Source organism: Paraburkholderia sp. MM5496-R1 (assembly GCF_050436205.1).
In the GTDB taxonomy this organism is placed as follows: domain Bacteria; phylum Pseudomonadota; class Gammaproteobacteria; order Burkholderiales; family Burkholderiaceae; genus Paraburkholderia; species Paraburkholderia tuberum.
Genome location: NZ_JBNDLT010000002.1, coordinates 1601290 through 1831422, shown reverse-complemented (window position 1 = coordinate 1831422; position 230133 = coordinate 1601290). Strand labels below are relative to the sequence as shown.

Here is a 230133-nt window from a genome sequence, read left to right as displayed (position 1 = left end):
GCAGCGCCGGCCCCATGAACGGGCGAGTGACCGAGTGGCAGCTCATGCAGTTCTTCTGCTGGGCGAGCGCGAGCCCGGCTGTTTCGGCACGGGCTGCGGGACTGGCGGCGCTCAATGCGGCGGCGAGCGCAACAGTGGCTGCCACGGCCGCGTACGACATCGATTTCATTATGGTCTCCGCCAGTGCAGATGCCCGGCTCGTGGTGCACGCATTATAAGAGCAAAGGGGCGCACGGATTTTCGTGCGCCCCTTGCGTTTTCGCGTAACGTGGCGGCGGGTTATCCCTGTCGGGGCGGGCCACGCCGGCCGCGGTCATTACCCCGTCACCGCCCCTCGATTCGCCGGCTGCGCGAGCGCGAAATACTTGGCCATCACGCCGCGTGTGTAGCGCGGCTTCGGCGCCTGCCATGCGGCGCGGCGGCGTTGCAGCTCGGCATCGTCGATGTTCAGTTGCAGCAGCAGCTGGTGCGCGTCGATCGTGATCGAATCGCCTTCCTGCACGAGCGCGATCGTGCCGCCGACGAACGCCTCCGGCGCGACGTGCCCAACCACCATGCCCCAGGTGCCGCCCGAGAAGCGGCCGTCGGTGATGAGCCCGACCGATTCGCCGAGCCCCTTGCCAATGATCGCCGAGGTCGGCGCGAGCATTTCCGGCATGCCGGGGCCGCCCTTCGGGCCAAGATAGCGCAGCACGACGACGTCGCCGGCGACGATCCTGTCGGCGAGGATCGCTTCGAGCGCGCTCTGCTCGTCGTCGAATACGCGCGCCGGGCCCGTGATGACGGGGTTCTTGAGCCCGGTGATCTTGGCGACCGCGCCGTCTTCGGCCAGATTGCCCTTCAGGATCGCGAGATGGCCTTCGGCGTAGAGCGCCTTGTCGATCGGGAAGATCACCTGCTGATCGCTGCGCGGCTTGGCTGGTACGTCCTTCAACTCCTCGGCGATCGTTTTGCCGGTGATCGTCATGCAATCGCCGTGCACAAGCCCGGCGTCGAGCAGGATCTTCAGCACCTGCGGAATGCCGCCCGCCTTGTGCAGATCGGTGGCGACGTACTGCCCCGACGGCTTCAGGTTGCAGATCACCGGCACTTTTTTGCGCATGCGCTCGAAGTCCTCGATCGTCCATTCGATCTCGGCCGCGTGCGCGATCGCCAGGTAGTGCAGCACCGCGTTGGTCGAGCCGCCGGTCGCCATGATCAAGGCAACCGCGTTTTCGATCGACTGCTTCGTGATGATGTCGCGCGGCTTCAAATCCTTCTTGACGGCTTCGACGAGCACACGCGCCGATTCGGCGGCCGAGTCGACCTTCTCCTGGTCGGGATTCGCCATCGTCGACGAATACATGAGCGACATGCCGAGCGCCTCGAACGACGAGCTCATCGTATTGGCCGTGTACATGCCGCCGCACGAACCGGTCGACGGACACGCATTTTTCTCGATGCCCTCGAAATCCTCCTGCGACATGCGGCCCGCCGTGAATTCGCCGACCGCCTCGAACGACGACACGATCGTCAGATCGGTGCCTTTCCAGTTGCCCGGCCGGATCGTGCCGCCGTACACGTAGATGCCCGGCACGTTCATGCGCGCGAGGCCGATCATGCCGCCCGGCATGTTCTTGTCGCAGCCGCCGATCACGACCACGCCGTCCATCCATTGCCCTTGCACGCAGGTCTCGATGCAATCGGCGATCACCTCGCGCGACACGAGCGAGTACTTCATGCCCTCGGTGCCCATCGACATGCCGTCCGAGATCGTCGGCGTGCCGAAGGTCTGCGGGTTCGCGTCGGCGCGCCTGATCGCGGTGACGGCCGCGTCGGCGAGACGCTGCAGGCCGGCGTTGCACGGCGTAATCGTCGAGTGGCCGTTGGCGACGCCGATCATCGGTTTGTCGAAATCCTCCTTCTGGTAGCCGAGCGCGTAGTACATCGAGCGATTCGGTGAACGCGCGATGCCTTGCGTGATGTTCTTCGAACGACGGTTGTAGGCCATGGGGAGCTCCAGTCTGGTTGTTCTGACGAAAGCGCGCGGCGGCGTCCGCGCGCGCATCCGTTCAGTGTAGTTCCGCCAGACCGTGCAAACCGGCGGTTTTGCGTGACACGCGTCGTGTGTATTATTCGCGGTTGTTCAGGTCGTAAAATATATCAATCATGCTGCCGACGATCCCCGACCTGCGCCAGTTGCGCTATTTCGTCACCGTCGCCGAGGAAAAGCACTTCGGGCGCGCGGCCGCGCGTCTGTCGATGACGCAGCCGCCGCTGTCGCAGGCGATCCGCGCGCTCGAGGAGACGCTCGGCGTCGAGCTGTTCGCGCGTACCAAGCGCTCGGTCGAGTTGACGGCGGTCGGCGCCGATCTGTTGCCGGAGGTGCAGCGGCTGCTCGCGGCCGCGGAAGGGCTCAGGCCGCTCGCGCAGAGCCTCGCGCGCGGCGAGGCGGGCGTGCTGTCGCTCGCGTTCGTGTCGACTGCAGATTACGGCCTACTGCCGCTGCTGCTGCGCGATTTCGGCGCGCGGCATCCGCGCGTGCGGCTCGAACTGACCGAGGCGACCAGCGACGTGCAGGTCGAGGAACTGGTGGCCGGGCGTATCGACGCGGGTCTGGTGATCGCGCCGCTGCCGTCGCGGCATGCGGCGCAGTTGTCGTGGCTGCCGATCGCGCGCGAGCCGCTCGTGATCGCGATGTCGACGGAGATGGCGCAAGGCTTGCGGGGCAGCGTGAACGCAAGCGGCAAGGGCAGCGCCGCCGAAGACCCCGCCGCCGAATGGCTCGACATGCCCGTCAGCCTGCGCGATGTCGCCGACGCGCCGCTCGTGATCTTCCCAAGGCGTCTCGCGCCAGGCTTTTATGACATCATTATGGATTGCTACGGCGTTGCGGGCCTCGCGCCACGGATCGGCCAGGAGGCGATCCAGATGCAGACCATCGTGAGTCTCGTGTCGGCCGGCATGGGCGTCGCGCTGGTGCCGCAATCGTTGCGTAACCTGCGGCGCACGGGCGTCGTGTACCGGCCGCTGTCCGAGTCGGTGCCCGCGATCGAGACGGGCCTCGTCTGGCGCAGCGACGAGGTCAGCCCGGTGCTGGCGGGCTTCATCGACATCGTGCGCGCGCATGCGGCGAGCGTCGCGTCGCGTGTCTAGATCCCGCTTCTGATTCCCTGTAAAAACTGCTTTCGAACCTGAACTGCCCATAACTACACGATGCTCATTCACCCCAATTTCGACCCTGTCGCCATCCATCTGGGGCCGCTCGCCGTGCGCTGGTATGGCTTGATGTACCTCGTCGCATTCGTCGCGGCGATCGTCGTCGCCCGGTTGCGGCTGCGGCTGCCGTACGTCGCCGCGCAAGGCTGGACCGCGAAGGATATCGACGACATGCTGTTCTACGGCGTGCTAGGTACGATCCTCGGCGGCCGGCTCGGCTATGTGCTGTTCTACAAGGCGAGCTTTTATTTCGCGCATCCGCTCGACATCTTCAAGGTGTGGGAAGGCGGCATGTCGTTTCACGGCGGCTTTCTCGGCGTGACGATCGCGATGATGCTGTTCGCTTATCAGCGCAAGCGCTCGTGGCTGCAAGTCACCGACTTCGTCGCGCCGATGGTGCCCACGGGCCTCGCGGCGGGGCGCCTCGGCAACTTCATCAACGGCGAGCTGTGGGGCCGCGTGACCGATCCGTCGGCGCCGTGGGCGATGCTGTTTCCCGGCGCCGCGCCTGACGACGCCACATGGCTCGCCACGCATCCGCAACTGGCCGCGCAATGGCATCTGAACGAAGTGTTCGCGCAATATCACATGCTGCCGCGACATCCGTCGGAGCTGTACGAGATCGCGCTCGAAGGCGTGGCGCTGTTCTTCGTGCTGATCTTTTTCTCGCGCAAACCGAAGCCGCTCGGCGCGATTTCCGCGATGTTCCTGATCGGCTACGGCCTGGCGCGCTTCACGGTCGAATTCGCGCGCGAGCCGGACGATTTCCTCGGCCTGCTCGCGATGGGGCTGTCGATGGGTCAATGGCTGTCGCTGCCCATGATTCTCGCGGGCATCGGCCTGATGGTGTGGGCGTATCGCCGTGGGCGTCGCGAGCAGGCGCAGGCGGTTGGCGCGAACTGAGCGGCGCTCGGCTAGCGTAGCGAGTGTTGCATGAAAAAACGCCACGGCATCGATGGATGCCGTGGCGTTTTCTGTTTGGGCTTGCGCTTGCGCGTCACTTCATCTGCACCGACCCCGACACGTTGACCGTCACCGTCGACGTGCCGCCTTCGAGCGACAGCGGCGCGCTCTTCGCGTCGGCGCCCATCGCGCGTGCGCTCATCATCATCATCGGACGCGGCATCACGCCGCTGTGATTCACGTTGACCTCGCGGATCGAATAGCCGCTAAAGCCGAACGCCTGCGAGGACGCCGCGGCCTGCTCGCGAAACGATTTGATCGCCTCGCCGCTGAGCCGCTGTTCGGCCGCGCGCTGCGCTTGCGGCGACAGCGAGAAACGCACGTTGCCAACCTGCATGATCGATGCCATCTGTCCGGCGAGCTTCGATGCCGCGGCGAAGTCGCGCGATTCGAGCACGACTTCCGTGCGGCCGCGCCACGTCGTGATGCGTCCGTCGCGGTCCGTCGACGGGAAGATCGAGAACGCGCCCGAGCGCGCGGTCACGCCGCTGACGCCGCGCGCTTTCTGCAATGCCGCGTCGGCGCGTTCGTTCAGCGTCGACGTCAGCGACGACGGCTCGCTCGCTTCCTGCTCGTAAAACAGCGTGATTTCGACTTCGTCCTGCGGGACTTCCGCGCTCGCCTGCGCATTCAGCGACAGCACGCCCGAGGGCTGCGGCATCATGGTCTGCGCTCGAGCGGTCGCAGGGTTCAGTGCGAGTGCCACAGGCGCGCCCAAGGCGAGCGCAAGTGCGAGGGACCGTGCGGTTTTTGTCGTCATGACTGGAATCCTTTTGAACAGGTTGTGCACGTTCGACGCGAGCGCCGGGTAGTGGCGCGCGGTTTGACGGATGCGCTGGTGAATGCATCGGCTTGCCGTCGAGCGGCCGGTTCGAGTTCACGCTTTCGTCGACCGATTAGGCGCGTTTTACCGACGCTTGGTTCCCCAATTAGTGCTTCGCCGCCGCATCGGAAACGATGACCTGGATGCGATCACGACAGGTGCCGCGTCGCGCGTTCGCCCTTAAACCAGCTGTTTAGTGATGAAGCGCCATTCGGCTTCGGTCACCGGCGTGATCGACAGGCGATTGCCTTTGGCGAGCACGCGCATGTCCTGCAATTCGGCATGCTCGCGCAGCGCGGCAAGCGGAATCAGCCCGATTTTCTTCTTGAACACGACGTCGACGAGCATCCAGCGCGGCGTTTCCGGCGACGATTTCGCGTCGTAGTACGGACTCTTTTTATCGAACTGCGTAGGGTCCGGATACGCGGTCGACGAGACCTCCGCGATGCCCGCGATGCCGGGCTCCGGACAGCTCGAATGATAGAAGAGCACGCCGTCGCCGACCTGCATCACGTCGCGCATGAAGTTGCGCGCCTGATAGTTGCGTACGCCGGTCCACGGCAAGGTGCGATGTGGTGCGTTGGCGAGGTCGTCGATGCTTGCTTCGTCCGGTTCGGACTTCATCAGCCAGTAGCGCATGAATCGGAGTGAGCGTGTGAGATTGAACGAAGCGCAACAACAGCAGGCGCGTACGGAAAAGCCCCTGAAAAAGGCGCTCAAACGAAAAAACGACGACCAAAGAAAAACGGCATCGAACCGAAGTCCGATGCCGTTCCAGATAAGGTCCCCGCCTTAGCCGCTAGGCCGGCATCCTGAACCGAGGGTTCAGAATTGGTCGCAGTTAGCAACACTTCGGGTACATCAGACTGAGTGACGCGCACACCCGTGCTACAAATTTCCGCAACCGTGCACATGGCATTGGTTCAAGGAATGTATGACCTTGGCGAACCAGGCAGGGAAGCTAAACCGATGAAGCTACAACCCAAACCGTTCAACACGTGACCGATTCGAAACCGGCCCACTACTGCTTACTGCAAGCTGTACTGCTCGATCACAGTACCTAGCTGTTCGTTCATTTGCTGCATTGTACGCCGGATTTCTTCAGCGGGAAATGCTTCTCCGTGTCGCACGCTGCTTTGCAGCTTAAGCAGTTCCGATGCCAGCGACAGCGCAGCCATCACCGCGATGCGATCGGTGCCGCGCACGTTGCTGCCGCTGCGGATTTTCTTCATCTCGGCGTCGACGCGCGCGACCGCCTCGAGCAGCGCGCCTTCCGTTTCCGGCGAGCAGGCGAGACGATAGGGTACTTCGAGAATCGATACTTCGATCTGCTTGGTGGTCATGCGCTTTCTCCGTGTCGGCTCACGTCGCTTTCCGCTTCCTCGTGTCCGGGCTGGGCGGACTCGAGCAGATCGAGCTGGTTATCCGGTTCGCTGCTCGCGCGTGCGCGCGGCAATTTTTCGAGAATGGCATTCAGGCGCACCTGAGCGTCGTCGATCTTGGCGGACAGCGCGTCGCGTTCCGCCTGCAGTGCGTCGCGCTCTTCGCGCAATTGCGCGAGTTCCGCATGCGTGGCTTGCACTTCGGCACGCGTTTGCGCGAGCTGCTCTTCGAGCGCGAGCCGCGCTTCGTTGTGGCGCTGGCTGATCGCAATCAGCTTGCCGATGTTCTGGGAGAGTGATTCGAGTTCGGTGAGCATGTGCTGCGTCCTCTAAAGACATCGCATTTTAGCGCGGAATATTACAGGTTCCGACAATTGTCTCGTTTCGAGACGTAACAGCATCGCTACGTGCAGGTTCGTTGCGTGTCGTGTCGTCGACCATAAGGTAAAAAACCGGTAATCCATCGGACAATAACCTGCATTCAACAGAACCGATTGCGCTCCGGTTGACCTTTCTTGACGCCCCGCGAGGCCGCTCGTAAACTTCCCGCACTCTGGTGCCCGCGCGCGCTTCTCGGCGCGCGCAGTTAAACGGGAAGCAGGACGCGCGCGGTGCCAAAACCGGATGCGCGAACCTGCGCTGCCCCCGCAACGGTAAGCGACCGCATGTGATGTGCTCATGCAGGTCGGTCCTGGTCGCAAGGTTGGAAGTTCAACGTGCGAGTGTGCCACTGCGCGTCACGCGTGGGAAGGCGGGATCGATGTGTCGTAGCCCGGATACCGGCCAGAAAAGAGGGACGTCCCCCGCGAAAACGTTGAACAAGGGGACGCCTCGTGACGCGTCGGCCTGCGGGGAAGCAGGCCGCGCACGCTATCCACAGGAATGTCATCCCATGCTGTCCCCCATCGCCCGCGCAACGCTGCTCGCGTTCGCGAGCCTGCCGCTCGTCGTGCATGCGCAAAGCGCCGAGCCCGCGTCTTCGTCCGCGACGGATGCAACCGCTGCGAGCGCCGCAAACGTTGCCGACGCGGCCAATCTCACTTCCACCGATGCGTCGGGCAACGTGCTGTCGCCGATCGTCGTGACCGCGCAACGCGGACCGCAAGCGTTGCGCGATGCGATCCCGCAGACCACGCAGTTCGATCAGCAGGACATCGCCGACACGACCGCGACCGATCTGCCCGGCCTGCTGCAACTCGCGCCAGGCGCGCAAATCTCGCGCACGGGTGGCCCCGGTTCGACCACGAGCCTCTTTCTGCGCGGCGCATCGTCGACGCAATCGCTGCTGCTGATCGACGGCGTGCGCGTCGATTCGGTGAGTCTCGGCTCAGCTCAACTCGCGCAGATTCCGCTCGATCAGGTCGATCACGTCGAAGTGGTGAACGGCAACGTGTCGGCGTTGTATGGCTCGGGCGCGATCGGCGGCGTCGTGCAGGTGTTCACGAAAGACGGCGGCGATCATCCGCCGCGTTTCAATTTTTCGGTCGGCTACGGCAGCTATCGCACGCAGACGCAAACGGCCGGCGTGAACGGCGCGCTCGATCAGGACGGCCGCACGACTTTCAATATTTCGCTCGCGCGCACGAAGGACGACGGCTTTTCGTCGCTCAATCCGCTCGAGGCGCCGAACGCGAATCCGAACGCAAACGGCAATCTGAACGAGAGCATCAGCGCGTCGCTGCGTCACAAGTTCACCGACAGGTGGGACGCGGGCGTCAGCTACTTCCAGTCGAACAACGACAACAGCTACGACAATGCGTACGGCGAGCCCACCGATCTGAACAATCTCTATAGCAAGGTGCGTCAGGTGTCGGTATTCGCGAACGGCAAGCTGACCGACTGGTGGACCACCCACGTCACGCTCGCCGAGGGCGACGACCGCAGCGTGTCGAACACCAATGGCATCTACAACGGCCGCTTCGATACCGACAATCGCCAGTACACGTGGCAGAACGATTTCGCGCTCGCCGCGAACCAGAAGCTGCAACTCGGCTACGAGCATCTCGACCAGACGCTCGACTCCGACACGTTCGCCGCGCCCGACCGTCACGTCGATTCGGTCTTCGCGGGCTACAGCGCGCGCTTCGGCCGCAACCAGATTCAGGCCAACGTGCGACGCGACCAGTACTCCGATTTCGGTGGAGCGAACAGTTACTATCTCGGCTACGGATTCGACATCACGTCGCGCTGGAAGGTAACCGCAAGCTATTCGGATGCGTTCCGCGCGCCGAGCTTCGACGATCTGTACTATCCGATCAGCGGCAACCCGTCGATCCAGCCCGAGCGCAGTCATTCGGTCGAAGCCGGTTTGCAGTACGCGACCGATGCGCTCGGCGTGATGCGACTGAACGCATTCCAGACGCGCTATACGAATCTGATCGACTACGTGCAGACGATCCCCGGCATCTACCTCGCGGAGAACGTCGGCCGTGCGAAGGTGCAGGGACTCGAGGGATCGTGGAGCGGTCATGTCGGCAAGACCGACGTGCGCGCAACGGTGACGCTGCAGAACCCGCTCGATCTCGACAACGGTACCGACCTCGTGCGGCGCGCGCGTCGGTTCGGGTCGTTCGCGGTGAACCGCAGCATCGGTGGCTGGCGGGTTGGCGGCGAGTGGATCGTCAGCGGTCCGCGCACCGATAGCACCGGCAACCTCGGCGGTTATGGCATCGTGAATCTGTCGGCGCGCTACAACGTCACCAAAGCTTGGTACGTCAGTGCGCAAATCGACAATCTGTTCAACAAGGATTATGAAACGGCCTACTCGTATAACTCGCCGCGACGCGGTGCGTATCTCACGCTCGGCTGGCAGCAGCAGTGACGCGCGCGCCGGGGTGGCCGCATGCGTGAGCGCACGCGGATGAGTCGCGCGTCCGCTTCGCTGCGTGCCGCGATGGCGACGCCGCGCCCGATGAACGCGAAACGCGCGGCCGCGATCTGGCTCGGCCTCGCGTTCGCCGCCATCGCGGTGCTCGGCGCCTCGCTGGTGCTTGGCAGCGTGCCGCTCGCGCCGTCGCGCGTGCTTGCGGCGCTCGTGCCGACGCACACGTTCGGCGGCACGGGCAGCGACGATCTCGCCGGCGAAATCGTGCGTACGTTGCGTTTGCCGCGCGCGCTCGCGGGCTTCGCGTGCGGCGCGTTGCTCGCGCTCGCCGGCGCGCTGCTGCAGGTGCTGCTGCGCAATCCGCTGGCCGAGCCATACGTGCTCGGCGTGTCGGGCGGCGCGGCGACGTTCGCGCTCGTTGCGATGATTGCGGGCGGCGCATGGTGGCTCGTCGATGCGAGCGCATTCGCGGGTGCGTTCGTGTCGATCCTGCTGGTGCTCGGCCTCGCGCGTCGCGAGCTATGGCGCGGCGAGCCGCAGGACACGTCGCCCCGTTTGCTATTGACCGGCGCGGTGATCGCGGCCGGGTGGGGCGCGCTGATCACGCTGCTGCTCAATCTCGCGCCCGACAGCCGTCTGCGCGGCATGCTGTTCTGGCTCACCGGCGACCTCAACGGCGGCGCGCTGCCGTGGACCGCGCTGATGGCGCTCGCGCTCGTGCTGCTCGCGATCGTGCCGGCCGCGCCGCGTCTGAACGTGTTGCTGCGCGGCGACGCGGCCGCTCAGGCGTTGGGCGTCGCCGTGATGCCGCTGCGTTTGCGTGTGTACCTGGTCGCGTCGCTGGCGGCGGCCGCGGCGGTGACGACCGCGGGCACGATCGGCTTCGTCGGTCTCGTCGTGCCGCACATGCTGCGGCTCGCGTTCGGCAACGATCAGCGCATGCTGCTGCCGGCGGCCGCGCTCGGCGGCGGTGTCGCGGTGATGGGCGCGGATCTGATCGCGCGGACCGTGATCGCGCCCGCGCAATTGCCGGTCGGCGTGATCACGTCGCTGGTCGGCGTACCGGTGTTCCTGTGGATGTTGCTCAAACGCCGCCGATGATACGAGCCAAACCCAGCCCCGCCTGTTCGATGCTGAGCACGCAGCGCCTGACGTTGCGCGCCGGCGCGCGCACCTTGCTCGACGCGTTCACGCACACGTTCCATGCGGGCGAAATCTGGTGCATCGCCGGGCCGAACGGCGCGGGCAAGACCACCTTGCTATCGACGCTGGCGGGGCTGTTGCATCCGGCGGCGGGCCATGTCGAACTCGATGGCGTGCGCGTGGCCGACTGGCAGCCGCTGCCGCTCGCACGGCGCCGCGCGCTGATGCCGCAAAGCGCGGCCGATGCGTTCAACGCAAGCGTGCTCGACATCGTGCTGCTGAACCGCTTCCCGCATCTGGGCGGCTGGGGCTGGGAGCGCGACGAGGATCGCGCGGCCGCGCGGGCGGCGCTCGAACGGCTCGGCCTTGCGGACTTTGCGGCGCGCGACGTGCTGTCGCTATCGGGCGGCGAGCGTCAGCGCGTTGCCCTCGCGGCGGTGCTGTGCCAGGACGCGCCGCTGTTGCTGCTCGACGAACCGTTGTCGCATCTCGACCTGCATCATCAGGTCGACTGTCTCGAAGCGCTCGTCGCATGGACGCGCGAACCGCGCCGTAGTGTGCTGTTCTCGTGCCACGATCTGAACCTCGCGCGCCGCTTCGCGACGCACGCGTTGCTGCTCGACGGCGCGGGCGGCGCGTATGCGGGCCCAGTGCGCGACGTGCTGACGCCCGCGTTGACGAGCCGCGCGTTCGGCTATCCGCTGATTCTGATTCGCGACGGCGAGCACGAGGCGCTGATACCCGCGCCGCGCGCGCGTCACGAATCGCCTGCCGGCCATGACGCACAGTCAGGCTGATATTTATTCCTATCCCTTGTTTCGATCACACCTATGACTCGCATCCCACACCCAGCCGGTTTGCCCGAAGTCGCGCCGCTCGATCAGACGCTACGCGCCGAGCTGCAGCGGATCATCGATACGCGCACCAAACCGCCCGGCAGCCTCGGCCGGCTCGAAACGCTCGCGCGCCAGATGGGCCTGATCCAGCGTAGTACGCGTCCCACCGTGCAGCGTCCCGCGATGATCGTTTTCGCGGGCGACCACGGCATCGCCGCCGAAGGCGTGAGCCCCTATCCGCAAGCGGTGACCGCGCAGATGGTCGCGAACTTCATCGCGGGCGGCGCGGCGATCAACGCGCTCAGTCGCGTCGCGGGTCTCGAACTCGAAGTGGTCAACGCGGGCATCGCGACGCCGCTGCCGTCCACGGACCGACTCGTCGACATTCCGGTCGGGCCCGGCACGCGCAACTTCGCACACGAAGCCGCGATGACGCACGCCGAAGCGCTCGCCGCGATGCAGGCGGGCGCCGCGCGCGTGCGTCATCACGCGGCGCTCGGCACGAACGTGATCGGCTTCGGCGAGATGGGCATCGCGAACACCTCGGCGGCCGCGTGTCTGATGAGCCGCCTGTGCGGCTTGCCGATCGACGACTGCGTCGGCCGCGGCACGGGTCTCGACAATGCCGGACTCGCGAAGAAGCGCAACGTGCTCGCGGCGGCGCTCGCGCGCCATGCGGATGCACGCGCGCCGCTCGACGTGCTCGCGACCTTCGGCGGCTTCGAAATCGCGATGATGGCGGGCGCGTATCTGGCGGCCGCCGAGGCGCGCATGACCATCCTCGTCGATGGCTTCATCGCGACGTCCGCGCTGCTGGTCGCCGATGCGTTCTCGCCCGACGTGCGCGAGTACTGCGTGTTCGCGCATGCGTCGAACGAGGCCGGGCATCGGCGCATGCTCGATCATTTCGGCGCGCAGCCGCTGCTGTCGCTCGACATGCGGCTCGGCGAAGGCACGGGCGCCGCGCTCGCGGTGCCGTTGCTGCGCGCGGCGGTGGCCTTCGTCAACGAGATGGCCAGCTTCGATTCGGCGGGCGTCGCCGATCGCGAACCGTGAAGCGCGCGAGCACGCGCTTCGCGATAACGCGAAGCTCGGCCCGCAGCGCCGTGAACCTGCACTCGCCACATTCATGAACCCGCTCGCGGAACTGCGCTATTTCTTCACGGCGCTCGGTTACTTCACGCGCGTGCCCGTGCCGCGCTGGGTCGGTTTCGAGCCGCATTATCTGAACGCCGCGGCGCGCTATTTTCCGCTCGTCGGCGTGTTGGTCGGCGGCTTTAGCGCGCTCGTCTATCTGGCCGCGCTGCGCGTGTTTCCGGCGAGTGTCGCGGTGCTGCTGTCGATGGCCGCGTCGCTCGTGGTCACGGGCGCATTTCACGAGGACGGTCTCGCCGACTGCATCGATGCGTTCGGTGGCGCCTATACGCGCGACGAAGCGCTGCGCATCATGCACGACTCGCGCATCGGTGTTTTCGGCGCCATCGCGCTCGTGATCGCTCTGGCGATCAAGTGGCAAACGCTCGCGGCATTGCCACCGCTGCGCGCCGCAAGCCTGATGCTTGCGGCGCATGGCGCGAGCCGCGCGTGCGCGATCAGTTACCTGGCCACGCTCGACTATGTGCGCGCGGCCGGCAAAGCCAAGCCGGTCGCGCAGCGTTTGAGCGGGCCGGCGCTGTTGTGCGCCGTGCTGTTCGGGCTGCCGTGGCTGCTGTGGCCGAACGGCCCCGGCATGCCCGACTGGCGTTTCGCCGCGCTCACGTGTGCTGTGCTGTTCGCGCTGCGCTTTGCAATGGGCCGTTATTTCGTCAGACGCATCGGCGGCTATACCGGCGACTGCCTCGGCTTCGCGCAGCAGATCTTCGAATTGAGCATCTACCTGGTGGGGCTTGCATGGATATCGTCCTGATTCGACATCCCGCTGTCGCGCTCGAGGCGGGGGTGTGTTACGGCCATAGCGATGTCGCGTTGGCGGAAAGCGCCGAGGTCACGTCCAATGCGTTGGCGGTGAAGCTCGCGAGCTTGCAGGTGCCGGCGCCGCGTGTGCTGATCACGAGTCCGCTTACGCGCTGCGCCGCGCTAGCGACCGAGATCGCGAACGACTTCGGCTGCGTGGTCAGCCACGACGAGCGCCTGAAGGAAATGGATTTCGGCGAGTGGGAAGCGCAGCGCTGGGATACGATCGATCGCGCGCTGCTCGACGACTGGGCCGCCAATTTCGAACATGCGCGCGCGCACGGCGGCGAGAGCGTCGCGCAATTCGTCGCGCGTGTGCGAGCGTGGTTCGATGCGTTCGCGCTGACGCGCGAGCTGTCGCCCGCATACGTGGTCACGCACGCGGGCGTGATGCGCGCGATCGCGTCGTGGGTGCTGGAGGTGCCGCTCGCGCATTGCCTGCAGTGGTCGCTAGATATGACGGGGATCGTCTGGTTGCGACGTAACGACGAGACGCTGCAGTGGTCGCTCGTGCGATGGAATGCGTGACCCGCGTGGTCATCCGGAAAACCGATCTTTTTTCTCGCCACACGCGGCGCCGTCATGGTGCGGGCTGCTTGCTGCGCGAGCGCGCCAGTTCGAGGTCCTCGCACAGTTGCCGCGCGCCTTGCGCGATGCGCGGCGCGGGGCGATTGATCAGATCGCCGTCGATCGCAAACAGGTTGTTGTTCGCGACGGCCGCGAGGCCCGGCCATGCGCGCCATGTGTCGAGTTGCGGCAGCATCGTGTCGGGCCGCGTCGCGCCGGGCGCGGCGGTGACGATCGCCTGCGGATTCGCCGCGAGCACCGCTTCGATCGACACGGTCGGCACGAGCGGCTGCAGGTCCGCGAACACATTGCGGCCGCCGCATAGCGTGATCACGTCGCTGATCATGTGCTCGCCGTTGAGCGTCATCAGCGGCCGGTCCCATACCTGATAGAAGACCCTGACGGCCGGGCGGTTCGCATACCGCGCGCGCAGACGGGCGATGTCGTCGCGGAAGGCGGCCGCCGCCGCATCCGCGCTCGCCGATGTGCCGAGCAGCCGGCCGAGCTTGGTCAGCGACACGGCGATATCGTCGAGACGGCGCGGCTCGCTGAAAAAGAGCGGCACGTGTAGCTCGCGCAAGCGTTCGAGCTGGCGCTGCGCGTTGCCGTGCCGCCACACGACGATCAGGTCCGGTTTCAGCGCGACGATGCGTTCGAGGTCGAGCGCCTTGTTGTCGCCGACGCGCGGGAGTTGCTTCGCTTCGGGCGGATAGTCGCTGTACGACACGGCGCCGACCATCTTCGGGCCGCCGCCCGCGGCGTACAGCAATTCGGTCACGTGCGGGGCGAGGCTGATCACGCGCCGCGCGGGCGCGGCGAGCGTGACGGTCGCGCCGCTGTCGTCGGTGACGGTGATCGCGGCGTGCGCGCTCAGCGCGGTCAGCGCGAGCGCTGCGGCGCCGAACCAATGGATGAAGCGGTGCGCGGGCGGGGCAAAGCGGATGGAACGAGCAAAGCGGATCATCGGACGAGGGCGGATCACGAAGCGTTGAGCGGCTTGGGTGCGAAGGTCACTGCGCTAACTCGACCGCGCGGTATCGATCGAGTCAACCGCCTGTTGCAACTGTTGCTCGAAGCGGGTCCATTCGGCTTCGTCGCCCGGCAGCCCGAAGCGCACGCTGGCCGATGGCACCCGAAGCGATGGCGGAAAAAGACGCGTCCACACGCCGCGCCGCGCGAGCGCTTCATGCAACGCGGCGGCGCGCGCATCGTCGGTCCATGCGAAAAGCGGCGTGCCGCGTGTCGCGAAACCATGCGCATGCAACAGCCCGGCAAGCCGCGCGCTGTCGCCGATGAGCCGCTCACGCATGCGCGTTTGCCACGCGCCATCGTCGAACGCGGCGCTCACCGCATGACGCGCGGGACCGCTGACGGTCCACGCCCCCAGCCTGTCGCGCAACGCGGCGAGCAATGCGGGCGCGCCCAGCACGAAGCCGGCGCGCACACCCGCGAGCCCGAAGAACTTGCCGGGCGAGCGCAACACGACGAGCCCGTCCCGGTGCGTATGCGCCGCCAGCGACGCGACCCGCGCGGCCGGCAGCGTATCGGCGAACGCTTCGTCGACGAGCAGCGTGCCGCCGCGTTCGCGCAACTGCGTGTGCCAGTACAGCAGCCTGGCGGCATCGATATGCGTGGCGGTCGGATTGTCGGGGTTGACGATCGCGACGTGCGTGAGCGCGGCGGGCAGCGTGTCGCGATGCACCTCGAGCGGCGCGACCGCGTGTCCGGCGCGCGCGAACGCGGGCGCGTACTCGCCGTAGGTCAGCGGCGCGATGCCGACCGTCGCGGGCGACAGCAACGCGGGCAGCGCGCGAATCGCCGCCTGGCTGCCGGCGACGGGCAGCACGTGCGCGGCATCGGGCGCGCCGTAGTAGCGCGCGGCCCGCTCGGCGAAGCCGTCGCCTTCGTCGGGCAAACGGCGCCACGCGTCGGCGGGCAGCGGCGGCACCGGATAGCCGTGCGGATTGATGCCGGTCGACAGATCGAGCCACTGCGCGTACGCAATGCCGTAGCGCGCCGCCGCTTCGTGCAGGTTGCCGCCGTGCGCGATCGGGCCGCTTGCGGCGTGCTCGCGCGGTTGCGTCCAGTCGCTCATGCGCTCATCCCATCGCTACGCGCGTCGTTCCGCTCAGCCATGAAACGGCACGCTCAACAACGCCAGCACGATCAGCACGGCCAGCCAGAAAATCACCGTGCGTTCGACCAGCATCAACGCGGCGCCCACATGACGCGCCTCGGCGGGACGCCCGAAGCCCAGCGTCGGCCGGTGCTCGAGCGTGCCGTGATACACGGCCGGCCCGCCGATCAGCACGTTCAGGCTGCCGGCGCCGGCGGCCATCACCGGGCCCGCGTTCGGGCTGTCCCAGCGCGGCGCTTGCTCGCGCCAGCAGCGCCAGGCGGTCAGCGTGTCGCCGAGCAGCGCGTAGCTCGTGGCAGTCAGCCGCGCGGGAATCCAGTTCAGCACGTCGTCGATGCGCGCGGCGGCCCAGCCGAAGCGCAGATAGCGCGGCGTGCGATAACCCCACATCGCGTCGAGCGTATTGGCGAGGCGAAAGCCGAGCGCGCCGGGCCCGCCCGCGAGCGCGAACCAGAACAGCGCGCCGAAGATCGCGTCGTTGCCGTTTTCGAGCGCCGATTCGATCGCGGCGCGCGCGAGCGCGGCCTCGTCCGACTGCGCGGTGTCGCGCGAGACGATCCGCGCGGTCAACTCACGTGCCGTGGCCAGATCGCGTTGGCCGAGCGCCCGCGCGATCGGCGCGATGTGATCGCGCAGGCTGCGCGCGCCGAGCGCGAACCACAGCAGCGCGACATGCAGCGCGCAGGCCGCGAACAACGGCAGCACGGCGACGAGCCACCACGCGATCAACACCGGCGGCAGAACCGCGAGCGCCCATGCGAGCAGGCCCCTGAGCCGCAGACGCCGGTCGTGATTGAAGCGCGCCTCGATACGCGCCGCCCAGTTGCCGAACCCGACCAGCGGATGCCGGCGGCCCGGCTCGCCGAACCAGCGGTCGACGGCGACGCCCGCGACCGCGAGCGTCGCGACCAGCGGCATGGTCAGCGGCGGCATCACATGCCGCTCGCGCTTTTCAGCGCGAGCGGCAGTCCCGCGACCATCAGCGTGGCCGCGCTGCTCAACGCTGCGATGCGCTGATTCAAGCGCCCGAGTTCGTCGACGTAAAGACGCGTGGCTTCGCCGAGCGGCACGACGCCGAGGCCGATCTCGTTGCTGACGACGATGATCTTGCCGCGCGCGCCGGCGAGCGCCGCTTCGAACGCGGCGGCCTGCTCGTAGTAGTGCGACAGCGGCGCCGCCGCGCCGTCGGCGGGACATAGCAGGTTTGCGAGCCACAGCGTCAGGCAGTCGATCAGCAGACACCGGCCCGGCGCGTCGTGTTGCGCGAGCGCGCCGGCGAGGTCGTCGTCCGCTTCGACGAGCCCCCAATGCGCGGGCCGCCGCTCGCGATGATGCGCAATGCGCGCGTTGAATTCGGCGTCGTCGGTGACGCGGGCGGTGGCGATGTAGATGACGGGGAAGGCGCTGTCGCTGGCGAGCCGCTCGGCATGCGCGCTCTTGCCCGAGCGGGCGCCGCCGAGGACGAAGGTGAGGTCGCGGGGAGTCATCCTATGATTGTACCGGCGCGATGGGATAATGCCGCTCGATTGCATTGCAATGCCACTGTCCATCTTCCACCTGCACCGCCGTGACCCGAATGACCATTCCTCCCGACACCCTGCCCGTGCCGCGCGGCACGCTGATGATCCAGGGCACCACGTCCGACGCGGGCAAGAGCACGCTGGTTGCGGGACTGTGCCGCCTCGCGCGGCGCGCGGGTGCGCGGGTCGCGCCGTTCAAGCCGCAGAACATGGCGTTGAACAGCGCGGTGACCGTCGATGGCGGCGAGATCGGCCGCGCGCAGGCATTGCAGGCGCTCGCCGCGGGCATCGACGCGCACACCGATCTGAACCCGGTGCTGCTGAAGCCGACCAGCGATCGCGGCGCTCAGGTGATCATCCACGGCAAGGCGCGCATCAATCTCGACGCGCGCGCGTATCACGACTACAAGCCGGTCGCGTTCGAGGCGGTGCTGGAGTCGTATGCGCGGCTGCGCGCGTCGTACGACACGATTTTCGTCGAAGGCGCGGGCAGTCCGGCCGAGATCAATCTGCGCGAGCGCGACATCGCGAACATGGGTTTCGCGGAGGCGGTCGACTGCCCGGTCGTGCTGGTCGCCGACATCGATCGCGGTGGCGTGTTCGCGCACCTGACCGGCACGCTCGCATGTCTGTCCGACAGCGAGCAGGCGCGCGTGCGCGGCTTCATCATCAACCGCTTTCGCGGCGACATCGGTCTGCTGAAGCCCGGGCTCGACTGGCTGGAAGCGAAGACCGGCAAGCCGGTGCTCGGTGTCGTGCCGTATCTGCATGGCCTGACGCTCGACGCCGAGGACATGCTGCCGCCCGAGCTGCGCGCGGCGGCGAGCGTTGATTCGCGCCGTCTGCTGCGCGTGGTCGTGCCGGTGCTGCCGCACATCAGCAATCACACCGACTTCGACGCGTTGCGCGCGCATCCGCAGGTCGATTTTCACTATGTGCGCGCGGGTACGCCGCCGCCGGCCGCCGATCTGATCATCCTGCCGGGCTCGAAGAACGTGCCGGACGACCTCGCGTTTCTGCGCGCACAGGGCTGGGACGACGTGCTGGCGCGGCATCTGCGCTACGGCGGCCGCGTGATCGGCATCTGCGGCGGCATGCAGATGCTGGGCCGCGAGATCGCCGATCCGCATGGCGTCGAGGGCGCGCCGGGCACCTTCGCGGGTTTCGGCTGGCTCGACTATGCGACGGTGCTCACGCGCGACAAGACGCTGAAGAATGTGACCGGGCGCCTGGCGCTGCCCGGCACGCCGGACGTCGCCGGCTACGAGATTCATATGGGCGAGACGCGCGGGCCGGCATTGGACACGCCGGCGCTGCGACTCGACCACGCTGGCCCGCACGAGGGCGGCGCGGAGTTTGGCCGTCCCGATGGCGCGATGTCCGCCGATGGCCAGATTCTCACGACCTACGTGCATGGGCTGTTCGACACGCCGGCCGCGTGCGCGGCGCTGCTCGCATGGGCGGATTTGAGCGATGCCGAAGCGCTCGACTATCCGGCGTTGCGCGAGGCGTCGCTGGAGCGGCTGGCCGATACGCTGGCCGGGCACGTCGATATGCGCAGGCTGTTCGCGGCGCTGGGGTGACGCTTTGCGCCGGTCTTCTTTATCGGCTTGAACGCGATTGCTGCGCGGGCGGTTCGCTCAGTACAACACCATCTGCGTGCAACGAAACAGCGCGATGGTCTTACCATCCGGACCGGTGACCGTCGCGTCCCAGACCTGCGTGCTGCGCCCAAGGTGCACACCCTTGGCGACCGCGCGGATCGTGCCCTGCGTCGCGGTGCCGAGGAAGTTGCTCTTCAGCTCGATCGTCGTGAAGTTGCGCGAGTTTTCGGGCAGATGCGCGATGCACGCGTAGCCGCACGCGGTGTCGGCGAGGCCGATCACCGTGGCCGCGTGCAGGAAGCCGTTCGGCGCGAGCAGCGCCTCGCGCACGGTCAGTTCGGCGACCAGCGTGCCCTGGTCCACGGTCAGCACGCGCAGGCCCAGCAGGTCCGGCAGCGTGCCCTTCTGGCGCTCCAGCAGGCGTTCGACGGTGTATTCCGGGCGTAGTTTGCTCATGAGATTTCAGGTCCTTCTCGAAAAAAACGGCGGGTTGGAGCGGCCGATTCGCGATGCGGGGGCTTCGGCCGCGCTGAATTTGTCGATATTATCAACGGCTGGACCGGCGGGCGTCCCTGGAAACCGGACTTCGAACGGCAGCGATCGTGGAGCCCGCCGGCGCCGGTCACAGCGGATCGGCGGGGACGGAGCAATAGCGCGGCAAACCGGCTGGCGGTGTCCAGCCTTCTTTCCGGGAGATTTCATGTCGGTGATCGTGGTGGCGAATCCGAAGGGCGGCGTGGGCAAGAGCACGCTAGCGACCAATCTGGCCGGCTATTTCGCCGCGGCGGGCGAATGGGTCGCGCTGGCCGACCTCGACAAGCAGCATTCCGCGCATGCGTGGCTCGAATTACGGCCCGCCACGCTGCCGAACATCGAAACCTGGGAGGTCAATCCCGACACGCCGGCCAAGCCGCCGAAAGGCCTCGAGCACGCGGTCGTCGACACGCCGGCCGGCCTGCACGGCAATCGCCTGAACATCGCGCTCGATCTCGCCGACAAGGTGATCGTGCCGTTGCAGCCGTCGCTGTTCGATATTCTCGCGACCCAGGAATTTCTCGAGCGGCTGGCGAAGGAAAAGGCGGTCAGGAAGGGCGCGATCGAGGTCGGCGTGGTCGGCATGCGCGTCGATGCGCGCACGCGCTCGGCCGAGCAGCTGCATCGCTTCGTCGAGGGATTGAAGCTACCGGTGCTCGGTTTTCTGCGCGACACGCAGAACTACGTGCAGCTCGCGGCGCACGGCCTGACGCTGTGGGACGTCGCGAAAAGCCGTGTGGAGAAGGATCTGGAGCAGTGGCAGCCGATCGTCGAGTGGACGAACGGCGCGGGGAAGAAGGGCTGAGGCGGGGGCTGCCCACCATCAGTCAAGCGTCAAGCTGAGCTTCGCTTAGCTCCAGGCCTGCGTGGGCACGTGGTCGCGGCTGCCCTTGATCCTGTTGTTTTCATCGACGAACACGAGGTCCGGCTTCCAGCCCGCCTTCAACTCCGCCTCGTCGACCACCGCGAACGCCGCGATGATGACCAGATCGCCGAGCTGCGCGCGACGCGCGGCCGAGCCGTTCAGCGAAATCATGCCGCTGCCGCGCTCGCCCTTGATCGCGTAGGTCGAGAAGCGCTCGCCGTTGTTGATGTTCCAGATGTCGATACGCTCGTTTTCGACGATATTCGCCGCTTCGAGCAGATCTTCGTCGATCGCGCACGAGCCCTCGTAGTGGAGCTCGCAGTGCGTGACCGCGACGCGGTGAATCTTCGACTTCAGCATATTGCGTTGCATGATCAATCCAATCCTGTGTGACTGCGCAGTGTAACTGTGTTCGCGCGGGCGGTTGCGGCGTCAGATTTCGAGGTTGTCGATGAGCCGGGTCGCGCCGAGCTTCGCGGCGGCCAGCACCACGAGCGGTGCGTTGGCGTCCTGCGCGCCGGGCGCGATCAGGTTCGAGCGCTTGCGGATCGCGATGTAATCGGGATTCCAGCCGCGCGTCGCGAGCGTCGCTTTGGCCGACTCTTCGAGTTTCGCGAAGTCGCGCTCGCCCGCGAGCACCGCGTCGCGCACCCGATTGAGTTCGGCGGCCAGCATCGGCGCCTCGCCGCGTTCGGCGGCTGAAAGGAACCGGTTGCGCGAGCTGAGCGCGAGGCCGTCGGTGTCGCGCACGGTTTCGGCGGCGACGATGTCGGTCGGCAGCGCGAACTGGTGGCACATCTGGCGCACGATCATCAGCTGCTGGTAATCCTTCTTGCCGAACACCGCGACGCGCGGCTGCACGCACGACATCAGCTTCATCACGACCGTGCACACACCGTGGAAGAAGCCGGGGCGGAATTCGCCCTCGAGGATGTCGCCGAGATCGTGCGGCGGATGCACGCGGTATTCCTGCGGCTCCGGATACATGTCCCTTTCGGTCGGCGCGAACAGCACGTAGACCCCTTCCTTTTGCAGCTTGTCGATGTCGGCTTCGAGCGTGCGCGGATATTTGTCGAAATCCTCGCTCGGGCCGAACTGCAGGCGGTTGACGAAGATGCTCGCCACGACCGGGTCGCCGTGCTGGCGCGCGAGGCGCATCAGCGACAGATGGCCCTCGTGCAGGTTGCCCATCGTCGGCACGAAGGCCGTGCGATTCTGGCCGCGCAACTGGTCGCGCAATTCATGGATCGAGCTGATGACTTTCATGATCGGACAGGGATAGGCTCGCGCGGCGCGCGATCCGGTTGGCGCGACACCTGGCGGAATCGCGCGGCTCATCGCCTCACCGGCAAATGACGGGTTCGGAGCGCGGATTGTAGTGGATTTGGGCAGCGGACGCACCGAAACGCGGCGGCACTTCCGAGCGGCGCGCGACGAGCTTGCCGCGCACTCCCCGCTGAGGCCCGCCAGGCTTCGCTGCGACGGTGTTCGTAGCGAGATTCCCACGGTCCGGCCGCGGTCCGGCCGTCAAGCGGCCGTCATTCAGCGCTCAGGCCGGTAGATACGCCAGTCGCACGTAAATCGGCGCGAACGGCTCCGCCTGGGTGATTTCGACGAGCGATTCACGGCACAGCTCGAGCATGGCGATGAAATTCACGATGACGACCGGCACGCCGCGGCTCGTGTCGAACAGATCGGAAAACTCGATGAAGCGCGCATTCTGCAACTGCCGCAGGATCAGGCTCATGTGCTCGCGCACCGACAACTCCTCGCGCGAAATCTTGTGATGCTGGACCAGCTTCGCGCGCTTGATCACGTCGGCCCACGCGGCGCGCAGGTCGTCGCTGTTTACGTCCGGGAAGCGCGGGGCGACACTCTGCTCGATGTAGACCTCGGCGCGCAGGAAATCGCGCCCAAGCTGCGGCAACTGGTCGATGCGTTGCGCGGCGAGCTTCATCTGCTCGTATTCGAGCAGGCGGCGCACCAGTTCGGCGCGCGGGTCTTCGGCTTCCTCGCCGGTGTCGGCCTTCTTGACCGGCAGCAGCATGCGCGACTTGATTTCGATCAGCATCGCGGCCATCAGCAGATACTCGGACGCGAGTTCGAGATTGGTCTTGCGCAGTTGCTCGACGTAGCCGAGATATTGCACGGTGACATCCGCCATCGGGATGTCGAGCACGTTGAAGTTCTGCTTGCGGATCAGATACAGCAGCAGGTCGAGCGGCCCCTCGAAGGTCTCGAGGAATACCTCGAGCGCGTCCGGAGGGATGTACAGGTCGTTCGGCAGCTTGAACAGCGGCTCGCCGTACAGACGCGCGAACGCGACGCCGTCGACCGTGTCGGGCGTCGAATCGGTGGCGGGCGCGGAAAGCGCGGTGTCGGACGGTGCCGGCGCTGGGCCGTGAACCGGGCCGTGTATTGGACCGTGTATCGGGCCGTGAAGCGGACCATGCACCTCGTCAGCGTGACTCATCGTCGGCGTGACTGGGGAGCTTAGAAGTTCTGGTAGTACGAGTAAGGCGTCTGCTCCACGCGCGAAGTTTTCTGCTCGGCGCGCTCTTCCAGATCGATCGGCTGTTTGTCCCACAGCAGTGCGCGGCCTTTGCGTTGCTCGGCCTCCAGATTGGGCTTCTGTTGCTTGAGCTGGTTCAGGAACTGGGTGATGTCCGATTGATACATGGCTCGACGTCCGTGGTGGGTAGGGTGGCGGCTCTCGGGCTGGCCGCTGCGCGGTGCCGCGGGGAGGGCGCCGTCGTCCGCGATTTTACCGCATGCGTCGCGGGCGGTCGAAAATCGCCGCGGGCCGCCCATTTTTGAGATGAAGCGCGGAGCTCCGCCAGGGGTACGAGACAGGCCGATCGGGGTCGCGTTGTGGTCAAATAGCATGCCTCGATCGCATGCGCGGCCGGGGCGCGAGAATTCACTCATTGAGGCCGGAGGTCCTGTTTGGCGGGAGGTACGATCGACATGCCGCGTGCGTTGCGCGGCGAGACCGGCCAGGCGCGCGGGCGCGCGCGTGAGCGCGAGGCGCTCGCGCGGTGCTGGCTACGTGCGTCGCTCGCCATCGGCCTCGGCCTCCTGATGTTGCTGCTCGCCGCGGGCAAGGCTCACGCGGCGAGCAAGGCACCGAGCTACAAGGTCGAGGTGGTCGCCGAGCCGCGCGCGCTGCGCCGGCTGCTCGAACAGCACCTCGATATCTCGCGTTTCGCGAAGCGGCCCGACGTCACCGACGACCAGTTCTCGTTCCTGATCACCGCGACGCCGCAGCAGGTGCGCGATCTCGCCGCGACGCAGGGCTATTTCTCGCCGCTCGTCAGCACCGACGTGCGCACCGTCGACAACCTGCGGCAGGTCACCGTGCGCGTGGAGCCGGGCCCGCAGACCAAAGTCACGTCGGTCGATCTGTCGTTTCGCGGCGCGGTGCTGACCGAAGACCCATCGCGCGAAAACGCGACGCGCTTCGCGTTCTCGCTGCACGAGGGCCAGCCGTTCTCGCAGGGCGCCTGGGACGACGCGAAGAACGCGTCGCTGCACGAGCTGCAATCGCGCCGCTACCTCGCCGCGAAGATCTACCACTCGGAGGCGCTGATCGATCCGCGCACGCACACGGCGAAGCTGTCGGTGATCTACGACAGCGGGCCGACCTTCACGATGGGCCAACTCGACGTGCAGGGCATGAAGCGCTATCCGGAGCGCATCGTCCACAACGTCAATCCGATCTCGCCGGGCGACATCTACGACACGCGCACTGTCGCCGAACTGCAGCGGCAACTGCAGAACACGCCGTACTTCGCGAGCGTCGCGATCGACCTCGACGACAACCCCGCCAAGCCGCTCGACACGCCGGTGCACGTGAAGGTGTCGGAGTTTCCGTATAACAGCTTCCGCGGCGGCGTCGGCTATTCGACCGACAACGGCCCGCTCGTGCAGGGCGGCTACACGTATCTGAACACGTTCGGCGCGGCGTGGCCGTTCACCGTCGAGGGCCGCGCCGACAACACGCAGCAATACGGGCAGATCCAGCTGTCGATGCCGCCGGGCCAGCACGGGTGGACCAATAGCGCGCTCGCGTCGTACACGACCACCGACGTCTCCGACACGCGCATCTACAGCATCCGCGGCGGTGTGCAGCGCTCGCGCACGTCGCAGTTCCTCGACTACAGCTATTCGCTGCTGTTCTACGACGATCAGCTCGACCAGAACGCGGCGCCGCCGAGCCGCGCGCACGCGCTGGTGCCGGGGTGGTCGTGGACGCGGCGCGACACCGACGACCCGCTGTTCCCGCGCCGCGGCAACCTGATCCACGTCGAGGCGGGCTTCGCGGTGAAAGGTCTGCTCGCCGACCAGTCGTTCATCCGCGGCTACGCGCGCGGCCAGCAGTATTTCCCGATCGGCGTCGACGACATCGTGCTGATCCGCGCCGAGCTCGGCGGCGTATTCACGAGCGGCAGCTCGAGCGGCATTCCGGCGTCGCTGCTGTTCCGCGCGGGCGGCTCGAACTCGGTGCGCGGCTACGGCTTCCAGAGCATCGGTAACAACGTCGCCGGCTCGATCCTGCCGACCAAGTACCTGCTGACGAGCGCGGCCGAATACCAGCACTGGTTCTCGCACAACTGGGGCGCGGCCGTATTCTTCGACATCGGCACCGCGACCGACACCTGGGGCGAAAAAGTTTTCTATCCGGGCGCCGGCGTCGGCGCGCGCTGGCGCAGCCCGGTCGGCCCGGTCAATCTCGATGTCGCTTACGGGATCCGCGATAACCGGGTGCGGCCGTATATCACGCTCGGCATCGCGTTCTGACGTTTTGACGATAACCCACTACCTTATTTGCCACCGTATTCACGCATGACCACCGACGTCACCGCCCCGCCCCCCGCGCAGCCGCCCGGCGCCATGCCGCCAGGACCGCCGGATGGGCAGCAGCCGCCCGACACGCCGCCGCCGAAGCGGCGCTGGGGCCGGCTGCTGCTGAAGTCGGTCGCGGGCACGGTGGTCATGCTGGTACTGCTCGCCGCACTCGCGGTCGGTCTGCTGTACGGGGCGCTGACGACCGAGCGCGGCACCGCGTACGCGTGGCACGCGGCCGTGAAGCTGCTCGGCGGCCGGCTCGCCGGCACGCTCGACGGCGGCACGCTCGCGCGCGGCGTGCAACTGCGCGACGTGCGCTGGCGCAGCCTCGACGGCAGCGGCACCGACATCGAGATAGACCGCATCGCGGGCAGCTGGGCGCTCGCGCGCGAGCCGTGGCGGTTCACGATCAACTACCTGCACGTCGGCACGATCGAGGCGCGCGTCGGCCCGTCGTCGTCGAGCACCAGCGAGCCGCTGAGCTTGCCGCAGGATCTGCAGCTACCGATGCAGCTGGAGATCCGCGACGTGCGGGTCGAGCGGCTGCTGTTGCACCAGGGCGCGTCGACGACGGAGCTGTCCAGCTTCGCGTTTCATGGGCGCAGCGACGGGCGTCATCACGAGGCCGTGATCGATCGGCTCGATACGCCGTTCGGGGCGCTGACGGCAGCGGCGAAACTCGATGGCGTGCGGCCGTTTCCGCTCACCGGCGAAGTCGGTTATGCGGGCAAGGTCAACGATGAAGCGGTGCAGGTGGCCGGCCATGTGAGCGGCACGCTCGAGCAGCTCGTCGCCGAGCTCGATGCGAGCGGCATGAAGCTTGCCGGCCACGCGCGGGTCGAAGCGGCGCCGTTCGCCGCGGTGCCGTTGCAGCGCGCGACGCTGAGCTTCGATCATGTGAATCCGCAGGCTTTCGCGCCGGGTGCGCCGCTGGCCGATCTGGCGGTGCGCGCGGAGCTGCAGCCGGTCGAGCAGGGCGCGGCGACCGCCCCTGGCACAGCCAGCGCGGCGAAACCGTCGGCCGCCAGCCATCCGCACCACATCTTCGGCGACCACCACGCGCCGGCCCAACCGGCGGCGGGTTTCGCCGTCGCCGGCCATGTCTCGATCGTCAACGCGAAACCCGGCGCAATCGACCAGAAACTGCTGCCGCTGATCGATGCGAACGCCGACGTGCGCCTCGACGCCCACACGCAGAGCATCTCGAACCTGAACGTGCGGCTCGTGCGCAACGCGACGCTCACCGGCGGCGGTGCGCTGAGCGGCCGGCACGGCCGGCTCGATCTGAGCGTCGCGCGGCTCGACCTGAACGCGCTGCAGGCGACCCTGCGGCCGACGCAGCTGTCCGGCCCGATCGGCATCCGCCTGAACGACGACATCCAGACACTGACGCTCGATCTCGCCGACCCCGCCGCCGCGCTGCGCGCCCAGGGCAAGATTACGTTCGACCCCGCACGCATCAGCTTCAACGACGTGCGTGTCACGTCGGGCCGTGGCCGCATCGATCTATCGGGCGCGCTGAAGCACGATGAGAACTCGACCTACAACCTGAAGGCGCAACTGACCGATTTCGATCCGCTGTCGCTGACCTCGCAGATGCCCGCCCGCACGCCTGTCACGACATCCGGCGCGTCCGCCGCGAGCGGCGCGCAACGCGAGCGGCAAGCGCAAGCCGCGGCGCTCGTGGGCAGCACCGCCGGCGCGAAGAGCGCGGCGTCCGGCGATCAGGCCGCCGCCATCGCGAAGAACACAGCGCAGGCCGCGGTGCAGACCGAAGTGCTCGAGCGCGGGACGCCACCGCCCGCGCATGGCGCGGGCCATGCGCCACGCGCGGCCGCCCATGCAGGTCCGCCAGCGCGCAGGATCGAGGCGCGCGTGAACGCCACGGTCACGGCAGCAGGTGTGCTCGCGCCGGTCTTCACGACGCGCGCCGAATTCACGCTCGGTCCGAGCGTCTACAACGACCTGCCGCTCACGGGCGGCGGCATGATCCAGCTGGCCGGCTCGCGAATCCTGCCGAGCCACGCGAATCTTTCGGTGGCGGGCAACCGGGTGAATCTGCAAGGCAGCTTCGGCGCGGCCGGCGACCGGCTGCGCTTCGGCATCGACGCGCCGCAGCTCGATCGGCTCGGCTTCGGCCTCGCGGGCGCGGTCGCCGCGGACGGCGACGTTACCGGCTCGTTCGCGCATCCGAACGTCACGCTGAATTACAAGGCCGACAGCGTCGTGTTCGCGAGCAACCGCATCGGCCATGCGGAAGGCCACGCCGAGTTGCGCGACGGCGCGAACGGCGCGCTCGCGTTCACGACCGACGCGCGCAACGTCAACGCGGGCGGCGTCGACCTCGCCACGCTGACCGCCCGCCTGTCCGGCACACGCGCGAACCACACGCTCGAAGCCGCCGCGACCGGCAAGCTGCAGGACCGACCGCTCGATCTGACGCTCGCCGCCAACGGCAAGCTGACCGACACGCGCGACGGCTCGCGCTGGGACGGCACCGTCACGCGTCTGCAAAATCGCGGCACGCCGGCGCTCAATCTCGAATCGCCGCTCGCGCTCAGCGCCGGGCCGGGGCACCTCACGCTCGGCGCAACGCGCCTGACGATCGAAGGCTCGGTGCTGACCCTGAAGTCATTCGCGTTCGATCACGGCCGCATCCAGTCGGCCGGTAGCCTGACCGATGTGTCGCTCGCGCACTTGCAGGAGCTGCGTCACCAGATCACCGGCGAGCCGCCGGCCGTGCACACCGACCTCGTGTTCGACGGCGACTGGGACTTCTCGCTCGGCGCGACGGCGAGCGGCCACATCGAGCTGCGCCGGCGCAGCGGCGACGTGACGGTCGAGATCGGCCGCGGGCTCTCGTCGATGGGCATTGGCGACATCCGAGCGCGCGCCGAATTCACCGGCGGCAACCGGCTCAATGCGACCGTGCATGCGCAGGCGAGCCGCGTCGGCGTGATCGATGCCGACGCGCACACGCCGCTCGTGCTGCGCGACGGCATGTTGAGCGTCGATCCGCAAAGCGCGCTGTCGGGCAACGTGAACGCGAACGTGCCGTCGCTGCGCACGACGGGCGGCCTGCTCGGCCCCAGCTATCTGCTCGACGGCCATCTCGCGCTGAAGCTCGCGCTCGGCGGCACGGTCGCGAAACCGAACGTGACCGGCTCGCTGACCGGCGACGGTCTGTCCGCGACGGTCGTGAGCCAGGGCGTGCAACTGAAGGACGGGGTCGTGCGCATCGCGCTGTCGCAGAACATGGTGGACTTCCAGCAGGTCGAGTTCCACGGCGCGAGCGGCACGCTGCGCGCGACTGGGCGCGTGCGTCTCGACAGCCCGGAGCCCGACATGACCGCGAGCATCGTCGCGGACAAGCTCGATGTGTTCGCGTCGCCGGACCGCCATCTGTCGCTGTCGGGCAGTGCGAACATCTCGAACGGCGGCGTGGAGCGCGGCCCTGTGATCGACGGCAAGTTCGTGGTCGACAGCGCGCGGTTCGATCTGCCCGAGCAGGCCGCGCCGAGCCTCGGCGACGACGTCGTGATCATCCGCCCGGACGGCACGCGCTCGGGCGGCCGGCCGCGTCCGAGCGAAGGCGGCCAGCCGCCGGCGAGCCCGTTCGCGCCTCGCGCGAACATCGAGATCGGCCTCGGCAACGACTTCCGCTTCCGTGGGAAGGGCGCCGATCTCGGCCTCGCCGGCACGATCACCGCGACGAGCGCGCCGAATACGCCGCTGCGCGCGGTCGGCAACGTGCGCGTCACGCCGGGATCGACCTACACCGCATTCGGCCGCAAGCTCGCGATCGAGAACGGCTTCTTCACGTTCAACGGGCCAGTCACGAATCCGGGCATCAACATTCTCGCGATGCGCCGCAACCAGCAGGTCGAGGCCGGCGTACAGGTAACGGGCACGCTGCAGGCGCCGGTCGCGCGGCTCGTGTCGGAGCCAAGCGTGTCGGACAACGAAAAACTGTCGTGGCTGCTGTTCGGCCACGGCACCGACCAGGGCAATAACCTCGGCCAGCAGAGCACGATGACGACCGCGCTCGCGCTGCTCGGCAGCGCGACGGGTCAGCGGATCGCGCAGACCGTCGGGCTCGACGAGTTTTCGATCGGCCGCAGCGACGTCGGCCTGACCGATCCGCAGGTCGTGATGGTGTCGAAGGCGATCAACGAGCGGCTGGTGATCGGCTACGAGCAGGGGTTGCAGTCGGCGAGCAATGCGATCAAGGCGACGATCAATCTGACGCGATACTGGTCGCTGGTCGTGTATGGCGGCACGTTCTATGGCGCCGACGTGCTGTACACGCGGCGCTTCGACCGGATCTCGTGGTGACGCGGGCAACATAAAAAAACGGCACGCCTGGAAGCGTGCCGTTTTCGTCATGCTGCCTGCGGCGAGGTGGGGCGAGGCGCCCGAAGGCGCCGCGTGTTACTTCACGCGCATGCCGGGCTTCGCGCCGCTATGCGGCTCGAGCACGTAGAGGCCCGGGTCGGCCTTCTCGTCCGCCGCCGATGCCGCCAGCACCATGCCCTCGGACATGCCGAACTTCATCTTGCGCGGCGCCAGGTTCGCGACCATCACGGTCAGCTTGCCGATCAGCTGCTCCGGCTGATACGCGGACTTGATGCCCGAGAACACGTTGCGGGTCTTCTCTTCGCCGACGTCGAGCGTCAGTTGCAGCAGCTTGTCCGAGCCTTCCACCGCCTTGCAGTCGACGATCTTCGCGATGCGCAGATCGACCTTCGCGAAGTCGTCGATCGTGATGATGCCGGCCTCTTCTTCCTTCGCGGCGACGGCCTTGGCGTGGGCCTTCGCCTTGGCCTTCGCGTCGGCCGGCGCCGCTTCCGGCGTGGCCTGCAGCGAGTCGCGATTGGCCGCGAGCAGCGCCTCGATCTGCTTCGGATCGACGCGCGTCATCAGATGCTTGTACGCGTTGATCGGGCGCGCCGAGCTGAGCGGCACGGTGGCGTCGGCCCACACGAGCGGCTCGATGCCGAGGAAAGCCTCGACCGCTTCGGCGAGCTTCGGCAGCACCGGCTTCAGGGCCAGCGACAGCAGACGGAACGCCTCGATGCTGACGCTGCAGGTCTCGTGCAGCGCGACCGCGTTGGCCGGGTCTTTCGCCTGATCCCAGGGCTTGGCGGTATCGACGTAGGCGTTGACCGAGTCGGCGAGCTCCATGGTCTGACGCAGCGCGCGGCTGTACTCGCGCGCTTCGTAGTGCGCGGCGATCTGCGGCAGCGCCGCGCGCAGCGTGCCGAGCAGCGGATGATGCATCGCGCTGTCCTGCACGCGGCCGTCGAAGCGCTTGATCAGGAAGCCGGCCGCGCGGCTCGCGATGTTCACGTATTTGCCGACCAGATCGCTGTTCACGCGCGCCTGGAAGTCGTCGAGATTCAGGTCGAGGTCTTCCATCGTGCTGTTCAGCTTGGCCGCGAAGTAGTAGCGCAGCCATTCCGGATTCAGGCCGGTGTCGATCGCGCTTTGCGCGGTGATGAAGGTGCCGCGCGACTTCGACATCTTCGCGCCGTCGACCGTCAAAAAGCCGTGCGCGAACACGTTGGTCGGCGTGCGATGGCCCGAGAACTCGAGCATCGCGGGCCAGAACAGCGTGTGGAAATACAGGATGTCCTTGCCGATGAAGTGGTACTGCTCGGCCGTCGAGCCCTTGCGGACCCACGCGTCGAAGTCGAGGCCGCGCTTTTCGGCGAGGTTCCTGAAGCTTGCGTAGTAGCCGACCGGCGCGTCGAGCCACACGTAGAAATACTTACCGGGCGCGCCCGGAATCTCGAAGCCGAAGTACGGTGCGTCGCGCGAGATGTCCCAGTCGGCGAGTTTGGCTTCGCCGGCGTCGCCGAGCCATTCGCGCATCTTGTTGGTCGCTTCCGGCTGCGCGAGGCCGCCGACCCAGGCGCGCAGGAAGTTCTCGCAGCGCGGATCGGACAGGCGGAAGAAGTAGTGCGTCGAGGTCTTGCGAATCGGCGTCGCGCCCGAGACGACCGAGTACGGATTGACGAGCTCGGTGGGCTGGTAGGTCGAGCCGCAGACCTCGCAGCTGTCGCCGTACTGGTCTTTGGCGCCGCATTTGGGGCACTCGCCCTTGATGAAGCGATCCGGCAGGAACATTTCCTTGACCGGGTCGTACGCCTGTTCGATCTCGCGCGCGTCGATCAGCCCCGCTTCCTTCAGCGCGAGGTAGACGTTTTCGCTGAGCACGCGGTTTTCGTCGGAGTCCGTCGAGTAGTAGTTGTCGAACGAAATGCCGAAGCTGTCGAAGTCGCGCTTGTGTTCCAGCCAGACGCGATCGATCAGCTGTTTCGGCGTCAGACCTTCCTGTTCCGCGCGCAGCATCACCGGCGTGCCGTGCGTGTCGTCTGCGCCGACGTAGTAGACCTCGTGGCCGTGCATTCGCAGCGCCCGGACCCAGATGTCCGTCTGGATATATTCGACCAGATGGCCGATATGAATCTGCCCGTTCGCATAAGGAAGGGCCGACGTGACGAGAATCTGACGGCGGCCGGGCGGCGCGCCTGCTGGGAGGTCGGTGGCGGGTGCTGACATAAGGATCGGGGGTGCCTGCGGTGGGACGAAACGGTGATTTTAGCAGGGCGCACGCCGCACGCGGACCGGGCGCGGCGGGCTGGACGCGCGGAACAGAGGGGGACGGGGGCGGGCGCTGCGGTGGGGGACCGCCAGGAACGATGCCTGGCGAAGCGGGGTGCAAAACCGCGCGGGCAAAAAAAACCGGGGTCGATAAACCCCGGAGCAACAACGACAAGAGGAGAATGGTGACGTGATGGCTTCGCCAGACACGTACCGTAAAGACAGACCGCGGATTTTCCGCAGAGTTCGAAATTTTTTCGATCCGTCGACAAACCGGTCCGGCGGCTCGTCCCGCCCGCAAGCCGGGCGCGTGCGGCTGAAGCCCGGCCGGCCCGGCGGCGCCTTCTCCTTGAGACTTGCCCTTATTGGGTCGCGTGCTGGGCCGTGGCGCGCAGATAGATTTCGACGCGACGGTTGGCCGCACGGCCGGCTTCGGTGTTGTTGTCGGCGATCGGCTGGTTCGGGCCCATGCCGGTGGCCGACAGGCGCTGCGGCGCGATGCCGTGTTGCGCCAGATAGCCGGTCACGCTCTGCGCGCGATTGACCGACAGCGTCTGGTTGTATTGCAGCGAGCCGGTGCTGTCCGTATGGCCGACGACCGACGCGACGACTTCCGGATTCTGCTGCAGCGTCTGCGCGAGCTGGTCGAGCACCGGTGCGAACGACGGCTTGATCGCGTAGCTGCTGGTGTCGAACGTGACCGAACTCGGGATGTTCAGCTTGAGCGAGCCGTCAGGTTGCTCGGTGATCTGCGTGCCGGTGCCCTTGGTCGCGCCCGACATGCGGTTGCGGATGTTGTCCCAGTTGTAGCCGGTGATGCCGCCCACCGCGGCGCCGGTGGCCGCGCCGATCGCCGCGCCCTTGCCGCCGCCGAAGATCGCGCCGATCGCCGCGCCGGCACCAGCGCCCACGCCGGTGCCGACTGCTGTATTGGTGCCCTGTTGGGTTGCGCAGCCTGCCACCAGCGAGCCGGCCACGGCGAATACGGCCACGCGAGTCATGATTCTTGCATTCATTTTGGTTTCCTTTCGAGTGCGAATGAGCTAGCGGGTAGCGGTCAGTCTATGCAGCGAACATTACGGCAATGCACCGACCACTCAGAAAGTTCGGGAACGATTCCTGCGCCTTGCTTCGCGCGGTCCTACAGCGAAGAAGGGTCTTAGGGCACCGTGTGCCGTCAGACACTACAATAGTGCCTGAAACACACAGTGATGCGACCCTACGGCGTCCCGCGTGCCCCGAAGGGTGCCCGGCACGTTCGATTTTCGCAATGCCGCATAACAATTTCTTGCAAATTCCGCCGCGTGGCCGATCGGTCCATCTCGCCGCGCCGCACCTCTTCCCCACGGAGTATCAATGAGTATCGATCGGGCTTTGGTCGACGCCGCCGTCGCGGCCGTCACTGACCCCAACACGGGCGCGCCGTACGCGGCCGCGAAGAGCATCCGCAACGTGGTTGTGGAGGGCGACGCGGTCAGCCTTCAGGTGATGCTCGGCTACCCGGCGAAAAGCCAGTTCGACGCGATCCGCCAGCGCTTCGCCGACGCGTTGCGCGCGGTGCCCGGCGTCGCGAACGTGCGCGTCGAGGTTTCGCAACAGATTGCCGCACACACCGTGCAGCGCGGCGTGAAACTGCTGCCCGGCGTGAAGAACATCGTCGCGGTTGCCTCGGGCAAGGGCGGCGTCGGCAAGAGCACGACCGCCGTGAATCTCGCGCTCGCGCTCGCGAGCGAGGGCGCGGCGGTCGGCATTCTCGACGCCGACATCTACGGCCCGTCGCTGCCCACCATGCTCGGCATCGAGGGTCGTCCCGAATCGCCCGACGACAAATCGATGAACCCGATGACCGGCCACGGCGTGCAGGCCAGCTCGATAGGTTTCCTGATCGAGGCGGACAACCCGATGGTGTGGCGCGGCCCGATGGCGACTTCGGCGCTCGAACAGCTGCTGCGCCAGACCAACTGGCACGAACTCGACTATCTGATCGTCGACATGCCGCCGGGCACCGGCGACATCCAGCTGACGCTCGCGCAGCGCGTGCCGGTTACGGGCGCCGTGATCGTCACGACGCCGCAGGACATCGCGCTGCTCGACGCGAAGAAGGGCCTCAAGATGTTCGAAAAGGTCGGCATCCCGATTCTCGGCATCGTCGAGAACATGGGCCTGCACATCTGTTCGAATTGCGGGCACGAGGAGCACATCTTCGGCGCCGGCGGCGGCGAGCGCATGGGCAAGGAGTATGGCGTCGAGGTGCTCGGCAGCCTGCCGCTCGACATCACGATCCGCGAGCAGGCCGACTCGGGCCGTCCCACGGTCGTCGCGGACCCGAACGGGCGCATTGCGGAGCTCTATCGCTCGATCGCGCGCAAGGTCGCGGTGCATATCGCCGAACGCGCGCGCGACATGAGCTCGAAGTTTCCGAACATCGTCGTGCAGAACACCTGAGCGGCCGTTCGGGCGAGGGATTAGGGGTGATCTCGATCCCTATTTTCACGAACTCTCGCGGTATCATGTCGACTTCACGAGTTCGGCTCGGCGGCCGCAGGGGCAGCCGCCAGGCCGACAAGAGGATCGCATGGGAAAACGAATCGACGGGCACGCGGTACATGCGTTCATCGTCCTGACTGCCGGCTGTGTGCTGTTGAGCGGCTGTGGCGTATTCCTGAGACCACAGGAAAAGCGCGCCGACGCGCAACTGCTGCCCACCGTGGGCAATCAGGCGCACGGTCTCGTGACCTTTATCGAGCGCTCGGACGGCGTCCAGGTCACCTACAATCTCACGGGCTTGCCGCCCAATAGCGACCACGCGCTGCAGGTGCACGAGCGCGGCGACTGCAACGCCGCCGACGGCTCCAGCGCCGGTCCGGTGTTTTCGCCGGCGGCCGAACGGCTCAAGGCCGGCGCGCGCGTCGAGGGCGATCTCGGCAACATCCATGCGGACGCGAACGGCGTGGCCACCGGCTTCATCGTCGCGCCGGACGTGTCGCTCGACGGCATCCGCTCGGTGCTGCAGCGCGCGGTACTGCTCCACCGCGATGCGACCGATCCCTACGCTTACCCTCAGCATGGCGCGGGCGCGGCGATCGCCTGCGGCGTGATTCGCCAGCAGTGAAGCGCGAGCGCGCTTTCGCCGCGCCCGCCCCCGCAACGGCGTCGTGCCAGTCGGCGGACCCCTTCATCGGGCGCGCCTCGCGCCATCCGCGGCAGCGTCTCCGTGATCGCGTAAAATAAGCGGCCTTTGCCGGCTGGGCGCCGCCGCCGGCCGTTTTCGTCTATCTTTCGTCACACCTGATATTCACGTCGAGCAGCTCTCACCTATGACCATCAAATCTGACAAGTGGATCCGGCGCATGGCCGAGTCGCACAAGATGATCGAGCCGTTTGCGCCCGATCAGGTTCGCGTCTCCGAAGACGGCCGGAAGATTGTCAGCTACGGCACCTCGAGCTACGGCTACGACATCCGCTGCGCCGACGAATTCAAGATCTTCACCAACATCAACTCGACGATCGTCGATCCGAAGAACTTCGACGAGAAGTCGTTTGTCGATTTCAAGGGCGACGTCTGCATCATCCCGCCGAACTCGTTCGCGCTCGCGCGCACGGTCGAGTATTTCCGTATTCCGCGCAGCGTGCTGACCGTGTGCCTCGGCAAATCGACCTACGCGCGCTGCGGGATCATCGTCAACGTGACGCCGTTCGAGCCGGAATGGGAAGGCCACGTCACGCTCGAATTCTCGAATACGACACCTTTGCCTGCGAAAATTTACGCGAACGAAGGCGTCGCTCAGGTCCTGTTTTTCGAAAGCGACGAGATTTGTGAAACGTCGTACGCGGATCGCGGCGGCAAGTATCAAGGTCAGCACGGCGTCACATTGCCGAAAACGTGACGCCGGCAGCGTCTTGACCCATCAGTTATTCGGGTGACCGCTGCGCTTTTTACGTAACGCAGCGGTCGTTTTCTTTTTGGAGAATCGCCCATGAAGTTCCGTTTCCCCGTCGTCATCATCGACGAAGATTTCCGCTCCGAGAACATCTCGGGTTCCGGCATCCGGGCTTTGGCCGAAGCCATCGAGAAAGAAGGCGCGGAAGTGCTCGGGTTGACGAGCTACGGCGATCTGACCTCGTTCGCGCAGCAGTCGAGCCGCGCATCGTGCTTCATCCTGTCGATCGACGACGACGAGCTGCTGCCGTACGTCGATAACGTGGTCGTCGAAGGCGAGACGCCCGAGCTTGCCGCCGCGATCGTCGCGCTGCGCGCGTTCGTGACCGAAGTGCGCCGCCGCAACGCCGATATTCCGATCTTCCTGTACGGCGAAACGCGCACTTCGCGCCATCTGCCGAACGACATCCTGCGCGAGCTGCACGGCTTCATCCATATGTTCGAGGACACGCCGGAGTTCGTCGCGCGCCATATCATCCGCGAGGCGAAGGTGTATCTCGACTCGCTCGCGCCGCCGTTCTTCAAGGAACTGGTGCAGTACGCGGAAGAAGGTTCGTACTCGTGGCACTGCCCGGGCCACTCGGGCGGCGTCGCGTTCCTGAAGAGCCCGCTCGGCCAGATGTTCCACCAGTTCTTCGGCGAGAACATGCTGCGCGCCGACGTCTGCAACGCGGTCGACGAACTGGGCCAGCTGCTCGACCATACCGGTCCGGTCGCGGCTTCGGAGCGCAACGCCGCGCGCATCTTCAGCGCCGACCACGTGTTCTTCGTGACCAACGGCACCTCCACCTCGAACAAGATCGTCTGGCACGGCACGGTGGCGCCCGGCGACATCGTGCTGGTCGACCGCAACTGCCACAAGTCGATCCTGCACGCGATCACGATGACCGGCGCGATCCCGGTGTTCCTGACGCCGACCCGCAACAACTTCGGCATCATCGGCCCGATTCCGCGCAGCGAGTTCGAACCGGAGAACATCCGCAAGAAGATCGAGGCGAACCCGTTCGCGCGCGAAGCGCTCGCGAAGAACCCGAACCTGAAGCCGCGCATTCTGACGATCACGCAAAGCACCTACGACGGCGTGATATACAACGTCGAGATGATCAAGGAGATGTTGGGCGAATGGCTCGACACGCTGCACTTCGACGAAGCGTGGCTGCCGCACGCTGAATTCCACGAGTTCTATCAGGACATGCACGCCATCGGCGCAGGCCGTCCGCGCATCGGCGCGATGGTGTACGCGACGCACTCCACGCACAAGCTGCTCGCCGGCATCTCGCAGGCGTCGCAGATCGTCGTGCAGGATTCGAAGAACAGCCGCTTCGACAAGCATCGCTTCAACGAGGCGTATCTGATGCATACGTCGACGAGCCCGCAGTACGCGATCATCGCGTCGTGCGACGTGGCCGCGGCGATGATGGAAGCGCCGGGCGGCACCGCGCTCGTCGAGGAGTCGATCGCTGAAGCGCTCGACTTCCGCCGCGCGATGACCAAGGTCGACACCGAATACGGCGACGACTGGTTCTTCAAGGTGTGGGGCCCGGACCAGTTCGCCGAGGAAGGCATCGGCTCGCGCGACGACTGGATGCTGCGCCCCAACGACGCGTGGCACGGCTTCGGCCCGCTCGCCGAAGGCTTCAACATGCTCGACCCGATCAAGGCGACGATCGTCACGCCGGGTCTCGACATGGACGGCGGCTTCGGCGAAACCGGCATTCCGGCCGCGATCGTCACGAAGTACCTGGCCGAGCACGGCATCATCGTCGAGAAGACGGGCCTGTACTCGTTCTTCATCATGTTTACGATCGGCATCACGAAGGGCCGCTGGAACTCGATGGTGACCGAGCTGCAGCAGTTCAAGGACGACTACGACAACAACCAGCCGCTGTGGCGTGTGCTGCCCGAGTTCGTGCAGCATCATCCGATGTACGAGCGTGTCGGCCTGCGCGACCTGTGCCAGCAGATCCACAGCGTGTATCGCGCGAACGACATCGCGCGTCTGACGACCGAGATGTACCTGTCGAGCATGGAGCCGGCGATGAAGCCGTCCGACGCGTTCGCGAAGCTCGCGCACCGCGAGATCGATCGGGTACCGATCGACGAGCTCGAAGGCCGTGTTACGTCGATCCTGTTGACGCCGTATCCGCCGGGCATTCCGCTGCTGATTCCGGGCGAGCGTTTCAACAGGACCATCGTCAACTATTTGCGTTTCGCGCGCGAGTTCAACGAGCGCTTCCCGGGCTTCCATACGGATATCCACGGGCTCGTCGGCGAAATGGTCAACGGGCGCATCGAATACTTCGTCGATTGCGTGCGCATCTGACGATGGGGTGGGTGACGTTTCTGCCGGGCCTGGCAGCGATCGGCCGCTGGCGGCGCGGGGCCGGCGTGCTGGTCTTCGCGCTGGCGGCCGGCACGGTGGTGTTCGGCGGCATCGCGAGTCCGGCGGCGCATGCCGAGGTGGCCGCCGCCGATCCGATCGACGCGTCGATGCGCGCATGTCTCGCGCGCGCCGACATGTCGACGACGATGGGGCAGGTGCAGTGCATGGACGCTGCGCGCATCGGCTGGAAGGTCGCGGTCGACAACGCGTACCAGCAGTTGCTCGCGAAGCTGCCGCCCGCGCGGCGCAGGCTGTGGGAAAGGAGCCAGTCGAGCTGGCTCGCGTCGCGCGATGCCGAGAAGCAGTTGCTTGCCGCGGTCTTCGCCACGACCCAAGGTTCGATGTACGTGCTTTCCGAAGCCGACATGCAACTGCAGCCGGTGCGCGACCGCGCGCTCGCGCTGCGCAGCGCGCTCGCCGATGCGAACGGTCCGGCGCCGCGCCGGCCGCGAGCCTGCAACGCCGACGCGCGTTGCGAACACGCGATGTTCGATCTGAAGCGCTACTATCGTGTGCTCGAATCGAAGATGCCGGCGCAATCGCGGCCGACGCTCGTGCACGCGCAACGCGCGTGGAGCGCGTATCTGACGGCGTCGACGCGGCTCGTCGACGAGCACGGGCGTATCGACATCATCGGCGCGCGCGTCGCGACGATCAAACGGCTCTCCGAAACGGCCGGCAACCACTGACGGCCGCCGACCGGCGCGGCCCACCGCGCATTCAATCCCATTGATAACGGTCTTCGCGCGGCTGCGGCGGCGCGAGCGCCGGCTCGCCGAGCAGATCGCGCATCGCATCCTCGATCATCGCGGACATCGTGTTGAGCGCGAGATCGTTGTCGTCGGTGCCGAACGGTTCTTCGAGCTGCGACGCGATCGCTTCGTGCGCCATGAACGTGTACGCGACGAACACCGCGAACACCGGCGTGAAAATGCCGATGCTATTGACGAGTCCGAATGGCAGCGACGCGCAGAAGAAGTACACGGTGCGGTGGATCATCACCGAATACGCGAACGGCAGTGGCGTCGACGCGATGCGCTCGCACCCGCCGATCACATCCGACAGCCCGCTCAGATTGCGGTCGAACGCGAGCACCGCCATCGGATCGAGCGCCCCCGCGCGTGCCGCGCGCTGCACCCATTCGCCGAGGCACAGCAACAGCGCGGCTGGCTTGTAGCGCGATCCAATCACACGTTCAAACAGTGCGCGGGGCAGCCGCGCGGCAAGGTCGTCGCGCGGTTCGGTCTTGCGCAACTGATGACGCAGCGCATGCGGGAGCGCGCTCAGTATCGCCAGAAACGCGGCGGCTTCTTCTTTGGGCAACTCGCGCGACGGCAGCGTCAGCGCCTGGCGCGTCAGCGAGCGCGACTCATTGAGCAACTGCCCCCACAGCTTGCGCGCCTCCCACCAGCGGTCGTAGCTCGCGTTGTTGCGAAAGCCGAGAAACACCGCGAGCGCAATGCCGACCAGCGAGAACGGCGCGATCGAGTTCAGGTTCAGGCTGACGGGCAGCAGATGATCGTGTGCGGCGAGCGCAATGATCGAGATGAAGAAGATCAGCAGGAGCCGCGGCAGCAACTGCGGCAGCACCGAGCCGCGCCACGCAAGCAGCATGTGAAACCAGTGGAGATGCGGGCGGATGATCATGGCAAAGCGGTTCGGCCAGGAGATAGAGCGCCTATTATCGGTCGCTTTTCGCGCCCCCAAACAGGAAAACCCGCGGCGGGCGCATCGAAGACGATGCACACGCCGCGGGTTCGTTCACCGCAAGCGGATCGGGACAGCCGTGAGCGAAGGCTCAGTCGCGCGCCGACGACGCAGCGCCGTGACTGAGCCAGTCGAGCACGGCCGTCGCGTCGTCGTCGGCGCCTTCGCGCGCTTTCTCGACCGTCTCGGCGACGTCGTCGCTCGGCACCGCGCGCCGAATCGCCACACCGACCGCGAGAATGTCGATCATCACGAGGTGCAGGATGCGCGAGATCATCGACAGTTGCGACTCGCGAATCTCGATGTGATCGGTTTCCAGCGCGACCGTCGCACGCTTCGCGAGCGGGGTGTTGCTCGACGTGATCGCGATCACCTGCGCGCCGGCCTGCATCGCGACGTCGAGCACGCGCAGCAGCTCGGGCGCGCGCCCCGACTTCGACACCGCGACGATCACGTCGCCCTTGCCGAGCAGCGCGGCCGAGGCCGCCTGCATGTACAGGTCACCGTACGCGATGGTCGGAATGCCGAAGCGGAAGAACTTGTAGTGCGCGTCCTGCGCGACGATGTTCGAATTGCCGAGTCCGTAGAACTCGATGCGCCGCGCGCCGTTCAGCAGGTCGATGGCGCGTTCCACGTGCTCGAAGTTCAGATGCTCGCGCAATTGCAGAATCGCGGACACGGTGTTGTCGAGCACCTTCGCGCCGAAGTCGGTCGCGGTGTCGCCGAGATGCACCTGGCTGTGGCTGACCGGAATCGTGCCGGTCAAACCGGTCGCGAGCTTGAGCTTGAAGTCCGACAGCCCCTGGCAGCCGAGCGAGCGGCAGAAGCGGATCACGGTCGGCTGACTGACGTCGGCCTTGCGCGCGATGTCGACGATCGGATCGTTGATGATCGAACGCGGGTGGTTCAACGCGAGTTCGGCGACGCGGCGCTCGGCCGGCGTCAGCGCGTCGCGCATCTGGCGAATCCGCTCGAACACCGCCGACGAGCTGCCGCCCGCGCGGTTCGACAGCTGCTCCGCCAAAATCGCCGATACGCCGAGGAACGCCGGGTATTCGGCGGTAATCACATAGGTCGGCACGCTCTGCAGATACGCCTCGAAGCGGCCCTTCGCCTCGAAGCGCTGGCGAAACGACGAACGCGCGAAGAACTCGCCGAGGCGTGGCACGACGCCGCCGCCGATATAGATGCCGCCGAGCGCGCCGAGCGTCACCGCGATATTGCCGGCGAAGGTGCCGAGAATGCCGCAGAACACGTCGACCGATTCGGCCGCGAGCGGCTCGCCTTCGAGCGCGCGCTTGACCACATCGGCGGTATTAACGCTGGCCGGCACGCGCTTCTTGTCGCGGCCGGCGAGCGCGCGATAGATCACCTCGATGCCGGGCCCCGCGGCCACCCGTTCGAACGACACGTGCGACCACTTCTTGCGCGCGTACTGCAGCACGATATCTTCACGCTCGTCGGCGGGCGCGAAGGTGGCGTGGCCGCCTTCGCTGCCGAGCGCGATCCAGCGGTCGTCGGCGGGAATCAGGCCCGACACCCCCATGCCGGTGCCGGGGCCGAGCAGGCCGATCACGCTGTTCGGCCGGCGCTGGCCGCCGCCCACCTGCACGCGCTGAGCATCGGTGAGGCCGGGCAGCGCCATCGCGAGCGCGGTGAAGTCGTTGACGACGAGCAGCGTGTCGAAGCCGAGCGCGCGGCGCGTCGCTTCGATCGAGAAGGTCCAGTCGTGATTGGTCATGCTGACCTGGTCGCCGTCGACCGGGTTCGCAATCGCGATCGCCGCGTGATTGACGCGGCCGATCTTCGTGTCCTTCAGATACTTCTTGATGACGTCGGCGACACTCGGGTAGTCGGCGCAAGGATAGATCTGCACCGAGCCGATTTCGCCGGGGCCCGTCTCGAGCGCGAAACGCGCATTGGTACCGCCGATGTCGGCAAGCAGCCTCGGTCCATCGGCGTGCTGGACCGCGCCCGGCACAGCTTTAGTTTGCACACCAGTAGACATCGAGTCTCACTCCCTTGTCGTTTGCCAGCTGCGAGATGGCATTTTTTTGTAGCGCGGCGGACGCGGCATTGAGCACGTCCATCTTGCGCGGCCCTGCGATCAGCAGAAACAGATGCTTCACGTCCTTCAGCGCGGACAGCGACCAGCTCACGCGCGCGTGCGGCGCCGCGCCCGGATGCACGGCGACGAAACGCTCGGTCGTGTTGATCGCGTGATCCCATTCGGGCGCGTCGGCGAAGATCGACGCGGTATGGCCGTCTTCGCCCATGCCCAGCACCGCGACGTCGGGCGCCGTGGCAAAGCGCGCGTCCGCGTTCAGCGCGGCGACGTGCGAATGCAGATCCTGGGTGGTGTCGACGAGCGGCCAGAAGGTCGCGTGTTGCGCCGCGTTCTGCAGCAACGTGGCGCGCGCGAGCTGCGCGTTGCTCGCGCTATCGGTCTCCGGCACCCAGCGGTCGTCGACCAGCGTGATCGCGATGCGGGGCCAGTCGAACGTCTGCGTCGACAACGTTTGCAGGAACGGACGCGGGCTGCTGCCGCCGGACACGGCCAGCATGGCCGGGCGCGCGAGCGGGGTTGACGTGCCGGTGCCGGCCGCCTGTGCGGCAAGCGACGCATGTAACGCGTCGCCCACCGCTTTCGCCAGCGCGTCGGATTGGGCGCGCTGGTCGTCGAAAGCGTGAAGCTCGATCACTTCTCCTCCGTGCTGCTTTCTTGTTAGGTCTTCGGAATCAGCCTGACTACTCTCGCGCGACGCCTGCAAGGCGGGTGGCCTGCAAACGCATGACGCGATACCGGCGCGACTCCGTTCAGTTCGTCGGTGGTGTTGCCGGCGCCGCGCGCCGAGGTGTTCATCGCGCGCGGCGCCGTCCATCAATTCATCAAACTCAATTCTCTTCCTCGAGCCAGCAGGTGCCGTGCTGGGCGAGCATCGCGCTCGCCGCGGCCGGTCCCCACGTGCCCGCCGCGTACGGCTTGGGCGGCTTGGTCGAGGCCTTCCACTCGTTCAGGATCGGCTCGACCCAGCGCCATGCGGCTTCCTGTTCGTCGCGCCGCACGAACAGCGCGAGGCGCCCGTGGATCACGTCGAGCAGCAGCCGCTGATAGGCCTCCATCTGGCCTTCGCGGAAGAACCGGTCGAACGCGAGATCGAGGTATACGCTCGCGAGGTTCATACCCTCGCCGGGCTGCTTCGCGAGACAGTACAGACGAATCGTCTCGTTAGGCTGCAGACGAATCACGAGGCGGTTCGCGCCCGCGCGCAGCGCCGACGCGCCAAGCGCCGAATGCGGCACCGCACGGAAATTCACGACGATCTCGGCGACGCGATCGGCGAGCCGCTTGCCCGTGCGCAGGAAAAACGGCACGCCGGCCCAGCGCCAGTTCCCGATCTCGACCTTCAGCGCGACGAAGGTCTCGGTCGAGCTATCGGGCTTCACGCCGTGCTCGGTCGCGTAGGCCGGGACCGTGTTGCCACGGATCACGCCCGAATGATACTGGCCGCGCACCGCGACCTTGCCGATGTCCTGCGGCTCGACCGGTTTGAGCGCGCGCAGCACGCGCAGCTTTTCGTCGCGCACCGAGTCGGAATCCATCGAGTGGGGCGGTTCCATCGCGACGATCGACAGCAACTGCAACAGGTGGTTCTGCACCATGTCGCGCAGCGCGCCGGTATTGTCGTAGAAGTCGCCGCGCGCTTCGACGCCGAGTTCCTCGGCGATCGTGATCTGGATGCTTTCGACCCACTCGCGGCGCCACAGCGGCTCGAACAGCGCATTGCCGAAGCGCAGCGCGAGCAGGTTCTGCACCGGCTCCTTGCCGAGGTAATGGTCGATCCGGTAGATCTGTTCTTCCGCGAAGATTTCGCCGACCGCATCATTAATTGCGTTCGACGACTTCAGGTCGTAGCCGAGCGGCTTCTCGAGCACGATGCGCGCGTTGTGGTTCAGGCCCACCGCGGCGAGCGCATGGCAGATCGGCACGAACAGCGACGGACCCGTCGCCAGATAGAACACGCGGATGCCGGGCATCTCCTGGATCGCGTCGCGCAGTTGCGCGAAGTCATCCGGATTGCCGAGATCGATCTTCACGAACTCGATGCGCGCGAGGAAGCTCGTCCACGCGGCTTCGTCGAGGCCGTTCTTCGACACATGCGGCTTGACGTGCCCGTCGACCCACTGCAGATACTCGCCGCGATCCTCGACGTGCCGCGCAAGCGCCACGATCTTGCCGCTGTCGGCGAGCATGCCGCCCGCGCGGTGCGCCTCGAACAGCGCGGGCAGGATCTTGCGCATCGACAGATCGCCGGTTCCGCCGAAGAGAACGAAGGTGAAGCTTGTGTCGGTATGCATGAGTCTCCGTCGATGTCCTGAAGGGCCGCCGCGCTGATCGGACACTGCACGCGCAGCGCCCCGGAAGAGCGACCGTAGTCCGATAAAATATTTTTTGACACTGAATTGTAGTTTAACTACAATCCAAATCAAGAGGTAGCGCTAATTCGATGAAAAAAGAGCGTGCGCTGTACTGACGGAATGCACGCTTTTTGCGACTCGGCGGGCGTCCCCGGCACGCTGACGGACAATGGGACAACGCCTTCCGGTACGCGCCAGCAGGGTGCCGGCGGACCTTACGGAAAGCCGGGGAGTCGACGGGCTTGCGGGGTCGTTGCCCGCAGCCGACGTCAGGCTGGCGTCGAGTTGGCGTATGAGGTACCTCGAGTCTGCAGCGCGATGCGGGCAGGCAAAAATCAAAAGAGGAGACAGTCAGTTGCATCCCGAACCACTCACCTCTTGAGCGTCCAGCGGCCGGACATCGGTCCGCCGGCACATGCCCTCGCGCATGCGCCCGACCGTGCTCGATCGCCGGTGTTTTGCCTGTTTGAACCAACCACAGCACCCTGGCGACATCAGGGGCCATTCGTTTTTTTGTTCAGGTGTCTGGAGGAGATAAGCAATGAAATTTCGCGCGATCATGGGCGCTCTGTGCGCTGCGGGTCTGATGTGTGGCGTGTCGGCCGTGCAGGCCGCCGAGTCTCTCGAAGTGCTGCACTGGTGGACTTCGGGCGGCGAATCCAAGGCCGTCGGCGTCCTCAAGGACGACATGACGAAGCAGGGCTACACGTGGAAGGACTTCGCGGTCGCGGGCGGCGCTGGCGCGGCTGCCATGACGGCACTGAAGACGCAGGTGATCTCGGGCAACGCACCGAGCGCCGCGCAGATCAAGGGTCCGCTGATCCAGGAGTGGGCTTCGCAGGGCGTGCTGGTGCCGATCGACTCGGTCGCGGGCGACTGGAAGAAGAACCTGCCGCCGGAAATCGACAAGATCATTCGCGCGGACGGCCACTACGTCGCCGCTCCCTTCTCGGTGCACCGCGTGAACTGGCTGTACATCAACAAGGCTGCGCTGGACAAGGCCGGCGGCAAGGTGCCGACCACGTGGCCTGAGTTCTTCGCGGTGGCCGACAAGATGAAGGCCGCGGGCATCCAGCCGATCGCGATGGGCGGCCAGCCTTGGCAGGACCTGACGCTGTGGGAAGACGTCGTGCTGTCGCAGGGCGCGGACTTCTACAAGAAGGCGCTCGTCGACCTCGACGAGAAGACGCTGACCTCGGACAAGATGGTCGGCGTGTTCGACACGGTCCGCAAGATCCAGGGCTACTTCGACGCGGGTCGCACGGGCCGTGACTGGAACCTCGCGACGGCCATGGTCATCAACGGCAAGGCCGGCATGCAGTTCATGGGCGACTGGGCGAAGGGCGAATTCACCAACGCCGGCAAGAAGTCGGGCACGGACTACGTCTGCGCCGTGGTGCCGGGCACGGAGAAGGCCTACACGTTCAACGTCGACTCGTTCGTGTTCTTCCAGCAGAAGGGCCAGAAGGCCGCGACGCCGGGCCAGCTCGCGCTCGCGAAGACGATCATGTCGCCGGCGTTCCAGGAGCAGTTCAGCCTGTACAAGGGCTCGATCCCGGTGCGTCTCGGCGTGCCGATGGACAAGTTCGACGACTGCGCGAAGAAGTCGTACGCGGATGAGCAGATTGCGATCAAGGCCGGCGGTTATGTGCCGTCGCTCGCTCACGGCATGGCTCAGCCGGATGCCGCGGCAGGCGCGATCTCCGACGTCGTCACGAAGTTCATGAATTCGCAGGAAGATTCGAAGACCGCGGTTCAGGCTCTCGCGAAGGCAGCGAAGACCAAGTAAGCGTAAGTACGAAGTGTTGCGCCCGGCGGCTTGCATCCGAAGCACCGGGCGCGCCCTTCGGGCCGTGTCGAGTCGGACCTCGAGCTGCTTTCGTTCGCAGCGCAGTCCGGCGCCACGCGGCTCACCCTGGATTACGAGTCACACCCAGACCGTCGCGGTCCCGCGCCATGCGTGCACGGGCAGCCCGACGGTACAGTTTCAGCAGGAGTCGAGTAGTGACTGCTTCCATCAGCGGGAACGGGAAAACGGCCGCCGTCACCCGCCGCACGTCGCCCATGGCGGCCCTTGCCGATCGCTGGATTCCGAAGCTGGTGCTCGCACCCAGCGTCGTGATCAGCCTGATCTTCGTGTATGGCTTTATCGCAATCACCGGCTATCTGTCGCTGTCTACTTCGCGGCTGATGCCTCGTTGGGAGTTCGCGGGTCTCGACCGCTATCGCGAACTGTTCCAGAACGACGTGTTCTGGACTTCGGCCGCGAACCTCGGCTGGTTCGGCATTCCGTTCATCGGTATCTGCATCGGTCTGGGTCTGTTGCTCGCGATCCTGCTCGATCAGCAGATCCGCAACGAAGGCGCGCTGCGCGCCGTGTTCCTGTATCCGATGGCGCTGTCGTTCATCGTGACCGGCACCGCGTGGCAATGGATTCTGACGCCGAGCATCGGCATCGAGAAGGTGTTTCACGACTGGGGCTGGACGAGCTTCTCGTTCAACTGGCTCGGCGACCCGGACAGGGCGATTTTCTGTATCGTGATCGCGGCGGTCTGGCAGTCCACCGGCTTCGTGATGGCGCTGTTCCTCGCCGGCTTGCGCGGCGTCGACAGCGAGATCTTCAAGGCCGCGCAGATGGACGGCGCGAACCTGCCGACCATCTACCGCAAGATCGTGATACCGAGCATGCGGCCGGTGTTCTTCTCCGTGCTGCTGATCCTTTGTCACATCACCATCAAGACGTTCGACCTGGTCGTCGCGCTGACCGCCGGCGGTCCGGGTACGTCGACGTCGCTGCCGGCCATCTTCATGTACACGTTTTCGTTCAACCGTGGGCAGCTCGGCGTCGGCGCGGCATCGTCGATCATGATGCTCGCTACCGTAGTGGCCGTGCTCGTGCCGCTGATGTATCTGGAATCGAGGAGCACCCGCAATGCAGCCTAAGATGACGATTAGCCGTGCCGTCATTTACGCGGCCCTGGTTCTGTTCGCGCTGTACTTCCTGTTCCCGCTGTATGTGATGCTGTCGACGTCGTTCAAGGACATCGACCAGTTGCGCACCGGCAACCTGCTGACGCCGCCGACGAGCTGGAGCTTCGCGCCGTGGCTCAAGGCGTGGAGCGGCGCGTGTACGGGGGTGCGTTGCGACGGCATGCAGCCGTTCTTCATGAACTCGGTGCGCATGGTGATTCCGGCCGTGCTGATCTCGTCGATCATCGGCGCGTTCAACGGCTACGTGCTCACGCACTGGCGTTTCCGCGGCGCCGATCCGATCTTCACGATGCTGCTGGTCGGCTGCTTCATTCCGTTCCAGGCGATCCTGCTGCCGATGGCGCGCCTCGAAGGCATCCTCGGCCTGGCGAACACGGTGAGCGGCCTCGTGCTCGTGCACGTGATCTACGGTATCGCGTTCACGACGATGTTCTTCCGCAACTTCTACGTGAGCGTGCCGGCTGAACTCGTGAAGGCCGCGCGGATCGACGGCGCGGGTTTCTTCACGATCTTCACGAAGATCCTGCTGCCGGTGTCGCTGCCGATCTTCATGGTGTGCCTGATCTGGCAATTCACGCAGATCTGGAACGACTTCCTGTTCGGTATCGTGTTCTCCGGCGTCGATTCGATGCCGATCACCGTGGCGCTGAACAACCTCGTCAACACCTCGACCGGCGTGAAGGAATACAACGTGGACATGGCCGGCGCGATCATCGCGGCGCTGCCCACGCTGCTCGTCTATATCATCGCCGGACGTTACTTCGTGCGCGGCCTGACCGCGGGCGCGGTGAAGGGCTAAATCACCCTGGAGCGACGGCGTTTCACCGAACGCGTGCCGTCGTCGCCTGACAAGACGTTTTCAAGCAGTACCAGAGACTAGAGGATTCACAGCATGGCAAGCCTTTCCATCCGTGACGTGTACAAGACCTACCCGAACGGGGTGCCGGTTCTGAAGGGTGTCAACATCGACATCGAAGACGGCCAGTTCCTGATTCTGGTCGGCGGCTCAGGCTGCGGTAAGTCGACGCTGCTCAACATGATTGCCGGTCTCGAAACCGTGACCAAGGGCGAGATCCAGATCGACGGCAAGACGGTCAACAACCTGTCGCCGAAAGATCGCGACATCGCGATGGTGTTCCAGTCGTACGCGCTCTATCCGTCGATGACGGTGCGCGACAACATCTCGTTCGGCCTGAACATCCGCAAGGTGCCGAAGCAGGAGCAGACGCAGATCGTCGAGCGTGTGTCGAACACGCTGCAGATCAAGCATCTGCTCGATCGCAAGCCGGGTCAGCTGTCGGGCGGCCAGCGTCAGCGCGTCGCGATGGGCCGCGCGCTCGCGCGCGATCCGGTGATGTTCCTGTTCGACGAGCCGCTGTCGAACCTCGACGCGAAGCTGCGCATCGAGATGCGCTCGGAAATCAAGCTGCTGCATCAACGCCTCGGCACGACGATCGTCTACGTGACGCACGACCAGATCGAAGCGATGACGCTCGGCGACCGCATCGCGGTGATGAAGGACGGCATCGTTCAGCAGTTCGGCGCGCCGCAGGAAATCTACGACTCGCCGTCGAACCTGTTCGTCGCGGGCTTCATCGGCGCACCGCCGATGAACTTCATCGAAGGCAAGCTGGTCGAGCAGGGCTCGGGCGTCGGCATCGAACTCGATACGGGCGTCGCGCGCAAGGCGCTGGTGCTGCCGTTCGATTCGGCGAAGGTGCGCTCGCACGTCGGCAACAACGTGATTCTCGGCCTGCGTCCGGAACGCATCACCGATGCGCGCGGCGCGCACGGCGACGACTCGAAGCTGCAGCCGGTCGAAGTGAAGGTCGACGTGATCGAGCCGACCGGTCCGGACACGCTGGTGTTCGCGCAGATCAACGGCAAGCGCGTGGTGAGCCGCGTGCACCCGGCGTCGAACCCGCAACCGGAGAACAATGCGACGCTGCTGTTCGATACGTCGAAGGCGGTGTTGTTCGATCCGGCGAATGAAGAGCGGATTGCGTAAGTCGTCGCCTCAGCGCTGAATCCGTCGCTACAGAAAAGCCCCATGCGTTGAATTGCGCATGGGGCTTCTGTTCTTTTGCAGCCGTTACGCCGCCTCGGGCAAACGCAAGTCCGGATTGTTGCGCGCGAGCTCGCTGACCCAATCGATAAACGCGCGTAGCCGCGAACTCAGATTGCGGCGATGCGCATACAGAATCGACAGCGGTGTACCGGGGCTCGTGTAGTTGCCGAGAATCTCCGTGAGCGCGCCTTGCTCGATCAGCTCGGCGACCATGAAGCGCGACGGCTGGATGATGCCGTGGCCCAACACACCCGCCGTGATGTACACCGAGCCGTCGTTGACGGCGAGCGTGCTATCCATCGCGACGCGCTCGATTTCGCCGTCCACTTCGTATTCGAACGGGAAGGTCCTGCCGCTGCGCGCGGACACGTAGTTGACCGCGCGATGCTCGCCGAGGTCCGCCAGTGTGGTCGGCGTGCCGAACTTGCGCAGATACGCGGGCGATGCGCACGTGACGATGCGCGCAAGCCCGATGCGCTTCGCAACGAGGCTCGATTCTTCGGGCGTGCCCATGCGGATCACGCAATCGACGGCGTCCTGGATCAGATCGATGTTGCGGTCCGCGAGACCGAGGCGCACGTCGATCGCGGGGTAGTGCGCGTAGAAGTCGTCGAGCGCGGGCAGCAGCAGCGAGCGCGCGAGCGTGCCGGAGGTGTCGACGCGGATCGTCCCGGCCGGATTCTCGCGCTTGCTCGACAGCGACGACTCGGCATCGGCGACGTCGGCGAGAATGCGCACGCAGCGCTCGTAGAACGATGCGCCGTCTTCGGTCACGCTGACCTGGCGGGTCGAGCGGTTCAGGAGCCGCACGCCGACGTGTTCCTCGAGCGCCTGGATCGTGCGGCTGACCTTCGCGCGCGGCAGATCGAGCGATTCCGAAACCTTGGTGAAGCTGTTCGCTTCGACCACGCGCGTGAAGATCTCCATCGCTTCGAAACGGTCCATGGTGTGCCTTGTGGGTGGTGAGCCAGAAGAAGGGCGGGGCAGGTTTGCGACACGACAGGAAGTCTACAGCCAGCAAAACGGGTTGTCTGCCGCGTCTCGTTCGCGCGCAACTGCCACCGCCGCTCGTGGCTCAATCCCGCTCCGGCGCGCCCAGCGGAAATAGCGGCCGGTAGGGCCGCGCCTCGTCGACCGCGCGTGCGAACGAGGGCCGCGCGAGCAGCCGCTGCCGGTACGCGCGCACGTGCGCGAACGCGGGGTCGATCGGGTGTGTCCAGTCGGCGTAGAACAGGAACGGGGCGGCGCCGCAGTCGGCGAGGCTGAAGCTGTCGCCGGCGGCCCATTCGCGCTCGGCCATGTGACGGTCGAGCCATGCGTACGAAGTGTCGAGCAGCGCGCGCGCATCGGCGACGCCACGCCGGTCGCGCTCGGCTTCGGGACGCAGGCTATCGAACACGACTTTTTGCTGTGGAGTCGAAATGTAGTTGTCGAAGAAGCGGTCCATCGTGCGCACCTCGAGCGCTACGCGCGGATCGGCGGGCAACAGCGTGACAGGCCCCGGATAATGCAGGCCCAGATATTCGATGATGATGCTCGCCTCGACCACCGTGCGCCCGCCGTCGACGAGCACCGGGAAGCGCCTGATCGGCCACAGCGCGGCCAATTCGGCCATGACCTTCGGGTCGTCATGCGCGAGCACGCGCATCTCGAACGGCGTACCGTTTTCGTACAGCGCGGTCAGGGCCTTCTGGCAGTAGGACGAGAACGGATGGGCATAAAGCTGCAGGGGCATCGCGATCACCTTTGACGGTTGCACAGCACGAGTACGCGGTGACGACGAGAGCCACACCGCGCGACGGCCAGACTGGCCGTTTACCCCACGACGAACGACGGCCGAAAAAATCGACCTCAGACCTTCGCGCTCGCCCCATGCGGCGGCAACGAGCCCGGCTGCAACAGCACGAGCACCGCACCGGCGCCGCCGTCATGAGGGCGCGCCTGACAGAACGCGATCACTTCGGATTTCTGCACGAGCCACGCGCGCACCTTGCCCTTCAGCACCGGCTCCTTGCCGATCGACCCCAGACCCTTGCCGTGAATCACGCGCAGGCAGCGCAGGCCGCGTTTGGCCGATTCGCGGATGAATTCCGCGAGCGCCTCGCGTGCCTCTTCGCGCCGCATGCCGTGCAGGTCGATCTGCGCCTGCACGATCCAGTCGCCGCGCCGCAGCTTGCGCACTACGTCGCGGCTCAAGCCGGGGCGGCAATACGACAGCGTTTCGTCGGTTTCGAGCAGCACTTCGGGGTCGAATTCGTCGGAGATCGCTTCGTGCAGCACCGCCTCCTCGTCGAGCAGCGTCTGCACCGGCAGCGGCGGCGGGGGATTGCGCGTGAGCGTCGCGCGCGGCGGAATCGCGAGCGGCGCGACTTCGCCGATCTCGCGGCGGAACAGATCGGCGTCGGCGGCCGCTTCGCGCTGCGCCGCTCGCGTCGCCGCCTGTTCGCGCTCGCGCCGCTCGGCTTCGCCCTTCAACGCTTCACGCAACGCACCGAGTCCGGCGAGCCCCGATGCGCGATCGAGCTTCGGTGCGACGGCGGGCGCAGCCGTTGCGGGCGCGGGACGCGTGGCGGCTTGCGGGCGTTTCGGTTCGTTCGGATGGGGCTGATTCTTCGGCATGTCGGCAATACAGGCGGAAAGGTCGGTCGGTGGTGCTGCCAACGCGCTCGACGCACATTGACAAGGCGGCAAAAACGACAAAGGCCGCCGGCATTTCAGCCGCGGCCTTCGTGAGCCAATGACAGCAGCGCTGCGCCACCGTCATTTTACTGTCGCGCCCGTTTGTCGGGACTTCGTCTCGACATACGGCAGCGCGGCGCGGATCAGCGGTCCGCTTCCGCGCTCATCGCGTGCTCGCCGGCCATTTCGTTGATGGTCTCGAGATAGCGCTGCGCGTCGAGCGCGGCCATACAGCCGGTGCCCGCGCTGGTGATCGCCTGGCGATAGATGTGGTCCTGCACGTCGCCCGCGGCGAACACGCCCGGCACGCTGGTCGCGGTCGCGAAACCGTTCAGGCCGCCCTTCGTGATGATGTAGCCGTTCTTCATCTCGAGTTGGCCTGCGAAGATGTCCGTGTTCGGCTTGTGGCCGATCGCGACGAACAGGCCCTGCAGCGCGATGTCAGTGGTCTCGCCACTCTGCGTGTGCTTGATGCGCAGGCCGGTCACGCCGGAGTTGTCGCCGGTTACTTCTTCGAGCACATGGTTCCACTTGATCTCGACGACGCCCTCCTTCTCCTTCGCGAGCAGACGGTCGATCAGGATCGGCTCGGCGCGGAACTTGTCGCGCCGATGGATCACGGTCACCTTCTTCGCGATGCCGGCGAGGTAGAGCGCCTCTTCGACGGCCGTATTGCCGCCGCCGATCACGGCGACGTGCTGCTGCTTGTAGAAGAAGCCGTCGCAGGTCGCGCAGGCCGACACGCCCTTGCCCATGAACGCCTCTTCCGACGGCAGGCCGAGATACTGCGCCGATGCGCCCGTCGAGATGATCAGCGAATCGCACGTGTATTCGCCCGAATCGCCGATCAGGCGAATCGGCTTCTCATCGAGCTTCGCCGTGTGGATGTGGTCGAAGATGATCTCGGTATTGAAGCGCTCGGCGTGCTCGAGGAAGCGCGCCATCAGTTCCGGGCCTTGCACGCCGTTGGCGTCGGCGGGCCAGTTTTCGACGTCGGTCGTGGTCATCAGCTGGCCGCCTTGCGCGATGCCGGTGACGAGCACCGGCGCGAGGTTGGCGCGCGCCGCGTAAACCGCCGCCGTGTAGCCGGCGGGACCGGAACCGAGAATCAGAACCTTGGCGTGTTTCGTTGCAGTTGCGGGCATGATCGAATCCTTGTACGGCGCGCGGCTCGCCGCTGCGTAGCCGTGCGTTTTTGAGCTGAAACTGTAGATGGGTATCAGTCGGGCATTATAAAGGGCGGGGCGTGCCGCTGCGCCATCAAGCTTTCTGATCGCCGCGATAGCGTGGCGGCGTGGGCGCTCGGGGCGAGCCCGCGGCGCGATACGGCGAATTCAGCGCGCCTCGCGCATGCGTCTGTGGTCAAACAGCCAGGTTACCGTCATTTACAGCCTTGCGCGGGACACAGCGTTTACAATAGCCCGGATCGAAGTTTCCGGTAGCCGGGATCGGGCCCGAAGCCGTGCGCGGCGAGGCTCGGGCCGCGTTCCCGGCGGCAGTTTCAGCCTGAACCGGCTACCCCAGGCAACAGGATCAATGGCAAAAGCTCCCTATACCGCGAGCGCGCAGGCATTGCCGCACCGCATGTCGCGCCTCTTCACCGAAATCCGCTGGATTCTGCAGGTGGCCCTCGGCGTGTTCCTGCTGATGTCGCTCGTCAGCTACAGCAGGCACGACCCGAGCTGGACCCATGCCGCGCAGGTCGACCATATCTCGAACTGGGCGGGCCGCGTCGGCGCGTGGACTTCCGACATCCTGCTGCTGCTGTTCGGCCTGTCCGCCTACTGGTGGATCGTGCTGCTCGGCCGCCACATCTCCGCGAACTACAAGCGCATCAGCCGCAACGAAGAGCCGCAGGACGACGACGCGCCGCGCGGCGTCAGCTGGCTCGCGGACGCGTTCGCGTTCATGCTCGTGCTGCTGTCGTGCAACGGCCTCGAGGCGCTGCGCATGTGGTCGCTGAAGGTGCAGTTGCCGCGCGCGCCCGGCGGCGTGATCGGCGAGGCTGTCGCGCGCGGCATCTCGCATGCGCTCGGCTTCACCGGTGGCACGCTCGCGCTGCTGCTCGGTCTCGGGATCGGGCTGTCGCTGTACTTCCGTTTTTCGTGGCTGTCGGTCGCGGAGAAGGTCGGCGAATCGATCATTTCCGCGGTGACGTTCGCGAAGCTGCGCCGCGAGGCCGGGCTCGATCGCAAGCTCGGCGAAGCGGCCGCCGTGAAGCGCGAAGGCAAGGTCGAGAAGGGCCGCGTGCGCATCGAGGAGCACGAGCCCGTAGTGATCGTGCCGCCGCTCGCCACGCCGGCGAAGTCGGAGCGTGTCGAGAAGGAACGCCAGGTGCCGCTCTTTACCGATCTGCCCGGCGACTCCACGCTGCCGCCCATCGCGCTGCTCGACCCCGCGCCAGCCGCGCAGGAAACCATTTCCGCGGACACGCTCGAATTCACGTCGCGCCTGATCGAGAAGAAGCTGAAGGACTTCGGTGTCGACGTGAGCGTGGTCGCCGCGTATCCGGGGCCCGTCGTCACGCGCTATGAAATCGAGCCGGCCACGGGCGTGAAGGGCAGTCAGATCGTTAATCTCGCGAAGGATCTCGCGCGCTCGCTGTCGCTCGTGTCGATTCGCGTCGTCGAAACGATTCCGGGCAAGAACTACATGGCGTTGGAGCTGCCGAACCAGCGCCGTCAGACCGTGAGCCTGTCCGAAATTCTCGGCTCGGCCGTGTATGCGGATGCCGCGTCGCCGCTCACGATGGGTCTCGGCAAGGACATCGGCGGCAAGCCCGTGTGCGCGGATCTCGCGAAGATGCCGCATTTGCTCGTCGCCGGCACGACTGGTTCGGGCAAGTCTGTGGGTATCAACGCGATGATCCTGTCGCTGCTGTACAAGGCGAGCGCCGAGCAGGTGCGCATGATCCTGATCGATCCGAAGATGCTCGAAATGAGCGTCTACGAAGGCATTCCGCACCTGCTGTGTCCGGTCGTCACCGACATGCGCCAGGCGGGCCACGCGCTGAACTGGGCGGTCGCCGAAATGGAGCGCCGCTACAAGCTGATGAGCAAGGTCGGCGTGCGTAACCTCGCCGGCTACAACAACAAGATCGACGAAGCGGCCAAGCGCGAAGAGAAGCTGCCGAATCCGTTCAGCCTGACGCCGGACGATCCGGAACCGCTGACGCGTTTGCCGAACATCGTGATCGTCATCGACGAACTGGCCGACCTGATGATGGTCGTCGGCAAGAAGGTCGAAGAGCTGATCGCGCGGATCGCGCAGAAGGCGCGCGCGGCCGGCATCCATCTGATTCTCGCTACGCAGCGTCCGTCGGTCGACGTGATCACCGGCCTGATCAAGGCCAACGTGCCGACCCGTATGGCGTTCCAGGTGTCGTCGAAGATCGACTCGCGCACGATTCTCGACCAGCAGGGCGCCGAGTCGCTGCTCGGCATGGGCGACATGCTCTATCTGCCGCCAGGCAGCGGTTTGCCGGTGCGCGTGCACGGCGCGTTCGTGTCGGATGATGAAGTGCACCGCGTCGTCGACAAGCTCAAGGAGCAGGGCGAGCCGAACTATATCGAGGGCATTCTCGAAGGCGGCGTGAGCGGCGAGGGCGATGAAGGCTCGGCGGGAACCGCGTCCACCGAAGGCGAGTCGGACCCGTTATACGATCAGGCGGTCGACGTCGTGCTGAAGAATCGCCGCGCGTCGATTTCACTCGTGCAGCGGCATCTGCGCATCGGCTACAACCGGGCGGCGCGTCTACTCGAACAGATGGAGAATTCGGGCGTGGTGTCGGCGATGTCGTCGAACGGCAATCGCGAGATCCTGGCGCCGGCGCGCGAGGCGGAATAGCCGCAACGAGCCATTGCGGCCATCGCGAGCGACGCCGCGTGCACCGTCCGGTGCGCCATTGCGGCTCGACGCTGGGCCAGTCACTCTGTGTTCAGCGAGTGCATCGAGCCGGCGCAGCCCATCACCGAATTCATTCAAGGGAGAAAAACCTATGCAAGCAATCGCGCAGCAGGATGCCCGACAGCGTCGAGCGGGGCGCCTCGGCGAGCGCGTGTCCCGCGGCATGCGCAAGATCGCGCGCGCCGTGGGCAGTGTCGCGATCGGTGCGTCGCTGCTCGTCGCCTCGCACGCGTTCGCGAGCGGCACCGAGCAACTGAAGGCATTCATCGCGCAGGTCCATTCGGCGCGCGGCGCCTTCGTGCAGCAGGAAGTGCGCGCGCCGAGCAAGGCGCAGGGCGCGAGCGGCGCGCTGTCCACCGCGAACCCGGCCAAGCCGACCACGTCGAGCGGCACGTTCATGTTCGCGCGGCCCGGCAAGTTCATCTGGCAATACGAGAAGCCCTACTCGCAATTGCTGCAGGCGGACGGCGACAAGTTCTACGTCTACGACAAGGATCTGAACCAGGTGACGGTGCGCCCGCTCGGCAACGCGCTCGGCGCAAGCCCGGCGGCGATCCTGTTCGGCAGCAACGATCTGGACAAGAACTTCTCGCTGCGCGACGCGGGCGTGAAGGCCGGCATCGACTGGCTCGAACTGACGCCGAAGGCGAAGGACACGCAGTTCGAGCGCGTCGGCATCGGCTTCAAGGACGGCAATCTCGAAGCGATGGAATTGCACGACGTGTTCGGTAACGTGACGCTGCTCACGTTCTCGAACATCCAGAAAAATCCGCAACTGCCGCCCGATGCATTCAAGTTCACGGTGCCGAAGGGCGCGGATGTGATCAACGGATAAACCGCGCGGTAGGCGCCGACACTGGCGCCTTTGCAAACGCCGGCGAAGCCGCGCTTGTCGAGCGCGGCTTTTTATTTCGCGCGGTGCGTGGATTGCTTAGGGATGCGCGCCCGGCGCCGCGACGAACGTTAAATCGTCGTACCGGCAGACGTAATGATTTAGTGCGAGACTGGAAAGACCGGCATTGCTCATGGGCTGGAGTTGGCGCGTCCGATCATTTTCCCAGGATTGGGTTCGTAATCTCTAACAATTTTTTGCTGCAACGCAACAAAATAACGCCTAAACTGATCGAAGGTTGTTGTCGCTTTGGATGTCTGGAAAGACGAGGCATGTCATGAGATTGTCTTCTTCACACGATTCACGCTTATCCCCGTCCCTCCATGTGTTCCAGCAGGAGGGCGGGTGGCATTGGGGAATAACGGTTCCGCGCGCGGCCGGAAGTGGTTTCAAGGTCGTTGCATATAGTGAAAAAACCTTTATCGACGAGGCCGAAGCCCATCGGGAAGGCAATCGCGCGCTTGAGCGTTTCGCCGATACGCCGACGGTTCGGCTTGAACGGCAGTAAGGCAGCAGGTTATCTAACGTAATCCGGCAGCCCGTTATTTGGGTTTTCAAGCGGAGAACGCAACAATTACCGCCGGTGAGAATTTAATATGCAACCAATTGCATATTTCTTTGACTTCCGAAAAATCGTAGCGATAATGTCTCGTTTCGAGATATCGCCTTAATTTTGACTTTCGCGGAATATGAAACCACCCACGCGCTTAGCGTGGAACTGGACGGCGTAAACTATGCCGGAACTTATCGCGTCATGACGGGCACCGTCGTCGTCCATTTCGCGAACGAGAGCAAATTCGCCTCGTATGCGCCGAATCGGCCGGAGACCGTCGCCCGTTGGCTGCTCACGGATCTGTGTCGCAAGGCCGAATCGCGTCGGCGCAAAGCGGCGAAAAAATAGCCCGCGGCGCGCACTGTGATTGGCCGTTCGACGGTCACAAAAAAAGACCTGCAGTTGGATTGCAGGTCTTTTTTATTTTGTGACAGCTGCGTCTAATGCAACGCGCTGAGGGTGACGCGCTCACGCATACGCGGTCTTGCGCGCCGATACGAACGCGTAATAGCACACCGCGCCGATCGCAAGCGACGGCAGCGTCGCGCCGACATTCGGTAGCCATTGATTGATCACCTGGTACGAGGCGATGCCGATCGCCCAAGCGACGAACGCGCTCAGGTGCCAGCCGCCCGAGAAGCCGTAGCGGCCGAGCACATCGGCGAGCACCGCGGCGTCGACGCGACGCTTGCGCACGATGAAGTGATCCATCAGCACGACGCCGAACAGCGGCGCGAATACCGAGCCGATCAGCAGCAGGAAGTTCTGGTACTTCGCCATCGGCACGAGCAGCGCGATCAGCGTGCACAGCGCACCGAACGCGGCCGACAGCAACGGCACGCTCGCGCGCGTCCAGAACGTGCCGGTCGACACCGCGGCCGAGTGGATGTCGGCGAACGCATTGTCGATTTCGTCGATCAGAATCAGCAGCAGCGCAAACCCGCCGCCCGCTTGCGCGAGCGCGCCGGTCAGCAATGCATCGCCGCCGCCGGCCGCGAGCCCGTAGACCGCGCCGAGCGCATAGAACCAGATGTTCGCGATGCCATAGCCGTATAGCGTGCCGCGGAACGTCTCGCCGGCGCGGCGGCCGAAGCGCGTGTAGTCGGCGATCAGCGGCAGCCATGACAGCGGCATCGCGACCACGAGGTCGACCGCGCCGCCGAACGACATCTCGCCGGTGCCGGGACGACGCATCAGGTCCGCGAGATTGTGGCGCGCGAGCAGGTTCCACGTGAGCCACGCGGCGCCCGCGAGCAGCAGCCAGATCCCCCACTTGCGCAGAAAGCGCCGCACGAACGACAGCGGGCCGCTGATCGCGAGCAGCGTCGCGAGCACGCCGAAGATCACGGTCCACACGAGCGGCATCGACAGGCCGAACGCCTGTTTCGCGAGCGCATCGGCAGAATCGCGCATCACGATCACCTCGAACGAGCCCCAGCCGACCAGTTGCACCATGTTCAGCACGGCCGGCACCGACGCGCCGCGCACGCCGAGCGTCGGACGCAGCGACGACATCGCCGCGAGCCCGGTGTCGGTGCCGATCACGCCCACGAGCGCGAGCAGCACGACGCCGATCACGCTGCCGAGCACGATCGCGACGAGCGCATGCGGCAGCGACAGCCCCGGCACCAGCAGCGCGCCCGCCTGGGCGACGAGCAGGCCGATGCCGAGCGAGAACCACAGCGCGAACGCGTCGCCGGTGCGAAACGCGCGGCGCGCGTCGGGCACCGGCGTGAGCGGCGCGTAGGTGGAGCCGGCGTCGCCGGCGACGGAATCTTGAGCCATCTGATGTTCATTCCTGTTGGTGGTGCTGTGATTCTTTGCGTTGCCGGCGCCCCGGGTCGGCCATCGCCTGGCCGCCGTCACTGTCATAATGCAGGACGTTGCCCGCGTTCGTGCCTGTGTTTCCGGCCGGACGCGGGCTTTGCGCTTGTCCCGCGAGGCGCTGCTCCGAAGCGGTGCGTGCCCCGGAAAGCCGAGATTATCCCCAAAACGTCATGTTTGAAGAAACCCGTGCCAATGTTCCGCTTGCCGAACGCCTGCGGCCACGCAATATCGACGAAGTGATCGGCCAGTCGCATCTGCTCGGTCCGAACAAGCCGCTCAGGGTCGCGTTCGAATCGGGCGAGGCCCATTCGATGATCCTGTGGGGCCCGCCGGGCGTCGGCAAGACCACGCTCGCGCGGCTGATGGCCGATGCGTTTCACGCGCAGTTCATCGCGTTGTCGGCGGTGCTGTCGGGCGTGAAGGATATCCGCGAGGCGGTCGAAACCGCGCAGATCCATCGCGCGAACGGCCATCAGACGCTGGTGTTCGTCGACGAAGTGCATCGCTTCAACAAGAGCCAGCAAGACGCGTTCTTGCCGCACGTCGAGTCGGGCCTGTTCGTGTTCGTCGGCGCGACGACCGAGAATCCGTCGTTCGAGGTCAATAGCGCGTTGCTGTCGCGCGCCGCCGTCTACGTGCTGAAGAGCCTGACGGACGACGAACAGCGCGAGCTGCTCGAGCGCGCGCAGAAGGAGCTCGGCGGCCTCACCTTCACCGACGAAGCGCGCGCCGCGCTGATCGGTTCGGCCGACGGCGACGGCCGCAAGCTGCTGAACAACCTCGAGATCGTCGCGCGCGCGGCCGCACAGCAGAAGACCACCGAGATCGACGGCGCGTTATTGGGCAGCGCGCTCGCGGAGAATCTGCGCCGCTTCGACAAGGGCGGCGACGCCTTCTACGACCAGATCAGCGCGCTGCATAAATCCGTGCGCGGCAGCAACCCGGACGGCGCGCTGTATTGGTTCTGTCGCATGCTCGACGGCGGCGCGGACCCGCGCTATCTCGCGCGTCGCATCGTGCGCATGGCGTGGGAAGACATCGGCCTCGCGGACCCGCGCGCCGCGCGCATCACGCTCGACGCTGCCGAAACCTACGAGCGTCTCGGTTCGCCCGAAGGTGAGCTCGCGCTTGCGCAGGCGATCATCTATCTGGCGGTCGCGCCGAAATCGAATGCCGGGTACAACGCGTACAACGAGGCGCGGCGCTTCGTCGGCAAGGACCAGTCGCGCGCGGTGCCGGTGCATCTGCGCAACGCGCCGACGAAGCTGATGAAGGAACTCGGCTACGGTCACGACTACCGCTACGCGCACGACGAACCCGATGCGTACGCGGCCGGCGAAACCTATCTGCCCGACGGCATGCGCGAGCCGCATTGGTACGAGCCGACACCGCGTGGTCTCGAAGGCAAGATCGGCGAGAAGCTCGCGCGCCTTGGCGAGCTCGATGCGCGGTGGCGCGCCGAGAACAAGCCGAAGAAGGCTTGAGGCGTTTCACCTTTGCCGGTGCGTTAAAATCGCGTTTTCACACAACGAACATCCGTCCCATCCCATGCTCGACATCCAGTTGCTGCGCAAAGACCTCGACGGCGTCGCAAAGCGCCTCGCCGACCGCGGCTATACCCTCGACGTTGCGGCCTTCACCGCGCTCGAAGCGGAACGCCGCGATACCCAGACCCGTACCGAAGAACTGCAGGCGCGCCGCAACAGCCTGTCCAAGCAGATCGGCGCGATGAAAGGACGCGGCGAAGACACGTCGGCGGTGATGGCCGAAGTCGGCGGCATCGGCGACGAGATGAAGGCGTCGGCGGTCAAGCTCGAAGACATCCAGAAGCGTCTGTCCGATCTGCTGCTCGACGTGCCGAATCTCGCGCACGAAAGCGTGCCGGTCGGCAACGACGAAGCCGGCAACGTCGAAGTGCGCCGCTGGGGCACGCCGCGCCAGTTCGACTTCGAGGTCAAGGATCACGTTGACGTCGGCACGCCGCTCGGCCTCGACTTCGAGACCGGCGCGAAGCTGTCGGGCGCGCGCTTCACGATGCTGCGCGGCCAGATTGCGCGGCTGCATCGCGCGCTCGCGCAGTTCATGATCGACACGCACACGCAGCAGCACGGCTATACCGAGATCTACACGCCGTACATCGTCAATCCCGACATCCTGTACGGCACGGGCCAGCTGCCGAAGTTCGCGGACGATATGTTCCGCGTCGAAAAGGGCGGCGGTGAACACACGGTCACGCAGTACCTGATCTCGACCTCGGAAATTTCGCTGACGAACACGGTGCGTGAGAGCATCGTCGAAGCGGACGCGCTGCCGATCAGGCTGACCGCGCACTCGCCGTGCTTCCGCTCGGAAGCGGGCTCGTATGGCCGCGACACGCGCGGCATGATCCGCCAGCATCAGTTCGACAAGGTCGAGATGGTGCAGGTCGTAGCGCCAGGCGCATCGTACGACGCGCTCGAGCAGATGGTCGGCCACGCGGAGGCGATTCTGCAAAAGCTCGAACTGCCGTATCGCGTGATCACGCTGTGCAGCGGCGACATGGGCTTTTCCGCAGCGAAGACCTACGACCTGGAAGTGTGGCTGCCCGCGCAGAACACCTATCGTGAGATTTCGAGTTGCTCGAATACCGAGTCGTTCCAGGCGCGACGCATGCAGGCACGCTTCCGCAACGCGCAGGGCAAGCCGGAGCTCGTGCATACGCTCAACGGCTCGGGTCTCGCGGTGGGCCGCACGCTCGTCGCGGTGCTCGAGAACTTCCAGAACGCCGATGGTTCGGTGACGGTGCCCACGGCACTGCGGCCTTACCTCGGCGGCGTCGAGCGGCTGCAAGTGCCGGCGGCCTGAGCGTCGCCGATGCGCGCGCAGGCGCGGTGTCGTCGCGTGTCCGACGATGGATGCCGCGAACGGCATCGAGGTCCCGCGAAAATTTTTTAGAAATTTTTTGGACGAGGGGGCTTGGAAAACTAATTCGAGCTGTTCTATAATCTTTTTCTCCCAAGCAACGGCCCGCTTGGATCCGACAATGCAGTAGCGAGTTGGAATACCCGGAAAGGTGGCAGAGTGGTCGAATGTACCTGACTCGAAATCAGGCGTACGGTTTCCCCGTACCGTGGGTTCGAATCCCACCCTTTCCGCCAAATTCTGAAACCCCTTGATTTCACCGAGATCAAGGGGTTTTTGCTTTGAGTTCTCGAATGGCTTTGCCAAGGCAATTCGAAATTATTCAAGCATCATTTCTATTTTGGCGAAATCCTTTGTTTCAATTTTTTACATAAGCCATTCGTTGCTCGTGGTCTTTTTCATCTCATTTCCATACAAATATCTTAAGTCATCCGTACTGCACTGTCCCCTAATTCATATACCGGACATATTCGGGCCGTGGCTGTTGTACGCTAAAAGGGGTCGAAGTCAGAAAATCTGCGGGCGACCCGCCCCCCGATCGACTTCTGAAAGTGCGAATCTTCGCCGACCCCACAGATCTCCGCAAGATCTGCCCTTTTTTACAAATAAATACGATTTTTGATTGGGCTCGGTCATTCGTTCAGGGTACGATTTACGCCGTCAGAAGCTTTTACAGGAAGAATTTTCCTGAAAATGAAAGCTTCGGCAATTAATCAGTAAAACGTTTGCACCGCAAACGTTTGCGAACCAACGCGCACCCAGCCCTGTCAATCTGAACCACCGCGAGGACCACCTTCGTGCGCCTCGGTTCAATCGGACAACACAGACGTGCGTTCAAAGCACTTCGGGACAATAGTCTTTAAGGCCTGCAAATTCATTTGCATCGAATCCTTATTCATTGTCCGTCGAATCACAGCGAATTCACCTTTTGGTCTTTTTATCGGGAATTTTCCCGACATTTGGAATTACTCCGCGATGATAAAACGACGTCAATTCATTGGGGGCCTGACGGCCCTGAGCGCAAGTTATCTTTTGACCGCGTGTGGTGGGGGCAGTGGGTCATCGAACGCGATTGGCAAGGCAGCCGCTGCGACTGGCGCTTCCGGTGCCGCGGCAGCTTCGGGTGCGTCCGGTGCCTCGAGCAATACAACGCCGACTGCGAAGACGAGCGACCCGAACAGCATCTCCATGCCGCCCGCCACGTCCATCACGGACAACTCCGGCAACGTCTGGACCCTTTCCGGAGGTTCGGTCTACCGCAACGGGTCGGCGGCAGGCAACACCTACAACGTCTCGCTCGTGCTGTTTTACGGCGGCGTGATTTATCACGAAGGTACGGGTGGTCAGTTTTACGAATGGACGGGCTCGGGCTGGGTGGGCTGCAACGACCCGCGCCTCGGCGGCACTTCGGCCGACGGCACCTCGCTGCCCGCTTCTCCGTACATCATCGACAAGTCCGGCGCAATCTGGACGCTGACTAACGGCGTCATTTACTGCAACGGGGCGACGGTCGGCGACACGTACAACGTCTCGCTCGTGTTGTGGTACGGCGGCAAGATCTGGCATTGCGGCACGGGTGGCCAGTTCTACGTGAACAACGACACCGCCGGCCATTGGCTGCCCTGTAACGATCCGCGCACCGCGATCACACCGTCCGCCGGCATGTTCTACGGCATGAACGGCCACTTCGACTACAACTACACGCCCCAACAGATCGTGTCGATCCTGAAGGGCATGGGTTGCACGAGCTATCGCGTCGGCTGCAACAACACGTCGACCGAGTTGAACGCAGTGATCGGACTCGCGCAGGCTTTCCAGTCGGCGGGGATGACGCTGATCGTGCTGATCAACCAGGGCGTCTACGACTCCAGCGGCAACCTGATTGCTGGCGAGAATGCGGCTTACAGCCAGGGTTACGCGGTAGCCCAGGCCGTCGCGAACGCACTGAAGCCGTATGGCGTGACCATCTACGAATGCGGCAACGAGCTGACGCGGCAGAACGCCACTGTGCTCAACTTCACTTATGCGGGCACGAGGGCGTCGGACTTCAACAACGCGAACTGGCCGGTGATGCGCGGCGTCATGCGCGGGATGATCGACGGCGTGAAGTCGGTTCAGTCCAACGCCAAATGCGGCATCAACTTCTGCGTGAACGATATCGGCGCGGCGGACGCGCTGTGGGACGGTATGCAGCCGGATGGTAGCGGCGGTTACCCGACCGTGCGCTGGGACATCACCACGTGGCACAACTACGAGGTGTATGGCGATCTGTTCGACCTCGGTACGGACGGCGCGATGCCAGGCTTCGATCTGCCGATCTATTGCAAGGCCCGGTATGGCGTGCCGTTCATCGTCACCGAGTGGAACACCGGACCGGAGCAAACTGAGGCCTATCGTTCGAACTACATCTCGACGAAGCTCGGCGAGTTCTATCAGAACCGCAAGACGCACAACATCCAGTCCGTCATGTATTACGTGCTCGACAGCGGCGACCAGACTTACGGCATCATGCTCAACGGTTCACCGCTGAATCCGTCTTACAGTGCTTTCCAAAGCTTCACGGCGGCCCATCCCGACAACTAGGCCGCGGGTCGACGCAAGCAGTTCCGCCCGTCCCGTAGTCGATGCTGCCCGGTGTCAAGAGCGACGAGTCGCCGGGCCTGACGGCGGCGCCCAATCTTCCCTTCGGAGTATCGAGGCGGGGGTGCGGGCGCCTCATCCACCCCGAACCCCTCCATCACCTCCCTCAGCGCCCGCGCCTGATCCGCGGGCGACGCGGCCGCCGCCGCGCTTTTCTCGACGAGTGCCGCGTTCTGTTGCGTGACCTCGACCATTTGCGTGATCGCGATGCCCAGCTGCTGAATCCCATCGCTCTGTTCACGCGGACACCTGCGCGATTTCACCGACGATGCTCGTCACGCGCGACGCGCGCGAGTTCGCTCGCCTATTCGGCAATGCTCGCGTTGAGCTGCACGATCGCGGTGAGCTGCTCCATCGCCGAGACCGTCTCGCCGAGCGAGGCAGCCTGCTTCTCGGTGCGCTGATTTAGTATGGAAAGCTGAACGATTGGCGTTGCCGGCTCGATGATCCTTCGAGTTCCTTTGCTCTTAAGTCGATGCGAGCGCCCAGGCCCGCAACGGGCCGCGCAAAAACTGTCATCCTGATTCGGGCGCGCGCCGCAGCAAGCCGCGACAGCGCCACCGCCGCTTCTCGCGCACCGCTTCGGCCGGTTTTCGAGGGGTCCACTGACGATCCTCTGTACAATTGCCCGAAATCGCCCAATCGAGCGGCGGTTGCGGGCCGCCGGGCTTTCGGGCGCGGCGGGTCATCTCGCGCTTGACCCGCGACTCACATCGACTGAATTCATGGCCATTACGTACAAGACTCCCGACGATATCGCGAAGCTGCGCATTGCGGGCCGCCTCGCGGCCGATGTGCTGGCAATGATCGGCGAGCACGTCAAGGCAGGCGTCTCCACCGACGACCTCGACGCGCTGTGCAACGACTACATCGTCCACACGCAAAAAGCGATTCCGGCCAATGTTGGCTATCTGGGCTTTCCGAAGACCGTCTGCACGTCGGTCAATCATGTCGTGTGTCACGGCATTCCGAATCGCAACGAGATCCTGAAGGACGGCGACATCCTCAACATCGACGTCGCGATCATCAAGGACGGCTATTTCGGCGACACGAGCCGCATGTACTGCGTCGGCCAGTCGAGCACGGTCGCGCGTGCGCTGATCGACACGACCTACGAGGCGATGGTGGCCGGCATCCGCGAGGTGAAGCCGGGCGCGACGCTCGGCGACGTCGGCCACGCGATCCAGAAGGTCGCGCAGCGCGAGGGCTTCTCGATCGTGCGCGACTACTGCGGGCACGGCATCGGCAAGGTCTATCACGAGGACCCGCAGGTGCTGCACTATGGGCAGCCGGGGCAGGGGGTGCGCCTGAAGCCGGGCATGGTCTTCACGATCGAGCCGATGATCAACGCGGGCCGCGCCGGCACGTCGGTACAGCGCGACGGCTGGACCGTGATCACGAAGGACCGCTCGCTGTCGGCGCAATGGGAGCACATGGTCGCCGTGACCGACGACGGCTATGAACTGCTGACGCCGTGGCCGGACGGCACGGGCGACTACGACGCGCCGTGAGCGGGACCGCATATTCTGGTCAATAATAAATTTGACTCGCCGGCCGGTTCGGTTAAAGCTACGCGTTAGGGTTTCCAGGGGTTTCGTCTGCATGAGTCCGTCATTGACCGTTCGCCGCATCACTGCTGATCAGGGCGCCGTTTTTCGCGAACTCCGCACGGCCTCGCTGCGGGAGGCGCCGTACGCCTTCGGCGCGACGCTCGAGGACGCGTTGTCGGCCGATGCCGCCAGTTTCGACGCGACCGCGGCGAATCACGCGGTTTCGCAGTCCGTCGGTGCATTCCTGCTCTATACCGAGGGTCATCCCGCCGGGCTGATCGAGGCGCATTTCGACGACACCGCGGCGCGCCGCGCGTTCGTCTGCGAGTTGTGGGTGGCGCCGGCCGTGCGCCATCTGCGCGGCGGCGAGCTGCTCGTCGATACCGCGAGCAGCTGGCTCGCGAATGCGGGCGCCACGGAAATCTACGCGTGGGTCGCCGACGCGAACCGCAACGCGATGCGCTTTTATGAAGCGCTGGGCTTTGGCCCGACCGGCGAGCACCGGCGCGTCGAGCGCGCACCCGAGCAGGTCGAAAGTCTGCTGGTGCGGCACGTGCCGACTACTTCGCAGGTGTTACAGCAGTGATCGCCCAAGCGGCGCGTCGCGCGCGCCGCTCGTCTTCGCCGTCCCTTCATCACGGTCTTTTTCCCGCCAGCGTTTCTTTCGCACCGTCGCGCGTCGATCGCATCGACGACACGCGTTGCGCTCGCGCGCGCGAGCACCGATTCTCCCGGGAAAAATAGTGGCCGCGCGCTTGTACGCCTGTAAAATACGCAAAATTTTTCGCCGAACGCTATGTCGCCCAAGAAATCGCCCTTTTTCGAACTGCGCAGCGGCTCTGTCGACACGCTGATGTTCGTGGTCAAAACGACCGACCTCGATGCGATGCGTGCCGAGCTGACGCGACGCTTCGAGGCGACCCCCGAATTCTTCGCTAACGACGTCGTCGCGATCGACGTGCGGCGTCTCGCCGGCAACGAACGCGTGCCGCTCGCCGACATCGCGCAACTGCTCGACAGCGTGCGCATGCGTCCGGTCGGTGTGGTCGCGAATGCGGAGCAACAGTGGGCGACGGAGTCGGGATTGCCGTTGCTCGAAGCGCGCGATCGCCGCGGCGCGCCGGCGAAGCAGGCCGATGAGGACAGCACGGCGAGCGCGGCAGACGCGACAGCAGGCACCGAGGCAAGCGCGGGCACGAGCGCGTCCGCCAGCTCTGCATCCGCAACCGCCAGCGCGGCCACGGGCACGGCCGCTGCCGCCGCCGTCGAACCCACGCCCGCCGCCGAGCCGGTGCGTCTTGCCACGTCGCCGCAAACGATGGTGGTCGACAAGCCGTTGCGCTCGGGTCAGCGTATTTACGCAAAAGGCGATCTGGTCGTGCTCGGTCTGGTCAGCTACGGCGCCGAGGTGATCGCGGAAGGCAACATCCACATTTACGCGCCGCTGCGCGGCCGGGCGTTGGCCGGCGTGCAGGGCAATCACGACGCGCGCATCTTCTGCACGTGTCTCGAACCGGAACTGATCTCCATCGCGGGCATCTATCGAACGACCGAGAACCCGCTGCCGGCCGACGTGCTCGGCAAGCCGGTGCAGATCTGGCTCGAAGAAGAAAAGCTGATGATCGAACCGCTGCGGCTCACGTAAAGCGCCGCGAAACGCGCCCTGCCCCGAGCGATTGCGGCACGCGGCGTTTCACGGCGAGGCGGGCCGCGCACCAATTGACGCATTTGACGAACACAAGGTAAGGGTAATGGCAAAAATCATTGTGGTGACTTCGGGCAAGGGTGGCGTGGGCAAGACGACCACGAGCGCGAGCTTTGCGTCGGCCCTCGCGTTGCGCGGCAGCAAGACCGCCGTGATCGACTTCGACGTCGGCCTGCGCAACCTCGACCTCATCATGGGCTGCGAGCGCCGCGTCGTGTACGACCTGATCAACGTGATCCAGGGCGAAGCGAATCTGAATCAGGCGCTGATCAAAGACAAGAAATGCGAGAACCTGTTCATCCTCCCGGCCTCGCAAACGCGCGATAAAGACGCGCTGACGATGGAAGGTGTCGAGAAGGTCATCAACGATCTGATCGCGATGGACTTCGAATACATCGTCTGCGATTCGCCGGCCGGTATCGAGTCGGGCGCGCTGCTTGCGATGCACTTCGCCGACGAAGCGCTGATCGTGACGAACCCGGAAGTGTCGTCGGTGCGCGACTCCGATCGCATTCTCGGCATCCTGTCGTCGAAGACCAAGCGCGCGATCGAAGGCAAGGAACCGATCAAGGAGCACCTGCTGATCACCCGCTACAACCCGAAGCGTGTCAGCGAAGGCGAAATGCTGTCGTTGACCGACATCCAGGAAATTCTGCGCATCGATCTGATCGGCGTGATTCCGGAATCGGAAGCGGTGCTGCACGCGTCGAACCAAGGTCTGCCGGCCGTGCATATGGACGGCACCGATGTGGCCGAAGCCTATAAGGACGTCGTGTCGCGTTTCCTCGGCGAGCAGAAATCGCTTCGCTTTGTCGATTACCAGAAGCCCGGGCTGCTGCAGCGCCTCTTCGGCACCAAGTAAGGGGAGCGCACGTCATGTCGATTCTTTCGTTTTTGCTGGGCGAGAAAAAGAAGTCCGCGTCGGTAGCGAAGGAACGCCTGCAGTTGATCATCGCGCACGAGCGCGCCGGCGGCCATGCGCCCGCCGATTATCTGCCTGCGTTGCAACGCGAACTGGTGGCCGTGATCTCGAAGTACGTGAAGATTTCCGACGACGACATACGCGTGAGTCTCGAGCGTCAGGACGATCTCGAAGTGCTTGAAGTCAAGATCGAAATACCCCAGGCCTGAGCTTCGGATGGACCGCGGTCCGTCTCGCATCATGTGCAGGACGTCGCATGGCGTCGCGTCGGAGCGACGTGATGCGGTGCGGCGTTCGGCTCGTCCTCTGGCTTCTGTCTGAAGCCGTCTCTTCGCATCTCCACGGCGCTCGTCATTTCCCAGTCGAAATGAACCGTTGCACTCCAGCGGTGCCGTTACCCGCGCAACGTCAGCCTCGCGTCGCCCTCACGCATCTACTGACGCGGCGAGTCGGCGGTATCCGTCGTGATGTCGTCTGCGGCATCGTCGGCGCTCGGCTCGCCGTCTTCGCTTTCCGCTTCCGGCACCTCGACCTCGGGCACTTCCGGCACTGGCGCAGGCGTGGGCTGCGGCAGCGGCGCCACGTAGCGCTCGGCGAGCGACTCATAGAGCGGCGGCGCGAACAGGCGGGACACTCGGCTCGCGATCAACGCGGTGGCCATCAGCGAAATCACGAGCGCGTGGCCGTCGATCATCTCCATCACGATCACGAACGAAGTGATCGGCGACTGCGTGACCGCGGCCAGATAGCCGACCATCGCGAGCGCGATCAGCATCGGCAATTGCATCGAATCGAACACCATGTGCAGCAGATTGCCGAAGCCCGCGCCGATCGACAGCGACGGCGCGAAGATGCCGCCCGGAATGCCCGGCAGGTATGAGCCGACCATCGCGATCATCTTCAGGAACGGATAGAACACCGACAACTGCTCGTGTCCCTCGAGCAGGCCGCGCGCTTCCGTATAGCCGCTGCCGAACGTCGTGCCGCCCGAGATCACGCCGACCACCGCGATCGCGAAGCCGCACAGCGCGGCGAACACAACCGGCCGCTCGCCGTGCAACTGACGCAGCGGCTCCGGAATCCAGCGCGCGGTATTGAGCAGCAGCCAGCCGAAGATACCGCCCGCGATTCCCGTGACGATCGCGGTGAGCACCACCGCGACGGCGAGCAGATCAGGAAAATGCGCGCCGATCTGGATCGTACCGAAATACGTGTAGTTGCCGTTCAGGCCCAGTGCGACGACACCCGCAATGATGATCGCCGTGATCAGCACGCCACTCGTGCGCGCCTCGAAGCTGCGCGTCAATTCCTCGATTGCGAATACGACGCCCGCGAGCGGTGTATTGAACGCCGCCGACAAACCCGCTGCCGCGCCCGCCAACGCGAGCTGCCGTTCGATCTGCGCATTCGAGCGCGGATAGAACCGGCGCAGATTGAACATCAGCGCGGCGCCGACCTGCACCGTCGGTCCTTCACGGCCGATCGTAAAGCCGCCGAGAATCGCGAGAAACGACACGCCGATTTTGCCGAGCAGAATTCGCAGCGACAGCAGCCGCGTGCCGTATCCGCGCTGTTTCATGTGCAGCGTCGCGATCACCTGCGGGATGCCGCTGCCCTCGGAGCCGCGAAAGAACTTGCGCGTGAGCCAGACCGCGAGTGCGGCGACCGCGGGCGTGATCACGAGCGGCGCCCACACATACCGCTGCCGGACATCGAGAAACGCGTCATACCCCCAGTCGATCAGACGCGCGTACAGCACCGCGACCAGGCCGACGGCGATGGCACCGAGCCAGAAGATGCCGTATTGCCGCCACAGGCGTTTTGCGTGACGCATGACAGCGGGCGAACGGGAAGGGAAGGGCCGGGACATGAATTAGATTCGTGCAAAGGGCCAAGTATAAAGCGTGCGGGATCGACCACAACACGTGAAAGATGTTTGAAATAATGAAGTGAAGTGAATCATCAGGCGGATATTTTTTTTGCTGTAACGTGCCGTATTGAGAATCGGACCGTGCGCAACGGCCATTTGGCGGGATCGGTAAAACGTCAGCTAGAATAGTTTCAATTTCGAATAACGAACAGACCCTCAATGAAGCGAATACTTATTGTCAAGGTCACTTCACTAGGCGATATCGTGCAGGCGTTGCCAGTCGTCGCCGACATCAAACGCGCATTTCCTGGTGTTCAGGTGGATTGGGCGGCGGACGAAGCATTCGCGCAAGTCGTGCATTGGAGCCAGGGCGTCGATCGCGTGCTGTGCGCGCCGCTGCGCCGCTTCAAGAAGGCGCGTCGCTGGAGTGATCTGAAGGCGATCTGGGCATCCATCGCCGAGCTGCGCGCGTATCGCTACGACTACATCATCGACATCCACGGCGTCTACAAGAGCGCGATCATCGCTTTCCTCGCGCGCTCGTCGCGGCGCATCGGCTATCAATCCCTGGATCTGGGCGAGCGTGGCGCGGCGTTCGCCTACACCGGGCGTTTCGGCCCACGTCCGCAAGGCAGCGCGTGGCACGGCATGCGCATCAGCGCCAGCGAGGCGCTCGGCTACGAAGTGGAAGGACCGCCCATCTACGACCTGCAGCTACCCGAAACCGTCCCGCAGCCGTTCGTGACGCAAGACGCGCCTGTCGCGGCGCTCTTTCACGCCACCTCGAAAGCCGACAAGAAATGGCCGCTCACGCACTGGGCGGCGCTTGGACGCGAGTTGAGCGAGCGCGGTTTTCGTGTGGTGCTGCCGTGGGGTTCGGACGGTGAGCTTGCCGAAGCCGGGCAGATCGCCGCGCAGGTGCCAGGCGCGACCGTGCTGCCGCCATTGAGTGTGACCGAAGTTGCGCAGATGATCGGCGCGTGCGCGCTCGTGGTCGGTACCGATACGGGTTTCGTGCACCTCGCGCATGCGCTGCAGAAGCGCACCGTGATGATCTTCGTCGCGACGTCGCCATCGCATTGCGGCGTCGAGGCGCCGTATCGCTCGACCTCGATCGGCGACGGCGACTCGGTGCCGCCGATCAGCGCGGCGCTCGAAGCGATCGACTACGTGTACGCGGCAGAGCCGGTGCTCGCGATGCAGCAAGGATCTGCCGCCGCCTGAGTTCGTTCGTGCGCTCGCGCAATCGTTTGCGCAAAAGAAAAGAGGCGCGATGCGTAGTCCACCCTTGCTGGCGGGGACTGCATCGTCGCGCCTCAAAGAACGCCCGTGTCGGGGAACAGCGGGCGGAGAGGAATCGATTACACGTCTGTTAAAACTGTCGCTTTTCGTTGGACGCCGAAGCGTCCGATGCGCGGACGCGGGGGCGGCAAGCTGATACGCCGCGGTGCGTCGAGGCTCGCACGGCGCGCGTTGAACCGCTCGATTGCGGCGACGCCGGCGCGGCCAGCAAGGTTTCTATCGCGACAGTGCGCTCAACGGAGTATAGGCGGTGTTTTCCGCCATGGTGGCGCGATCTGGCGGCAGCGGGGCGGTCGATCGAACGCGCCGATCCAGCGCGCCGGTCCTGTAACAGCTCGGTGATGTTCCCTTACAAATGGCAACGTTCGCTGCGGCGCGCGTCGTGTCCAATCGGGTCATTCGGGGTTTGCGCTCGAATCAATCTGACTCGATGGAGAACAACATGAAACGCTTGATCCTGACTCTCGTGGCCGGCACGCTGCTCGCATCGGCACTCGGCGGCTGCGTTATCGCGCCGGCGCCGGGCTATTACTACGGCGGTGGCTACTACCATCACGGCTACTACTAACGCTAAGCCGCGCGCCGTGCTCAGGCCCGGAGCACCAGCCTCAGGCGGCCAGCATTTCGAACGCGACCACCGCGGCAATGGCCGCGGCGTTCGCGGCCAGCGCCTCGACGACGATGGATTTCCATGTCGTCGGACGGAAGCGCAGCGCGAGCAGCAGCGAGCCGAGCAAGGCCAGCGCGATGATCGTCACGATATCGGCATTGTGAAGATGGACGTTCATGCGGATCTCCCCGTTTTTTATAGGGTTATGTCAGGGAGTATAGGCAAGTCAAAAGGACGCGCAAGGCGGGGGTTTTACCCGGGCCGGGCCGCGGAAACAGCGAGGAAATAATGCTCTCTGCCTGCTGCCGCAGACGCGTAAAAACTGCGCGGGTGCAGCATCGATCGAACCTCGGCAAACGCGCATCGACGAAAGCGTTGTTCCGTCGATGCGCGTTGCATCATTTCATCAAACTCTCATCACGCGTCTCGCGCATGCACAGCACGCCGACAAGGCTCACGGCCGCGGCGACCGACACGTACGCGCCGACCCACGCCAAGCCGCCGTGCGCGGCGAGCACCTGCGCGATATACGGTGCGACCGACGCGCCGAGAATCCCGCCGAGGTTGTACGCGACGCCGGCGCCCGTATAGCGCACGTTGGTCGGAAACAGTTCCGGCAGCAGCGCGCCCATCGGCGCGAAGGTCACGCCCATCAGGAACAGCTGGATCACGAGAAACAGCAGCACGAGCAACGGCTCGCCGCTGCCGAGCAGCGGCGCCATCGTGAAGCCCGACAGGATCGCCGCGATGATGCCGACGATCAGCACCGGCTTACGCCCGAAGCGATCGCTCGCACGAGCCGACAGCGGCGTCGCGATTGCCATGAACACGACCGCGATGCACAGCAGGCCGAGGAACGTCTGCCGCGGAATATGCAGCGACCCGACGCCGTACGACAGCGAGAACGTCGTCGCGTTGTAGAACAGCGTGTAGCAGACCACCATCGCGAGCGCGCCGAGCACGGTCGGCCGCCAGTGCTGCGAGAACAGCGTCGCGATCGGCACGCGCACGCGCTCCTTGCGCTCGATCGCTACCTGGAACGCGGGCGTTTCGGCAATCTTCAGCCGCACGTACAGCCCGAGCGCGACGAGCACCGAGCTGACGATGAACGGCACGCGCCAGCCCCAGCTGCGGAACTGCTCGTCGGAGAGCGACATTGCGAGCGCGAAGAACAGGCCGTTGGACGCGAGAAAGCCGATCGAGGGCCCGAGTTGCGGGAACATGCCGAACCAGCCGCGTTTGCCGGCCGGCGCGTTTTCGGTGGCGAGCAGCGCGGCGCCGCCCCATTCGCCGCCGAGGCCGATACCCTGGCCGAAACGCAGCACGCACAGCAGGATCGGCGCGAGGCTGCCGATCGCGTCGTAGCCCGGCACGAAGCCGATCAGCGTGGTCGACAGGCCCATCACGAGCAGCGACGCAACCAGAGTCGATTTGCGGCCGATGCGGTCGCCGAAGTGGCCGAACAGGAACGAGCCGATCGGTCGCGCGACGAACGCGATGCCAAACGTGACGAACGCCGACAGCGCCTGCGCGGTGGCCGAGCCATGCGGGAAGAATACCGGTCCGATCACGAGCGCCGCGGCGGTCGCGTAGACATAGAAATCGTAGAACTCGATCGCGGTGCCGATGAAGCTCGCGAAGATGATCCGCGCGGTATTGTTTTGCCCGCTTGCGGGCTGAGCGGCGGAAATCGGCGAAGTGGACATGCAGGGTCTCCAATTGTATGAGGCCGCGGCGCGCTGAGCCGTGCGTCGCAGACAGGCGGCGCGCAAGGGCGGCATCCTCGTTGAGGTATAGGTTTGGGCGCCGCACGCGGGGTGGCGGTGCGGCACTGCAGTCGGCTCATGCGCCGCGCCGGCGGGTGTGCGGACGGCGTGAGCCATGCCGGAAGGCTCCGGCGCGGGGAATCGGAAAATTATAGCGAGCGCGCTCGTCGCGCAGCAATGGCGGCGCAAGCTTGCGCGGCAACGAGGTTGCTTTATGAGTTATGCGCGATGACTCGAGTAGCTCGCGCGTGGCCGACCCATGCGCGGCTGCGCTGGGCGGTGCGTGTCAGCGCACGCGCCAACCGCGCTCAGTCGTACGTTTCCGCTTGCGGCGAGGCGAGTTCGCGCAGCTGGAATTTGCCGTTGTCGTTGAACAGCCAGTCTTCGAACAGCTCGAGCTGGCCGCGGCCATTCAGCAGCTTGCCGGGCGGTTGCGGCAGCGGCGCCGAGCGGCGCAGCGTCGCGAGCGCGGTGCTTTCGGCTTCGTCGTCGCCGTTCGTGCGATACACCGACGACTCGACGATGTGTCCATAACGATCGACCGTGAACGACACCACCACCAGCGAGCGCAGCATCGGCTGAGGCCTGCCCTGGAGCACATACGACGGATTGCGCTCGACGATCCGTCGTGCGACCGCGTCGCGATATTGATCGAGCGTCGCGCTGTTGATCGCGGCCACCGGTGTGCTGACGGTTTCGTGCGGCGTCAGCGGTGTGATCGTGCAACCGGCCACGGCGACAACACCGAGCGCGGCGAGCGATAGCCGATGCATGCGAGCGGCCGTGAAGGAGCGCAGAGCCACACGGTGAGAAACAGGAGGGGGAGAAGTGCGAGAGAGCATCGTCGACGAACCGCGAGGAGAACCTGATTGAATGGTAGTCAAAAACCGTCGGGATTCAATTGGCGTTCGCCCGCCGGATGTCATCGTGCGTGCCCCGCTGAGGTGCTTTGCTTTCCGCTGTAATGGCCGGAAATGTGCGCGCATTGGTCGGCGAGCGAAACCCGCCTACACTCTGATGGCCTCTTCTTGAGGCATCGGTGGAAGTCTTTTCAGCCCGCTTCTGGCGGGCTTTCTTTTTCCTTCGATTCGCCATTCACACGCGGCAATAAAAAAGGCGAACCCGCCAAACGGGCCCGCCTTTTCGATCCCGGTTCAACCAGCCACGCCGCAAGCTGAGGCTCACGGCGCTGCCCAGGCGTCGATTACTTCAACGTCGCACGCGCCGCTTTCACCGCGGCCAGCACCTGCTCGGGCGCGGTGCCGCCCGGATGATTGCGGCTCGCCACCGAGCCCTCGAGCGTCAGATACGAGAACACGTCGTCGCCGATCAGATGCGCGACGTTCGGCAGTTCGCCGCGCATTTCGTCGAGCGTCAGGTCCGCGAGATCGCAGCCGCGATCGGCGCACACGCGCACCGCGAGCGCGACTGCTTCGTGCGCGTCGCGGAACGGCAGGCCGCGCTTGACGAGATAGTCGGCGAGGTCCGTCGCGGTCGAGAAGCCTTGCAGCGCGGCGTCGCGCATCGCCTGCGGTTTGACCGTGATGCCGGCGACCATTTCGGCGAAGATGCGCAGCGTGTCGGCGACCGTATCGACGGTGTCGAACAGCGGCTCCTTGTCTTCCTGGTTGTCCTTGTTGTACGCGAGCGGTTGGCCCTTCATCAGCGTGAGCAGCGCCATCAGATGGCCGTTCACGCGGCCGGTCTTGCCGCGCGCGAGTTCGGGCACGTCCGGGTTCTTCTTCTGCGGCATGATCGACGAGCCGGTGCAGAAACGGTCGGCCAGATCGATGAAGCCGACGCGCGGGCTCATCCACAGCACCAGTTCTTCGGAGAAGCGCGACACGTGCGTCATCACGAGCGCGGAGGCGGCCGTGAATTCGATCGCGAAGTCGCGGTCGGAGACTGCGTCGAGCGAGTTCGCGCAGATGCCGTCGAAGCCGAGCGTCTTCGCCACGGCGTGACGGTCGATCGGATAGCTGGTGCCGGCGAGCGCGGCCGCGCCGAGCGGCAGACGGTTCACGCGCTTGCGGCAGTCGATCATGCGCTCGGCGTCGCGCGAGAACATTTCGACGTACGCGAGCAGATGGTGGCCGAACGTGACGGGCTGCGCGACCTGCAGGTGCGTGAAGCCCGGCATGATGGTCGCGGCGTTCTTCTCCGCGATCTCGAGCAGCGCCACGCGCAGTTCGGTGAGCAGTTCGCCGATGCGGTCGATCTCGCCGCGCAGCCACAGGCGAATGTCGGTCGCAACCTGGTCGTTGCGTGAGCGGCCGGTGTGCAGGCGCTTGCCGGCGTCGCCGATCAGCGCGGTCAGGCGCGCTTCGATGTTCAGGTGCACGTCTTCGAGATCGAGCTGCCATTCGAACTCGCCGCGCTCGATTTCACCTTTGATCTGCGCCATGCCGCGCTGGATCGCGGCGAGGTCGTCGGCGGAAATGATCTTCTGCGCGGCGAGCATCGACGCGTGCGCGAGCGACCCTTCGATGTCGACGAACGCCAGACGCTTGTCGAAGAAAACCGACGACGTGTAGCGTTTGACGAGTTCCGACATCGGCTCCGAGAAGCGAGCCGACCAGGCTTCGCCTTTTTTGTGCAGTTGGGACGTCATGGTGTTGGGCGGTAAAAACGAGCGGTGAAGAGGCTGGCAACGCGAGTGCGCGAATCGTGCAAGAGCGCCGCCGCAGCGAAGAAAGACGAAGATTTTAACACCGGGTGAGGGCGGCCAAAGCGCTGCCGCCCGTCGCGGGCCTATTCGCGCACCAGCACCACGAGCTTCAGATCCTCGCGATGCGCGGGCTTGAACGTGATCTGGTCATAAACGATGCGCCCGTCGCGCGGATGGTTGAACTCGCGCCTGCCACCTTCGCGCCCGCCGACGTCCTGGGAGGCCCAGTAGCGTGCGAACTCGTCGCTCGCGGCCGACAGCGAATCGATCAGCCCACGTGTGGGCGCATCGTTCAGATGGCGGATCGAGTCGGCGCGGAATTCGGCGGCGAGCCGCCGCGCGCGCGTTTCCCAATCGACGATCAACGCGCGCGCGGCCGGCTCGGTGAACGTGTAGCGCAGCAGGTTGCGGTCGTGCGCGCCGTCGAGCCAGCCGACGAACAGATCGGCCGCGCGCTCGTTCCACGCAAGCGCGTTCCACTGCCGGTCGAGCACGTAGGCGGGCGTGTCGATGAGCTGCACGGTTTGCAGCAGCGTGGAGGGCGCATCGGCGGCGGCCGGGTCGGGCTCGGCCGGATCGCGTTGCGCGGCCAGCTCGAACAGATACGCGCGCTCGGCGCGCGACAGCTGCAACGCGACCGCGATGCGCGCGAGCGCATCGGCGGAAGCGGACACTGGCCGGCCCTGCTCGATCCACGTGTACCAGGTCGGGCTCACGCCGCACAGCTGCGCGACTTCCTCGCGCCGCAGACCGGGCGTGCGGCGACGCGGCCCCGGCGGCAGCCCGACCGCCTGCGGCGACAGCCGCTCGCGATGGGCGCGGATGAAGTCGCCGAGCGCGCGCGCCGGGGTGGCGTCGAGCGGCGGCGGGTGGTCGGCGGAAGACGGCGTCGTCATGCTATCGGCTGCGCGTGGAGGGGGTAATAGAGATACCAGAATAATTGCCGAACTTGTACTGGTACATGGCGGGCTCTATTGTAGCGGCTGGATTCGCGCAATGAGAAAAGCCGGGTGTGACCTGCGTCGGCCACACCCGGCTTTTGTCCGCCAATTCGGCAACCTCAACCGGTATTGCGCAACCCCGCCGCGATCCCGTTGATGCTCAAATGAATGCCGCGCCGCACGCGCGCATTCGTGTCGCCCGCGCGATAGCGTTTGAGCAGTTCGACCTGCAGGTGATTGAGCGGATCGAGGTACGGAAAGCGATTCTTGATCGAGCGCGCGAGCAGCGGATTCTCGGCGAGCCGGTCGCTCTTGCCGGTGATCTCCGACAACACCTTCGACGTGCGTTCCCACTCGGCGACGATGCGCTCGAACACATGCTTGCGCAGCTTCTTGTCGGTCACGAGCGCGGCATAACGCGACGCGACCGCGAGGTCGGTCTTCGCGATGACCATGTCCATGTTCGACATCAGGTTCGAAAAGAACGGCCAGCTCTTGTGCATCTTCTGCAGCAGCGCGAGACGGCGCGCGCGTTCGGCGTCGGACGGCGCGCTGTCGAGGTGCTCGGCGACCGCGCTGCCGAAGCCGTACCAGCCGGTCAGCAGCAGCCGGCATTGACCCCACGAGAAGCCCCACGGAATCGCGCGCAGATCCTCGATCTTGCGTTGCTTCGGATCCTGCAGCTTGCGCGACGCGGGGCGGCTGCCGATGTTCAACTCGGCGATCTCCGCGATCGGCGTCGACTCGAAGAAATACTCCTTGAAGCCCGGCGTTTCGTAGACGAGCGCGCGATACGCGGCCATCGCCGTATCGGACAGCTGCTGCATCGTTTCCTCGTACACCGGCAACTCGGCCAACGTGTGGTCGTGCGGCAGCAGCGACGCTTCGAGCGTCGCGGCCACGACGGTTTCCAGATTGCGCCGGCCGATTTCCGGATTTGCGAACTTGCTCGCGATCACTTCGCCCTGCTCGGTCAAACGGATCTGACCGTCGACGGTGCCCGGCGGCTGCGACAGGATCGCCTGGTAGGTCGGGCCGCCGCCGCGCCCGACGGTGCCGCCGCGCCCATGGAACAGACGCAGCGTCACGCCGCGGTCGTTGAACAGCGACACGAGCGCAAGCTCCGCGCGATACAGCTCCCAGTTCGACGTCAGGAAGCCGCCGTCCTTGTTGCTGTCCGAGTAGCCGAGCATCACTTCCTGCTCGTTGCCCTGATGTTCGATCAGCGCGCTAATGCCCGGCAGCGCAATCAGATCGCGCATGATGTGCGGCGCGTTGCGCAGGTCGGGGATCGTCTCGAACAGCGGGATCACCATCAGGCCGGCGCGTGCGGGGTCGTGCTCGTGGCCGAGGCGTCCGCGCAACAGGCCGGTTTCCTTCTGCAGCAGCATCACCTCGACCAGGTCGGTAACGGTCTCCGTGTGCGAAATGATGTAGTTGCGCACCGCGCGCGCGCCGAACTTCTCGCGCGTCATGCGCGCTTCCTCGAGCACCGCGAGTTCGCTTTTCACGAGCTCGGAGTAGTCGGCGGAGGGCACGCGCAGCGCGCGCGGCTGCGCGAGTTCGGCGAGCAGCACGGTCAGCTTGTCGGCTTCCGGCAACGCCGCGTAATCGTCCTCGACACCGGCGCGCTTGAGCAGCTCGGCGATCACCGCTTCGTGGATGTCGGAGCTTTGCCGCAGATCGATGCTCGCGAGATGGAAGCCGAACACTTCGGCCGCGCGCGCGAGCGGCGCGAGACGCGGCGCGGCGAGCGGCGCGCCGTGATGCTCGGCGAGCGAATCCATCAGCACGTGGAGGTCGCGCACGAAGTCGGCGGCGTCGTCGTAGGGAATCGCGCGGACCGGCGCGACGCCGCGGCCGGCGCTGCGCAGCGGCACGCTGCCTTCGCCGAGGCGCACGCGCGCGCTTGCCGCGAGCCGCGTGTAGATGCCGATCAGCGCGCGACGATACGGCTCGTCGGTGCGATGCGGCGAATGGTCGGGCGAGATGGCCGCGAGCTCATTCAGCGCATCGCTCGCGCCGACGAGCACATTCGACATCGATAGCTCCTCGCCGAGCTTGTGCACCTGCTCCAGGTAGTGCTCGAAGATCACCGCGGCCTGACGCGTGATCGCATTTTCGAGCGTTTCGGCGGTGACGTTCGGATTGCCGTCGCGATCGCCGCCGATCCAGCTGCCCATCTGGAAGAACGGCGGCAGGCGCGCTTCGAGACCATGCTCCTTCAGCGCCTCCTCGATGTCGGCGTACAGCGCCGGCAGTTCTTCGAGGAAGGTGCTGCGGTAGTACGACAGCGCGTTTTCGATTTCGTCGGCGACCGTCAGACGCGAGTCGCGCAGCATGCGCGTTTGCCACAGCGACGTGACGCGCGCGCGCAGCATCGCTTCGTTGTGCGCGCGCTCGCGGTTCGTCAGCGGCTGGTCGCGCTCGGCGAGCAGACGCGCGATGTCGTGCTGCGCGTCGAGAATGCTCTTGCGCTGCACTTCGGTCGGGTGCGCGGTCAGCACCGGCATGATCAGCGCGTCGTCGAAAAACCGCTGCAGCACCGGTGTCGCGGCCGCACCAGCCGCGGCGAGCCGCTCGAGCGCATGGGCGATCGTGCCCGGCTGCGAGGCCGAGCCCGCGAGCGCGTGAATTCGGTGACGGCGGTTGCGGTGACGGTCCTCGGCGATGTTCGCGAGATGCGAAAAGTAGCTGAACGCGCGCACGACGCTGACGGTCTGCTCGGGCGTCAGCGTGCGCAGCTTCTTGTCGAGCGTCTGCGCGGCGGCGCTGTCGTCCTCGCGACGGAAACGCACTGCCGTCTGCCGGATCGTCTCGACGATGTCGAACACCGCCTCGCCTTCCTGCTCGCGCAGCACGTCGCCGAGCAGACGCCCGAGATAGCGGATGTCCTGGAACAGCGGGTGGTCCTTGTCCTCGCGCGTGCGGCCGCCGCTCTTCGCGGTGGTCGCGGCGGCGGACTCAGTCGGCGGTACGTCCTTCGGTTTCGACGGTTTCGCGGCGCGCGGGGGTGTTGCGTCGCCATCGACCTTGGCCTTGGCCTTGGCCGGCTTGCGCGCGGTGGCCGACGTCGCGGCCTGTTCGGCCTTGCCGGCTTTCGACGCCTTTTGCGCCTTGTCCTGCTTGACGGGCACCGAGGTCTGCGCGGCCTTCGGGGCTTTGGTGGCGCGAGCGTCGAGGGCGCGGCGCCTGGCGCGCTGGTCGGCGCGCGTGTCGCCATGTTGACCGACGCTCGACGATATGGCGTGCGCGGCAACGTCGGACAGGGCGTCAGGCGCCGCGGCGTCGGCCGGGCGAGCGGTGGGCGAGGCAGTGTTGCGGCGGGCGGGGCGCGCCGATCCGGAAGACGTCACGATGAGTTTCCTCGGGGAAGCCAGGGTCTGTTGATTGATGAACTGCGACTGCGGAACTGCAACCAGCAAGTGCAACGTGAACTGCGTGCAACAGGGACTACGCAACGGACTACAAGACGGACTGCTAGTGCAACTGCAACGGAGACTTGAAACGGCGACTGTACACGGCGATTGCTCGACCCACTGGAAGCGGGGCCCGCGCGTGCCGCACCGCGTACGCGGAACGACACGAGCGCTGCCGAATCGAGACGCCGACGAGGGAGAAAGGAGCCACGGGCTGCCAGCCCGCGCTGGGACCGAACACGCGGCAGGCATTGCCTCAGCATGTTCGCCGCATTGCATCATCCCGCATGCCGCCGCGCAGTGCGCGAACGACCGTACGTGACAACGCGGAATGGGGACCTTCGCGCATGGCGCGAAGCCCGTCTCCTCCGTCGATGCCGCTTGCGCACGACGCTTCGCCGTGCCTTGGAACCAAAGGGCGCGAACGAGGGCGCGTGCTAACATTGATTGTTATTCCATCCCGACATCCAGCAGCAAGCTAATGAACACCGAGACGTTTTCCACGCCACCCCACACGCTTGTGATTGCGTCGCGAGAGAGCCGCCTTGCCATGTGGCAAGCCGAGCATGTGCGATGTGCGCTGCACAAATTATATCCATCTTGTGACGTAAAAATCCTCGGAATGACGACACGCGGTGATCAGATTCTCGATCGCACGCTGTCGAAGGTGGGTGGCAAGGGGCTCTTCGTGAAGGAGCTCGAAGCCGCGCTCGCCGATGGCCGCGCCGACCTCGCGGTGCATTCGCTGAAAGACGTGCCGATGGAGTTGCCCGCCGGTTTCGCTCTGTCCACCATCATGGAGCGCGAGGACCCGCGCGACGCGCTCGTGTCCAATCAGTACGACTCGCTCGCCGCGCTGCCGGCCGGTGCCGTGGTCGGCACCTCGAGTCTGCGGCGTGAGGCGATGCTGCGCATGCGCTATGCGCATCTCGACGTGCGGCCGTTGCGCGGCAATCTCGATACCCGACTCGCCAAGCTCGATCGCGGCGATTACGCGGCGATCATTCTGGCCGCGGCCGGGCTGAAGCGGCTGGGTCTCGCCGATCGCATCCGCGCGCTGCTCGATCCCGAGGACAGTCTGCCCGCGGCGGGCCAGGGCGCGCTCGGCATCGAGATTCGCGCCGATCGCGCGGACCTCGCCGCATGGCTCGCGCCGCTGCATCATCCGCACACGGCGGCGGCCGTCGAAGCGGAGCGCATGGTATCGCGCGCGCTCGGCGGCAGCTGCGAGGTGCCGCTCGCGGCCTACGCAACCTGGGGCGATGGCGCGCTGCATCTGCGCGGCATCGTCGCGACGCCGGACGGCCAGCGCGTGCTGAGCGCGCAGGCGTCGGCGCCGGCGCCCACCGTCGAACGCGCGCGCGCGCTCGGCGAGGAAGTGGCGCACTCGCTCGCGCAGCAGGGCGCCCTCGACATCGTCCGCGCGCTCAGTACGGCGAGCGGTCCCGCGGCCGCGCCCAGCGCGGCGGCCAGCGAGTGATGGCCGCCGTCTCGCCCGAGAAGGCGCCCTTCACGGTCGTGATCACGCGGCCGGCCGGCCAGTCGAGCGAACTCGTCGAACAGCTCGAAGCAGCCGGACTCGCGTCGCTCGACTTCCCGCTGATCGACATCGCGCCCGTCATCGACGACGCGCCGTTGTGCGCCGCGCTCGCGTCGCTCGAACGCTACGCGCTCGTCGTGTTCGTGTCGCCGAACGCAGTCGATCACGCGTTCGCGCGCCATAACGATATCTGGCCGCATGCGCTGCCGATCGGCGTGGTCGGCCCGGGCAGCGTGCATGCGCTCGCGCGCCACGGCGTCAGCGCGCCCGAGCATCGCGTGATCAGCCCCGCCGCGGGCGCCGACGACGAATCGACGAGCTTCGACTCCGAGAGCCTGTTTGCCGCGCTCGAGGCGCAACTCGGTGCCGCGGGCCTCGAAGGCAAGCGCGTGCTGATCGTGCGCGGCGACGGCGGCCGCGAATGGCTGAGCGAGCGCCTGCGTGAAGCCGGCGCCGAAGTCGACGCGGTGGCCGCTTACCGGCGCATCGTGCCCGAGCCGTCGATCGGCGCATGGGCGCGCGTGCACGAACTGCTCGCGGGCACGCCGCACGCATGGCTTCTGACCAGCTCCGAAGGCGTACGCAATCTGCACGAACTCGCGCACGAGCATCTGACCGCCGGCGAGATCGAGCAGCTCAAACACGCGCCCCTCGTCACGCCGCATCCCCGCATCGCGCAGACCGCGCGGGCATTGGGTTTTGATAGGATTACGGTGTCCGGCGCGGGCGACGAACGCATAGTCCGAGCCCTCGTTGCCGCGGCCGCCGTGCCTCCCGTCGTCCAACCGGTATCGTCCAACCCGGCTCAACCACGCATGACTGAAACGAACGCATCCACGAACGCCTCACCTCAGCCGCCCGCAAGCGCCGCCTTGCCGCCGAACCCACCCTTCACGCCGTACGAAGCGCAAAAGCGCCGCAGCACGAGCGGACCACTGCTGTGGTTGGTCATCGTGGTCATCGCGTGCGCGGCGGGCGTGGGCGGCTTCGCGATGAACCGCAAGCTGGTGCGCACCGAGCAGGAACTCGCGCAGCGTCAGCAGGCCAACGACACGCAGACCAACGAGCTGCGCATCAAGATCGACCAGGCGCTCGCCACCGTGCATCAATCGGACTCGCAGGTCGCGCAGCTCGAAGGCAAGCTCGCCGATGCGCAGGCCGCGCAGCAGGCGCTGCAACAGCAATACGCGGATCTCGCGCGCAATCGCGACGACTGGACGCTCGCCGAAGTCGGGCAGATGCTGTCGGCGGCGAGCCAGCAGTTGCAGCTGACCGGCAATACGCAGCTCGCGCTGTTCGCGTTGCAAAGCGCCGATATGCGCCTCGCGGCGTCGGACAGTCCGCAGGCGGTCGCCGTGCGCAAGGCGATCGCGCAGGACATCGACAAGCTGAAGGCCGCGCCGTCCACCGATCTGACCGGCCTCGCGATCAAGCTCGACAACGCGATCGATCACGTGAACGGCCTGCCGCTGTCGGGTGAAGCACCGATTCCGCGTGCCACGCCGCATGCGGTCACGTGGGCCGACACCGCGAAGGTGGCCGCTGCCACCGGCAAGCCGCGCTGGGAAGTGTGGATCGACGAGGTCACGCACGGCATCGGCCAACAGCTGACGAGCCTCGTGCAGGTGCGCCGTATCGACAACGCCGACGCGATGCTGGTCACGCCGGATCAAGGCTACTTCGTGCGCGAGAACCTGAAGCTGCGTCTGCTGTCGGCGCGTCTCGCGCTGCTGTCGCGCAACCAGACCACGCTGAAGTCCGACCTGCAGGCGGCGCAGTCCGCGTTGACGCGCTACTTCGACGCGTCGTCGAAAGACACGCAGACGGTCATCGATCTGGTCAAGCAGGTGGACGCCGATTCGGCCGCGGTCGAGCTGCCGAACCTCGATACGAGCCTGCAGGCCGTCAATCAATACCGGAACCGGGGTTAATCATGGCGATCCGGGGACTCCTGTGGCTCGCGGCGCTGTTCGCCGTCGCGGTCGTGCTCGCGGTGGGCGGGCGCTTCGACGCTGGGCAAGTGCTGCTGATCTATCCGCCGTATCGCGTCGACATGTCGCTGAACCTGTTCGTCGTCGGGCTGGTGGTGCTGTTCATCCTGCTCTATGCGCTGTTGCGCATCATCCGCAATATCTGGCGCATGCCGCAGCGCGTCGCCGCGTACCGCGCACGCGCGCGTGTCGCGAAGGCGCACGCGGCGTTGCGCGACGCGATCGGCAACCTGTACGCGGGGCGTTTCTCGCGCGCGGAAAAGGCCGCCAAGGACGCGCTCACGAATGGCGACAACAAGGGCGCGGCCGGTTTGATCGCGGCGACCGCAGCGCATCGCATGCATGAGTACGCGCGGCGCGACGAATGGCTCGCGCAGATCGACGAAGCCGACTGGCAGGACGCGCGCCTGATGGCCACCGCCGACATGCGCGCCGACGGCCGCGACGCCGACGGCGCGCTCAATGCGCTGACCGAGATGCAATCGCAGGGCGCGCGGCGCATTCACGCGCAGCAAATCATGCTGCGTGCGCAGCAGCAGCTGAAGAACTGGGGCGAAGTGCTGAAGCTCGTGAAGACGCTGGAGAAGCGCGAGGCGATCCATCCGGCGGTCGCGGTGCGGCTGCGTCAACTGGCGGCGGAAAATCTGCTGCGCGATCGTCGCCACAATGCGGACGCGCTGCTCGAACTGTGGAACTCGCTGTCGGCGACCGAGCGTCATTCGCCGCGCCTCGCCGACACCGCCGCCGAACTGCTGGTCGCGCTGAACCGTCCTCAGGAGGCGCGCAAGATCGTCGAGGAGGCGCTCGCGCAGAACTGGGATGCGCGCCTGTTGCGCCGCTATCCGGACACGGCCGGCGGCGACGCGTTGCCGCTGATCCAGAAGGCCGAGGCGTGGCAGAAGGATCGGCCGGAAGACGCGGACCTGATGTTCGCGCTGGGGCGCCTGTGCCTGCATCAGCAGTTGTGGGGCAAGGCGCAGTCGTTCCTCGAACGCGCGCTGAAGCTTGCCGACAACGAGACGCTGAAGATCCGCTCGCATCGCGCGCTCGCGCGTCTGCACGAGCAGCTGGGCGATACCGACAAGGCGAGCCAGCACTATCGCGAGAGTGCGTTGGCGATGAACGTGACGTGAGTTCGGCGTTTTCGGCCATGCGCTGAAGCGCGCAAGCCTCGGAAGCCGCTACCTGATGGCCGCAGCCCCGCGCTGCGGCCATTTGTTTTTCCGGCGGCCGGCGTTCCGGCGGCCGAGCGTGCGCTGGACTCGCGCGCAATTCGCAGATCCCCAGCTCGAATCGTCGGGACTGCGCTTTGCTTCACCACCTCACTGGATACGCAACCTCGGAGGTGTTCAAAGTGGCCAGCGACGCTGTGACGGTGCAAACCGAGACCCGCAGCGGCGACGTCGAGCGCAAGGGCGTCGTCGTCATTACAGGGGCAAGTGCCGGCGTGGGGCGCGCGAGCGCGTCCGAATTCGCGCGGCAGGGCTACGACGTTGGGCTCATCGCGCGCGAGCCGCGACGGCTCGCTCGTGCCGCCGAGGAGATCGCCGCGACCTATGGCGTGCGCGCACTCGCCATTCCGGCCGATGTCGCCGATGCCGACGCGATCGAGCGCGCGGCGCAGCGCGTGAAGCGCGAGTGGGGCGGCATCGACGTCTGGGTCAACGTCGCGATGGCGACCGCGTTTGCGCCGGTGTCGGCGCTCAGCGCGCGCGATGTCGAACGCGGCACGCAGGTGACCTATCTGGGGCAGGTCAACGGCATGCTGGCGGCGCTCCCCGTGATGCGCGCGCGCGGGCACGGGACGATCGTCAATGTCGGCTCGGCGCTCGGGTACCGGTCGGTGCCGTTGCAGTCGATCTATTGCGGCGCGAAGTTTGCCGTGCGCGGCTTCACCGATTCGTTGCGTTCCGAGTTGCTGCACGACGGAGTCGATATCCATCTGACGATGGTCGATCTGCCCGCGGTCAATACGCCGCAATTCGATTGGGCGCTCAATCGCACGGGGCGCAGGGCACGGCCGGTGGCGCCGGTGTTTCAGCCGGAAGTGGCGGCACGGGCGATCTACTTTGCGGCCACCCATCGGCGGCGGCAGGTGTGGGTCGGGTGGTCGACGGTCAAGGCAATCCTCGCGAACCGGATCGCGCCGGCGCTGCTCGACCGCTATCTCGCGCGGGCGGGTTACGACGGGCAATTGACCGATGAACCGTTGCCCGCCGATGCTCCCGCGAATCTCTACGAGCCGGTGCCGGGCCACTACACTTCGCATGGTCGCTTCGATGACGAAGCGCATGCGTACTGCTGGCAGATGTTCACCGAGCGGCATCGCAATGCGGTGTACGGCGCGGCAGTGATGGCGCTGGCGGGGGGCGTCGCGTGGCTGCTGAGGCGCCAGCGGCCCTGATGCGCGGCCGGTCGGCCTCATCCTGTCGCCAACGGAATGTCTGGACTATCCTTCGAATGACGGTACCGCCCACAAACCGTGGTGCGGCGTCCTCGACTACGAACATTCCAAAAATGGAAGCGGACAGGCCAGTTCCTCACAAAGAACAGACTGCTGTAAGCAGGGCGCGCCGCTGGATGCGCTGGCTGCCGGGACTGACGGTGCTCAAGACGTACCGGCTGAGCTGGTTGCCGAACGATCTGACGGCGGGACTGGTACTGACCACGATGCTGGTGCCGGTTGGGATCGCTTACGCGGAGGCATCCGGCGTCCCTGGCGTGTACGGCCTCTACGCGACGATCGTTCCGCTGTTGGCGTATGCGCTGTTCGGTCCGAGCCGGATTCTCGTGCTCGGTCCCGACTCCGCGCTCGCCGCTCCGATTCTGGCGGTCGTGGTGCAAATCGCTGCAGGCGACCCGTCGCGCGCGATTGCGGCGGCCAGCATGATGGCGATCGTGTCCGGCCTGTTCTGTATCGTGATGGGCTTGCTGCGGCTGGGATTCATCACTGAATTGTTGTCGAAACCCATTCGATACGGCTATATGAACGGCATTGCGCTCGCCGTGCTGATCAGTCAGTTGCCCAAACTGTTTGCCATCTCAATCGAAGAGCGCGGGCCATTGCGGGACATCGTGAGCCTCGTGCAGGCCATCGCCGATGGCAAATCCAACTGGTATAGCTTCGCGGTGGGCGCTGGAAGCCTCGTGCTGATCCTGTTTCTCAAGCGCTTCGAAAAGCTGCCGGGCATACTGATCGCCGTGATCGTTGCGACGTTGTGCGTAACCGCATTGCACCTCGATAGCATGGGTGTGAAAGTGCTCGGCAAGATTCCTCAAGGCCTGCCGACCTTTGCGCTGCCGTGGGTCACCGATGCCGATCTGGTCAAGATTCTGCTCGGCGGCTGCGCGGTCGCGCTGATCTCGTTCGCGGATACCAGCGTGCTGTCGCGAACTTTCGCGGCACGTTTTCGCAGCCGCGTCGACCCCAATCAGGAGATGGTCGGGCTCGGCGCGGCCAATCTTGCGGCCGGCCTGTTCCACGGCTTCCCGATCAGCAGCAGTTCGTCGCGCACGCCGGTCGCCGAGGCGGCGGGTGCGAAGACGCAACTGACGGGCGTCGTCGGCGCGCTGGCGGTCGCGGCGCTGCTGATGGCCGCGCCCAATCTGATGCGCTACCTGCCCAACAGTGCGCTCGCCGCGGTCGTCATCGCGGCGGCGATCGGTCTGTTCGAGATCACGGACCTGAAGCGGATTTTCCGCATCCAGCAATGGGAGTTCTGGCTGTCGATGGCCTGCTTTGCCGGCGTCGCAGTGTTCGGTGCGATTCCCGGCATCTGCTTCGCGGTGGTGATCGCGGTCATCGAATTTCTGTGGGACGGCTGGCGACCGCACTACGCGGTGCTCGGTCGCGTCGAAGGTTTGCGCGGCTATCACGACTTGCAGCGCTATCCGCATGCCCAGCGAATCCCCGGGCTCGTGCTGTTTCGCTGGGATGCACCGCTGTTCTTTGCGAATGCCGAGCAGTTTCAGGAGCGCCTGCTGGAAGCCGTCGCCGAATCGCCGGCACCGGTGCGGCGTGTGGTCGTGGCGGCCGAACCGGTGACGAGCGTGGACGTCACCTCCGCCGACATGCTGCGGGAACTGACGCGCACGCTCGACGAGCGCGGGATTGCCCTGCACTTTGCAGAGATGAAGGATCCGGTTCGCGACAAGCTCAGACGCTTCGAGCTGACCGATCTGATTGGCGATGCGTGCTTTCATCCGACGGTGAACAGTGCGGTTGATAGCTATGTCGAGACGGTTGGGAAGGAATAGTATTTGGACCTGGAGCTGGATCACCGGAGAGCCGGCATGCGCCTGCCGTCCGCTTCTAAAACGCCTGCGAAAACGGTTTGGGACCGCGCCAGTTCACGTCCGCGGCATACCGTGATCCTGTGTTTCGCCGTGGTATTCGTTGTCACGTTGATTCTTGCTGTACACCAATATTTTCTCGTACGTGCCCGGGAGCTCGATAACCGTTCGCATCGGCTCGAGATTCAGGCCAGGGTTCTCGATGTCGCGGTCCGCAATAACAGGCAGCACTTGCAGTTTCTTCGCGAGAGTGCCGAGCGGCTCCTTGCGGACCGGACAGCACAGCTCGATCGAACACCGGATGCCTCGCTCCAGGCGGTACTCCGGGCGCAGGACGAGCGCGTCTGGAATCTTCAAGTTCGCGATATCGACGCCCCCATTCGGGGTATCGGCACACAGCAGCTCGCGGTGACTCCTGGTTTGCACCGTGACGAGCCCACATTTGTCGAGGACCTGCGGCTCGCCCAAATGATGAGCCGGCTGTTTGCCGTGCAATTCCAGATGGGCACGGGTCTCGAACGCGCGGTATATGTCTCGCCGACCGGTATCGTGGTCGCTCACCCAACCATTGACGACGACGAGGTAGTCCGGCTGTTGCAAATGTACGGCAGCTCGCGCCTGTTACAGCTGGCCAACCAGAACCCGCTCGACTATGACGTCACGTTCGATCCGGTTCGCGGGCGCAAGAACCCGGCAGGACCTCGCCTGCTGTTTGGCACAGCGGTGATGAGTAACGACGTGGTTCGCGGCCTCATATTCTTCGTGGTCCCGCAACGCATCGTTCAGGACTATCTGTGGAACAACACCACAGCGGATGAAACTCACGCTCTGATAGACCCGAGCGGGATGCCAATTGCAACGAGCGGAAGTACTTTCTCGGTCAATGATGAGAATTGGCTGAAGACTCTGCCGGCGCAGTGGAACACGCTCTCTGCTTCCACGCTGTTTCGGACACCCAGCGGAACGTTGAGTGCGGGACAGGACTTCCTGCTCTTCAGAAAGCTGGATACGGCGGATCTCGTATTGACCGATTACGTATCCGCTGCGACCGTATTCTTCTCGGTCGTTCGCTTGAGCAGCGCGCTGTTTGCCGGAGTGTGGATACTGATGGCATTGCTTCTCTGGGCCACTCTTTTTGTCGTCGACCAGCTTCTTTCCACGCAGATGGCACTCAACGGGCGGCTGCGGGAATTGTCGCTCGCGGACCCCCTGACCGGTCTCGCGAACCGCCGCCGTTTGAATGAGGAATTCGACGCACTTTCACGGCGCAACGACGAGCGCCGCATCGCGCTGCTGATGATCGATATCGACCATTTCAAGGTGATCAACGACAACTGGGGGCACGCTGGCGGAGACGAGGCCCTGAAGCACCTGGCCAACGTGGTCAGGATTGCCGTGCGCCCGGGGGATCTGATGGCACGTCTGGGTGGCGAGGAGTTCTGTGTGCTGCTGCCCGATACGACCGCGGACGACGCGGCCCGAATTGCGGAGCGCGTGCGCGAGGCCGTCGCCCGCAACGCCTGCGTCCTTCAGGAGACGCAATTAACCCGCACCGCGCCGGGCCGTGAGATATGGTTCACGATATCGATCGGGGTGGCGGAGAGTGTTTCGGATAACTGCTTTGACCTCGAGGGGTTGATTGCGGTCGCGGACCAGCGACTGTACGCCGCGAAGGCGAGTGGGCGAAACAGGGTGGTGGCAAGCGAGTCCATGCAAAGCTGAAAATGCGGATGTCGTCTCTGCACATGCTGCGCTTTGCCACCTGCTGTTCAAGACGGGCTCTATTTACGGTGTTGCCGTCTCAACGCGGAATAGTCACGACTGAGGAGAACGTCCATCAGGACCGGCGTTTGGGTTCGTCCGGCGCCGGATCGTTCGGGTCGGGGTCGCCGAAAGCAAATTCGACGTCCACCGGAAACCGGCTCGTTGACAGATTCGAAGCACGATAGCGATAGCCATGCAGCCGAATCTGCGGTGGCGTCGTTCCCATATCGTTGCCGGGCCAGCGCTCGCCGTTGCCGTCGACCCAGTAGCCGATATCGACATGGAGGAGGTCTTCCAGCGTCGAACGGTTAATGTCTGTCAACAGTGGACTGAAACGGATCGTGAAGTGCGTCGCGACTTGCTTGCCCTTCGTGCGGTCGGCGGAGGGGGCGGCCGGATCGGGTACCACAAATAGAATGATTTGCGTCCGCGGAAATGCCGGATTGACGAAGGAGTACTGCATACCACCTACACGACCGCGCAGTGGGTGCGCCGCGAGAATGCGGCCGAAAATCGTATGCGCGGGATCGAAGGGCTGGTCGTCCCGCAGGATCGCCATTGCCGTGGTCAATATTCTGAAGGCCATGTCGCGCTGGGCATCGGTCACAGTCGGTCTCATCTCAGTTCCTGGCCCCGACGGTCCTGAGGGCGTCAGCGTACTGAGCTGTGCATGTACCGGGGTTGCGAACGAGAGGATCACCAGGATTGCGCCAGTAGGCCTGAACCACTTCCGCGCGCCGTGGCGCTTTGCCACCTGCTGTTCAAGACGGGCTTCATTCACGGTGTTGCCGTTTCAACGCGGAATAGTCACGATTGAGGCGAACGTCCATCAGGACCGGCGTTTTGGGTTCGTCCGGCGCCGGATCGTTTGGGTCGGGGTCGCCGAAAGCAAATTCGACGTCCACCGGAAACCGGCTCGTTGACAGATTCGAAGCACGATAGCGATAGTGATGCAGACGAACGTGCGGCGGCACTGTCCCCATATCGTTGCCGGGTCGCCGCTCGCCGTTGCCGTCGATCCAGTAGCCGATATCGACATGGAGGAGGTCTTCCAGCGTCGAACGGTTAATGTCTGTCAACAGTGGACTGAAGCGGATCGTGAAGTCCAGCATAACTTGCTTGACCTGCGCGCGGTCGGCAGAGCGGTCGAGCGGATCGGGTATCACAACTACGGTGATTTCCGTCCGTGGGAACGCCGGATTCTCGAAGGAATACTCCGTAACACCTACCACGCCGCGCTCAGGCCGCGCCGCGATAATGCGGCCGAAAATCGTATGTGCGGGATCGAAGGGCTGGTCGTCCCGCAGGATCGCCATTGCCGTGGTCAATATTCTCAAGGCCATGTCGCGCTGGGCGTCGGTCACGATCGGTCTCATCTCAGCTCCTGGCCCCGACGATCCTGAGGGCGTCAGCGTACTGAGCCGTGCATGTACCGGGGTTGCGAACGAGAGGATCACCAGGATTGCGCCAGTAGGCCTGAACCACTTCCGCGCAGGCGTAGGCATCTTCTTCATGAATCTGGCTCCTATAGCCGGTTTCGAATTGCACCATTTTTTGAGCTGTTTCAGCGGAGACATTCAGCAGGTCACATACCTTCCTTTCAGCACTCGGGAGATCTCGCCTGACGTACTCCCAGCCCGGCTTGTCCTGAATGCAGGAGATCAGCCAGTAGTAGTGGAATACAAGCATCCTGTGCAGACCGATGTGAACGCGGTGATCGTCGGGTAGCGGCGTGTTTCCAGCCGCCGTATAGGCCTTTTTTAGCATCGTCGACCAATACACCAAGCGGATATTCGGCAGCTCCCTGTAGTCGTCTGGAAAATGCTGAAGCAAAGAAAGCATCCAGAAGTACTGTTGGCAGTGGCGAGACTCGTGATACAGCGTGTCGGCAAATGCCCTGAGGCGGTGATCCAGCGAAGCCGGCTGGTCCATCAGTTCGACGATGCGTGCAATCTCGCTCTCGTTGACGGCGATAGCCCAATCGTCACCGATAAACGCGGCGCTGACATCCTGCCGCAGGGCGTACTGCGTTGCCCGCTGTGGATCGACAATCACAAGCTTTGGCATGGCACCACCATTTTCCGAGTTGGCGGCATCGCGTCGTGGCAATCCAAAGGGCCCCTCACTAAGCGCGATTTCCAATTGCGGCGTGACCGCATTTTGAATCGTCTCTATCGAACTGGAAGTCAACGGCCACGTCACCCCGGCCCAATCGATTCCCTGCAACGCGGTTTTAATCGCAGCCGTATAAGCCTTGGTCACCGGATATTCAACATCCTTGCGCATCGACATACCAGCCGGCGCATCAGCCTCGGTCGCACCGTTGATGAAGTGATAAAAGCGCAGCCCGAAGTTCATCGGATCACATGAAACGAATTCGGGCGGCTTGTCTTCCGTCGTCGCGCTTTGATTGGGAGAGGCCACGGCCTTTCCTGCGACCCTGGCGGTGCGCTTCTCGGCGTTGGGCACTGCGCCCGCAATCGGCTCGTTCGTCTCCCTGATCACCGCGCCTCTGCTCACCGCAATAACCTTGTCCGGTTCACTCGCGGCGAACAGTTCAACCGTCGCGAATGCAAGAAGATTGCTCGTGACGAGACTCGTTTCTCCAAGCGCATTGGTCACGCCCTGAATCACCTGACCATCGTCGAGCGTGATCCGGTACGGCTGGTTCGGCAGTGCAAAGCCCGTATCGTGTTCGATCAGAACGTGATGCGCGGCCAGCTTGCCCGGCTTTCCGGGCGTTACCGGCACATTGACAGGCCGCGCCGCTGGCCTGTCAGTTTGATGACCACGCGCATGGACCCGATGCTCTCCATCCGTATAGACCCTGTACCCTTCCGAATTGATCACCACCTTCGTGCTTCCCGCATGGAGCACGATCTCTTTGCTGGCCATCAGATTGATCGAATCGGTTCTACTGATGATGCTGACGACCCGCTGCGCGATGACCTCCACATCATCGCTTTGCGCGTCGATCCGCACCTTGCCTGACGCGGCCTTGAGCCTGATGCCGAGATTCTGCGTGAACACCCGCACACCGTTGACCGCCGACGCCAGCAGCGATTTCGCCGCGGCCATGCTGACGTGACCGCCCGCTGTGAGCGCGATGTGTTCGATACTCGCCACGTGCGTGCTTTGCGCTGCGGTGAGACCGACCCCCGCCGCGCTGGCCAGCACCATGTCGGGTGCGCTGAGTTGCGGGAAGGGAAGGTCCGCACGCGCCGCGACGCCGCGTATCGCCTCGTTCTGCGCCTTGATGGCCCGCGATACGTCGCTTTGACTGGTCTGTTGCTCCTGTGCCTCATACTGCCGCGCGAGACCCGCGAGGTTCTCGTGGATATCGCGCGCCTGCGTGAGGCGCGCCACGGTCTCGCCGAGATCCTTTGCCGGCGCGGTCGCGCCGCGACGCGCCTCCGTGGTGAACAGCATGCCTCTGTTGGCGCGCGCGACACCCCAGGCGTCGGTGGCCAGTTCCCAGCCTTCACCGCGTGCCTGCTGTCGGCCGGCCTCGCGCACGACCTGCGTGTTGTAGCCCAGCACGAGGCGCGAGCGTGCGTGATCGCTGGCGAGCTGTGCCTGGAGTTGGCCCGGCGTGTCATCCAGTACGACGTGATTGGTCTGGCCGTCGCAGCCATCTTTGAGTTCACTGCTCAAGACGCCTGAAAGCGCCTGGTTATCCGGTAGCTTCCAGGGCGGCTGGTTCCAGCCATTGATCATCCGGCCCGATACGTACGGCTTGTCCGGGTCCTCTTCGTGGTAGCTGACCATGACCTCCTGCCCGACACGCGGCGGATAGATCGCGCCGAAGCCATTGCCTTGCCACGGCGACGACACGCGCACCCAGCAACTGGCGCTCTCCTTTTTCGGGCCAAGCCGGTCCCACACGAAACGCACCTTGGCGCGCGCGTATCCATCGACCCAGATCGGCTGATGCTCGGGCCCAACCACGATCGCCGTTTCCGCCGCGCAGCGCGGCTTTTTCTTCGGGCGGTTTCTGAAGAATGTATTGGCAGGCTGAAGCACGAAGCTGGTCACGCACTGGCGCAACGCGTCGTTCGTGTCGTTACCGGACGGCTGTGTGTTCTGCGGCGCGTTGCGAATGTCGAGTGTGGTCGATACCGCCAGGTACTCGGCGTTGATGTCGCATTGCGGATGGTTGTCGAGCCAGAATGTTTTCCCGGTTGTCAGGCCGCGCAGATTCCCTTGGCCCTTCAGACGCAGCCGGTGGCAGCGCATTGCGTCGACGCGCACGCTCGCGAGGTGTTCGGCTTCATCGCGGAAGTTGTTTCGCCTACCCGACAATCCCGTCGCGCCGGCGAGCGGTTGCGAGTAGTCGCCCCAGCCGTGTTGCTCGATGTTGTCGAAGGCCCGTTCGCTGAAGCTCTCGTACTCGCCCTCGAAGTGCATGCCGGGGCGCGTGTAGTCGTAGTCGATCAGACTGACCTTGCCCGTCGTGATCTGACGCGAGACCTCGAGCCTGTGAATGTGTTCTTCGTCGACGTGCCGGCTGTCAGGCGCGTGATAGCGGATAGTGTCGTAGCCGTTGTCGTGCTGTTTGTGCGAGCCGGGCGAATCGCACAGTACCAGCGTCATTCCGTCGAACAGATAGTAGATTCCCCATTCTCTCCAGATCCGCGTGAGGAATTCGAAATCGGATTCCCACATCTGCCGGACATGGTCCCGCTTTGGGTAGCCTTCGCACAGACCGGTCGCGCCCAACTCCATCACGACCGGAAAGTGATAACGCTCCTTGAGTATCCGGTCGGTGATGTCCACCACGCTCGCGTCCTGAAAGATCCTGCTTTCGCGGTTCTTCGTGGCCAGCCACAGCCAGGGGCGCACGACGAAGCGGTAATGGGCGCGCCGGTCGTCGGTGCCGGTCTGTTTCACGCCTGTGACGAGGCCCGAAATCGTGCGGCGGCCCGCGCCCACGTGTGTCACGTCACCGGATTCCAACTCCTGTTGACCGAACAATCCGTTCCCGTCAAACGCGATCGAAATGTCGATGACTTTGCCAATCAGGTTATCGGGTACGACCAGTTCCTGTGCTTGCCACAATCCGAGCGTCGGACTTTCGATCGTCGCCACATCGAGCGTGTATCGATAGAGCTTGCCCAGGGATTCGGTGCCGCGCAGGCGGAGCGGAGCCAGCAAAGGCTCATTGCCCCACGTGGGTAGTGCGTCACTGGAAAGACCTAGCGTGCGGTCCTGTGCGGATTCGACCATGCGTGCAAGGAGTTCGGTGTTTCGTGGCAACCGGGAAGCGATCATGAAGCGATCAGGATCGCGCCGCAGCCCGTCCTGTCGCCGGCATGGCTGACCCGCTTGCCGTTGTGGGTTCGCTGGCCGGTCGCGATGATCGGATAGACACCGCCACACTTCGGACATTCGACGCCGTGTCCATCGAGCGCAACCGGGATGCCCATGTGCATGAGGTCTGTCGCGGCCTCGATGACCGTGCCGTCGTGCGTCGTCTTGTCTGCGAGCCGGATCATCGGCTGGCCGTTGCCGTTCTTCATCGGTCATCCCCTGTTATGTGCGAACGACAGTATCGGGAGCGGGGCAACCAGGAGCATTCGGAATTGGATGAATTTTTAGCCTATGTAGGCAATTTGTTTGATTTGTCGGGCGAACGGGATCTCACGGCTTCCAGAAGAGAAGTCGAGGCGGACTGAGGTCTGAGGGGACTTCGTGATTTCGCATCGATTGATGCAGCCGGAGCGGCCACCACGCCGCACGGCTGCATTCTTCGGCACGCGCCGTCCATAGACGACGCGCCCTTCGCTTAGAAGAACCCCAGCGCCTCCGCCTGATAGCTGACCAGCAGACACTTCGTCTGCTGATAGTTCGACAACGCCATCTTGTGTGTTTCGCGCCCGATCCCCGACTGCTTGTAGCCACCGAAGGCCGCATGCGCCGGATACAGGTGATAGCAGTTGGTCCACACGCGTCCCGCCTCGATCTCGCGTCCCATCTTGTAAGCGCGGGTACCGTCGCGAGTCCACACCCCCGCGCCCAGGCCATAGTACGTGTCGTTCGCGAGTTCGATCGCTTGCTGTTCGTCCTTGAACGTCATCACCGAGGCGACCGGCCCGAAGATCTCCTCCTGGAACACACGCATATCGTTGTTGCCGAACAGCATCGTCGGCTTCACGTAGAAACCCTCGCCGAGACCGACGCCAGGGGTTGCGCGCTCGCCGCCGACGAGGCACTGCGCCCCTTCGTCCCGGCCGATGTCGATATACGACAGGATCTTGTCGAGCTGCTGCTGCGATGCCTGCGCACCGATCATCGTTTCGAGGTTCAGCGGATGGCCAGCCTTGATGCGTTCCACCCGGGCGATCGCCTTCTCGATGAAGCGCTCGTAAATCGACTCCTGAACCAGCACGCGCGACGGGCACGTGCACACTTCGCCCTGATTCAGCGCGAACATCGCGAGACCTTCGAGCGCCTTGTCGAGGAACGCGTCGTCGCGATCGAGCACGTCGGCGAAGAAGATGTTCGGGCTCTTGCCGCCGAGTTCGACCGTCGACGGGATCAGGTTGTCCGCGGCTGCGTGCAGGATGCGCTTGCCGACCGGCGTCGAGCCGGTGAACGCGATCTTCGCGATGCGCTTGCTGGTGGCGAGCGCTTCGCCCGCTTCCTTGCCGAAGCCGTTGACGATGTTGATGACCCCGGCGGGGAACAGGTCGCCGATCAGTTCGACCAGCACGAGTATCGAAGCCGGCGTCTGCTCGGCGGGCTTCATCACGACGCAGCAGCCGGCCGCGAGCGCGGGGGCGAGCTTCCATGCGGCCATCAGCAGCGGAAAATTCCACGGGATGATCTGACCGACCACCCCAGCCGGCTCGTGAAAGTGATAAGCGACCGTGTTGTCGTCGATCTCCGAGATGCCGCCTTCCTGCGCGCGGATGCAGCCCGCGAAATAGCGGAAATGATCGACGGCGAGCGGCAGGTCCGCGGCCATCGTTTCGCGCAGCGGCTTGCCGTTGTCGATCGTCTCGGCGACCGCTAGCAGCTTCAGGTTCTTCTCCATGCGCTCGGCCACCGCCAGCAACTGGTTCGCGCGCTCTGTCACCGAGGTCTTCGCCCATTTGCGGCGCGCTGCGTGCGCGGCGTCGATGGCGAGGTCGATATCGGCAGCGCTCGAGCGAGGCACGCGACAAAACGGCTGCCCGTTGATCGGCGACACGTTGTCGAAATAGTCGCCGCCGACCGGCGGTACCCACTTGCCGCCGATGTAGTTTTCGTAACGCTGGCGATAGGGATACTCGATGTCGATGCCGAGGGCTTTCAGGTCAAATGGATTCATCACTTGTCTCCGTTTTGTGATGGTGATCGGGTGACTGCGCGGGACTACATCAGGCACGAACCGTACCAATGCATCGAAGTAGGCTATTTCAGGGATTGCGGTGAGCTGGATGGCGGAAGTGTTCCGTTTCGGAACGGTTGCGCGGGCAGCGGGTGTTCAGAAACGCCGCAGATTCGGCCGACGCTGACGCAGATCAAGGATGCGGGCCCGCGCGGGGTCGCCGCACGCGTCGGGCGGACTGGCAAAGGGAGTATTCTGTTGACACGCATCAAAGCGTCCGGCACGACCCGGGCGCATTCAGGAGGAGACAATGCGCGACGACGTTCATCCGCTCGGCGTGGCGGCGGCTAACCGCTCCAAAGGTTGGCCCGCACCGGCGATCCAGAAAGCCCACGAACGCTCCGAGACGTTCGGCCTGCGCGCATCGATCCGGCCGGATTACGACATCCTGTCCGGCACGGGACTCGCGCTGCAGCGCGAACAGAACCAGGTGCTGTGCGCGCATGCGATGCCGGTCATGGAGACGCTGCGCGAGCAGATCGTCAACACGCAAAGCATGATCGTGCTGACCAACGCCGAAGGGTTGATCCTGCATTCGATCGGCGACGACGACTTTCTGCATCGCGCGGAAAAAGTGGCGCTGCGGCCTGGCGCGAACTGGGCCGAGGATCGTCAGGGGACCAACGCGATCGGTACCTCGCTGGCCGAGGGGTGTGCGATGGTCGTTCATGGGGACCAGCACTATCTGGCTGCTAACCGCTTCCTGACCTGTTCGAGTGTGCCGATTCTCGATCCGTACGGCGATCTGATCGGCGTGCTCGACGTGACGGGCGACCACCGCAGCTATCACCAGCACACGACGGCACTCGCGAAGATGTCGGTGCAGATGATCGAAAACCATCTGTTCTCGACTGCGTTTCGTGACGTCCTGCAAGTGTCTTTTCACGGACGGCCGGAATTTCTCGGCACGCTGATGGAAGGGATCATTGCGTTTACCGATGATGGGCGCTTTCTGTCCGCGAATCGAAGTGCGCAGTTTCAGTTGGGCTTGTCGCTCGCTGCGTTGCGCGCGCATACGCTGTCGTCGCTATTTCAGATCTCGTATGCGCAATTGATCGATCGTTTGGTGCATGGCGTCGCGCCGCATCTGATGCTGAATTTGCACAACGGTGCGGTGGTTTGCGCGCGCGGGCAGTTCAGGCGGGCGTCGTTTGGGCTGGGGCGTGGAGCCGTCGATGTGCAGGGTGCAGTCGCACCGCGACCGGTGTGTGCGAATGCGCGTCAGCCGGCTGCGGGACTGTCGCGGCTCGGCGATCTCGATACCGGCGATGCTCGTGTGTCCGCACTGATCGCGAAGGTTCGCAAGGTGCTCGGCAAGGATATTCCGATTCTGATCACCGGCGAGACCGGTACCGGCAAGGAGTTGCTCGCGCAGGCGATTCATAACGATTCGCCGCGAGGTGATGGGCCGTTTGTTGCGGTCAACTGTGCTTCGATTCCGGAGTCGCTGATCGAATCTGAGCTATTCGGGTATGAAGAGGGCGCGTTTACCGGCGCGCGGCGTAAAGGGGCGATCGGCAAGCTGATGCAGGCGAATGGAGGCACGCTGTTTCTCGATGAGATCGGGGATATGCCGTATTCGTTGCAGGTGCGGTTGCTGCGTGTTTTGCAGGAGCGGGTTGTGACGCCGCTTGGGGCGACGCGGGCGGTTCCTGTCGATGTCTCCATTATTTGCGCGACCCACCGCAACTTGCGCGAGATGATCGCGCAGAACCAGTTTCGCGAGGATCTTTACTATCGGATCAACGGGCTTGCGGTTCGGTTGCCGGCGTTGCGTGAGCGGAGCGATCTCGCGGTCGTCGTTCAAAAGATGTTGCGGTGGGAATCAGTCGAAAGCGGGGGGCGGCAGGCGCTCAGCGTTGCGGCTGATGTGATGGCGGTGTTCGGGCGACATGCGTGGCCGGGTAACTGTCGGCAACTGGCTAATCTGCTGCGGACCGCGGCGGCGATGGTGGAGGAGGATTGGGTGATTCGCTGGGAGCATTTGCCGGATGATTTTCTGGATGATGTGGGGGGCGCGGGTTGCGGCGACGGCGAGGTTGGACAGGGGGACTCTGCTGCGTCGGCCGCTTCGAGCTCTTCAGCCATTTCGGCCGGTTCGGCTGCGGATGCCCCCGCTGCTGGCGATGCGTCGCGGCCCGACGGTGCTCGGCTGCAGGATGTTGCCACCTCTGTGGTTGCGATGACGCTGGCGCGCCACGGCGGAAACGTGTCTGCCGCGGCGCGTGCGCTCGGGGTCTCGCGGAACACGATCTATCGCAGGATGCCGGCTGTGCAGCCGGGGCGGGTGGCGGAAAAGGATTGACGCGGGAGTTTTCGCAGGACCAATCGATAATGGCCGCGGTGAACGGCCAGTTTTCCCTATGAGTCGAGTCACATGGGTGACGAAGGCTGCGGCGCCCGATGGCCGCCCGCCCGCCGCGCGCGCCGCGTGATGATCATGGACGTAGCCCCCATTACTTCACGAGCTCCCGCAGACTGTCAACGACCTCCGGGTTAGCCAGCGTGGATACGTCTCCGGGGTCTTGATGGTTTGAAAGTGCTGCGAGCACGCGCCGCATGATCTTGCCCGACCGGGTCTTGGGCATGTCCGGAACAATGACCACCCGGTGCGGCTTCGCGATGGCTCCGATCCGATCGACCACCGAGTTTGTGACCCGCTTTGCAAGCTCCTCCGAAGCTTCCACCCCGGGCTTTAACGAAACATACAGTTCGGGCACTCTGCCCTTGATCTCGTCGGCGACCGGCACGACAGCCGCTTCGACGACTTCGGGGACAAGCAGGGCGGCTGACTCGATTTCTTTGGTACCGAGGCGATGGCCGGCGACGTTGATCACGTCGTCGATGCGACCGAGAATCCGGAAGTAGCCGTCCGCAGCGTCGACAGCACCGTCTCCCGCCATGTAGGGCCAGTCGCGCCAGTCCTTGCTCTTGGGATCCCGGCAGTAGCGGGCATAGTACGTTTTCACGTAGCGCTCCGGGGCTCTCCAGATGGTCTGAAACGCGCCGGGCCACGGATTGAGAATACAGATGTTGCCCGCCTTGCCGGAACCGCTTGCAAGTTCATTACCGGCGTCGTCGTAAATCACCGGATGAATGCCAGGTATTCCCGGACCGGCACTGCCGGGCTTCATCTTGTGCAACGCCGGCACCGTGCTGCAAAGGAACCCGCCCGTTTCAGTTTGCCACCACGTGTCGACAATGACGGCCTCCCCCTTCCCGACAGACCGGTGATACCACTTCCAGACTTCGGGCTCGATGGGTTCGCCCACGGTCGTCATGTGCTTGAAGTGATAGCTGTACTTCGCGGGTTCGTCCGGTCCGCTGCGCCGCAGTGCGCGGATCGCAGTCGGCGACGTGTGGAAGATATTGACGCCGAGGTTTTCGGCAATTCGCCAAGGGCGCCCGGCATCGGGGTAGACGGGCACGCCTTCGTACACGACCGACGAGGCCGCGAGCGCGAGCGGGCCGTAGACAATGTAGGAGTGACCGGTAATCCAGCCGATGTCGGCCATGCACCAATACACATCCTCGGGGTGGATGTCCTGGATGTATTTCGATGTCCAGGCGACGTAGGCGAGGTAGCCTCCAATGGAATGCTGGCACCCCTTAGGGCGGCCCGTGGTACCGCTCGAATACATGAGGAATAGCGGTGCCTCAGCGGGCATCTGCACGGGCTCGACACGTTTGCCGCGAAACGCCTTGAGGGCGTCGTTGACGATGACATCGCGTTCTTCCACGAGCTGCGTCGGACTCGAATACTTGCCCGGATACCGCTGCCAGATCAGAACCTTCTCGGCCTGGTGACCCTTCCCGGCAGCTTCGGCGAACGCGGTGTCGGCTTTTTCCTTGTGATCGATCAGCTTGCCGCCACGCCAGTAAGCGTCCATCGTAATCAGCAGACGGCTCTCGGAATCCAGGATGCGGTCGGCGCAGGCCGCGCCGCTGAAGCCGCTAAATACCTGCGAGTGAATCACTCCGAGCCGGGCGCAGGCGAGCATCGTGATGGGCAGCTCCGCCACCATAGGCATATGGAGAGTAACCCGGTCACCGGCTTTTAGACCGCAGAAGTCGCGTAGCATGGCCGCGAACTCGCTTACGCGGACATAAAGTTCCTGGTAGGTGACATGCTGGACCGTCTCGTCCTCGGGCTCTGGCACGAAATGGATCGCGGCCTTGTTCCGGTAGGCGGCGAGGTGACGATCCACGCAGTTGTAGCAGGCATTGATCCGGCCACCGACGAACCAGCGCCAGAACGGAGGATTGCTCGCGTCGAACATCGTGTCCCAGTACCTGTACCAGTCGAGAAGGTCCGCGAACTCCTTGAAGCACTCGGGGAATTTGTCGAGAGAGAAACGTGCGAACACTCCCGCGTCTGTCAGATTGGCTTGGGCGATGAACGAGGCGGGCGGCGGGAAATATTCCTCTTCAGGCCAGTGCACGGCGATTTGCGCCTCGGAAACCTCGGCCGCTTGTTGCTCTGCGGAAGCGCGGCGCGATGACTTGTCTCGTGACATGACAGTTCCTCCTTGCTTCTAGGTGCCCAGGGACACGAGGTGTCCCACGCTACCCGCGGCAGCGCGTCTTTTGACCTGTCTCATGGGTCTGGACACCAGGCGCGACAGTCCGTGCGCTGCATAACGAATTTAAGGCCAGGGCGGATGCAATGCCAAGCAACGTATTCCCTGTCAAAGAGCTGCATCCCGAGGGCCAATGGTGTTAGCGCGACGACGAGCGTTGACTTGCCGGTCGCTCAACCCTGAACTAAATTTTCATTGGGGTTCATCAAACGGGAGAGGCGCCATGGATCTGCTCGTTGAACGTGTCGACGCATGGGCGGCCACAATCGAGGACAGGCCCGGCGGTCTCGCCGAAGTGTTAAGTGTCCTGCGAGATGCCGGAGCAAACCTGCAATTCATCATCTCCCGTCGAACTGCGGAAGCACCCGGGAAGGCAGTCGTGTTTCTCGCGCCGCTTCAGAACGACCGAGAAATTCGTGCCGCCTCGCAGGTGGGGTTCAACGTCCTCCCGAGTCTTCACTCGGTGCGGGTGATGGGCCCCGACCGGCCGGGCATCATTGCAGAGTTGACCCAAAAGTTGGCTACCGGGGGAATCAACCTTCGCGGCGTTTCGGCTGCCGCTATCGGCACACAGTTCGTTGCCTACCTGGCAATGGACGCGCTGGGCGACACGATTCGTGCAATGGAGATTTTGCAGCAGGCGTAGGACGTTGCGCCGCCACGACAGCAACGGGTGCCGCAATGCCGTGTGCTCGGCACGGCCCACTCCTCAGACAAGACGAAGGCGACGCCGGCCGTGGGACGCCATCAGAGCAGCGCCCTGACACGTTTACGACGTCGTAGAGCCGGCCAGCGATCACACCCGCCGATAGCGCGAATTGTCAGGGGTATTCGTTCGAACATCAGAGTTCCTCCATCGAACGGCGATTCATCGCCTCGTAACGAGTCCAGTCGGTCCACATTTCTCGACCCACTTAGCTGATACCGGAAAGACTCGATACTCAGACTTGGTCTCCGTCTCCATGGAGCACCGCAGGCCTGACTGGCCGGCGCGCTTGCTGCACGCCGGCCGACCCGCGCCGAGTGGCTAGGCCGCTTGCGGATGGGCTTGTGCCCAGTCGTGTGTCGGAAGCACGGTGTGTCCGAAGCTTTCGTTGATTACCATCGCCGCCGACGCATAGAACGCCAGTAGAGCGGTAATCAAGCCTACATAGCCGCCGGCCCGCGTGGCAAGGCCCATACCTGTCCATGCGCCGATCGCCAACAGCAGAAAAGTGACCCACAGCGAGAGAAACACCAGTTGCACAGACGTACTCGTGTGCAGCGAGCCGATCCACATGTAGAACGTGAAGACCCCCCACACAAACAGATACCAGCCGATGAAGGCCTCAGGCACGTTGGTGCCCAGGAACGCGGCAAACAGCGCAAAGGACCACCAGAAGGCGCCGTAACTGAGGAACGCCACTGTGCCTAGCGTATTGCCGCGTGGAAATTCGAGCACGCCCGCGATCATCTGCGCCGTGCCGCCGAAAGCGAACGCTAGCGCCAGCACGAGCCCCAAGGCATCCTTGTCGAACCAGCCGGCGTTCACCATGCTGAGCATCCATGTGGTGAATGCGAATCCAGCGAGCCCGAGCGGCGCCGGGTTGGCTAACTTACTGTTCATAAACCGCCTCCTTGGTGGTTAGCATCTGAGACATATCCGGAGACGATACGAATCCCTCGGTCGCCGCCGAACGCGACCGCGCCATGCTCGCTATCGATGGCCATCAGCGCAATATGCGTTCGGCCCAATTTGTGGCGCAGCCACGTGCAAGCCTGCGCGGTTGAACTTAAGTGTAGGATGCGTTGCGCCGCTCGCCGAATCGGATGGTACTGATCTGGCTGGAGGATGACCGCCAGATAGACGCAGCGTGTCGCTACCCGTATGGCGGGTGCTCAGCGGTACCGGCAACGTTCTCGCGCGAAGGCTGCCGATACAGGGATACGAAAGCATGATCCCGCGTGCACATCTCCCCGCGCGGGGGGAGATGTGTCTAGCGCGCCGCGATCCCTTGTGCCCCCGACGGTACGCCGGTGACTGAGCCAAGTGGCTCGAGTGTTCCGTCTGGCATCACGCGAAAGCCACTCACAGCGCCGTTACCTTCACGAACGTAGAGGAATTTGCTGTGACCACTGAGCGCCATGTCAAGGGGAGCGCTGAGTGTGCCTGCAGTCGGATTGAGCAAGCGTACTGTACCGTCCGCCGCGATCCGCAGACTGCTGATCGAGTCGCTCCCGGCATTGGCCGTGTAGGCAAAACGTCCATCGCCCGTGGTGACAAGCCAGCAAGGGGCGCTCTGGCCCAAGGGAATTGCCGCACTGATGGAAGTCAGATGTTTGCTGTCCTCGACCTCATATGAGGAAACAGAACCAGACCCGGCCTCGGAGACGATCGCATAACCCCGGGTCGTGATGGAAAACCCGAACGGCGTGACGCCGTTTGACGCATGGGGGGTTGGAGTCTTCGAGGCGTAGCCGGTGAAGCCGACATAATACGTGTCAATGAGTTGTGTGCCCTTTTCGGTCACGAGCAGTTCGTTGCCTTCCGGCGCAAACGTCACTTGCGCGGGCTGGGCGGAGTTTCCGCCGGCAAGTGGTCGTTGTGAGCCTGGTAATGGAACGAGACGCTTGCCAAACGCGTCGACGATAAAGCCATTGATGTTCGGTGTGCCTCCGGCATTAAGCACATACGCGATGGGCCCCTTGACTGTCACGCTGACGGGCATTTGACCACCCGATGGTTTTCTGTCGAGCAGCGTCAGTTTGCTGCCGTCGACCGCGAACAGCGAAACATCATTGCTGCCCGGATTCACGGCGAAGAGAAAGCCCGCTGCCAACGTTAGGGAACCCTGCGAGCCTAGTGGATCGGCTCCCGTGCCGGCTCCTTTACCGCCAGTTGAGTACGTGGCCTCGTAGTTCAGTATTCCGTTGGCAGCGCGCGAATAGACAAGAACCGAGTTCCCGGACGGCTGGTTTGACAGAACGTAAACCGCTCCTGGCGGATCGACCTCCGAATCGGCTTGCGCAATGCTGATTGAAGCGAATCCTAACGCCGTCGCGAACGCGATGGTTCGCAATAGAAACGTTAAACGGCACGTGATAAATGACATGGCGTACTCCTTGCGTGGACGACGAGCGAACGGTGACGTCGGATGGACGAGTGGGCAGAGCAGGTAGCTGTACGTTACGTCCTTGATAAATTGGGCTACAGGCAGACCTGCAGGAGCGTTAGCCAGTTCGCGAGCTGTTTCATTACTTCACCCCTTGTCGCGTTGACTACACGGTGGTTAAGGAGGTCGAACAGGGAACATCGGGCAGCGGTGGATTGGTCGGGAGCGCGTCGCCCCCGGCAATGATGCTAACGCTGCGATCCACTGACCGGTCTATGTGGGAAAAGACGGGTCGCGACTATTCGGCGTCGTACATCTCCGTTCGGCTTGACTGCGGCTCTCGCGGACCTGAGTCAAGGGGCGGTTTTCGTTGGACGTACAGCCATTCGCCGCCCCTCGTTTGTATATAGTCCATCTGGGCCGCTTGACCATGAACATTTTTTGACGGGTGCTCCCGATGCCGTTGAATCCCGGCAAAGGTATGACTGATCCGCCAGTAAGTGCTGCCAATGGACTACCTTCGGCCTTGACTTGAAAAGCCCTTCGGGGCGAACAGATTGACGATGGCCTCCTGTAGGGCAGCAAGGGGACATTCGTCAACGTGGATTGAGTGACTCGAAGGGGTCGCGTGCCGCCAATCGCTGCCGGGCTGCAGCCGGGGAACGAGCGACACTCGCCCGCGCCGGGGCAGTACACTACCGGTCTCGGCAAAAGCCCGGTAATCCCATCCACGTCAGACAGTCCATGGACTACTTCGCCGCAGTACGGGCCTTCGTTTGCGCAGCGGAACTGCAGAGCTTCAGCAAGACGGCCAATGCACTGTCAGTCAAGACCTCGACTGTCTCCCGCTACGTCAGCGAACTCGAAAGAGATCTGGGCATCGCCCTATTCAACCGGTCGACGCGCGGCCTCGTCCTGACAGAAGGCGGCCGGCTGTTTCGTGAACACGCCTTGTTAGCGTTGCAAGCACTCGATGACGCGCGCGAAGTGACGTCGTCGCTAAATCGCACGCCACAAGGCGTGCTGCGCGTGACAATGCCACCGGCATTCGGCCGCCTGCACATCGTGCCGCATCTGCCGGCCTTCATGGCGCGCTATCCTGATATCGACCTCGACATCGTCTCTACGGACGAAACGCTCAACATGATCGATGCGGGCATTGATGTGGCGATCCGTACCGGCGTGCTGCCCGATTCGTCATTGATGGCGAGGCGCCTGGCACCGCATCGTCGTATCGTCTGTGGCAGCCCGGCGTATTTCGCGCGTAGCGGCACACCGCGTGTGCCTGGCGATCTGGCCGCGCGCGATGCGCTTCGCGTGTCCCTGGTCCCGGACGACAAATGGTATTTCACGCTGGTCACCGCGGACGCGCGGGCGTCGCAAGAACAGGAACAGGTGCTGGTGGAGTTGCAGGGGCGCTTGCGCGCTGACGACTCCGAAGCCGTGCTCGCGCTCGCCGTGGCCGGTTGTGGCGTGGCGCTCCTGCCGACATGGCTCGCCTCTACGGCCCTGCGCGGAGGACACTTGCAGCACGTGCTGCCGGAATGGGAAGCACGCACCGGACGAGCCGAACCCGCGGTCTGGGCGGTCTACCCACCGAAGAAGATCGTCTCGTCGAAGGTGCGCGCCTTCGTGGATTTCTATGCCGAGGCGTTTGGCGAGCCGCCGTACTGGGACGACGGACTCGCACTGGAGCGTCAGCCTTAATGGGCGAAGCGGATGTCTAGCGTGCGCAGATAAGTCTGCAAGCCTGCATCCTGGATCGGAATCACATAGGCGTTTTCGTTCGTTTCGTTGAAGTGCGCATGCCAGTGTCCCGGCGGCGTGACGAATGCCATCCCCGTTTTCCAATCGACGCGGGTCGGGTTCACGATATTGCCATCCCTGTCCAGTTCCGTTCCGACCAGCGTATAGACACCCGGCTTGCCGCCGGCGATGAAGTCGAGTGCAATCGACTGGTGCCGGTGCGGCTTCTGCACCGAGTTGGGCGGCACGATGCCGAACATCGCCCACAACACATGCGTGACCGTGCGCGTCTGCGGAAAGTTGGTGTTGCCCATTAGTACGCTGATGCGGTTGCGACGACCCGCGCTCGCTTGTTCCGCGACCGCGCGCAGTGCTGCCTGCGCCTCGGCGGCCGGATAGCGTGTCGGCGCAAAGCGCGCATGTACCCCGGTGGTACCAAGATAGGTGAGCAGTGGCGCGTCATTGACGTAATAGAGCGTGGCCGTCGCAGCAGCGGACAGCACCGTGGCATGGCCGCCCGGGAACGTGAAGAAATCGCCCATCGAAAACGGGAAGCTCGTTTCGGACTGCTGCACGCTACCCGCTCCGCTAATGACGTAGCAGACCTGCGAGGTCGCATTGGGATCGAGTGTCAACGCGTCGCCCGCATTGATGCGCAGGAAGTTGGCGCTCAAGCCGGGACCGGTCGCGGGACCCGGGCAGCCCAACTCCGCAGACAGGTCAAGCGGCACGACTCGGGTTGCGCCGTCTGCATAAAGCGAAGGCGAGAAGCTGCAGAACGGCACACGCGAGATGAGCTTCGCACCAATCGGATTGGCGGACGAAGTGTATTCGAAGTATTGCGCGTCTTCCGTGGCGACATTCGGTTTGGTGAGAAGGTCGGGGGATGTCCTGGTCAGCATGGTTTTGCTCCTTTTGAGTTTTGAGGGGGCTTCGCGCGGTTCCATTTGTGAGGATCCGCATCCGAAGGCTGACCTGACTTTAGGCGCGGGGCGTTGGCGCCGGAAGTGCCGGACATCGAAATCACCTTTGCGCAAAAGGAACACCGTGCCACGACGGTTTCGAGGCGCGGCGGGTTGTTCGTGCCGGGCCGCTAGCCAGTTCATCATCGGCCAAGGTTACTTATTAACCATCCTCGCCGGCACACTAATAGCAAGCAAACCGCCCAGCACCATGAACGCCGCCAACATATACATCCCCGAATCGTTCGCCGCGGTAACCTCCTTCAACCACCCCACAGCATAAGGACTAAGGAAACCGGCAAGGTTGCCAATCGAATTGATCATCGCAATCCCGGCAGCGGCGCCGGTGCCTGCCAGAATCGCCGTAGGCAAACTCCAAAACAGCGGCAGTGTAGTGAGGATGCCCATAGTAGCCAGGGTCAACCCAGTCATGGCAAGCAGGGTGTTATGCGCCCAAACGACGGAAAGCACGAGCCCCACAGCACCAAGAAACGCCGGCAACGCAATATGCCATCTCCGTTCCCTCGACCGATCCGCACTCCGCGCCACAAACACCATCGCCACAACAGCCGCCGCAAACGGCACCGCCGATAGCAGCCCAATCAAAAACGCATCGGTAACGCCGGTCGATTTGATAATCGTCGGCAACCAGAAGCTCACCCCATAAAGCCCCATCACAAACGAGAAGTAGGTGAGGCTCAACATCAACACCCGCCCGCTAGTGAGTACCTGCCGAATCGGCATATCGTGCTTGGTCGCTTCCTCAGCCGACACCTGACTCTCAAGCAACTGCTGCTCTTCCCGGGTCAGCCACTTAGCCTTCGAAATCCGATCATCGAGCATCACGAACACGATGATCCCGACCAGCACCGACGGCACCCCTTCGAGCAGAAACAGCCACTGCCACCCGTGCCACCCGTTCACGCCGTTGAAGTTCTTCAGGATGTACCCAGACACCGGCCCACCAATCACCCCCGACAACGCAATCGCCGTCATAAACCAGGTCGTCATCCGTCCACGCCGATGCGCCGGATACCAGTAGGTGAGATACAAAATAATCCCAGGAAAGAAACCCGCCTCTGCAAGCCCGAGCAAAAAGCGCATCACATAAAACATCGTCGGCGTGGTGACTAACATCGTCAGCATGGATATCACGCCCCACGAAATCATGATCCGCGCGATCCAGACACGCGCGCCGACCTTATGCAGGATCACGTTGCTCGGCACTTCGAAGATGAAATAGCCGATGAAGAAAATCCCCGCGCCGAAGCCATACACCGCATCGCTCAAGCCAAGATCGGTGCTCATCCCCAGCTTCGCGAAGCCGACGTTCACACGGTCCAGATAGGCAACGATGTAGCAGAGCATCAATAGCGGCGCGAGCCGCCAGGTAACCTTGCGATAAGTCGCCTCTTCGAACGTCGAAGGCGGCGCGCCAGCGCCGGGATGGTGGAGCGGATTTGCAGGACTAGCCATGACTATGTCTCCTCATTTTTATGGAATTGAAGTGCCGCCGCCGAACGATTCTATCCGCGCCAGGTTTTTTGCAGGACGAATCGATATTGGGGGAAAACACTGACTGCGCACGCGGTGCGTGCGCAGCGCTTCACCTACCGCTACACGCAGCGCCCCCCATCCACTTCGAGGCACACGCCGGTAATAAACTCCGCCTCATCCGAAGCCAGATACAGCGCCGCATTCGCAATATCCTGCGGCGTCGAAAACCGCCCGAGAGGAATCCCTGCCAGGAACTTCTGCCGGTTCTGCGGCGTATCCTCGACCCCCATGAACTCGGACAACAGCGCGGTCTCACCGATCACCGGATTCACGCAGTTCACGCGAATCCGCTCCGGCCCCAGCTCAACGGCGAGCGACTTGCTAGCGACGATCACCGCGCCCTTGCTGCCGTTGTACCAGACGAGCCCGGGCCGCGGCCGCACGCCCGCCGTCGACGCGATATTGATGAAGCTGCCGCCGCCTTGCTCGCGAAAATACGGCACGAACTCCTGCACGCTCCAGTAGATGCTCTTCACGTTCACCGCATAGACGCGGTCGAACTCGGCCTCGGTCACCTCGAGTACCGGCTTGTTGCGATGCGTGGTGCCCGCGTTGTTGACGACGATCTGCACGCTGCCGAAGTCTTCCAGCGCGGCCTCGCGCAGCGTGCGCCAGTCGTCGCGTTGCGCGACGTTGCCGGGGACCGCGATCGCCTTGCCGCCCGCTATCGCGATCTCACTCGCGACGCGTTCGGCGGCCGGCCCGTTGAGGTCGTTGACCACGACGTTCGCGCCTTCGCGCGCAAAGGTCTTTGCGATGCCTTCGCCGAAACCCGAACCGCCGCCCGTGACGATGGCCGTTTTACCTGTCAACCGCATGATGTCTCCGTTGTTTGTGATGGATAGAGCGATGCGTTGTTGCGTGTAACGTGCTGCTCGCGCCGATCGCGAGCGAGCCCTACGGCACCCGCTAGCCGTGCCGGATCGCGATCGTCTTCAGCACCGTAAAGCCATACAGCGCCTCGAAGCCTTTCTCGCGGCCATGTCCCGAATGCTTGACGCCGCCGAACGGCAATTCGACGCCGCCGCCCGCGCCATAGTTGTTGATGAACACCTGGCCCGAGCGCACGCGTCGGGCGAGGCGCATCTGGCGCGCGCCATCGCGTGTCCAGATGCCGGCGACGAGCCCGAACCGCGTGCCGTTCGCGAGCGCGAGCGCTTCGGCTTCGTCATGGAACGACATCGCGGCGAGCACCGGACCGAATACTTCGTCGCGCGCGAGGCGGTGGCTCGCGGGCACGTCGCGCAGCAAGGTCGGGGCCTGATAGAAGCCGCTTTCAGGCGCTTCGGGAATCACCTCGCCGTGCGCGGCCATCGCGATGCCATCGTGTTGCGCGTCCGACAGAAAGTCCCACACGCGTTGCTGCTGTTTCGCGCTGATCAGCGGCCCGCAGTCGAGGTCGGCATTCGACGGCCCGACGCGCAACGCCTGAAAGGCGCTGCTGAGTCTGTCGAGCAGCGGCTCGTAAATCGCCTGCTCGATCAGCACGCGACTGCCCGCCGAGCAGGTTTGCCCGGCGTTCTGCACGATCGCGGAGATCAGCACCGGCAGCGCGGCGTCGAGATCGGCGTCGGCGAACACGATTTGCGGCGACTTGCCGCCGAGTTCGAGCGTGACCGGCACGTGGTTTTCGGCGGCCATCTGCGTGACGAGCTTGCCGGTTTCGGGCGAGCCCGTGAAGGAGATGTGATCGATGCCCGGATGACGCGCGAGCGCGGCGCCCGCTTCGTGCCCATAGCCGGTCACGATGTTCAGTGCACCGGCCGGCAAGCCGGCCTCGGCGGCGAGCTCTGCGACCCGCAGCACGGAAAGGCACGCGTCCTCGGCCGGTTTGACGACGCATGCATTGCCGGTCGCGAGCGCCGCGCCGACGCTTCGCCCGAAGATCTGCATCGGGTAATTCCACGGCACGATGTGGCCGGTCACGCCGTGCGGCTCGCGGATCGTCAGCACCGTGTAGCCGGATTGGTAGGGCAGGGTTTCGCCGTGCAGCTTGTCGGCCGCGCCGGCGTAGAACTCGAAGTAGCGGGTCAGGGCGGCGGCGTCGGCGCGCGCCTGCCTGAGCGGTTTGCCGGTGTCGCGCGCTTCGAGCCGTGCAAGGTCTTCCTGGCGCGCTGCCACCAGCAGCGACAGCCGGTACAGCACGCGGCCGCGCTCGGCGGCGCTCAGCGCACCCCATGCGCCGTCGAACGCTGCGCGCGCGGCGTGCACGGCGGTGTCGATATCGGCCTCGGTGCCGCGCGCGATGCGCGTGAACGGCTGGCCGTCCGAGGGATCGAGTACGGCGATCGATTCGCCGCCGGAAGCGGCGCACCACTCGCCGCCGATGAAATGCCGTGCTTCTTCCATGCATGCTCCTTGATGACGTGCGGCCGGCGTGCGGCGGCGCGGGTTCGAAGGGGAGACACAAAACGGTAGAGACGCGAAGCGAGACTCGCCAGACGATTATCGCGCCGATCCGACCGCGGATGCCACCTGCCGATTGGCTATAATGGCGCATTCCGTACGGTCCGGTGCGCGGCCCCGTCGTTCGGGGCGAGAGGTTTTCAGTGCCCGACGTTCGCGGTTCGCACTCAGTTCGCACGGCATCCGCAGCCCGCGCGCCGTTCGCCGCCTTCCGATTTCCATCCCCTTCAGAGAGCGCTCATGAGCTTCAATCACGTTCCCGCAGGCAATGACCTTCCGCACGATTTCAACGTCATCATCGAAATCCCGGCGCAAAGCGACCCGGTGAAGTACGAAGCCGACAAGGACCTGGGCCTGCTCGTCGTCGACCGTTTCATCGGCACCGGCATGCGCTATCCGGCCAACTACGGCTTCATTCCGCAGACGCTGTCGGGCGACGGCGACCCGGTCGACGTGCTGGTGATCACGCCGTTCCCGCTGCTGGCAGGTTCGGTCGTGCGTGCCCGCGCGCTCGGCATGCTGCAGATGACTGATGAGTCCGGTGTCGACGCGAAGCTGATCGCCGTGCCGCACGACAAGATTTGCCCGATGACGGCGAACCTGAAGTCGGTCGACGACGTGCCGGCTTACCTGAAGGACCAGATCAAGCACTTCTTCGAGCAATACAAGGCGCTCGAGAAGGGCAAGTGGGTCAAGGTCGAAGGCTGGGCCGACGTCGATGCTGCCCACAAGGAAATCAGCGAAGGCGTGGCGAACTACAAGAAGTAAGCGCGCCGCGGTTCATCCGCTTGCTGCATGCAGTACGAAAACCGCGCGAGTCCGCAAGGACCGCGCGGTTTTTTCATCTGATTTGCGCGGTATTCGACTACCGTGCAAAAACGCCGCGATCTTCGTCTCGCACGCTTCGTCTCGCACGCATAACCTGAACGCATCGCTCCGATGAACGGAACGCATTTTTATATTTAGGTGTAAACCCTTATCATTCGCCGCACGACCTCGCGCGCGAACTCACGGCATCAACGCGCGTTTCCATCACTTCAAGAACCACGGTCCGGATGATGAACCGCAGCAAGTCCCACTCGACATCGCCGCGCTGGTCGACCCGGCTGCATTCGGTCGTCACCGCGATCTATCGCAAGCGGCCGGTCTGGATGGTGTCGTTCGCGGCGAGCGAGGCGAATCTGTCGGAGGGCTTGAGGGCGGCGTGCGCATCGACGGCGATGCTCGCGCTCGGCAACGTGCTGCACGATCCGGTGTTCGCGTGGGCGGCGATCGGCGCGTTCTGGACCTGCCTCGCCGATGCCGCCGGCTCGAACCGCGCACGCTTCATGTCGATGATGAGCTTCGCGCTGCTGTCGACGCTGTGCGGCGGCATGACCGCGTTCGCGTCCGCCTCGGGTGCCGCGTGGGCCGCGCTCGCGGTGCTCGCGTTCACGACGCTCGGCGCGTTCGGCCGCATCTGGGGCGCGGCCACGTCGCAGGTGACGATCCTCGCGGCGACCGCCTGCGTCGTGATGGTCGATCGGCCGATGCACGACGCGCGCGCGGGTGTCGCGTTTCTCGGCGTCTATCTGGTCGGCTGTCTGTTCGCGATCGTGCTGAGCTTGACGGTGTGGCGCATTCATCCATTCGGCGCGAGCCGCGCGTCGTTGCGCGCGGTGTATCTGCGCCTCGCCGATGTCGCGTTCGATAGCGCGCGGCTTGTCGGCGGCCGTGCCGCGCCGCGCGAATGGGCCACGCATGCCGCGCGCTTTCGCGCCGATGCGCGCGCGTCGCTCGAACGTTCGCGCGATGCGCTCGCGAACGTGCCCGCATCGAAGGCGGGCGGGGCGGCCGTCTACGACACGTTGCTCGGCCTGCTGACCGATGGCGAAGCGCTGTTCGCGTATCTGATCGCGGTGTCGGGCGCGGGCGCGAAAGTGCCCGACGATTCGCGCCGCACGCGACGCGCGGTGCGCTCGCTCAATGCGATCGGCGAAGTGCTCAGCGACATCGGCAGCGCGACCGGCGACGCGCGCTGGGAACGTCTCGCGGACCTGCAGGCGCGTCTGCGGCGTCTCGCGCATCGGCTCGAAAGCGCGTTGCTCGAACCGGTGAAGCTGCAATCCGGTTTCGAGCTCGTCGATTTCGCGCCGCGTGAGGTGCACGACGAGCCGTGGAGCGCGTGCGTCGCGCGTTATACGGCGCGCGCGTGGTCGACGCTGAAGGCCAATCTGTCGTGGCAGTCGGTCGGCTTGCGCCATGCGGCGCGTGTCGGCGTGACGACGACGGCGGGCTTCGTCGTGATTCGCGCGCTCGGTCTGCCGTTCGGCTATTGGGCCACGATGGCCACGCTGCTGATCCTGCAGCCGTCGATCGCCGCGACCTGGCCGCGCAGCATCGAACGCGCGACGGGCAGTATCGTCGGCGGCGTGCTCGCGGCGGCGATCGGCTATGCGATTCATTCGCCGCTCGGCATCTCGCTCGCGGTGTTCCCGCTGGTGATGGCGACGATGGCGCTGCGCCCCGTCAGTTACAGCCTGTTCGTGCTGTTCCTGACGCCGACCTTCGTGCTGGTCGCCGACTTCGCGACGCCGGGCGCCAACGAGTTGGCGTTCGCGCTGACGCGGCTCGGCAACAACGTGCTCGGCTGCGTGCTCGCGCTGCTCGCGACGTTCCTTCTATGGCCGACGCGCGAGAAGCTCGATGTGCGCGTCTATCTCGGCGACGCGGTGCGCGCGAATCTCGCGTATCTGCGCGCGTCGCTCGACGCGCCTCGGCATGGCGGCAAGGAGATCGAGCAATTGCGCCGCGCCGCGGGCCTCACCAGCAACAACGCGGAGGAAGCGATCGGCCGCGTGCGGCTTGAGAAGCTCGAGGACTCGATGGCCGATACGGTCACGCTGACGGTGCTGAGCCTGCTGCGACGGATGGCCGGCACCGCGACGCAGTTGCGCCTCACCGCGAACCGTCGCGACCTGCATAGCGAACTCGACGAATGGGTCGAGGCGATCAGCGCGGCGATCGAGGCCGCGCTGAATCGCACGTTACGGCCGGTGCGGCTCGAGTTACCCGCTCGCGAGCAGTTGACGTCGCTGGAAGCAGATGTGGTGGGCGAGCTGGCGCGGGTGCATCGGCTGCTGACGGAGAGGATGCGGGAGGCGAGGGGGTAGCACGACTCAGCCGTCGGAACGCTCGCCGTCTTCCGCGACGTCATTCACCGCTGCAACCGGCAACACCGACTGCAGCGTGAACACCCCGGCCGCCAGCGCCCGTTTATCGGCCGCCGTGAGCCGCTTGACCCAATACTCGGCGCTCGACGCGCTCGACCGGTCCGCCAGCTCGAACGACGCCAGCACCCGCACCGGCTTGCGCGAGCGCGTATAACGCGCGCCCGTGCCGCTCAGATGTTTGTCGAAGCGAGCAGCGACATCGGTCGCGATGCCGGTATAGACGCTGCCGTCCGAGCATTCGAGCAGATAGAGAAACCACGCCATAACCGCGCTTCTAGCCTTTGAACGGATTGTGTTCGCGCAGCTCGTCCACGTACGCGTGGATGCTGTTTTTTTCGTTATCGAGAAAATGGCCGACCGCATCGGCGAAGGCCGGATGCGCGAGCCAATGCGTCGAGCGCGTGACCGTGGGCAGAAAGCCGCGCGCCATCTTGTGCTCGCCCTGCGCGCCGCCTTCGAATGCGCCGAGCTTTTCTTCGATGCAGAATTCGAGCGGCTGATAGTACGCGGTTTCGAAGTGCAGGCACGGCACGTGTTCGAGCGCGCCCCAGTAGCGGCCATACAAGGTGCCGCCGGTTTTCTCGTCGCGCTGATAGACGACGAGCGAGCTCGCGATCGGCTTGCCTTCATATTCGGCGATCACGAGCAGCAGATTCTCCGGCATCGAGGCGCCGATCATCCGGAAGAAATCGAGGTTCAGATACGGACTCGAAAAATGCTCGCGATAGGTTTGCCGATAGCACTTGCTGAAGAAGCGCCAGTCGGCATCCTCGATGTCTGCGCCGCGGATCCTTCGCATCGTGATGCCGGCCTCGTGCACCTTGCGCCGTTCGGCGCGGATGTTCTTGCGCTTCTTCTGTTCGAGCGTCGACAGAAAGTCTTCGAAGTCGCGATAGCCATCGTTGAGCCAGTGAAACTGCACGCCTTCGCGTTGCATCATGCCGATATCTGTGAGCGCGTCCGCTTCGCTCTGCGTCGGAAACAGCACATGCAGCGACGACACCTCGGCCTGCTCGGCGAACGCCATCAACGTGGCCGCGAGATGGCGCAACGCATGCTCGTTCGCCGACAGCAGCCGGTTGCCCTGTACCGGCGTGAAGGGCACCGCGCACAGCAGCTTCGGGTAATAGGGCAGGCCGTTGCGCTTGTACGCGTCGGCCCAGGCCCAGTCGAACACGTACTCGCCGTACGAGTGTCCCTTCAGATAGACGGGCGCCGCCGCCGCGAGCATGCCCGTGCGCGCGTCGGTCAGCGTGACGAATTGCGGCGCCCAACCGGTGTCGGGAACCGCGCATTGCGTCGCGTTGAGCGCGCTCAGAAACTCGTGCCGCAAAAACGGCGTGGGCTGCGCCTGCGCGGCGAGGAGGGCGTTCCACTCGGCGGCGTCCACCTCGGAGGGCGAGGCCAGAATGCCCGTGCGATAATCGATACGTTGCTGGTTCAATCTGAGTGACTGTATGCGATGACCGGCGCGGCGCCGTGAAACTGAAGCTGCCACGTCGTTCGTTGAGTTCGTTTATCCGGTTTGTTCAATCCCGTCGAGCCATCGAGCCGCGGTACCGCGAGCCGTGAAGGCTTGCCTGTCGATCCTGCCATGAAGACCCGAATCGCTCTTGCTCAAATCAATGTCATCGTCGGCGACTTCGCCGGCAACGTCGCGAAGATCGTCGCCGCCGCGCGCGCCGCGCACAGCGATGGTGCGAAGCTGCTGGTCGCGCCTGAACTCGCGCTGTCGGGTTATCCGCCCGAAGACCTGCTGCTGCGCCCCGCGTTCTACACCGCCAGCGCGGCCGCGTTGGCCGATCTCGCCGCACAGTTGAAGCCGTTCACCGGTCTGCATGTGATCGTCGGCCATCCGCTGCGCGACGGGTCGGACAACCTCGCGCACCGCCCGGCGAACGGCCATGGTAATGCAAACGCGCCGATCGAGCGCGGCGTGCCGCCGGTCGATACGTTCAATGCGGCGTCGCTGATCGTCGACGGCGAAGTGAAGGGCACCTATCGCAAGCAGGATCTGCCGAACACCGAAGTGTTCGACGAGAAACGCTATTTCGCCTCCGACCCGCAGCCGTTCGTGTTCGAACTCGACGGCGTCAAGTACGGTGTCGTGATCTGCGAGGACGCGTGGCATGCGTCGGCCGCGCAGATGGCAAAGGCCGCGGGCGCGCAGGTGCTGCTGATTCCGAACGGCTCGCCGTACCACCTGAACAAGGAAGCGGTGCGCTTCGACATCCTGCGCGCGCGCATTCGCGAAACCGGTATTCCGATGGTCTACGTGAACATGGTCGGCGGCCAGGACGAACTCGTGTTCGATGGCGGTTCGTTCGTGCTCGACGCGCGGGGCGAACTCGTCGCGAAGCTCGCGCAGTTCGAGGAAGCCACGGCTGTCGTGGAGTTCGACGCTGGCACGCCGCTGCCGGCCGCGATCGCGCCGGAGCAGTCGATCGAAGCGCAGGTCTACGCGGCGCTCGTGATGGGCGTGCGCGACTACATCGGCAAGAACGGTTTTCCTGGTGCTTTGATCGGTCTGTCGGGCGGCGTCGATTCGGCGCTCGTGCTGGCCGTTGCGTGCGATGCGCTCGGCGCCGACAAGGTACGCGCGGTGATGATGCCGTCGCGCTACACGGCCGATATCTCGACCAGCGACGCCGCCGAGATGGCGCGCCGCGTCGGCGTGCGCTACGACGAGATCGCGATCGCGCCGATGTTCGACGCGTTCCGCGGCTCGCTCGCCGAGGAGTTCGCGGGCCGCGCCGAAGATGCGACCGAAGAGAACATTCAGGCGCGCATTCGCGGCACGCTGCTGATGGCGCTGTCGAACAAGTTCGGCTCGATCGTGCTGACCACCGGCAACAAGAGCGAGATGGCGGTCGGCTATTGCACGCTGTACGGCGACATGGCCGGCGGCTTCGCGGTGATCAAGGACATCGCGAAGACGCTCGTGTACCGGCTGTGCCGCTATCGCAACGCGGCCACCACGTTTGCGACACGCGACGTGATTCCCGAGCGGATTCTGACGCGCGCGCCGTCCGCTGAGCTGCGCGAGAACCAGACCGACCAGGACAGCCTGCCCGAATACGAAGTACTCGACGCGATCATGCGCATGTATATGGAGGAGGACCGTTCGCTCGCGGAGATCATCGCGGCGGGTTATCAGGTCGACGACGTGAAGCGCGTCACGCGCCTGATCAAGATCAACGAGTACAAGCGCCGTCAGGCGCCGATCGGCATTCGCGTCACGCATCGCGCGTTCGGCCGCGACTGGCGTTATCCGATCACGTCGCGCTACACCGAACCGGTGGAGTGAAAGACGACACCCGCGCGCGGATGCCGCAATGCATCCGGCGCGGCGTAGAATAAAAATCATCCTTTTCCTTTCCACTCTTCCCATCAAGAGACGAGGTTCGCCATGAAGCGCATCACCGCAGTCATCAAACCGTTCAAACTCGACGAAGTGCGCGAGGCCCTCGCGGAAGTCGGCCTCACCGGCCTGACCGTTACCGAGGTCAAGGGGTTCGGCCGCCAGAAAGGGCATACCGAGCTCTATCGTGGTGCGGAATACGTGGTCGACTTTCTGCCGAAAGTGAAGATCGAAGTCGTGGTCGCGGACAGCCAGTGCGATCAGGTCATCGACGCGATCATCGGCGCGGCGCGTACCGGCAAGATCGGCGACGGCAAGATCTTCGTCGCGGACGTCGAGCGCGTCATCCGTATCCGTACCGGCGAAGAGAACGAAGCGGCCGTATAAGCCGACGCAATCACGCACCGGCCCGGTGCGCGCAACGGCAAAAACCGTGCGCCGAATAAAAAACGGTGCAATACCCTTGCGGATATCGCACCGATACGCGCCTCTCGCAGCAGCGTGAAAAAGATTCTCTCGAAGAAACCTGTATTACACCCCGAGGGATGACCCTCGGGGCGCACCGTTCGATCAGAACGAGTGCTGGATACCTGCGTACACGCCGCTTTGCTGGCGGCCTTGCAGCGGGTTGTCCGTTGCAGCGGCGAAGCCCGCATTGTTCGCGTTCAGACCGAAGTTAGCATTGCGGCTGTTGCGCACCGTCGCTGCCTGCAGGTCGAGCAGCGTGCGCTTCGACAGGTTGTACGAACCGCCAACCGTGTAGATCGTCGCATTGCCCGCGCCGTTGTTGCCGTTCACGTGGTAGACCGCCGCGATCAGTGCTGCAGCCGGCGTTGCCTGCCACGTCACACCGCCCCATTCGTGATCGAGCGTGGTCGGCTGACCGGGCAGAACCCCCGTTGCGCCTGCCGAACGGACTGCCTGGTAAGCAGCCTGAATCTTGAACTGGCCGAGGAACACGTTCAGCAGAGCGGAGTACTCGCGCGATGCAGCGAATACGCCGTTGGCCGTGTTAGCCGTATTGATACCGTTGTTGGCGACCGGGCCACCCCACAACCCACCGGTCGTCGGGTTGCGGATTTCGTCGTACAGACCGCGGACCTGAAAGAGCGAGGTCGTGTAGGTGACCTGCGCGCCAGCTTCGCGACCTTGCGGCGTCGTGCCGTTACCGTTCCAGCTCGTCGCGTTCGACAGCGCGTACTGACCGTAGAAGTCAAAGCCTGCGATCTTCGGCGACTGGTACGCGAAGTTGTTGCTCGACTGCGGCCAGTTGCGGCCACGCACCAGCGATGCCGACGACCAGTTCGACTGACCGAACGGGTCGAAGTCCCACACGCCGTTCGAGATGAAGAGCATGCGGCCCATCGTGAACGTACCGTACTGGTTGTTCGAAATACCGACCGTTGCCCAGCGATTGAAGAGACCGCCGCCGCCGGGACCTGCGCCCGTCATCGTGTTGAACGAGCCTTCCAACTGGAACAGGATCTTGTTGCCGGCGCCGATGTCCTCGACACCCTTCATGCCCCACAGGCTGGTGCCCCAGTCGCCGCTTTCCGCCTTGAAGCGGTTCGAGCTGGTGTTGGCCGCGCCGTTGGCGTTAGCGCCTGTCGGGACGCCCGACATGTACTCGAGACCTGCATCCAAACGGCCATACAGCGTGACGCTACTCTGAGCGTGTGCAACAACGCCGGCCGACATCAGCGCAGCGACGAGCAAAGCTTTCTTCATCTTCTCCTCCATACCCTGTCAAAAAAGAAACCCAGTACTGCGAGTGGTGTTCGGACGCGATAAGCACCGAACAGAAAGCGGTACCAGGGAGAGTGGCGGGTGGATAGGGATTCTCCTGTCATGACATGTAGCGTCGAGCTATCTTTGCATCATGCCGATCCCACGCCGACCGGTTCTCCTCTGCGTTTTGAAGTGAAACTACTTTTAATCAACTTTGTTTTGCTACTTTGGTTACCAATTTATCAAAAATAACTTTAACTGGGAGAAGAAATTAGTACCGCCAACAGGGGGTGTCGCCAAATTGCAATACGAATGTGGGCTGGGACCCGAAGGAGTTCCTCGGGAAAAGGCGAAAAGCCTTGTCCGGCAAGGGAATCGCGGCTTGGAAGGGGTCGTATTAAGGATTGTCACTATTGACGAGTCAAAAGTGGCGGGGTAGGCGAAAACTCGGCCTGAATGGCCCGTTTTGTGGGATTTTCGGCGCTTTTTCGTCGTTCGAATGGCCGGGCGGAAGGACATGGTAAAAACGAAAAAGGCGCTCGTAAGCGCCTTGTAAAACTACATTGACTACATTTTCCATGCCATTCGCATCATAAGTCGCGGGTAATTTTATTACTTGAGACTGCCCGACAGGAATTGCTTCAGACGTTCGCTCTTCGTGTTCCTGAACACTTCGTCGGGATGGCCTTCTTCCTCGACGCGGCCCTGGTGCAGAAACATCACGTGGTTCGACACATTGCGCGCGAAGCCCATTTCGTGCGTGACGACGATCATCGTGCGGCCCTCCTCGGCGAGCTTCTGCATTACCTTCAGCACTTCGGCGACGAGCTCCGGGTCGAGCGCGGAGGTCGGCTCGTCGAACAGCATCACGTCGGGGTGCATTGCCAGCGCCCGCGCTATCGCGACACGCTGCTGCTGGCCGCCCGACAGATGCGACGGATACTGCTTCTCGAGACGCGGCGCGAGACCGACCTTCTCCAGATATTCGCGCGCGCGGTCCTCGGCTTCCTTGCGCTTCAGACCGAGCACATGCACCGGCGCCTCGATGATGTTCTCGAGCACGTTCATGTGCGACCACAGGTTGAAGTGCTGGAACACCATCGAAAGCTTGGTGCGCACACGCTGCAACTGCTTCGGGTCCGACACGCGCAACGCGCCGTCCCTGGCGGTCTGCGTGCGCACTTCCTCGCCGTCGACGAAAATGCGCCCCGCGTTCGGCTGTTCGAGAAAATTGATGCAGCGGAGCATCGTGCTCTTGCCCGAACCGGACGAACCGATCACGCTGATCACGTCGCCGGCATTGGCTTTCAGCGACACGCCCTTGAGGACTTCGTTGTCGCCGTACTTTTTGTGAAGCTGGTCGACGAAGAGCTTCTGCTTCTTGGAGTTCATCAGGATCCTTAACGAGCTTGCTTGTCCAGGGACGCGCAGTTACTTGCCTTGCGGCCGCAGGTAAGCGAGCCAGCGACGCTCGGCGCGGCGGAACAGCCACACGAGCGCGAAAGAAATACACAGATACAGCAGCGCGGCGATGCCGAACGCATTGAACGACTGGTACGTCGCGGAGTTCACGTCGCGCGCGATCTTCAGGATATCCGGCACCGTGGCCGTGAACGCGACGGTGGTCGCGTGCAGCATCAGGATCACTTCGTTGCTGTAGTAGGGCAGTGCGCGGCGCAGCGCCGACGGCAGAATCACGCGCCGGTACAGCGTGAACGACGACATGCCGTACGCGCGCGCCGCTTCGATCTCGCCGTAGGGCGTCGCCTTGATCGCGCCCGCGAAGATTTCGGTCGTGTACGCGCAGGTATTCAGCGTGAACGCGAGCAGCGTGCAGTGCATGCCGTCGCGAAAGAACGCGTTGGTCAGCTCGTTGTTGCGGATGATCTCGAGGCTGTAGAGACCCGTATAGCACAGCAGCAGCTGCACGTAGAGCGGCGTGCCGCGGAAGATATACGTATAGAGCCACACGAGGCCCGCGAGCCATTTCTTCTTCGACACGCGCGCGACCGCGAGCGGCACCGACAGGCAGAAGCCGAGGCCGATCGACACGACCAGCAGCCATAACGTGATCGCGACCCCGGTGAAGCGATAGCCGTCGGTGAACAGATAGTTGCGCCAGTATTGCTGAATGATCTCGATCATAGATCCGCCTTTCGCACGCCGGTCGAGTAACGCTTTTCGAGGTACATCAGCACGAAGTTCGACACGGTGGTGATGACGAGATAGATCGCCCCCGCGAGCAGGGTGAAGAAGAAGAACCGCAAGGTACCCTTGCCGGCGTCCTGCGAGGCCTTGACGACGTCGGCGAGACCGATGATCGACACGAGCGCGGTCGCCTTGACCATCACCTGCCAGTTATTGCCGATGCCCGGAAGCGCGAAGCGCATCATTTGCGGGAACATCACGCGCGAGAACACCTGCCAGCTCGTCATGCCGTAGGCGGCGCCCGCTTCGAGCTGGCCGCGCGGCACCGCGATAAACGCGCCGCGAAACGTCTCGGTGAAGTACGCGCCGTAGATGAAGCCGAGCACCGCGACGCCGGCCACGAACGGGTCGATGTCGATCTGCTCCCAGCCGAGCGCGTCGGTCAGGTTGTTCAGCCAGATCTGGATGCTATAGAACAGCAGCAGCATCAGCACGAGATCGGGCACGCCGCGCACGAGCGTCGTATACACCGTGCCGATGCCGTTCGACAGACGGTTCTTCGACAATTTCGCCGCCGCGCCGAGCAGGCCGAGCACGAACGCGAGCGCGAGCGAGAACACCGCCAGCCTGACGGTTTGCCAGGTGCCGCTGAGAAGCAGCGGGCCGTAGCCTTGAAGGAACATAGGTAGTCCACGACGATGCGCTACGCGCACCGCGAAAGACGCGGTCCGCGTAGCGCCGCGTCGGGGACGAGCGCCTGGCTCGCCGTGATCCGCAGCGCACAGCGTGCCGCTGTGCAAATCATGCTGCAGAAACGTTCGTGCTCCTGCAGCGCGCTTGTGGGACTTTCGTCTCGGATTGTTTTGAATCTACTGCCTGGTGTCGCCACCTTCGTTGCCGCTTTCCTGCCACCGGCACGAGCCGGCTTACCACGCAGTATCCTGCCTGTTTCGCTCAACGGCCAGGATAAATGTCGAAATCGAAGTACTGCTTTTCGAGCTTCCTGAACGTGCCGTCCTGATGAACCTCGGCGAGCGCCTGATTGAACTTCGCCTTCAGCTCGGCATCGCCCTTGCGCAGACCGATCGCGGTGCCTTCGCCGATCGTCTGCGGATCCTTCACTTCCGGACCGGCCCAGGAGAACCCTTTGCCGCGCGGCGTCTTCAGAAAGCCGGCGTCGGCCTGCACTTCGTCCTGCAGCGCGGCGTCGAGGCGGCCCGACGCAAGATCCGCGTACACCTGGTCCTGATTCTGGTACGACACGACGAGCACGCCCTTCGGCTCCCACCAGGCCTTCGCGTACTGTTCCTGCGTCGAACCCTGCTCGACGCCGACGTGCTTGCCTTTCAGCGATTCAGGGGTGGGCAGAAGCGGCGAACCGGTTTTCGCAATCATGCGGGCGGGCGCGTCGAACATCTTGTCGGAGAAGTCGATCTGCTCGCGGCGCTTGTCGGTGACGCTCAGCGAGGAAATGATCGCGTCGAACTTGCGAGCTTTCAGCGCCGGGATGATGCCATCGAGATCCTGCGCGACCCACACGCACTTCACGTTCATCTTCGCGCACAGCGCGCGGGTCAGATCGGCATCGAAACCGACGATGTCGCCATTAGGCGCCTTCGATTCGAATGGCGGATAACTGGCGTCGACCCCGATGCGCACCGTTTTCCATTCTTTCGCCATCGCGCCGGTGGCCATGACTGCCAGAGCCACGCACAGTGCGAACTTCTTCATGTTTCTCCTGAATCAAACTGATCGTCGTAATGACACGACTCGACGAGCACCGGCCGAGGGCCGACGGTCGGTATTCTAGGCGGTCAAAATTGCCGTGCCGCAGGGATCGTCGCCGCGCTCTGGTCGTCCTTGCGCGGGCGGTTCGTCCGACGTGGCGCGCCGGTCCGGCGCGTTCGGTGCGTATCGGGCGTGGCTCGCACGGTTTGGTGCCGAGTCGAAGCCCGTCGCGCACCGGTTGCGGCCCGCCCGCCGAGGCTTGCCGGCGCGGCCTGCGCGTCCCGCGGGACGTCCACGCGGCTTGAAAAGCGCGGTATTTTACCCGAAGAGCGGCAAGCTGCCAGCGCAGCGCGGCATCGAGCGGCAAGACGCCGTGCAACGCGTTGTGCGTGCGCGACGCCGGCGCGGTTTTGCGGGCGCCGGCTGCCGGGCATCCGGGCGCCGGGCTTTCCGTGCGATGGGCTCGCCGGTCGCGCGATTGCATGCAGCGATGGAACGCTGCGGTGCGGTTGCGCACGATTGTTATGGGGCGGCGCAACCCCTACATTCCCAGCATCGCTCTGATTGACTACTTACCGGGAGACTTTCCATGATCGAGATTCGCCGCTCCGCAGAACGCGGTCACGCCAACCACGGCTGGCTCGACTCGTATCACAGCTTCTCGTTTGCCGATTACCGCGACCCCGAGCACGTGCACTTCGGGCCGCTGCGCGTGATCAACGAAGACCGCATCGCCGGCGGTCAGGGTTTCGGCGCGCACGGGCATCGCGACATGGAGATCGTCACGTATGTGCTCGAAGGCGCGCTCGCGCATCGCGACAGCATGGGCAATGGCTCGACGATCCGTCCCGGCGACGTGCAGCGCATGAGCGCGGGCACCGGCGTGCAGCATAGCGAGTTCAACGCGTCGCGCGACGAACTCGCGCACTTGCTGCAGATCTGGATCATCCCGCGCCGCGCGGGCGACCAGCCCGGCTACGAGGAAAAGCGCTTCGACGCCGACAGCAAGCGCGGCCGCCTGCGCGTGATCGCGTCGCCCGACGGCCGTGACGGCTCGGTGACGATCCATGCGGACGCGTCGATCTACGCGGGACTGTTCGACGGCGCCGAACACGCGACGTTCGCGCTGCCGGCGGGGCGCCTCGGCTATTTGCACGTCGCGCGCGGCACGCTGAGCGTGAACGGCACGGTGCTCGAGGCGGGCGACGCCGCGAAGCTCAGCGACGTCGACACGGTGACGCTGGAAAAGGGCGACGACGCGGAAGTGCTGCTGTTCGATCTGGGTCAGTTGAACGGCTGATTCAAGCAGTTGATTCGCGCGGGCCGCCGATCGAGCGGCGAGCAGCGCCAAACAGCAACGCCACGGAAAACCTCTTCCGTGGCGTTTTTCTATTAGCGAGGCGCCCTCCCTGGTCCGCCTCGCGAATGCGCCGCTTATTGATTGGCGGCCGGCGCCGACGCGGCGCCCTTGTGATGCTCCCAGCGCTCGCGCATCTTCTCGTGACGCTGCTCCATCCGCGCGAAGCGCTGCTTCAGCGCCGTGCTGACGGTGGTCTTCTGCTGGTCGTTCAGGCCGTTATAGAACTTCAGCCACGCGTCGGTGGTTTGCTGACGCAGTTGCGCGTCCTTCTGCTCGATCTGCTGATGCGTCGCGGCCATCGCGTTCAGATCCAGGATCGGCTGTTGCTGTGCGGCCTTGAACTGGTCTTGAACCTGCTTGTGGTTGGCGCGCATCGCTTCGCGGTTCTGCTTCATCGTATCGAGCGCGTTTTGCCACAGCTTTTCCTGATCCGCGTTCAGCTTCAGCCGGTCGTGGAGTTGGGTCAGTTCCTTCATGAAGTGGCCATGCCAGCCGCCGGGCCCGCCGTGCGCCTGCTCGGCGGGTTGGGCGGCGTAAGCGGCGCCCGCGCCGATGGCGAGAGCGGTGGCAGCAACGGCGAGAACGCGCGACATCTTTTTGGTGGACATATGAGGCTCCTTGTAATGGAATAGCCGACGAAGCAACCGGTCTTTGGACTGCCTGCACTCGGTAAGGCACAGCGTAGAGAACCGCGTGCGCCGCTGTGTTACGCGCCCGGACGCCGCTATTACCAGCAATTACGTGTGGCTTTCACCGTAACACCCGGTAACCCTTCAGACCGTTTGGAAAACGAAATCCCTTTTGGCTGCGCGTTAAACTTCATTCCATGGCTACTCAAATCCTGGTCGTCGACGACGACGTCGAACTGCGCGATCTGTTGCGCGACTATCTCGCCCGTCAGGGCATCGAAGTTTCGGTGCTGCACGACGCGGGCTCGCTCGAACGGCGCCTCGAGCGCGAGCGCCCCGACCTCATCGTGCTGGACCTGATGATGCCCGGCGTGGACGGCCTCACCGCGCTGCGCAAGCTGCGTGCGTCGGGCGACGATATCCCCGTCATCATGCTGACCGCGCGTGCGGACGACGTCGATCGTATCGTCGGGCTCGAACTCGGCGCGGACGATTACCTCGGCAAACCGTTCAATCCGCGCGAACTGCTCGCGCGCGTGCAGGCGGTGCTGCGGCGGCGCCGCACGCTGCCGTCGGCGGCCGCGCCCGAGCAGCGCGAGCCGTTCAGCTTCGGCCGCTTCACGCTGGATTTCCAGTCGCGTACACTGCATCTCGAAGACAAGCCGCTCGCGCTGTCGGGCAGCGAGTTCGCGCTGCTGAAGATTTTCGTCAATCACCCCATGCGCACGCTCACGCGCGAGCGCCTGCTGGAACTGCTGCACGGTCCCGAGTACGACGGCACCGACCGCGGCATCGACGTGCAGGTGTGGCGCCTGCGTCGCATTCTCGAAACCGATCCATCCACGCCGCGCTTCATCCAGACCGTGCGCGGCCGCGGTTACGTGTTCGTGCCGGACGGCGAGCAGCATGCGTCGGCCCATTGATTCGCTGTTCGGGCGGCTCGCGCTGCTCGTCGTCGCGGTGCTGTTGCTGTCGCATTTCGCGTGGTATGCGCTGATGCGACTCGAACGTTCGCAACTGCAAACGCGCTACGCGGTCGAGGAAGCGACCTTCCTCGTCGACGCGGTGCGTCAGCACGTCGCCCGCACACCGGATCAACCGCTGCCGTCGCGTGTGAAGCTGGTCGACCCGGCGAGTCCGGACGTGCCGGCGGCCAGCGCGAACATGCCGCCGCCGCTCGCGCGTTTCGTCGAGGACGTGCGCGACCGCATGCCGGCCGACACCCAGGTGCGCGTCGGTCCGCCCGGCGCCCCGCCCATGCTATGGGTGCGCGCCGTGACCGATCAGAACTGGATCGTCGTGCCGGTGCAGCCGCTGCGCATGCCGCGCTCGCTCGACCGCACGGTCTTGTGGCTCGTCATCATTTTCTCGTTTGCGGTGATGGCGGCGCTGTTCGCTGCTTGGGCGCTGCAGCGGCCGCTGCGCTTGCTCGCGCAGGCGGTGGCGCGCTTCGGTCGCGGGCTGCCGGTGCCGCCGGTGCCCGAGCGCGGGCCGCGCGAGTTGCGGCAACTCACCCATGGCTTCAATCAGATGGTGCAGGAAGTCGCGCGCACCGAGAATGATCGCGCGGTGATGCTTGCCGGTGTCGCGCATGACCTGAAGACGCCGCTCGCGCGTCTGCGGCTGCGCGCCGAAATGATGGACGACGCGAAGACGCGCGACGGCGTCGTGCGCGACGTCGATTCGATGACGCATATCGTCGAGCAGTTCCTGCTGTTCGCGCACGACGGCGCGGACCGCAGCGAACCCGTGGAAGTGGATGCGCAGTGCGAGCGTGTCGTGCGCAGCTATCGGGCGGTGGCCACCAGTGCGCCGACCGTGCACACGGAACTGAACGCCGGGCCGTCATTTCTGCTGCCGGCGGCCACGCTCGACCGGATTCTGTCCAATCTGATCGACAACGCGCATGCGTATGGCGCGCCGCCGGTGGTCGTCGCGACCGCGCGCACACCGCAGAGCTTTACGCTATCAATTAGCGACAGCGGCACGGGCATCGCCGCCCAGGACCTGATCAACGCGAGCCGGCCGTTCGTGCGGCTCGATCCGGCGCGAGGCGGCAACGGCCATAGCGGGCTGGGCCTTGCGATTGTCGAGCGGCTCGTGCGGCGTGCGGGCGGTGAATGGGAAATCGGCAATCATGGCGGCCGCGGTTTGCGGGTGTTGATGAGTTTTCCGTTCGACGTGCTGCCGCGGGTCGTGACCGCCTCGGAAAACGCCTGGTAGAAGCAGGGGTGTTGGAGTCGCGATGCGCGCGCGAGGCGTCGGTATCGCGAGCGGCGAGAGCTCAGTCCGAAAACAGCGTATTCAACGCGTTCGCCGTTTCGCTATCGACGGTATTCCACGTCACCGATTCCGCCTCGAAAATATAGTGCGTCGTATATTTGCCGAGGCGCGCGAGTATTTCCTCCTGAATCAGTTCCGGCGCGACCTCCAGTTTCAGATACCACGCGGTCGACGACAGACGCGTCTGGAACGCGCCGTATTCGGCGAGCAGCTGGTCGAAAGCATCAGCGTCGTGATCGCGACAGACGATCACCAGATTTCCCTTCATGCGAATCTCCCGTTAGTGCGGTAGTGACAATCCGATATCAGGATTGATGATACCTGCTTCGTTGTGGGAGGCTCGGCGTCGTTTTCAGCGCGGGGCAGGGTGTCGGCGTGGGTTGGCTGAGCGGAGAGGGCGATACCGTCGCGCGCTGAATATTTCGGCGAGCGTCAGGCATTCACCAGGCATTCACCGCGGTGCGCGTAGGCGGCGCCGTATCGTCGGGCGGCAGTGCTTCGGTGCGGTCGCGCCCGCCGGTCTTCGCCGCATACAGCGCGGTATCGGCGCGGCTCATGAGACGCTCGGGCAGATCGTCGGGCGACAGTTCGGTGATGCCGATGCTCACGCTCAGCCCCGCCGAGGCCGGCAGCTTCGGCGAGGGCACCGCTTTCAACCGCAGCCGCAGACGCTCGACGACTTCGCGCCCGCCCGTCAGATCGGTGGCCGGCAGCAGCAGGCCGAACTCTTCGCCGCCGAGCCGGCCGACCGCGTCGGAGCCACGCAACTCGGCGCGACACGTATCGACGAAATGTTCGAGCGCGCGGTCGCCGGCGGCGTGGCCGAAGCGGTCGTTGATCTGCTTGAAGTGGTCGAGATCGGCGATCGCCATGCACAGCGGTTCGCGCGCCGCGTGCGCGCGATCGATCTCGTGGCGTAGCAGGTCGAGGAAATAGCGCCGCGACAGCGCGCCGGTCAACGCATCGTGCCGCGCCTCCGCCGACAGCAGCGTATTGGCCGACTGTAACTGCTCGGCGAGATCGCGTGTCGCGCGATGGTGGCGCCGCTCGCGCACGTAGGACACGGTGATCACCCACGCGAGCGCGACGGTGCCGGCCAGCGTCAGGAACACCAGCAGGTGGTCGCGCTTGTGGTTGCGCAGCAGCTCCGGCCACGCGGCGAGCGGATCGACCAGGTGCGCGGAGAGCCCCGAGTTCAGGCCGCCGCGGTTCTGATAGAGCGCCGGGGCCGGCCGTTCGATCATGCCGAACAGCTGCGCGGCGACCGACGCCGGCACCCACGGCGCCTGCTCACGCACTTGCGTGTCTTTGCGGATCAGCATGTCGGGGAACGTCTCCCGGCGGTAGATGATGCGCCGTTCGGCGGGGCTCATCAGCGTGACGCGCGAGTTCGGCAACGCGTGGCCTTCGAGCGCGCTGTTGTGCGCCATGATGATGACGCCGTTGTCGTCGGACACGAAGGTGCCCGCGTGCGCGACCCAGTGGCGCAACCGCGCGATGCCGACCTTCGCGACCACCGCGCCGACCAGCAGCCCGTCCGCGTACACCGGCGCGGCGATGAAGATGCCCGGCTCGCCGCTCGCGCGACCCACGCCGTAGGCTTCGGAGAATGCGCCGAGCAGCGCGTTGGTCAGATAGCCGCGCGCGCGCATGTCCACGCCGACGAACGATTGCTGCGCACCCTCGGGGTTCGACATCGTGCCGCTCGACGCAACACAGATGCCGTTCGCGTTGACGATCCAGACCTGATCGAGCCCGGAGAAGCCCTGCGCTTCGTGCAGGAACCTGCTGACCCCGGCCATCTTCGGATCCTTGAGCAAGGCGGCTCGCAAGGCGGGTTCCGCCGCCTCGCTGTTCACGGCATAATTCTGCGATTGCACGAGGGCACGCTGGACCACGTCCATTTCGGCCATCGTTGCGGGGATGGCGCGGGACATCGCGAGGTCGCTGGCAATCACTTCGGCCATGTTGTCGACGATCGACGTGGACATTTGCCGCTGCGTGCGCAACGCCGCGTCCAGCTCTTGCTGTACCATCCGGTCCGCGACCATGCCAGCCACGAACCAGCAGACGAGTACGATCAGCACGAAGCTGACCGGCCCGGCTACCTGGCGCAAGGTTGTCCTGTTCATCGACCCTCTGATCCGTCTGGCTGTGACATGCAACTTGCTCGTTCGTGGGCAGCGCGCTCTCAACGCTGTGTCGTTATCTGCATCAGCTGCGGTTTCGTCCCGTCGCGAGCGAGGTGCGCTGCGCCGTCGCCATGCCCGGGATGATCCGCTGATAAACAGGTACGTCGTTTCCCGATTTTAACCGTCGCGGGGCACGATGCCACCGTTATTGCTGGGATGCCGCCTGCATATGCCGCACTGATCAGATTCTTAACGGCAGCCGCGCCGCTTTCTTGATAGCTGTGCGGGCCAATGAAGCGATCGAGCGACGACGGCCGGGGCGACGCGCCGATGTGGCTTGCGCGCCACGCCGCGAGACGGCCTCGCGACGTGTCACGCTGAAGCACGCGGCAGCAGAGTACAGTGCGGCGCGGCGACGCGTGCCGGGGCTTGCTGAAGCCTTACGCCCCGGCCTCGCAAGGCCGTATCGCAATTTGCGGCGAAAGGTTGTGCCTGAAACATAGGATGGTGTAGTGTCGTGCCGTCCAAAACGAGGAAAGCCCGCCAGCCCTCGGGCGGCGCCCGCGGCGACAGGAGTTCGGCGTGATGGTTGTGGTCGTGGGCGACGCGTTCACGAATCTGTCCATTGCCGGCCCATGTGTCTCCAACGCTAACGATTTACCACGCACGCGCGTTTTGCCATGCCTGATTTCCGCTTTCCGGACCGACCCATAGACCGCCGCGGAGCAGCCGCGGCCTCCTTCGAGCGTTCGAATGCCTGTTTGAAGAGGGAGGGCATCTGATGGATTTCAGCTTCAACCTGAACCGCACCGCCAATGCGTCGGCATGGCGCGTGTTGCCCAACCGCTGGGACTTCGTCGCGTTCCCGCTGATCATCTGCCTGATCGCGATGGCGTCGATCGGCTTTCACGAGACGCTCGCGCCGATGTCGACGCTAAAGACGCAGGCGATCTCGCTCGATCCGGCCAACCTGCCCGAGTACGCGATGCGCACCACGCTGCGCATGCTCGCGGCGATGGTCGCGTCGCTGATCTTCACGCTGGTCTACGGGACGCTGGCCGCCAAGAGCCGCCGCGCCGGTCTCGTGCTGGTGCCGATTCTCGACATCCTGCAGTCGGTGCCGGTGCTCGGCTACATCTCGTTCACGGTCACGTTCTTCCTCGCGATGTTCCCGGGCCGCGTGCTCGGCGCCGAACTCGCCGCGATCTTCGCGATCTTCACGAGCCAGGCGTGGAACATGACGTTCAGCTTCTATCAGTCGCTGCGCACGGTGCCGCGCGATCTCGACGAAGTCTCGCGCGGCTTTCATCTGACTTCATGGCAGCGCTTCTGGAAACTCGAAGTGCCGTTCTCGATGCCCGGCCTGATCTGGAACATGATGATGTCGATGTCGGGCGGCTGGTTCTTCGTCGTGGCTTCCGAAGCGATCACGGTCGGCAATCATACGGTTACGCTGCCGGGCATCGGCGCCTACCTGGCGCAGGCGATCAGCGACAAGAACCTGCACGCGATCGGCTGGGTCATCCTCGCGATGACGGTCGTGATTCTCGCCTACGACCAGTTGCTGTTCCGTCCGCTCGTCGCGTGGGCCGACAAGTTCCGCATGGAGTTCACGAGTTCGGGCGATGCGCCGGAATCGTGGCTGCTCGACCTGATCCGCCGCACGCGGCTGATTCACCGGTTGCTCGTGCCGCTCGGCTGGATGTTCGCGCGCGCGGCTCGGGTGCGCTTCCAACTGCCGGCGTTCAGCGCGCCGCGCTTTCACATCCCGCAGCGCGAGAAGAACTCGAAGCTCGGCGACTTCATCTGGGCGGCGATCGTGCTGCTCGCCACGGTGTATGTGGTGTACCGCGTGTTCCTGTATGTGCGTACCGGCGTGACGCTCGACGAGATTGGCCACGTGTTCGTGCTGGGCCTGATCACGCTCCTGCGCGTGGTCGTGCTGATCGCGATCGCTTCCGTGATCTGGGTGCCCGTCGGCGTGCTGATTGGCCTGCGCCCCGCGCTCGCGGAAAAGATGCAGCCACTCGCGCAGTTCCTCGCGGCGTTCCCGGCGAATTTGCTGTTCCCGGTGTTCGTGATCGCGATCGTGCGCTTTCACCTGAATCCGGACATCTGGCTGTCGCCGCTGATCGTGCTCGGCACGCAGTGGTATATCCTGTTCAACGTGATTGCAGGTGCAAGCTCGTATCCGAACGACTACCGCGAGGCGGCCAAGAATTTCCACATTCGCGGCTGGCAGTGGTGGCGTCAGGCGATGCTGCCGGGCATTTTTCCGTACTACGTGACCGGTGCGATCACCGCGTCGGGCGGCGCGTGGAACGCGAGCATCGTTGCCGAGTTCGTGCAGTGGGGCGATACCAAGGTCGCCGCGCATGGCCTCGGCGCCTATATCGCGCAGACTACCGCGGCGGGCGACTATCCGAAGATCATCGTGGGCATCGCCGTGATGTCCCTATTCGTGACCCTGTTCAACCGTCTGCTGTGGCGTCCGATGTACGCCTACGCCGAAGGCAAGCTCCGTCTAGATTGAGAAATGAAGGCTTAACGCGATGCAAAATCCTAAAGCTGCTATGACCGCCGCGCCGATCCAGACGCCGCCGAAGCCCCCGCGCCTCGGCGAGGAAATCCTGCGCGTGAAGGACGTGTGCCGCGGCTTCAACAAGACGCAGGGCGAACTGCTCGTCCTCGACGACGCGAATCTGTCGCTGCGCGAGGGCGAGATCGTCGGCCTGCTTGGCCGTTCGGGCTCGGGCAAGTCGACGCTGTTGCGCATCATCGCCGGTCTGATCGAGCCGACCGACGGCGAAGTCACGTACATGGGCAAGCCGCTCGCAGGCCCGGCCAAGGGTGTCGCGATGGTGTTCCAGACCTTCGCGCTGTTTCCGTGGCTGACCGTGCTGCAGAACGTGGAAGCGGGTCTCGAGGCGCAAGGCGTCGGTGCGTCGGAGCGGCGCACGCGCGCGCTCGCCGCGATCGACCTGATCGGCCTCGACGGCTTCGAAAACGCGTATCCGCGCGAGTTGTCGGGCGGCATGCGCCAGCGCGTCGGCTTTGCGCGCGCGCTCGTCGTCGATCCGACGCTGCTGCTGATGGACGAGCCGTTCTCCGCGCTCGACGTGCTGACCGCCGAAACGCTGCGTACCGACCTGCTCGATCTCTGGACGCAGGGGCGCATGCCGATCAAGGCGGTGCTGATCGTGACGCACAACATCGAGGAAGCGGTGTTCATGTGCGACCGCATTCTGGTGCTGTCGTCGAACCCGGGCCGCGTGATCGCCGAGATCAAGGTGCCGTTCAAGCATCCGCGCAACCGTCTGGACCCGGCATTCCGCCGCCTCGTCGACGAGATCTACGCGAAGATGACCGCGCGTCAGACCGACGAAAAGACCAAGAAGGGGCTGGAGCTCGGTAGCTGGCTGCCGCACGTGTCGACCAACCTGATGGCCGGTCTGATCGAAACGCTCGCCGCCGCGCCGTATCACGGCCGCGCGGACATGCCGGAAATCGCGCGCTCGCTGCATCTGGAGGTCGACGATCTGTTCCCGATCGCCGAAGTGCTGCAGCACCTCGGTTTCGCCGACGTGCGCGAGGGCGACATTTTCCTGACGCCGCCGGCGCGCGTGTTCTCCGAGTTCGGCACGCAGGAACGGAAGATGATGTTCGCCGAGCATCTGCTGCGGCACGTGCCGCTCGCGGCGCGGATCAAGAAGGTGTTGAACGAGCGGCCCGGACATCGCGCGCCGCGCGTGCGTTTCGAGCAGGAGCTCGAGGACTTCCTGTCGGACAGCGCGGCGGAAGAGACGCTCGACGCGGTCATCAACTGGGGCCGTTACGGCGAGATCTTTTCGTATAACGACCAGACCGAAATCTTCAGTCTGGAAGACGTGGAGTCTTAAGCCTGGGTTGCCGCGGAAACGACTGCGGTTCAGACAAAAAAGCGGCGAGGAAAACCTCGCCGCTTTTTTATTGCAGATTGCCCCAGCGTGCAACTGCCGGCTCGGCCGTCGCCCACTTCCAACCCTTGTCCTGCTGGCACGCGCTCGCCGTGAACCACCTCTCGGGCGCGTTCGGGCCGTCGCCGTCCTGCACCGAGAACACGAAATCCTTGCACAGCGCGAGCGCCGAGCTGAACGCGCGGGTTACGCGCACCTCGCCATGGCCGTTTTCGATCGGCAAGGTGTGCTTGACCGACCACGGTTTCGTTTCGCCGACCGGCATCGTGCCGACCAGCGCCGCCATCAGATCCTGCTGATCCTTGTGCATGCTGCGCATGTAGCGCGCGACCGCTTCGTCGGTCGCGGCCTGCACGGCCACGCCGACGCCGAGCGCGACGGCCGGATTGCTGGTCACGAGGCCTGACGCGATACCCGCCGCCGCGCCGCTCGCCGCGCCGATCGACGCGCAGCCGCTCGCCAGCAGGCTCGCGCCGACGCATAGCGCGCCGGCCGCGATGAGCCGCATCCGATCACCCATCGGAACGCCAAGCGAACGCAATTTCATTGCAGCGCACCCCAGCGCTCGGTGGCGGGTTCGGCCGATGCCCAACGCCAGTCCTTACCATCACGGCAAACCGATGCGATGTAGAACGCGCTGCTCGCGGGCTTGTCGCGGGTTTCGTTTTGATCGACGGAAAAGACGATTTCCTTGCAGTCGAGCTGGCCGGTGCTGATCAGACGGCTGACGGTCACGCGGCCGTGTTCGTCGTCTTCGATTGGGAAAGAGTGGGTGATGCTCCACGGGGCGACCGCGCCGACCTCGAGCGGACCGGCCGCCTGCGCGATGCTGTTCTGCGTATTCGTGTGAACTACGCGCTCCGAGTACTGCACACCGGCGCGCGCGGCGGCGACCGCGCCAAGACCGATACCGGTCGCGACCGCCGCATTGCTGGTGACCTTGCTGGCGACCGCGGCGCCCGCGACACCGGCGCCCGCGACCGCGCCTTCCGAGTACAACGAACTACAGCCGCTCAATGCCGACGAAACCGCCAGCGCCAGCGCGATCAGCGCTGCTACGTGGGGGCGTTTGCCAGCGACATCGGACTTCGCGTTGACAGCCCACACCATGTTCTTTTGCATTTCTCCCGTCCCTGCCCGTACAGGTGCCTGCGTTCACGCTTCGCGCGTGTAAACGAAGGACACGTCGTTCATTATGCAGCCGCATTGTGCAGGATGCGTTTTGTAATTGGCAGCGAAAAAGTGCAAGAAATTGCAAAACATCGTGCGCTGTGATGTTTTCTGTCGCATGGGCGGGCTTACCTGGCTCTGCCAGGTATTGGGGACATCAGGTAAATTTGCCGTCGGCGTGAGACGTTGAGCAGGTGAATTCGGTGCCGCGAAACCCGCGGCGAAAGGATCATGACGAACAGCGCAACAGCTGGCCGCCGCCATCGGCGCACGGCTCGCGTTGCACCGTGCCTATGAGTCGGCTTCGTCTTCCCCGCTTTCGTCGCCGTATGCGCTCAGCCGGTTGTACAGTGTTTTGAGGCTCACGCCGAGCGCTTTGGCAGCGCGTCGCTTGTCGCCGCCGCAGTACTTGAGGGTGCCGAGAATGATCTGCTTCTGCGCGTCGGCGAGCGGCGTGCCGATCCACACGCTCATCGCGTCGCGCTTGCGTGACCGCTTTCTTGACTCGCGACGCAAGATGCGGATGCGGCAATTCAACCGTCTTTTCCGCGAGAATGAACGCGCGATAGACGGCGTTCTTCAACTCGCGCACATTGCCCGGCCACGACCACGAACGCAGCGTTTCGATCGAGCGTTTGCTGAAGCTCTTGTTGGTGCCTTCCTGCTGATTCAATTGCGCGAGGAAGTGTTGCGCGAGCAGTTCGCGATCGTTTTCGCGCTCGCGCAGCGGCGGCGCGCGCAGCGGAAACACCGCGAGCCGGTACATCAGATCCTCGCGCAAGCCGTTTTCCTTGACGGCTACGGCGGGGTCGCGATTGGTCGCGGCGATCACGCGCACGTTGCCGCTGATCAACTCGTTGCCGCCGACGCGATAGAACGTGCCGGTTTCGAGCGCGCGCAGCAGCTTGACCTGGCGCACCGGCGCCATTTCGGTGATTTCGTCCAGAAACAGCGTGCCGCCGTTCGCATGTTCGAAGTAGCCGACGCGGCCCTGGACCGCGCCGGTGAAGCTGCCTTTTTCGTGGCCGAACAGTTCGGCTTCGATCAGCTCATCGGGAATCGCGCCGCAGTTCACGGCGACGAACGCGCCGTCCTTGCGGCCGCTGCGCTCGTGAATGGTGCGGGCGATCAGCTCCTTGCCGGTGCCCGATTCGCCGATGATCAGCGCGGTCGCGTCGGTATCGGCGACGCGTTCGATCTGTTCGTACAGATCGAGCATTACCGGCGACGAGCCGTACAGCAGCCCGTACGATTTCAGTCCCGCGACGGCGTCCGCGACGCGCTGCTTCGCTTGTGGCGAAGCATTGCCACCGGCGGACACGGTGGGCGAGTCCAGATCGATTGACGCCATAAAAAGGGAAGTCCTGTGCAAATGGAGTTCGTTGCGGCGCGCAGGCCTTGAATGCGATAGACCGTACAGCCACTATCTCATAAAAGACGATTTAACCACTTCGACACTGATTCCGGCAATCGAACTGGCAGCCGCTGAAATAGCCGTGCGCGCAATCGGTCGAAAATGCGCGAAATTGGCTTTATCAGCGCGCAGGAGCGGTAAATATACCGGGCACATGCATTGCATCATTGACCGTTTGATCGAGTCGTGCGAGGTTTGACGGCTACGTCGCAGCGCCGCCGGCCAGCGCAAACCGGCAACCCGCATCGTGCGCCCGAAGCCCGAACTGTTGCACCGTCGACGCACCGATTCCGCGGCAACGCACGAACGCCGAATCAGACGAGGAGTGAACGATGACTGACACCACACAACAACTTGCACTCGGCGGACAGAAGATCGTCGAGGATCTTCGGGTGCTGCTGAGGGACTCGGAGGAAATGCTGCGGCTCGCCGCCAACGTGCCGGGCGAAGGCGTCGACGCCTTGCGCGACCGACTCGGCACGCACGTGGAAACGCTGCAATCGACGCTCGGCGATGCGCAACGCAACGTGCATCGCCGATATCGCGGGGCGGCGGTCAGCGCCGAGCACTATGTGCGCCATAACCCGTGGCGCTCGCTCGCGCTCGCGGCGGGCAGCGGGTTTCTGCTCGGCGTGCTGGTCGCGCGTTAGGCGCGGCGCACGCTTGGCACGGCTGCATCCATCCGCATCACGATCCAAGGAGTTCATGATGACACGACCCACAATTGGTTTTTTTGGCGCATTGATGGCAATCGGCGGCTTCCTGGCGGTTCGCTACGTGCAACACAAGCGCACGGGCCAGGTCTCACCGGCGCGCGAGCTGAGCCGCTGGGAAAACGAGGGCGGCGCGGTGGCGGCGCCGGCGACTTTGTCGACCGAGCTGGCGCCTGCCTCGCACAGCGCCAACGGCTCGGGGCAGGTCAACGGCGAACCCCGCGCATGGCCGTTTCCGCGCGGCTGACGCGGTTGGCTCGAATGCAACGCGGCCTGCGGCCGGCGCCTGGAACGGGATTGTTAAATGAATCTTATAAAGCCGTATAATAGGTAAATAGACAACAATGACGCGGAAGGTGGCGCGAATCTGGCCGTTATTGTTGCAATTTTTCATCAAATGGTCGGCGGAACGGAACGCAATCGATTCCGCGTCATGCAGCCGACCGGACCCAGCCGCATGCCCATTGGCGTGTTCCGCATATTTTCTGACCCACGCTTGCAGGCTTTCGAAACGCGATGCCACATGTACTCATTGTCGATGACGACGCAGGTACCCGCGAGGCACTTTCCGCCGTCATCGGGGAAGACGGGCTGACCACCGCCACCGCGGGCGATCTGCGCGAAGCGCGTATTCAACTGATCCGGCAGATGCCGGACGTCGTTTTCACCGACCTGAAGCTGCCCGACGGCAGCGGGGTCGATCTGTTCGAAGATCTCGATCCGCGCTCCGGCGTCGAAGTGATCGTGATCACTGGCCACGCGACGGTCGAGTCGGCGGTCAGCGCACTGAAAATGGGCGCGGCCGACTACCTCGTGAAGCCGATCAACATGCAGCGCGTGAAGTCGATCCTGTCGCGCCTGCCGCGCGCCGGCGACCTGAAGGCGGAAATCGGCACGCTGCGCGGCGAGTTGCGCCGCATGGGCCGCTTCGGTCTGATGCTCGGCAATTCGCCGGCGATGCAGGAGGTCTACGACCAGATCAGCCGCGTCGCGCCGACGGCGGCCTCGGTGATGCTCGTCGGCGAATCGGGCACCGGCAAGGAAGTTGCCGCGCAGACGCTGCACGAGCTGAGCCTGCGCCGCAAGCACGCGTTCCTCGCGGTCAACTGCGGCGCGATTTCGCCGAATCTGATCGAATCGGAAATGTTCGGCCACGAGCGCGGTTCGTTCACCGGCGCGGACCGGCAGCACAAGGGCTATTTCGAGCGCGCGAACGGCGGCACGCTGTTCCTCGACGAAATCACCGAGATGCCGATCGAGCTGCAGGTAAAGCTGCTGCGCGTGCTCGAGACCGGCATGTTCATGCGCGTCGGCACGACCAAGGAAATCGAAACCGACGTGCGTCTGATCGCGGCCACCAATCGCGATCCCGAACAGGCGGTACTCGAAGGCAAGCTGCGGCTCGATCTGTACCACCGGCTGAACGTGTTTCCGATCAGCCTGCCGCCGCTGCGCGATCGCGGCAAGGACGTCGAGCTGCTCGCGCAATCGTTCCTCGATGAGCTCAACGAGCGTCACGGCACGAAGAAGCATTTCCCTGTCGCGGTGAAGGACATGCTGCTGTCGTATCCGTGGCCGGGCAATGTGCGCGAGCTGAAGAACTACGTGCAGCGCGCGCACATCATGTCGAGCGGGGATTCGGATAGCACGGCGACGGTGCCGTTGCAAATCACGCTGTCGAAGCCCGCGGCCGGCACCGCGATCACGATCCCGTTCGGCACCTCGCTCGCGGAAGCCGACCGTCAGCTGATCCTTGCGACGCTCGAGCAATGCGGCGGCGTCAAGACGCGCGCCGCGGAAATTCTCGGCATCAGCCTGAAGACGCTGTACAACCGGCTCGTCGAGTACGGCAACGATGCGCGCGACGACGGCGATCCCACCGACGAATCACGCGCACTCGGCGGCGCGGACGCCTGATCCGCGCCTCGTTCGCACGTCATCCGGGTTCCCCCAGTACCCGCCCGCCCGGGCTTCCGGGCGGGCGCCCGAACGGCACAAGCCTTGCTGCGCTCCGGTAGAACGCAAAACGAGGTCACCGACATGCCGCACCTGCCGCCGCACCTGTCGCATTACGCTGCCGTTTCCGCGCCGTCCAGGCCGTTGCACGCTCATCGGCCCGAACCGGTCGAGCCGCCCACTGCACCTCCCATCGCGCCGCCGGACCCGGCCGAACCCGACACGATCCCCGGCCCGACACCCGATCCGATCGAACCCGTCGAACCGGTCACGCCGCCGATCGGCGATCCGCCGCCGCAGCCAACGCAAACGCCTCAGGCCGCCGACCGTCCGTCGCGACCCGCGGCAATGTTGATACGACCGTCGATTGTCGGCGCCCTGTCGCGCACTCGATGGAACCACATCCCGCACTGCAAGGCGTCATGCCCTGGGTCGGTGCAGAGCATTGCTGTACTTGTTACAAAGCCGGCGCATGTTTTACCGGCAATTTACGGTTTCGCCCCCTAGACTGTAGGGATGCCCGACAAGCGGCAGGCTTCCCCCGGAGGCACGATCATGAGACATCCCGCATTGCGACGTTCCGCGCGGCACCCCAAGCGCGGGCCACGGCCGGCCGAGGTCGAGACTGAGCCGGTGGTGTCGCCGGACCCGGCCGCGCAGAATCGGATCGCCCCGCATACGCCGCCGGACGGCGAGCACAACCAGGGCGGGGTGCGTCAGGAAGGCCTCGAATACCAGCGCGATCTGGGCTCGGAGCAGGATGCCTGAGGCAGCGTAGCACCCGGGCGGGGGCATCCCGGCGACCCGGGATACCGGTAAGAAAGACCTCTGGATTCGTCGGATCTAACAGAAAAATCTTCTTCGCAATCCGTGATGATTGCGGGGATTCGCTCGTTTGTCACATTTTCATACAACTTTATTTCTGATATCTCATATATCGGCACGATGATTGCATGCACCGTTTTAGCGCAATTCCGCATACAACGAAACAATGGAGCACTAATGAGCAGATTGATCGTGGTATCGAATCGTGTCGCACCGATTCAGGAAGCGCGTCCGGCAGCGGGCGGGCTCGCGATCGGCGTGCTGGACGCACTGAAGGAGACCGGCGGCGTCTGGTTCGGCTGGAGCGGCGAAACGGTCAGCGAGCCATCCGCGCCCGTGATCGAGAAGCAGGGCAACGTCACCTACGCGACTGTGGGCCTCACCAAGCGCGATTACGACGAGTACTACCGCGGTTTTTCGAACACCACGTTGTGGCCGACCTTCCACTATCGCAACGACCTGTCCCGCTACGACCGCGAGGACTACGCGGGCTACCAGCGCGTCAACGCGACGCTCGCCAAGCAGCTCAAGGAACTGCTCAAGCCCAGCGACATCATCTGGGTGCACGACTACCATCTGCTGCCGTTCGCGCGCTGCCTGCGTGAGCTCGGCGTGAAGAACCCGATCGGCTTCTTCCTGCACATTCCGTTTCCGGTGCCCGAAGTGTTGCGCACGATTCCGCCGCATGAAGAACTCGTCAAGGCGATGTGCAGCTACGACGTGATCGGCTTTCAGACCGAGGCGGATCGCCAGTCGTTCGTCGACTATATCGAGCGCGGTCACCATGGCACGTCGAGCGAAGACGGCATGGTGCACGCGTACAACCGCTTCCTGAAGGTCGGCGCGTACCCGATCGGCATCTATCCCGACGCGATCGCGAAGACCGCCGAGCAGTTCACCGACCGCAAGGCGGTGCGCAGCCTGCGCGACGGCATGCGCGGGCGCAAGCTGATCATGAGCGTCGACCGGCTCGATTATTCGAAGGGGCTGGTCGAGCGCTTCCAGGCATTCGAGCGGCTGTTGCAGAACGCGCCCGGTTGGCACGGCCGCGTGTCGCTCGTGCAGATCGCGCCGCCGACCCGCGCCGACGTGCAGACCTATCAGCGCATCCGGCAAACGCTCGAAGGCGAGGCGGGCCGCATCAACGGCCGGTTCGCGCAGCTCGACTGGACGCCGATCCAGTATCTGAACCGCAAGTACGAGCGCAATCTGCTGATGGCGCTCTTCCGCCAGTCGCAGGTCGGCTATGTGACGCCGCTGCGCGACGGCATGAACCTGGTGGCCAAGGAGTACGTCGCGTCGCAGGATCCGGCCGATCCGGGCGTGCTCGTGCTGTCGCAATTCGCGGGCGCGGCCGAGCAGCTGCCGGGCGCGCTGGTCGTCAATCCGTTCGATCTGTCGCAGATGGCCGAAGCGCTCGAGCGCGCATTAGCGATGCCGCTCGCCGAACGTCAGGCGCGTCATGCGGACATGATGGAGCCGATGCGCGAGAGCAACCTGTCGGTGTGGCGCGATACGTTGCTCGATGATCTGCGCCACGTCGCGACCGCGTCTTCGGTGACGGCCAAAGCGGTAAAGCTCGCTGACGTGACGGCATCGCCCTGAGCCGACAGGCGCGGCCCGCGCGGGCGGGCGGCGCGTGTGTGCCGCTCACGTCGTGCATGGAGTGACAGGGAAGATCAAAGCAAAAAGGCGTGCATCGCCTCGTGCGATGCGCGCCTTTTATCGTGCATGTCTTGCGCGCGTAACGGCCACAGCCCTCAGGCCGGCTGCGCCACCTTCTGCACGACCCGCATCGTGCTGACGACCGCCGCGACCGCCGAGAACCCCGCGGCCACATACAGCGCGATGATCGTCCCGCTCTGCGGCGCGACGCCGAAGATCAGCGCGACCAGCGCCGCGCCGAGCGTTTGCCCGGTCAGGCGCGCGGTGCCGAGCATGCCGCTCGCGCCGCCGCTGCGTTCGCGCGGCGCGGACGACAGCATCGTGCGATTGTTCGGCGACTGGAAGATGCCGAAGCCCGCGCCGCACAGCGCCATGCGCCACGAAATCTGCAGCGCGTCCGGGTGAGGCCCGAGCGTCGCGAGCAGCAGCAGGCCGACCGTCATCGCGGCGAGCCCGACGCCGCCGAGCCAGCCGGCCGATATCCTGTCCGACAGCACGCCGGCAATGGGCGCCGCGATGATGATGATCGCGGGCCACGGCGTCATCAAAAGACCCGTTTCGACCTGCGACATGCCGAGCGTTTCCTGCAGCAGGAACGGCAGCGACACGAACGCGAGCATCTGCGCGCAGAACGAGCAGACCGACGTGCCGATCGACAGCGCGAACACCGGAATACGCAGCAGGTCGATCGGCAGCAGCGGGGCGGGCCGCGTCAGCTGGCGACGCACGAAGAAGTAGCCGATGACCAGCGCTCCGAGCGCCTCGAGCGCTACGTAGCCGAAACGCTCGCCGTGGCCGAGGCCATCGACCGCGAAAATCAGCAGGCCGAACACGAACGCATTCATCACCGCGCTCAGATAGTCATACGGGGATTCGTGGCCGGGGTTCATCGGCAGCGCCTTGAAGCCGCCGACGATCGCCGCGATCCCGATCGGCACGTTGATCGCGAACAGCCACGGCCAGCTCGCGATCGCGAGCACGCCCGAGGCGACCGTCGGCCCGACCGCCGACGACACCGCCACCACCATCGCGTTGATCGAGACGCCGCGCCCGAGCTGGGCGGGCGGATAGATCATGCGCACGATCGCGGTGTTCACGCTCATGATGCCGGCCGCGCCGAAGCCCTGGACCACTCGCGCGAACGCGAGCGTCGCCAGCGAGTTCGACAGCGCGCAACCGAACGACGCGACCGTGAACAGGATCAGGCCCGACAGATAAATGCGCCGGTAGCCGATGCGGTCGCCGAGCGACGCGAGCGGCAGCAGCGAGATCGTGATCGCGAGCTGATACGCGTTGACGACCCAGATCGACGCGGCGGCACTCGCATTGAGGTTGCGCGCGATCGTCGGCAGCGCGACGTTGGCGATCGCGCTGTCGAGCACCGCGAGCGTCAGCGAGAGCGCGATGACGAGCATCGCCCAGTAGCGTTGTGGAACCGGTAGGCCCAGTTCCTTGCCTTCGAAGCGGGAAGTGGAGGACGTCGAGCCGTCCGTGCGCGGGGAGGGTGCGTGCATCGATTGTTTGATTTGTCGGAGATGTTGGCGCGCCTGTGCGCGGCTCACGCGCTGGCCGCTGCGGGCGTATCGGTCGGCGCGGCGCCGGCGTTACCGGGCGCCGGCGCCGCGCGTGCGTTATTTGAGTTCGTAAAGGCCCGTGTGGGTCGTCGAATCGATTTCGTTCAGGTGCGTCATGAAGCGCGCGACCGCGTTGGTGGTTTCCGCGCTGACCGGCAGATGCGGCACTTTCAGCGCATGCAGCCGGAAGATATAGCGATGCGTGCGATCGCCGCGCGGCGGCGCGGCGCCGCCGAAGCCGACCGTCCCATAGTCGTTGCGCACCTGCATCGCGCCCTGCGGCAGCAGCGAGCCGTCGGCCTTGCCGGCGTTGCGCGGCAGCGAGCGCGCGTCGGCCGGAATGTTTACGACGACCCAATGCCAGAAGCCGCTGCCGGTCGGCGCGTCGGGATCGTGAACGGTGAGCGCGAAGCTTTGCGTGTCCACGGGCGGCGCTTCCCATTGCAGCGACGGCGAGATGTTTTCGCCGTCGCCGCCGAACGCCTTGTCGTTGTACTCGTGGGCTCTTGGCATGAAGCCGTTGGTGGGAAAATCGTCGGACCAGAGACGGAAGTCAGCCATGATGTGCCTCCCTTGTTGATTGGTTCTGGGATCGTCGGAGTTCGCGATGTCGCGGCGGGCGAGGCGCATCTCGCGGCATGCCGAAGCGCGTGAGGACGTGCCGCGAAAGCGCCTGGAAGCACCCGGAAAACGCCGCCGAAGCGTGCCTCGAAGGCATCTCGAAAGCGCGCCGGGTGAGCCTTTCGAGTGTAGCACCAGCGGCCGCGAGACTCGCGCGAGCCGGGCAGGTCGCGCGCGGTTTTCAGCCGCGTTCCTCGAACTCCGGCGCGTCGCTTCCGATCCACGCGACGAGCCGCTCGATCACGCCCGCGATATCGCGATTCGCGCCCCGCAATGCGCATTCCCACACGACCGCGACGCGCCAGCCGCTCGCGAGCAGCGCGGCGCGCACCTTGTCGTCGTTGCTGCGATTGCGGCCGATCTTGTCGCGCCAGAAGTCGGGCCGCGTCTGGGGCCATTTGAACAGATGACAGTCGTGGCCATGCCAGAAGCAGCCATGCACGAGCACCACCGCGCGATAGCGCGGCAGCACGATGTCGGGGCGGCCGGGCAGATCGCGCGCGTCGAGCCGGAAGCGCAGGCCCCGCCGATGCAGCAGGCTGCGGATCAGGATCTCCGGCTTGGTGTTGCGGCCGCGAATGCCGGACATCATCCGGCTGCGCGTCGCGCTATCGACGATATCGACCATCGTCAGCGGGCCAATGGGTCGCGCGGCCGCTCACGCGTGGAGCGGCAGGGAGTGTTTCGACGCATCGCGGGTCGGGTGGGCAAGCAGGGTTTGCACATGCGGCAGCATGATACGCGCCACTTCGCGCATTACCGGCATCACGACGCTATTGCCGAACTGCCGGTAGGCCTGCGTATCGCTGACCGGAATCCTGAAGGTGTCGGGAAAGCCCATCAGTCGCGCGCATTCGCGCGGCGTCAGGCGGCGCGGGCGCAGCGCCTCGCCCTGATAGACGAGAATTTCGGAGCCGTCCTTGTGATAGCGCGCCGACAGCGTGCGCGTCACGCTGTCCGGATAGGCCATGCCGAAACCGAAGCCGTTGCCCGCCGCACGATGCTTGGCCGCGTAGTTTTGCAGATACGCCCACAGCTTCGGGGTGAGCGTGTACTTCGGCTGCACGCGGCGCGCGGTGTGGTCGAAGAAGCGGTCGTGGTCCCACGGCAGCATCGGTTCCGTGCCGTCCGTGCGATGCAGGATTGCGCCGAGCCGCGGACCCTGTTCGGGCAGGCGCAGGTCGTCCCATGTGAACCCGGTCTTGCCGCGAAAGCCCACCACGATGATGCGCTCGCGATGCTGAGGCGTGAAATGCTGGCCATCGATCACGCGGTAGTGCACCTCATAGCCGAGCTCGTCGCGCAGCGTTTGCAGGATCACGTCGAAGGTGCGGCCCTTGTCGTGCGACAGCAGGTTCTTTACGTTTTCGAGCAGGAACGCGGCGGGGCGCTTCGCGGCGATGATGCGCGCGACGTCGAAAAACAGCGTGCCCTGGGTCGTGCATTCGAAGCCGTGCGGCCGGCCAAGCGCGTTTTTCTTGCTGACGCCGGCGATCGAAAACGGCTGGCACGGAAAGCCGCCGAGCAGCACGTCGTGGCTCGGCACGTCCTCGGCGGGAAACGTGACGATGTCGCCGATCAGCGCGTGCGCGCCGCCGCTCGCGGAGTTGTCGCCGTGGTTCTCGCGATAAGTCCGCGTCGAGAACTCGTTCCACTCGCTGGTGAACACGCATTCGCCGCCGTGCGCCTCGAAGCCCATGCGAATGCCGCCGATACCCGCGAACAGATCGATGAAGTGGAAGCGCGCCGCGTCGCCCGCGTGTTGCGCCTCACGCGCGCCTTGTCGCAGCAGATCGCGCAACGCGGGTTCCAGCATCGCGGGACAAGCCGTTTCACCTTTTTCCCAGCGACGCACCGTCTTGATGTCCTTGCCGACATGGGCTGCGATTTCGCGTTGGGTGAAACGGGCGCGCGCCTGCTTGAGCAGGTCGAACGGGGCGGCGAGGGTCACGTGGCGTCCTTGCAGGGAATTTTTGCGGACATTATGACCTAAGGTCGTCCCTTTTCCCTATTGTCGGCGCCGATTGATCAGGAATTTTTCGCGATACGTCACGCCGCTGCGTTTGTCTGCGGCGAAACATGCCTGTGACGAATGCGGATAGACGCTTGTCCCGTGACGCTGGTTTCCGGCGTTGCGACGTGTGTTGGCGACCGCGACCTCGTGCCCGGCCGCTTTTTTTTCTGCGCGAAAGACGAGCCGCGTGCCGGCTTGGCGCCACGCATGCGGGTGCAGCGGGTGGGGTGGATGCGGTCAGGCCGACTTCACCTTCTTCACCGGGCCAGCCGGCTCGAATCGCGAGGTCGGTGCGGGCGCGAAGCGTTCCCATTCGGGCAGCGGCGTCGAGGCCAGCCGATCGAGTTGCAGCAGCAGGCTATCGACTTTATCCAATTGGGCGGTAGAAAGCTGGCCGCTGTCGACCAGCGCGGTCAGTCGTTTGCGCCAATAGGCGGCTGGCAGGATCGGACCGCCGAAATCGCCGCGCAGCGATACGTGCATCACCCGCGCGATGTGCGCTATGTCGTGATCGATCAACGCAGCTTGCGATGATCCCGAAATCGTAGTCTCCGTGCGGTCCATGACTCCTCCCTGAGCGCATTTACGGCGGTGCGCGGCGAGACTTTAGGCCTTTTGATAAAAAATTTGCCCGATCGCGCGTCGGCGTTCGCCGGTGCCGCGGCCCGGCGCGCGCAGCAGCTCCCGGGAACAGCCGTTGCTGCTTCCCACACACCGGCGCAATACCGCGCCGGCATTTCCGTCGACTACGCATATGGGAGCCGAGCATGAACAAGGATCAAGTGAAGGGCGTTGGCGAGCAGGTCAAGGGCAAGGTCAACGAGGCCGTCGGCAAGGCCACGAAGGACCCTGCGAAGGAACTCAAGGGCGACCTGCAGCAGGGCGCCGGCAAGGTGCAGAAGGCCTATGGCGATGCGAAGGAAGACGCCAGGGACGATGCAAAGCGCGGTCGTCACTGAACCCGTTCGATGCAGGTTGCCGTAACGGCGGAGGCGTCGCGATCGTCGCGGCGCCTTTGCTTTTTGTACGGCGCAGGTCGGACACGACGCGTCCGATTTCACCAGCTGGGTCACGGCTGACGTTGGCGCGGCGGCCGGCCTGGGAGTAACCCGTGATCGCGATGATCGGCATTCCGCACGCGCTGCGAGCCCTTTAGACTTGGCGCAATCCCATCAGGAGGTCGCGCCAATGACACCCGAAAAGATACTTTCGATGTTTGAACGGCAGTATTTGGAAGGCAACGCGCCGCCCGATCTCGAAGCGACCTGCGCGAACTTCGCGACGTGGCTCGCGGCCGCGTGGGAACTGCTCGACGGCACCGAAAAGACGCTGCTGCTGACGGTCGGTGCGGCGCTGTGGCGCGAGGGCTTCAACGTGCGCGCGGGTACGGCGACGAAGGACTTGTGGTGAACCGCCGATCGCGAACGGCGCTGTTGCCGCAGCGTTTGTAGGGTCTTCACACGGCCTCGAACGCGTTGTGGCGAGTCGGTTTATATTGGGCGGTCTTGCAATTTCTGTCCCATAGGGCGACCGAACCCATGACCGATTTATCCGCTTTCGCGATCACGAAGAAATGGCCGGCCGAGCATCCGGACCGGATTCAGCTCTATTCGCTGCCGACGCCCAATGGCGTAAAAATCTCGATCATGCTCGAGGAAACCGGCTTGCCGTACGAGCCACATCTGGTGCGCTTCGATACCAACGATCAGATGACGCCGGCGTTTCTGTCGTTGAACCCGAACAACAAGATTCCGGCGATCCTCGATCCGAACGGTCCCGACGGCAAACCGCTGCCGCTGTTCGAATCGGGCGCGATCCTGATCTATCTCGCCGACAAAAGCGGCCGGCTGATCCCGCGGGACGCCGCCGGGCGCTACGAGACGATCCAGTGGGTGATGTTCCAGATGGGCGGCATCGGTCCGATGTTCGGCCAGGTCGGCTTCTTCCACAAATTCGCCGGCAGGGAGTACGAGGACAAGCGTCCGCGCGATCGCTACATCGCCGAATCGAAGCGGCTGCTCGGCGTGCTGGAGCAGCGCCTGGAAGGACGCACGTGGGTGATGGGCGATCAGTATTCGATCGCCGATATCGCGATCTTCCCGTGGGTGCGCAATCTGGTCGGCTTCTATGAGGCGGGAGAACTGGTCGGCATTCAGGACTTCCCGAACGTGCGGCGCGTGCTGGCCGCGTTCGTCGAGCGTCCGGCGGTGGTGCGCGGCCTGAATATTCCGCAACGGCCGGCTTGATGGCCTGAGCGTTTCGCGAGCTTGACCGCTCGGCCGCCCGGGCGCGAATCGAACGCGCCCGGCCACTCGGCATCGCGACGCTCTGCGCTGCCATGCCCCCCTTACGCACTTTGCCGGATCGAAGGGCATGACAGGTATCAGGAAGTATCGATCAATTCAGGCGTTGCGCGCGCTCGCCGCGCTGGGCGTCGTCGCGTTTCATACCGACGGCATCGTCGCCGCGCATGGCTGGCTCGTCCATGTTTTTCCGCGCGTGTCGCGCTATGGCGAAATCGGCGTCGACGTCTTCTTCGTGATCTCCGGCTTCGTGATGGTGCTGGTGACTCAGGGTTTGCCCCCGGGAATCCAGTCGGCGCGCTCGTTCATTTGCGCCCGCATCGCGCGGGTCGTGCCGCTCTACTGGATTCTCACCGCGTTGTTTATCGCGCTCGTCGCGTTCGTGCCGGGCGTTTCCGAAGCGTTCGGTCATGCGCGCGTGAGCGCCTGGCATGCGCTGTCGTCGTTTCTGTTTCTACCGTCGATGAGCTGGACCGGCATGGCCGCGCCCGTGCTGGGCGTCGGCTGGACGTTGAACTACGAGATGTGGTTTTACGGCGTGTTTGCCGCGGCGATGTGCGTAACGAGACGTCGTCTGCTGGCGGTAGGGGCGTTCCTGCTCCTGACGTCCGCGTTGCATCTGCTGCCCGGCGAGGGCGTCGCGTTCGCCTTTTACACGAATCCGCTGGTGCTGGAGTTCGTGTTCGGGTGTTGCTTCGGAGCCTGGTATGCGACGGGGCGGACGGTGCCGGTGGCCGCGGCGGCGGGATTGCTGGTGGCGGTCGCCGCAGCGGGCGTGTTTGCGCCGAGGTTGACCGATGCGAACCGGTTTCTCGTATTTGGCCTGCCGGCGTTGGCGGTCGTGGTGGCGGGATTGTCGGTCGAGAGCAAGGTGCGGTGGAACAGGTGGCTCGAGCGCATCGGCGATGCGTCGTATTCGCTGTATCTGACGCATCTGCTCGCGATGCCGGTCGTGGTCGGCTTCATGCAGATGATCGATGTGCGACATCGGTTGCCGGGAGATCTGGTTGGCGGGGCGGTTGTGGTCGCGTCGACGGCGGTGGCGCTCGGGTCGTATCGGTGGGTCGAGCGACCGGCAAGTCGGGCCGTGGCCAGCTGGATCGCCGGGTTGTCGTGGGGAAGCGCGGTAGCCGGAGCGAAGCGGTAAGCGTGCTTCGACGGGTTTCCGTGTCCTTGAAATTAATACCGCTGAGCGCGTATAACCTTTGAGGTGAGTAAAGTTCTTACCGGCTTATCGGGCGAGAATCGCGCGACAGCGCTGTGATGCGACTGGACGAAAAGGTGAAGCAATGAGCGCCGTTACATTGTTCGCGTGGTCCGTTCCGGCGTATTTCCAGGATTCCGTGGTCGACCATACATGGGTGACGACCTACGACAGCCGCGTGAAGATTTACCCAGCGCTGGCGGACGTCCTGATCGCGGGCGAGCACTATTGGTACAGCTGGGGCAGCTTCCACGCCCGAGGTGGGACGCCGGTCAGTGCGGATGGTTTTTTGGCTTCCGGCGCGGCAAATCTGCTTTATGCTAGTTGTCTATGTAAGCCCGATGTGGACTCGAACATCGATCCGGCCGCTCGTGGAACGATATTCAGCTATGGTCGCGATGGTGTATGCCATCAGCTGTCAAACCAGATTCTTTGGGCGACCGGCAGCGGTGGAGCGGCTCCAGCTACCGTCCGCATGTCCAGGGGCTACTGGTTGAGCATCGCGATCTTCGGACCATACGGCAAGCAGCATGCTGCATGGGCGAGCAAGAAGATTCAGTGCTCGACACCAAGCGGGAGTGACGCGATGAAGCCAGGACATCAGGAATCCGATGTCGACGATTTTGAGGAGCATCTTCAGGCGACTTTGAAGGGTCCCGACGCGGATGCGAAAATCAAGTCGTTGATGAATCATCGACGCGCATTTATGGTGCGGGTCGAGCGTTTGCAACCTGCCCCGCAGGGCAGCGATGTTCCGTCCGCCTCGGAGCTGAACCAGGCCTATTCGTCTTTTCTCCACGACGCTGCTGACATTCTGGGTCCCGAGGACTTCGAGCGAGTTTTTGGTGAACGCCCAAAGGATCAGATGAACGTCGTCGACCCTTCGATATATGAGCAAAGTGTCCGTCGGCCGATGCAAAAATAATGGAGCCGCTGGACTGGCGCCGTCTCAAACGCGTTTCGCGATCACCGTCGTCGAACTCGCAATGTCGAGATTCTTTTTTGCGCTTAGCTGCTTCACAAACGATCGATCCAGCAACGTCGGCGGTCCTTGCAGAATTTCTTCGACCGTGAGCGCCTTGAATTCCTTCAGCGCATTCTCGTCGAGACCATCGGCCCATTCGCTCATGATCCAGTAAATCGACCAGATGGCCGATGTCGATTCCGGTACGTACACACGTTCGACATTGATCGCAGATCCGAACAGGTTGAGAATCCCCTCGGCTGTCATGTTGTAGTAGTGATGCGGGTAGCCGTGAGTAGGTTGAGTGAGCGGAACCACCACGACCAGATCGCCTCCTGGCTTCAACACGCGAAGAATCTCTTTGGCGGCAGTGAATGGGTCCTTCACATGTTCGAGGACATTCAACGACAGAAGGCCATCGAACGATGCATCTTTGAATGGCAGAACTTCGCCGACACCGCGCACATCGGTGGATGGATAGTTGGTGATGTCGAAATTGATCACGTTTTCGTAGATCGCGGGACGGCTGCCGGCCCCACAATCCAGAATGATTCCCGACGGATGGCGCTCGATCATACCCAGTGCATCCTGATCGTACAGATTGCTTCCGGCCAGTTCCGAGTCGTAAATGTCGAACTGGGAGCGCAGATCGGGCGACAAAAAATCGAAAAATTTTCCGTCGTCACTAAATGGCATATCAGTGCGAAGGACAGACGCTATTCTTTTTCTTCGTTCCTGCCTGGATTGGGCCGCCACCAGTGCATCTTGCCTGCGATGACTTTCGGCGCTTCCGAAAACTTCGAAATGCGATCTTCCCGATCGTAATGCGCCGAGCCTGACAGCCTCAGCGACGTCCGGATTTGCGGCGAGATAGGCCTGCTCACAAAAATTCAACGTGGTAACGCATTCAAGCGCTTGATCCATGTCGGTCCTCGGAAACGTTTCGAAGTCGGCTCGCCGATTATAGCGATCTGAGATTTACGGGAGCGGCCTGATTTTCCGGGGTTGTCGAACGGGTGGTTCGCCTGGAAGGCGGATCGGCAACGAAAAGCACCGGTGGCGGTTGGTCGCCCTGACAGAATTCATACGTCAAGGCTGGCGGTGTTTGCGGGGAGTTTTCGATTTTGTTGTGCCCCCCACCTGTGCCCCTCGAATCGGTCTCCTGAGGAAAAACGTGTGCGATTCCTGTGTGACCTGGATGCGGCGCAATCGATCGCGGGGCGATTGATTTGCTTGTATAGCCCCCTAAAGCGGGGCTGCTTCATATCCGGCGTCACATAAGAGAGTAGTTTTTCGCCGCTTCGCCGCCTCAGTGCTGCTCCGCATTCAGCAGCATCTAGACTCGTCTCCTCCTTGCAGGAATCCTTGCAAGTCCGGTTTTTCGTCCGGCCTTTTCGGCGCTTCGACACGCGCACGGCCGTGCGTGGTGACGCATGGCGGACCGGCGCAGGGACGAGTGTCAACGATTGTGTCGGATCTGTCGCTCCGTTCCCGGCTTTGTGCTACATAGCCTCTTCAAATCGCTTTTGGAGGAGGCACAAGTTGATGGGATTACAGACAGATGGCGATTGACTTCGACGTCGGAACGCATCGGCGCTGCACGCTCTACACGCGACATGAGTATCACGGTAATGCCCTGAGCAACGAGGCGCGCGCCGGCCGCCAGCTCATTACCTCGGCAGGATTGCGGGAACTCACGCGCGACAGACGTCAGCTAGCGCGGCTCTTCGAATTCATGCGCAACGCGCGCAGTGGCGCATACGCGAGTAGCGCTGCTCCAGAGCAGACCGCCCGGGCGCTACAGAGCGCCGTCGAACGTGGCGATGTGATCGCAGTCGTGCCCACGCCGCGTACGTCGCGCGGAGGCGGTGCGCCTATTGAGCAGAAGATCCGGCCGTACCACGCGACCGTCACGCCGTCGCAGCTATTCAGGCGCTCGCTGCCTGTGGTGAGTGCCGGGCGTTCATTCCAGCGTCCAGTACTTCCGCGACTGGCCGCCGACGATGATCTCGCCATCTGGTTCGCCCGCCCCGGTGACGTGCTTCCGGATGGAACCATCGCTACGCCGGTATCAACGCCGCTTGGCGATGCGCAGGCGTTCGACTATCAGCCCGACATGCCGGGTGGTGCAGCAGATGAAGTTGCCGGGATGCCGTTCAAAGGCACGCCGGGGACGTGGATCTCCAGTATGCCGGGGACGATGCCGCAGTTGCGTCAGTTCGGGCCGAATGGCACGCCGCTAGCGGACTTTGACCTTGAAGCGCACCACAACAATCCAAATCCGCACGCGCACAATTGGGACGGCTACATCCGCGACGAGGGCGCGCCGGTCTCCTTACTCCCTTGGTAAATCGATATGACGGATGAAATATTGAAGGCGTGGGGCTATTTCCACGATTGGTATCTGGACAGCGTGGTCATTGGCCCGAATACCGAGCCCCGGACGCTGACGCTAGGCCTGTACCTTGCCAACAGGCGCGCGTTGGTCACGTTCAACGGCGTGACGTGTGTTTCGGTTGAGCATCTTGGCTTGCTGAATATCGTCTACGGCATTCACATCGTTGCCCCGGACGACGCGAAGCACGCGCGGGCCAGTGCTGTGCTCGAAGCTGGAGAGCGACTTACCGACAAGAAAGCCGCACTGCTTGCTTTCATCTATTCCACTCTGGGTGCCGAACTCGCGATTGAGTGTGACTCGCTTGAGGTCCATGAGACCGACGGCGGAACATGTGGCCCTCGGCTCCCGTGATCGCAAAACGAAAGCGCGACCGCCTCGCTGGCGAGCGTGGTTGCTTCGTTCAGAAGTACGCGCGTAAGGCGCACGCCGGGCATGATCGGAACAACCGCCGATACGACAGGGAGATCGAGAAAGCGATGCTGGCGGTACGCGCAGACGAGCTTTCCCAACTGCTGTCCGGCGACGGCAACGAGGACGAACTGCCAGAAGCGCTGAGCGGCACGGTGGAGATTGACGAGTACCGCTAGAGCGGGCACGAATGGATGGACTAGTGGCAATCGAAATCCAGGCGAGAGCCGGCAACCTTTGTGTGGTCTATGCTCGACCGGAATATTGCGGCGACGCCGGGAGTAGTGAGGTACGCGCTGGCCGCAAACGCATCGTCACTGCCAGCCCGACCACTTTGGCGAGGGACGAACCGCAACAGGTGAAGCTCGCTGAATTTCTGCGCGCTGCCTCCGCACCGTCTCACGTTCGCGGCGACTCGTCAGTGCAGATTGGGCCCATGTTCAATACTTTTCTGGGCAACGCCGGGAAGCTATCTGGTCCCTGACAGCTCTCACATTGTCGACGTAATGCGTTACTGAGTAAGGTTATTCATGTCGATCGCTATTGCAGATACCCCCAAAAGTACCCCCAATTATTTTTGCTGCCCCGTTTATCCACAAGCAAGCGGCCATGGATCAACGTTGCGTTGACAACCATCGGACACTTGCCATGGTGGCCTGCTCAGTCCAGATCGAACAGCGCCCGATCGGCGGGGCGTGACACGTACTCGTCCATCATGGCTTTGAATTCGGCCTCGTCGAATTCGCCGCGATCGACGCGCCGCAAGATCGCTTCGCCGGCGAGCATGGCCTTTCGCTCGCGGTCGGCCTTCGTCTGTTTGTAGGTGGCGCGGCTCGCCTTCTGCGCGGCCTTGCGCGCCGCCTTCATTTCGTCGAGCTTCGCGTCGGTCGCGGCGATGCGCTTTTTCAGCAGGTTCATGGTGAGCTCCGTTGTGTCGACGGGGCGATTCTGGAGCAGGAGCGGTCGCCGTGAAGCCGGGTATACCCGCCAGCAATGTCATATTTTGTCAGCCGCTCTGAACGTCCATGTTTCGTGCTACGTATACCCGCCTCAGATTGAAGCGGAGGAGACACGGCATTTCCGGAATGGGGGCAGTCGTACAATGCGCTGCACGTGCCACTGACGAGCGACTGGCAATGCGCGCTGGTGCCGGCGCACGATGTGCAGGAGGTGGATCGCGGCTGGAAGCTCTCTTACGAGGAGCGGCAGAAAGCGCGCAAGGAGCGCGAAGAACAGATCGAACAGGACCAGCGGGACTTCGACCGGCTGTTCCGGGTCTCCACGCGACGCCGCGATGCACGCGGCTGTAGTGACTTCAGCACCTATGCCGCCTTTATCAGCGAGCACCTGAGCATCTCGTGCCTGGGCGCGCCAGTCGACGGCGAAAGCGTGACGCGTATCCTTCGCGACGCGGTACGCGATGGCCGGCTCGTGCCTGCCATCAACCGTGCATGGCGGGGTAGTCGCCGGGTTGCCCGGCCCTACGGGCCGCAGAGCTGGCCGAAGCGGGTGCCGGACACGAAGCCGACCGTCTACGGGTTTCTCGACGGCCAGCTAGTACCGTTCGGTGCGGACGGACGTCTTATCGAGCGCACGCCATACGCGTCGCCCAGCTCCAGCAGCAGGTTTGACTGGCTGGGCGCGGTCGGAGCAATGGCGGGGGCCGCAATCGGCGGCGCCCGGTTCGCCGTTAATGGCGGCAACGGTGCAGGCGCGATCGCGAACCCGACGCTACTCGGCGATGCAAAGCCGTTCGCGTATGTGCCTGAGGCGTTGAGCGGCGATGTCGTTGAACTCGCCGCGAGCACGAACAACCCAAACTACGCGGCGAAGATGCTGGGGTATGACCGCAAGACTTTTGGGGCTATCTTGCACAGGTTCAAGCCGGGCAATGGCTTGGGGCCAGCCGATAACGTCATCTGGCATGACAACGGCGACGTGTACTTTAATGGTGACCACATCGGAAATTTTCATGACTGGGCAAACTGAGGCCACTCCAATGGCAGATCACCAACTCGCGCACGCGACCTTTTACATATCCGGCGACTCATTGGAGCCAGCCTTTTGGACGGCGTATTTCGACATCAAGCCGGATACAGCGATTACCAAGGGACAGCCGTTCACCACACCGTCTGGGCGAGCGAGCAGCGCGCCGGGCCGCGTTGGCCTTTGGGGCGTGCGCAGTGAGGGCGCAGTTCGTAGCGATTCACTTGAGCCGCATTTGCGTTACCTGATTGGGCGCCTGAATCTGCCGAGAGCGGAGCTTGGTCAACTGCTCGCAGACAAGGGACTTCGGATGCGCTTCTTCTGTTACTGGTACAACGAGAGCGGCGATCGCGTGCCAGACGTGCCCGACGATATCCGCGTGATGATGGAAGGAATGGGCGGCACGGTCGAGATTGACGAATACCGATAGCGCAGCAAGCGCCCAAATGCAAAAGCCGACCCTCGCGAGTCGGCTTTTTTGTGCTGGTCTTTCCCGGCTGCCAGTTCGACGCCGGACTCGAATTCTGGCGGCGCGTCTGTGTGATCGCGTGGCGCCCTTCAAGCGACGGTTAATGCCGTCCGCCGCCCCTTTTTATAGACGGAAAAAACCCCGTCTCGCGCGCGCGTGATGGACTGAAGAAAGTCGGCCCGCATTAACTACCCGGTACAAACGGGTGGTGTTTCGTGCGAACTTTCGCAGCAGCGGCTAACCGCGCGCGGCCTTGCGCGACAGGGCTTTGCGGACGTCTCCCGCTTGCACCTATTCGTGCTTTCGTTCGGCCTTATGCAGCCATTGCCGGGTCGTCCGCACCCTGTACCTAGACACTTTGCGGCCCGCGCCCGCGTGGTGGAGTCCGGGTTTTTTCCGTCAGAGCCCCCGGTTTGCGTAGCTGGGAATGCGTCCGGGGAGCCCGTCCTGTCGGCACTCACGGCGTTTCTTTCCCGTTTCGCTCCTTTTAATAGGGGAAAAAAACTCCCGGTCTCCGTGGTAACCGAGCAAGTGGTAACCGGCGCCAGCCCCGTCAGATGGGCGGTTTCCGTGGCAACCTGAGTGGCAACCTCACGCGTGGCAACCAGCCGCTCTGCTTGGCTGGCGGGCCTTCGCGGGGCGCTTCCGGTGGCAACCGGTCCCCGCTTGGTTCGCAGTCTGCAAGGCCGTTTTCCGTGCGAACCTGAGCGCGAACCAACGGCCGCGAACCAGCCGCAAAGCCGTGACGGGCGGCGCGCTCGCCGTGGTTCGCACTGACCGATGGCTACCAGCGTGCGAACCGCCCAAACCGTGGTAACCAGAGTGGTAACCGCCAGCGTGGTAACTGCGTTTTCCGTGGATACCTGAGTGGCTACCGCGCGGCGCGGCATGGTTTCAATACCGCTCAAACATGGACGCCGCATGACACGCGGATATTAACTTTTATGAACCGCTCATGGGCTCCGCTTCCGTTTGGGTGCGTGGCCGTTGCGTGCGGCCCGTGCCTTGCCCTCGGGCGTGGTGGGTCCGGTCGAGAGCCCGCCGTGCAGTTTGCACCGTCCGTTCGCGTACAGGTCGACGCGCTTGCAGGGTGTTCCGACCCGGGTCTTCGCGCCGCACCGAAGCCCGAGCAGATCATCAGGGAAGGGTGGGCAAACGGGGAGTGCCGGCATGGGCGGCCGCCCGGCCCGTCGAGGCCCGGAGATCACAAGGTGGTCAAGCCATCGCGCGTGGGCGGCACGTTCGAGCTCGTCGCGCAGTGCCCGCACGCGATCGCACTCGGCGTAGTGCGCTTTCAGGCGTCGCCGCTTCTCTGCGTCAGTCGTCATGGTGGCCCCTCTGTGCAAACGCGCGCGCGTGGTGGACTGAAGAAATTCGGGATGCCGACGCAATCGCTGCGCGCCGCCGGGCTTTCACAGATCGTCGTCCATGTCACGATGCGCGCCGTCGACCGGGCCGGGTTCTTCTGGCTGCACGGCCTTGCGCTTGCGCCGCACGTGATAGGCGGTCAGCACCGCGTGCGCCACCATGTCGAGCGCCGGGCGGGCTTCGCCGTGCCTGTCCGTCCAGACCTTCGGCGAAAGCGTGCCGGCCAGCGCCACAGCGTCGCCGTCCTCGAGCGCGAGCAGCGCGGCGGCGGCCGTATCCGAAAACGTGATGACGTTCACGAACAGCGTTTCTCCGTCGCCGCCGGCGGCGCGCACCTTCGCCGTGACGAACGTCTTGCCACTCTGTCCCGTGCGTGTTTGCGCGGTGCCGTACAGCTTCCCCGCGATCAGCCCATCGATCATGCAATTCACCTCCGTGATTGAGTAGCCGCCGCGACTCGACAGCGCGGCTCGCCATCTGCCATCAGGAAGCGGATGCGACCGGACACCGCTTTCGGTTCGCACATCATTGTGCGCCCCCCTCGATATCCGAGCGATAGGGCGGCAACCCGAGCGAAGAGGCCGTCACGTTCATCTGACGATGCATGACATTCAGCGCCACCATGACACCGCGCAGGATCGTCTGCGTTTCGTCGTTCAGGCTGTCGCCGCGGTCGCAGAGGTGCTGCGCGATAGTCGCCTGCATGGTCAACAGATCCATTCCGCAGTTCTCGCTCAACAGGAGCGTCGCGGTTGCATCAGCCAGTTCGTACTCGTTCTGAATCGTCATTGCATTTCCTTCGCGGTGAAAAACAGGTCATTGATCACGACGGCCTCCCGTACTGGTTTCCGATGCTGTGTCGCCGTGGCGCATCGGTTCGCGGATGCGCTCCGTCATCGGCGCACCCTCCCTGGCTAACGGGTCGCGGCCGTGCCTCGCGCCTCCGAATAACCGCGCTTCGACAGATCCTCGTTCGCGCGCCAAGCGCGGCGGCGCAACAGCGCGCGCGCCTCGCACTCGGCGGAGAACTCGGCTACGCGCTCGCGGAAGTAATGCAGATTCGGCAACAGGTCATGCAACGGCCCGCGCATCGCACGCGCCAGCACTTCATCGCGATATGACGCGGGCCAGTCCTCGGCATCGGCCATGTCTTCGATCAGTTCGGCCAGCTCGGCGCGCATCCCGAACATGTCATCGGGTGACAGGTGCGGTCCCCACGGCAGATGCGCGCCGCCGTCCGGATCGACGGGCGCTCGCACTCGGGCGGTGAGGGTTTTCGGGGTGCGCTCACTCATCGCAGCCTCTCATCGGGCGAGCGCGACGGTTTCTTATCAAGCGCGATGCGCGCGTCGATCTCAGCCTCCGCCACATCGAGCCGCTCCCGGTAATGGTGCAGGTTGGGCAGCAGATCGCTTACCGGCGCGTGTAGCGCCAGATACATGACGCTGCACAGGAACTCCTCCGCCCAGCATTCGTAAGCGGCCACCTGCTCAACGAGCTCTACCAGATCGCCGCGCAGGCCGAGTATTTCATCACCCGACAGACGCAGCCCCCAGGGAAGCCTGACGCCCGCCAATGGAATGACTTTCTCGCTCCAGGGCGATCCATTTGGATTTTCATAAAACATGTGTGCCTCCCTTGTCCGGTTCCGCGAGTTGACGGATTCGCCCCACCCACTCTTTCTTGAGGCGTAACTCACGTAACTGGCGTAACAGCCCTATGCGGTAAGGGTTTGCGCGGTTACGCCGGCTTTGGACTGGGCGTAACCCACGTAACGGATGGTGTGGTTGATGACATTGGGTTACGTCAGTTACGTCATCACTGAACCCGGCGTAACCGCTGAAAGCCTTTGCTGGTGGGCTTGTTACGTTGGTTACGTGAGTTACGGCACAAAATGCAATGTCCGCTGTGAATTTCATTCCCCGCCTCCCTCGATCGCGCTGGGGTCGATGTGATAGAGGCGTTTCTTCCTTTCTGGCGTGTGCGTCACTTTCGCAATCTCCACTTTGCCTCTATCAGCAATCGCGCCCGCTTCGTCGAGCGCGCGCAAGGCCCGATTGAAGTCGTTGCCCTTTGTCGCTTCGCGCAAGCCTCCAGACGTGAACAGGTACAGTCGCCGCTCGCCGTCCTGTTTCCAGTACCCAGCGCGATCGCGGATCAGGTCGGCGCTTCCCTCGATGTTCGAAAACCGGCTGTCGCCGTAGCGGTCAATGAAGTCAGCCACCGCGCGCAGGATGGCGGCGTGCTCCGCGCTTTGACCGCCGGGGGGACGTTCCCTGCGCCAGAGGTTGAACGCATGAAGGGCGGCGCGGGTCGGTTCATCCGATTGCCACGGCACGATGCCCCAAGCGATCGCCATTTCCCCGGCCAGCGCACACACCGCGAACAGACGCGCCGCCCGCCGCTCCTGTCCCTCCGCCGCGTCGAATCTCTCCAGAAGACCATGCAGCGCATCGGCGAGCCTAAAATCAGCGCGCAACTCGCGCACCAGCGCCTCAATGAAGCGCGGCCCGGCGTGGCCGTAGTGTGTCGCCGCCATTGCGCGCATTTCGTCCGACAGCGCGCTACCCGATGCGCGCCCGTGCAGTGTTTCGAACACGCCGTATGTGCCGGTGACTGGCACGTCCAGCAGGCGCACGGCCTGGCCCGCCTTCGCCTCGATGCCGCCGGCCGCCATGCGTGCCGCAACGGTCGGTTCGCCCGTAGAGAGCACGAAAACGCGCCAGCGCGTCGCCTGCCGGGCCTCACCGTGCCGGTTCGCGCGTGTTTTTCCCATGCCGTTGGCAAGCGCATAGGCTGTCTCGTACAGGTCGTGCGGCTTGATCTCGCCGATCTCGTCCAGCATCAGCAGTGTGTCTGAGTGGAGCGCAGCGGTACCCTCCAGACCATTTGAAGTCGCCCGCCATTTCCTCTCAAAGCGCGGACTGCCCCAAATGCTGATTGCGGCCCGCGCCGCTGTCGTCTTGCCGTGTGACGAGTCGCCGTACAGGTGCGCACCGCCTCCGTCAATGTTCAACGGACCAAGTAAGGGGCCGGCGAATCCGGCGCACATGGCGAACACCAGCAGCGGGTTATCGACGGCGAGCGCCGCGAGCTCGCGCCATTGCTCGAACGTGCCGGCGCTCGAATACGGCGCGGTGCGCCCGGTTGACTGAAACCAGATATCGTCTGCGCCGATCACTACTTCGGGTAGAACGAATGCGCCGGCGTGCCAGCCTGTCACGCTCGCCGCACGCATCGTCAGCTTTGGATGCTGGCCCGCGATATAGCGCGGCACAGCCTGCCGGTCATTCAGATCAAACACCAGCCCTTCGGACAGCAGCACGGCGCGCACCTCGTTTCCGTCGCCAGCGAGCATGGACATGGGCATCGCCCATTTCTTGCGCCTGCCGGCCGGCGACAGCAGCTCGAGCAACCGGCCATACTCGGCGTCTTCCTGATTGCGCGTGATCGCCGCGACCCACAAGGGCGAACTGATCCACTTGTCGACCATCTCCGGCGGCGCGTCGCCCTTGCCGAGCTTGACGCCATGCCAGTAAACACCCGGCTTCATCCGCCTGCCGTCAATCTCCTCCCACGCGTCATAAACGCGCCAGCACGGACGCTCTTCGATGCGGGGGAAACTGGCTGAACCACGATCCATTTCCCCTGCCAGTTCGACGGCTTGCGCACTATCAACGCACGCGCGTGCCACTTCGGCACCGCGCAGTACGAACAGGTCATTGATGTCGGTCGCGTCGTCCGGACGGTCATCGCCGAAGTCAGGGATAACCAGCGCGCCGCCGACGGACTGGGCGGCTTCAAGTGCCTTTCCGGCTCCGTTGCCGATCTCGCCGTGAATCAGGATCACGGCTTGGGGATAGGCGGCTCGCATCGCCTCGGCTACCTTCGGGAGATTGCCTGCCGACAGGGCGGCTACCGCAAGGTCCGTCCCGTAGAGCTGTTGATGCGTAAGCGCGCTTGCCACGCCTTCGGCGATCGCGATCCTGTGCACCGCGTCGCCCGGCTGCGAAGCGAGCCAGTACGCGCCGGCCTTTGTGCCGCCAGACAACGCTGTCTTGCGGCCGTCCCCGTCGATCATCTCCAGGCTCGTCACACCGTCCGCGGTTTCAATGCGAACGAGCAGCACGCGTGCCGTGAGCGGAACGTCTCCCTGTTTCGGGGGATAGTTCAGCAGCGCCGTCAGGTGCTTTATGTCAAGCTCGCGCAGCGTGGCGGGCGCGGTTAGTCCCTTGCGTATCAAGTACGGATGATCGTCGCGGGCCGGTGACGATTTCGCCAGCACCGCGAACGCGAGTGTTGCCGCCGCGCGGGCGCGCGTCAGGCGCTCGGCCTCCGCCTTTTCGGCGCGTGCGGCGCGATCTGCCCGGCGCCTCTCGATCACCGCAACATCGACGGCGGGCGCGGCGTGATTTGACAGCTGGAAGCCGTAATGCTTTGCGATCCCGTACAGCGTGCCGATGGTGATTCGGCCGTCTGTACTCAGTGAGCGCCACGTGTCGCGTACGTCAGCAACGCTGTAGCTCGCGCCGCCCCTGCTCCACAGGTCGAATGCATCGAAACCGCCGTCGCCGAGCTCGTGTTTCAGGGCAGCGCCGATGCGCCACCACTGTTCCCGCTCGATGTCGGGTGGGATGGCGGCGAGCGCCGCCTCGATGCGTTGCTGTTCGTCCATGATGAGTTCACTCATGCGGCACCTCCTGCGCGCGTTCGATCTCGCGCCTGAGTGTGAAAAGAATTGATGCCGCTTCGTTGCGAATGCGGAACGAGTCGAATGTGCGGGCATCGAACACAATCGCTACGGTGTAGTGCGGGATTGCGGCCACCGTGAACGGCTCGCGCGGCTCGCTGTAGTCGGAGCCCTGCAGGCGCGCTCGCTGACGTTCTGCGGCCTTTGCCAGTGCGTCGACAATCTCCACGGCGTCTACATCGATCATGTGCGGGGCCACGCGCTCGACGGCCACATAGAACGTGAACAGGTACGGCCATTCGGTCGAGAGCTTCAAGCGGTAGGCGCACTCAGGCATGGGCCGCCTCCTGTGATATGGCGGGCGCGGTGTCGTTACCTGCTATCGCGCGGTGCGCGGTATCAAGGCGGCGGGTGATGCTCTCCGAGAGTTCCGCCGTGACGGTGTAGAACTCCTCCGGTTCCAGACCGCCGCCGCTGAACTGCACGCCGATCAAGGAGTCGAGCGCGTTGAGCACATTGGTCGCCTGTTCGAGTTCGGCCAGTACCTCGCTGTGTATTGAGGAGTTAGCGCGCATGGCCTGCTTCCTTTGAGGAGTCCTCAGTGCTACGCGCACACGAAGAGGCGGCCGGTTTTGTGCGAGCGTTCCGCGCTTTTGCCTCGGGACTCGTGCGCGCCGCTTCCAGTTCGCCCGACAGACGCTCACGCAATACGAAGTCCGCCTCGCTCGCGACGAGCGACAGCGACCCAATGATCGTGAGCGTGTCCGCCGCGCCCCACAAAACCTGTTCGATGCAGCCTTCGCCGAGATGGGGGGCGCCCCCCTTGCTGTCGCAAATCAGATTTGGAAGGCCTGCGAGCGTGTCACTCAACGTGCCGGCCATTGTCTGCGCCGCGTCGGCTGCACCGCCGAGCCATTCAAGGTCAGCGGCCGCAAGGGCGGACATATCGGTGCGATCCCGGAGGAAGTCGATGAGGGTGGCGGCCGTCACACGTTGGCGCACGGGATTCTTTGTGTTCTCAGACATGGGAGGCCTCCGGCGATTGGAGAAGGCTTGTGCGCGTATCGCGGGCGAGGCGTTCAACAAGGGAAAAAAGCGTCGTCCGCTCGATCGGGTTGAGGTTGCCAACGGCGATGATCGTATCGTCGTCAGCGAGTAGCGCGGTCAGCGCAACCAGCTCGCCCAGTCGCATGGTCGCGGTGTCGAAGGCAGCTCGTGCCGTGTCGGTCGCTTCAATGCCCGCTTCGAGCGCGGTGTCCATTGTGGTGATGGTGTTAGCCATGTGCCACCTCCATCTCGCTGGCCAGCGCAGCGCGAATGTCGCCCAGGCGATCTTCGAACAGGCCGAACAGCGCGACCTGCGCGGTGGTCGACATGCCGGCGAACTGTTCTGCTACTTCTTCGAGGCTCAGCAGACTGGCGAGCGCCTGCAATTGATCGACGCGGATAACGGCGGCGTCCAGCTCGGTCATGCTGCTTTCTTGCTGTGTGCGTGCGAGGTTAGACATGGCTCACCTCCGCGCGCTTGAGTTGCTTTTGCAGGAGGTTGCGGGCGAGCGCGACAAAGCGCGGGGCATCCTCGGCGTCGATCCGCAGTTCGCCGTAGCTCGTCTGAATCGTGAAGCCTCGTTCCATGTCTGGAACCTGCTTTGCCAGTGCGTAGCCGATGCGGTCGATTTCCGCGTTCATGGACTCGACTGTTGCTGTCGTGTTCTTACGCATGGCGGCCTCCGCTTACCGTGTAGGAGTACTCAGCGCTGTGCGCACGCCGAATTGCGCCGGGATTGTTTGCGGACATCTCCGCCAGCAAGCGCAGCGCGTCGCCGGTAATGTCGAGTGCATCCTGATAGGTCGGCGCGAGCGCGGCGGCGCGCAGCGCTTCATTGACGATATAGGTGAGGTTTTGCGGGAAAAGACGGTTGCTCAGGACGAGCGGGGGCGTGGCGCATAGTGCGGCCTCCTCTGACTGGGTTAAAGACCCGGTCGCCCGCTGTCAAACGGGGTGGCCGGGCGCAAGGCAGGGTTGACAGACCGGCGTCAGAGGAAACCGGCGTGCGCGAACGCACCCCCACCAAGGCCCGACCATTGAAGGCGGCACAAAGCAGACGGACGTAAAAAAACCGCGCTGAGGCGGCTGTCCGCCTCCGACTATTCAGGCTGTCAAACCCGGTCGCTGCTGTTTCAGCGACGGGGCCAGAATAGCGCCACGCGCCGCCCGGCGTCAAGCGAATTTTTGTGATTACAAATAAAGCTTGGCATGACAAATAAACGTTAGTACAATAAATGCCATGCAAATCGAATTCGACGCCAACAAACGCGACCGGGCACTGATGGAAAGGGGGCTGGATTTCGCGCGCGCCGTCGAGGTTTTCGCGGGCACGCATTACACAGCCGAAGACTTGCGCGAGGGCTACAACGAGCCCCGCTTCATTACCGTGGGCACGCTGGACGGGCGCATGGTCGTCATGGTCTGGACGCCTCGCGGCGAGGCTCGCCGCATCATCAGCATGAGGAAAGCAAATGAACGTGAGCAAGCGCGCTACGCGCACCGAATGGGTTGACCCGGACGACGCGCCGGAATTGACCGACGAATTTTTCGAGCAAGCCGACCAGTACGAAGGCAACCGGCTCGTGAAGCGCGGCAGGGGTCGCCCGCGCGGTACGACCAAAACGGCGACAACCGTGCGATTCGATGACGATGTACTTGAAACCTTGAAGGCGAGCGGCCCGCGTTGGCAATCGCGGCTCAATGCGCTTGTGCGTGACTGGCTCAAAACGCACAAGCTGGAAGAGATTGAGGTGTAACGCGCCGCCGCGCCGCCGGCGGCAAACCGCAAGGAGGGTCCAGCGATGTTCAGATCCAGACTGCACCGCGCGCTCGTGAAGCGGGGGCGCACGACGATGGATAGTCGGCGGCTCGATCGCGAGGCCGCGGCTCGATACGGCCCCTCCCAATCGACGGAGAGAGAGCCGCAATCGGACGTGCCGCGCTTTGGCGTGAGGCCATCGCGGCACTGATTGCGGCCGCTGACACGCGCGCGTTGCAAACCAGCGCTGGGCTTCGCTTTGTCCGCCGGACAGCGGGCAATAGCCATTCTCGACAGGCCGCCTTTCAACGGGCGGCCGTTTTTTTGCCTGCCCAATGCGGCTACTTCGGTTCGCGGGCCTTGTCCGCTGACGACTCCGAATTCGCGTCCAGGTCGATCGTTGCGCCCACTTCGCGCATCAGCGTCAGCACGTGATCGACCTGCGCAGGAGAGAGCGCTACCAACGCGCAGGCCATAAACAGGTTCGCTGGTGGAATCCCCTGTTGTTTCGCTTCCTCCGCATACTCGCGCCAGCGACGTGCGCTCTTCAGGCCGAGAATGTTGGCCATCTGCGCGCCGGAAAAGCCGAGCTTCTCCTTCCATTGTTTCAGTTGCGCCACGGATGGCGGTTCGTAGAGCATGGCGTGTCAATCCAGTGCGCACGGCGGCGCAAACGTAGGGTTGCATAGTATGGTTCCTTTCGGATAGCGGCCGCGCGGATGCGCTGCCCATACGGACAAATGCAGGCGGATTCCGCCTAGGTGTCAAGCAATGAGCCATGCTATCGGCCCTCCAACGCGTACAAGCCCACGCGGTGACGCTCGCCGGCCTCGGTGGTGCGCCACACCCACGAGGTCGTGATGCGGTGGCCGAGCTTGCGCAGCTCGAACACGCGGCGCGGCGGGTGGATGATGTCGAGCTGGCGGCTCGCGTGCTGCGTGTCGATCGGGCCGCGCTTGAGGGCGCGGAGCAGACGATCGCGCTGGCTGGCGGCGGAGTTGCGGTCGCTCATCAGAGGTCTCCCGCCAGCAAGCCGCCGACGACTAACGGCAGTTGCGCACGCTCGCCGCCGAGCTGCGTGCGATGGGCTTCGATGCGCGCAAAGTCGGCGGGTGTTGCGGTGCCCGAGAGCAGGCGGTCGCCGAAAGCGGTAGTGTCCGCGACCTGTGCACACGTCATTTCGCGCGCGTGGGTCACGCCTGCGAACAGGTCTAGCGCTTCGTACACTGCGCCGAACGGGAGACGATGACGGGCGACGATGGCGGCGGCGACGGTCAACAACGGTTCGCGGTCCGGCGTCGTGCTGCGCGAGCGGGAATCCTTTTCCAGCAGGCTCAAGCCGCCCCGCAGGATGTGATCGATTTGCAGATCGCACCAGACGGCGAAGCGGGCGCTGCACCAGCGGGCCAGCAGGACGCCTAGCTTCGGATGCAGGCGCGTCCCGCCGATACGGCCGCGCTGGGTGCGGATTAAATCCCCCGAATCGTGGGAATTTATGGCGGCTGCCAATGCGGCTATGTATTCCTGTGTCTCTGGGCTTCTCAGCCAGCTATCCAGACGCTTACCGAAACGGGCGGCGACCTGCGTAGCGTTGATCCAGCCATCTTTCGTGAACTCCACGAGCTCGCCGTCGTACTCGATGCGCAGCGCGGTATCATTGGCGCGGGTCGTCAGGGCTGCACTCTTCGCGGGAGTGCGGCCCTTTTCATTTTTGGTCGTCGCCATGCTCAGGCCTCCGCACGGTAGTTCGCCGGGTCAGCAAGCCATCGGTGCAGCTCCCGGTTTTTCCAGGCGACACATCGCGCCGAGCCGAGCTGCACGCGTTTCGGGAAACGCCCTTTGAGTTCGCGCTGGCGGACCGTCTCGTGACTCATGGGAATGATGCGTTTCAGATCGTCCCAGCGCGTGTAGCCGTCGAGCGGCAGCGCCTGCGATTCGGATTGAGCACTACCGGTCGGCGGTGCGCTGCGATGATTTGCGACCATGTGAGAACCTTTGTGGTTCGTTGAACATGGCTCGCAGCGTAGGGGGCGCGCTGTGTCGCAGAATAGGTGGGCGGATTCAAAAAACTCACCCACCCATTAAGGCTAATAGGTAGGTGAATTTGAGCGTAACGGGTGGGGGGATTTGCTCTGCGATTTCGAGGGAATCGCAGAAAATCCAATGCCAGCAAGGATCAGAATGGGTGGGGGGATTATTTCCCAGGAGTTTTGGGCGCGCCGCCGCGCTCTTTCCAGTTTGCAACTTTCGCGGCCTCTTCAATTGCTGTCTTGTTCGGGCCGTTCTTGTCCCAAAGTCCGAGTGCCGCCGCGTTCGTGGTAAGCCATTGCGTGAGCGCCTGTTTGGGGTGTTTCCCTTGAGGGTCAGTTACAGCCTCCCACGCATCGATGGCAGCTGCAAGTTTGGGTGCAAAGCGATCATGTGTCATGTCTCGATAGCCTTGCATTTCTTCCAGTGATTTAAGGCGCGCGATCTCTGCATGTGCGGTCTGTAGCTGGCGCGCAAGGTCATCGCGCTCCGCTTCGGCGGAGCGCATCCGCTCCATTAGGCGTTCAGCGTCGTTCCTCGGTTGCGGGCTCGGATCGGGAATCGGCCAAGTGTGTTGCCGCCGGTCGCACCATGCGCGAATGTCGGCGTGAGGGAGCATCTGTTCCGAGTCCTGATGGGCCGACCAGCTGGACGCATTGATTTCCACATGGTTAATCGCATCGATCAACGCTCCGCGCCATTCAATGATGCAGCCGTAAATCTCTCTCGGAAGCTCATTCCAATCCGTCAAAGGTGGAATTCCGGCAAGAATATGGGCTGCATCGTGCAGCGATATGTCGTGACGCCCCTTGTAACGTAGCATCCAATCAGGAATCGCCGTTTTGCCTCCCGACGCTATTCGCTGCACCTGTTCAATGATCCGGCCGTAGTCGGATGGCAAGATTCGCCAGTTAGTCCAACCTCCCGGGTCACACTCCATGTTGGACGCGTAGCCCGACATGACGAGTGACGCCATCATTTGATCTCGGTTTTCAGCTTTGCTGAGTGGAAACCATAGCCCCGGAAAATCCTCCGAGTCGAGATATAGCTTTAGATCAAGATCGGCTGAGATTCGCTGAACCACGTTGGCGGCTCCCTGCCGATCTATTGCCAAGATCGTCTCAACTTCGGCCCACGCATCGATGACTCTCTTCAGATCGCCACCTAGTACAGCTTGAGATAATTCGCTCATTGCGTCCCTGCACGCAAAGCCTTATGAGGAACCGCACCAGCCGGGTAAGGGAGCCCGGTTTTCGCCCCGTCGAGCTAGGCGCGGTGTGACTTGCCGGTTGCCGGTACGTGGCAACGATTGTGGATGATTGTACTTTTGTTTGCCCCACCATTAACGCAATGCGGCGTCAGGGTTTGCGTGCAAATGCGATGTGGGGGCAGACCACAGAGGGCTTCACGCCGCCGAACCGAACTTTCCAGTAACCACTTTCCCGCCAGCCCGCGAAGCTTCGATAAAGTCGGACCAGTGCTGCATCATCTGGCGTCGCTCGGGCAGATATTCGGCGTGGACGTATGCCGCCGTGACCTGATTGCGTTCGGCGTGCGCTAGCTGGCGGTCTACGAGGTCACGCGAGTAGCCCATTTCCCGCAGCGTCGTTGCGGCCAGCCCCCGGAACCCGTGCCCGGTCATCCGGGATTTGTAGCCCATCCGGTACAGCGCGTAGAGCATGGTGTTATTCGAGATGGGGCCACGGCTTTGAGGGCTATGGAACACGTGATCCCGGTTGCCGTTCATCTCGCGTAGTTGCTCGATAACGGCGAGTGCTTGGCGACTCAACGGCACGATATGCGGGGTGCGCATCTTCATACGCTCAGCAGGGATGCGCCACTCCGCCGCGGTAGTGTCGAACTCTCCCCATTTCGCGCCGATCAGTTCGCCAGTCCGGACGAACGTGATAGCCATCAGTTCGAGCGCCAGCCGGGTTATAAGGTCGCCGCTATATCCGGCAATGTCCCGCATCAGTTCCGGCAGTTCCAGCGCCTTGACGCGGGCCATGTGTTGTACTCCCGGCCCTTTCTTCAGGATGACAGCGGCGTCAACGTCGCTTGCCGGGTTGCGGGAGCATCGCCCGGTCATGATTGCATACTGGAACACGGCGCGGCTGCGCTGCAATATCCGCTTCGCCGTCTCGCGGACGCCTCGGGACTCTATGGTTCGCAGCAGTTCGACCAGGTGGGGAGCCTCTATATCAGCGAGAGGCTTGCTGCCAAGGGTGGGGAACACGTCCCCCTCCAGCGAGGCAATAACCTTTTCGGCGTAGCCCGCCGTCCATCCGCCTCGTTGCCCCTCAAACCACTCCCGCGCCACCGCCTCAAATGAATTCGCGGCGCTCAGGGCGCGCAAGCGCTTGTCATCCTTTTTTGCCTCGCCCGGATCAATTCCATCCACCAGTAGCTCGCGCGCCTCGTCGCGCTTCTTTCTTGCCGCCGCCAGACCAACATCGGGATAGACGCCGATCGCTAACAGCTTTTCTTTTCCGGCAACCCGATATTTGAGCCGCCAGTACTTCTGGCCCGCCGGTGTTATGAGAAGGAACAGGCCGCCGCCGTCGAACAGCTTGAGCGGCTTCTCGGCGGGCTTTGTGTTCTTGATCGCGGTGTCGGTCAGTGCCATTTGGGGGTATCTGAAAGAGGGGGTCGATTGATACCCCGATAAGTACCCCCGCAATACCCCCGCTGTCAATGGTGAAACCTTGACGACGTTGGCAACAAAAAACCCCGCTAGGCTGGGCTGGGCGGGGTTTTGTGGTGAAACGTGGTGAACGTTTGGAGCTTAGTTGGTCCCCCTGACAGGAATCGAACCTGTATCTAGCGCTTAGGAGGCACTTGTTCTATCCATTGAACTACAGGGAGAGGACCGAGCCGGACAGATCGGCGAGCGCAGAGTATATCAAACCGGCGCGGGCAAGAGGAGAGCCAAGCCAGCAGCCGCCCGCGCCTCGCACAAATCCCGCAAAAACAAACCCCCGAAGACATCGCCTGCCGGGCCGCGAAAACCACCTGAGCATCTGACGAAGCGCACGCAACCGCGCCTATCGCCCCAAGCTCATCTCACTGTCAAAACTCCACCACCGCGAACTCCGCCTTGCCCACGTCGCACAGCGGGCAGCGCCAGTCTTCCGGAATGTCGGCGAAACGCGTGCCCGGTCCGATGCCTTCTTCGGGCAGACCGTCTTCCTCGTTGTAGATCCAACCGCAAATCAGGCAGACCCAGCTCTTGAATTCCGTCACTTCGATTACTTCGCTCACGACACGCTCTCTCGTTCAATGCAATGGCCGGCTTGCTCTGCCCCTTTATGGGGCGGCGCGGCGACCCGCAATATTACCGGAATTTGTCAAATCAGCCGCAGACGACCGAAGCGGCGCCGCCCCAACGCCTCTGCGGCGAGCCCGGGTTCGCGCGACGGGCCTCGTCACACAAGCCGTGTACGCTTTGACCTGCAAGCCATTCGATTGGACAGATGTGGCGCTCGCTTCGCACGTATTGAGACGATCGGTCTCGGAGAGGCCGCTGGCGGCGCCGCATCGCCGGGTTTCGTTTCCAAAGGAGAAAGCGATGTTTATAAACCGATGGTTGGTCGGCGTCGCGGCGGCTGGGCTACTCGCCGGGTCAGGTGTGGCGCAGGCGGAGGGCGTGACCTTCGTGCAACCGGCGGACGGCGCGACCGTCACCAATCCGGTGCACGTCGTGTTTGGCCTTGACGGCATGAAGATCGCGCCCGCCGGCACGCTGACGGACGGCACCGGGCATCATCACCTGCTGATCGACGGCAAGCCGCTGCCGAAGGGCGAGGTCGTCCCCGCGACCGACAAGTCGCTGCACTTCGGCAAAGGCCAGACTGAAACCGATCTGACGCTGCCGCCGGGCGACCATACGCTGACGCTGCAATTCGGCGACGGCGCGCATCGCTCGTATGGGCCGGAGATGAGCAAGACGATCACGGTGCACGTCAAGTAAGCAACTGCTTGAAAGGCCGGCCCGGCCCGCGCCGATAGCGTTGCACACTGTGTCGCGCGCTTCATCGCACGGATGTTCCCGCCCGGCATACCTGCGGCCGGCCCTACGCCCGGTACAATGAGCAGTTCCGACTCATCGCTGTCTTCTCCCATTCCCATGTCGCTTTACACCATTACCGGAGCGCAGCTCGCGTTCGGTCACGTCGCGCTGCTCGACCACGCGGATTTCTCGCTCGAAGCGGGCGAGCACGTCGGGCTGATCGGGCGCAACGGCGCGGGCAAGTCGTCGCTGTTGAAAATCGTCGCCGATCTGGCCAAACCCGACGACGGCCTCGTCACGCGTCAGCAGCATCTGAGCACGGTCTACGTGCCGCAGGAGCCCGAGTTCAACGCCGACGACACCGTGTTCGACGCGGTCGCCGCCGGGCTCACCGAGGCGCGCGCGCTGCTCGACGAATACGACGCGGTCGCGCATCAGCTCGCCGACACGCCCGAGGGCGCCGAACACGACGCGCTGCTCGCGCGCATGAACACGCTGCAATCGTCGTTGGACGCCGCGGACGCATGGAATTGGAGCACGCGCGTCGCGACCACGCTGCAGCAGATCGGCCTGAACGGCGAAGCCCGTATCGGCTCGCTGTCGGGCGGCATGCAGAAGCGCGCCGCGCTCGCGCGCGCGCTCGTCGTGCAGCCCGACGTGCTGCTGCTCGACGAGCCGACCAACCATCTCGACTTCGACGGCATCCGCTGGCTCGAAGATCTGCTGGTGTCGCTGCGCGCTGGGCTGCTGTTCATCACACACGATCGCGCGTTTCTCGACCGCGTCGCGACGCGCATCGTCGAGCTCGATCGCGGGCGGCTGCTGTCGTATCCGGGCAATTTCTCCGCGTACCAGACGCGCAAGGCGCAGCAGCTGGAAGTCGAGCGCATCGAGAACGAGAAGTTCGACAAACTGCTCGCGCAGGAAGAAGTGTGGATTCGCAAGGGCGTCGAGGCACGCCGCACGCGCAGCGTCGGCCGCATCGCGCGCCTCGTGCAGATGCGCAACGAGCGCGCCGAGCGCCGCAACGTGCAGGGCAACGTGAAGCTCGACGTCGGTCAGGGCGAGAAGTCCGGCAAGATCGTGGCGGAACTGACGGACGTGACGAAGCGCTATGGCGAGCGCGCGGTGGTGGACCGCTTCACGGCCACGGTGATGCGCGGCGACAAGATCGGCTTCGTCGGTCCGAACGGCGCGGGCAAGACCACGCTGCTGAAGCTGATCCTCGGTGATCTCGCGCCCGACGAGGGCAACGTGCGCGTCGGCACGAATCCGCAGGTCGCGTATTTCGATCAGATGCGCGCGGCGCTCGATCTGGAAAAGAGTCTCGCGGACACGATCAGCCCCGGCAGCGAGTGGGTCGAAATCAACGGCCAGAAGAAGCACGTGATGAGCTATCTCGGCGACTTCCTGTTCGCACCGGAGCGCGCGCGTTCGCCGGTCAAGTCGCTGTCGGGCGGCGAGCGCAACCGGCTGTTGCTCGCGCGCCTGTTCGCGCGCCCGGCCAACGTGCTGGTGCTCGATGAACCGACCAACGACCTCGACATTCCGACGCTCGAACTGCTCGAAGAACTGCTGATCGACTACGACGGCACGGTGCTGCTCGTCAGCCACGACCGCGCGTTTCTCGATAACGTCGTGACGTCGGTGATCGCCTCGGAAGGCGGCGGCAAGTGGCGCGAATACGTCGGCGGCTTCACGGACTGGCAGACGCAGCGCGATCGCTCGGAGCAACTCGCGCTCGAAGCGCAGAAAGAATCGAGCAAGGAAGCGCCGAAAGAAGCGGCGCCGAAGGACAGCGCGTCGGGCCGCAATGCGCAGCGCAGCGCGAAGCTGTCGTTCAAGGAGCAGCGCGAACTGGAGGCGCTACCGAAAATGATTGCCGACCTCGAGGCCGAACAGAAGGCAATCGGCGCGCAGCTCGAAGACGGCTCGGTGTTCGCGAAAGATGCACGCGAAGGCGCGCGTCTGACCGAGCGCTATGCCGAGATCGACGAAGAGTTGATGCTCGCGCTCGAACGTTGGGACGAGCTGGAAAACCGCGTCAAGTAACGCGGCGTGCGCGGCCGGCACAAAAACAACAGAAAGCGCCGCCGCGCACGGCACCGAAATTCAGCCGGCGCGCGCCCGTGCATTTTCCGCCGATACCGATCGCGCCGCCGTCCTGCGAGCCGTCCATCCTGCATTGCATGTCCCCCAACGCCCGCCGCGCCTTATCCAGTCGGCCAATTCAGCGCGGGGTCAATTGCCGCGGTGATCGAAATCAGTACAATACCCCGCGAACAGGCTTCCCCGGCGGGCTGTGCGTCTATGTCCGGCATTCGAGCGCGCCAACGGAAGCCGCGCGACAAAACAGCTTGCCCGCATCGCGGGCGCTCCACCTAACCCCGTTGTTTCGTTTCGCTTTTTTTGAATACTCAACGCATTGTCCAGGCCCTGTCCACAGGACCTGTGGACAACGATGAACCGACGCACCGAGTCAATCATGTCTACGAAAAAGCCAAACGCCGCGTATAGCGAAGCGTCGATCAAGGTGTTGAAGGGTCTGGAGCCGGTCAAGCAACGACCCGGCATGTACACCCGCACCGAGAATCCGCTGCACATCATTCAGGAAGTCATCGACAACGCATCGGACGAGGCCCTCGGCGGCTACGGCCGGCAAATCACGGTCACGCTGCACACGGACCATTCGGTCTCGGTCGACGACGACGGCCGCGGCATTCCGTTCGGCCTGCACCCCGACGAAGGCGTACCGGTCGTCGAAATCGTTTTCACGCGCTTGCACGCGGGCGGCAAGTTCGACAAGGCCGCCGGCGGCGCCTATACGTTCTCGGGCGGTCTGCACGGCGTCGGCGTGTCGGTCACCAACGCGCTGTCCACGCGGCTCGACGTCACCGTGTGGCGCGACGGCAAGGTCGCCGAACTGAGCTTCGCGCACGGCGACGTCGCGAAGCCGCTCGAAGTGCGTGCCGCCACCAGGGCCGACAAGAAATCCGGCACGCGCGTGACCGCGTGGGCCGATCCGAAGTACTTCGATTCGCCGAACCTGCCGCTCGGTGAATTGCAGCGTCTGTTGCGCTCAAAAGCGGTGCTGCTGCCGGGCGTCGAGGTCACGCTCGTCAACGAAAAAACCGGCGAGCGGCAAAGCTGGAAATACGAAGACGGCCTGCGCGGCTATCTGCTCGAAGGCATGAACGGCAGCGATCTGCTGATTCCGCTGTTCGAGGGCGAGCGCTACGCGGAAAGCTCGCGCTCGAGCGAAGAGACGTTCGCCGAAGGCGAGGGCGCGGCGTGGGTCGTTGCGTGGAGCGAGGAAGGGCCGCTCACGCGCGAGTCGTACGTGAACCTGATTCCTACGCCCGCGGGCGGCACGCATGAATCGGGCTTGCGCGACGGTCTTTATCAGGCGGTCAAGAGCTTCGTCGAGTTGCACAACCTGCAGCCGAAGGGCGTGAAACTGCTCGCCGAAGACGTGTTCGCGCGGGTGTCGTTCGTGCTGTCGGCGAAGGTGCTCGATCCGCAGTTTCAAGGGCAGATCAAGGAGCGCCTGAATAGCCGCGATGCGGTCAAGCTCGTGTCGTCGTTCGCTCGGCCGGCGCTCGAACTGTGGTTGAACCAGCACGTCGAGCACGGCAAGAAACTCGCGGACCTCGTGATCAAGCAGGCGCAGGCGCGCACGCGCGCGGGGCAGAAGGTCGAGAAACGCAAGAGCTCGGGCGTTGCCGTGCTGCCCGGCAAGCTGACCGATTGCGAATCGACGGAAATCGGCCGCAACGAACTGTTCCTCGTCGAGGGCGACTCGGCGGGCGGCTCCGCGAAGATGGGCCGCGACAAGGAATACCAGGCGATCCTGCCGCTGCGCGGCAAGGTGCTGAACACATGGGAAACCGAACGTGATCGCCTGTTCGCGAATAACGAGGTGCACGACATTTCAGTGGCGATCGGCGTCGATCCGCATAATCCGGACGACAAGGTCGATCTGTCGAATCTGCGCTACGGCAAGATCTGCATTTTGTCGGATGCGGACGTCGACGGCTCGCATATCCAGGTGCTGCTGCTCACGCTGTTCTTCAAGCATTTCCCGCAACTGATCGAGCGCGGTCATGTGTGCGTCGCGCGTCCGCCGTTGTTTCGCGTCGATGCGCCCGCGCGCGGCAAGAAGCCCGCGCAGAAGCTCTATGCGCTCGACGAAGGCGAGCTCGAGGCGATTCTCGACAAGCTGCGCAAGGACGGCGTGCGCGACAACCAGTGGTCGATCAGCCGCTTCAAGGGTCTCGGTGAAATGAGCGCCGAGCAGCTGTGGGATACGACGATGAATCCCGACACGCGCCGCCTGCAGCCGGTCGCGCTCGGCGAACTCGACTACGATGCGACCGTCGCGCGCATGACGATGCTGATGGGCAAGGGCGAAGCGGCGTCGCGCCGCAGCTGGCTCGAAGAGAAGGGCAACGAAGTGGAAGCGGACATCTGAGCGCATTGCGCCTCAATGCGGCATACGACACTTCAAGCCAAACACGGACACGGAATCTAGATGGACGACGATAACACTCTCGACCTTTTCAACGAGCCGCCGTCGGACAGCGACGTGCTGACGCTCGGCAACTACGCGGAGCGCGCGTACCTCGAGTATGCGGTCAGCGTGGTCAAGGGCCGCGCGCTGCCCGATGTTTGCGATGGGCAAAAGCCGGTGCAGCGCCGCATCCTGTTCGCGATGAACGAGATGGGCCTCGGCGACAACGCGAAGCCGGTCAAATCGGCGCGCGTGGTCGGCGACGTGCTCGGTAAGTATCACCCGCACGGCGACCAGTCCGCGTACGACGCACTCGTGCGTCTCGCGCAAGACTTTTCGATGCGCTATCCGCTGATCGACGGCCAGGGCAACTTCGGCTCGCGCGACGGCGACGGCGCGGCGGCGATGCGTTACACCGAAGCGCGCCTGACGCCGATCGCAAAGCTGCTGCTCGCCGAAATCGATCAGGGCACGGTCGACTTCATGCCGAACTACGACGGCTCGTTCGAAGAGCCGAAGGTGCTGCCGGCGCGTCTGCCGTTCGTGCTGCTCAATGGCGCATCGGGCATCGCCGTCGGCCTCGCGACGGAAATTCCGTCGCACAACCTGCGCGAAGTCGCAGGAGCGGCGGTCGCGCTGATCCGCAATCCGAAGCTCTCGCACGCGGAGCTGATGCAGCATGTGCCCGGTCCGGACTTCCCCGGCGGCGGCCAGATCATTTCGAGCGAGGCGGAAATCGCCGCCGCGTACGAAACCGGCCGCGGCAGCCTGAAGGTGCGCGCGCGCTGGAAGATCGAGGATCTCGCGCGCGGCCAGTGGCAACTCGTGATCACCGAACTGCCGCCGAATACGGCCGCGCAGAAGGTGCTCGAGGAAATCGAAGAACAGACCAACCCGAAAATCAAGCTCGGCAAGAAGACGCTGACGCCCGAGCAGTTGCAGACGCGGCAGACGCTGCTCGGGCTCGTCGACGCGGTGCGCGACGAATCGGGCAAGGACGCGCCGGTGCGCCTCGTGTTCGAGCCGAAGTCGAGCCGCATCGATCAGACCGACTTCGTCAACACGCTGCTCGCGCATACGAGCCTCGAATCGAACGCACCGCTGAACATGGTGATGGTCGGCGGCGATGGCCGGCCGCGTCAGAAGGGCTTGAGCGAAATCCTGCACGAGTGGATCGCGTTCCGTTTCGCGACGGTGACGCGCCGCACGCGGCATCGCCTGTCGAAGGTCGACGACCGCATCCATATTCTCGAAGGCCGGATGATCGTCTTCCTGAATATCGACGAAGTCATCCGCATCATTCGCGAATCGGACGAGCCGAAGGTCGCGCTGATGGCCGCGTTCGGTCTCACGGATCGCCAGGCCGAGGACATCCTCGAAATCCGGCTGCGTCAGTTGGCGCGCCTCGAGAAGATCAAGATCGAGAAGGAACTGGCCGAGCTGCGCGACGAGAAGGCCAAGCTCGAAGAGCTGCTCGGCAGCGAACCGGCGATGAAGCGCCTGCTGATCAAGGAAATCGAAGCCGACGCGAAACAGTATGGCGACGAGCGCCGCACGCTGATTCAGCAGGAAAAGCGCGCGACGTTCGAAGCGCGCGTGGTCGACGAGCCGGTCACCGTCGTGGTGTCGCAAAAGGGCTGGGTGCGCGCGCTGAAGGGCCACGGGCTCGATACGGCCGGCTTCAGCTTCAAGGCCGGCGACGGCCTCTACGCGGCGTTCCAATGCCGCACGCCCGATACGCTGATCGCGTGGGGTAGCAACGGGCGCGTCTATTCGGTCGCGGTGGCTCAACTGCCGGGCGGACGCGGCGACGGCGTGCCGGTCACGTCGCTGATCGAGCTCGAATCGGGCAGTCATTTGATGCACTACTACGCGGCGTCGGCGGAACAGGCGCTGCTGCTCGCGTCGAGCAACGGCTTCGGCTTCATCGCGAAGCTCGGCGATATGGTGAGCCGCGTGAAGGCCGGCAAGTCGTTCATGACGATCGACGCCGGCGCCGCGCCGCTCGCGCCGATGCCGATGCTGCCGGACGCGGCGCAGGTCGCGTGTCTGTCGTCGGGCGGACGTCTGCTCGTGTTCGGCCTCGACGAGATGAAGACGCTGTCGGGCGGCGGCCGTGGCGTCACGCTGATGGCGCTCGACGACAACGAAACGCTCGTGCAGGCGCTCGCGATCAACAAAGCAGGCGTGATGCTGATCGGCACGCGTCGTGGCGGACGCGTCGACGAGGAGAAGCTGGCCGGCGCCGAGCTTGCGGCGCATGTCGGCAAGCGTGCGCGCAAGGGACGCGCGCCCGCCAGCAAGCTGAAGCTCGACGGCATGCGTCCGGTGCTGCCGGCCTAGTGGAGTCGATTTAACGAAGTTTGACGCTGTAAAACCGTGAGCGCCTGCTAGCATGCGGGGCGCTCGCGGTCTGTCGCAGCAAAGTCAGTCGCGCGAAGGGCGTGGAAGCAAACGGGGCGCGGCGGCGTCGCGGCCAGATGAACGGGCCGCGATCACAACGACAAAACACGACGCAATAGACGTCGATACCCGGAACTGCCTGCATCACGTATGGTCGAACGCGCTCAGTTGGTGCTGAGCGGGATTGCGTGTCCTAAACGGTGTGGCGTCGTCGGGAGAGGAAAACTACATGAACAAGGCTATCGAAGTCGCGCTTTTTCTGCATCTGCTCGGGGTGGCGGTGTGGGTCGGCGGTATGGTGTTCGCGCATTTCTGCCTGCGCCCTGCGCTCGGCGATCTGTCGCCGCAACTGCGCCTGCCGCTGTGGGAGTCGGTATTTGGGCGCTTCTTCAACTGGGTCGGGGTGTCGGTGCTCGTGATCCTGATCAGCGGCGGCTTCCTGCTGATGCAATTCGGCGGCGCTCATGCTAGCTGGCCGCTGCATGCGATGACCGGTCTCGGCATCGTGATGATGCTGATCTTCGGGCATATCCGCTTCGCCGTATATCCGCGCATTCGCCGCGCGGTGCAGGCGCAGAAGTGGCCCGATGGCGCGCAGGCGGTCGGCACGGTTCGCCGTCTCGTGCTGATCAATCTCGTGCTGGGCGTCGTGACGATCGGCTTCGCTGCGCTGTCGCGCGGGTTCTGATCGCCGGATCGCCGGATCGCCGGACCGCCGGATCGCCAACGGCGCAGCAGGCTTCGTGCGGCCCGCGACGCATCACGTCGTGGCGCCGTACGCGAGCCACAAACCGCACGCCACCGCCACCGTTCCATACACGGCATACACCGGCACCTTCAGCTTCGCGAAGCACATCGCGGAGAACGTCGCGGTCAGCAGATAGATCGGCTCCAGCGGTACGTGCACGGCAATGCGCAGTACCGCGACCGCGAGAAACGCGGTCGTGACCGCGCGCAGAATCCTCATGCCGTGCTCGAAGCGCGGGTTCACCTTCAACTGATGCAGATGCCGCTGCGCGAGCACGACGAGGCAGCCTGACGGCACGAATAGCGCGAGCGTCGCGATCAGCGCGCCGAGCCAGCCATCGACGAGATAACCGAAGAACGGAACCACGTTCAGCAGGGGTCCCGGGGACAACGGCGACAGCGTAAACGCGAGCGTGAAGTCGTTATCGGACACGCCGACCGCCGGCGTGACGAACAGCGTCTTCAGCACCGGCAACGCCGAGAAGCCACCGCCGAACAGCGTCATGCCGGCGCCAGCGAGGCGCGGCCACAGCAGCGCGAGGTCATAGCGATGCGGCAGCGGCAGCGCAAACAGCACGAGCAGCACGCCGAGCGCGGCCAGTAGCCGATAGTCGCCGCGCTGGAGCGACACGGCGAGTCGCGAGTCGCGCTCCCGACTCGCGAACCAGCCGGCGCCGAAGGCCGCGCCGAGCATCACCACATACGCCGCGGCGCCGTGCGCATAGAGCAGCGCGATGCTGCCGAGCAGCGCCGCCGTCCATTCGAGCTTGCCCCGCACGAGCGCGCGGGTTTGCTTGTACCAGGTGAGCGCGATCAGCGTCGCGAGCACGACGCTGAAGTGATGCAGCAGGGTTTGCGACGTGATCGTGTGCATGATGGGCGTGCGATAGAAGATCGCGAACAGCGTCATCAGCGTGAAGAAGGGCAGTACGCTCGCCACCCCGGCGACCCATGCGCCCGCGCGTCCGCGCAGCGCGTGCCCGAGCTGCACGGCGACGTTGCAGCCGACGGGTCCCGGCACCATCCACGCGAGCGCGATCAGGTCCGAGAACGCCACGCGCGAGAGCCGCCCCTCGCGTTCCACGTAATGATGCTCGAGCTGCGCCATCAACGCGAGACCGCCCCAGGACAGCGCCGACAGGCCGCACACGACCCGGAACAGCGTCCATAGCGGTTCCCGTTGCCCGCGGCGGGCAGTCTCATCGCTCATGATGGTCTGCATCGGCGCTGCGCGGGCCCCGCCGTGCGGGTGCCCGTCCTTTAATTGTTGCTGGATAGGCTGCTTGCGCTGTGGGCTTCGTGCGCGACGCGGCGGCCGCCGACGCTGTTCATGCCGCATACCCCGAAGCGCTCGAGCAGTGCCGGGATCGCCTCCACTGGCACTGGCCGCGAGAACAGGAAGCCCTGTGCCTCGATATGGCCGAGCGCGGCCAGCCACGCAATCTGCTCTTCGGTCTCCGTGCCTTCGACCACCACCGTGAGCCCGAGCGAGCGCGCGAGGTTGACGATCGCGGTGACCATTACGCAGACGCTGCGGTCGCCCGGAATCGCCTGGACGAACGAGCGGTCCACCTTCAGCGTATCGACGGCAAAGCGGTTGAGATAGGACAGCGAAGAGTAGCCGGTGCCGAAATCGTCGAGCGCGATGCGTACGCCGAGACGCTTCAGCGCGAAGATTTTTTCGGAGACCACTTCCGGAAATTCCATCATCGTCGTTTCGGTGATTTCGAGTTCGAGGCGACGGGCGGAGATGCCGGTTTCCTCGATCGCGCGCGAGACCGTTTCGAACAGGTCGCCGCGCCAGAACTGCACCGCCGAAATGTTCACCGCGAGCGATAGCGTGTCGTAGCCCTGCTGCTGCCATTGCGCGAGCTGACGGCATGCGGTCTCGATCACGAAGTCGCCGATCGGCACGATCAGGCCGGTCGACTCGGCCACGGGGATGAACTCGTTGGCCGGGATCAGTCCGTGCTGCGGATGGTTCCAGCGCACGAGCGCTTCGAAGCCGGTGATGCAGCGGCGCTTCAGATCGATCTTCGGCTGATAGGCGAGGAACAGTTGCCCCTCGGCCAGCGCGACGCGCAACTGCTGCTCCCACTTCATCAGATGGTCGGCGCGATGCGACAGATGCGGCGAATAGAACTGGTAGCAGTTCTTGCCGGCGTCCTTCGCGCTGTACATCGCGAGGTCGGCTTTCTTCAGCAGGTCGATCTCGCTTTCGTTGGCGACCGAGTACAGCGCGATGCCGATGCTCGCATGCAGCACGAACGCGCTGCCGCGCACCTCGAACGGCTTCGAGAACGCTTCGCCGGCGGCTTCGGCGAGCGCGACCGCGCGCTTTTCGACATCGTCGCCCTTGATCACGACGACGAACTCGTCCCCGCCGATGCGGCTCAGCGCGCCGTCGTCGCCGACCGCGGTGGCGAGGCGCGAGGCTGTCATCTGCAGCACGATGTCGCCGGCGTTGTGGCCGAGCGTGTCGTTGACGGTCTTGAAGTTGTCGAGGTCGATAAAAAGAATCGCGAGGCGACCCAGGTTGAACGGCTGCGCGACGTCATGGCGCAGCGCCTGCAGCGTCGCGTAGCGATTGCGCAGGCCGGTCAACAGATCGTATTCGACGAGTTGCGTCATCTCGCGCTCGCGGCCTAGCAGTTTGCCTATCAGGCCGGTCGCGACCGCGAAGAAGCTGAGCATCGCGAGCGAGATGAAGCCCGCCATCAACAGATAGACGTTGCGCGTGTGGTTGTAATCGGCGAATTCTTCGCCCTGCGAAAGACCGACGAGCACGCCGAGCGGATAGCCGTCGATGTGCCGGTACGACACGATGCGCGTGACGTTGTCGATCGAATCGACGTAGGTGCCCGACACATGCTCCGAGGTCGGATACGTGCCGCTCGCGGTGAACGTGCTGCTCGTCCTGCTGGCGTTGCCGGTGCGGCGCGCGAGCACGGTGCCGCTGTCCGAGATCACCGCGATCACGCCTTCGCGGCCGATCGCCGCGTTGTTGTAGAAGTCCGACGTAAAGTAGCTCGGGTCTTCGGAGACCACGATGACGCCCGCGAACGAGCCGTCCGGATGATTGAGACGCCGCGTCATCTGCAGCGTCCAGTGACCCGACACGCGGCCGAGCACGGGCTTGCTGATGTACAGCTGGTCGTCGTTTTCGTGCTCGTGGACCTTGAAGTGCTCGCGGTCAGACAAGTCGATGTGAGCGGGGTTGAGTTCGGCCGTATTGGCGATCAGTCTGCCGTGCTCGTCGATTATCGACACCTGCACGAGCGTTTCGCTTTGCACGACGCCCTTTTCGACCGTGCTCGCGAGATCGAAATGATTGGGCGTCTTTTCGAACTCGTACTTGACGAAGCGCGTGATCTGATCGACCTGGTGAATCGCCTTGATGGTGTGCTGCTCGAGCGCCGCGGAAAGTATTGCGGAAGACGCCATCGCTTCGCGGTACGTCGCGTCCCTTTCTACCGACAGCCGCGCGAAGATCACGGTCCACAGCAGGATCAGTACGAGTACCCCGAGGGCGGGAATGACGAGTAATGCGCGCCGGCGCGTGACCAATGGATCGCGTCGCGGCCTGGCTTCGCGCGGCTCGGAGAAGCGGGACTGAGTCATCGCGCGGGCCTTGGCTGGGTGCGGGCCGCTTGCAAACGCATGGGCATCGACTGCGCGAAATAGATGGATGGCTGCATGGTGACCAAGATGCCAAAGCTGCTGCGCAGGATGAGAGGGCGTGGCGCCGCGCCGGACCGTCCACAGGTCATCGGATACGGTTCGATATTACTGAATGCCACTGGATTAAGGAAGCTTCCGGGCATGGGGTATACGCTCGCGCGGCGGGCGCGCGGGTGCGGCTGTTCACGTGGCCTGCATCGCCGGTCTTATGACGCGGCCGGTCCGTGATTTGTCGAAGACTTCATCGGCAACGGTGCCTGCCACTGGGCAGTTTCTGGCAGGGCTTTTGCAATCCGGCCACGATGAATTCGGAGAACCAGGTATGGCGACGCCATCGCGCTGCGGCTTTTTGTGGTGTGAAGCGGCGGCATGTGGCGTGTCGCCGTGGCGTGCGCGCGAAGCCGCAGCTCGCTTACGCGAGCCGGCACGTGCCGTCGACGATCGTCACCGAAGGCCCGCCGATCCAGATCTTGCCGCGCGCATCGTCGTAGTGGACCGACACGTGGCCCGCGCGCCCGAGCGCGGTGCCCTGACGCGCCGTGTAGCGTGCAGCGGGACGACGGTGCTGCAGGTTCAGCAGACCCGCGAGCGCGGCATTGGCGCTGCCCGTCACCGGGTCTTCGCCGACACCGAAGCCGCCGCCCGCCATCAGGCAACGGACCTCGAACGTCGCGGGGCCGTCGGCGTCGTGTGGTCCATACACGGCGACGCCGTGCGTGTCGACCGAATGCGCGAGCTCGGCGAGCGCCGCCGCGTCGGGTTCGAGCGCGAGGCAGGCGCGTGCCGAATCGACCCGCACCACGAGCCACGGCGCACCGTTGTCGACCGCGCATGGCGGCGCGCTGAAGTCGATCGCCTGACTACGTAAAGCCGTAGACAGCGCTTCGTAACGATGCTCGGCGAGCGGTGTCACGCGCGCGGGCGGCGCGGCGAACGCCCATGCGCCGTGCATGTTGTCGCCGCCGTCGAGCGCTTCGAGTTCGACGAGACCCACGCCGCATTGCTGGATCAGCTTGCCGGCCTGCTTCGGCTGGTAGCCGCTTTCGCGTAAAGCATGCGCGGTGCCCAAGGTCGGATGACCCGCGAACGGCAACTCGCCCCCCGGCGTGAAGATGCGCACGCGATAGTCGGCGGCCGCGTCGGTCGGCTTTAGCAGAAACGTGGTTTCGGACAGATTGGTCCAGCGCGCAATGGCCTGCATTTGCGCGGTATCGAGCGCGTCGGCATCGAACACGACGGCAAGCGGATTGCCCTTGAACGGTGTCGACGTAAACACGTCGACCTGTTTGAAACGAACGGTGTGAGCGGACATCGACAGGCCCCGGTGCAATGGACATTGAGGGAGTTCGCGGATTCTATCCGCCTGCGCGGCGGCGATCCACCGTCGCCATAAAACAGAAACGCGCCGCCGGTGCGTGACACCGGTCGGCGCGTTTCAATCGCAATGCGGCGTGAATCAGGTGCCGATCTCGCGCGACACCGCACGCATTGTCACATCGCGTCGATGCTATTGGACCTCGGCGATCAGCTCGATCTCCACGCACGCGCCGAGCGGAATCTGCGCGACGCCGAACGCCGAGCGCGCGTGCTTGCCGCGTTCGCCGAACACGTCGGCGATCAGTTCGGACGCACCGTTGGTGACCAGATGCTGCTCGGTGAATTCGAGCGTCGAGTTGACGAGGCTCATCAGCTTGACGACGCGCGTGACGCGGTTCAGGTCGCCGACGTGCGCATGCAAGGTGGCGAGCAGATCGATCGCGATCGAGCGCGCGGCGGCCTTGCCTTCCTCGGTGGAGAGCGTCGCGCCGAGCTTGCCGACCCACACCTTGCCGTCCTTCTTGGCGATGTGGCCCGACAGGTACACCGTGTTGCCGCTTTGCGCGCTCATCACATAGGCCGCTGCCGGCGCACCCGCCGCCGGCAATTCGATGCCGAGTTCCTTGAGCTTGTCGTACACATTCGATTGAGCCATATCGTTTCCTCGTTTCGGTGAGATTGCATGAATGCAGGCGGGGCGAAGTCCGCCCGCAACGCGCGTGCAAGCTTCGCCCCGATGGCAGTGCGGCTAACGCCGTTCAGATTTTCGCGCGCACGAGTGCGGCGAGACGCGCCACGCCTTCGTCGATTTTAGCCGGTGGCACCGTGACGAACGACAGACGCAGCGTGTTGTGCTGCGCCTCGCTCGCGAAGAACGGAGCGCCCGGCACGAACGCGACGTTCTGCGCGACCGCTTCCTCGAGCAGCTTCATCGTGTCGATGCCCGCCGGCAGATTGACCCAGATGAACATGCCGCCTTCCGGACGGTTCCAGCTGACGCCTTCGGGCATATAGCGTTCGAGCGCGGTGAGCATCGCGTCGCACTGGTTGCGATACAGCTCGCGGATCGTCGGCACGTGCGTGTCGAGAAAGCCGTCCTTGACCACCTCGTGCACGATGCGCTGCGTGAAGCTCGGCGTGTGCAGGTCGGTGGCCTGCTTGGCCTGCACGAGTTTGAAGATCAGCTCCTCGGGCGCGATGATGAAACCGACGCGCAGACCCGGCGCGAGCACCTTCGAGAACGAGCCGAGATAGACGATGTGATCGGGCGCCATCGACAACATCGTCGGCAGCGGTTCGCCCGCGTAGTCGAGCGCGCCGTAGGGATCGTCCTCGATCACCGGGAACGGCGCGGTCTTCGCGAACTCGGCGAGCGCGCGGCGGCGTTCGACCGGCAGACGGCGGCCCGTCGGATTCTGGAAATTCGGCTGCGCGTACAGCAGACGCGCGCCATTGGTCAGTTCCGGCTTCAGGCCCTCGGGGATCAGGCCCTGCTCGTCGGTTGGCACCTGCACGTAGTGCGGCTCGTACATCGAGAACGATTGCAGCGCGCCGAGGTAGGTCGGCGTTTCGACCAGCACGGGGCTATCGACGCAGATCAGCACCTTGCCGAGCAGGTCGAGCGCCTGTTGCGAGCCGGTCGTGATCAGCACCTGCGACGCACGGATCTGCGCGCCGTTGATCGAGTAGCGCTGCGCGACCCATTCGCGCAGCGGCAGATAACCTTCGGTCGCGCTGTACTGCAGCGCCGCGGCGGGCGTGTCGCGCAGGATGCGGTCGGACGCCTCGCGCATGCGCTCGGCCGGGAAGGTGGCAGGCGAGGGCAGGCCGCCGGCGAAGGAGATGACTTCGGGCCGTTCCGTGACCTTCAGGATCTCGCGGATCGCGGAGCTCGTGAGCTTGCGCGCGCGTTCGGACAATTGCCACGTCGGGGCTTTCAGGTCGCTTTGGTCCATGATCTCCTCTGGTATTTCTGGAACCGGTCAAAAATTTCAATTATCGCGCGACTGGCCAACCATTGCCGCTGGGGTGCCACCGGGGTTGCCACGGGGGTTGCCCAATCACGCGCTGTTTATCCGAGGGTTCGAGAACCCTCGGGTGTTTCGAATTCGGCGACGAGCGCCGCCGCGCCGTCGGTCGGCTGTACGTCGAGCAGATGCGCGGTGCCGAACCAGCGCAGTTGTTCGCCAATCAGCTCTGGCCGCGGATGCACGGCTTTCAACGCTTTCAGCGCGAGGTTCGTCGGCGCCAGCGACTGCGACGGATGCCGCGTCGAGTCCCACTGGATCAGCGAGGGCAGCACGCCGTCGCCGGCGCCTTGCCACGCGGGGAACGACCCGTCGTCGGGCACCGTCAGGCCCCACGTGAAATCGCCCCGCGTCATCGGCACGACCGGCGCGATGCGGTGCGGATACTGCGCTTGCCACGTCGCCAGATGCTTCGGCCGTTCGACGCGCGCGACCCAATGCGACAGATACGGCCCGTTTTCAAGTCGCGCCTGCGTCGCCGGGTCGTCGAGCGCGAACAGGCGCGGGCGCGGCGCGGTGCCATCGGTTGCCTCGGCCGCGGCGTGCGGATCGATGGCGATCACTTCCAGGTAGACCCCGCCCCACAGGCCGAGCAGGCGATTGTGGGTCCGCATCAGCGGATGCGCGCCGCCGCCGGCCGGCGCGACGCCGAGCGTATCGGCGACGTACTGGACGCCTTCGTCCAAGGTGCGCGCGGAGACGACGAGGTGATCGAGACTGAGCGATTGGGCTGTCAGGGTGGTCATGGCGGATCGACGGAAAACGCTGTTCTGTGCAAGGGCCAGTTGCGCGCCACGCTTGTGGGCAGCGCTGCCGGGGCCGTAAGCATAACCGTTTGCCGGATCGGCGGGCCATACGTATGGATTTACATGGTGTCACCAGCCGCGCTGGATTCAAATGTAACGGCCGTGACCTGCACAGTAACGGTACAATCGGCGCGATACTGTTCGGTACAGTTGGAGTCCGTCATGTCCGTCCCGCTTACCCAGATTCCCGCCCCGCACGACACCGCGTCGTTGACGCTGGTCGAACAGCTCGTCCAGTGGGCGCGGCGCCGCATCGAGGAGCGCGTGTTCCGCCCCGGCATGCGCATGCCGTCGATCCGCAAGCTCGCGCTCGACAAGGGCGTGTCGCGCTTCACGGTGGTCGAAGCGTACGAGCGGCTCGTCGCGCAGGGTTTTCTGGAGTCGCGGCGCGGCTCCGGCTTCTATGTGCGCGAGCGCCAGGGCGGCGCGGCGACGGTCTCCGAGCTGCGCCCGCGCGCCGAGACGCTGCCCGCGCCGGCCAATATCGACGTCGTGTGGCTGCTGCGCAACATGCTGCACACGGGCGCGCGGCCCGAGCGCAGCCCGGGCCTCGGCTATCTGCCGGCCCGCTGGCTCGACGGCGACCTGATCACCAACGCGCTGCGCACGCTCGGCCGGCAAAGCGGCATGCAGATGCTCGGCATCGGCACCGCGCAAGGTTTCCTGCCGCTGCGTCAGCAGTTGCAGACGCGGCTCGAGGAGTTGGAGATCGGCGCGTTGCCCGAGCAGATCGTGATGGTGTCGGGCGTCACCCAGGCGATCGACCTCATTTCGCGCATCTACGTGAAGCCGGGTGATGCGGTGATCGTCGGCGATCCGGCGTGGTTCCAGATGTTCGGCTGCTTCGCGTCGCAGGGCGCGCGGCTCGTCGGCATGCCGTACACGCCGAACGGCCCCGATCTCGACGCGCTCGAAGCGCTGGTCCAGGAATGGCGCCCCAAAATGCTGGTGATCAACTCGGTGCTGCAGAACCCGACCGGCACCTCGCTGAGCGCCGCGCAGGCGTTCCGCATCCTGCGGCTTGCCGAGGCGTACGACTTCATCGTCGTCGAGGACGACATCTACGGCGACCTGTGCCCGCCCAGCTACGCGGGTACGCGGCTCGCGAGCCTCGATCAGCTAAAGCGCGTGATCTACCTCGGCAGTTTCTCGAAGACGCTTGCGCCGAATCTGCGCGTCGGTTTCATCGCATGCGCGGCAGAGGTCGCGATGGTGGTCGCCAATCAGAAGATGCTGGTCGGCATGACGAGCCCGGAGTTGAACGAGCGCGTGATCTACAAGATCCTGACCGAGGGCCACTACCGGCGGCACGTCGAGCGCATTCGCGCACGGCTCGACGGCGTGCGCGAGAAGGCCGTGCGGATGATCGAGAAGACCGGCATGAAGCTGTTTCTGACGCCGACGGCCGGGATGTTCCTGTGGGCCGACACCGGCGTCGACGCAGGCGCGCTCGCCGCGGCCGGGCACGAAGCCGGCTATCTGCTGACGCCGGGCGGGCTGTTTTCGCCGCAGCAGTCGCCGAGCACGTGGATGCGCTTCAACATCGCCAATTGCGGCGATCCTGAATTACCGGCGTTCCTAAGCCGTTATCTCGACGGCGTCGCGCGCCGGGCCTCTTGAAACCGCGCCGGAGCGTCCCCATTTGCGCGGACGATCCGGCGGTCCGGCGCTCCGGCACGGCGAGCCCGAACCGCGGTTGGAATCCGCTTCGGCCGCCGCTCATCCCCCAATTCGCAACAGAGAGGAAGTCCGACCATGGCACAAGAAACCATGAGCTTTCAGGCAGAAGTGAAGCAACTTCTGCAACTGATGATCCATTCGCTGTACAGCAACAAGGAAATCTTTCTGCGCGAGCTGATTTCGAACGCGTCCGACGCGGCCGACAAGCTGCGCTTCGAGGCGATCGAAAACAGCGCGCTGTACGAGAACGATCCGAACCTGCGGATTCGGGTGTCGTTCGACAAGGCCGCGCGCACCATCACGATCGACGACAACGGCATCGGCATGAGCCGCGACGAGACGATCGCGCACCTCGGCACGATCGCGCGTTCGGGCACTAGGGAATTCTTCGGCAAGCTGTCGGGCGACCAGCAGAAGGACGCGGCGCTGATCGGCCAGTTTGGCGTGGGCTTCTACTCGGGCTTCATCGTCGCGGACAAGATCACCGTCGAGACGCGCCGCGCCGGTTTGCCGGCCTCGGAAGGCGTGCGCTGGGAAAGCGCGGGCGAAGGCGATTTCGCGGTCGAGACGATCGAGCGCGCCGCGCGCGGCACGACCATCACGCTGCATCTGCGTGCCGATGAGGACGAACTGCTGTCGTCGTATCGGCTGAAGTCGATCATCCAGAAGTACTCGGACCACGTCGCGCTGCCGATCCTGATGAAGAAGGAAGAGTGGGACGCGGAAAAGAGCGAGATGGTCACGAAGGACGAGGACGAGACCGTCAACCAGGCGAGCGCGCTGTGGACCCGTTCGAAGAACGACATCACCGACGAGCAATACAAGCAGTTCTACCAGCACATCTCGCACGATCATCAAGATCCGCTGACGTGGACGCATAACCGCGTCGAAGGCCGCAGCGAGTACACGCAACTGCTGTACGTGCCGGCGCACGCGCCGTTCGATCTGTGGAACCGCGAGCAGCGCGGCGGACTGAAGCTGTACGTGAAGCGCGTGTTCATCATGGACGACGCCGAGCAACTGCTGCCCACGTACCTGCGCTTCGTGAAGGGTGTGGTCGATTCGGCCGATCTGCCGCTCAACGTGTCGCGCGAAATCCTGCAGGAAAGCCGCGACGTGAAGGCGATCCGCGAAGGCGTGACCAAGCGCGCGCTGTCGATGCTGGAAGAACTGGCCAACGCGGACAACGACGCCGATAAGGAAAAATACGCGGGCTTCTGGAAGGAATTCGGCCAGGTGCTGAAGGAAGGCATCGGCGAGGACTTCGCCAATCGCGAGCGCGTCGCGAAGCTCGTGCGCTTTGCGACGACGCATACGGGCACGGCCGAGCAGACCGTGTCGCTGGCCGACTACGTCGCTCGCATGAAGCCCGAGCAGACGAAGATCTACTACGTGACCGCCGACACGTGGCAGGCCGCGTCGAACAGCCCGCATCTCGAAGTGTTCCGCAAGAAGGGCGTCGAAGTGCTGTTGCTGACCGATCGCGTCGATGAATGGATGCTGTCGTTCCTCAACGAATTCGACGGCAAGCCGCTGCAAAGCGTCGCGCGCGGCGACCTCGATCTCGGCGCGCTGAACGACGAGGAAAAAGTGGCGCAGGAGAAGATCGGCGAAGCGTTCAAGCCGCTCGTCGAGAAGATGAAGGAAGCGTTGAAGGACAAGGCGAAGGACGTGCGTCTGACGTTCCGCCTGACCGACTCGCCGTCGTGCCTCGTTGCCGACGACGGCGAAATGAGCGGCTACCTGCAGCGCATGCTGAAGGCCGCGGGCCAGCAGGCGCCAGAGTTCCATCCAATTCTCGAAGTGAATCCGGAGCACGCCCTCGTGAAGGGTCTGCATGCCGATAGCGCGAATTTCGATGACTGGTGCCATCTGCTGTTCGATCAGGCACTGCTCGCCGAAGGCGGCGCGCTGGAAGATCCGGCGAGCTTCGTGAAGCGGACCAATGCGTTGCTGCTGTCGCGCGCGGGTTGAGCGTGAGCCGAAAGCGTTGATGTCGTTGCTGGATTGACGCCCGGTAGTTGAGAAATGCGCTGCTTCGGCAGCGCATTTTTTTGCCTTCTGGTTTGCGTCGGCTCCCCTGCCTGAAGGAGCGCGCACGATCGCCGCGGTCGTCGCCGCGAAAAATTACCGTCGGAGCACGCCGCTATAATCCGACACCATGCCTATCCGTTTCGATCCCGCCGATGCCCACTGGCGCGTCGCGCCTTTGGCCACTTTCAGCGCCGCCCAGAAAGACTGGCTGACCCGCGGCGGTTCACTGACCGCGCACCTGCGCGCGCTCGGCGCGGTCGCGGTGCGCGTGACTCGCGAAGCCGTCGCGCTGCCGTGGCCCGACGAAGCCGCCGCGCTCGGACTCGCGCCGCGCGCGCCGGTGTGGGTGCGCGAAGTGGTGCTGTCGGTCGATGGCGTGCCGTTCGTCGCCGCGCATAGCGTGACGCCGCGTGCCGCGAGCGTCGGCGTCTGGCAGGCGACGCGCCGGCTGCGCACCCGGCCGCTCGCGGAGTTGCTGTATAGCGATAGCAGCGTCGCGCGTTCGTCGCTGGTGAGCCGCAGGGTGGGGCAGCGGCATCCGTTGTATCGGTTGGCCGCGCATGAAATCGACGGCGGCGATCGGCATGCGCTGGTGGCGCGTCGCTCGGTGTTCGAGCGGCATGGCGCGCCTTTGATGGTGACCGAATGCATGTTGCCGGCACTGTGGGAGCATTTGCGTGCGTTGGACGCGGCCGCTCGCGCGCACGCTGCCGCGTCGGGCACCGGCGCGGCGCATATCGCGCACGCGCGGGTGCGCGAGCACGGTCGTCCGCTCGATCACACCGCGTCGCGTGCGCACAGCGTGCCGCGTAGCGCCGACGAGCGGAGCCGCTGATGTCGTTCAAGCGTTGCTTTGCGCCTGTCGTCGACGCTGATACGCGGGTCTTGATCCTCGGTAGCTTGCCGGGCGAGGTGTCGTTGGCTCACGGCCAATACTACGCACACCCGCAGAACAAATTCTGGTTACTGGTCGGTGAAGCGATAGAACGGGATCTGGTTGATATGGACTATTCGACGCGTCTCGAGACGTTGCTCGAACACCATATCGGACTATGGGATGTCGTTGCCGAGGCTCGTCGAGCAGGAAGCCTGGATAGCCGGATTCGCGACCATGCCAGCAACGATCTGATTGCTCTGATCGATACGCTGCCGAAACTGGCTACCATCGCCTTCAACGGGGGGACGGCGGCCAAAATCGGGCTGAAAGCGTTGGGCGAGCGGGGAGTGCAATATCGGCTTGTCCGTTTGCCATCGAGCAGTCCCGCCCATGCCTCGGTTTCATACGCTCAAAAGCTGGACATATGGCGACGGCTAACCTGGGTCTGATCGACCGACAGGATGCCATTCGCGGTCATAGATCGAGCGCAAGAAACCGTGTGCCTTCGACTGGATTCTCGTAGTAGGGCGCGGTTTCGACGAACCCTAACCGCTCGTAGATGCGCTGTGCAAAACGGGTTTGCGGAACCGTGTCGAGAACCAGCGTCGAGAATCCCAATGTCTTCGCTTTCCCGATCACCGATGTGACCAGCGTTTCGCCAAGCGACAACCCTCTGAATGCTTCACGAACATAGAGCCGTTTGATTTCCGCAGTCTCTGCCGTATGGCGCAGCAGCCCCGCGCAACCGGCGAGCTCGCCGCCGGCGTCGGCGACGAAGAACATGCCGGATGGCAGCGTATAAACGTGTTCGAACGCGTCCATTTCTGCATCGAATCCGCGGTACGACAGATCCATATCCAGCCAGCGGACATACTCGCGGATCACGGCGACGAGGTTGTGCGTGTCGGCGGGGAAAACGGCTTCGCGAACGATCGGCCGCGGCGTTTGCATGGCGGCTCTCAGATCCATACGTCGTTTTCGGCCGTTCTTTCGTTGGTCGTATCGCCGGTATTGACGACGCCGCGCGGTTCGATGAGCAGCAGCTTCACCTCGGACTCGGCATACGGCTTGTGCTCGACTCCCTTTGGTACCACCGCCATTTCTCCGGGAAACAGTTCGATCGAGCGGTCGCGGAAGTCGATGCGCAACCGGCCTGCGAGGACGATGAACGTCTCGTCGGTATCGGCATGCCGATGCCAGACGAAATCGCCGACTATCTTTACGACCTTGAACTGATAGTCATTCATTTCAGCCACGACGCGCGGCTGCCAGTGGTCGTCGATCTGACTGATCTTGTCGAGCAGGTTGATGGTCTTGTATTGGCCGCGTTGCTCGGGTGTCGGCTGGGAATCGCTGTGCATGGTGGCTCCATTCGGGTGATACCTGGAACAGAGCATAGTCCCGCCGCCGGCGAGTGTCTTGAACGATCGTGCAAGCTTGCGTTAGCCGGCGCGCCGATCGCTCGTCATCGCGAGCCAACGTGCGGGCGGGATTCCGTATGCGTGGCGAAAATGTCGGGTCATGTGGCTCTGGTCGGCGAAGCCGGCTGCGGCCGCCGCGTCCACGAGGGAAACGCCGCGCAGCATCATCGCGCGCGCGGCTTCGAGCCGGCGCATGACCAGGTAGTGATAGGGGCTGGTGCCGTAAAAAGTTCGGAAATCGCGCGACAGGCTCCAGCGGTCCTGCCCGCTGAGGACGGCAAGTTCATCGAGCGTGACGGTATGCGTGCACGATGCGTGCAGATATTCGCGTGCTCGCTGCGCTGCCGCGAAATCCGCGGACCTGCGCGTCTGCCGCGCGCCCGAGGCGTTATCCAGCGCGAGCGCGAGACCGGCGAGCGCGTCGTCACGTTCGAGCGGCTCCGCGTCGCCACGCATCTGGCGCAGCGCTGTCTGCGTGGCTTCGAACAGGCGCGGATCGGTCGTGACGCCGCCTTCGACGAACGGCAGGGGGCGGCCGCCGAGGACTTCCTGGATCGCGGCGGGCTGCACGTAAATCATCTGATAACGAAATCCCTCGTTCGTGCCGGCCTGACCGTCGTGCACTTCGTCGGGATGCAGGACCATGGTCTGCCCGGGCAGGCTGGTGCGCAAACCGCGCCGGTAATGGAAGCACTGAACGCCGGCGAGGGTCAGGCCGATCGCGTAGGTGTCGTGCCGATGCATGGAGTACGCGTTGCCGTGGAAAAACGCTTCGATGCGTTCGACTCCGTGGGTGGATTCCGAACGGGAAATCCAGTCGGATTGGGCTTTCCGGGTATCGCCGTCCATCACACGCTCCGGCTTGGTTTGGCAGATCTGCGGGAACATCGATATCGGAGGATTGTACCGGTGCGAATGTTCGCACGCTTGGCATGCGTGATAGTGCGACTGACGTCAGTGTCTCGTCGCGGGTCCGCTCCTGAGCAATTGCCTACTCACTCAGTAACCGTTTTACTTCATCAAGGAGGGAAGCCGTCGTGTAGCCCCACAAAACAGGATCGAACTGGCGGCCAAACCGCTCCTTGAACTCTGAGTCCAACGTCTCTGGATAGTCGGCTTTGAATGAATCTATGTCAGACATGAGCGCGTCAATGTCAGTCGTTGACATTTTCGCGGTATAGGAAGAAACGAGTTCTTCTACTGAGTTTCCGAAAAGGTCAAAATCTTCGTGGAAACGAGAGCGAATCAACCCCGTCAGATTGCCATATTCCTCACCGTCAACCATACGATAAGCCTTCACTCCCTGTCTGCGTGTTGAGGGGCGCGTGCGTGAAAATGCCCGCGACAATGGCGGGCCTTCTTTATAGTCTGTCCCGAGCAATTGCCTACTCATTCAGTAGCCGCTTCAATTCGTCAAGGAAGGAAGCAGTGGTGTAACCCCACAACTCCGGGCCGAACTGGGAGCCATACGCCTCTTCGAATGCATCGTCCAGATTGCTAAAGTTCTCTCTCTCGAAGTTTTCAATTTCAACAAGTATGTTCCTTAAACTCTCTTGTGAACTATCTCTTCTGTAGCAACCTATGATCACTTTGATGGTGTTACCCCAGTACGAAAAATCCTCGTTAAGGTACACACCAAAGAGCTGGTTTAGTTCGGGGTACAGCGGATTTTCATTCATAACTGCGTCTCATAAGTCGATGAACGCCGTCAGGACGTAATAGGGCATTCCATTGTATATCTCCCGCTTAAGTACCACCAAAACCTTGTTTCCTTTCGCAAATTGTCCTGTCTTCCTGACAACCCCGTAACCCACGTCCCCAGATATGTGCCTTGTTAAACGCAACGGAGCACTCGTCGTAGACTGAGACCAGGATCTGATGCGGGTAGTTTCGCCCATCATCACTTCCGAAATGGCTTTCTCGGCAGTCTTCTGGTCTTTAAATGATGTCGCCGCTTTTATCCGCGGCTCATCTTTCAGTCTTTGTCGCAACCAGGCCTCATCTTTTCCCACATGCTTCAAAAGTGTATGCCCGCCAACCCCGCGAAGCGTCTTCGCTTCATGCATGTTCAGGTTGATCTCGCCCATCGTGATACGCGCAGCCCGCACCGCCTTGATTGACCCGGCAAAGCTGAACGGCACGACCATGTCAAGTGACAGGCCGATATTGTTGGCTATGTCAGGACTTGCCTTCATTGCCTCGGCCAGCTTCGTCGTGCCCTGCTGGGTCAATGTGGCCGTATCCTGGCCCGTCCAGACCTGACGCAAACCAGCCGCCGCCGTACCAGAACCATGTACGCCGAACACGACACACCCTGCCTTGGTGAGCATGGTCGGTTCCGGGATCACACACAACGCACTTGCGCCGACCATTTCCAGCACGCCACCGACGATTTGCAACCCGCCCCATAGCCGGTTGGAAAGCATTTCGGTCTGGGTGATTGACTGCCTTGCCAGTACCGCCGCCATTTGCGGCGCGCTGAGCACCACGCGCACGCCGTCCGCATCCTGTTGATACGACATTCCGAACTTCTCCGTAGCTGTCGGGACTGCCACGCTAGCAGGCGACAACAGGGAGAGGAATGGGCGACGGATGAAAATTCGGGTTCTGATTTATTCAGGCGTACTGCAGGACTGTCCGCATTGCAGGAAATGGATCGATCCGTGGCATTCGAACAGGCGATCGTCGGCGAAGCCGCCTTCTGGAACTGGCCATCGACATTGCTGGTGAATACGAACCCGCCGCTTCTTTTCGCCGATGCCCAGCGGCGCAAGCTCTCGAAACCCGCGTGCGGGACGGCGCGCCGGTCCAGGTTGAGCCGATGGCCGTAGAAACCCCATGCGCGGACCGGATCACGCAGGAAGGCTGTTCCATTGGCAATATCATGGAAATTGATTCCGCCGGTCTTCAACGCCGGATAAGCCGCCCAGAATCCGTGATCGCCTCGAAAGTCGGGTAGTCCGGAATCGACGCCCATGCCTGCGCCTGCCGTGATCAGAATGCCGTCGGCTTCGCGTATCCAGTCAGCCGCGATCATCATTTGCTCTGCCGTGTCCATGCGTGCTCCCGTTGTTCACATTCCGAATTCTCCTGGCAGCCCAAAAATGAGGCAGAATCCAACCGTGCGACCCGCTGCGCGACGCAGTCCGCCGTGTTCGCTTAATCGTTCCGCTTTGGCGTTCCAGGGCCCCGCGTCGCCATCCGCCACGCACAGCGTTTGTGTCCTAGCGTTGTCGTTTTCCTGATCGACGTTTGCGCATCCTGCCCGTATCACGTGCGAGATGCCTCTCAACCGCCCGCCCAGAGCCTAGCAATGACGACCCAGCAACCGACCATCATCTACACCCTCACCGACGAGGCGCCGCTGCTTGCGACGGCCGCGTTCCTGCCGATCATCCGGACCTTCACCAGGCCGGCCGGCATCGAGGTCGAGACCAGCGACATCTCGGTCGCGGGCCGCATCCTCGGTGAGTTTCCCGAGTTTCTGACCGAAGCGCAGCGGGTGCCCGACAACCTCGCGGAACTCGGTCGCCTGACCTCGTTACCCGACACCAACATCATCAAGCTGCCCAACATCAGCGCATCGGTGCCGCAACTGACGAGCGCGATCAGGGAACTGCAGGCGAAGGGCTACAAGGTGCCCGACTATCCGGAAGATCCGAAGACCGACGAACAGAAGGCGATCCGTCAGCGCTACTCGAAGTGTCTCGGCAGCGCGGTGAACCCGGTGCTGCGCGAGGGCAACTCGGACCGTCGCGCGCCGGCCGCGGTGAAGAACTACGCCCGCAAGCATCCGCACAGCATGGCCGAATGGAGCATGGCGTCGCGCACGCACGTCGCGCACATGCGGCACGGCGACTTCTATCACGGCGAAAAATCGATGACGCTCGATCGCGCGCGCGACGTGAAGATGGAACTCGTCACGAAAAACGGCAAGACGATCGTGCTGAAGCCGAAGGTCGCGCTGCAGGACGGCGAGATCATCGACAGCATGTTCATGAGCAGGAAGGCGCTGCTAGCGTTCTATGAAGACCAGATGGAAGATGCGCGCAAGACCGGCATGATGCTGTCGCTGCACGTGAAGGCGACGATGATGAAGATCTCGCACCCGATCGTCTTCGGCCACGCGGTGAAGGTGTTCTACAAGGACGCGTTCGCGAAGCACGGCAAGCTGTTCGAGGAACTTGGCGTGAACGTCAACAACGGCCTCGTCAATCTGTACGAGAAGCTCGAGACGCTGCCGGAATCGCAGCGCGAGGAGGTGATCCGCGACCTGCACGCATGCCACGAACATCGTCCGGAACTGGCGATGGTCGATTCGGCGAAGGGCATCTCGAACCTGCACGCGCCGAACGACGTGATCGTCGATGCGTCGATGCCGGCGATGATTCGCCTCGGCGGCAAGATGTGGGGCGCCGACGGCCGTCCGAAAGACACCAAGGCGGTGATCCCGGAGAGCACGTTCGCGCGCATCTACCAGGAGATCATCAACTTCTGCAAGACCAACGGCGCGTTCGATCCGGTCACGATGGGCACCGTGCCCAACGTCGGCCTGATGGCGCAGAAGGCGGAAGAATACGGCTCGCACGACAAGACCTTCGAAGTGCCGGAAGACGGCGAGGCGCGCATCGTCGATCTAGCCAGCGGCGAGGTGCTGCTCACGCAGAACGTCGAGCAGGGCGACATCTGGCGCATGTGCGAGGTGAAGGACGCGGCGATCCGCGATTGGGTCAAGCTCGCGGTCACGCGCGTGCGCAATTCCGGCATGCCCGCGGTGTTCTGGCTCGACCCGTATCGCCCGCACGAAGCGGAGCTGATCAGGAAGGTCGAGGCCTACCTGAAGGATTACGACACCACCGGCCTCGACATCCAGATCATGTCGCAGGTGCGCGCGATGCGTTACACGCTCGAGCGCGTCGTGCGCGGGCTCGATACGATCTCGGTCACCGGCAACATCCTGCGCGATTATCTGACCGACCTGTTCCCGATCATGGAGCTGGGCACGAGCGCGAAGATGCTGTCGATCGTGCCGTTGATGGCGGGCGGCGGCATGTACGAGACCGGCGCGGGTGGTTCGGCGCCGAAGCATGTGAAGCAGCTCGTCGAAGAGAACCATCTGCGTTGGGACTCGCTCGGCGAGTTCCTCGCGCTCGCGGCGTCGCTCGAAGAACTGGGCATCAAGACCGGCAACAACCGGGCGAAGATCCTCGCGAAGACGCTCGACACCGCAACCGGCAAGCTGCTCGACAACAATCGCAGCCCGAGCCCGAAGACGGGCGAGCTCGACAATCGCGGCAGCCAGTTCTATCTGGCGATGTACTGGGCGCAGGAGCTGGCCGCGCAAACGGACGACGCCGCGCTCGCCGCGCAGTTCGCGCCGCTCGCGACGCAGCTGACCGCCAACGAGCAGGTGATCGTGGCGGAGCTCGCGTCGGTGCAGGGCGCGCCGGCGGACATCGGCGGCTATTACAAGCCGGACTTCAACAAGCTCGAAGAGGTGATGCGGCCGAGCCGCACGCTGAACGAGGCGCTCGGGGCGGTACGCGTCGAATGACGTGATGCGTGAAGTGAGGTGATGTGAAGACGAGCCGCCGGCGGGCGGCTCGTAGCAGGGAAGGGCGGCCAATGCTACCGGCGAACGCGTTCAATACTGCACGACGATCGCGACCCGCCGGTTGGCCGCTCTTGCCGCCGCGTCATTGCCGGCGACCAGCGGAAAATTGTCCGCCCGTCCGATCGCGGCCAGCCGATGCGGCTCGATCCCGCGCTCGACCAGATACCTGACCACGGCGCCCGCGCGAGCCGACGACAGCTCCCAGTTGGACGCATACTTCGCGGTCGAAATCGGCACACTGTCGGTATGCCCCTCGACGAGCACATTCCCCGTCGCATCCTTTTGCAGTCCCTGCGCGATCGGGTTGAGTACATCGAACGAATCGACGACCTTCATGTCGTCGCAGCGAGTGGAAAGTTCGACCTTGCCTTCCGTGATCAGAAAGACCACGGGCTCACCCGAGTAGCCCTCGGAATAGATGATCTCGCCGGGCGCTGCACCAGGAGGAAATGCGCTGCAAGCTGCGGCTGGTGACGGAAAACGGCGATAAAGCGCCACGTGAATCGTTTGCGCGTGGCGTAATGGCGCAGGTTGGTCGCGACCCAGCGGCCGCAAAAGTGAGTTCGTTGAAAGCCGTTTGTGAGCGGTTGATTTGAATGAGCGAACCGCAGCGAATGCTATGCTCTCGTTCGACCAAAAATATTGCGCCTGTCGCGCGACATCCCTACATGACGAATCTGATCAAGCGCGCTTCGGCCGAGGCGCGCGCTTTCCGTAACCGCGACGCCCAAGCCATCGGCGGTAAACAGCAAATGGCCCACAAAAAGGCGCCCAAATCCACGCGCAACGCGGGCGGCACCGTCGAGCACGACGCACACGACGCGCCGCAAATCGAAGCGCCGCAAATCGAAGCGCCGCGCAAGCCGCGCTTCGCACCGGTGACGTTCTCCGAAGAGGGCGGCGTGCGCTACCTGCATTTCGGCACGGAATGGGTGCAAGGCGCGATGCGTCTGCGCAAGCCCGATCACATCGAACTCGAATACGCGCAGCAGATGATGGCCTGGCTGCTATTCCTCGAAACGCCGAAGCGCATCGTGCAGCTCGGGCTCGGCGCCGCGTCGCTGACCAAGTTCGCGCACCGCTTCCTGAAGAGCGCGAAGGTCGAGGCCGTCGAACTGAATCCGGCGGTCGTCGTGGCCGCGCGCACGATGTTCGAACTGCCGCCCGACGACGCGCGTCTGAGCGTGCATGAAAGCGACGCGTGGGACTTCGTCAACGAGAGCGCGAACCACGGCACCATCGGCGCGCTGCAGATCGACGTCTACGACGCGACCGCGCGCGGCCCAGTACTCGACAGCGTCGGCTTTTACCGTGCGGCACGTGCGTGTCTGACCGACGCGGGCATCGTCACGGTGAATCTGTTCGGCGATCATCCGAGCTTCGTGCGCAACATGAAGCGTCTGAACGAAGCCTTCGACGGTCGCGTCGTCGCGCTGCCCGAAGTGCACGACGGCAACCGTATCGCGATCGCGTTCTCGGGCCCCGCGCTCGACGTGCCGTTCACCGCGCTAGAGGCGCGCGCGAAGCTGATCGAAGCCGAGCTCGGCTTGCCGGCGCGCAAATGGATCAAGGGCCTGCGCGAATCGACGGGGCAGACGGGCGCATCGTTTGCGATCTGATCAGCGCACGGAGAATGAAGCGGCCGTACCGGCGTAGCGGTCGGCACGGCCGCTTTGCTTCCGGTATTTTTTTCACGTCTACGCCGCAACGTCATCCAGCCTGCATCGTTGGCGCTTCCGTCGCGTTGTTGGACGCCGACGCGCCTCGGGTCGTCCCTGCTTGACCGGGAGTTCGCCACTCCTATACTCTTTCGAAGCTTTCGGGGAGCCCGTGGCTGAGCGCGGGACGACCACCCGCAGAGTCCCACCTCCCGTCGACCGCGGGCAGATAAATTCTAAATAGGAAACAGGAGACGTCATGGCTCACGACCCCGACGTGAAGAAAGCCAGCAAGCACTGGCTCTGGCTATTGCTGCTACCGTGGATCGCGATGATCTGGGTGCCGTCCTACAACCGGATCGAGCCGCAGCTGTTCGATTTCCCGTTCTTCTACTGGTATCAGCTGCTGTGGGTGCTGATCAGCGCGGTCATCACCGCGTTCGTCTATTCGAAGACCAGGTCCCGCTATACGGGTCGCACGAACGGGGGCGCGCAACGATGAACCCCATTGCAACTTTCGTCTTCGTTCTGTTTTTCATCGGCGTCACGATTCTCGGCTTCGTCGCGGCCCACTGGCGGCGCGGCGATCTCGCGCATATCGAAGAGTGGGGTCTGGGCGGGCGGCGCTTCGGCACGATCGTCACGTGGTTCCTGCTCGGCGGCGACCTGTACACCGCCTACACGTTCATCGCGGTGCCGGCGCTCGTGTTCGGTGCGGGCGCAACGGGCTTCTTCGCGCTGCCGTACACGATCCTGATCTATCCGTTCGCGTTCGTCGTGTTCCCGAAGCTGTGGAGCGTCGCGAAGCGGCACGGCTACGTGACCTCGGCGGACTTCGTGTCGGCCCGCTACGGCAGCCGCATGCTCGCGCTCGCGGTCGCGGTGACCGGCATCGTCGCGACGATGCCGTACATCGCGCTGCAACTGGTCGGTATCGAAGTGGTGATCGGCGCGCTCGGTTTCGACACGACCGGCTTCGTCGGCGATCTGCCGCTGATCATCGCATTCGCGATCCTCGCGGCCTACACGTACACGTCGGGCCTGCGCGCGCCGGCCATGATCGCGGTCGTCAAGGACATCCTGATCTACGTGACGATCTTCGCCGCGATCATCGTGATTCCGCCGCAGCTGGGCGGCTTCGGCCATATCTTCGGCGCGGTCCCGCCGGCCAAGCTGCTGCTGAAGTCGCCGGACGTGTCGAGCCTGAACGGCTATAGCGCGTACGCGACGCTCGCGGTGGGTTCGGCGCTCGCGCTGTTCCTGTATCCGCACTCGATCACCGCGGTGCTGTCGTCGAAGTCGGGCAACACGATCCGCCGCAACATGGCGTTGCTGCCGGCGTATTCGCTGGTGCTCGGCCTGCTCGCGCTGCTCGGCTTCATGGCGCTCGCGGCAGGCGTGAAGGACATGCCGGAGTTCGCGCCGTACTTCAAGGCCTTCGGCCCGAACTTCGCGGTGCCGGCGCTGTTCCTGCACTTCTTCCCGTCGTGGTTCGTCGGCGTCGCGTTCGCGGCGATCGGTATCGGCGCGCTGGTGCCGGCGGCGATCATGTCGATCGCGGCGGCGAATCTGTACACGCGCAACGTGCACAAGGAGTTCGTCAACCGCAACATGACGCACGAGCAGGAGACCAACGTCGCGAAGCTGGTGTCGCTGATCGTCAAGGTCGGCGCGGTGGCGTTCATTCTCGGTCTGCCGCTCACGTACGCGATCCAGTTGCAACTGCTCGGCGGGATCTGGATCATCCAGACGCTGCCGGCGATCGTGCTGGGTCTCTACACGCGCGTGCTCGACTACCGGGGTCTGTTGCTCGGCTGGGCGGCAGGTATCGCGACCGGCACGTGGATGGCGATTTCGTTGAACCTCGCGAGCTCGATCTTCACGATCCATCTGTTCGGCATGGCGATTCCGGGCTATGCGGCGGTGTGGTCGCTGGTCGTGAACCTCGTGGTGTCGGTCGTCGTGAGCCTGGTCGTGCGCGCGGTGGGCATGCAGCGCGCCGAGGACCGTACGCGTCCGGAGGACTACCTGGACATCGTCGAAGGCTGATTCCAGCTGCAAATCACGTTCTGAAACACGCAACGCCCGCCGACGGAAGTTGGCGGGCGTTTGTGTTTGCGGGGCACTCCAGGGCAGGATAGCGGAACCGTCCTTTCACGCGTTCGCCGCGCGCCGCCATGGCTGCTGCCGATACTCCCACTTTGATTTCCCGCCGCGCGGCGCTCAGCCGGATGGTGCGCGCGGTCACGTCGCCGTACTACCGCTACCGGCACGCCAAGGTGCTGCATAGCCTGCGCGTCGGCCTCGCGATGCTGGTGTCGATTCTCGCGACGACCGGCATCGATATTCCGCACGGCATCTGGTCGTCGGTAACGCTGCTGGTCGTGATCGGCGGCTTGCAGCATCACGGCAATATCCGCAAGAAAGCGGCCGAACGCGCGGCCGGTACGCTGCTCGGCGCATCGATCGGGCTCCTGCTGATCGTGCAACAGCACTTCATCGGTTCGCTGCCGCTCACCTATGTGCTGGAGGCGATCATCGCGTCGATCTGCGCGTGGTTCGCGATTGGCTCGTCCGGCTATATCGGGCTCCTGACCGCCATCACGATGTGCATCGTCGCGGGCCACGGCGACAATCTGATCGACGTCGGCCTGTGGCGCACGCTGAACGTGCTGATCGGTATCGTCATCGCGCTGGCGTTTTCGTTCGCGTTTCCGCTGCACGCGACGTATTCGTGGCGCTATGGCCTCGCCGCCAATCTGCGCGAATGCGCGGGCATCTACGCGCGGCTGCTCGACGGCGAAACGATCACCGAGGAGGAGCAGATCAAGCGCTTCCTGCGGATCAACAAGCGGCTCGTGCAACTGCGCTCGCTGATGCCGTCGGTCGCGAAGGAAATCGACGTGCCGCAGTCGAGGCTCGAGGAGATCCAGCGGCTGCATCGTTCGGTGCTCAGCTCGCTGGAACTGCTTGCCACGGGGCCGCTGATGAACGCCGATGCCGCCGCGCGCACCGCCTATGCAGCGCATTGCGGCGCCGAGGTGCGCGCCGTGCGGGCGATCCTGTTGTCCACCGCGCGCGGGCTGCGTTTCGGCCGTCCGTCGCGCTTTGGCATTCCGGTCGCGGCGCCGCTCGCGAAGGGGCGCGGCGACGTGGCCACCGCGTTGCCGCCCGACTGGCAAGGGCCGTACTGGCTCGGTCAGCGGCTCGCGGAGCAGGTAGACCGGTTGCGCGCGCTATTGCTGGAGACCGAGCCGAACTGGAACATCGAGCGGCACGAGCGGGCGACGCGTGGCAGGTAGGTGCTAGCGCTGGCCTGCCCCTAAGCCTCAAACCTGCGGCGGCAGCGTGACCATCCACGTCATGCCGAAGCGGTCCACCACCATTCCGAAGCCCTTGCTCCAGAACGTTTGCTGGAACGGCATCACGACCTGGCCGCCATCGGCGAGCGCGTTGAAGCATTTTTCCGCCGACGCGCCGTCATCGACGGTCAGCGACAGACTGAAGCCATTGAACGGGCCGGCCGCCGGATCGCAGTTGCCGTCGGAAGCCATCCACGTGCTCGAGCCCAACTGCACGCTCGCGTGCATGATCTTGTCGGCGAGTTCGGGGCGTGGCGGATTGTGCGCGTCCGGCGGCGCTTCCTTGAACAGCATCTTGAAGGTCACCTGGGCGCCGAGCTTGTCGGTGTAGTAATCGAGCGCTTCCTGGCAACGGCCGTTGAAGAACACATAGGGCTGAACGTACATGATCGTCTCCATGGTCAGGCGTTGGGCGGGCGCCGTCGTTCCTCGCCAGCGGCGGCGGGGAGGGGCGTGGAGTCGATTGTAGTCGGTGGCGGCGCGTCGATCGTGACGCTATGTCGCCGGTGGCGACGCAGCGTAAACGGGAAGCGGCGCTGAACCGTGAGGTCCAGCGCCGCCTGTCATGGATGGGACTCGCGCGGAGCCGCGCGGCGAGCGTGAGCGCCACTCAGCCAGCCACGCCCGCCGCCTCCGGCGCCTCAGCGCATCGTGTCGATCAGCTTTTCCAGCTTCACCGCGTCCGCGGCGAACGTGCGGATGCCTTCGGAGAGCTTCTCGGTCGCCATCGCTTCGTCGTTGAGGAGGAAGCGGAACGACTTCTCGTCGACCGGCACGCGCTCGATGTCCGCGTCGTGCGATGTCTCCGGCGACAGCTTGCGTTCGACCTTGTCGGTGCTCTCGTGCAGTTTCTGCAGCAGGTCGGGGCTGATCGTCAACAGATCGCAGCCGGCCAGTTCCAGAATCTGCGAGGTCGTGCGAAAGCTCGCGCCCATCACCTCGGTCTTGTAGCCGAACTTCTTGTAGTACGCGTAGATGTGGCGCACCGACTTGACGCCCGGATCGTTGGCGCCGCCGTCTTTCGCTTCGTCCCACGCGCTGCCGGCGTTCTTCTTGTACCAGTCGTAGATGCGGCCGACGAACGGCGAGATCAGCTGCGCGCCAGCTTCCGCGGCGGCGGCGGCCTGCACGAGCGAGAACAGCAGCGTCATGTTGCAGTGGATGCCTTCCTTCTGCAGCACCTCGGCCGCGCGCACGCCTTCCCACGTCGACGCGAGCTTGATCAGCACGCGGTCGCGCTCGATGCCGTGTTCCTTGTACAGCGCGATCAGCTCGCGGCCTTTCGCGATCGAGCCTTCGACGTCGAACGACAGGCGCGCGTCGACTTCGGTCGACACCCGCCCCGGGATGATCTTCAGGATTTCGGTGCCGAAGGCGATCAGCAACTGGTCGATGATCGCGCCGGGCGGCTTCGACGCATGCGCCTTCACGGTCTTTTCGAGCAGCGGCCGGTAGTCGTCTTTCTGCACGGCCTTCAGAATCAGCGACGGATTGGTGGTCGCATCGCGCGGCTTGTACTGCGCGAGCTGCTGGAAGTCGCCGGTGTCGGCCACCACGGTGGTGTATTGCTTGAGTTGGTCGAGTGCGGTTGTCATGTTCGGGCCTTCAGGGCGCGTGGGCGCCATGGTTCAGGAGAAATGAGGACGCCGCCGCGCCGGCAGGAGGAATCAGCCGGCGCCGGCGGCCGCGGGTCAAGCCGCAGCGCGTCCCACGATGGCTTGGGAAACGCTGCCGGATACATCTATTCTATGGCGGATCGCCGAGGACGGTATGAACACCGCGTATGGACAGCCGGGCGTGGCGATCCGTTCACACGCGGCGCGCGTTCAGCACGACTTGCGTCACCACGCCCGCGACGAGCCCCCAGAACGCCGAGCCGATCGACAGCAGCGTGAGTCCCGAGGCGGTCACCATGAACGTGACGAGCGCCGCCTCGCGCTGCCTCGTATCCTGCATCGCGTTGGCGAGCCCGCTCATGATCGAGCCGAACAGCGCGAGGGCCGCGACCGACACGACCAACTCCTTCGGGAACGCCGCGAACAGCGCGGCGATCGTCGCGCCGAACACGCCCGCGAGCAGATAGAAAATGCCGCCCCATACGGCCGCTGTGTAGCGCCTGGCGGAGTTTTCGTGCGCTTCAGGGCCGGTGCAGATCGCCGCCGTGATCGCGGCAAGATTGATGCCGTGAGAACCGAACGGCGCGAGTAGCAGCGACGCGACGCCGGTCGTCGCGATCAGCGGCGCGGACGGGGTGGTATAGCCGTCGGCGCGCAGCACCGCGATGCCCGGCACGTTCTGCGAGGCCATCGCGACCACGAACAGCGGAATGCCGATGCTCACGCAAGCCGCCACCGAAAACGACGGCATCGTCAGCACCGGGTGCGCGAGCGCGACGTGAAAGTGGCTGAAGTCGAGCAGCCCGAGGCCGCCGGCGGCTGCGGTGCCTGCCACGAGCGTGGTCGGAATCGCATAACGCGGCACGAACCGTTTGACGATCAGGTAGGTAAAGAACATCGTCAGCACGAGCGCGGTCTGGTACTGCGCGGCACGGAAAATCTCGATGCCGATCTCGAACAGGATGCCCGCGAGCAGCGCTGCCGCAAGGCCGGACGGAATCCGCTTCATCAGCGCGTCGAACCAGCCGGTGACGCCGACCAGCGTCAGCAGCGCCGCGCAGAAGATGAATGCGCCGATCGCCTGCGCATACTCGACATGCGGCAGCGACGACACCAGCAGCGCCGCGCCCGGCGTCGACCACGCGATCACGATCGGCGCACGAAAGCGCAGCGACAGGCCGATCGTGCACAGGCCCATGCCGATCGACAGCGCCCAGATCCACGACGAAATCTGCGCGTCGCTCAGATGCGCGGCCTGGCCCGCCTGAAACATCAGCACGAGCGAGCTCGTGTAACCGGTCATCGCCGCGACGAAGCCCGCGACGATCGTCGACAGCGACGTATCGGCGAGCGGATTGAAGCGCCTGGGCAACGTGGCGGCGGGGGACAGTTGGGGCGACGGGGACGAACTCATGCGAAGGCTTTCTTGTTGTGGAAGTTGAAGCGTCGGGACGTGGATTCTGGAATGGCGGGCGTTACTTGGGCGGGCGTTACTTGCTCAGCACCCGCATGGCCGTCTCGAGGCCCGCGAGCGTCAGCGGATACATGCGGTGGCCCAGCACTTCGCGGATCGCGCTGACCGACTGCCGGTACGGCCACAGCGCTTCCGGCTCCGGGTTCAGCCACGCGAAGTGCGGGAAGTGATCGGCGAGCCGGCGCAACCACACCGCGCCGGCCTCGGCGTTGTTGTACTCGACCGAGCCGCCGGGCTGCAACACTTCGTACGGGCTCATCGTCGCGTCGCCGACGAAGATCAGCTTGTAGTCGGGCGTGAACTTGTGCAGCACGTCCCACGTCGGTGTGCGCTCGGCGTGGCGGCGGCGGTTGTGCTTCCACAGGAAGTCGTACACGCAGTTGTGGAAGTAGTAGAACTCGAGGTGCTTGAACTCGGCCTTCGCGGCGGAGAACAGCTCCTCGGTGCGCTTCACGTGATCGTCCATCGAGCCGCCGACGTCGAGCAGCATCAGCACCTTCACGTTGTTGTGCCGCTCCGGCACCATCTTCAGATCGAGCCAGCCGGCGTTCGCGGCGGTGCTGCGGATCGTGTCGGGCAGGTCGAGTTCTTCCGCGGCGCCTTCGCGGGCGAACCGGCGCAACCGTCGCAGCGCGACCTTGATGTTGCGCGTGCCGATTTCGACCTGGTCGTCGTAGTCGCGATACGCGCGCGCTTCCCATACCTTGACGGCCGTGCGATTGCCGGCCGCGTCGCCGCCGATGCGCACGCCTTCGGGGTTATAGCCGCCGTGACCGAACGGCGACGTGCCGCCCGTCCCGATCCACTTGTTGCCGCCCTCGTGGCGCTCTTTCTGCTCGTCGAACAGTTCCTTCAGGCGCTCCATCAGCTTGTCGATGCCGCCCATCGCCTCGATCTGCGCCTTTTCCTCGGGCGATAGATCGCGTTGCAGCTTCTTCTTCAGCCAGTCGGGCGGAATCTCGAACGCGAGCTCCGAGGTCGCCGCGACACCGTTGAAAAAGGCGCCGAACGCCTGGTCGAACTTGTCGAAGTACTGCTCGTCCTTCACGAGCGTGATGCGCGAGAGGTAGTAGAACTCGTCGAGCGACGGCGCGATCACGTTGGCCTTCAGCGCTTCGAGCAGCGTCAGGTATTCCTTCACCGAGACCGGCAGGCGGGCGGCGCGCAGCGAGTAGAAAAAGTCGATCAGCATGCTGGATGTCCTGCGGCGCGGCGCCCGCTCAACGGTTGTTGCGGTTCATGAACAGCAGCCGCTCGAACAGGCTCACGTCCTGTTCGTTCTTCAGCAGCGCGCCGTGCAGGGGCGGCACGATCTGCTTCTGATCGGCCGAGCGCAGTGCTTCGGGCGGAATGTCTTCGGCGAGCAGCAGCTTGAGCCAGTCGAGCAGTTCGGAGGTGGACGGCTTCTTCTTCAGCCCCGCGACGTTGCGCAGCTCGAAGAAGCTCTGCAGCGCCGCGGCGAGCAGATCCTTCTTGATGCCGGGGTAATGCACGTCGACGATCTGCTGCATCGTCGTCGCATCCGGAAACCTGATGTAGTGGAAGAAGCAGCGGCGCAGGAACGCGTCGGGCAACTCCTTCTCGTTGTTCGACGTAATGATCACGAGCGGGCGATGTCTGGCGCGCACCAGCTCGCGCGTCTCGTACACGTAGAACTCCATGCGGTCGAGTTCGCGCAGCAGGTCGTTCGGGAATTCGATGTCGGCCTTGTCGATCTCGTCGATCAGCAGCACGCTCTGCTCGTCCGATTCGAACGCCTGCCACAGCACGCCCTTGACGATGTAGTTGCGGATGTCCTTCACGCGCTCGTCGCCGAGCTGCGAATCGCGCAGACGCGACACCGCGTCGTATTCGTACAGCCCCTGCTGTGCCTTGGTGGTCGACTTGATGTGCCATTGCAAGAGCGGCATGCCGAGCGCGGCGGCGACTTCCTCGGCAAGCATGGTCTTGCCGGTGCCGGGTTCGCCCTTGATCAACAGCGGGCGCTTGAGCGTCATCGCGGCGTTGACCGCGAGCTTGAGGTCGTCGGTGGCGACGTACTGCGATGAGCCTTCGAAACGCATGACGAGATGCTCTTGTGCGGGAAAAAACCCAGTATAAGTCAGAAGGCCTGTCGGCCTGAAACCGGCTCACGTATGGTGTCAGCCGCGCAGTGACGCGGCGGCGGTGCCGCTGTGGCGTCGTTGCGAAGCCGCTGCGGTCATGGCGTGGCGCCCGTCCCGGCGGGCGTTGCGCGGCCCCCGTGTCTGGTGGACGTTCGGCGCGGCGGCGCGGTACAATGAGCCCGATTTTTTTGGCCTGCGTGGCTACCCTACAAGAAGAACGGCGCGGACCGCTGCCTTTGTGGGCACCCGTTTCCCCTCAAGCCAGGTTACATCTATGAATAAATTCGTCGGCAAACACGTCGTGATCGCAGCGCTGTCGGTGCTCGCGGGGTATGCGGCCAATGCGCAGGCAGCGGATGTCGTAGGCAATGCCAAGGCGGGCCAGGACAAGGTCGCGATGTGTAGCGGCTGCCACGGCATCCCCGAATACCGCACGGCTTATCCAGAGGTTTTCCGCGTGCCGAAGCTTGGTGGCCAGAATCAGGCGTACCTCGAAAACGCGCTGCGCGCCTACAAGAAGGGCGACCGCCATTTCGCCACGATGCATGCGATCGCGGTGACGCTGTCGGATCAGGACATTGCCGATGTCGCCGCGTACTACGCAGCGCAAACTGCCGCTTCGAAAAACAATCCCGACAAGTGATCGGCGTCGGTCACCAGCACATCCAATTCGCGGGATAGGAGATTTCATGATCAAGCCCCAACAGGCACTCCACACGGTATTCAAGGCGGTCGGCGCGGCGGCGGTCATCGGTCTGGCCGCAGCGAACGCAGCGCACGCTGCCGACGCCGGCAACGGTAAGGTGCTCGCCGCCAGCCACAACTGCGCGGCCTGCCACGGTCCCAACCTGAACAAGCCGGTGAGCCCGGAGTATCCGAAGCTGGCCGGTCAGTACGCCGACTACGTCTTCTGGGCGCTGCGTCAGTACCAGATGGGTACTGCCAATCCACACCTCGGCCGCAACAACGCGATCATGCAGGCACAGGTGCAGAGCCTGTCGCTAAGTGACATGAAGGACATCGCCGCTTACATCGAATCGCTAAAAGGCGACCTCGTGCAGAAAAAGTAAGCGTCGGGCGCCGGTTTCGCGCCGAAGCTTCAAAAGCAAAACACCCCGCCTTGGCGGGGTGTTTTGCTTTGAGGGCGTCGTACCTCGACATGCTGGCGTCGTGCCGCGCCGGCGTTTCCAGTCGCCTCAGTCGCGCGTCGCGCGCCGTTCGATGCGCTGCAGATACGCGTCCGTGTCCGGCGGCGTGCCGGTGCGCTGCGCTTCCCAGATGGTTTCGCCGAGGCAGTCCATGATCGCGTGCTGCGCCTCGTGCGTCGAGCCGAGGCGCGCGGCGAGCCGCTCATGCGCGGCTCGAATGCCGGGCGGCTGATCGATCGACAACTGCTCGGAGATCGCCAGGTGCATCGACAGGTGCAGGAACGGATTGGTCAGGCCGCGCTCCGGCGAATAGTCCTGCGCCTGGGCGGCGGGACCATCGGCGAGATCGGCGTGATATTCGGGATGCTCGACGATCCAGTCGGCGGCGATCGCCTCGAGCGGCGTCAAAATCTCGCCCTGGCGCTGTTTGCGCCAGGTGTCGGTGAAAAAGAGGCGAACTTCGTCGCGGCTGGGATTGAACATCGTGGAACCGGTGCGTGGGAGTGGGGCGCGGAGCGCGACGGTGCGGGTCCGCAGTGCGCGCTGCGCGTAAGGCACTATTTTACGCGGCGGCCGCGTGGGCTGCAGGCGCGCTGCACGGCCTCGGGTTTCGAGCTGGGCCGGCCTTATAGATCGGGTGGCGGGGTCTTCGGCCGGAACTCGCACAGCGGCTCGATCGCGCAATGCCAGCATTCGGGGCGGCGCGCCTTGCACACGTAGCGTCCATGCAGAATCAGCCAGTGGTGCGCATCCTGCCTGAATTCGGCGGGCGTGAATTTTTCGAGTGCCGCTTCGACCGCGCGCACGTCCTTGCCGGGCGCGAGGCCGGTGCGGTTGGCGACGCGGAAAATGTGCGTGTCGACCGCGATGGTCGGATGGCCGAATGCGGTGTTCAGGATCACGTTGGCCGTTTTGCGGCCGACACCGGGCAGCCCTTCGAGTGCCTCGCGATCCTCCGGCACCTCGCCGCCATACCGGTCGAGCAGAATGCGGCAGGTCGCGATCACGTTCTTCGCCTTCGTGCGATACAGACCGATCGTCTTGATATAGCTCGCGACACCTTCCTCGCCGAGGTCGAACACCTTCTGCGGCGTGTTCGCGACCGGAAACATCCTGCGCATCGCCTTGTTGACCGACACGTCGGTCGCCTGCGCCGACAACAGCACCGCGATCAGCAGTTCGAACGGCGTCGTGTACTCGAGCTCGGTGGTCGGATGCGGATTGAGGCTCTGAAGCGTTTCGTAGATCGCGCGGCGTTTGTTCGTGTTCATGCGGAGCGGGTCCGTGTGAGTGGGCCTGGTTGCGTCGGCGTGGTCAGCGCGCGGTTGGCGGTGAGTTGGACGGTGGATTGGACTCGTTTGACTCCTTTGACTCGTCGGACTGCTGTTCCGAGCCGGGCGTGTCGCCACCGCTGGCAAGACCGAGACGGCGGCGGCGCGCTTCGGCGGCGTCGATCTGTGCCTGCACGTCGGCGCTGACGTTCTCGGTGTTCAGCGGTCCCTCGCCTTTCGCGGCCAAGTCTTCCTTCTTCTTGCGCGCGCGTTCGAGCGCGGCCTGGATGATCGCGCGTTTCTTCGCTTCCGCGTCGTCCGCAATCGGGGCGGCGGGAGCCTCGGACGGCACTGTCGCGCCGCTTGCAGCAACCGCGTCCGGCGCAGCCGGCGGCGCGCTTGCGGCTCGCCGCGCCGCAGCGCGCGCTTCGGCGGCGTCGCGCTCGCGCGCGAGACGGGTCTCGTGGCGGTTATGACGCGCCCGCGCCGCGTCCGCGTGGCTTTGGCTCCATGCATCCCAGCCGGTGGCCTCGCCGGTCACGGGGAGCATCGTGATGCAGTCGACCGGGCAGGGCGGCACGCACAGGTCGCAGCCGGTGCATAGCTCGGCGACCACGGTGTGCATCTGTTTCGGTGCGCCAACTATCGCGTCGACCGGACACGCCTGCATGCACAGCGTGCAGCCGATGCACACCTGTTCGTCGATAACCGCCAACGGACGCGGACGTTCGACGCCATTGGCCGAATTGAGCGGAATCACCGGTTTGCCGAGCAGCGCGGCGAGGCGCGCGATGCCCTCGGCGCCGCCGGGCGGGCACTGGTTATAGTTCGCCTCGCCATTGGCGACGGCTTCGGCATACGGACGGCATGCGGGATAACCGCACTTCGTGCATTGCGTTTGGGGCAGCAGATCTTCGATGCGATCCGCGAGTGTTTTGACGTCTGTCACGGTTGCGGCGCGGGGGTTTGCCGTGCGATCGCACGACCTGAACTAAATAGCACATTATCGCCGATTTCCCGGATTGCCATTCGCAATCCATGTGCCATAATCGAAGCGCTTCATTCGAAAGACCGCAGAAAAGGGTGTGTTTCCCAACCATGACGCGCCCGCTAAACGCCGCCACAAAAAGGCTCGAGGAGAGGCCGGCGGCGCAATCCGGAGAACGCGGCTCACGAAGACGATGCCACCATGAATCAGCCGAAAATCAAAAGAGATCCTGAAGGCACGAGGCGCCGCATCTTGCTCGCGGCGGCGGAAGAGTTTGCAAATGGAGGGCTGTTCGGCGCGCGGGTCGATCAGATCGCTCGCCGCGCGGAAACCAATGAACGAATGCTCTATTACTACTTCGGTAGCAAGGAGCAGCTATTCACCGCGGTACTCGAGCACGCGTTCAGCGCGCTCAACGAAGCGGAACGCACGCTCGAACTCAACGGAATCGCGCCGGTCGAGGCGGTTACGCGCCTCGCGCATTTCGTGTGGGACTACTACCGCGATCATCCCGAGTTGTTGAGGCTCATCAACAACGAGAATCTGCATGAAGCACGCTATATGCAGAAGTCCACGCGCATACGCGAAATGATCTCGCCGATCGTCGCCACGCTCGGCGGCATTCTCGAACGTGGGCAGCGCGCGGGACTGTTTCGCACGAACATCGACCCGCTGCGCTTTTACGTGACGCTCTCGGGCATGGGCTACTACATCGTGTCGAACCGTTTCACGCTCGAGGCGACGCTCGGCCGCGATTTCAGCAGCGCCGCCGAACGCAGCGAGGTGATTCAGATGAATACCGAACTGCTGCTCGCGTATTTGTTGAGAAAGTAACGGGCAGTGCCGCGGTGATCATGGCCGTGGCAAAAAATCAGTATCACGAACAAAGCGCGATAAAAAAGCCAACGGCCTCGAACGGGACCGTTGGCTTTTTATATGCTAGTGCAAGTTTGATGCTCAGGCTTCGACTTTTTCTTTCGCCGTTTTTGCTGCCTTGTTGTGCTCGAGAATGAAGTCGCGCAATTGCGGGTAAATGATCGTGCGCCAGCGGCGGCCCGAGAAAATGCCGTAGTGGCCGCATTTCTCCGCAGTGAAGTGACGCTTGTTCTTCGCCGGAATGCCGCTGCACAAGTCGTGCGCCGCGTAAGTCTGGCCGTCGCCCGAAATGTCGTCGAGTTCACCTTCGATCGTAAACAGCGCGGTCGTCGTGATGTCCTGCGGCCGCACCGGTTCGCCGTTGACGACCCACGTGCCCTCGGCAAGACGGAACTCCTGGAACACGACGCGGATCGTGTCGAGGTAATAATCGGCATCCATGTCGAGCACCGCGTTGTACTCGTCGTAGAAGCGGCGGTGCGCTTCAGCGTCGTCCTCGTCGCCGCGCAGCAGGCTCTGGTAGAAATCCCAGTGCGACGCCGCGTGACGCTCCGGATTCATCGCGACGAAACCGGTGTGCTGCAGGAAGCCGGGATAGACCTTGCGGCCCGCGCCGGGATAGTTCGGCGGCACCGTGAAGATCACGTTGTTCTCGAACCACTCGTACGAGTGCTGCGTGGCCAGCGAATTGACCGAGGTCGGGCTCTTTCGTGCGTCGATCGGGCCACCCATCATGGTCATCGTGCGCGGCGTGTCCTCGCCGCGGCTCGCCATCAGCGAAATGGCGGCGAGCACCGGCACGGTCGGCTGGCACACCGAGATCACGTGCAGATTCTTCGCGCCGATATGGCGAATGAATTCCTGGATATACGCGATGTAGTCGTTCAGACCGAACCAGCCGGCTTCTAGCGGCACCATGCGCGCGTCGAGCCAGTCGGTGATGTAGACCTTGTGGTCTTGCAGCAACGTGCGCACGGTATCGCGTAGCAGTGTGGCGTGGTGTCCTGACAACGGTGCGCAGACGAGCACGACCGGTTCGTCTTTCAATTGGCTGACAGCTTCGCTGTCGTCCGCGAAGCGCTTGAAGCGCATCAGACGGCAGAACGGCTTTTCGATGAACGTCTGCTCGACGATCGGAATGTTATGGCCGTCTTTGACAATCTGGTGAATATTGAACTCGGGCTTTTCGTAGTCCTTGCCGAGCCGGTAAAGCAGTTCGTAGCCGGCGGAAAGGCGCGTGGCGCCCGGAACATACGCTAGCGGACTGGCCGGATTCGCAAATGATTTCGATGCGGCCTGAGCCCAGGCGGTGAGGGGGCTCAACATCGCCCGCTGGAATTCATGAAATTGATAGAGCATGTTTGCTCCGTTTTAAGCGGTTCGCATGGGGCTTCGCAAACACGCGTGAGGCGTTGCGGCGGGCCATTGTGGTTGTAGGCACATTATTGTCGGCCGACAGTCAGATCGATAATATCGAATAAGGTAAATTTGTGCAATGCAACAATATTCGCATTCAGTGTACGCAAATTGTCACTGCGTCATGCTAATGGCGATGCTGCTCCGCCGCTATCAGGGCTTGCCTGAACCTCAAGCTCCATCGCGCGCGCCGGATGGCCGGTCGCCTGCGCCATCTCCTGCTCGTGCTTCATCAGGTTCAGTCCGGTGTTCACGAGCGCCACGTGGGAGAACGCCTGCGGAAAATTGCCGACGAGACGTTTATCGACCGGGTCGTACTCCTCGGACAGCAGGCCGACGTCGTTGCACAGCGCGAGCAGCCGCTCGTACATCTCGGTTGCTTCCTGCACGCGTCCCTGTAGAGCAAGGTTATCCACCATCCAGAACGAACACGCAAGAAAGGTGCCTTCTCCCGGTGGCAAGCCGTCGTCGTATTCCGTGGTGCGGTAGCGCAGCACGAAGCCGCCGTGCATCAGGTTCCGCTCGATCGCCTCGACCGTGCCCTTGATGCGCGGATCCTGCGGCGGCAGGAAGGCGACCAGCGGCATCAGCAGCACGCTCGCGTCGAGCTGATCGCTGCCGTAGTACTGCGAGAACGCGTTGAGCTGCGGATTCCACGCCTTCTCGCAGACCTCGGCGTGGATCGTGTCACGCGTCGCGCGCCATTCGTCGAGGGGGCCGTCGAGCTTGAACATTTCGGCCGAGCGGATCGCGCGGTCGAACGCGACCCACGCCATCACCTTCGAGAACGTGAAATGCTCGGGGCCGCCGCGCGTCTCCCAGATGCCTTCGTCGGGTTCGCGCCAGATCGTGCTCAGGTGCTCGAGCAGCGCGCGCTGCACGCTCCACGCGGTGACGTCCGCCTGCAGGCCGCCGACGCGCGCCAGATGCAGCGCGTTCATCACCTCGCCGTAGACGTCGAGCTGACGCTGCCCGACCGCATTGTTGCCGATGCGCACCGGTTTCGCGCCCTCGTAGCCGGGCAGCCAGTCGATTTCGGATTCGGGCAGGCGCCGCTCACCGCCGATGCCGTACATGATCTGCAACTGGTCCGGCGCGCCCGCCATCACGCGGCCGAGCCAGCTGCGCCAGGCGCGCGCTTCGTCGTAGTAGCCGCCGCGCATCATCGCAAGCAGCGTGATGGTCGCGTCGCGCAGCCAGCAGTAGCGGTAGTCCCAGTTGCGCGTGCCGCCGAGCCGCTCGGGCAGCGACGTGGTGGGCGCCGCGACGATGCCGCCGGTCGGCTCGTAGGCGAGCGCGCGCAGCGTGATCAGCGAGCGGCGGATCGGCCCGGCCCAGCGTCCTTCGACGGTGCCGCGCGCCGCCCATTCGAGCCAGTGGTTCTCGGTGCGCGCGAGCGACGTGTGCGGATCGCGCGCGGGCGGAATGCGCAGATGCGACGCCGCGTACGCGAGCGAGAACGGCACGCGCTCGCCCTCGGTTACCGTGAATTCCGCGACGGTCTTCATGTCTTCGCCGTGCAGTTCGACCGGCGTGCGCAGCACCGCGTTGTCGGGGCCGACGATCGCCTTGATGCCGCTGTCGTGCTTGAGCTTGTCGACCCACGGAATCGAGAAACCGTAGTCGAAGCGCAGCACGAGTTCCATCTTCATGCGCACGGTGCCGCGTTTGCCGACGACGATGCGGATCAGCTCCGACCAGCCGTTGCCGGGCGGCATGAAATCGATCAGCGTGACGGCGCCCTCGGGCGTTTCGAAGTCGGTTTCGAGGATCAGCGTTTCGCCGCGATAGCGCCGCGTGATGGTCGGCGCACCGTGCTCGCCCTCGGTGACGGGGGCGATCAGCCAACGGCCGTTGTCGGGCGAGCCGAGCAGCGCGGCGAAGCAGGCGCCCGAGTCGAAGCGCGGCCAGCAGAGCCAGTCGACGGAACCCTCGCGGGAGATGAGCGCGGCGGTATGGCCGTCGCCGATGAGTGCGTAGTCTTCGATGTGTGCAGGCATGGAAAGCGTGTCGGAAAACGAGTCGTTATTACGGACGGCCACAGCAGCCGCGCTTCGAGTGGGCGTTATTACCGGACCACGATCGGCAGTGTTTGGTTCACCGCACAGTGCGGCAAAACGCGGGTTGGAAAATTGTCAAATCCATGCATACAATTAAATTTCATGCCGATGTTCGGCGACCTGCCGGACTGCGAATCGGCCTTGCTCATGGCGGTTGCAGACGCCGTTTCCGAGGACGAAAGCCATGCTGAACCCTTCGAAATCCGATTGCATCACAATTCTCTCGGCCGCCAGCCAGCTTGCCGGCGACTCCATGTTGCCACTCGATCATGGCCGGCTCGGCCTGAGCCGCAACGGCCTGCTGGCTGCCGCCTCCTTCCTGGTCGAGCGGGCCTGCTTCCGGCGCTATCAGCAGGATGCTGATCATTATGCGGTCGGCGCGCTGTCGTTGCAGGGGCGCCTGCGGCTCGAACAGCTGGCGAACGGTTGAGCGGTAGGGCCGAGCGTTCGTAGCGCAGGTTCCTGGCGTATCCGCGCCGGCCATTCGCCGCATCCCTTCGTACCGCGCCTTCCCATTTCCTATCCGTATCTTCACGCCGCGTCGCGTCAGGTCGATCGTTCGCGTGGCGCGGGTATCGCGCGCGTCAATCTTGCGCGCGATACCCGCTTCCCGCATATGTCACGGCGTGACATTTGCCGCGCTCTCACACGGGCGAGTGGCGCTGGCACCCAGCGAACCTTCCCTTCGTGCGAAACCACCTCGATACCGGACGCAAATCTCGCGCCCGGCGTCGCGGCACCTGTCGCTCACAGATGCGACGAGCCCACGCCGAAGATCCCGATGATGCCGATGATGATCAGGTAAAGCGCGACGATGTAGTTCAACAGGCGCGGCATGATCAGGATCAGGATGCCGGCGATCAGCGAAACGAGCGGGCCCAGGCTGAGAGTGACGTTCATGGAGACTCCGTGGTTGAGACGCGTGATGCGCGATTGAGGAAACGATTGAAAAACGTCCCGCCGCGCGGGACCCAAGCCGCTGGCGCAGACCGTGCCGCAGCGATGGATTCACTGCATGATCCGACCTGACGCTCTTATACTGACTTCGACAACAACAACGTGGAACGACGCTCGATTCGCGGCGCGGCAGACCAGACACCGTTACAACCGCTCGTACCCCGGCTCATACGCGAGCCCGTACCAGACAACCGATGTCGAGGAGGTCTCATGCTTCACAGTCGCCGTGCCGTCGGGCGTATTGCCGTGCGCCCAGTTCCGACTTCCGTTTTTACTTCTGTTCTTGCCAGTGTTGCCTTTCAGGGTTCCCGTCCGCGTGGCGCTGGCCGCGCCGCTCCATCTGCCGTGGATTGCACGGCGGAAAGCACCGCCCGGCGCGCAACGCGGCCAACGCCGTTGCGGGCCGCCCGTTCGATAATAAGAGGTTTCGCGCTCATGGTTTCGATTGTTGCTTCGCACGCGTATGCGCAAGATTCTGGCCCGGTCCCCGCGGACGGCGTCTATACGATGCTGGTCGGTACTTACACCAGCGGCAGGAGCGAGGGCATCTACGTCTTTCGCTTCGATACGAAGACCGGCGCGGCGACCCAGGTGTCGGTCGCGCAGACGGTCAATCCGTCGTTTCTGGTCGTGAGCCGCGACCGCCGCTTCGTCTATTCGGTCAACGAATTGCCCGGTGACAACGGCCCGGCCACGCAGCGCGGCGGGATCAGCGCGTTCGGCTTCGATGCCGCGCGCGGGCAACTGACGTTTCTGAACAAGGTGTCGTCGGACGGCAATGATCCGTGCTATCTGAGCATCTCGGCGGACGGCAAGTATCTGCTGGGCGCGAACTATTCGGTCGCGCCCGATCCGGGCGGCAGTTTCGCGGTGTTTCCGCTGCAGGCGAACGGCCAGGTCGGCACCTCGGTGCAGACCGTGCATCACGAGGGCGGCGGTCCGGTGAAAGGGCGGCAGGACAACTCGCACGTGCATTCGACCGTGTTCTCGCCTGACGGCCGCTATCTGTTCGCGCAGGACCTCGGCGCCGACAAGCTGTACTCGTACCGCTACGCGCCGCAGAGCAGCGCCGGCGCGGGCCCATTCATCGCGACGGACTGGGGCTACACGCAGCAGAAGGCCGGCACGGGTCCGCGCCATCTGATCTTTGGCGCGGACGGCAAGCACGCGTATCTGACGAGCGAACTCGCGGCGACCGTCAGCACGTTCGACTACCACGACGGCAGGCTGAAGCTCGTGCAGACGCTGCCATTGAGCGAGCCTGACTTCAAGGGGAAGGTGGGCGCCGCGGCGATCCATATGTCGCCGGACGGACGCTTCGTGTATGCGTCCAATCGCGGCGACGCGAACGAGATCGTGATCTTCTCGGTCGATCCCGCCACTGGACACCTGAAGCAGATCGGCCGGCAGTCGAGCCTCGGCAAATCGCCGCGCGAGTTCACCATCGATCCGACCGGCAACTGGCTGATCGTCGGCAATCAGCTGAGCGACACGGTCTATGTGTTCAAGCGCGATCCGCAGACGGGGCTGCTCGATCCGAATCCGAAGCAGCATTTCGATCTCGGCTCGCCGGTCGACTTCAAGCTGGTATCACCGTCGTGATGCGCAGCACGCGCGGGTAAATGAAAAACGGACAGCTCACATCCTGAGGCTGTCCGTTTTTTCTTCCGGATCATCGCCGACCCGGTTAGCGATTCACCGGGCGCTCATTCCGCCGGCCCCGGCGCCAGCACTTCGCGGCTGCCGTTGATGCTCATCGCCGACACGAGGCCGGCCGCCTCCATCTGTTCGACGAGCCGCGCCGCGCGGTTATAGCCGATGCGCAACTGCCGCTGCACCGACGAGATCGAGGCGCGCCGCGTGCGTACGACGAACGCGACCGCTTCGTCGTACAGCGGATCGGCTTCCGCATCCGGCGCTTCGCCGAACAGGTCCTGGGCCGCGCCGCCATCGGCGGCCGGGCCGTCGAGAATGCCTTCCTCGTATTGTGGCTCGCCGAACTGCTTCAGATATTCGACGATCGCATGCACTTCCTCGTCGGCGACGAACGCGCCGTGCACGCGCTGCGGGTAGCCGGTGCCCGGCGGCAGAAACAGCATGTCGCCCTGGCCGAGCAGCGACTCGGCGCCCATCTGGTCGAGAATCGTGCGCGAGTCGATCTTCGACGACACCTGGAACGCGACGCGCGTCGGAATGTTCGCCTTGATGAGACCGGTGATGACGTCGACGGATGGCCGCTGCGTCGCGAGGATCAGGTGGATGCCGGCCGCACGCGCCTTCTGCGCGAGCCGCGCGATCAGCTCCTCGATCTTCTTGCCGGCGACCATCATCAGGTCGGCGAGCTCGTCGATGACGACGACGATCAGCGGCAGCGGCGCCAGCGGCTCGGGCGCATCGGGCGTCAGCGAGAACGGGTTGCCGAGCTTCTTGCCCTTCGCCTCGGTGTCGCGGATCTTCTGGTTGAAGCCGGCGAGATTGCGCACGCCAACGGCCGACATCAGCCGGTAGCGCTTTTCCATTTCGCCGACGCACCAGTTCAGCGCGTTGGCCGCGAGCTTCATGTCGGTGACGACCGGCGCGAGCAGATGCGGAATGCCTTCGTAGACCGAAAGTTCGAGCATCTTCGGGTCGATCATGATCAGGCGCACTTCCTCTGGCGTCGCCTTGAACAGCAGCGAGCAGATCATCGCGTTGATCGCGACCGATTTGCCCGAGCCGGTCGTGCCGGCCACCAGCATGTGCGGCGCCTTCGCGAGATCGGCGACGACGGGATGGCCGGTGATGTCCTTGCCCATCGCAAGCGTGAGTCGCGAGTGCGAGTTCTGGTAGACGCTCGCCTCGAGAATTTCCGAGAGGCGGATCGTTTGGCGCTTCGCGTTCGGCAGTTCGAGGCCCATGCAGGTCTTGCCCGGAATCGTTTCGACCACGCGGATCGACGTGAGACCGAGACCGCGCGACAGGTCCTTCATCAGACCGACGATCTGGCTGCCGCGCACGCCGAGCGCCGGTTCGACTTCGAAGCGTGTGATGACCGGACCCGCCGATGCGCCGACCACCATCACCGGCACCTTGAATTCCTGCAGGCGCTGCTCGATCAGCAGGCCGGTTTCGCGCAGCTTTTCATCCGGGATCGGTTCGATGTCGGCATCGGCGGGGGCGAGCAGATCGAGCGTCGGCAGTTCGACCATCGATGCGGCCGGCGCATGGAACTCGAAGCCGTTGACCGGCGCGTGGCAGGGCAGCGGCGGGCTGGCGGCGGGCTCGGCAGTGGGTTGGTCGGCGGATTGGACCTGCGGTTGCGGTGTTAGCGCGGGCGAAGACGACGGAGCCGGCGACGGAGCCGGCGACGGTTCGGCGGCCGGCGTGTTCGCGGCAGGCGTTGCGCTTGCGCCGACCGAAGGCTCGATGCTGGTCGCCGGCGCGGCGAAGCCCGGGAAACGGACTACGTTCGAGACGACGGCCGGTGCGGTTGCCGGCATAGCGAGATTCGCCGCACTCGTCGAAGTCGACGACGGCGAGTCGTTTGCGGTGGTGTTCGCGGGCTCGTTCACAGCGGGCAGGGCAGGGGCGTGCGACGTCGCGGGCTCACCTGACTGCGCACTTTCGCTGGCGAGTTCCGAGACCGTCGCGCCGGACCACGGCGGCACGCTTGCGCTCGACGGCGCGGCGGCCTCCGTCTGCGGCGAGTCCGCTGACGCGGCCGCGCGTTGAGCCGCGGCGGGGGCGAGCTTGCTCTCCCAAGGCACGAGCGTCTTGTCGATGACGATTTCGGCTGCCGGAGCCCGCGCTTGCGGAGGCGTCGCGGTGTCGGCGGTGGCCGGTTCGACGGTTCGCGCGGATTCCTCCCCCTGCGATTCCGGGACGCTGGTGTTGGTTGCTGTCTGCGTCGAATCGTTTTGAACCGCCGGTGCGTCTTCTTGCGAAGCATCGTCCCGTAGGCTGGCTGCGAAGCGCTCGAATGGCGTCGCCGTCGGCGACTCATGTTGCGGCGCGCTTGCGGCGGGTTCGGTGGCGGCAGGCTCAGCCACAGCGGATGCCGATGGCTCGACAACCGCGGATTCGACAGCCGCAGCAGCCACGTCGGCCACCGACTCGGTTGCAGTCGTCGTCTGCGGCGCAGCCGTAAGCGGCGCATGAATGACGGGCGGTTCGGTCGGCCATTGCGCAACCGCTTCGTTGCCGCCCTCGACCGACCTCTCGGACTCGGCCACCGCACGCTCAGCCGGCAACTCGACCGATGCGGTTTCTTGCTGCGACTGCGCCGGCGACACCATCCGCGCCGAACTCTCCACGCTCTGCGCCTGCGGCGCCGCAACCGTCTCGCCGTTTTCGACAGGTAGCACGTCCCGCTGCGCCGGTGGCACATCGAACGTCGTCGACGCACGCTCTGCATCGCCAATCTTCGTGCTATCGGCGCCACGGCTGCGCGCCAGGCTCACACCGGCCATGTCGGTCCAGCGCGCGGCGTTTTCCGCGATGCTGCGCAGCGTTTCCTCGACGCTCGCGGGCGGCGCGACCGTCGACGCGTTCGTCGTCGTTCCAGTGAAGTTCGGTGTAGGCCGGCGCACCGTCGACGGCGAGGTCACGCTATTGGCGCGCGAAGCGGCCGGGAACGGTTGACGCGGGGTCGCGCCGCGATTGAGCGGTGCGCTGCCGTCGGTCGGACGTGACAGCGACGACGGGCGGCTTGCGCGGCCCGCGGCATTCATCGATCCCGCTGTGATGCCGATACCGGCGCCCGAGGCGGCGGCGCGGCCCGCCATTGCCTGTGCCGCTCGCGCCGACACGCCGGCCGCGTTGGCGGCCGTCGCCGCCAACGCGGCACTGGAGCCGAACGACGCGGCCGCACGCTGATCTCCGACCGAACGCCGCCCGACCTGCGCAGCGCCATCACGAGCCGACATGCCCGATGCACCCGCCGCACCCAGCGATGCCGCCGCCGTCGCCGCGCGCGGCTCCGTGGTGCGCAACCAGCCGGCCGGCGCGACCGGCTCGGCCGGCACGAATGGTGCGGCGGATCTGTCCGCAGCCTTGTCCGCATGCAGCGCCTGCGTTGCCGTCGACGTTGCCGGGCGCGGCGACGCGCTCGACCCCGTCCGTAGCACCGGCTCGGTCTGCTTGACCGGCCCGCGCGCCGCGTCGGCGGCCGCATCGGCTCGCCCGCTTGCGCCGGCGCCACGGGCGGAAGCGTCCTTGCTAACCGCGATGCCAGCCGCCGCGGTGCCGGCAGCAGCGGCGGAGCCCGCGCCGCGCCCGCTCGCGGGCGGACGCCACACCGTCGGCCGCGCGTAGCGACCCTTGTTGTTGCGTGGCGCCATCGTGTTGGTAGCAGGCGACACATGCGACGGCGCGCCGTCGTCGACGCTGCGGTGGCGGCGCGCATCCTCGTCGCGCTTCGCGAGTCCCCGCGACAGACCGAGGCCGAACGCGCCGTCGGCCCAAACGGCGACGTCGCTCCAGCGGAAGTCGACGAGCCACGGCAGGCTGATCACGAGCAGCGCGAGCGCCGCGAGCGGCGTGCCGACATGGCCGAGCAGATGTCCAAGCCCCGCGGCGAGCGCATGACCGAAACCATTGATGCCGGCAACGCCGATCAGCGAGCCCTCGAGCGTGCAACTCGCGATCAGCACGCAGACGAAACCGAGCCACAGCCGGATCGTGCCGGGGCCGCGCAGACCCGCGCCGCCCGGCAGCATCGACTTCACGAGGCGCCACAAAAGAGGAATGAACCAGACGGCCGACCCGCCGAACCAGCCGAAAACTACCGTGTGCATACCAGACATCTACGAATGACGGAGCGCGCGAGAAGCGCAATCCGTCGAGTTTAAACGGCGCAGCGCGCGGCTTCGAAGGCCGGCGCAAATCCCGAACGCGGCGCAAACTCGCATCACTTGTCGCTGCGATCGAAAATCAGGGTGTCGCCGTTGTCGAGGATTAGCTGCATCTGCTGCGGCGCTCGCATCTGCACGCCGGTGCGATCGATGCGCTCGAGCGCATCGAGGAACGGCTTCTCGATGTCGCCGCCCGGCGAGACGCACGCCATGCGTGTGCCGGCGAGGGAACCGAAGCTCAGCTTGCCGTCCTTCAGCATGTACGAACCCATGAAGCGGTTGCAACCGGAAAAGCCGCTCGCGTGACGCCGGCCGCCTTCGGTCGACAACGTCAGCGTGAGCGGCTTCTGATCCTTCGACGGCACCGCGCGCGCCGTGCCGTCGGCGTTCTTCCACGAGCTCAACACCCAGCTGGTGTCGTCGAGCAGTTGCACGGCGGCGGGATTGAACGGATCAGGCGGCGGCGCCGACGAGTCCGGATGCTTCGGGATCGCGCAGGCACCGAGCAGCGCGGCGATGCTCAACGCGGCGACGGCCGTGCGCAGGCACGGAATGATGCGCGCAAGAGGTCGCGGGCGGGAGCGGATGAGCATGGCGTCGTTCCTGTTCAAACTGGCGAAGGCGTAAGGGTAACGTACTAAGCTTGTCGTGCGCGAGCGATGCTCGCGGTGACGTGATCGCGGCTGCGAACGTCGACGCGGCGGCACGGTTCCGCTCGACCGCCACGGCCTCGCGAGCGCACCCAAAGCGCACCCTGAGCGCCGCGCGGCAAGGGGCCCGCATGTTAACATCGCGGTCTGTCCAATCCCACCCTCATCCCGACTTTTATCTGGAGTTCCCATGCAGATCGGCCAACGGATCGGCACGCCCCTTTCTGAATCCGCGACGCGCGTGATGCTGCTCGGCGCCGGCGAACTCGGCAAGGAAGTGATCATCGCGCTGCAACGGCTGGGCGTCGAAGTGATCGCCGTCGACCGTTACCCGAACGCGCCGGGCCATCAGGTCGCGCATCGCGCGCATGTGATCGACATGACCGACCGCGCCGCGCTGCGCGCGCTGGTCGAGCAGGAGCGCCCGCATCTGATCGTCCCCGAAATCGAGGCGATCGCCACCGACGAGCTCGCCGCGATCGAAACCGAGGCGCTCGCCGAGGTGATCCCGACCGCGCGTGCCACCCAACTGACGATGAACCGCGAAGGCATCCGCCGCCTCGCTGCGGAAGAGCTTGGTCTACTGACCTCGCCGTACGCATTCGCCGATTCGCTCGACGAGCTGCGCGCGGGCATCGCGAAGGTCGGCTATCCGTGCGTAGTGAAACCGGTGATGTCGTCGTCGGGCAAGGGGCAGTCGGTGCTGCGCAGCGACGCCGACGTCGAACCCGCCTGGCAGTACGCGATGGCGGGCGGCCGCGTGAATTTCGGGCGCGTGATCGTCGAGGGTTTCATCGACTTCGAATACGAAATCACGCAGCTCACCGTGCGCGCGATCGACCCGGCGAGCGGCGCGGTCGGCACGTACTTCTGCGATCCGATCGGCCACGTGCAGGTCGCGGGCGACTATGTCGAATCGTGGCAGCCGCAGCCGATGCGCCCGCTCGCGCTCGAGCGTTCGCGCGAGATCGCGCACAAGGTGACGGCGGCGCTCGGCGGCCGCGGCCTGTTTGGCGTGGAACTTTTCGTGCGCGGCGACGACGTATGGTTTTCGGAAGTCAGCCCGCGTCCGCACGACACGGGGCTCGTCACGCTGTGCTCGCAGCGCTTCTCGGAGTTCGAGCTGCACGCGCGCGCGATCCTCGGCCTGCCGGTCGATACGTCGCTGCGTGCGGCGGGCGCGTCGGCGGTGATCTACGGTGGTCGCGACGAGGCCGGCATCGCGTTCGAAGGCGTCGCGGCCGCACTTGCGGTGCCCAATGCGGATCTGCGCCTGTTCGGAAAGCCGGAAAGCTTCGTCAAACGTCGCATGGGCGTCGCGCTCGCGACCGGCGAGAACATCGGGGAAGCGCGCTCGCGTGCCAGGCAGGCGGCGGCCGCGGTGCGGCCGGTGTCGGCGAACTAACGGGCAGGCGGCGAGGCGCGGCGCAAAAGTGTGCGGGACGCACACGAAAGAGCCCACCGCATTCGTTTCTGGTTTATCGAAGCAAAGAGATCGGAGTAGAGGATCGTATGGCGCTTGAATCTCGCAGCAATCCATGGCGCGGCGCGCTTCGCCGGGTCGGCGCACTCGGCGTGGCGTTCGCGCTGAGCGCCGGCATCAGCGGCTGCGGGCTCGCGGCCGCGCCGTGCCGGATCGCTTCGGCGGGACTGAAGATCGTGCCGGTGGTCGGCCACGTCGCCGCTGCGCCGACCGATGCGTGTGCCGGCGTGATCGATCCTTGAAGCGTCGTTGAGCTGTCCGTGAATCGCCCATGAGCTGCCTGTGACTCGGCCGTGACTCGGCCGTGGCTCGGCTGTGACCGGCGTCGCGGCCGGTGCTGCCCTCCCTGCCTGACCCCCGCAACAATCGAGGTATTCGATGAAGACATGGCGTGTTGCAATCCTCACGACAGCAGCATCGACGGTGGCCTGGCTGGCGGCATCTTCCGGCGGCGCATCGGCCGCGCCATTGCAATTCAAGCACATCGAGGGCAAGAACCATCAGACGCGCAAATACACCTGCGCGACCGGCAAGATCCTGCAAGTCACCTACTGGAACGCGCGGAACGGCCAGAGCTTCGCCGTGCTGCCGGTGAAAGGCGCGTCGATGCTGTTCGTCAACACGATCTCGGCGTCCGGTGCGAAGTACCAGGCCGGCAGCTATACGTGGTGGACCAAGGGTCCGCGCGCCAACCTGTACGACCTGACGAGCGGCGAAAATGCGCCGCCGATTCTCTCCGACTGCGTGACCGTGATTCGCTGATTTGCTGATCGGCGGACACGTGCACCGCATGCGGCGGCTTCACCCCCGACCGCCGCCTGCTTCTTCTCGCGCCTGGCTTCCTGTCCCCCGTGCCGCCTCGTGCGCTCGCGCGCATCGTTTCCGTTCGAGTAGTAAGCTGTCCGGCATGGCGTTCGCCATGCCGTTTGCCATGCCGCGCGCGCGAAGCGGTGTTTCGCGCGCAGCCGTCGTTGTCGTCTTCGATTGTCCGTTCCCCGAGTCATCAAGCGAGACCCTCAATGAAAGCATCGGACCTGTTCGTCAAATCGCTGGAAGCCGAAGGTGTCGAGTATGTGTTTGGCATCCCCGGTGAAGAAAATCTCGATCTGCTGGAGTCGCTGCGCCGCTCGAAAATCCGTCTGATCCTCACGCGCCACGAGCAGGCGGCCGGCTTCATGGCCGCCACCTACGGGCGGCTCACCGGCCGCACGGGAGTATGTCTGGCGACGCTCGGCCCCGGCGCGACCAACTTCGTGACCGCGGCCGCCTACGCGCAGCTGGGCGGGATGCCGATGCTGATGGTCACGGGCCAGAAGCCGATCAAATCGAGCAAGCAGGGGCACTTCCAGATCGTCGACGTGGTGCGGATGATGGAGCCGCTCACCAAGTACACACGGCAGATCGTGTCGATCGGCAACATTCCGGCGACGGTGCGCGAGGCGGTGCGCCGCGCCGAGGAGGAGCGGCCCGGCGCCACCCACCTCGAATTGCCCGAGGACGTCGCGCACGAAGAGGGCGACGGCAAGCCGATTCCGAAGAGCTACAGCCGCCGTCCGGTCGCCGAGGAGAGAGCGGTCGCGCGCGCGGTCGAGGCGATCACCGCCGCGAAGCATCCGCTGCTGATGATCGGCGCGGGCGGCAACCGCAAAACCACCACGAAGATGCTGCGCGAGTTCGTCGACCAGATCGGCATTCCCTTTTTCACCACGCAGATGGGCAAGGGCGTGATCGACGAATCGCATCCGATGTGGCTCGGCAACGCGACGCTCTCCGACGGCGATTTCGTGCACCGAGCGATCGAGCACGCCGACTGCATCATCAACGTCGGTCACGACGTGATCGAAAAGCCGCCGTTTTTCATGCGCAGCGGCGAGGCGGGGGAGAAGACCGTGATCCACGTGAACTTCCTCGGCGCCGAAGTCGATCCGGTGTATTTCCCGCAGATCGAAGTGGTCGGCGATATCGCCAACGCGGTGTGGCAGCTCAAGGAGAGCCTGAAGACGCGTCAGGAGCATTGGGACTTCACGCGTTTCAAGGAGATCAAGGAGCACTTCGAGGCGCATCTGGTGAAGGGCCAGCACGACGACCGCTTTCCGATGTACCCGGTGCGGATCGTCAACGACGTGTACGAGACCACGCCGGTCGACGGCATCGTGTGTCTGGATAACGGCATGTACAAGATCTGGTTCGCGCGCTACTACCGCGCGCACGAGCCGAATTCGCTGCTGCTCGACAACGCGCTGGCGTCGATGGGCGCGGGGCTGCCGTCGGCGATCGCGAGCAAGATCGTGCATCCGGAGCGCAAGGTGATCGCCGTGTGCGGCGACGGCGGCTTCATGATGAACTCGCAGGAACTCGAAACGGCGGTGCGGCTGAAGCTCGATCTGGTGATCCTGATTCTGCGCGACGACGCGTTCGGCATGATCCGCTGGAAGCAGGAGAACATGAACTTCCCGGACTACGGCATGACGCTTGCGAACCCGGATTTCGTCGCCTATGCGCAGAGTTATGGCGCGCAGGGGCATAGGATCGAGGCGGCCGAGCAGTTCGCGCCGCTGTTGCGCGAGTGCTTCGCGACGCCCGGCGTGCACGTGATCGACGTGCCGATCGACTATTCGGACAACGAGCGCGTGCTCAATCGCGAGATCAAGCGGCTGTCCGCGCGGCTTTGAGCATCCGTGCATCGAATCAAGGAGAGTGCGACATGTTGCAGAAAACCTATCCGTACTACCTGGCCAACGAGCCGGTGGCCGCCAACACCGATCTCGAAGTCACCGACAAATTCAGCGGCGAAGTCGCCACGCGCGTCGCGATGGCCGACGCGGCCGCGATCGACAAGGCGATCGGCCTGGCGGTCGATGCGATGCCCGCCATGCGCGCCTACCCGCCGTTCAAGCGCCAGGCGGTGCTCGAGCACTGCGTGAAGCGCTTTCGCGAGCGCTACGACGAACTCGCGCTCGCGCTGTGCATCGAGGCGGGCAAGCCGATCAACGATTCGAAGGGCGAAGTCACGCGCCTGATCGATACGTTCAAGGTCGCCGCGGAGGAGAGCGTGCGGATCGACGGCGAGATCATCAATCTGCAGATTTCGCCGCGCGCGAACGGGTATCACGGCTATGTGAAGCGCGTGCCGATCGGGCCGTGCTCGTTCATCTCGCCGTTCAATTTTCCGTTGAACCTGACCGCCCACAAGGTCGCGCCGGCGATCGCGGCCGGCGTGCCGTTCGTGCTGAAACCGGCGAGCCGCACACCGGTCGGTGCGCTGATCATGGGCGAAATTCTCGCGGAAACCGATCTGCCGAAGGGCGCGTTCTCGATTTTGCCCGCGCATCGCGACGGCGCCGACCTGTTCACGACCGACGAGCGCTTCAAGCTGCTGTCGTTCACCGGGTCGCCCGCGGTTGGCTGGGAGTTGAAGCGCAAAGCCGGCAAGAAGAAGGTGATTCTGGAGCTGGGCGGCAACGCGGCGGCGATCGTCGATGGCGATCAGGGCGGCAAGCTCGACTACGTGGTCGACCGGCTCGCGTTCGGCGCGTTCTATCAGTCGGGGCAGAGCTGCATCGGCGTGCAGCGGATTCTCGCGCACACGAGCGTCTACGACGCGCTGCGCGAGAAGCTGATCGCGAAGACGAAGTCGCTCGTGATGGGCGATCCGAAGAACGAAAAGACCTTCGTCGGGCCGATGATCTCCGAATCGGAAGCGAAGCGGCTCGCTGGCTGGATGGAGGGGGCGGTGCAGGCGGGCGCGCAGATCGTCGCGGGCGGCAAGGTCGACGGCGCGATGTTCGAGGCGACGCTGCTGGAAGGCCTGAAGCGCGACACCGATCTGTATCGCAAGGAGGCGTTCGGGCCGGTTGCGATACTCGAGCGCTTCGATGATTTCGAGGCGGCGCTCGCGCAGGTCAACGACAGCGACTTCGGCCTGCAGGCCGGCGTGTTCACCGATTCGCTCGCGCATGCGCATCGCGCGTGGGATGCGCTCGAAGTGGGCGGCGTCGTGATCAACGACGTGCCGTCGTTCCGCGTCGACAACATGCCGTATGGCGGCGTCAAGGATTCGGGGCTCGGGCGCGAGGGCGTGCGCTACGCGATCGAGGACATGACCGAGATGCGGCTGATGGTGATGCGCGAGACGTGGTGAGGGGCGATCTGACGTGAGCGGGGGCGGGCGACCGTTCGCAATGGGGCCGGTGCGGGCGCGGGGACGGCTGACGAACGCCGCGCGCCGCCCGC

At 64.4% G+C, this 230133-nt stretch carries 206 protein-coding genes, 2 tRNA genes, 1 other RNA gene, 3 pseudogenes and 1 riboswitch (1 of these 213 only partly in view); of the genes and pseudogenes, 98 read left to right on the top strand and 114 right to left on the bottom strand.

Annotation, left to right across the window (positions count from 1 at the left end):
- Together OKW38_RS15365 and ilvD are read right to left on the bottom strand one after the other, a co-directional pair.
- Nucleotides 1-169 carry the 5' portion of a c-type cytochrome gene (locus tag OKW38_RS15365; protein WP_090803412.1) on the bottom strand. It extends 170 nt beyond the left edge of the window, so the window shows 169 of its 339 coding nt (coding positions 1-169); the start codon lies at nt 167-169; the stop codon falls past the left edge of the window.
- Between the two features lie 147 nt (nt 170-316).
- Nucleotides 317-1990, bottom strand: coding sequence for a dihydroxy-acid dehydratase (ilvD, locus tag OKW38_RS15360; protein ID WP_429335897.1), 1674 nt, complete (start codon nt 1988-1990; stop codon nt 317-319).
- 158 nt (nt 1991-2148) lie between these two features.
- Here ilvD and OKW38_RS15355 point away from each other — a divergent pair, with 158 nt between their 5' ends.
- Both OKW38_RS15355 and lgt read left to right on the top strand, forming a co-directional pair.
- The gene (locus OKW38_RS15355) at nt 2149-3135 is read left to right on the top strand and encodes a LysR family transcriptional regulator (protein WP_429362153.1); all 987 of its coding nucleotides are present in this window, start codon (nt 2149-2151) and stop codon (nt 3133-3135) included.
- 60 nt (nt 3136-3195) lie between these two features.
- On the top strand, nt 3196-4101 hold the full coding sequence (lgt, locus tag OKW38_RS15350; RefSeq protein ID WP_090803416.1) for a prolipoprotein diacylglyceryl transferase: 906 nt from the start codon (nt 3196-3198) through the stop codon (nt 4099-4101).
- 94 nt (nt 4102-4195) lie between these two features.
- Here lgt and OKW38_RS15345 read toward each other — a convergent pair whose 3' ends face one another.
- From OKW38_RS15345 to OKW38_RS15325, 5 genes are all read right to left on the bottom strand, one after another.
- Nucleotides 4196-4921, bottom strand: coding sequence for an SIMPL domain-containing protein (locus OKW38_RS15345; protein ID WP_429362151.1), 726 nt, complete (start codon nt 4919-4921; stop codon nt 4196-4198).
- 243 nt (nt 4922-5164) lie between these two features.
- On the bottom strand, nt 5165-5623 hold the full coding sequence (locus OKW38_RS15340; RefSeq protein WP_090803419.1) for an EVE domain-containing protein: 459 nt from the start codon (nt 5621-5623) through the stop codon (nt 5165-5167).
- Nucleotides 5624-5764: 141 nt separating this feature from the next.
- A non-coding RNA gene (ssrS, locus tag OKW38_RS15335) (6S RNA) lies at nt 5765-5946 on the bottom strand.
- Between the two features lie 66 nt (nt 5947-6012).
- The gene (locus OKW38_RS15330; RefSeq protein WP_018419691.1) at nt 6013-6327 is read right to left on the bottom strand and encodes a cell division protein ZapA; all 315 of its coding nucleotides are present in this window, start codon (nt 6325-6327) and stop codon (nt 6013-6015) included.
- Complete coding sequence (locus OKW38_RS15325) at nt 6324-6683, bottom strand: ATPase (RefSeq protein ID WP_090803421.1); 360 nt, start codon at nt 6681-6683, stop codon at nt 6324-6326. The genes OKW38_RS15330 and OKW38_RS15325 overlap by 4 nt, the downstream gene beginning before the upstream one ends.
- A 220-nt stretch (nt 6684-6903) precedes the next feature.
- Nucleotides 6904-7168: riboswitch (cobalamin riboswitch) on the top strand.
- A gap of 90 nt (nt 7169-7258) precedes the next feature.
- On the opposite strand from OKW38_RS15325, the gene OKW38_RS15320 reads away from it, so the two are divergent.
- The 6 genes from OKW38_RS15320 to cobC all read left to right on the top strand — a co-directional run bounded on the left by OKW38_RS15320 (nt 7259) and on the right by cobC (nt 13650).
- Entirely contained in the window at nt 7259-9187 is a 1929-nt protein-coding gene (locus OKW38_RS15320; RefSeq protein WP_429362149.1) for a TonB-dependent receptor domain-containing protein, read from the top strand.
- A gap of 39 nt (nt 9188-9226) precedes the next feature.
- Nucleotides 9227-10291, top strand: a complete 1065-nt coding sequence (locus OKW38_RS15315; protein WP_429335902.1) for a FecCD family ABC transporter permease — start codon at nt 9227-9229, stop codon at nt 10289-10291.
- The gene (locus OKW38_RS15310; RefSeq protein ID WP_429363773.1) at nt 10288-11130 is read left to right on the top strand and encodes an ABC transporter ATP-binding protein; all 843 of its coding nucleotides are present in this window, start codon (nt 10288-10290) and stop codon (nt 11128-11130) included. The genes OKW38_RS15315 and OKW38_RS15310 overlap by 4 nt, the downstream gene beginning before the upstream one ends.
- Before the next feature lie 33 nt (nt 11131-11163).
- Entirely contained in the window at nt 11164-12225 is a 1062-nt protein-coding gene (gene cobT, locus OKW38_RS15305) for a nicotinate-nucleotide--dimethylbenzimidazole phosphoribosyltransferase (protein ID WP_429362147.1), read from the top strand.
- Between the two features lie 73 nt (nt 12226-12298).
- Entirely contained in the window at nt 12299-13075 is a 777-nt protein-coding gene (locus OKW38_RS15300) for an adenosylcobinamide-GDP ribazoletransferase (RefSeq protein WP_429362145.1), read from the top strand.
- Nucleotides 13060-13650 carry an alpha-ribazole phosphatase gene (gene cobC / locus OKW38_RS15295; RefSeq protein ID WP_090803430.1) on the top strand — a complete coding sequence of 197 codons (591 nt, stop codon included), beginning with the start codon at nt 13060-13062 and terminating at the stop codon, nt 13648-13650. The genes OKW38_RS15300 and cobC overlap by 16 nt, the downstream gene beginning before the upstream one ends.
- A 52-nt stretch (nt 13651-13702) precedes the next feature.
- Here cobC and OKW38_RS15290 read toward each other — a convergent pair whose 3' ends face one another.
- From OKW38_RS15290 to cobU, 4 genes are read right to left on the bottom strand one after another with little or no spacing between them, the layout of a single operon-like run.
- Nucleotides 13703-14653 carry a cobalamin-binding protein gene (locus OKW38_RS15290; RefSeq protein ID WP_429362143.1) on the bottom strand — a complete coding sequence of 317 codons (951 nt, stop codon included), beginning with the start codon at nt 14651-14653 and terminating at the stop codon, nt 13703-13705.
- 54 nt (nt 14654-14707) lie between these two features.
- Nucleotides 14708-15784: a threonine-phosphate decarboxylase CobD gene (cobD, locus tag OKW38_RS15285; RefSeq protein WP_429362141.1), complete on the bottom strand. Its 1077-nt coding sequence runs from the start codon at nt 15782-15784 to the stop codon at nt 14708-14710.
- Between the two features lie 33 nt (nt 15785-15817).
- Complete coding sequence (gene cbiB / locus OKW38_RS15280; RefSeq protein ID WP_429362139.1) at nt 15818-16759, bottom strand: adenosylcobinamide-phosphate synthase CbiB; 942 nt, start codon at nt 16757-16759, stop codon at nt 15818-15820.
- Complete coding sequence (gene cobU, locus OKW38_RS15275) at nt 16759-17313, bottom strand: bifunctional adenosylcobinamide kinase/adenosylcobinamide-phosphate guanylyltransferase (protein ID WP_429362137.1); 555 nt, start codon at nt 17311-17313, stop codon at nt 16759-16761. Before cobU ends, cbiB begins: the two co-directional genes overlap by 1 nt.
- 89 nt (nt 17314-17402) lie before the next feature.
- Here cobU and OKW38_RS15270 point away from each other — a divergent pair, with 89 nt between their 5' ends.
- Nucleotides 17403-18929, top strand: coding sequence for a cobyric acid synthase (locus OKW38_RS15270; RefSeq protein ID WP_429362135.1), 1527 nt, complete (start codon nt 17403-17405; stop codon nt 18927-18929).
- A gap of 57 nt (nt 18930-18986) precedes the next feature.
- Here the strand turns inward: OKW38_RS15270 and OKW38_RS15265 are convergent, their stop codons facing one another.
- Nucleotides 18987-19406 carry a PaaI family thioesterase gene (locus OKW38_RS15265; protein WP_090803438.1) on the bottom strand — a complete coding sequence of 140 codons (420 nt, stop codon included), beginning with the start codon at nt 19404-19406 and terminating at the stop codon, nt 18987-18989.
- A 244-nt stretch (nt 19407-19650) separates the two neighbouring features.
- On the opposite strand from OKW38_RS15265, the gene OKW38_RS15260 reads away from it, so the two are divergent.
- Complete coding sequence (locus OKW38_RS15260) at nt 19651-20289, top strand: ParA family protein (RefSeq protein ID WP_090803440.1); 639 nt, start codon at nt 19651-19653, stop codon at nt 20287-20289.
- A 45-nt stretch (nt 20290-20334) separates the two neighbouring features.
- On the opposite strand, the gene panD is transcribed toward OKW38_RS15260, so the two are convergent.
- The 4 genes from panD to OKW38_RS15240 all read right to left on the bottom strand — a co-directional run bounded on the left by panD (nt 20335) and on the right by OKW38_RS15240 (nt 23028).
- A complete protein-coding gene (panD, locus tag OKW38_RS15255) occupies nt 20335-20721 on the bottom strand; it encodes an aspartate 1-decarboxylase (protein WP_184045579.1) in 387 nt (128 codons plus the stop codon).
- A 60-nt stretch (nt 20722-20781) separates the two neighbouring features.
- Nucleotides 20782-21615: a pantoate--beta-alanine ligase gene (panC, locus tag OKW38_RS15250; protein WP_429362133.1), complete on the bottom strand. Its 834-nt coding sequence runs from the start codon at nt 21613-21615 to the stop codon at nt 20782-20784.
- Between the two features lie 283 nt (nt 21616-21898).
- Nucleotides 21899-22822, bottom strand: coding sequence for a segregation and condensation protein A (locus OKW38_RS15245; RefSeq protein ID WP_429362131.1), 924 nt, complete (start codon nt 22820-22822; stop codon nt 21899-21901).
- Between the two features lie 20 nt (nt 22823-22842).
- On the bottom strand, nt 22843-23028 hold the full coding sequence (locus tag OKW38_RS15240) for a DUF3460 family protein (RefSeq protein WP_090803441.1): 186 nt from the start codon (nt 23026-23028) through the stop codon (nt 22843-22845).
- A gap of 267 nt (nt 23029-23295) precedes the next feature.
- On the opposite strand from OKW38_RS15240, the gene OKW38_RS15235 reads away from it, so the two are divergent.
- Both OKW38_RS15235 and OKW38_RS15230 read left to right on the top strand, forming a co-directional pair.
- Nucleotides 23296-25149, top strand: a complete 1854-nt coding sequence (locus OKW38_RS15235; protein WP_090803443.1) for an autotransporter assembly complex protein TamA — start codon at nt 23296-23298, stop codon at nt 25147-25149.
- 45 nt (nt 25150-25194) lie between these two features.
- Entirely contained in the window at nt 25195-29532 is a 4338-nt protein-coding gene (locus OKW38_RS15230) for a translocation/assembly module TamB domain-containing protein (protein WP_429362129.1), read from the top strand.
- 96 nt (nt 29533-29628) lie between these two features.
- Here OKW38_RS15230 and metG read toward each other — a convergent pair whose 3' ends face one another.
- The gene (gene metG / locus OKW38_RS15225) at nt 29629-31761 is read right to left on the bottom strand and encodes a methionine--tRNA ligase (RefSeq protein ID WP_429362127.1); all 2133 of its coding nucleotides are present in this window, start codon (nt 31759-31761) and stop codon (nt 29629-29631) included.
- 404 nt (nt 31762-32165) lie between these two features.
- On the bottom strand, nt 32166-32819 hold the full coding sequence (locus OKW38_RS15220) for an OmpA family protein (protein WP_429335913.1): 654 nt from the start codon (nt 32817-32819) through the stop codon (nt 32166-32168).
- Between the two features lie 340 nt (nt 32820-33159).
- Here OKW38_RS15220 and apbC point away from each other — a divergent pair, with 340 nt between their 5' ends.
- The 5 genes from apbC (at nt 33160) to OKW38_RS15195 (ending at nt 38815) form a co-directional block, all read left to right on the top strand.
- On the top strand, nt 33160-34248 hold the full coding sequence (apbC, locus tag OKW38_RS15215) for an iron-sulfur cluster carrier protein ApbC (protein WP_429362125.1): 1089 nt from the start codon (nt 33160-33162) through the stop codon (nt 34246-34248).
- A 130-nt stretch (nt 34249-34378) separates the two neighbouring features.
- Entirely contained in the window at nt 34379-34915 is a 537-nt protein-coding gene (locus OKW38_RS15210; protein WP_090803451.1) for a superoxide dismutase family protein, read from the top strand.
- Nucleotides 34916-35120: 205 nt separating this feature from the next.
- Nucleotides 35121-35690, top strand: coding sequence for a dCTP deaminase (gene dcd, locus OKW38_RS15205; protein WP_008924193.1), 570 nt, complete (start codon nt 35121-35123; stop codon nt 35688-35690).
- A 90-nt stretch (nt 35691-35780) separates the two neighbouring features.
- Nucleotides 35781-38066 (top strand): arginine/lysine/ornithine decarboxylase, encoded by a 2286-nt coding sequence (locus tag OKW38_RS15200; RefSeq protein ID WP_018419715.1) that lies wholly within the window; start codon nt 35781-35783, stop codon nt 38064-38066.
- A complete protein-coding gene (locus OKW38_RS15195; protein ID WP_429362123.1) occupies nt 38051-38815 on the top strand; it encodes a lysozyme inhibitor LprI family protein in 765 nt (254 codons plus the stop codon). Before OKW38_RS15200 ends, OKW38_RS15195 begins: the two co-directional genes overlap by 16 nt.
- A gap of 31 nt (nt 38816-38846) precedes the next feature.
- Here the strand turns inward: OKW38_RS15195 and OKW38_RS15190 are convergent, their stop codons facing one another.
- The 4 genes from OKW38_RS15190 to zwf all read right to left on the bottom strand — a co-directional run bounded on the left by OKW38_RS15190 (nt 38847) and on the right by zwf (nt 44192).
- The gene (locus OKW38_RS15190; RefSeq protein WP_090803457.1) at nt 38847-39773 is read right to left on the bottom strand and encodes a bestrophin family protein; all 927 of its coding nucleotides are present in this window, start codon (nt 39771-39773) and stop codon (nt 38847-38849) included.
- 151 nt (nt 39774-39924) lie between these two features.
- The gene (locus OKW38_RS15185) at nt 39925-41841 is read right to left on the bottom strand and encodes a bifunctional transcriptional regulator/glucokinase (RefSeq protein ID WP_090803458.1); all 1917 of its coding nucleotides are present in this window, start codon (nt 41839-41841) and stop codon (nt 39925-39927) included.
- A complete protein-coding gene (gene pgl / locus OKW38_RS15180; RefSeq protein ID WP_090803460.1) occupies nt 41819-42535 on the bottom strand; it encodes a 6-phosphogluconolactonase in 717 nt (238 codons plus the stop codon). The genes OKW38_RS15185 and pgl overlap by 23 nt, the downstream gene beginning before the upstream one ends.
- A 193-nt stretch (nt 42536-42728) precedes the next feature.
- Nucleotides 42729-44192 carry a glucose-6-phosphate dehydrogenase gene (zwf, locus tag OKW38_RS15175; protein ID WP_090803461.1) on the bottom strand — a complete coding sequence of 488 codons (1464 nt, stop codon included), beginning with the start codon at nt 44190-44192 and terminating at the stop codon, nt 42729-42731.
- Between the two features lie 601 nt (nt 44193-44793).
- Here zwf and OKW38_RS15170 point away from each other — a divergent pair.
- The 4 genes from OKW38_RS15170 to OKW38_RS15155 all read left to right on the top strand — a co-directional run bounded on the left by OKW38_RS15170 (nt 44794) and on the right by OKW38_RS15155 (nt 49251).
- Nucleotides 44794-46041 carry an ABC transporter substrate-binding protein gene (locus OKW38_RS15170; RefSeq protein ID WP_090803463.1) on the top strand — a complete coding sequence of 416 codons (1248 nt, stop codon included), beginning with the start codon at nt 44794-44796 and terminating at the stop codon, nt 46039-46041.
- Between the two features lie 215 nt (nt 46042-46256).
- On the top strand, nt 46257-47195 hold the full coding sequence (locus OKW38_RS15165; RefSeq protein WP_090803465.1) for a carbohydrate ABC transporter permease: 939 nt from the start codon (nt 46257-46259) through the stop codon (nt 47193-47195).
- Nucleotides 47185-48042 carry a carbohydrate ABC transporter permease gene (locus OKW38_RS15160; RefSeq protein ID WP_167368627.1) on the top strand — a complete coding sequence of 286 codons (858 nt, stop codon included), beginning with the start codon at nt 47185-47187 and terminating at the stop codon, nt 48040-48042. The genes OKW38_RS15165 and OKW38_RS15160 overlap by 11 nt, the downstream gene beginning before the upstream one ends.
- 93 nt (nt 48043-48135) lie before the next feature.
- Complete coding sequence (locus tag OKW38_RS15155) at nt 48136-49251, top strand: ABC transporter ATP-binding protein (protein WP_090803468.1); 1116 nt, start codon at nt 48136-48138, stop codon at nt 49249-49251.
- Nucleotides 49252-49335: 84 nt separating this feature from the next.
- Here the strand turns inward: OKW38_RS15155 and OKW38_RS15150 are convergent, their stop codons facing one another.
- The 4 genes from OKW38_RS15150 to trxB all read right to left on the bottom strand — a co-directional run bounded on the left by OKW38_RS15150 (nt 49336) and on the right by trxB (nt 53135).
- The gene (locus OKW38_RS15150) at nt 49336-50256 is read right to left on the bottom strand and encodes a LysR family transcriptional regulator (protein ID WP_090803470.1); all 921 of its coding nucleotides are present in this window, start codon (nt 50254-50256) and stop codon (nt 49336-49338) included.
- A gap of 130 nt (nt 50257-50386) precedes the next feature.
- Nucleotides 50387-51046, bottom strand: coding sequence for a glutathione S-transferase family protein (locus tag OKW38_RS15145; RefSeq protein WP_184059602.1), 660 nt, complete (start codon nt 51044-51046; stop codon nt 50387-50389).
- Nucleotides 51047-51162: 116 nt separating this feature from the next.
- The gene (locus tag OKW38_RS15140; RefSeq protein ID WP_090803472.1) at nt 51163-51930 is read right to left on the bottom strand and encodes a Smr/MutS family protein; all 768 of its coding nucleotides are present in this window, start codon (nt 51928-51930) and stop codon (nt 51163-51165) included.
- A 203-nt stretch (nt 51931-52133) separates the two neighbouring features.
- Nucleotides 52134-53135 carry a thioredoxin-disulfide reductase gene (trxB, locus tag OKW38_RS15135; protein WP_090803474.1) on the bottom strand — a complete coding sequence of 334 codons (1002 nt, stop codon included), beginning with the start codon at nt 53133-53135 and terminating at the stop codon, nt 52134-52136.
- Between the two features lie 391 nt (nt 53136-53526).
- On the opposite strand from trxB, the gene OKW38_RS15130 reads away from it, so the two are divergent.
- The 4 genes from OKW38_RS15130 (at nt 53527) to OKW38_RS15115 (ending at nt 57689) form a co-directional block, all read left to right on the top strand.
- Complete coding sequence (locus OKW38_RS15130; RefSeq protein WP_167368628.1) at nt 53527-55836, top strand: DNA translocase FtsK; 2310 nt, start codon at nt 53527-53529, stop codon at nt 55834-55836.
- Between the two features lie 151 nt (nt 55837-55987).
- Entirely contained in the window at nt 55988-56731 is a 744-nt protein-coding gene (gene lolA / locus OKW38_RS15125) for an outer membrane lipoprotein chaperone LolA (protein ID WP_090803478.1), read from the top strand.
- Between the two features lie 334 nt (nt 56732-57065).
- Nucleotides 57066-57296 carry a hypothetical protein gene (locus OKW38_RS15120; protein ID WP_090805614.1) on the top strand — a complete coding sequence of 77 codons (231 nt, stop codon included), beginning with the start codon at nt 57066-57068 and terminating at the stop codon, nt 57294-57296.
- A 204-nt stretch (nt 57297-57500) separates the two neighbouring features.
- Nucleotides 57501-57689: a hypothetical protein gene (locus OKW38_RS15115; protein WP_244144826.1), complete on the top strand. Its 189-nt coding sequence runs from the start codon at nt 57501-57503 to the stop codon at nt 57687-57689.
- 120 nt (nt 57690-57809) lie between these two features.
- Here OKW38_RS15115 and cytX read toward each other — a convergent pair whose 3' ends face one another.
- Nucleotides 57810-59126: a putative hydroxymethylpyrimidine transporter CytX gene (gene cytX, locus OKW38_RS15110; protein WP_429362121.1), complete on the bottom strand. Its 1317-nt coding sequence runs from the start codon at nt 59124-59126 to the stop codon at nt 57810-57812.
- Between the two features lie 212 nt (nt 59127-59338).
- Between cytX and OKW38_RS15105 the strand changes: the two genes are divergently transcribed.
- From OKW38_RS15105 to minE, 10 genes are all read left to right on the top strand, one after another.
- Entirely contained in the window at nt 59339-60652 is a 1314-nt protein-coding gene (locus tag OKW38_RS15105) for a replication-associated recombination protein A (RefSeq protein WP_090803482.1), read from the top strand.
- A gap of 64 nt (nt 60653-60716) precedes the next feature.
- On the top strand, nt 60717-62012 hold the full coding sequence (serS, locus tag OKW38_RS15100) for a serine--tRNA ligase (protein WP_429362119.1): 1296 nt from the start codon (nt 60717-60719) through the stop codon (nt 62010-62012).
- 202 nt (nt 62013-62214) lie between these two features.
- Nucleotides 62215-62305 (top strand) — tRNA-Ser (locus tag OKW38_RS15095).
- Between the two features lie 739 nt (nt 62306-63044).
- Nucleotides 63045-64652, top strand: a complete 1608-nt coding sequence (locus tag OKW38_RS15090) for a hypothetical protein (protein WP_090803486.1) — start codon at nt 63045-63047, stop codon at nt 64650-64652.
- Nucleotides 64653-64693: 41 nt separating this feature from the next.
- Nucleotides 64694-65113 carry a hypothetical protein gene (locus OKW38_RS15085; RefSeq protein ID WP_429362117.1) on the top strand — a complete coding sequence of 140 codons (420 nt, stop codon included), beginning with the start codon at nt 64694-64696 and terminating at the stop codon, nt 65111-65113.
- 321 nt (nt 65114-65434) lie between these two features.
- On the top strand, nt 65435-66220 hold the full coding sequence (map, locus tag OKW38_RS15080) for a type I methionyl aminopeptidase (RefSeq protein ID WP_187616018.1): 786 nt from the start codon (nt 65435-65437) through the stop codon (nt 66218-66220).
- Nucleotides 66221-66311: 91 nt separating this feature from the next.
- Entirely contained in the window at nt 66312-66845 is a 534-nt protein-coding gene (locus tag OKW38_RS15075) for a GNAT family N-acetyltransferase (protein WP_090803490.1), read from the top strand.
- A 210-nt stretch (nt 66846-67055) separates the two neighbouring features.
- Nucleotides 67056-67904, top strand: a complete 849-nt coding sequence (gene minC / locus OKW38_RS15070; RefSeq protein WP_090803491.1) for a septum site-determining protein MinC — start codon at nt 67056-67058, stop codon at nt 67902-67904.
- A gap of 106 nt (nt 67905-68010) precedes the next feature.
- On the top strand, nt 68011-68826 hold the full coding sequence (gene minD / locus OKW38_RS15065) for a septum site-determining protein MinD (RefSeq protein ID WP_018419744.1): 816 nt from the start codon (nt 68011-68013) through the stop codon (nt 68824-68826).
- 14 nt (nt 68827-68840) lie between these two features.
- Nucleotides 68841-69095 (top strand): cell division topological specificity factor MinE, encoded by a 255-nt coding sequence (minE, locus tag OKW38_RS15060; RefSeq protein WP_008922443.1) that lies wholly within the window; start codon nt 68841-68843, stop codon nt 69093-69095.
- A 224-nt stretch (nt 69096-69319) separates the two neighbouring features.
- Here minE and OKW38_RS15055 read toward each other — a convergent pair whose 3' ends face one another.
- Nucleotides 69320-70756, bottom strand: coding sequence for a chloride channel protein (locus OKW38_RS15055; protein WP_429362115.1), 1437 nt, complete (start codon nt 70754-70756; stop codon nt 69320-69322).
- Nucleotides 70757-70975: 219 nt separating this feature from the next.
- On the opposite strand from OKW38_RS15055, the gene waaC reads away from it, so the two are divergent.
- The gene (gene waaC, locus OKW38_RS15050; RefSeq protein WP_429362113.1) at nt 70976-71980 is read left to right on the top strand and encodes a lipopolysaccharide heptosyltransferase I; all 1005 of its coding nucleotides are present in this window, start codon (nt 70976-70978) and stop codon (nt 71978-71980) included.
- A 520-nt stretch (nt 71981-72500) separates the two neighbouring features.
- A complete protein-coding gene (locus tag OKW38_RS15045) occupies nt 72501-72626 on the top strand; it encodes a hypothetical protein (RefSeq protein ID WP_429362111.1) in 126 nt (41 codons plus the stop codon).
- Nucleotides 72627-72666: 40 nt separating this feature from the next.
- Here OKW38_RS15045 and OKW38_RS15040 read toward each other — a convergent pair whose 3' ends face one another.
- The 6 genes from OKW38_RS15040 to ppc form a co-directional block, all read right to left on the bottom strand.
- On the bottom strand, nt 72667-72846 hold the full coding sequence (locus OKW38_RS15040; RefSeq protein ID WP_429362109.1) for a hypothetical protein: 180 nt from the start codon (nt 72844-72846) through the stop codon (nt 72667-72669).
- Between the two features lie 220 nt (nt 72847-73066).
- A complete protein-coding gene (locus OKW38_RS15035) occupies nt 73067-74374 on the bottom strand; it encodes an MFS transporter (protein WP_184059583.1) in 1308 nt (435 codons plus the stop codon).
- Between the two features lie 368 nt (nt 74375-74742).
- On the bottom strand, nt 74743-75276 hold the full coding sequence (locus tag OKW38_RS15030) for an energy transducer TonB (protein WP_090803500.1): 534 nt from the start codon (nt 75274-75276) through the stop codon (nt 74743-74745).
- 362 nt (nt 75277-75638) lie between these two features.
- The gene (gene argH / locus OKW38_RS15025) at nt 75639-77045 is read right to left on the bottom strand and encodes an argininosuccinate lyase (protein ID WP_184021209.1); all 1407 of its coding nucleotides are present in this window, start codon (nt 77043-77045) and stop codon (nt 75639-75641) included.
- A 140-nt stretch (nt 77046-77185) separates the two neighbouring features.
- Nucleotides 77186-77998, bottom strand: a complete 813-nt coding sequence (locus OKW38_RS15020; RefSeq protein WP_429362107.1) for a helix-turn-helix transcriptional regulator — start codon at nt 77996-77998, stop codon at nt 77186-77188.
- 164 nt (nt 77999-78162) lie between these two features.
- Entirely contained in the window at nt 78163-81399 is a 3237-nt protein-coding gene (gene ppc / locus OKW38_RS15015; protein WP_429362105.1) for a phosphoenolpyruvate carboxylase, read from the bottom strand.
- Nucleotides 81400-81943: 544 nt separating this feature from the next.
- Between ppc and hemC the strand changes: the two genes are divergently transcribed.
- The 6 genes from hemC (at nt 81944) to OKW38_RS14985 (ending at nt 91008) form a co-directional block, all read left to right on the top strand.
- Nucleotides 81944-82942 carry a hydroxymethylbilane synthase gene (gene hemC, locus OKW38_RS15010; protein ID WP_429362103.1) on the top strand — a complete coding sequence of 333 codons (999 nt, stop codon included), beginning with the start codon at nt 81944-81946 and terminating at the stop codon, nt 82940-82942.
- On the top strand, nt 82942-84933 hold the full coding sequence (gene hemDX, locus OKW38_RS15005; RefSeq protein ID WP_429362101.1) for a fused uroporphyrinogen-III synthase HemD/membrane protein HemX: 1992 nt from the start codon (nt 82942-82944) through the stop codon (nt 84931-84933). The genes hemC and hemDX overlap by 1 nt, the downstream gene beginning before the upstream one ends.
- Nucleotides 84934-84935: 2 nt before the next feature.
- On the top strand, nt 84936-86126 hold the full coding sequence (locus tag OKW38_RS15000; protein ID WP_090803508.1) for a heme biosynthesis protein HemY: 1191 nt from the start codon (nt 84936-84938) through the stop codon (nt 86124-86126).
- A gap of 242 nt (nt 86127-86368) precedes the next feature.
- The gene (locus OKW38_RS14995; RefSeq protein WP_090805618.1) at nt 86369-87397 is read left to right on the top strand and encodes an SDR family oxidoreductase; all 1029 of its coding nucleotides are present in this window, start codon (nt 86369-86371) and stop codon (nt 87395-87397) included.
- Between the two features lie 113 nt (nt 87398-87510).
- Nucleotides 87511-89250, top strand: coding sequence for a SulP family inorganic anion transporter (locus tag OKW38_RS14990; protein ID WP_429362099.1), 1740 nt, complete (start codon nt 87511-87513; stop codon nt 89248-89250).
- Between the two features lie 3 nt (nt 89251-89253).
- Complete coding sequence (locus OKW38_RS14985) at nt 89254-91008, top strand: diguanylate cyclase (protein WP_429362097.1); 1755 nt, start codon at nt 89254-89256, stop codon at nt 91006-91008.
- A 115-nt stretch (nt 91009-91123) separates the two neighbouring features.
- On the opposite strand, the gene OKW38_RS14980 is transcribed toward OKW38_RS14985, so the two are convergent.
- The 5 genes from OKW38_RS14980 to OKW38_RS14960 all read right to left on the bottom strand — a co-directional run bounded on the left by OKW38_RS14980 (nt 91124) and on the right by OKW38_RS14960 (nt 98362).
- A complete protein-coding gene (locus OKW38_RS14980; protein ID WP_429335926.1) occupies nt 91124-91657 on the bottom strand; it encodes a hypothetical protein in 534 nt (177 codons plus the stop codon).
- A gap of 166 nt (nt 91658-91823) precedes the next feature.
- On the bottom strand, nt 91824-92426 hold the full coding sequence (locus OKW38_RS14975; RefSeq protein WP_429362095.1) for a hypothetical protein: 603 nt from the start codon (nt 92424-92426) through the stop codon (nt 91824-91826).
- 1 nt (nt 92427) lies between these two features.
- Nucleotides 92428-96321 carry a type VI secretion system Vgr family protein gene (locus OKW38_RS14970; protein ID WP_429362093.1) on the bottom strand — a complete coding sequence of 1298 codons (3894 nt, stop codon included), beginning with the start codon at nt 96319-96321 and terminating at the stop codon, nt 92428-92430.
- Nucleotides 96318-96569 (bottom strand): PAAR domain-containing protein, encoded by a 252-nt coding sequence (locus OKW38_RS14965; protein ID WP_429335929.1) that lies wholly within the window; start codon nt 96567-96569, stop codon nt 96318-96320. Before OKW38_RS14965 ends, OKW38_RS14970 begins: the two co-directional genes overlap by 4 nt.
- Before the next feature lie 266 nt (nt 96570-96835).
- Nucleotides 96836-98362: an aldehyde dehydrogenase family protein gene (locus OKW38_RS14960; protein ID WP_429335930.1), complete on the bottom strand. Its 1527-nt coding sequence runs from the start codon at nt 98360-98362 to the stop codon at nt 96836-96838.
- 310 nt (nt 98363-98672) lie between these two features.
- On the opposite strand from OKW38_RS14960, the gene OKW38_RS14955 reads away from it, so the two are divergent.
- A complete protein-coding gene (locus tag OKW38_RS14955) occupies nt 98673-100727 on the top strand; it encodes a sigma-54-dependent Fis family transcriptional regulator (RefSeq protein ID WP_090803521.1) in 2055 nt (684 codons plus the stop codon).
- A gap of 151 nt (nt 100728-100878) precedes the next feature.
- Here OKW38_RS14955 and acs read toward each other — a convergent pair whose 3' ends face one another.
- A complete protein-coding gene (gene acs / locus OKW38_RS14950; protein WP_090803523.1) occupies nt 100879-102939 on the bottom strand; it encodes an acetate--CoA ligase in 2061 nt (686 codons plus the stop codon).
- 286 nt (nt 102940-103225) lie between these two features.
- On the opposite strand from acs, the gene OKW38_RS14945 reads away from it, so the two are divergent.
- Entirely contained in the window at nt 103226-103648 is a 423-nt protein-coding gene (locus OKW38_RS14945) for an ACT domain-containing protein (protein WP_429362091.1), read from the top strand.
- Nucleotides 103649-104029: 381 nt separating this feature from the next.
- Here OKW38_RS14945 and OKW38_RS14940 read toward each other — a convergent pair whose 3' ends face one another.
- Entirely contained in the window at nt 104030-104608 is a 579-nt protein-coding gene (locus OKW38_RS14940; protein ID WP_090803527.1) for an acetate uptake transporter, read from the bottom strand.
- 370 nt (nt 104609-104978) lie between these two features.
- Entirely contained in the window at nt 104979-106094 is a 1116-nt protein-coding gene (locus OKW38_RS14935) for a lactonase family protein (RefSeq protein WP_090803529.1), read from the bottom strand.
- A 744-nt stretch (nt 106095-106838) separates the two neighbouring features.
- On the opposite strand from OKW38_RS14935, the gene OKW38_RS14930 reads away from it, so the two are divergent.
- Nucleotides 106839-107801, top strand: coding sequence for a LysR substrate-binding domain-containing protein (locus OKW38_RS14930; RefSeq protein ID WP_429362089.1), 963 nt, complete (start codon nt 106839-106841; stop codon nt 107799-107801).
- On the opposite strand, the gene OKW38_RS14925 is transcribed toward OKW38_RS14930, so the two are convergent.
- From OKW38_RS14925 to OKW38_RS14910, 4 genes are all read right to left on the bottom strand, one after another.
- Entirely contained in the window at nt 107798-108742 is a 945-nt protein-coding gene (locus OKW38_RS14925) for a cupin (protein ID WP_429363771.1), read from the bottom strand. The two genes, OKW38_RS14930 and OKW38_RS14925, sit on opposite strands and share 4 nt — an antisense overlap.
- A 216-nt stretch (nt 108743-108958) precedes the next feature.
- A complete protein-coding gene (locus OKW38_RS14920; protein ID WP_090803535.1) occupies nt 108959-110278 on the bottom strand; it encodes an MFS transporter in 1320 nt (439 codons plus the stop codon).
- Nucleotides 110279-110418: 140 nt separating this feature from the next.
- Nucleotides 110419-111177, bottom strand: a complete 759-nt coding sequence (locus OKW38_RS14915; RefSeq protein ID WP_090803537.1) for an SDR family oxidoreductase — start codon at nt 111175-111177, stop codon at nt 110419-110421.
- Nucleotides 111178-111268: 91 nt separating this feature from the next.
- On the bottom strand, nt 111269-112708 hold the full coding sequence (locus OKW38_RS14910; protein WP_090803539.1) for an aldehyde dehydrogenase family protein: 1440 nt from the start codon (nt 112706-112708) through the stop codon (nt 111269-111271).
- A gap of 297 nt (nt 112709-113005) precedes the next feature.
- On the opposite strand from OKW38_RS14910, the gene ppa reads away from it, so the two are divergent.
- The gene (gene ppa, locus OKW38_RS14905) at nt 113006-113533 is read left to right on the top strand and encodes an inorganic diphosphatase (protein ID WP_090803541.1); all 528 of its coding nucleotides are present in this window, start codon (nt 113006-113008) and stop codon (nt 113531-113533) included.
- 287 nt (nt 113534-113820) lie between these two features.
- Complete coding sequence (locus OKW38_RS14900) at nt 113821-115917, top strand: FUSC family protein (RefSeq protein WP_429362087.1); 2097 nt, start codon at nt 113821-113823, stop codon at nt 115915-115917.
- Nucleotides 115918-115923: 6 nt separating this feature from the next.
- On the opposite strand, the gene OKW38_RS14895 is transcribed toward OKW38_RS14900, so the two are convergent.
- Complete coding sequence (locus OKW38_RS14895) at nt 115924-116241, bottom strand: GIY-YIG nuclease family protein (protein ID WP_090803545.1); 318 nt, start codon at nt 116239-116241, stop codon at nt 115924-115926.
- 10 nt (nt 116242-116251) lie between these two features.
- The gene (locus tag OKW38_RS14890; RefSeq protein ID WP_429362085.1) at nt 116252-117421 is read right to left on the bottom strand and encodes a GNAT family N-acetyltransferase; all 1170 of its coding nucleotides are present in this window, start codon (nt 117419-117421) and stop codon (nt 116252-116254) included.
- 150 nt (nt 117422-117571) lie between these two features.
- Between OKW38_RS14890 and OKW38_RS14885 the strand changes: the two genes are divergently transcribed.
- Together OKW38_RS14885 and glnK are read left to right on the top strand one after the other, a co-directional pair.
- Nucleotides 117572-119284, top strand: coding sequence for an NAD+ synthase (locus tag OKW38_RS14885; RefSeq protein WP_429362083.1), 1713 nt, complete (start codon nt 117572-117574; stop codon nt 119282-119284).
- Between the two features lie 102 nt (nt 119285-119386).
- Entirely contained in the window at nt 119387-119725 is a 339-nt protein-coding gene (gene glnK, locus OKW38_RS14880; protein WP_013088783.1) for a P-II family nitrogen regulator, read from the top strand.
- A gap of 183 nt (nt 119726-119908) precedes the next feature.
- Here glnK and OKW38_RS14875 read toward each other — a convergent pair whose 3' ends face one another.
- From OKW38_RS14875 to OKW38_RS14855, 5 genes are all read right to left on the bottom strand, one after another.
- The gene (locus OKW38_RS14875; RefSeq protein ID WP_090805622.1) at nt 119909-121066 is read right to left on the bottom strand and encodes a porin; all 1158 of its coding nucleotides are present in this window, start codon (nt 121064-121066) and stop codon (nt 119909-119911) included.
- 612 nt (nt 121067-121678) lie between these two features.
- Nucleotides 121679-122458, bottom strand: a complete 780-nt coding sequence (locus OKW38_RS14870) for an ABC transporter ATP-binding protein (RefSeq protein WP_090803548.1) — start codon at nt 122456-122458, stop codon at nt 121679-121681.
- A gap of 39 nt (nt 122459-122497) precedes the next feature.
- Nucleotides 122498-123211 carry an ABC transporter permease gene (locus OKW38_RS14865; protein ID WP_018419774.1) on the bottom strand — a complete coding sequence of 238 codons (714 nt, stop codon included), beginning with the start codon at nt 123209-123211 and terminating at the stop codon, nt 122498-122500.
- Entirely contained in the window at nt 123208-123897 is a 690-nt protein-coding gene (locus OKW38_RS14860) for an ABC transporter permease (RefSeq protein WP_090803552.1), read from the bottom strand. Before OKW38_RS14860 ends, OKW38_RS14865 begins: the two co-directional genes overlap by 4 nt.
- A 271-nt stretch (nt 123898-124168) precedes the next feature.
- Nucleotides 124169-124945 (bottom strand): ABC transporter substrate-binding protein, encoded by a 777-nt coding sequence (locus OKW38_RS14855; RefSeq protein ID WP_429362081.1) that lies wholly within the window; start codon nt 124943-124945, stop codon nt 124169-124171.
- 586 nt (nt 124946-125531) lie between these two features.
- Between OKW38_RS14855 and OKW38_RS14850 the strand changes: the two genes are divergently transcribed.
- A complete protein-coding gene (locus tag OKW38_RS14850; RefSeq protein ID WP_018419778.1) occupies nt 125532-126242 on the top strand; it encodes a pirin family protein in 711 nt (236 codons plus the stop codon).
- Between the two features lie 134 nt (nt 126243-126376).
- Here the strand turns inward: OKW38_RS14850 and OKW38_RS14845 are convergent, their stop codons facing one another.
- On the bottom strand, nt 126377-126910 hold the full coding sequence (locus OKW38_RS14845; RefSeq protein ID WP_090803559.1) for a periplasmic heavy metal sensor: 534 nt from the start codon (nt 126908-126910) through the stop codon (nt 126377-126379).
- Between the two features lie 218 nt (nt 126911-127128).
- Between OKW38_RS14845 and OKW38_RS14840 the strand changes: the two genes are divergently transcribed.
- Nucleotides 127129-127854 (top strand): response regulator, encoded by a 726-nt coding sequence (locus tag OKW38_RS14840; protein WP_090803560.1) that lies wholly within the window; start codon nt 127129-127131, stop codon nt 127852-127854.
- Nucleotides 127838-129154: an ATP-binding protein gene (locus OKW38_RS14835; RefSeq protein WP_429362079.1), complete on the top strand. Its 1317-nt coding sequence runs from the start codon at nt 127838-127840 to the stop codon at nt 129152-129154. Before OKW38_RS14840 ends, OKW38_RS14835 begins: the two co-directional genes overlap by 17 nt.
- Nucleotides 129155-129215: 61 nt before the next feature.
- Here OKW38_RS14835 and OKW38_RS14830 read toward each other — a convergent pair whose 3' ends face one another.
- Both OKW38_RS14830 and OKW38_RS14825 read right to left on the bottom strand, forming a co-directional pair.
- Entirely contained in the window at nt 129216-129482 is a 267-nt protein-coding gene (locus OKW38_RS14830) for a hypothetical protein (protein WP_090803564.1), read from the bottom strand.
- 172 nt (nt 129483-129654) lie between these two features.
- Nucleotides 129655-131346 carry a sensor domain-containing diguanylate cyclase gene (locus tag OKW38_RS14825; protein WP_429362077.1) on the bottom strand — a complete coding sequence of 564 codons (1692 nt, stop codon included), beginning with the start codon at nt 131344-131346 and terminating at the stop codon, nt 129655-129657.
- A gap of 781 nt (nt 131347-132127) precedes the next feature.
- On the opposite strand from OKW38_RS14825, the gene OKW38_RS14820 reads away from it, so the two are divergent.
- Both OKW38_RS14820 and OKW38_RS14815 read left to right on the top strand, forming a co-directional pair.
- On the top strand, nt 132128-133879 hold the full coding sequence (locus OKW38_RS14820; RefSeq protein WP_090803567.1) for an ABC transporter permease: 1752 nt from the start codon (nt 132128-132130) through the stop codon (nt 133877-133879).
- Between the two features lie 19 nt (nt 133880-133898).
- Nucleotides 133899-135245 (top strand): AAA-associated domain-containing protein, encoded by a 1347-nt coding sequence (locus tag OKW38_RS14815; protein ID WP_026225663.1) that lies wholly within the window; start codon nt 133899-133901, stop codon nt 135243-135245.
- Nucleotides 135246-135312: 67 nt separating this feature from the next.
- On the opposite strand, the gene OKW38_RS14810 is transcribed toward OKW38_RS14815, so the two are convergent.
- From OKW38_RS14810 to OKW38_RS14800, 3 genes and pseudogenes are all read right to left on the bottom strand, one after another.
- Complete coding sequence (locus tag OKW38_RS14810; RefSeq protein ID WP_090803568.1) at nt 135313-135849, bottom strand: hypothetical protein; 537 nt, start codon at nt 135847-135849, stop codon at nt 135313-135315.
- Nucleotides 135846-136424 carry a hypothetical protein gene (locus tag OKW38_RS14805; RefSeq protein WP_429362075.1) on the bottom strand — a complete coding sequence of 193 codons (579 nt, stop codon included), beginning with the start codon at nt 136422-136424 and terminating at the stop codon, nt 135846-135848. The genes OKW38_RS14810 and OKW38_RS14805 overlap by 4 nt, the downstream gene beginning before the upstream one ends.
- A 339-nt stretch (nt 136425-136763) precedes the next feature.
- Nucleotides 136764-137823 (bottom strand): annotated as a pseudogene (locus OKW38_RS14800) (sigma-54 interaction domain-containing protein).
- Nucleotides 137824-138218: 395 nt separating this feature from the next.
- Here OKW38_RS14800 and OKW38_RS14795 point away from each other — a divergent pair.
- From OKW38_RS14795 to otsA, 6 genes and pseudogenes are all read left to right on the top strand, one after another.
- The gene (locus tag OKW38_RS14795; RefSeq protein ID WP_429362073.1) at nt 138219-138536 is read left to right on the top strand and encodes a DUF883 family protein; all 318 of its coding nucleotides are present in this window, start codon (nt 138219-138221) and stop codon (nt 138534-138536) included.
- 58 nt (nt 138537-138594) lie between these two features.
- Entirely contained in the window at nt 138595-138846 is a 252-nt protein-coding gene (locus OKW38_RS14790) for a hypothetical protein (protein WP_018419790.1), read from the top strand.
- Between the two features lie 269 nt (nt 138847-139115).
- Nucleotides 139116-140516: a sigma-54-dependent transcriptional regulator gene (locus OKW38_RS14785; RefSeq protein ID WP_184045722.1), complete on the top strand. Its 1401-nt coding sequence runs from the start codon at nt 139116-139118 to the stop codon at nt 140514-140516.
- Nucleotides 140517-140639: 123 nt separating this feature from the next.
- Nucleotides 140640-140897: pseudogene (locus tag OKW38_RS14780) on the top strand (hypothetical protein); the annotation flags it as partial.
- A 213-nt stretch (nt 140898-141110) separates the two neighbouring features.
- Nucleotides 141111-141323, top strand: a complete 213-nt coding sequence (locus OKW38_RS14775) for a hypothetical protein (RefSeq protein WP_090805626.1) — start codon at nt 141111-141113, stop codon at nt 141321-141323.
- A gap of 234 nt (nt 141324-141557) precedes the next feature.
- Nucleotides 141558-142985: an alpha,alpha-trehalose-phosphate synthase (UDP-forming) gene (gene otsA, locus OKW38_RS14770; protein ID WP_090803575.1), complete on the top strand. Its 1428-nt coding sequence runs from the start codon at nt 141558-141560 to the stop codon at nt 142983-142985.
- 155 nt (nt 142986-143140) lie between these two features.
- On the opposite strand, the gene OKW38_RS14765 is transcribed toward otsA, so the two are convergent.
- From OKW38_RS14765 to OKW38_RS14745, 5 genes are all read right to left on the bottom strand, one after another.
- Complete coding sequence (locus OKW38_RS14765) at nt 143141-144559, bottom strand: MFS transporter (protein ID WP_429362071.1); 1419 nt, start codon at nt 144557-144559, stop codon at nt 143141-143143.
- A 117-nt stretch (nt 144560-144676) separates the two neighbouring features.
- A complete protein-coding gene (locus tag OKW38_RS14760; protein WP_429362069.1) occupies nt 144677-145180 on the bottom strand; it encodes a YbhB/YbcL family Raf kinase inhibitor-like protein in 504 nt (167 codons plus the stop codon).
- A gap of 241 nt (nt 145181-145421) precedes the next feature.
- Nucleotides 145422-145868, bottom strand: coding sequence for a very short patch repair endonuclease (locus OKW38_RS14755; RefSeq protein ID WP_090803578.1), 447 nt, complete (start codon nt 145866-145868; stop codon nt 145422-145424).
- A 30-nt stretch (nt 145869-145898) separates the two neighbouring features.
- Nucleotides 145899-147191: a DNA (cytosine-5-)-methyltransferase gene (gene dcm, locus OKW38_RS14750; RefSeq protein WP_429362067.1), complete on the bottom strand. Its 1293-nt coding sequence runs from the start codon at nt 147189-147191 to the stop codon at nt 145899-145901.
- Nucleotides 147192-147491: 300 nt separating this feature from the next.
- On the bottom strand, nt 147492-147818 hold the full coding sequence (locus OKW38_RS14745) for a hypothetical protein (RefSeq protein ID WP_429362065.1): 327 nt from the start codon (nt 147816-147818) through the stop codon (nt 147492-147494).
- A 203-nt stretch (nt 147819-148021) separates the two neighbouring features.
- On the opposite strand from OKW38_RS14745, the gene OKW38_RS14740 reads away from it, so the two are divergent.
- The 5 genes from OKW38_RS14740 to OKW38_RS14720 all read left to right on the top strand — a co-directional run bounded on the left by OKW38_RS14740 (nt 148022) and on the right by OKW38_RS14720 (nt 151686).
- Nucleotides 148022-148213, top strand: a complete 192-nt coding sequence (locus OKW38_RS14740; protein WP_090803583.1) for a CsbD family protein — start codon at nt 148022-148024, stop codon at nt 148211-148213.
- A gap of 229 nt (nt 148214-148442) precedes the next feature.
- Complete coding sequence (locus OKW38_RS14735; RefSeq protein WP_429335947.1) at nt 148443-148664, top strand: hypothetical protein; 222 nt, start codon at nt 148443-148445, stop codon at nt 148662-148664.
- Between the two features lie 128 nt (nt 148665-148792).
- Nucleotides 148793-149500 carry a glutathione binding-like protein gene (locus tag OKW38_RS14730; RefSeq protein WP_184021434.1) on the top strand — a complete coding sequence of 236 codons (708 nt, stop codon included), beginning with the start codon at nt 148793-148795 and terminating at the stop codon, nt 149498-149500.
- Nucleotides 149501-149627: 127 nt separating this feature from the next.
- Nucleotides 149628-150704 (top strand): acyltransferase family protein, encoded by a 1077-nt coding sequence (locus tag OKW38_RS14725; protein ID WP_429362063.1) that lies wholly within the window; start codon nt 149628-149630, stop codon nt 150702-150704.
- A gap of 142 nt (nt 150705-150846) precedes the next feature.
- On the top strand, nt 150847-151686 hold the full coding sequence (locus tag OKW38_RS14720) for a hypothetical protein (RefSeq protein ID WP_429362061.1): 840 nt from the start codon (nt 150847-150849) through the stop codon (nt 151684-151686).
- Nucleotides 151687-151710: 24 nt separating this feature from the next.
- Here OKW38_RS14720 and OKW38_RS14715 read toward each other — a convergent pair whose 3' ends face one another.
- Complete coding sequence (locus tag OKW38_RS14715; RefSeq protein ID WP_429335950.1) at nt 151711-152649, bottom strand: class I SAM-dependent methyltransferase; 939 nt, start codon at nt 152647-152649, stop codon at nt 151711-151713.
- Nucleotides 152650-153286: 637 nt separating this feature from the next.
- Here OKW38_RS14715 and OKW38_RS14710 point away from each other — a divergent pair.
- From OKW38_RS14710 to OKW38_RS14700, 3 genes are read left to right on the top strand one after another with little or no spacing between them, the layout of a single operon-like run.
- Nucleotides 153287-154075, top strand: coding sequence for a hypothetical protein (locus OKW38_RS14710; RefSeq protein ID WP_429362059.1), 789 nt, complete (start codon nt 153287-153289; stop codon nt 154073-154075).
- A gap of 6 nt (nt 154076-154081) precedes the next feature.
- Nucleotides 154082-154474: a hypothetical protein gene (locus OKW38_RS14705; protein ID WP_244144823.1), complete on the top strand. Its 393-nt coding sequence runs from the start codon at nt 154082-154084 to the stop codon at nt 154472-154474.
- Nucleotides 154471-154710 carry a hypothetical protein gene (locus OKW38_RS14700; protein ID WP_090805629.1) on the top strand — a complete coding sequence of 80 codons (240 nt, stop codon included), beginning with the start codon at nt 154471-154473 and terminating at the stop codon, nt 154708-154710. The genes OKW38_RS14705 and OKW38_RS14700 overlap by 4 nt, the downstream gene beginning before the upstream one ends.
- Before the next feature lie 481 nt (nt 154711-155191).
- Here the strand turns inward: OKW38_RS14700 and OKW38_RS14695 are convergent, their stop codons facing one another.
- Complete coding sequence (locus OKW38_RS14695) at nt 155192-155449, bottom strand: hypothetical protein (RefSeq protein WP_429362058.1); 258 nt, start codon at nt 155447-155449, stop codon at nt 155192-155194.
- Between the two features lie 195 nt (nt 155450-155644).
- Here OKW38_RS14695 and OKW38_RS14690 point away from each other — a divergent pair, with 195 nt between their 5' ends.
- Both OKW38_RS14690 and OKW38_RS14685 read left to right on the top strand, forming a co-directional pair.
- A complete protein-coding gene (locus tag OKW38_RS14690; RefSeq protein WP_429362057.1) occupies nt 155645-156520 on the top strand; it encodes a hypothetical protein in 876 nt (291 codons plus the stop codon).
- Between the two features lie 10 nt (nt 156521-156530).
- The gene (locus OKW38_RS14685; protein WP_429362055.1) at nt 156531-156947 is read left to right on the top strand and encodes a DUF4279 domain-containing protein; all 417 of its coding nucleotides are present in this window, start codon (nt 156531-156533) and stop codon (nt 156945-156947) included.
- A 992-nt stretch (nt 156948-157939) separates the two neighbouring features.
- On the opposite strand, the gene OKW38_RS14680 is transcribed toward OKW38_RS14685, so the two are convergent.
- From OKW38_RS14680 to OKW38_RS14625, 12 genes are all read right to left on the bottom strand, one after another.
- On the bottom strand, nt 157940-158158 hold the full coding sequence (locus OKW38_RS14680; RefSeq protein WP_429363770.1) for an HGGxSTG domain-containing protein: 219 nt from the start codon (nt 158156-158158) through the stop codon (nt 157940-157942).
- A 240-nt stretch (nt 158159-158398) separates the two neighbouring features.
- Entirely contained in the window at nt 158399-158776 is a 378-nt protein-coding gene (locus tag OKW38_RS14675) for a single-stranded DNA-binding protein (RefSeq protein WP_429362054.1), read from the bottom strand.
- Between the two features lie 103 nt (nt 158777-158879).
- Nucleotides 158880-159143, bottom strand: coding sequence for a hypothetical protein (locus OKW38_RS14670; protein ID WP_429362053.1), 264 nt, complete (start codon nt 159141-159143; stop codon nt 158880-158882).
- A gap of 125 nt (nt 159144-159268) precedes the next feature.
- Nucleotides 159269-159649: a hypothetical protein gene (locus OKW38_RS14665; protein ID WP_429362052.1), complete on the bottom strand. Its 381-nt coding sequence runs from the start codon at nt 159647-159649 to the stop codon at nt 159269-159271.
- Nucleotides 159646-159981: a hypothetical protein gene (locus OKW38_RS14660; protein WP_429362051.1), complete on the bottom strand. Its 336-nt coding sequence runs from the start codon at nt 159979-159981 to the stop codon at nt 159646-159648. Before OKW38_RS14660 ends, OKW38_RS14665 begins: the two co-directional genes overlap by 4 nt.
- 288 nt (nt 159982-160269) lie before the next feature.
- A complete protein-coding gene (locus OKW38_RS14655) occupies nt 160270-163044 on the bottom strand; it encodes a DUF927 domain-containing protein (RefSeq protein ID WP_429362049.1) in 2775 nt (924 codons plus the stop codon).
- The gene (locus OKW38_RS14650) at nt 163037-163381 is read right to left on the bottom strand and encodes a hypothetical protein (protein WP_429362047.1); all 345 of its coding nucleotides are present in this window, start codon (nt 163379-163381) and stop codon (nt 163037-163039) included. The genes OKW38_RS14655 and OKW38_RS14650 overlap by 8 nt, the downstream gene beginning before the upstream one ends.
- The gene (locus OKW38_RS14645) at nt 163374-163619 is read right to left on the bottom strand and encodes a hypothetical protein (RefSeq protein ID WP_429362046.1); all 246 of its coding nucleotides are present in this window, start codon (nt 163617-163619) and stop codon (nt 163374-163376) included. Before OKW38_RS14645 ends, OKW38_RS14650 begins: the two co-directional genes overlap by 8 nt.
- Complete coding sequence (locus OKW38_RS14640; RefSeq protein ID WP_429362044.1) at nt 163609-164034, bottom strand: hypothetical protein; 426 nt, start codon at nt 164032-164034, stop codon at nt 163609-163611. The genes OKW38_RS14645 and OKW38_RS14640 overlap by 11 nt, the downstream gene beginning before the upstream one ends.
- Nucleotides 164035-164062: 28 nt before the next feature.
- The gene (locus tag OKW38_RS14635) at nt 164063-164326 is read right to left on the bottom strand and encodes a hypothetical protein (RefSeq protein WP_429362042.1); all 264 of its coding nucleotides are present in this window, start codon (nt 164324-164326) and stop codon (nt 164063-164065) included.
- Nucleotides 164319-164516, bottom strand: coding sequence for a hypothetical protein (locus tag OKW38_RS14630; RefSeq protein WP_429362040.1), 198 nt, complete (start codon nt 164514-164516; stop codon nt 164319-164321). The genes OKW38_RS14635 and OKW38_RS14630 overlap by 8 nt, the downstream gene beginning before the upstream one ends.
- 28 nt (nt 164517-164544) lie before the next feature.
- A complete protein-coding gene (locus tag OKW38_RS14625; protein WP_429362039.1) occupies nt 164545-164766 on the bottom strand; it encodes a hypothetical protein in 222 nt (73 codons plus the stop codon).
- A gap of 566 nt (nt 164767-165332) precedes the next feature.
- Between OKW38_RS14625 and OKW38_RS14620 the strand changes: the two genes are divergently transcribed.
- Together OKW38_RS14620 and OKW38_RS14615 are read left to right on the top strand one after the other, a co-directional pair.
- Nucleotides 165333-165605: a BrnT family toxin gene (locus OKW38_RS14620; RefSeq protein ID WP_429362038.1), complete on the top strand. Its 273-nt coding sequence runs from the start codon at nt 165333-165335 to the stop codon at nt 165603-165605.
- A 19-nt stretch (nt 165606-165624) separates the two neighbouring features.
- Nucleotides 165625-165849 carry a BrnA antitoxin family protein gene (locus OKW38_RS14615; RefSeq protein ID WP_429362036.1) on the top strand — a complete coding sequence of 75 codons (225 nt, stop codon included), beginning with the start codon at nt 165625-165627 and terminating at the stop codon, nt 165847-165849.
- A gap of 343 nt (nt 165850-166192) precedes the next feature.
- Here the strand turns inward: OKW38_RS14615 and OKW38_RS14610 are convergent, their stop codons facing one another.
- From OKW38_RS14610 to OKW38_RS14575, 8 genes are all read right to left on the bottom strand, one after another.
- Nucleotides 166193-166492 (bottom strand): XRE family transcriptional regulator, encoded by a 300-nt coding sequence (locus tag OKW38_RS14610; RefSeq protein WP_429362035.1) that lies wholly within the window; start codon nt 166490-166492, stop codon nt 166193-166195.
- Nucleotides 166493-166632: 140 nt separating this feature from the next.
- Complete coding sequence (locus tag OKW38_RS14605; protein ID WP_429362034.1) at nt 166633-166863, bottom strand: helix-turn-helix domain-containing protein; 231 nt, start codon at nt 166861-166863, stop codon at nt 166633-166635.
- Nucleotides 166863-167576 (bottom strand): KilA-N domain-containing protein, encoded by a 714-nt coding sequence (locus OKW38_RS14600; RefSeq protein ID WP_429362033.1) that lies wholly within the window; start codon nt 167574-167576, stop codon nt 166863-166865. Before OKW38_RS14600 ends, OKW38_RS14605 begins: the two co-directional genes overlap by 1 nt.
- Nucleotides 167577-167578: 2 nt before the next feature.
- The gene (locus OKW38_RS14595) at nt 167579-167836 is read right to left on the bottom strand and encodes a helix-turn-helix transcriptional regulator (RefSeq protein ID WP_429362032.1); all 258 of its coding nucleotides are present in this window, start codon (nt 167834-167836) and stop codon (nt 167579-167581) included.
- A gap of 209 nt (nt 167837-168045) precedes the next feature.
- A complete protein-coding gene (locus OKW38_RS14590; RefSeq protein WP_429362031.1) occupies nt 168046-169071 on the bottom strand; it encodes a hypothetical protein in 1026 nt (341 codons plus the stop codon).
- A 213-nt stretch (nt 169072-169284) separates the two neighbouring features.
- Complete coding sequence (locus tag OKW38_RS14585) at nt 169285-170505, bottom strand: tyrosine-type recombinase/integrase (protein ID WP_429335968.1); 1221 nt, start codon at nt 170503-170505, stop codon at nt 169285-169287.
- 164 nt (nt 170506-170669) lie between these two features.
- Nucleotides 170670-170744: transfer RNA gene (locus OKW38_RS14580), tRNA-Arg, on the bottom strand.
- A gap of 204 nt (nt 170745-170948) precedes the next feature.
- On the bottom strand, nt 170949-171140 hold the full coding sequence (locus tag OKW38_RS14575) for a rubredoxin (RefSeq protein WP_090803595.1): 192 nt from the start codon (nt 171138-171140) through the stop codon (nt 170949-170951).
- Between the two features lie 307 nt (nt 171141-171447).
- Between OKW38_RS14575 and OKW38_RS14570 the strand changes: the two genes are divergently transcribed.
- A complete protein-coding gene (locus tag OKW38_RS14570) occupies nt 171448-171849 on the top strand; it encodes a DUF4399 domain-containing protein (protein WP_187611043.1) in 402 nt (133 codons plus the stop codon).
- Nucleotides 171850-172005: 156 nt separating this feature from the next.
- Entirely contained in the window at nt 172006-173940 is a 1935-nt protein-coding gene (locus OKW38_RS14565; protein WP_090803598.1) for an ATP-binding cassette domain-containing protein, read from the top strand.
- Here the strand turns inward: OKW38_RS14565 and OKW38_RS14560 are convergent.
- Nucleotides 173933-174067: a hypothetical protein gene (locus OKW38_RS14560; RefSeq protein ID WP_429362030.1), complete on the bottom strand. Its 135-nt coding sequence runs from the start codon at nt 174065-174067 to the stop codon at nt 173933-173935. The genes OKW38_RS14565 and OKW38_RS14560 overlap by 8 nt on opposite strands.
- Before the next feature lie 306 nt (nt 174068-174373).
- Here OKW38_RS14560 and OKW38_RS14555 point away from each other — a divergent pair, with 306 nt between their 5' ends.
- The 3 genes from OKW38_RS14555 to OKW38_RS14545 all read left to right on the top strand — a co-directional run bounded on the left by OKW38_RS14555 (nt 174374) and on the right by OKW38_RS14545 (nt 179489).
- Nucleotides 174374-176359, top strand: a complete 1986-nt coding sequence (locus OKW38_RS14555) for a DNA topoisomerase IV subunit B (RefSeq protein WP_429362028.1) — start codon at nt 174374-174376, stop codon at nt 176357-176359.
- Nucleotides 176360-176419: 60 nt separating this feature from the next.
- Entirely contained in the window at nt 176420-178741 is a 2322-nt protein-coding gene (parC, locus tag OKW38_RS14550; protein WP_429362026.1) for a DNA topoisomerase IV subunit A, read from the top strand.
- 289 nt (nt 178742-179030) lie between these two features.
- Nucleotides 179031-179489 (top strand): CopD family protein, encoded by a 459-nt coding sequence (locus OKW38_RS14545; RefSeq protein ID WP_429335972.1) that lies wholly within the window; start codon nt 179031-179033, stop codon nt 179487-179489.
- Between the two features lie 72 nt (nt 179490-179561).
- Here OKW38_RS14545 and OKW38_RS14540 read toward each other — a convergent pair whose 3' ends face one another.
- From OKW38_RS14540 to OKW38_RS14515, 6 genes are all read right to left on the bottom strand, one after another.
- Entirely contained in the window at nt 179562-180770 is a 1209-nt protein-coding gene (locus OKW38_RS14540; RefSeq protein ID WP_429362024.1) for a chromate transporter, read from the bottom strand.
- Between the two features lie 38 nt (nt 180771-180808).
- Nucleotides 180809-183169, bottom strand: a complete 2361-nt coding sequence (locus OKW38_RS14535; RefSeq protein ID WP_090803602.1) for a bifunctional diguanylate cyclase/phosphodiesterase — start codon at nt 183167-183169, stop codon at nt 180809-180811.
- 472 nt (nt 183170-183641) lie between these two features.
- Entirely contained in the window at nt 183642-184541 is a 900-nt protein-coding gene (locus OKW38_RS14530; protein ID WP_429335975.1) for a PhzF family phenazine biosynthesis protein, read from the bottom strand.
- Between the two features lie 195 nt (nt 184542-184736).
- A complete protein-coding gene (locus OKW38_RS14525) occupies nt 184737-185201 on the bottom strand; it encodes a RidA family protein (RefSeq protein WP_090803605.1) in 465 nt (154 codons plus the stop codon).
- A 103-nt stretch (nt 185202-185304) separates the two neighbouring features.
- Complete coding sequence (locus tag OKW38_RS14520; protein ID WP_090803607.1) at nt 185305-186501, bottom strand: PLP-dependent aminotransferase family protein; 1197 nt, start codon at nt 186499-186501, stop codon at nt 185305-185307.
- 116 nt (nt 186502-186617) lie between these two features.
- A complete protein-coding gene (locus OKW38_RS14515) occupies nt 186618-187310 on the bottom strand; it encodes a VOC family protein (protein WP_429363768.1) in 693 nt (230 codons plus the stop codon).
- Between the two features lie 231 nt (nt 187311-187541).
- Between OKW38_RS14515 and OKW38_RS14510 the strand changes: the two genes are divergently transcribed.
- The 4 genes from OKW38_RS14510 to OKW38_RS14495 all read left to right on the top strand — a co-directional run bounded on the left by OKW38_RS14510 (nt 187542) and on the right by OKW38_RS14495 (nt 192419).
- On the top strand, nt 187542-188999 hold the full coding sequence (locus OKW38_RS14510) for a PLP-dependent aminotransferase family protein (RefSeq protein WP_429362023.1): 1458 nt from the start codon (nt 187542-187544) through the stop codon (nt 188997-188999).
- Nucleotides 189000-189134: 135 nt separating this feature from the next.
- Nucleotides 189135-191033, top strand: a complete 1899-nt coding sequence (gene htpG, locus OKW38_RS14505) for a molecular chaperone HtpG (protein ID WP_429362021.1) — start codon at nt 189135-189137, stop codon at nt 191031-191033.
- 187 nt (nt 191034-191220) lie between these two features.
- Entirely contained in the window at nt 191221-191928 is a 708-nt protein-coding gene (locus OKW38_RS14500; RefSeq protein WP_429335978.1) for a chorismate--pyruvate lyase family protein, read from the top strand.
- Complete coding sequence (locus OKW38_RS14495) at nt 191928-192419, top strand: DNA-deoxyinosine glycosylase (protein ID WP_187611035.1); 492 nt, start codon at nt 191928-191930, stop codon at nt 192417-192419. The genes OKW38_RS14500 and OKW38_RS14495 overlap by 1 nt, the downstream gene beginning before the upstream one ends.
- A gap of 25 nt (nt 192420-192444) precedes the next feature.
- Here the strand turns inward: OKW38_RS14495 and OKW38_RS14490 are convergent, their stop codons facing one another.
- From OKW38_RS14490 to OKW38_RS14460, 7 genes are all read right to left on the bottom strand, one after another.
- On the bottom strand, nt 192445-192921 hold the full coding sequence (locus OKW38_RS14490; protein WP_184059782.1) for a GNAT family N-acetyltransferase: 477 nt from the start codon (nt 192919-192921) through the stop codon (nt 192445-192447).
- Nucleotides 192922-192929: 8 nt separating this feature from the next.
- The gene (locus tag OKW38_RS14485; RefSeq protein ID WP_429335979.1) at nt 192930-193331 is read right to left on the bottom strand and encodes a cupin domain-containing protein; all 402 of its coding nucleotides are present in this window, start codon (nt 193329-193331) and stop codon (nt 192930-192932) included.
- Nucleotides 193332-193412: 81 nt separating this feature from the next.
- A complete protein-coding gene (locus OKW38_RS14480) occupies nt 193413-194240 on the bottom strand; it encodes an AraC family transcriptional regulator (protein ID WP_429362019.1) in 828 nt (275 codons plus the stop codon).
- 142 nt (nt 194241-194382) lie between these two features.
- On the bottom strand, nt 194383-194691 hold the full coding sequence (locus tag OKW38_RS14475) for a contact-dependent growth inhibition system immunity protein (protein WP_429362017.1): 309 nt from the start codon (nt 194689-194691) through the stop codon (nt 194383-194385).
- 85 nt (nt 194692-194776) lie between these two features.
- Nucleotides 194777-195070, bottom strand: coding sequence for a contact-dependent growth inhibition system immunity protein (locus OKW38_RS14470; protein ID WP_429356823.1), 294 nt, complete (start codon nt 195068-195070; stop codon nt 194777-194779).
- Nucleotides 195071-195079: 9 nt separating this feature from the next.
- A complete protein-coding gene (locus tag OKW38_RS14465) occupies nt 195080-195817 on the bottom strand; it encodes an RNase A-like domain-containing protein (RefSeq protein WP_429363767.1) in 738 nt (245 codons plus the stop codon).
- Nucleotides 195736-196368 carry a Sir2 family NAD-dependent protein deacetylase gene (locus tag OKW38_RS14460; RefSeq protein ID WP_429363765.1) on the bottom strand — a complete coding sequence of 211 codons (633 nt, stop codon included), beginning with the start codon at nt 196366-196368 and terminating at the stop codon, nt 195736-195738. The genes OKW38_RS14465 and OKW38_RS14460 overlap by 82 nt, the downstream gene beginning before the upstream one ends.
- 336 nt (nt 196369-196704) lie before the next feature.
- Here OKW38_RS14460 and OKW38_RS14455 point away from each other — a divergent pair, with 336 nt between their 5' ends.
- Entirely contained in the window at nt 196705-198945 is a 2241-nt protein-coding gene (locus OKW38_RS14455; protein WP_187611030.1) for an NADP-dependent isocitrate dehydrogenase, read from the top strand.
- 90 nt (nt 198946-199035) lie between these two features.
- Here OKW38_RS14455 and OKW38_RS14450 read toward each other — a convergent pair.
- Nucleotides 199036-199329, bottom strand: a pseudogene (locus tag OKW38_RS14450) (OmpA/MotB family protein); the annotation flags it as partial.
- A 125-nt stretch (nt 199330-199454) separates the two neighbouring features.
- On the opposite strand from OKW38_RS14450, the gene OKW38_RS14445 reads away from it, so the two are divergent.
- The 5 genes from OKW38_RS14445 (at nt 199455) to OKW38_RS14425 (ending at nt 203965) form a co-directional block, all read left to right on the top strand.
- The gene (locus OKW38_RS14445; RefSeq protein ID WP_429335984.1) at nt 199455-199601 is read left to right on the top strand and encodes a hypothetical protein; all 147 of its coding nucleotides are present in this window, start codon (nt 199455-199457) and stop codon (nt 199599-199601) included.
- A gap of 72 nt (nt 199602-199673) precedes the next feature.
- Nucleotides 199674-200624 (top strand): spermidine synthase, encoded by a 951-nt coding sequence (locus tag OKW38_RS14440; RefSeq protein WP_429362015.1) that lies wholly within the window; start codon nt 199674-199676, stop codon nt 200622-200624.
- A gap of 298 nt (nt 200625-200922) precedes the next feature.
- Nucleotides 200923-201165, top strand: a complete 243-nt coding sequence (locus tag OKW38_RS14435) for a DUF3311 domain-containing protein (protein WP_090803628.1) — start codon at nt 200923-200925, stop codon at nt 201163-201165.
- Nucleotides 201162-202712, top strand: a complete 1551-nt coding sequence (gene mctP / locus OKW38_RS14430) for a monocarboxylate uptake permease MctP (RefSeq protein ID WP_429335987.1) — start codon at nt 201162-201164, stop codon at nt 202710-202712. The genes OKW38_RS14435 and mctP overlap by 4 nt, the downstream gene beginning before the upstream one ends.
- Nucleotides 202713-202840: 128 nt before the next feature.
- Complete coding sequence (locus OKW38_RS14425) at nt 202841-203965, top strand: FUSC family protein (RefSeq protein ID WP_429362013.1); 1125 nt, start codon at nt 202841-202843, stop codon at nt 203963-203965.
- Between the two features lie 27 nt (nt 203966-203992).
- Here OKW38_RS14425 and OKW38_RS14420 read toward each other — a convergent pair whose 3' ends face one another.
- From OKW38_RS14420 to OKW38_RS14400, 5 genes are all read right to left on the bottom strand, one after another.
- Nucleotides 203993-204412: a VOC family protein gene (locus OKW38_RS14420; protein WP_429362012.1), complete on the bottom strand. Its 420-nt coding sequence runs from the start codon at nt 204410-204412 to the stop codon at nt 203993-203995.
- Between the two features lie 254 nt (nt 204413-204666).
- Nucleotides 204667-205620, bottom strand: coding sequence for a transaldolase (tal, locus tag OKW38_RS14415; protein ID WP_090805643.1), 954 nt, complete (start codon nt 205618-205620; stop codon nt 204667-204669).
- A gap of 214 nt (nt 205621-205834) precedes the next feature.
- Nucleotides 205835-207055: a benzoate/H(+) symporter BenE family transporter gene (locus tag OKW38_RS14410; protein ID WP_429362010.1), complete on the bottom strand. Its 1221-nt coding sequence runs from the start codon at nt 207053-207055 to the stop codon at nt 205835-205837.
- Between the two features lie 76 nt (nt 207056-207131).
- The gene (locus tag OKW38_RS14405; protein WP_018419886.1) at nt 207132-208307 is read right to left on the bottom strand and encodes a vWA domain-containing protein; all 1176 of its coding nucleotides are present in this window, start codon (nt 208305-208307) and stop codon (nt 207132-207134) included.
- A 28-nt stretch (nt 208308-208335) separates the two neighbouring features.
- Nucleotides 208336-209178, bottom strand: a complete 843-nt coding sequence (locus tag OKW38_RS14400; RefSeq protein WP_090803635.1) for an AAA family ATPase — start codon at nt 209176-209178, stop codon at nt 208336-208338.
- 316 nt (nt 209179-209494) lie between these two features.
- On the opposite strand from OKW38_RS14400, the gene OKW38_RS14395 reads away from it, so the two are divergent.
- Nucleotides 209495-209863, top strand: a complete 369-nt coding sequence (locus tag OKW38_RS14395; protein ID WP_090803639.1) for a c-type cytochrome — start codon at nt 209495-209497, stop codon at nt 209861-209863.
- 46 nt (nt 209864-209909) lie between these two features.
- Nucleotides 209910-210290 (top strand): c-type cytochrome, encoded by a 381-nt coding sequence (locus OKW38_RS14390; RefSeq protein WP_429335989.1) that lies wholly within the window; start codon nt 209910-209912, stop codon nt 210288-210290.
- Nucleotides 210291-210416: 126 nt separating this feature from the next.
- Here OKW38_RS14390 and OKW38_RS14385 read toward each other — a convergent pair whose 3' ends face one another.
- From OKW38_RS14385 to rsxB, 3 genes are all read right to left on the bottom strand, one after another.
- The gene (locus OKW38_RS14385; protein ID WP_429362008.1) at nt 210417-210851 is read right to left on the bottom strand and encodes a DUF1841 family protein; all 435 of its coding nucleotides are present in this window, start codon (nt 210849-210851) and stop codon (nt 210417-210419) included.
- Between the two features lie 143 nt (nt 210852-210994).
- Entirely contained in the window at nt 210995-211639 is a 645-nt protein-coding gene (nth, locus tag OKW38_RS14380) for an endonuclease III (RefSeq protein WP_429362007.1), read from the bottom strand.
- A gap of 43 nt (nt 211640-211682) precedes the next feature.
- Nucleotides 211683-212588, bottom strand: a complete 906-nt coding sequence (rsxB, locus tag OKW38_RS14375; protein ID WP_429335990.1) for an electron transport complex subunit RsxB — start codon at nt 212586-212588, stop codon at nt 211683-211685.
- A gap of 240 nt (nt 212589-212828) precedes the next feature.
- Here rsxB and OKW38_RS14370 point away from each other — a divergent pair, with 240 nt between their 5' ends.
- Nucleotides 212829-213461, top strand: a complete 633-nt coding sequence (locus tag OKW38_RS14370; protein WP_013088849.1) for a TetR family transcriptional regulator — start codon at nt 212829-212831, stop codon at nt 213459-213461.
- A gap of 123 nt (nt 213462-213584) precedes the next feature.
- On the opposite strand, the gene OKW38_RS14365 is transcribed toward OKW38_RS14370, so the two are convergent.
- Nucleotides 213585-214862 (bottom strand): polyhydroxyalkanoate depolymerase, encoded by a 1278-nt coding sequence (locus tag OKW38_RS14365; protein ID WP_090803645.1) that lies wholly within the window; start codon nt 214860-214862, stop codon nt 213585-213587.
- 179 nt (nt 214863-215041) lie between these two features.
- Entirely contained in the window at nt 215042-216919 is a 1878-nt protein-coding gene (locus OKW38_RS14360) for a glycoside hydrolase family 15 protein (protein ID WP_429362005.1), read from the bottom strand.
- Nucleotides 216920-217163: 244 nt separating this feature from the next.
- On the opposite strand from OKW38_RS14360, the gene OKW38_RS14355 reads away from it, so the two are divergent.
- Nucleotides 217164-217409, top strand: a complete 246-nt coding sequence (locus OKW38_RS14355; RefSeq protein ID WP_184009621.1) for a hypothetical protein — start codon at nt 217164-217166, stop codon at nt 217407-217409.
- A gap of 317 nt (nt 217410-217726) precedes the next feature.
- On the opposite strand, the gene OKW38_RS14350 is transcribed toward OKW38_RS14355, so the two are convergent.
- A complete protein-coding gene (locus OKW38_RS14350) occupies nt 217727-217879 on the bottom strand; it encodes a DUF3096 domain-containing protein (RefSeq protein ID WP_013088853.1) in 153 nt (50 codons plus the stop codon).
- 267 nt (nt 217880-218146) lie between these two features.
- On the opposite strand from OKW38_RS14350, the gene OKW38_RS14345 reads away from it, so the two are divergent.
- The gene (locus OKW38_RS14345; protein ID WP_429362004.1) at nt 218147-219538 is read left to right on the top strand and encodes a lactonase family protein; all 1392 of its coding nucleotides are present in this window, start codon (nt 218147-218149) and stop codon (nt 219536-219538) included.
- Nucleotides 219539-219642: 104 nt separating this feature from the next.
- On the opposite strand, the gene OKW38_RS14340 is transcribed toward OKW38_RS14345, so the two are convergent.
- Together OKW38_RS14340 and OKW38_RS14335 are read right to left on the bottom strand one after the other, a co-directional pair.
- Nucleotides 219643-223710 carry a DNA translocase FtsK gene (locus tag OKW38_RS14340; protein WP_429362002.1) on the bottom strand — a complete coding sequence of 1356 codons (4068 nt, stop codon included), beginning with the start codon at nt 223708-223710 and terminating at the stop codon, nt 219643-219645.
- Nucleotides 223711-223823: 113 nt separating this feature from the next.
- A complete protein-coding gene (locus tag OKW38_RS14335) occupies nt 223824-224360 on the bottom strand; it encodes an META domain-containing protein (RefSeq protein WP_090803653.1) in 537 nt (178 codons plus the stop codon).
- A 247-nt stretch (nt 224361-224607) separates the two neighbouring features.
- Between OKW38_RS14335 and purT the strand changes: the two genes are divergently transcribed.
- The 5 genes from purT (at nt 224608) to OKW38_RS14310 (ending at nt 230041) form a co-directional block, all read left to right on the top strand.
- Nucleotides 224608-225822: a formate-dependent phosphoribosylglycinamide formyltransferase gene (purT, locus tag OKW38_RS14330; protein WP_429362001.1), complete on the top strand. Its 1215-nt coding sequence runs from the start codon at nt 224608-224610 to the stop codon at nt 225820-225822.
- Between the two features lie 107 nt (nt 225823-225929).
- Entirely contained in the window at nt 225930-226142 is a 213-nt protein-coding gene (locus OKW38_RS14325) for a DUF6726 family protein (protein ID WP_187611018.1), read from the top strand.
- 136 nt (nt 226143-226278) lie between these two features.
- Complete coding sequence (locus tag OKW38_RS14320) at nt 226279-226662, top strand: MliC family protein (RefSeq protein WP_429335996.1); 384 nt, start codon at nt 226279-226281, stop codon at nt 226660-226662.
- 257 nt (nt 226663-226919) lie between these two features.
- Nucleotides 226920-228572 (top strand): acetolactate synthase large subunit, encoded by a 1653-nt coding sequence (locus OKW38_RS14315; protein ID WP_090803661.1) that lies wholly within the window; start codon nt 226920-226922, stop codon nt 228570-228572.
- Nucleotides 228573-228604: 32 nt separating this feature from the next.
- The gene (locus tag OKW38_RS14310; RefSeq protein WP_429362000.1) at nt 228605-230041 is read left to right on the top strand and encodes an aldehyde dehydrogenase family protein; all 1437 of its coding nucleotides are present in this window, start codon (nt 228605-228607) and stop codon (nt 230039-230041) included.
- Nucleotides 230042-230133: the final 92 nt, after the last annotated feature.

Coding starts and splice junctions, on each gene's coding strand:
- OKW38_RS14540 (WP_429362024.1), bottom strand. CDS start 180,770: ATGCAGACCATCATGAGCGATGAGACTGCCCGCCGCGGGCAACGGGAA.
- OKW38_RS15085 (WP_429362117.1), top strand. CDS start 64,694: ATGCTGCCCGGTGTCAAGAGCGACGAGTCGCCGGGCCTGACGGCGGCG.
- minD (WP_018419744.1), top strand. CDS start 68,011: ATGGCAAAAATCATTGTGGTGACTTCGGGCAAGGGTGGCGTGGGCAAG.
- purT (WP_429362001.1), top strand. CDS start 224,608: ATGCAGATCGGCCAACGGATCGGCACGCCCCTTTCTGAATCCGCGACG.
- OKW38_RS15170 (WP_090803463.1), top strand. CDS start 44,794: ATGAAATTTCGCGCGATCATGGGCGCTCTGTGCGCTGCGGGTCTGATG.
- OKW38_RS14715 (WP_429335950.1), bottom strand. CDS start 152,649: ATGGATCAAGCGCTTGAATGCGTTACCACGTTGAATTTTTGTGAGCAG.
- serS (WP_429362119.1), top strand. CDS start 60,717: ATGCTCGACATCCAGTTGCTGCGCAAAGACCTCGACGGCGTCGCAAAG.
- metG (WP_429362127.1), bottom strand. CDS start 31,761: ATGTCAGCACCCGCCACCGACCTCCCAGCAGGCGCGCCGCCCGGCCGC.
- OKW38_RS14365 (WP_090803645.1), bottom strand. CDS start 214,862: ATGCTCTATCAATTTCATGAATTCCAGCGGGCGATGTTGAGCCCCCTC.
- hemDX (WP_429362101.1), top strand. CDS start 82,942: ATGGCCGCCGTCTCGCCCGAGAAGGCGCCCTTCACGGTCGTGATCACG.
- OKW38_RS14630 (WP_429362040.1), bottom strand. CDS start 164,516: ATGACCGAGCTGGACGCCGCCGTTATCCGCGTCGATCAATTGCAGGCG.
- OKW38_RS15230 (WP_429362129.1), top strand. CDS start 25,195: ATGACCACCGACGTCACCGCCCCGCCCCCCGCGCAGCCGCCCGGCGCC.
- OKW38_RS15075 (WP_090803490.1), top strand. CDS start 66,312: ATGAGTCCGTCATTGACCGTTCGCCGCATCACTGCTGATCAGGGCGCC.
- panC (WP_429362133.1), bottom strand. CDS start 21,615: ATGAAAGTCATCAGCTCGATCCATGAATTGCGCGACCAGTTGCGCGGC.
- OKW38_RS14355 (WP_184009621.1), top strand. CDS start 217,164: ATGCTGAACCCTTCGAAATCCGATTGCATCACAATTCTCTCGGCCGCC.
- cobT (WP_429362147.1), top strand. CDS start 11,164: ATGACTCGCATCCCACACCCAGCCGGTTTGCCCGAAGTCGCGCCGCTC.
- OKW38_RS14885 (WP_429362083.1), top strand. CDS start 117,572: ATGAAGACCCGAATCGCTCTTGCTCAAATCAATGTCATCGTCGGCGAC.
- OKW38_RS14735 (WP_429335947.1), top strand. CDS start 148,443: ATGACACCCGAAAAGATACTTTCGATGTTTGAACGGCAGTATTTGGAA.
- OKW38_RS14560 (WP_429362030.1), bottom strand. CDS start 174,067: ATGGACGGCTCGCAGGACGGCGGCGCGATCGGTATCGGCGGAAAATGC.
- OKW38_RS14975 (WP_429362095.1), bottom strand. CDS start 92,426: ATGAGACCGATCGTGACCGACGCCCAGCGCGACATGGCCTTGAGAATA.
- OKW38_RS14620 (WP_429362038.1), top strand. CDS start 165,333: ATGCAAATCGAATTCGACGCCAACAAACGCGACCGGGCACTGATGGAA.
- OKW38_RS14860 (WP_090803552.1), bottom strand. CDS start 123,897: ATGTTCCTTCAAGGCTACGGCCCGCTGCTTCTCAGCGGCACCTGGCAA.
- OKW38_RS14710 (WP_429362059.1), top strand. CDS start 153,287: ATGGCGATTGACTTCGACGTCGGAACGCATCGGCGCTGCACGCTCTAC.
- OKW38_RS15220 (WP_429335913.1), bottom strand. CDS start 32,819: ATGAATGCAAGAATCATGACTCGCGTGGCCGTATTCGCCGTGGCCGGC.
- OKW38_RS14830 (WP_090803564.1), bottom strand. CDS start 129,482: ATGAAGGGAAATCTGGTGATCGTCTGTCGCGATCACGACGCTGATGCT.
- OKW38_RS15105 (WP_090803482.1), top strand. CDS start 59,339: ATGTTTGAAGAAACCCGTGCCAATGTTCCGCTTGCCGAACGCCTGCGG.
- trxB (WP_090803474.1), bottom strand. CDS start 53,135: ATGCCCGCAACTGCAACGAAACACGCCAAGGTTCTGATTCTCGGTTCC.
- cobU (WP_429362137.1), bottom strand. CDS start 17,313: ATGACTCCCCGCGACCTCACCTTCGTCCTCGGCGGCGCCCGCTCGGGC.
- OKW38_RS15045 (WP_429362111.1), top strand. CDS start 72,501: ATGAAACGCTTGATCCTGACTCTCGTGGCCGGCACGCTGCTCGCATCG.
- OKW38_RS14685 (WP_429362055.1), top strand. CDS start 156,531: ATGGCAGATCACCAACTCGCGCACGCGACCTTTTACATATCCGGCGAC.
- OKW38_RS14855 (WP_429362081.1), bottom strand. CDS start 124,945: ATGAAGAAGTTCGCACTGTGCGTGGCTCTGGCAGTCATGGCCACCGGC.
- OKW38_RS14435 (WP_090803628.1), top strand. CDS start 200,923: ATGGCTCACGACCCCGACGTGAAGAAAGCCAGCAAGCACTGGCTCTGG.
- OKW38_RS14440 (WP_429362015.1), top strand. CDS start 199,674: ATGACGAATCTGATCAAGCGCGCTTCGGCCGAGGCGCGCGCTTTCCGT.
- panD (WP_184045579.1), bottom strand. CDS start 20,721: ATGCAACGCAATATGCTGAAGTCGAAGATTCACCGCGTCGCGGTCACG.
- OKW38_RS15120 (WP_090805614.1), top strand. CDS start 57,066: ATGAGATTGTCTTCTTCACACGATTCACGCTTATCCCCGTCCCTCCAT.
- OKW38_RS14790 (WP_018419790.1), top strand. CDS start 138,595: ATGACACGACCCACAATTGGTTTTTTTGGCGCATTGATGGCAATCGGC.
- lgt (WP_090803416.1), top strand. CDS start 3,196: ATGCTCATTCACCCCAATTTCGACCCTGTCGCCATCCATCTGGGGCCG.
- OKW38_RS14910 (WP_090803539.1), bottom strand. CDS start 112,708: ATGGAAGAAGCACGGCATTTCATCGGCGGCGAGTGGTGCGCCGCTTCC.
- OKW38_RS14425 (WP_429362013.1), top strand. CDS start 202,841: ATGGCTGCTGCCGATACTCCCACTTTGATTTCCCGCCGCGCGGCGCTC.
- OKW38_RS15315 (WP_429335902.1), top strand. CDS start 9,227: ATGAGTCGCGCGTCCGCTTCGCTGCGTGCCGCGATGGCGACGCCGCGC.
- OKW38_RS14945 (WP_429362091.1), top strand. CDS start 103,226: ATGGATCTGCTCGTTGAACGTGTCGACGCATGGGCGGCCACAATCGAG.
- OKW38_RS14405 (WP_018419886.1), bottom strand. CDS start 208,307: ATGCTGATCGACTTTTTCTACTCGCTGCGCGCCGCCCGCCTGCCGGTC.
- OKW38_RS14720 (WP_429362061.1), top strand. CDS start 150,847: ATGAGCGCCGTTACATTGTTCGCGTGGTCCGTTCCGGCGTATTTCCAG.
- OKW38_RS14500 (WP_429335978.1), top strand. CDS start 191,221: ATGCCTATCCGTTTCGATCCCGCCGATGCCCACTGGCGCGTCGCGCCT.
- OKW38_RS14675 (WP_429362054.1), bottom strand. CDS start 158,776: ATGATCGATGGGCTGATCGCGGGGAAGCTGTACGGCACCGCGCAAACA.
- OKW38_RS14545 (WP_429335972.1), top strand. CDS start 179,031: ATGAACAAGGCTATCGAAGTCGCGCTTTTTCTGCATCTGCTCGGGGTG.
- OKW38_RS15320 (WP_429362149.1), top strand. CDS start 7,259: ATGCTGTCCCCCATCGCCCGCGCAACGCTGCTCGCGTTCGCGAGCCTG.
- OKW38_RS14810 (WP_090803568.1), bottom strand. CDS start 135,849: ATGAAATTGCGTTCGCTTGGCGTTCCGATGGGTGATCGGATGCGGCTC.
- nth (WP_429362007.1), bottom strand. CDS start 211,639: ATGAACACGAACAAACGCCGCGCGATCTACGAAACGCTTCAGAGCCTC.
- OKW38_RS14665 (WP_429362052.1), bottom strand. CDS start 159,649: ATGAGTGAGCGCACCCCGAAAACCCTCACCGCCCGAGTGCGAGCGCCC.
- ppa (WP_090803541.1), top strand. CDS start 113,006: ATGAGCTTCAATCACGTTCCCGCAGGCAATGACCTTCCGCACGATTTC.
- OKW38_RS14590 (WP_429362031.1), bottom strand. CDS start 169,071: ATGAGCGAATTATCTCAAGCTGTACTAGGTGGCGATCTGAAGAGAGTC.
- OKW38_RS14650 (WP_429362047.1), bottom strand. CDS start 163,381: ATGCCTGAGTGCGCCTACCGCTTGAAGCTCTCGACCGAATGGCCGTAC.
- OKW38_RS14455 (WP_187611030.1), top strand. CDS start 196,705: ATGACGACCCAGCAACCGACCATCATCTACACCCTCACCGACGAGGCG.
- cobD (WP_429362141.1), bottom strand. CDS start 15,784: ATGAGCGACTGGACGCAACCGCGCGAGCACGCCGCAAGCGGCCCGATC.
- OKW38_RS14955 (WP_090803521.1), top strand. CDS start 98,673: ATGCGCGACGACGTTCATCCGCTCGGCGTGGCGGCGGCTAACCGCTCC.
- OKW38_RS14460 (WP_429363765.1), bottom strand. CDS start 196,368: ATGGGCGTCGATTCCGGACTACCCGACTTTCGAGGCGATCACGGATTC.
- tal (WP_090805643.1), bottom strand. CDS start 205,620: ATGACAACCGCACTCGACCAACTCAAGCAATACACCACCGTGGTGGCC.
- OKW38_RS14445 (WP_429335984.1), top strand. CDS start 199,455: ATGCGCTGCAAGCTGCGGCTGGTGACGGAAAACGGCGATAAAGCGCCA.
- OKW38_RS15210 (WP_090803451.1), top strand. CDS start 34,379: ATGGGAAAACGAATCGACGGGCACGCGGTACATGCGTTCATCGTCCTG.
- OKW38_RS14745 (WP_429362065.1), bottom strand. CDS start 147,818: ATGGACCGCACGGAGACTACGATTTCGGGATCATCGCAAGCTGCGTTG.
- OKW38_RS14345 (WP_429362004.1), top strand. CDS start 218,147: ATGCTTCACAGTCGCCGTGCCGTCGGGCGTATTGCCGTGCGCCCAGTT.
- OKW38_RS14695 (WP_429362058.1), bottom strand. CDS start 155,449: ATGAACCTGCTGAAAAAGCGCATCGCCGCGACCGACGCGAAGCTCGAC.
- waaC (WP_429362113.1), top strand. CDS start 70,976: ATGAAGCGAATACTTATTGTCAAGGTCACTTCACTAGGCGATATCGTG.
- OKW38_RS14740 (WP_090803583.1), top strand. CDS start 148,022: ATGAACAAGGATCAAGTGAAGGGCGTTGGCGAGCAGGTCAAGGGCAAG.
- OKW38_RS14335 (WP_090803653.1), bottom strand. CDS start 224,360: ATGCTCATCCGCTCCCGCCCGCGACCTCTTGCGCGCATCATTCCGTGC.
- zwf (WP_090803461.1), bottom strand. CDS start 44,192: ATGCATACCGACACAAGCTTCACCTTCGTTCTCTTCGGCGGAACCGGC.
- OKW38_RS14835 (WP_429362079.1), top strand. CDS start 127,838: ATGCGTCGGCCCATTGATTCGCTGTTCGGGCGGCTCGCGCTGCTCGTC.
- OKW38_RS14510 (WP_429362023.1), top strand. CDS start 187,542: ATGTCCGTCCCGCTTACCCAGATTCCCGCCCCGCACGACACCGCGTCG.
- OKW38_RS15035 (WP_184059583.1), bottom strand. CDS start 74,374: ATGTCCACTTCGCCGATTTCCGCCGCTCAGCCCGCAAGCGGGCAAAAC.
- mctP (WP_429335987.1), top strand. CDS start 201,162: ATGAACCCCATTGCAACTTTCGTCTTCGTTCTGTTTTTCATCGGCGTC.
- OKW38_RS14775 (WP_090805626.1), top strand. CDS start 141,111: ATGAGACATCCCGCATTGCGACGTTCCGCGCGGCACCCCAAGCGCGGG.
- OKW38_RS14970 (WP_429362093.1), bottom strand. CDS start 96,321: ATGATCGCTTCCCGGTTGCCACGAAACACCGAACTCCTTGCACGCATG.
- OKW38_RS14635 (WP_429362042.1), bottom strand. CDS start 164,326: ATGGCTAACACCATCACCACAATGGACACCGCGCTCGAAGCGGGCATT.
- OKW38_RS14420 (WP_429362012.1), bottom strand. CDS start 204,412: ATGTACGTTCAGCCCTATGTGTTCTTCAACGGCCGTTGCCAGGAAGCG.
- OKW38_RS15300 (WP_429362145.1), top strand. CDS start 12,299: ATGAACCCGCTCGCGGAACTGCGCTATTTCTTCACGGCGCTCGGTTAC.
- OKW38_RS14530 (WP_429335975.1), bottom strand. CDS start 184,541: ATGTCCGCTCACACCGTTCGTTTCAAACAGGTCGACGTGTTTACGTCG.
- OKW38_RS14840 (WP_090803560.1), top strand. CDS start 127,129: ATGGCTACTCAAATCCTGGTCGTCGACGACGACGTCGAACTGCGCGAT.
- OKW38_RS14965 (WP_429335929.1), bottom strand. CDS start 96,569: ATGAAGAACGGCAACGGCCAGCCGATGATCCGGCTCGCAGACAAGACG.
- cytX (WP_429362121.1), bottom strand. CDS start 59,126: ATGGCTCAAGATTCCGTCGCCGGCGACGCCGGCTCCACCTACGCGCCG.
- dcd (WP_008924193.1), top strand. CDS start 35,121: ATGACCATCAAATCTGACAAGTGGATCCGGCGCATGGCCGAGTCGCAC.
- OKW38_RS14960 (WP_429335930.1), bottom strand. CDS start 98,362: ATGAATCCATTTGACCTGAAAGCCCTCGGCATCGACATCGAGTATCCC.
- OKW38_RS15290 (WP_429362143.1), bottom strand. CDS start 14,653: ATGATCCGCTTTGCTCGTTCCATCCGCTTTGCCCCGCCCGCGCACCGC.
- OKW38_RS15020 (WP_429362107.1), bottom strand. CDS start 77,998: ATGACGACGCCGTCTTCCGCCGACCACCCGCCGCCGCTCGACGCCACC.
- OKW38_RS14465 (WP_429363767.1), bottom strand. CDS start 195,817: ATGCTTTCCAACCGGCTATGGGGCGGGTTGCAAATCGTCGGTGGCGTG.
- otsA (WP_090803575.1), top strand. CDS start 141,558: ATGAGCAGATTGATCGTGGTATCGAATCGTGTCGCACCGATTCAGGAA.
- OKW38_RS14400 (WP_090803635.1), bottom strand. CDS start 209,178: ATGCGTTTCGAAGGCTCATCGCAGTACGTCGCCACCGACGACCTCAAG.
- OKW38_RS15030 (WP_090803500.1), bottom strand. CDS start 75,276: ATGCTCTCTCGCACTTCTCCCCCTCCTGTTTCTCACCGTGTGGCTCTG.
- OKW38_RS14340 (WP_429362002.1), bottom strand. CDS start 223,710: ATGCACACGGTAGTTTTCGGCTGGTTCGGCGGGTCGGCCGTCTGGTTC.
- OKW38_RS15260 (WP_090803440.1), top strand. CDS start 19,651: ATGTCGGTGATCGTGGTGGCGAATCCGAAGGGCGGCGTGGGCAAGAGC.
- OKW38_RS15150 (WP_090803470.1), bottom strand. CDS start 50,256: ATGGACCGTTTCGAAGCGATGGAGATCTTCACGCGCGTGGTCGAAGCG.
- OKW38_RS14610 (WP_429362035.1), bottom strand. CDS start 166,492: ATGCTCTACGAACCGCCATCCGTGGCGCAACTGAAACAATGGAAGGAG.
- OKW38_RS14605 (WP_429362034.1), bottom strand. CDS start 166,863: ATGAGCGACCGCAACTCCGCCGCCAGCCAGCGCGATCGTCTGCTCCGC.
- OKW38_RS14350 (WP_013088853.1), bottom strand. CDS start 217,879: ATGAACGTCACTCTCAGCCTGGGCCCGCTCGTTTCGCTGATCGCCGGC.
- OKW38_RS14705 (WP_244144823.1), top strand. CDS start 154,082: ATGACGGATGAAATATTGAAGGCGTGGGGCTATTTCCACGATTGGTAT.
- OKW38_RS14390 (WP_429335989.1), top strand. CDS start 209,910: ATGATCAAGCCCCAACAGGCACTCCACACGGTATTCAAGGCGGTCGGC.
- OKW38_RS14785 (WP_184045722.1), top strand. CDS start 139,116: ATGCCACATGTACTCATTGTCGATGACGACGCAGGTACCCGCGAGGCA.
- OKW38_RS15265 (WP_090803438.1), bottom strand. CDS start 19,406: ATGAGCAAACTACGCCCGGAATACACCGTCGAACGCCTGCTGGAGCGC.
- OKW38_RS15330 (WP_018419691.1), bottom strand. CDS start 6,327: ATGACCACCAAGCAGATCGAAGTATCGATTCTCGAAGTACCCTATCGT.
- OKW38_RS14805 (WP_429362075.1), bottom strand. CDS start 136,424: ATGCAAAAGAACATGGTGTGGGCTGTCAACGCGAAGTCCGATGTCGCT.
- OKW38_RS14920 (WP_090803535.1), bottom strand. CDS start 110,278: ATGGCTAGTCCTGCAAATCCGCTCCACCATCCCGGCGCTGGCGCGCCG.
- OKW38_RS14755 (WP_090803578.1), bottom strand. CDS start 145,868: ATGGTCGATATCGTCGATAGCGCGACGCGCAGCCGGATGATGTCCGGC.
- OKW38_RS14625 (WP_429362039.1), bottom strand. CDS start 164,766: ATGCGTAAGAACACGACAGCAACAGTCGAGTCCATGAACGCGGAAATC.
- OKW38_RS14325 (WP_187611018.1), top strand. CDS start 225,930: ATGGCGCTTGAATCTCGCAGCAATCCATGGCGCGGCGCGCTTCGCCGG.
- OKW38_RS14795 (WP_429362073.1), top strand. CDS start 138,219: ATGACTGACACCACACAACAACTTGCACTCGGCGGACAGAAGATCGTC.
- OKW38_RS14940 (WP_090803527.1), bottom strand. CDS start 104,608: ATGAACAGTAAGTTAGCCAACCCGGCGCCGCTCGGGCTCGCTGGATTC.
- OKW38_RS14875 (WP_090805622.1), bottom strand. CDS start 121,066: ATGAAGAAAGCTTTGCTCGTCGCTGCGCTGATGTCGGCCGGCGTTGTT.
- htpG (WP_429362021.1), top strand. CDS start 189,135: ATGGCACAAGAAACCATGAGCTTTCAGGCAGAAGTGAAGCAACTTCTG.
- OKW38_RS14535 (WP_090803602.1), bottom strand. CDS start 183,169: ATGACTCAGTCCCGCTTCTCCGAGCCGCGCGAAGCCAGGCCGCGACGC.
- OKW38_RS15240 (WP_090803441.1), bottom strand. CDS start 23,028: ATGTATCAATCGGACATCACCCAGTTCCTGAACCAGCTCAAGCAACAG.
- OKW38_RS15040 (WP_429362109.1), bottom strand. CDS start 72,846: ATGAACGTCCATCTTCACAATGCCGATATCGTGACGATCATCGCGCTG.
- OKW38_RS14470 (WP_429356823.1), bottom strand. CDS start 195,070: ATGAATGAAAATCCGCTGTACCCCGAACTAAACCAGCTCTTTGGTGTG.
- OKW38_RS14585 (WP_429335968.1), bottom strand. CDS start 170,505: ATGGCACTGACCGACACCGCGATCAAGAACACAAAGCCCGCCGAGAAG.
- OKW38_RS14850 (WP_018419778.1), top strand. CDS start 125,532: ATGATCGAGATTCGCCGCTCCGCAGAACGCGGTCACGCCAACCACGGC.
- OKW38_RS14915 (WP_090803537.1), bottom strand. CDS start 111,177: ATGCGGTTGACAGGTAAAACGGCCATCGTCACGGGCGGCGGTTCGGGT.
- OKW38_RS14595 (WP_429362032.1), bottom strand. CDS start 167,836: ATGGTCGCAAATCATCGCAGCGCACCGCCGACCGGTAGTGCTCAATCC.
- OKW38_RS14870 (WP_090803548.1), bottom strand. CDS start 122,458: ATGAACTCCAAGAAGCAGAAGCTCTTCGTCGACCAGCTTCACAAAAAG.
- OKW38_RS15155 (WP_090803468.1), top strand. CDS start 48,136: ATGGCAAGCCTTTCCATCCGTGACGTGTACAAGACCTACCCGAACGGG.
- OKW38_RS14370 (WP_013088849.1), top strand. CDS start 212,829: ATGAATCAGCCGAAAATCAAAAGAGATCCTGAAGGCACGAGGCGCCGC.
- OKW38_RS14900 (WP_429362087.1), top strand. CDS start 113,821: ATGATGAACCGCAGCAAGTCCCACTCGACATCGCCGCGCTGGTCGACC.
- OKW38_RS14760 (WP_429362069.1), bottom strand. CDS start 145,180: ATGGCTGACTTCCGTCTCTGGTCCGACGATTTTCCCACCAACGGCTTC.
- OKW38_RS14645 (WP_429362046.1), bottom strand. CDS start 163,619: ATGCGCGCTAACTCCTCAATACACAGCGAGGTACTGGCCGAACTCGAA.
- OKW38_RS14490 (WP_184059782.1), bottom strand. CDS start 192,921: ATGCAAACGCCGCGGCCGATCGTTCGCGAAGCCGTTTTCCCCGCCGAC.
- apbC (WP_429362125.1), top strand. CDS start 33,160: ATGAGTATCGATCGGGCTTTGGTCGACGCCGCCGTCGCGGCCGTCACT.
- map (WP_187616018.1), top strand. CDS start 65,435: ATGGCCATTACGTACAAGACTCCCGACGATATCGCGAAGCTGCGCATT.
- OKW38_RS15310 (WP_429363773.1), top strand. CDS start 10,288: ATGATACGAGCCAAACCCAGCCCCGCCTGTTCGATGCTGAGCACGCAG.
- OKW38_RS15055 (WP_429362115.1), bottom strand. CDS start 70,756: ATGTCCCGGCCCTTCCCTTCCCGTTCGCCCGCTGTCATGCGTCACGCA.
- OKW38_RS15345 (WP_429362151.1), bottom strand. CDS start 4,921: ATGACGACAAAAACCGCACGGTCCCTCGCACTTGCGCTCGCCTTGGGC.
- hemC (WP_429362103.1), top strand. CDS start 81,944: ATGAACACCGAGACGTTTTCCACGCCACCCCACACGCTTGTGATTGCG.
- OKW38_RS14925 (WP_429363771.1), bottom strand. CDS start 108,742: ATGCTGACCAGGACATCCCCCGACCTTCTCACCAAACCGAATGTCGCC.
- OKW38_RS15355 (WP_429362153.1), top strand. CDS start 2,149: ATGCTGCCGACGATCCCCGACCTGCGCCAGTTGCGCTATTTCGTCACC.
- minE (WP_008922443.1), top strand. CDS start 68,841: ATGTCGATTCTTTCGTTTTTGCTGGGCGAGAAAAAGAAGTCCGCGTCG.
- OKW38_RS14730 (WP_184021434.1), top strand. CDS start 148,793: ATGACCGATTTATCCGCTTTCGCGATCACGAAGAAATGGCCGGCCGAG.
- minC (WP_090803491.1), top strand. CDS start 67,056: ATGTCGCCCAAGAAATCGCCCTTTTTCGAACTGCGCAGCGGCTCTGTC.
- OKW38_RS14385 (WP_429362008.1), bottom strand. CDS start 210,851: ATGTTCAATCCCAGCCGCGACGAAGTTCGCCTCTTTTTCACCGACACC.
- OKW38_RS14655 (WP_429362049.1), bottom strand. CDS start 163,044: ATGAGTGAACTCATCATGGACGAACAGCAACGCATCGAGGCGGCGCTC.
- OKW38_RS14410 (WP_429362010.1), bottom strand. CDS start 207,055: ATGAGTTCGTCCCCGTCGCCCCAACTGTCCCCCGCCGCCACGTTGCCC.
- OKW38_RS14815 (WP_026225663.1), top strand. CDS start 133,899: ATGCAAAATCCTAAAGCTGCTATGACCGCCGCGCCGATCCAGACGCCG.
- OKW38_RS14555 (WP_429362028.1), top strand. CDS start 174,374: ATGTCTACGAAAAAGCCAAACGCCGCGTATAGCGAAGCGTCGATCAAG.
- acs (WP_090803523.1), bottom strand. CDS start 102,939: ATGTCACGAGACAAGTCATCGCGCCGCGCTTCCGCAGAGCAACAAGCG.
- OKW38_RS14480 (WP_429362019.1), bottom strand. CDS start 194,240: ATGGACGGCGATACCCGGAAAGCCCAATCCGACTGGATTTCCCGTTCG.
- OKW38_RS14525 (WP_090803605.1), bottom strand. CDS start 185,201: ATGGCTCAATCGAATGTGTACGACAAGCTCAAGGAACTCGGCATCGAA.
- OKW38_RS14315 (WP_090803661.1), top strand. CDS start 226,920: ATGAAAGCATCGGACCTGTTCGTCAAATCGCTGGAAGCCGAAGGTGTC.
- OKW38_RS15140 (WP_090803472.1), bottom strand. CDS start 51,930: ATGCCGAAGAATCAGCCCCATCCGAACGAACCGAAACGCCCGCAAGCC.
- OKW38_RS14845 (WP_090803559.1), bottom strand. CDS start 126,910: ATGTCCACCAAAAAGATGTCGCGCGTTCTCGCCGTTGCTGCCACCGCT.
- cbiB (WP_429362139.1), bottom strand. CDS start 16,759: ATGCCGCCGCTGACCATGCCGCTGGTCGCGACGCTCGCGGTCGCGGGC.
- OKW38_RS14600 (WP_429362033.1), bottom strand. CDS start 167,576: ATGGCGACGACCAAAAATGAAAAGGGCCGCACTCCCGCGAAGAGTGCA.
- parC (WP_429362026.1), top strand. CDS start 176,420: ATGGACGACGATAACACTCTCGACCTTTTCAACGAGCCGCCGTCGGAC.
- OKW38_RS14310 (WP_429362000.1), top strand. CDS start 228,605: ATGTTGCAGAAAACCTATCCGTACTACCTGGCCAACGAGCCGGTGGCC.
- OKW38_RS15160 (WP_167368627.1), top strand. CDS start 47,185: ATGCAGCCTAAGATGACGATTAGCCGTGCCGTCATTTACGCGGCCCTG.
- OKW38_RS14990 (WP_429362099.1), top strand. CDS start 87,511: ATGGAAGCGGACAGGCCAGTTCCTCACAAAGAACAGACTGCTGTAAGC.
- OKW38_RS15185 (WP_090803458.1), bottom strand. CDS start 41,841: ATGTCTACTGGTGTGCAAACTAAAGCTGTGCCGGGCGCGGTCCAGCAC.
- OKW38_RS14765 (WP_429362071.1), bottom strand. CDS start 144,559: ATGCACGCACCCTCCCCGCGCACGGACGGCTCGACGTCCTCCACTTCC.
- OKW38_RS15000 (WP_090803508.1), top strand. CDS start 84,936: ATGGCGATCCGGGGACTCCTGTGGCTCGCGGCGCTGTTCGCCGTCGCG.
- glnK (WP_013088783.1), top strand. CDS start 119,387: ATGAAGCGCATCACCGCAGTCATCAAACCGTTCAAACTCGACGAAGTG.
- OKW38_RS14680 (WP_429363770.1), bottom strand. CDS start 158,158: ATGCCGGCACTCCCCGTTTGCCCACCCTTCCCTGATGATCTGCTCGGG.
- OKW38_RS14865 (WP_018419774.1), bottom strand. CDS start 123,211: ATGATCGAGATCATTCAGCAATACTGGCGCAACTATCTGTTCACCGAC.
- OKW38_RS15090 (WP_090803486.1), top strand. CDS start 63,045: ATGATAAAACGACGTCAATTCATTGGGGGCCTGACGGCCCTGAGCGCA.
- OKW38_RS15200 (WP_018419715.1), top strand. CDS start 35,781: ATGAAGTTCCGTTTCCCCGTCGTCATCATCGACGAAGATTTCCGCTCC.
- OKW38_RS14820 (WP_090803567.1), top strand. CDS start 132,128: ATGGATTTCAGCTTCAACCTGAACCGCACCGCCAATGCGTCGGCATGG.
- OKW38_RS14570 (WP_187611043.1), top strand. CDS start 171,448: ATGTTTATAAACCGATGGTTGGTCGGCGTCGCGGCGGCTGGGCTACTC.
- OKW38_RS15340 (WP_090803419.1), bottom strand. CDS start 5,623: ATGCGCTACTGGCTGATGAAGTCCGAACCGGACGAAGCAAGCATCGAC.
- OKW38_RS15145 (WP_184059602.1), bottom strand. CDS start 51,046: ATGCCCCTGCAGCTTTATGCCCATCCGTTCTCGTCCTACTGCCAGAAG.
- cobC (WP_090803430.1), top strand. CDS start 13,060: ATGGATATCGTCCTGATTCGACATCCCGCTGTCGCGCTCGAGGCGGGG.
- OKW38_RS14935 (WP_090803529.1), bottom strand. CDS start 106,094: ATGTCATTTATCACGTGCCGTTTAACGTTTCTATTGCGAACCATCGCG.
- OKW38_RS14670 (WP_429362053.1), bottom strand. CDS start 159,143: ATGACGATTCAGAACGAGTACGAACTGGCTGATGCAACCGCGACGCTC.
- argH (WP_184021209.1), bottom strand. CDS start 77,045: ATGACGTCCCAACTGCACAAAAAAGGCGAAGCCTGGTCGGCTCGCTTC.
- OKW38_RS14495 (WP_187611035.1), top strand. CDS start 191,928: ATGTCGTTCAAGCGTTGCTTTGCGCCTGTCGTCGACGCTGATACGCGG.
- ilvD (WP_429335897.1), bottom strand. CDS start 1,990: ATGGCCTACAACCGTCGTTCGAAGAACATCACGCAAGGCATCGCGCGT.
- OKW38_RS14320 (WP_429335996.1), top strand. CDS start 226,279: ATGAAGACATGGCGTGTTGCAATCCTCACGACAGCAGCATCGACGGTG.
- OKW38_RS14395 (WP_090803639.1), top strand. CDS start 209,495: ATGAATAAATTCGTCGGCAAACACGTCGTGATCGCAGCGCTGTCGGTG.
- OKW38_RS15130 (WP_167368628.1), top strand. CDS start 53,527: ATGGCAAAAGCTCCCTATACCGCGAGCGCGCAGGCATTGCCGCACCGC.
- OKW38_RS15190 (WP_090803457.1), bottom strand. CDS start 39,773: ATGATCATCCGCCCGCATCTCCACTGGTTTCACATGCTGCTTGCGTGG.
- OKW38_RS15325 (WP_090803421.1), bottom strand. CDS start 6,683: ATGCTCACCGAACTCGAATCACTCTCCCAGAACATCGGCAAGCTGATT.
- OKW38_RS14360 (WP_429362005.1), bottom strand. CDS start 216,919: ATGCCTGCACACATCGAAGACTACGCACTCATCGGCGACGGCCATACC.
- OKW38_RS14895 (WP_090803545.1), bottom strand. CDS start 116,241: ATGGCGTGGTTTCTCTATCTGCTCGAATGCTCGGACGGCAGCGTCTAT.
- OKW38_RS14825 (WP_429362077.1), bottom strand. CDS start 131,346: ATGAACAGGACAACCTTGCGCCAGGTAGCCGGGCCGGTCAGCTTCGTG.
- OKW38_RS14725 (WP_429362063.1), top strand. CDS start 149,628: ATGACAGGTATCAGGAAGTATCGATCAATTCAGGCGTTGCGCGCGCTC.
- OKW38_RS14565 (WP_090803598.1), top strand. CDS start 172,006: ATGTCGCTTTACACCATTACCGGAGCGCAGCTCGCGTTCGGTCACGTC.
- OKW38_RS15245 (WP_429362131.1), bottom strand. CDS start 22,822: ATGAGTCACGCTGACGAGGTGCATGGTCCGCTTCACGGCCCGATACAC.
- OKW38_RS15270 (WP_429362135.1), top strand. CDS start 17,403: ATGACCATTCCTCCCGACACCCTGCCCGTGCCGCGCGGCACGCTGATG.
- OKW38_RS14520 (WP_090803607.1), bottom strand. CDS start 186,501: ATGGACCAAAGCGACCTGAAAGCCCCGACGTGGCAATTGTCCGAACGC.
- lolA (WP_090803478.1), top strand. CDS start 55,988: ATGCAAGCAATCGCGCAGCAGGATGCCCGACAGCGTCGAGCGGGGCGC.
- OKW38_RS14485 (WP_429335979.1), bottom strand. CDS start 193,331: ATGCACAGCGATTCCCAGCCGACACCCGAGCAACGCGGCCAATACAAG.
- OKW38_RS14660 (WP_429362051.1), bottom strand. CDS start 159,981: ATGTTTTATGAAAATCCAAATGGATCGCCCTGGAGCGAGAAAGTCATT.
- OKW38_RS14930 (WP_429362089.1), top strand. CDS start 106,839: ATGGACTACTTCGCCGCAGTACGGGCCTTCGTTTGCGCAGCGGAACTG.